Genomic DNA, 229067 nt, shown 5'->3' with positions numbered 1-229067 from the left:
CGACGTCCACGCGGCGAAGGTCGCGGCGGTGAAGGCGGCCGTGCCGGAGCTGTTCGTGAACGCCCGCACCGACACCTACTGGTGCGCGCCGTCTGCCCCCGTGCAGGACACCCCCGCACTGGACGCCCCCGTGCAGGACGATCCCGCGCCGGCCGATCCCGCCCAGGCCGCCCCCGCGCAGGATGACCCCGAGCCGGAGACCCTCCGGCGGCTGGAGGCCTACCAGCGGGCGGGCGCGGACGGCGTGTTCGTCCCCGGGCTGGCCGAACCGGCGGCGATCGCCCGGGTGGTCGGCGCCCTCGCCGTCCCGCTGAACATCCTGTGGACGCCGACCGGCCCGGGCCTCGCCGAGCTGGCCGCGCTCGGGGTGGCCCGGGTCAGCCTCGGCTCGCTGCTGTACCGCTCCGCGCTGGCGGCGGCGGTGGCCACGGCGGCCGCCGTGCGCGCGGGCGAGCCGGTGGGGCCGGTGCCGGGGTACGCGGAGGTGCAGGCTCTCAACGAGCTCTAGAAGGAGGCGTGTTCAGCCCTGACGGTCGGTGGACCGGGCCGCCCACGAGGCCTCGATCCCGTCCAGGATCAGCCGGACGCCGCTGAGGAAGGCGGAGTCCCGGCCGCCCTCGACCTCCTCGTACGCGTGCGTGGTGTACAGCCGGTTCAGCCGGGGGTGGTCCTTGGTGGCCTCGATGACGGCGGGCAGGAGCTGGTCCATCCACTCCTGCTCCTTCCGGCCGCGCTTGGCCAGCGCGCTCAGCCAGGCGGCCTCCACGGTGGCGGACCCGATGGTGTAGCCGATGACGACGCCCATCGCCTCGTTGGCGTCGACGAGTTCGAGCCCGGACGTCTCCAGCAGTGTCAGGAAGGCCTCGGAGAGCCGCATCCAGCTGGGACCGAAGTAGACCATCCCGACGTCGCCGAGCACCGAGACCATCCAGGGGTGGCGCAGGATGACCGCGCGTACGCCCTCGGCGCACTCCTCGATGGCCGCGCGCCAGACCCTCGCGCCGCCCTCGGGGCCGGTCGTCTCCGGCAGCGGGAGTTCGGCGAAGACGTGGTCGACGGCGAGTGCGACCAGCTCGTCCTTGTTGGTGACGTGGGTGTACAGCGAGGTGGCGCCGGCGTTGAGGCGCGCGCCGAGCTTGCGCATGCTCAGCGCCTCGATGCCGTCGCTGTCCAGGAGGGCGACGGCCTCGGTCACGATCTGCTCGCGGCTGAGGGCCGGTTGCTCCCGGCGGGGTCGCTGCGGTCGGGTCCACAGCGTCGGGATGCCCGATGTACCGTCCTCCGGCTTGGCCGCCATCCGGCCCTCCTCGTCACTCGTGATCACCGCCGCCGCCCGTCGGGCTCGGTCGGGTTCAGCATAAGCCGCTCCGAACGGTGTACGGCGTTGCGAACAGTGTGCGGCGTCCGTACAGTGTTCGGAGCGGCGCACACCGTATCCGTGGGGACGGCGGACGGTGTGCCCGCGCCAACTACCGATCTCGGGTTTCGAGAAGCCACAGCGGCCAGAGCGGCCGTGCGGCCCGTGCGGCCCGTGCGGCCCGAGAAGTTCGAAGGGGGAACGCGATGGAACGGAATCCGCGACGCTGGCTCATCCTGGTCGTGCTGTGCCTCAGCAGCCTGGTGCTGGTGATCGACAACATGGTGCTCACGGTGTCCATCCCGCCGATCGCGGAGGACCTCAAGGCCGGGGCGCAGGACATCCAGTGGATCATCGACTCGTACATCCTGGTCTTCGCCGGCCTGCTGCTCACCTCGGGCAGCCTCTCCGACCGCTTCGGGCGCCGGAAGGTGATGATCGTCGGACTGGCGTTGTTCGGCGCCGCCTCACTGGTCGCGGCCGTCGCCGACAGCCCCGGCCAGCTGATCGCCGGACGCGTCCTGATGGGCGTCGGCGGCGCGCTGGTCATGCCGAGCACGCTCTCCATCCTGATCACCGTCTTCGACGACGACGAGCGGCCGAAGGCGATCGCCGCCTGGACCGCGGTGGCCATGGTCGGCCTGGTCGGCGGGCCCGTGCTCGGCGGCGCGCTGATCGCGTACTTCTGGTGGGGCGCGGTCTTCCTGCTCAACGTGCCGATCGCGGCCGTCGCGATCCTCGCGGCGGTGCTGCTGATGCCGGAGTCCAAGGGGCCGTGGCGTCGGCCCGACCTGACGGGCATGGTGCTGTCGATGGTCGGCATGACGGCGCTGGTCTGGTCGATCATCGTGCTGCCCCGCGACGGCTTCACCAGCGCGGGAACGCTCGGTGCGCTCGCCGTCGCCGTGGCCGCGCTGACCGGGTTCGCCGTCCGGCAGGTCCGCACCGACTCGCCGATGGTCCCGCTCACGCTGTTCCGCAACCGGGTGTTCACCGGCGCCAGCTTCTCGCTCGTCCTGCTGACCTTCGCCACCGGCGGACTGATGCTCGTGCTCACCCAGTACCTGCAGTTCGTCCTGGAGTTCTCGCCCACCGACACCGGCCTGGCCTTCATTCCGCTCGCCGTCGCCTCGCTGGTGTTCAACGGGGTGGGCGCCGCGCTCGGCAAGAAGGTCCCGGCGCGGGTGCTGACCGCCGTCGGCATGCTGGTCATCGCGGGCGGCTTCGGCCTGCTGGCCACCCTCTCGGTCGGCGACGGCTTCACCAAGGTCGCCCTGGCCATGCTGGTGCTGGGCGTCGGCTCCGGCCTCGGCATGCCGGCCGCCGCCAACGCCCTGATGGGCGCGATCCCCGGCGAGCACGCGGGCGTCGGCTCCGCGCTCAACGACACCATCCAGCAGTCGGGCGCCGCGCTAGGCGTGGCCATCCTCGGCACCGTGCTCTCCAGCACCTACACCGGCGCGATGCCCGACAGCGCCCCCGCCGCAGCGCGCCACGACATCACCGGGGCGCTCGCCGTCGCGGGCCCCACCGGGGACGGCGGGCTGGTCGCGGCCGCCCGCGAGGCGTTCAACACCGCCACCTCCACCACCTTCACGGTGGGCGGCATCGCGGTCGTGGCGGCCGCGGCGCTCACCCTGGTGCTGATGCGCGGGGGCGACGCGAAGGCCGTCGACAACGAGTTGCCGGCCGAGACGGCGGAACCGGCGGAAGCGTCGGCACCGGCCGAGACGGCGGAAGCGTCGGCACCGGCGGCCGAGACGGTCCGCTGAACCGCTGCTCTGCCCGACGGCCCCGATGGCTCTGACGGCCCTGCCCGACGGCCCCCGGCCCCGGCTGCCTCGTGCGGCCGGGGCGGGGGGCCGTCAGCGTTCGGCCTCGGCCATCCGGGGCACTCTCCGGCGCGGGCGCGTAGCCTTCGCCCCATGTCCTCCGAGTACGTGGAGCGCGCGTCCCGGCTGCCCGGTGCGGTCGTGTGGACGAAGCGGGCCGTCGGGCGTACGGGCGGCGGCGCGGCCGGGACTGAGCTGCCCGTGCTGCCCGACGGCTGCATGGACCTGCTGTGGACGGAGGGGCGGCTGCTCGTCGCCGGCCCGGACACCCGGGCCTTCCGTCCCGGACCAGGGCTGTCGGGCCCGTGGGTGGGCGTGCGCTTCCGTCCCGGCACCGCCCCCGGGCTGCTCGGTGTCCCCGCGCACGAGCTGCGGGACCGCCGGGTCGACCTGGCCGACCTGCGGTCCGGTGCCGAGGTGCGGCGCCTCACCGAACGGATCGACGCGGCACCCGACCCGGCCGCCGAGTTGGAGGCCCTGGCCCTGCGTCTGGCGGCCGCGGCGCAGCCCGAGGACCCGCAGGTCCGGGCGGTGGTCGCCGCGCTCGAGGCCGGCCGGTCCGTCGCGGCGACGGCCGAGGCGGTCGGCCTCGGCGCGCGTCGGCTGCACCGCCGCTCGCTCGCCGCCTTCGGCTACGGTCCCAAGACGCTCGCCCGCATCCTGCGCATGCAGCGCGCCCTCGCGCTGGCCCGCTCCGGCGTCCCGCTCGCCGAGACGGCGGCTCGGACGGGCTACGCGGACCAGGCTCATCTGGCGCGCGACGTACGCGAGTTGGCGGGCATGACGGTGACCGCCCTGCTGTCCTCCCAGCGATAGCTCGGCGCTCGCTCAGCGATGGCTCAGCGATGGCTCGACGATCGTCCAGCGGTCGTTCGCCGCTCGCTCGGCGGCCGGTCAGCGGGCGGTCAGGGCAGCGGCGCGAGCAGGTCCACTCCGTTGCCGTCCGGGTCGTGCACCACGGCGTACCGCTGGCCCCAGAAGGCGTCCCACGGCTTCAACTCCCCGTGGTACCCGGCACCGGTCAGTTCCTCGTACAACGCGTCCACGTGCGCGGGGCCCTGGCAGCGGAACGCCAGCGAGGTGCGCCCACCGCCGGCCGGCGGTTGCCATGCCGGGTGGAACGAGAGGATGGTGGACTCGGCGTCGAGCACCAGGAGCAGCCCGCCGGGCAACTCGGCCTCGACGTGCGGCGCCTGCTCGACGCCCTCGGGGAACTCGATGCCGAGCCGCCGGTAGAAGGCGACCGAGGCGCCCATGTCGGATACGGCGAGCCCGATGAAGGCGAACTGCGGTGCGGGTGTGCTGGTCATGCCGCCACGCTAGGCAGCTCCCGGCCGCCGGGTCTTGAACGAATCGGACACCCACCCTGCGGACAGCTGGGGTGCGGGCCCCCGGCTCCGTGCCGTGTCTGCTCCGTGCGGCGTTCCTGGCTACGCGGGCATCACCCCGTGGATGCGGGAGAGGGTGAACATCCGCTCGTCGTCGCGCAGGTGGCACCAGGCGTGGAGGTAGGGCTCATCCAGTTCGAGGCGGCTGAGGGTGCGGACGGTCGCACTGCCCGAGGCGGAGATGTACTCGATCGTGATCGTCTGCCCCTCGTTGACGGCGTGGGCCAGCTGACGGACGTCGGTGAAGGACAGGTTGCGTGCGGTCCCCGCGATGATCTCCTCGGTGTCGCTGTTGTAGGGGCGCCCGTCCCAGGGGTCGGGCTCCGGGACTTCCTGCGGGGTCGCCTGCAGCCGGGTGGCGAGGGCCCTCAGGTCGGCGGCCGGCCGAGCGCTCGAGACGCGGGCGAACGTGGGCTGTTCCTTGCCGGCCCTGCGCGGGGCAGGGACCGGGCCCGCCGCTCGGTGCTGCTTGGCCCGCTCGATGCGGACGGACCCGTCGGATTTCTCGGCGACGGGGGCGTAGCCCGCCGACCGCAGTGCCGCGAGCGTCTTGTCCGCCGGTGTCCGGCTCACCAGCACCGTCGGTGCCAGGAGCCGCAGGCCGAGCGGGGCGAGCTTGCGGTGGGCGGCCAACTCGGCGAGTAGCGCGGGCTCCGCGCCGTGGATCACGCAGGCCGCGGAGAGGACGCGCACCCGGCCGTGGCCGCGCGCGGTGTCCTGGATCAGGTACGAGAGCGGCTGGGGGAGCGGCGCGACGGCGACGGCGGCCAGGTCGGCCGTCAGCGCCTCGGGGGTACGGCCCGCGTCGAGTGCGCGGCGGACGCTTCCGGGGCTGAACCGCCACACGGACGCCGCACCGGAGGTCTCCCGGTCGGCGACGGAGTCCAGCAGCATGACGAGGGACGCCGAGGGCGTGCCGGCGACGACGGCGGTGAGATCGCTGCCGAAGCGGGCGGTGCCCGTGGACGCGGGCAGCAGCTGCCGGCAGGCGGCGGCCACCGCGTCGGCGTCATCGGCGAGCAGGGCCGCCCCGATCGGGGACAGGGCCCCGAGGGCGAGCACTCCGAGCAGCTCCGATTCGCGGATCAGGGTGGCGAACGGGGTGGCGTCCTGAGCGAGTTCGTCGACAAGTGGACGCTGCCACACGATCAGCGCCCCCAGGTCTGCCGGGTCCGTCGCGCCCTCGCCCGCCGGGAGCTTCGCCGCGGCCGCGAGCAGCCCGTGCCGGCCCTGCACACAGCCTTCGCAGGGCGGTGTTCCGGCGAGGGCGGGCAGAGACTTCCCGTCCTCGTCCCGGCTCCCGCCGGGGGTTCGCGGCAGTGTCCACCAGGCCCGGAGGAGTACGGCGAGCCGGTGGGCCGGTTCCTCCTCCGCCCAGCTGTCGTAGGCCTCGGTCGCCGCGACCCGGTCCCCGTCCCGGGCCAGCAGTCCTGCCGCGTCGGCCGCCTCCAGCACGACGCGCACCACGATCTCCTCGCAGTGGGCGGCCTTGCCGAGTCGGGACAGCTCACGGGCGCCGATCCCGCCGGCTTTGAGCCGGGCCGGTGGAGCGGCGGCGCACGCCGTGAGGACGGAGGAGGCGTGGGCGGCGAACGCCATGGCGGCGGCCGCGGCTTCCCGGTCGATCTCCGACCCGGTGACGGGCGCCGACCGCACGACGGGCGGGGCGGGGGTGAACGGAGCGTGCCAGCCGGTGCCGCGCAGGGCGAGCGCCACCTCGGCGGGAATGCGGGCGGGCCCGTACCGGTGTCGGTCCCGGATCAGCAGTCCGCGCTCCAGCGCCCACCGCTCGCCCGGCGCGGAGTCGGACGGGGCCCCGAACACGATGAAGGCCGGGCGCTCCGGGGCCCGACTCGCCCGCTGCTCAAGGAGTTTCCGGGTGTCGGCGGGGGCCTTGGCCACCAGTGCGGTGACCCGCTCCGGATCGCTGTGGTGGTCGATCAGTGCCGCCAGCCGCTGCTGTTTCCGTCCCGTCGGCCTGATGCGCAGGGCCGTCAGCATGCGGCCCAGATCGTCGGAGGTCGTGTCCGCGAGCAGCTGTGCCAGTCGCGCGTCCAGCCCCAGGGGCGAGTCCCACGCCCGCCGCAGCGGCGCCGCCGTGTGCAGCCGCCCGTCGTCCCCCGGCCACACCAGGGCGCGATCGGCCAGCGCCTCCAGCACCGCGTCCAACCGGCGGGCGCGGTCCCCGTCCGTCGCGTCCAGGACGTCCGCCAGGACGTCCGGGGCGGCGGGTGACAGTGCGGCGACGGCCTCCGCCACCTGAAGCTCGGGCAACGTGAGCCGGGGCAGGGCCAGCGCCACCGACGCCGGGCGTTGAAGCCGGTCCGCCAGTTCGCCGACCGACTGCGGCTCCGGAGCCACCGCGGCGTCCGGCCGTGCTGTCAGGACTCGTACCAACCGCGGCCCGTCGACACCGCGCAGCCACGCGGCCAGAGCCGATCCACTCGCCTTACCGATGGGAAACACCTCACCACAGAGAACGGACTGCGTCCCGGGCCGAACGGCCGGAGGTTCAAGAATGGCGTACCGGGGCAGTGGTGCGCCCGTCACACGGCGGAAGGGTGCGCGCCGCGCCAACGTGCTCACGGGGCCGCCGGGCCGGCTTGCCGCCGCCGGTGGGGTGGGCGGCGGCAAGCGGGGCGGGGCCAGGCCGACTTGGCGAGTCGGGCGGGCCCGGCGGCGCCGGGCGGGCCCGGCGGGGTCAGGCGGTCTCGGCGGGCGGGGTCAGGCGGACTTGGCGGTGGCGCGGACGCCGAAGTGGACGTAGCGGGTGCCGTCGGGGAGGGCGTAGAAGACGACGGGGATCCAGGCGTCCTTGTCGTTGCGGCGGCCGGCGAAGACGGTCTTGGTGGAGGTGTCGGAGATCGGGGTGAGGTGCCAGACGAGCGGGTCGAAGGTGCCGGCGAGGCCTTCGACGCCCTCGTAGCGCAGGTCCAGCACGCCCTCGCCCGTGACCGCGCCGTCGCCCTCGGTGCGGGCGGTGATGGTCATGAGGAAGCCCTCGCGCTTGTAACTGCCGGTGAAGGGTGCCGTGTCGACGGCCGGGGGGTTCTCGGCGGGCCCGAACATGGGCATGGTGACTCCGGCGAGTTCGGCGCTCAGTTCGCGGCAGAGGGCCTCGTGGACCTTCGGCGCGGCGCCGCCGCCGTTGGTGAGCAGGGCGATGGCGAGCCCCTTCTCCGGAATGGCCCGCAGGTAGGCGAGTTGGCCGAAAGTGCTGCCGTCGTGGCCGAAGCCGCGAACGCCGTCCCATTCGAACAGGCCCCAGCCGAGGCCCCAGTGGGCGCCGAGGAACCACTGGTCGGGCATCTCGACCTCGCGGGTGAGCATCGCCTCCACGGCGGCGGCGGAGAGCACCCGGGTGCCGTCGGGCGCGGTGCCGCCGTCGATGAACAGGCGGGCGAAGCGGACCACGTCGGCCGCGGTGGCGCTGATGCCGCCGTACGGGCCGGCGGAGCGGGGCAGCATGTTCCACAGCGGGGTGGGCGTCGGGTCCTCGCCGGGCTCGCCCATGTGTCCCATGGCGGCGCGGAAGCGCAGGACCTCCTCGGGCAGCGTCATGGTGTGCTCGAGTCCGAGCGGGTCGCAGATCAGTTCCTTGAGCGCCTCGTCCCAGGTCAGGCCGGTGACCACCTCGACGATCAGGCCGAGGACGTTGTAGGCGGTGCTGGAGTAGGACATGGTGGCGCCGGGCGGGTTGGTGAGGCCGACGGTGCGGGTGCCGTCGATGTAGCGGGCCAGGCAGTCGTCGCCGCGGCCCGTGTCGTTCACGTAGTCGCCCTCGATCCCACTGGTGTGGTTGAGGAGTTGACGCGGCGTGATGGTGCGGGCGGCCTCGGCGTCGGCGAGGGCGAAGTCCGGCAGAATCGTCACGACCGGCTGGTCCAGGTCGAGCTTGCCGGCGTCGGCGAGGCTCAGCACGAGGGCGGCGGTGTAGCCCTTGCTGACCGAGCCGATCTGGAACACCGAGTCGGTGGTGGTCTCGACACCGGTGCCGGTGTGCAGGATGCCGCTCGCCAGTTCGTGGATCTCCCCGTCGGCGAGGACGGCCAGTACGGCGCCGGGGATGTGGTGGGCGGTGAGCAGTTCGTCGAGCCGGCGCTGCCAGTGGGCGGTGTCGAACGCCCCTGCGGTGCCCGCCCGGCCCAGTGCCCGGTCGACGGCCTGGGCGGCCTCCCGGTTGGAACGGTCCACGAGCTTGGCGACCTCGCGGTCGACGTTGTCCGAGAACTCCTTGTACATGTCCTTCGACACGGTTTCCCTCCCCTGGTGACAGGTGGCGCGAGGGCGCTCCACCTCTTTCGAACATCGTTTGAAACGATCTCGACGCGATCCTGGTTCCGAGTGTTCGAGGAGTCAAGCGCGTTCCGAAGCGGACACCGGTCGGCGAGGCGGCGGTGGCTGCCGGCGACCGCCGGTCACTGCCGCGGTTGTCGGCGGCTGTCGGTGGTTGTCGGCGGCTGTCGGTGGTCAGGAGAGCGCCGCGAAGCCCGCGCAGAGCAGGCGGATGCTCCGCGTGAACTTCTCGTCCTGGCTCAGGCGTGGGATCAGCGGCCCCATGAGCAGGGGGAACTGCTCGCACAGTTCGGCGTAGCGCTCGCCGGTGACGGCCGGTGCCGTCGTCGGCTGGTTCTGCTCCTGGAGGACGAATCCGGTGACGTGGCTGAGCAGGGTGTCGGCGGCGATGCCGCAGTGGTCGGCGGGCAGGCCGGCGTCGAGGAGGGTGCGCAGCAGGCGTTCCATCAGGGAGAGGGAGCCCGGGCTGAGGATGCCGGGGCTCTCGGCGAGGAGTTGGGCGCCGCCGGGGTGCTGTTTGATGCTCAGGCGCAGGGTGGTGGCCTGGGCCTCGATGCGGTCCTGCCAGGTGGCGGCGGGTGGGAGGGCGGCCAGGGTTGCGGTGCCGGCGTCGTACGCCTGGCGGCAGACCCGGTCGGCCATGAGGGCGAGCAACTCGTCCTTGCCGCGCACGTGGTAGTACAGACTGCCGGCGTGGGCGTCCAGACGGTCGGCGACCTGGCGCATGGACAGGTTCTGGTAGCCGACCTCGGCGAAGATGGCCATGCCCGCGTTGACGATGCGCTCCTTGGTGAGCTTCATGCATCCCACCGTACAACGTTTTCCAACACTGTTCGAAAACTGTGCTAGCTTTGCGCCATCAGGTTTTCGAACGGCGTTGGGAAGCGCCGAAACCGGGGGAGGGGCAGGCAATGGAGGCGATCGTCTTCAACGTGACCACGGCCGCACTGATGGTCATGATGGTCAACAGCGGGCTCGGCGTGGTCGGTCGCGACACCCTGCGCGGACGGCCGCTCCCCTGGGCGGCGATCGCCCTGACCGTGCTCGCCGTCGGCGGTGTCCTGCTCCAGCTGGCCTGGTCCGGCGCCATGGACGCGCTCGACGGAGACCCGTCGAAGTCCGGCTGGTGGCGCGAGTTCACCTCGGTGTTCATGCAGAACGGCGGCCTCTTCGGCGGCCTGTGGAACCTCGTCACCCTCGCCGCCGTCGCCGCCCTCGCCCAGTGGTACTGGGGCGGCACGCTCACCCTCGTCTTCTTCTTCGCCGGCATCGTGCTGCCCGGCCGCATCGACAGCCTGCTCGGCTTCGGCGACGGACCCAGCACCGACCCCCGCAACTTCGCCGGCAGCTCCGGCGCCACCTACTTCCTCGGCGCCACCCTCGCCCTCGCCTTCCTCACCCGCACCCGCCTCCCCAAGGAGATCGCCCTGGCCGCCGGCGTTCCGGTCCTCGGCCTCGCGATGTGGTTCGCCCAGGACAACGGCCACGGACTGGTGTCCGTCTACGGGTTCATCCTCGCGGCGGCCGTGTGGGCGGTCCGCAGCCGACTGGTCCGCCCGGCATCCAGCCAGACGGCCTGACGGCCCGACGGCCTCACCCACGGCCTCCAGGCCCGGACCGCACCACGCGGTCCGGGCCTTCGTGCTGCCATGGCCGGCAGAGGCGGAGGATACGAGATTCGAACTTGTGAGGGATTGCTCCCAACGCGCTTTCCAACTGTTCGTCCGGCCGTTCGGCGGCGATCGCAGGCGTCCTGACCAGCGGCGGACCGGCTCGCCTGCTGGGCTTCGAACGGTGCTGGACGGGGGTGAAGGCAACCAGAACTGCAACCATGCCGGGTCATGCCTGAGCAATGGACTGTCTCCGCCCTCGGCCGCCCGCAGAGGCTCCCGTCGGCAACCGTGGTGGATCACCCTCCTCAGGGGCGTTCAAAGACCTGAAGCGCTCCGCCGACAGAGAAGCACAGCGCGCCGGTGAGGGTTCCCCAGTTGGCGATCGTGGCGTTGATCAGGCTTCCGGTGCTCGGGCGGGTGAAGGCGGCCAGTGCCGAGACCATGAAGAGTACGGAACCGAGCTGGTTCACCGCGACGATCCACCAGCCGAGGCTCCGTGATCGGACGCAGGGCCGCGAGCGATGACAGATCTCGACGAAGGCGAGATGCCCGGACACCAGGAACAGCATGCAGCCGACGACATCGGGCGCCCAGATCAGCCGGTTGACCTGCTGAACGGTGAGCCCTTGAAGGAATGAGTCCAGCAGATTGACCGCGAACACCAGCGTTCCTGCGAAGAGCACCGCTGTACTGAGCCAGCCGACGTCCATCGGCTCGTAACTCCACCATCTCCAGCGGGGTGTGCTCACTGGATCTGTTGGCCCTGAGCGGCGGGGGGCGTTGACGACCTGCAGCAACGCGGCGTAGCCGCCCGTGTTGAAGAAGAGGCCCCCCGCGAAGTAGATACAGGCGCTCACCATCGGATCTCCGGATCCGAACTGGGCGACAGCCGCCCCGGCAGCGAACAGGGCGCCACCGATGATGAAGGCGACCGAGGCGATGATGTTGACTCTGCGCAACCGGCCGAGGCCGGCAGCATCGACGCCGGCGCTCGTCGTCGTGCTTGCCGGCCCTTGCGCGGCACGTACGGTGATCACACCGCATCTGCGTGCCAACCTGGACTCCCACACCGTCGTGCCCCCCTCAGGGAGACCCCAGGTGCGCCGGGTAACGAACGGTCCGGCGCCTTCCACGTGCTGCTCAGCCCTTCGCACGAGCCGAGCGTAACGATCGGGTCGCACGTTGTCGGAGAGAAACGGAGCGCCATTCGGCTGACGCGGGAGCGGAAAGGCCGACGGGCGGCGCCCGGGATCGCAGGCTGCCCGCCGTTCGGCCTGGCTGGGGACGCCGGTGCCGGTCGTGGGCGGCGCCAGCCAGGCCGGCCGATCCGGCGGTGCCGCGCGCTTCACCGCGTCGGGCCGGACGGCAGGCTGAGCAGGCCGAGTTGAAGATGCTCTCTGCGCCACGGACTCCTAACCCCCCCCTCGGCGTCCTGAGCAGCCGCGAGCTGATGGGACATCAGAATGGTCGGCCCCGCAGCAACGACACCGATCTGGAATATGTAGGTCGCATTCGAGTCGTAGACGGAGCCGCCGTAATGCCGCCGGCCGACGGGGAGCTCGGGCGCGGCGCCAGTACCGGAGCCTTTGGATGACCGTGAACGGGACTGAATGCAACCAGAACTGCAACCCTCCAGCGGGTCAGCCGGCAGGCGTCCATCGCTTGATCACGACCGGAGAGCTGTGGGGAGTGGGCCAGACCTGGAGGTGGACCTGCCCCCCTCTTCTGGCGCCTCGGGTCCCCGGACCGCTGAGCGGTCGGGGCCCTCGTTTGCCCTGATGGGCAGAGGCGGAGGATACGAGATTCGAACTCGTGAGGGATTGCTCCCAATACGCTTTCCAATTCTCCCGAACCCCGTCCGCCGGGGTTCACATGTGTTCTGGCCTGCGCCGGAGTGTCTGACCGGACAGCGGCTGAACCCGGCCGGACGGGGGTGAACGAGACCAGAACTGAGACCAGGAGGGGGCGCAGGCGGCGGCGCGCAGGTAGCGAGGTGGGCTCCGAACTTCCTTTCTCGCTGGCATCGAATCGACTGCGTCCTCGCCGGTTGGGGCAGCGCGGTTGTCGGCGCGGGCGACTCTAAGATCATCGACACGATGACTAGGGGGGTCCTCATGCGAGGCTTCGACTCGGCGCGACGCCGAGTGGCACTGTCGGGCGCCGCACTTCTGTGTGCGGCCAGCGGATTCGGCCCGTTGAGCGGGGAGGCGGTCGCGGCGGCCGGCACGGTGTGCGGGCAGAACACGCTCACCGTGTCAGGTAGTTACGAGCTCGGCCCCGGCGAGTGGAACGCCGACCCGACGACGGTGAGCCAGTGCGTCACCACCGACGGCGGCGCGGATTTCACGCTCTCCACCAGCCAGTTGACGGCCGGCAGCATCACCAACCCCAACCAGGGGCCGGGGGCCTACGCGTACATCAAGCCCACCCAGGGCCTGCCGATCCCGGTCGCCTCGCTCGGTGACGCGACGAGCACCTGGCACACGACCCAGGGCGCCGCGGGTACCTACGATGCCGCGTACGACCTCTGGTTCAGCAGTAACGCGACCAGCTGTGACCCGACCACCAGCGACGAGCTGATGATCTGGCTCAACGGCCAGGGGCCGCAGGCCAAGCCCTACGGGCCGACCACCGTCGGCACGGTCGACATCGGCGGTACGGGCTACCAGGTGAACGCGGCGACCATCTCGCCGACCCATCACCTGATCAACTATCAGCTGCCGACCGCGACGAGCGCAGTCGACCACCTCGACCTCCGGCTGTTCGCCATCGACGCGATCAGCCGGGGCTACCTGCCCCAGGCGAAGTACCTGTGCGGAGTCTCCGCCGGCTTCGAAATCTGGGAGAACGGCACCGGCCTCGCCACCAAGTCCTTCTCCTTCGAGCCCGTGGCCGGCCTGCCCACCGGTACGGTCTCCTCGGGCATCCCGGGCCGCTGCCTGGACGACTTCCGCGCTGCGACGACCGACGGCAACCCGGTCGTTCTTTGGGGCTGCAACGGCACCAATGCGCAGACCTGGACCTTCGCCAACGACGGGACCCTGCAGGTGCTGGGCAAGTGCCTGGAGCCGACCGGTACAACGTCCGGGAGCCTGATCGTGCTCGGCTCCTGTGCCGAGGCCGCCGCGAAGTGGCGCCCCGGGGCCTCGCACTCGCTGGTGAACATCGGAACCGGTCTCTGCCTGGACGACCCCGGCGCCTCCACCACCTGGGGAGTGCAGCTGCAGCTCTACACCTGCAACGGCACCCCCGCCCAGCAGTGGCGGCTGCCCTACAACGGCGTGCAGATCTCCGGTGGACTCACCAATGCGGCCGCCCAGAAGTGCCTCACCGACGGTTCGGCCGGTGCGCCTGCGGTGCTCTCGTCCTGCACCTACAGCGGCTCGCAGATCTGGACACTCGGCAACGACGGCAGCCTCCGTGCCCTCGGCCTCTGCCTGCAGCCGGCCACCGGCACAGCAGCCACCCTGGCGACCTGCGACGGCAGCGCAGGCCAGCACTGGGTCGTCCACCCGAGCGGCTACCTGAGCCACCCGTCCGACGGCCTCTGCCTGGACGACCCCCAGAGCTCCATAGCCGAAGGCGTACAACTCCAACTCGCGGGCTGCACCACCAGCCCCAGCCAGACGTGGTACCTGCCGGCCTGACCGAGTAATGGCCCCGTGCGTCCGCACGGGGCCATTGTCAGGGCGGGCGCAGTGCACGGCCGGAGCCCCTGGAAAGGCGGATGAGACTGTGAACGCCGAGGGCCCCGACCGCTGAGCGGTCGGGGCCCTCGTTTGCCCTGGCGGGCGAAGGCGGAGGATACGAGATTCGAACTCGTGAGGGATTGCTCCCAACACGCTTTCCAAATGTTCGTCCGGCCGTCCGGGGATGGCCGTAGGCGTCCTGACCAGGGGCGGGGCGTCCCGTCGGTTGGGCTCTGAACGGTGCTGGACGGGGGTGACTGCAACCGAAACTGCAACCAGGGCGGGGCTGTGCTCCGTCTGGCTCGGGGACCGTTCCGGCGGGCGACTCGTGAGGGGAGACGTGACCGGGGGCGCGATGCACTGCTGTCGGGCGTAATGGAAGGACCTGCCCCGGCGAACTGCACCGTGGTGCCAGGGTTGATCAAGGCGGTGCCGAGTGCCCAGGACGGGAGTCAGACGGCGGTGAGCAAAGGATGAGCGGTGAGCGGCCGTCCGGCGCAGCGGGACCGGACCGGTCCGAGGGGTATGGCGAACGGCTGCTGGGGGCGTTGCTCGATCAGGCACACGAGCTGCCGCCCCGGTTGATCGTTCCGTTGGTCGCCGACGCGGTACGCGGGTTCGGCGGCCGTGATCCGGCGCTCTTGCTGCAGGACTACGGCCAGCTCGTGCTGGTGCCGCTGTCGGGGAGGGGGCTGGCCACGGGAGAACCGGTGCCGATCGATGGCTCCCCCGCGGGTGCGGCCTTTCTGCGCGGTGTTCCCGTCGAGGTGTCGCAGGCTGACGGGACGCGGTTGTACCTGCCGTTGCTGGACGGTGGCGACGAGGTGGGGGTGCTGGCCCTCACGCTGGACGCCGTCGACGGGGACGATCGGCGGCTCCTGGGGCGCTTCGCCGGCCTGGTCGCGGATCTGCTGGTCACCAAGAGCGGCTACACCGACCGGATCTTCCAGGCCCGGCGCCTGGAACCGATGAGCGTGGCGGCGGAGATCCAGTGGTCTCTGCTGCCACCGCTGTCGATGACTGTCCCCCGGGTAGCCGTGGCGGGCATCCTCGAACCCGCTTACCAGGTGGCCGGTGACAGTTTCGACTACGCGCTCAACGACGACCTCCTGCACGTGGCCACGATCGACGCCATGGGCCACGGGCTGGACGCCGCCACCATGGCGACCGTCGCCATCGGCGCGTACCGGCATGCCCGGCGCGCCGACATCGGGCTGGCCGAGATCTACGCGTTCATGGACCGGGCTGTCGCCGAGCAGTTCGGGCCGGACCACTTCGTCACCGCACAGATGATGCGGCTGAACATCGCCACCGGTCACCTGCAGTGGGTCAACGCGGGGCATCCCGCGCCGCTGCTGATCCGCGACCACGTGGTGGTCGAGCGGTTGGAGAGCGCGACCACCCTGCCGGTGGGGTTCGGCGGCGAGGAGCCGGTGATCAGCGAGCGGGTACTGCGGCACGGTGACCGGGTCCTGTGCTTCACCGACGGCCTGGTCGAGGAGCGCGAGGCCGGCGGGGAGCAGTTCGGGGAGGAACAGCTCATCGACTGGGTCAACCTCGTCGAGCGTTCGCAGGAGGGGGTGCGGGCCGTGGTGCGGGCGCTCTCCCACGTCCTGAAGGAGAAGCGGGGCGGGCGCACGAGCGACGACGCCACCCTGTTCCTGATCGAGTGGCGCTGAGAACCGGCACCCCGTCAGGGCTCTCGTGACCGACCGGATCTGCCCGGCGCGGGCAGAGTACCGTGGGAGTACCGGGGCAGCCCGAGCCGCCGCTCCCAAAGGACCGGCTCTCCCTCCGCGGGCCCGGCCTGTGCCCGCAGATAGGTGGCGAGGCCATGTCGGACGAAGCGGGTGCTCCGCCTTCGGGGCTGCTTCCCGACCGGTTTCGGCAGTCCGCGAAGCCGGGGACCGTCTTGTTGCGCCTGGAGACCACAGAGTCGCGCGCGGGCTCGCTCGACGGCGCTTGGTGGCCGCGTTCGCGGAACGTCGGAGCCGAGCTGCCCGGCCTGGTCAGAGCGTTGACCGAACACCTCGGCCCCGTGGTGAGCGTCGGGCTGGACGCGGATGCCTGGGACGACGTGCCGGCCCGGCTGGTCGTCGACGGCCGATCGGTGCACATCGACCAGTACCCGGTCGGTGACGACACGGTGATCATCACCCGGGGCGACCGCGACCACTTCAGCCTGCTCGTCGTTCCCCCGCAGGCGGCCCTGGAAGCGGCCCTGGCCTCGATGGCACGCGCCGTTCAGGCCGACGACACCGACTCGGCGCGGCAGATCCTCATCGCCACCGGCATCGGATCCGGACCGCCGAGCGAAGCGTCCTGAGGAACGGCCGCATGGGCCGGACTCCTCGGGCAGGCAGGAAGGGCGGGACAGCGAGATGTCCGTCTACGTGAAACTCTCGGCCGACGCCCGGGTGCCGGCGGAGCCCTCGCAGGGGCCGCTGGACCTCCAGTACGAGGACGGCTCGGACGACGGCGTCACCTTCGAGTACGACCTGCATCCAAGCGGTGCTCTGCGTGTTCTGCGGGTCTTCGAGGACACCCCGCACCGGATCGAGGCGTGCTTCACCCCCGGAGCGTGGCTCCAGGTCGCGGGCACCTACCGGCGAAGTGGCTCCGAATACTGACGGCGATCCGCCCCGTGCGAACCGCGGGAACGCTACTCAGCCAGCGGCGGCCACCTGGTTGCTCAGCGCGGGGCGCGGACCGGTGGCTGCTCAGCGGGGCGCGGACCGGCCTCCGCGCCGGATACGGACGGCGGAGAGGGCCAGCGCGACGATCAGTACGGCGATACCGATGAACAGCAGGTAGAGCAGGCCCTTGGCGACGACACCGACCAGCCCGAGCGCGATCGCCACGATGATCAGGAAGAGCACGAGTGCCACTTCGGCCTCCTTCAAGGTCTGTCCGGGGTGACCGGCGAGCCGACGGTGGGCGGGGGCCCGCACCTCACGTATGGGCGAGCGTGTCGTGGCCAAACCTGACGGCCGATTCCTCGGCGGGTGTTCGATGACGAGTTGGCGATCGGGAACGCTTTCATCCTCGGTGCCCGGTGCCCAGTGGCTCTCGAACGACAGACGACCTGCTCGGAACTGCTGGTGCGACCGGCAGGCCGAGCCACAGCGCGGGCGGAGTCCACCGGTCGCGGGTGATCCACCCCGCCCATACCGTGGTGGGGGCGGGATCGTCGGCACGGGAGGCCAGGATGCGGCAGTACCGATGGATTCTGGAGACCCAGGCCGACGACGGCCACTGGTCCCGGCAGGGCGGTACTCCGATCCAGAATCCGCTGGAATACGACGGGCCGCCCCAGCGGGCGGCCAACCACCTGCGTGACGTGTTCGTACGCACCCTCTCCCGGCCCTCTCCCGGCCCCCGCGCGGTCAGGATCCGCCTCTGGGAAGGGGCCGATGCCGTCGGCGAACCCCAGGCCGAGACCGAGTGGTCACGAGAGTGACGCAGGCCCCGCCCCGGCCCGGGCGGCTCCCGTCCGCCGCCTACGCGGATGTCGGCCAGGAGGCGGCCCGGCTTCGGGCGAGACCGGCTCGCCGCTCGGCCTCGCCAAGCCCGGTGAAGGGTGTGACGGCCGACGGCAGGAAGTCGGAACGGGTGTCCGGCGCGGTCGCACCGGCGCTCGGCTCCGCGGCGAGCAACTCGCTCGCGGTCCTGGTGTTCGCGGGATCGGCGGCCTCGGCCATCAGCCGGGCGGCCTCGACGGCATCCGTCCGGGGCGGGACGACCAGCAGGTTCAGCCGGCGGGGGGCGTAGGAACAGACCATGATCATGTGCGGGTCCTGTTCGATGGTGAACCAGCCCGCGTGGACGGTGTGACCCGCGACCGGTATCCGCCGGGGGATGACGGGCCACTGCGCGGGGTTCACGGTGATCCGGGTGATCCGGCCCCACCGCTCGTCGATCTCGGCGGCCAGGGCGGGGAGTTCGAGAAGAAGATCGCGCGAGCGCGGCCACCAGGCTCCGTCCAGACGGCCGCGCCGCACGCCACTGGGCGTGAGGGAGAGCCGTGCCGTGGAATCCGTGGCGGTGGGCATCGTCGCACGATCGAGGGTCGTGGTCATGATCAAAGACCTGTCCCCGGGCCCGGCCGAGAGGTCTGGTCCGGCATTGTCGTTCGCCGCAGACGACGCCAATATCCGGTACCGGCATGCGAAGTGCCTTCGGTGATCTCCAGGCTACTCCCTGTTCGACCGAGCCCGGCATGGTCGCGGTGGTCGATCTGGTGCCCGGCACCTTCGGGCGGACGCCCCGCAGCGGGGAGGCTGTCGATCCGACGCATCCGTGGCCCAGGACCTCGCGTCGGCCCTCGGTGTTGACGCCGACGGCGACGAGGCAGTGGACATTGACGACCCGGCCGCCCTCACGGATCTTCTGGCCTTGGCGACGGTCCGGTGCGGGCCGGTACTGTCGCGTTCTCCTGCCGACCTTCCACAGGCCCGGTGGGCTGCCGCCACCGCAACCACGGCACGAAGGCCCGACCGCTGAGCGGTCGGGGCCTTCGTGAAGGCGGAGGATACGAGATTCGAACTCGTGAGGGATTGCTCCCAACACGCTTTCCAACTGTTCGCCCGGCCGTCCGGGGGTGGTCGGGAGCGTCCTGGCCTGCGGCGGAGCTGCTCGCTTGCCAAGCTTCGGACGGCGTTGGACGGGGGTGAATGCAACCAGAACTGCAACCAGGGTTTCGTCGGCGGAGGGGCGGGCCCCTGGCTACGAGCTGTGGGTGGGATCGATGGCAGCAGCTGAGATGGCCTGGATGCCGATGGTCTTGAGGAGGGCGAACTGCTCCGCGGTTGCGGTACCCGGCGCGGAGCAGACGGCGATGCGCAGGTCGCTGCCAGGGATGGTGAGGGTGTCGCAGTCCACGGTGACCGGCCCGAGGGCGGGGTGGTGGATGGTCTTGCTGTCGGTTGTGTGGAAGCCCACGGTGTGGGAGCGCCAGAGTTCGTCGAAGCGAGCGTCCTCGCGCCGCAGGTCGGCGATCAGTGATCGCAGTGGCCTGTCCCGTGGGTAGCGGGCGGTGGAGGTGCGTAGGTCGGAGACGAGCGCGGTTTCGAAGCTGGCCTGCTGCTCGGGGGTGTGGGTGACGCGGCCGGCCAGGTGTGTGAAGTGCCTCCACGCGATGTTGCGTTCTCTTCCGCGCCAGGAGGACGGGTCGCCGACCAGAGCGGCCCAGAGGGGGTTCCAGGAGATGAGGTTCCAGGCCGCGTCGTGGACGCTGAGCGGGGTGTCCTGCAGTTGGTCGAGCAGCCGTTGGACGCTCGGCGGCACGTGCTGGGAAACCTGTCCGGCGCTGGGCGGGGCCTGTCCGCCGAGGACGAACAGGTGATCCCGCTCGGTCTCCGACAGCCGCAGGGCGCGGGAAAGCGCGGACAGGACCTGGGGGGAGGGTGAATTGGCGCGGCCTCGCTCCAGCCGGACGACGTAGTCGACGGAGAGTCCGGCGAGCAGGGCTAGTTCCTCGCGGCGTAGTCCGGGTGCCCGCCTGACACCACCAGCCGGGAGTCCCGCGTCCTGGGGGCTGGTCCGGTCGCGCCATTGGCGCAGAGCTGTGCCGAGTGCTGTGTCGTCGTGAGCCACATCCCCATTGTCGGCTTCGTCGGCTGCCCCAGCCTGGTACTGCCAGGCCCCCCGCTGCCCGGGGCTCTCCCTCGATCCGCGCTGGTCATCGAGGGTGGAGTCCATGACCACCACAGTGATAACCGGAGCGAACAAGGGGCTCGGATTCGAGACGGCCCGCCGTCTCATCGAGCTGGGACACACCGTCTATGCGGGATCCCGCGACGCCCGCCGAGGTGAGGAGGCTGCAAGAGCGCTGGGCGCCCGCCCGCTGCTCATCGACGTCACCGACGACCGGTCCGTCGCAGCAGCCGCGGAAGCGGTGCGCAAGGAAGCCGGAGCCGTCGATGTGCTGGTCAACAACGCTGGCATCGCCGGTCCTGCCCTGCCGACCGAGGAGCTGACCGCCGCCGACCTGCAGCAGGTGTATGACACCAACGTGTTCGGAGCGGTGCGCACCGTGCGCGCCTTTCTGCCCCTGCTCCAGGCCGCGAACAGCCCGGCCATTGTCAACGTCAGCAGCGGCCTGGGGTCGCTCGCGGTCAATGCTGATCCTGCCGCGCATGCGTCCATCGTGCCGGCGTGGATCCCGCTCCTCGCCTACAACTCGTCCAAAGCAGCCCTGAACATGCTGACCGTCCTGTATGCGCAGCAGTACCCAGGCATCCAGGTCAACGCCGTCGATCCCGGATTCACCGCGACCGACCTGAACGGGCACCAGGGCACGCAGAGCGTGGAAGAGGGAGCTGCGGTGATCGTCGCCACGGCCACCGCCGGCCCGCACGGCCCCACCGGCACCTTCCTCGGTGCCCACGCCCCGACCCCCTGGTGACAGCGCGCACGTCGCTCGACCACCGCACCCTCGACCAACCGGCCACTCACTACCAACTACGTTCGGCCGACCGGGCCGCCGAACCCACGGAGAACATCATGACGATTGACCACGAGACCGCTCTGAACACCGCGAAGGGCTTCTTCGCCGCCTTCGAGGGCCGCGACCCGGCGGGCGTGCGAGTCCTGCTCGCGCCCCACGCCAACATCACCATCCCGCTGTCGATCGAGGGTACGCCCGGCCCCTGGTACGTCTTCGACGGTCGGGAGCACGTGATGGGCTACATCGAATCCGTCGCGGCCAAGTTCGACCACATCGCCTTCCTCGACAAGGTCTACACGGTGAGCGAGGACGCCAAGTCGGTCTTCCTACAGGCCAACGGCGACATCCTGTCCACTGCGGAGAAGCTGGTCTACCGCAACGTGTACATCTTCCGGGTCGAGATCGAGGACGCCAAGGTCGTCAAGGTGTGGGAGTACGCCAACCCCGTGGCCTACGCCAACCTCGGCATCCAGAACTCGGAAGCCGAAGCAGCCGCCCAGGCGAGCTGACGACGGTGCCGTGCCCGGAGCCTGGAACTCCGCGCACAGCAACCGCAGCTTGCCGGCGGTCGTCGGTGTCAGGGTCTCCGATCTCCTCGCCAGCAAGCGGGGAGATCCGGAAGCTGGAACGCACAGCGCCCGAGCATGCTGGTTGTGGCCGCAGGATGCCCCTGATAGCCGCCCGGGGGCGGCTCGTAGTCGGCTCCCACGTCGGGGGCCGGACATCGCCGGCCCCGTTGAGACCCCGCAGGTCCAACCGGGACCATGGAACGACGAGGGCCCCGACCGCTGAGCGGTCGGGGCCCTCGTCTGCCCTGGCGGGCGGAGGCGGAGGATACGAGATTCGAACTCGTGAGGGATTGCTCCCAACACGCTTTCCAAGCGTGCGCCCTAGGCCTCTAGGCGAATCCTCCGTGGGAGAGCTTAGTACATGTTTCGGGGTGGTCGCGACCACCTATCCCGCAGGCCGGGGGTGGGGGTGGCCTGTGGATCGTCGGGGCCGGGATCCGGTAGTGTGGGGGTCAGCCCCTCGTGTGGCGTTATCTCTCTGAACCCCCCCAGGGCCGGAAGGCAGCAAGGGTAGGAGGGCTCTGGCGGGTGCACGAGGGGTCTTTGCGTTCCCGGGGAGCCGGGGTTGCGGGGGCCGGGCAGTGAGGGGCGACGCGTTTGTCGGTCCGTCCCGATATCGTCGGGGGTGTGTCCCTAGCCCTGTACCGCCGCTACCGCCCCGAGACCTTCGCGGAGGTCATCGGGCAGGAGCACGTGACCGCTCCGCTCCAGCAGGCCCTGCGTAACAACCGGGTCAATCACGCGTACCTGTTCAGCGGGCCGCGCGGCTGTGGAAAGACGACGAGTGCGCGCATCCTGGCCCGCTGTCTGAACTGTGAGCAGGGGCCGACGCCCACGCCCTGCGGGGAGTGCCAGTCCTGCCGGGACCTCGCGACCGGCGGGCCCGGCTCGATCGACGTGATCGAGATCGACGCCGCCTCGCACGGTGGTGTGGACGACGCGCGCGAGCTGCGCGAGCGGGCGTTCTTCGCACCGGTGCACAGCCGGTACAAGATCTTCATCCTCGACGAGGCGCACATGGTGACCTCGGCCGGCTTCAACGCGCTGCTCAAGGTGGTCGAGGAGCCGCCGGAGCACCTCAAGTTCATCTTCGCGACCACCGAGCCGGAGAAGGTGATCGGGACGATCCGGTCCCGGACGCACCACTACCCGTTCCGGCTGGTCCCGCCCGGCACCCTGCGCGACTACCTGACGGACGTCTGCGGCCGCGAGGGCATCCAGGTCGAGGACACGGTGTTCCCGCTGGTGGTCCGGGCCGGGGCGGGCTCGGTGCGTGACTCGATGTCCGTCATGGACCAGCTGCTGGCCGGCGCCGCCGAGGGCGGCGTCACGTACCAGATGGCGACCTCGCTGCTCGGGTACACCGACTCCGCGCTGCTGGACGAGGTGGTGGACGCCTTCGCCGCGCACGACGGGGCGACGGTGTTCCAGGTGATCGACCGGGTGGTCGAGGGCGGGCACGACCCGCGTCGCTTCGTCACCGACCTGCTGGAGCGGCTGCGCGACCTGGTGATCCTGGCCACGGTGCCGGACGCCGGGGAGAAGGGGCTGATCGACGCCCCGGCGGACCGGGTCGCGGTGATGCAGGCGCAGGCCGACGCGTTCGGCTCGGCCGAGCTGAGCCGGGCCGCGGACATCGTCAACACCGGACTGACCGAGATGCGCGGCAACGCGGCGCCCCGGCTGCAGCTGGAGCTGATCTGCGCCCGGGTGATGCTGCCCGGCGCGTACAGCGACGAGCTGTCGCTGCAGGCGCGGCTGGACAAGCTGGAGCGGCGAGCGGCGGCGGGTGGGTTCGCCGCGCCGATGGCGGTGCCGGGAGCGGCTCCGGGAGGGGCTCCGCTGGGCGTACCGGCGGCTGCGCCGGTGGCCGAGCCCGCTGTCGAGCCCGCTGCCGTGCCCGCGATGGAGGTGCCGGCCGCGCCTGTGGCGCCGCCCGCGCCCGTGCAGGCTCCGTCGCCTCCGGCCGCGCCCGCCGGGCCCGCGCCGGGTGCCTGGCCGATCCCGCGCAGCTTCCCGCCCGCCGGTGGCGGCGCCCCCGCCCCGGCCGCCGCGGCGCCTGCCGCGCCGCAGCCGCAGGCCGCTCCGGCCCCGGTGGCCGCCCCGGTGCCCGGGCCTGCTCCGGCTCCCGCTGCGGCCCCCGCGGCGGCCGTTCCCGGCGGGCAGCCGTCGGCGGCCGCGCAGCAGGGTGCCGCGCAGGTCCGGCAGCTGTGGCCGCAGATCCTGGAGGCGGTGAAGAACCGCCGCCGCTTCACCTGGATCCTGCTCAGCCAGAACGGCCAGGTGGCCGGGTTCGACGGCAGTGTGCTCCAGGTGTCGTTCATCAATGCCGGCGCCCGGGACAGCTTCGTCGGCAGCAACAGCGACGACGTGCTGCGTGCCGCGCTGACCGACGCGCTGGGCGTGGACTGGCGGATCGAGTGCATCGTCGACCCGTCCGGCGGTGTCGGTGCCGCCCCGAGCGGTGCTCCCGGTGGGGCTCAGGGTGGTGGCGCCCAGGGCGGTGGGGGCTGGGGAGCCCCGGCCCGTCCGGCCGCCCCGCAGGCCATGGCGCCCGCGTCCGCTCCGGCGCCCGCGCCCGTGGTGGCACCTCCGCCGCTGCAGGCCCCGCCCGTGCAGTCCGCGCCGGTGCAGGCCCCGCCGCCCGCCGCCGCGCCGCAGGCCCGTCCGGTGCAGTCGGTGGCGCCGGAGGACGACATCCCGGAGGAGGACGACCCGGACCTCAAGGAGGACGCGTTCTCCGGTCAGGAGCTGATCATCCGCGAGCTGGGTGCGACGGTGCTGGAGGAGATCCACCACCGGGGCAGCTGAGCCACGAGGGCAGCTGGGCCGCCTGGGCATCCGAGCCGCCCGGGAACCCGGGCAGCCGGGGCAGCTGAGTTACCGGGGCCCCTGAGCAGGACGCAGCACGTAGGCTCGGCGGTGACGAACGACTCACCGCAGACAGCCGTGACAGCAAGGAGAGAGCCGTGTTCCCCGGTGGTGGCCAGCCCAACATGCAGCAGCTGATGAAGCAGGCGCAGAAGATGCAGCAGGATCTCGCGAAGGCCCAGCAGGAGCTGGCCGAGGCGAAGGTGACCGGTACGGCGGGCGGCGGCCTGGTCGAGGCGACGGTGACCGGCGCCGGTGAGCTGGTGGCGCTGACGATCGCTCCGGCCGCGGTCGACCCGGAGGACACCGAGACCCTGGGTGACCTGATCCTGGCGGCGGTCCGCGACGCGAACCAGACCGCGCAGAAGATGCAGGCCGAGCGGATGGGCCCGCTGACCCAGGGCCTGGGCGGCGGCATCCCCGGCCTGCCGTTCTGACCCGGCTGATCTGAGCCTGCCGTCCTGAGCCCGCCGTTCCGAGCCGAGTAGGCCGAACGGGTCTGAAGTTCAGACGACAGACCTATGTGATTTATGTGGGAGTCGGGCGTCGGGCGCTGTGTCCGACGCCCGATTCGTTGGATGATGGCACCGGAGCACCACCGACCATCCGAAGGAAGGCGCGACGTTGTACGAGGGCGTGGTTCAGGACCTGATCGACGAACTGGGCAGGCTGCCCGGCGTCGGGCCCAAGAGCGCCCAGCGGATCGCCTTCCACGTGCTGCAAGCCGACCCGATCGACGTGCGTCGGCTCGCGCACACACTGCTGGAGGTCAAGGACAAGGTTCGCTTCTGCGTGGTCTGCGGCAACGTCGCGGAGGCCGAGCAGTGCCGGGTCTGCCTGGACCCCCGCCGCGACCTCGCCGTCATCTGTGTGGTCGAGGAGTCCAAGGACGTCGTCGCCATCGAGCGCACCCGTGAGTTCCGCGGCCGCTACCACGTGCTGGGCGGCGCGATCAGCCCCATCGAGGGCGTCGGCCCGGACGACCTGCGCATCCGCGAGCTGCTGTCGCGCCTCGCGGACGGCACGGTCACCGAGCTGATCCTGGCCACCGACCCCAACCTGGAGGGGGAGGCGACCGCCACCTACCTGGCCCGGCTCTGCAAGCCGATGGGCCTGAAGGTGACCCGTCTGGCGAGCGGCCTGCCCGTCGGCGGGGATCTGGAGTACGCGGACGAGGTCACCCTCGGCCGCGCCTTCGAAGGGAGACGACTGCTCGATGTCTGACCGGACGATCAACCAGCAGCACACCCACGCGCACGGCTCGGAGCCGGACGACTTCGCCGTGCAGATCGCCGACTCGGTGGAGAGCTTCGTGCTCGCCGTCACCGAGGTCGCCAAGGGCGACGAGCCGGGCAGCGCGGTGTCCCTGCTGCTCCTGGAGGTCTCGCAGCTGCTGCTGGCCGGTGGCCGGCTGGGTGCCATCGAGGACGTCGTCCCGGAGGACCGCTTCGAGCCCGACACCGGTCCGGAGCCGGACGGCGAGCAGCTGCGCGAGCGGCTGGCCGAGCTGCTCGCGCCGATCGACGTCTACCACGAGGTCTTCGACCCGTACGGCCCGGCGGAGAAGCCCAACGCCTTCCGGATCTCGGACGACCTGGCCGGCGTGGTCAGCGAGCTCCAGCACGGCCTGACGCACTACCGCGAGGGCCGGGTCAGCGAGGCGCTGTGGTGGTGGCAGTTCTCCTACCTCTCCAACTGGGGTACGACCTGCACCGCGGTGCTGCGGGCCCTGCAGTCGCTGATCGCGCACGTCCGGCTGGACAGCCCGATCGGCGCGGCGCCGGACGGGGCGGACACCGACGACGACGGGCTCACCGACGAGCAGCTGGAGCAGCAGGCGGGCGACCTGATGGCAGCCGAGCTGGGGATGTAGCGGTAAGGCCAGGGCCGCAGGGGTGAGCGGTGAGCGGTGAGCGGCAAGCAGCAACGGCAACCGGCAACCGGCAACCGGTGAAGCGGTAACCGGTGAAGCGGGGATCGCGGTCGCGGCGCCGAGGGTGACGGATGTCGACTGTGACGGATGCCTCAGCGATCCGCCCGGAGAGGAAATCCGGCCGGGTCGCCGTCCGTGGACCCGCCGATTCTTCGGGGTCGTACCGAATCGCCCGCAGACCTGCCGGTGGAGCCACCCGTTTCGCCGATCACCTGCTGAAACAGGCGTCTCATCATATGGAAAGCGCCGGTCGGGGCACCCCTGCTCGGTAGACTGGCGCGGACCGCACACCCCCCTCCCCCCGGGGGGTACGGGGGCCTGGTGCCCCCGGAAAACGACACAAGTCGAGGAGCGCACGTGGGCCTTGTCGTGCAGAAGTACGGCGGCTCATCCGTTGCGGATGCCGAGGGCATCAAGCGCGTAGCCCGCCGAATCGTTGACGCCAAGAAGGCCGGCCATGAGGTCGTCGTCGTGGTGTCCGCGATGGGCGACACGACGGACGAGCTCATCGAACTCGCCGAGCAGGTGTCACCGCTGCCTGCCGGCCGTGAGTTCGACATGCTGCTGACCGCTGGAGAGCGCATCTCCATGGCGCTGCTGGCCATGGCGATCAAATCCCTGGGTCACGAGGCCCAGTCCTTCACGGGCAGCCAGGCCGGTGTCATCACCGACTCCGTCCACAACCGGGCGCGCATCATCGACGTGACGCCGGGTCGCATCCGCACCGCCCTGGACGAGGGCAACATCGCGATCGTGGCCGGCTTCCAGGGTGTGTCCCAGACCGGCAAGGACATCACCACGCTGGGCCGGGGCGGCTCGGACACCACCGCCGTCGCCCTCGCCGCCGCCCTCAAGGCCGAGGTCTGCGAGATCTACACCGACGTGGACGGCGTGTTCACCGCCGACCCGCGCGTGGTGAAGAAGGCCCGCAAGATCGACTGGATCGCCTACGAGGACATGCTCGAGCTGGCGTCCTCCGGCTCCAAGGTGCTGCTCGACCGCTGTGTGGAGTACGCCCGGCGCTACAACATCCCGATTCACGTACGCTCGTCCTTCTCGGGTCTCCCCGGGACGATCGTCAGCAACGACAACCCGAACAAGCCCGAAGGGGGCGAGATGGAGCAGGCCATCATCTCCGGAGTCGCCCACGACACCTCCGAGGCCAAGGTCACGGTCGTCGGCGTGCCCGACAAGCCGGGCGAGGCGGCCCGTATCTTCCGTGCCATCGCCGACGCCGAGGTCAACATCGACATGGTGGTGCAGAACGTCTCCGCCGCGTCGACCGGCCTGACCGACATCTCCTTCACCCTGCCCAAGACCGAGGGCCAGAAGGCCATCGACGCGCTCGGCCGGGTCAAGGAAGGCATCGGCTACGAGTCGCTGCGCTATGACGACGCGATCGGCAAGATCTCGCTCGTCGGCGCAGGAATGCGCTCCAACCCGGGCGTCACCGCGACCTTCTTCGAGGCGCTGTCCGCCGCGGGCGTCAACATCGAGCTGATCTCCACCTCGGAGATCCGCATCTCGGTCGTCACCCGTGCCGAGGACGTGCCGGAGGCCGTCCGCGCCGTGCACAGCGCCTTCGGCCTGGACAGCGAGACGGACGAGGCCGTCGTCTACGGCGGCACCGGACGATGACCCGGGAGCGCAGCGGAGGCACCGGGCGATGACCCGGCGGCCGAACCTCGCCGTCGTCGGCGCCACCGGCGCGGTCGGCGAGGTGCTGCTCGGCCTGCTCTCACTCCGTCAGGACGTGTGGGGCGAGGTCCGACTCGTCGCCTCCCCGCGCTCGGCCGGCCGCAAGCCGGTCGTGCGCGGCGAGGCCGTCGAAGTCGTCCCGCTGACCGAGGAGGCCTTCGCCGGGATCGACATCGCCGTGTTCGCCGTCCCCGACGAGGTCTCCGCCCAGTGGGCGCCGATCGCGGCCGCCAAGGGCGTCGTGGTGGTCGACGACTCCGCCGCCTTCCGCACCACCGGGGACGTGCCGCTGGTCGTCCCCGAGATCAACGCGGCCGCGCTGCGGATCCGCCCGCGCGGCATCGTCGCCAGCCCGGCCAGCACCACCCTCGCGATGATCGCGGCGGTCGGTGCGCTGCACGCCGAATACGGGCTGACCCAACTCGTCGTCGCCTCCTACCAGGCCGCCGGCGGCGAGGGCCGCGACGGCGAGGCGGCCCTGCGCGAGCAGACCGTGCTCGTGGCGGGCACCGAGGTCGGCCGGCAGACCGGCGACCTGCGCGCGGTCATCGCCGACCACGGGCCGTTCGCCGCCCCCCTCGCGTACAACGCCGTGCCCTGGACCGGCGGACTGCGCGAGGGCGGCTGGGCCGCCGAGGAGCTGGGCATCCGGGACGAGTCCCGCAAGATCCTCGGCCTGCCCGCCCTGAAGGTCTCCGCGACCTGCGTCCACATCCCGGTCGTCCGCACCCACGCGCTGGCCGTACACGCCCGGTTCGAACGGGAAGTCACCCAGGAACACGCGCAGGACATCCTGCGCGACGCACCCGGCGTGGTCCTCTACGACGACCCGGCGGCCGGCGAGTTCCCGACGCCGAACGACGTGGTCGGAACCGACCCGGTCTGGGTCGGGCGAGTACGCCGGGCCCTGGACGAGCCGGAGGCACTGGACCTGTTCCTGTGCGGGGACAACCTGCGCAAGGGAGCGGCGCTCAACCTGCTCCAGATCGCCGAACTGGTGGCCGGCGAGCTGACGGTGGACCAAGGCTGAGCCGGCGGTGGACCGGGTCCGTGAGGCCTGACATTCGTTCCGATGTGCCCGATTGTGTCCACACCTGTGTCCATACCTGTGTCCGCTCCTCGACACAATCTGTCCGGAATCCCGAGGGAATCCCCTGGAGGCCGCTTCCGCCCATGCGGAAGAATGGGCCCCCGGCTGGGCAACCATGACAGGGGATCGAGTGTCCAACGGGCGTGGCGAACGTGATGGTGGGGGCAAGGGCGGGCATTCCGGCGAGAGCCGCGGTGTCGTTCCCCTCGCGCGCCCCGTGGCCTGCGAGTAGGCCGGAAGACGACCTGATGACGGCGGCCGCACGGGGTGCGGCGGACTCCGGCGCCGGTACCGACGCGGGTACCAGCGAGGACCTGCTCACCGAGACCTACCAGGCGCACTACCGCTCGCTGCTGCGGCTCGCCGCGCTGCTCCTCGACGACCTCTCGACCTGCGAGGACGTCGTCCAGGAGGCGTTCATCCGGGTGCACGCCGCCCGGCGCCGGGTCCGCGAGCCCGAGAAGACCCTGGCCTACCTGCGACAGACGGTCGTCAACCTGTCCCGCTCCACGCTGCGGCGCCGGATCCTCGGCCTGAGACTGCTGCAGAAGCCCATGCCTGACATGGCCAGTGCAGAAGAAGGTGCCTACGATGCCCTGGAGCGCGACCAGTTGAAGGCCGCGCTGCGTGGTCTGCAACGCCGTCAGCGGGAGGTTCTGGTGCTGCGTTACTTCGTGGACATGACGGAGGCGCAGGTCGCCGACACCCTGGGCATCTCGCTCGGCTCGGTGAAGGCCTACGGATCGCGCGGAATCGCCGCCCTGCGCACGCAGATGGAGGCCGGTCATGGCTGAGGCGGGGGCTGCGGCTGGGGCTGGGGCGGACGGCACCGGGCGGCGGGCGGTGGACGGCGTCGACGGGGTGGACGGGGTGGCCGCCGAACCCTCGGGGTCGCCGGTGCCCCCGGGGTCCTCGGGTGTCTCGGGTGTTGCGGGTGTTTCGGAGCTCTCCGGGGTGTCCGGGCTGTCGTCCGACGAACGAGCCGTACGGGAACTCCTGCACCACGCCGTCGCCGGGATCCAGCCCTCCGCCGGCGGACTACCCCGGATCCGGCGAGCCGTACCCCGCCGGCGAGCCGCCCGGCGCGGAGCCTGGACCGGAGCCGCCGCCCTCGCCTTCGCCGTCGCGATCGCCCTCCCGGTCCTGCACGAAGGAGAACACCTCGGGCTCTCCGGCGGCCCCGGCACCGCCGACGCCAACAGCCCCGCCGCCACCGCCCCCAGCGGCACCGCCATCGGCACCAGCGGCACCGGCGGCGCCCCGCCCCCAGGCCCGAGCGGCACCGGAGCCACCCCGCCGGCCGCCGGCACGCCCGCCACCTCCCACACCCCCGGCGCCGGGGCCACGCACATCGACGGCACCGTCTCACCCACCGGAACCGTTGGGACCGGCGACAGCGACATCATCCCGCTCTGCACCCGCACCGACCTCGGCGACGGCGCCGCACAGGTCGGCTCGGCCGACGCGACGGGACGGATCTACGGCTCGTTCACCGTCTACAACGTCTCCGGGCACAGCTGCCGCCTCGGCGGGCCCGGCGCGGTCGCCGTCACCGGCGTCAGCGGCGGCGACCGCAACCGCATCCGCACCGCCGACCACTCCCCGGGCGACCCGGCCGGCGGCCTGACCGCCATGGACACGGAACCGCCGGTACTCGCCCCGCAGACCGGATACCGGGTGCCGTTCGCCTGGATCCCCGACCAGACCTGCACCACCGGCCCCGGCGTCGCCACCAGCGCCCCGACCGGCGCCAACCAGGCATCCCTGACCTCCCAGGCCCCTGCGGCAGCCTCGGGCGTCCCGGCCGTCGGCGCCACCAGCGCCCCCAGCGCCAACCCCCGGGCCACCACATCCCCCTCGGCGGGCCCCACCACGGCCCCCAGCCCCACCGCCACCCCGACCACCGACCCCACCACCCCGGCCCCTACCGCCACCATCGCCCACACCCCGGCCCCGGGCAGCCCCACCGCCGCCACCGCGACCCTGCCCCTGGCCTGCAGCGGGACGCTGTACCGGGGCGGAGTGCAGTCGGTGGGCGGTTCGGCGCCGCAGCCGACGGGTTCGCCCTCGGTCGGGTGAGGACGTCGATGAGGGTGAGGCCGTCGGCGGGGTGATGAGACCGGCGGGGTGAGGAGGGCCAGGACCGGGCCCTGGGGGCGGGGTGGGTGTGAGGAGTGGTTACCGTGGGGGGTGTGTACCGGTTCCTCCTGACTCCGCGATGGCTGGGCGGCACCGCTTTGGCCGTGGCGGCCGTGGCGGTGTGCGTGTGGCTGGGCTCCTGGCAGCTCGGCCGGTTCGAGGACCGGGTGTCCACGCACAACGAGACCAAGCAGGCGATCACCGCTTCGAGTGACGCCAGGCCGATCGACGCGCTGCTCAACCAGGCGACCCCGCAGGTGACCACGGAGACCGTCGGCAAGCCCGTCACGGTGACCGGCAGCTACGACACCGAGCACCAGCTCCTCGTCCCCAACCGGGTGGTGGACGGCAAACAGGGCTACTACGTACTCACCCCGCTGCGCACCGCCGACGGGCACGCCGTGGCCGTGGTGCGCGGGTGGGCGCCCGGGGCGCCGGCCGCGGGGACCGCGGGATCGGCCGCCGCGCTGCCGCCGGGCGGGTCGGTGACGGTGACCGGGCGGCTGCAGGCCAACGAGGCCGTCGGCAGCAACGGTGCGGTGGCCGGCGGTCTGCCGGCCGGGCAGCTCGGCATGATCAACCGGGCCGCGCTGCTGAACGTGCTCGAGTACGACGGCTGGTACGACGGCTGGGTGGCCGCCGACGAGGCGCCCGCCGGCCTGACCTCCGTGCCGACCGTGCAGCCGGAGGGCGGGGACGGGCTCACCCTGCGCGCGTTCCAGAACCTCGGCTACACGCTGGAGTGGTTCGTCTTCGCGGGCTTCGTCGTCTTCATGTGGTTCCGCCTGGTGCGCCGCGAGGCAGAGGCGGAGCAGGACCGGGCCCTGGGACTGGACCCGGTCCTGGACTGACCGAGGGACCGACCGCCTGGCCGGTCCTCGGCCTCAGCGCTTGGTCGGCGCTTGGCTGGCCTCAGCGCTTGGTCGGCCTCAGCGCTTGGTCGGTGCCGGCGGTACCGCCGGCGGCTTGACCGGCGGCAGCGTCGGGGCCAGCGTCGGGGTCGGTGCCGGGATCAGCGGCTGGGCCGGTGTGGTCGAGCCGACGGGCACCGGCGTCGGGTTGCCGAAGCAGTGGTTGTGGACGCTGCCGGTGGTGTCGTTCGAGTCGTAGTGGTCGATGTGGTGGTGCACGGTGCGCCCGGTCTTCGAGCCCTTGGAGCCGCTCGACCCCTTCGAGCCCGACGAGCCCGACGAGCCCTTGGAGCCGCTCGACCCCTTCGAGCCCTTGGCGAGCTGGACCGTGCCGTCCCCGTCGGCCGGCTCGTACGCGGCGTAGGCCGCCGGCACGACCGGGGCCCCCGCCCCGACCGCGCTCGCCCGGGTCGCCGTGGCGAGCGGCGTGACGGGGACGGCCGGGACAGCGGGTGCGGCGGGTGCGGTGGTGGGCACGGCCGGCACGGCCGGGGGCGGGCAGGAGGCGTTGTCGCTGTGCGATCCGGAGCAGCCGGTGAGCACCAGGGCCCCGGCCGCCACCGCCCCCGCGAGTATCAGCGCCCGTCTCACACCGACTCCCCGTCGCCGTCGCGCTCGGCCGCGCCCAGGTGCCGCCGGACGAAGTCGATCTCCAGCCGCAGCTGCTTGATCCGCTCCTCCACGACCAGCGACCCGTGCCCGGCGTCGTACCGGTACACCTCGTGCGTCCTGCCGAGCTGCTCCAGCCGCTCGACGTAGTTCTCGATCTGCCGGATCGGGCAGCGCGGGTCGTTGACCCCGGCGCTGATGTACACCGGGACCCGCACCTGTTCGACGTAGGTCAGCGGTGAGGAGGCGGTGAAGCGGTCCGGCACCTCCTCCGGGGTGCCGCCGAAGAGCGTGCGGTCCAGCGACTTGAGCGCCTCCATCTCGTCGGCGTACGCGGCGTGGTAGTCCGCGACCGGCACGGCGGCGACGCCGAGGGCCCAGGCGTCGGGCTGGACACCGAGGCCGAGCAGGGTCAGGTAGCCGCCCCAGCTGCCGCCGGTGAGCACCAGCCTGCGCGGGTCGGCGAGGCCGCTGTCGACCGCCCACTCCCGGACCGCCGCGATGTCCTCCAGCTCGATCAGGCCGACCCGCTCGTGCAGGGCGTCGGTCCAGGCCTGGCCGTAGCCGGTCGAGCCGCGGTAGTTGACCCGGACCACCGCGAAACCGTGGTCCAGCCAGGCGGCCGGGCCGGCGGCGAAGGAGTCGCTGTCGTGGTGGGTCGGGCCGCCGTGGATCTCGAACACGGTCGGCAGGGGGCCGTCCTCGGGGGTCGTCCCGGCCGGCCGCTGCACGAGGGCGTGCACCCGCCCGCCGGGCCCGTCCACCCAGACGTCCTCGACCGGGACCGAGCCAGGCGGCACCGTACCGGGCGCCCGCAGCACGACCGTCCCGGCGGTGGAACGGACGGCGGAGGGCTCGGCGGCGGAGGACCACAGGTACTCGACGGTGCCGTCCGGACGGGCCGTGGCACCGCCGACGGTGCCGCGCGGGGTGTCGAGACGGGTGAGCCGGCCGTCGGCGAGCGCGTACGAGAACAGCTCGCTGCGCGCCTCGTACTCGTGCTCCACCAGCAGCTCCTCGGCGCCGGGGCGCCACTGCGCGGAGACGTCGCCGGGCAGTTCGCGGCCCTGCTCGTCGCGCAGCGGCAGCGCGGTCTCGGCGCCGGTGGCGACGTCCCAGATCATCGGCTCCCAGCGGCCGGTGCGCTGGTGGGCGACCAGCAGGCGGGTGTCGCCCCCGACCGGGGCGAAGCCGAGGCAGGCGACGCCGCGCGGCTCGTCCCGGCCGGTGACCTCGTCCAGTTCGGCGACGGTCTCGATGGCGGTCTCGACGGCGGGGGTGCCGGTGCCGGTGAGGCGGACGACCCGGATCGCGGAGTGCATCGCGTCGCCGTGCTCGGTGTGGTCGATGGCGAGCAGGGTGCCGTCGTGGCTGAGGTCGCCGACGCCGCCGTACTCCGCGTGCCGGTAGATCTCGACCGGCTCGGCGTCGCCGGGGCGGCGCAGGTGCAGGGTGGTGCCGTCCTCGTCGGTGGAGCGGCCGACGACCACGGTGCCGTCGCGGCCGAGGGCCAGGCCGGCCGAGTAGGAGGGGGCGAGGCCGGGTACGGCCTCCTCGTCCGGGCCGCCCGCGAACGGCTGGCGGCGCCAGACGCCGAACTCGTCGCCGTCCTGGTCGTCGAACCACCAGACCCAGGCGCCGTCCGGGGACAGCTCGGCGTCGGTGGTGCCGTTCGGGCGGTCGGTGACCTGGCGGTGGGCACCGGTGGCGCGGTCCCAGGCGTAGACCTCGTAGGTGCCGGTCGCATTGGACACGTACAGCGCCCGGTCCGGGGCGTCCTCGGCCCAGTCGGGCAGCGACACCCGGGCCGCCCTGAACCGCTGCTCCCACGCCGGTACGGCGCTCTTCTCCTCGCTCATCCGACCATCCAACCCGATCGGGGGGAGGGAATGGAACGGGCGGGTGGGCCTGAGGCCACCCGCCCGGTGGTTCGGGGGTGTTCACGAAGGGGGGTCGCGCCGGTTCGTGCCCGCTCGGCGCTGGTGCGGCGCCCGCTCGGCCCGGCCGCGGTGCCCGCTCGGCGCTGGTGCGGCGGGGCGGCCTTTGCGTCGGCGGGCCGGGCCTTGCGCGGGCCGGTCAGCTCTCGCGCGGCAGCAGGCGGACCAGGCCCACGAGCACCAGCTCCAGCACCGCCAGCGCCAGGACGCTGTGGCCGAAGGCGGCGGTCGCGTCCCCGGCGCCGTAGTAGACGAGGCCGATCAGCGCGATCCCGACCGCCCCGCCGACCTGCTGCACGGTGGCCACCACCCCGGCGGCGGAGCCGGCCAGCCGCGGCTCGACGCCCTCCAGGACGACGGCGGTGACCGGGGCGATCACCAGGCCCATGCCGAGCCCGTCCACGAACAGGCCGGGTGCCAGCCACCAGACGCTGCCGTCCGCGAAGTCGTACACGGCGAGGGCGAGCAGGCCCAGCCCGGCGGCCATCAGCAGCCCGCCGACGGAGATCGTGCGGGGGCCGCCGAGACGGGCGGTGAACCGGTGGGTGGTCGTGGAGGTGATCAGGTAGCCGAGGCCGATCGCGGTGAAGACCAGCCCGGCTCCGAGCGCGTCCAGGCCGCGGCCGAACTGCAGGTGCAGGGCGAGCACCAGAAAGAAGGAGCCCTGGCCGAGCCAGAAGGCGAGTTGGGCGAGCACACCGGCGCTGAAGGTGCGGCTGCGGAAGAGACGGGTGTCGACCAGCGGGGTGGCGGTGGCAGTGGTGTCACTCGCCGTGGCGGTGGCAGTGGCGGTCGCGGCGGTGTCGCGCGAGGTGGTGTCGCTCGGGGTGGTGCGGTGCTGGTGCACGGCGAAGGCGGCGAGCAGGGCGAGCGAGGCGACCAGGCAGAGCACCGTCCACAGCGGCCAGCCCAGCTGGGGGCCCTGGATCAGCGGCAGCACCAGGGCGGTCAGCGCCGTGGTGACCAGCAGCACACCGACCGGGTCCAGGCCGGGCCGCTGCGGGGCGCGGGACTCCGGCAGGCAGCGCCGGACCATCACCAGGGCGACCAGGCCGATCGGCAGGTTGATCAGGAAGCAGCTGCGCCAGCCGAGACCGAAGAGGTCCGCCCGGATCAGCAATCCGCCGATCAGCTGGCCGAACACCGCGCCGACACCCATGGTCAGCCCGTACCGGGCGAAGGCCCGAGCCTGCGCCGCGCCGCTGAACGCGGTCCGCAGGATCGCCAGCACCTGCGGGCCCATCAGTGCCGCCGCCAGGCCCTGCACCACCCGGGCGCCGACCAGTGTGGCGGCCGTGGGGGCGAGGCCGCAGCCTGCCGAGGCGAGGACGAACAGGGCCAGACCGAGGCCGAACACCCGGCGGCGGCCGAAGCGGTCGCCGAGACGGCTGGCGGTGACCAGGCCGGCCGCGAGGGCCAGGCTGAAGCCCGCCATCACCCACTGGACGGCGGCCGGGCCGGCGCCGAGGTCGGCCTGGAGGGAGGGGAGGGCGACGTTGACGACGAAGATGTCGAGGGCGGTCATGAAGGTGGCCGTCAGGACGACCGGCAGCAGGCCCTTGGGGGCCGGTGCCGCCATCGTTGTGGCAGGCGGCGCCGGGGCGGGCCGCCGGGTGTGCAGGGCGGTGCTCATCTCGGGGTCTCCTCACGGGGGGTTGGCGGTTCGGTGGGTCGGCCGTACGGGGGTCCGGTGGTTCGGCGGTCCAGGGATCCGGCGGTTCGGCGGTTCGGCGCGGCGAAGGAAGGGGCGGGCCAGGGGAAGCGGCCCGCCCCTCCTGCGGGAAGGTGACGGCTGCGGCCCGGTGGCCTCAGGCGCCCGGCACGCGGTCGAGGAATCCGTACACCGCGCCGATCCGGCCGTCCGGGGTGGCCGCCAGCACGTCGAAGCCGATCACCACCGGCTCCGCGCCGGCCGGGCCGAGGTTCCAGGTGAAGCGGGCGATGTCGTGGTGCGCGTCCACCGGGCCGAGGGTGAACTCCAGCCCCGGGAACTGGGCCTGGGCCGCGCCGATCAGCGCGTCGATCGCGTCCCGGCCGGCGACCGCGGCCAGCGGGTCGGTGTAGCGGCCGTCCTCGGCCCACACCTCGTCGACCAGCTTGCGGCGGGCCGCCGGGTCGGTCTCGTTCCACACCGCGAGGTAGCGCTCGGCGAGCTGCTGGAGGGCGGCGGTGGTGATCTCGGTCATCGTCATCTCCCGTGTTCCGGTGGGCGGTTGGCCGGGTCGTTCCCGGTGCTCACAAAGGTAGGGATGGGCGGGCGACGGCGAATCCGTCACGTATAGGTAGGGGGGTACGTAGGTTCGTGCGGGGGGTACCGATGGCCCCGCCCGTCGGGCTTCTGCGCTGGGGCGGCGCAGGCCGGATGGGTAGGGTCGGGGGCATGTTGTACGGGAGGGAAAGCGAACAGGCCGCCGTGGACGGACTGTTGGACGCGGCACGGGCCGGCCGCAGCGGCGTCCTGCTGCTCCGCGGCGAGGCCGGCATCGGCAAGACCGCACTGTTGGACGACGCCGTCGCGCGGGCGGGGGCGGCGTTCCGGGTGATCCGGGCGGCGGGCGTCGAGTACGAGGCCGAGCTGCCGTACGCCGGGCTGAGCCTGCTGCTCGCACCCGGCCTCGACCGGCTGGACGCCCTGCCCGGGCCGCAGCGGCGGGCCCTGGAGGCGGCGTTCGGGCTCGCCGACGACGGGGATTCCCCCGGTCGGTCGTCTGACAGGCCGACCGACCGGCTGCTGGTCGGGCTCGCCACGCTCGCTCTGCTCGCCGAACTCGCCGCCGAACAGCCGCTGTTGTGCGTCCTGGACGACGCGCAGTGGCTGGACCGGGCCTCGCTGGACGCGCTGCTGCTGGCCGCCCGGCGGTTCCAGGCCGAGGGAGTGGCCCTGCTGCTCGCCTCCCGCACCGCCGGCGGCACCGGAACCAGCGCCGGCGCCGGCAGCCTCACCGGCAGCGGTGTTTCAACGGAACACCGACTCGGCCTCCCCGAGCTGGAAGTGACCGCCCTGGCCGAGACCGACGCCACCCGGCTACTGACCCGACGGGCCGGCCCCGACCTGCCCGCCGGCGTCTGCGACCGGCTGCTCGCCGAAGCCGCCGGCAACCCGCTCGCCCTCACCGAACTCCCCGTCGCCGCCGGGCCGCAGGCGCACGCGCCGGGCGGTCTGCCGCTCACCAGCAGGCTCCTGATCGCCTTCCACGGCCAGGCCACCGGCCTGCCCGCGGCCACCCAGACGCTGCTCCTGGCCGCCGCCACCGAGGAACGCGGCGAACTCGACGTCGTCCTGGCCGCCGCAGCCGCGCTCGGCGTCACCGCCGAACACCTCACCCCCGCCGAGGAATCCGGCCTGGTGACGGTCACCGCCGACCGCCGGATCGCCTTCCGGCACCCGCTGCTGCGCTCAGCCATCCTCCAACGTGCGCCACACCACCAGAAGTTGACGATCCACCGGGCCATTGCCGACGTGTTGCCGGACGGCGACCGCCGCACCTGGCACCTCGCCCTGGCCGCCACCGCCCCCGACGCCGACCTCGCCGACGCCCTGGAACGCGCCGCCGTCCGCGCCGAACGCCGCGGCGCCCACGGCGGAGCCGCCGCGTACGAGCGCGCCGCCCGGCTCACCCCGGACCGCGACGCCGCCACCCGCCGACTCGTCCTGGCCGCCGAAGCAGCTACCGAAGAAGGCGAGTTGGTCCGGGCCGAGGCGCTCGCCGACGAGGCCGCCGCCCGGACCGACAGCGTCCTGGCGCACGCCCTGCTCGACCAGGTCCGGGCCACCGCGCACTTCTGGCGCGGCTCGTACCCGACCGCCTACCGGCTGCTCCTCGACGCCGCCGGCACCCGCATCGACCCGTCGTACGCCGCCCGGATGCTCCTCCAGGCCTTCCACACCGCCTGGTACGCGGGCGAGGAACCGGTGATCGCCGTCCTCGACCGGCTCGCCGCCCTCCCCCTGGCCGACGGCGACCCCCTCGCCCCGCTCGCCCGCCACCTGCCCGCCGCCGTCCTCCCCGCCCTCGGCCGGCCCGCCACACCGCCGCCGCCCGTCCGGGAAGCCGCCGAAGCCGCCCGCCGGGCCGGCGCCGAAAGCCCTGTCGACCTCGTCCAGCTGTGCGGCGCCACCCTGATCCTCGGCCGCGACGAGGAGACCGCCGAACTCGGCGGCGAACTCATCGCCGAAGCCCGCGCCAAGGGCTCCATCGGCGTGATGCCCACCCTGCAGTTCTTCCTCGCCGAAGCCGAACTCTTCCACGGCCGCCACCGCGACGCCGAACTCACCGCCACCGAGGCCCTCGGCCTCGCCCGCGACACCGGCCAACACCAGTGGGTCAGCCAACTCACCGCGCTGCTCGCCTACCTGGCCGCACTCGACGGCCGCACCGACCACTGCACCGAACTCGCCGCCACCGCCCTCGCCACCACCGGCCCGCAGACCGCCGCCCCCGCGGCCGGCCTCCCCTGGGCCCAGTGGGCGCTCGCCCTCCTCGACCTCGGCCAAGGCCGCGCCGGCGACGCCGCCGACCGCCTGCACACCCTCACCACCGGCCCCCACCGGCACCACGTCAGCGCCACCCGGGCCGTCCCCGACCTGGTCGAAGCCGCCGTCCGCCTCGGCACCCCCGAACGCGCCGCCGCACCGTACGAGCGCTTCGCCCGCTGGGCCACCACCGCCGACCGCCCGTGGGCCCACGCCCTGCGGCTACGCTGCCAAGCCCTCCTCGGCCCCGACGAACTCGCCGAATCCGCCTACCGCGCCGCCCTCGACCTCCACGAACCCGGCCACCGCCCGTTCGAACAGGCCCGCACCGCCCTCCTCTACGGCGAGTGGCTGCGCCGCACCCGCCGCCGCACCGACGCCCGCCCCCACCTGCGCACCGCCCTGGAAACCTTCGACCGCCTCGCCGCCCACCCCTGGGCCGCCCGAGCCCGCACCGAACTCTCCGCCACCGGCACCCCCGCCCCCACCCCCTCAGGCACCCCGCAGTCCCCCCTCACCCCCCAGGAACTCCAGATCGCCCGCCTCGCCGCCCAAGGCCTCACCAACCGCGACATCGCCGCCCAGCTCTTCCTCAGCCCCCGCACCGTCGCCCACCACCTCTACAAGGCCTACCCGAAGCTCAACATCACCTCCCGCACCGAACTCCCCACAGCCCTCTGAGGCCGGCCCGGACCGGGGCCTGCCGAACGGCATTCGGCAGCACCCGGTCCCGTTTTGAGCTAGCCGGCGGGATCGTCGTCGGTTGAGGGGGCTGCGGAGTGCTTCCAGCCCTCGGAGTAGTGCTCGCGGTGATAAGCCAGATGAGCCGGGTCTATCTGATGGTTGGGAGCCTCACGCAGCCTCCCGACCTCCTTACGCGCAGCGTGGTCAGTAACCGTCAGATCATCCGCGATCGTCAACATGCCGAAGTCGAACAGGGTGTGATGGTTGGGGCAGAGGCACAGCACATTGCCCGCGACATCGGGACCATTGTGCGGCCGCCCCAGGCCCCGCACGTGAGCCGCCTCGGCGTATGCGCCGGTAGGCGTGCGAAGCCGCTCGCCGCACACCTGGCATGTGAAGTCGTGGGCCTGCTTCACGTAGTCCGCCACCTTCGTGCTGCGGACGATGCGGCGAACCATCGCTTCTGTACGTGTTGGCGTCGGCTGGCCGACGGGCTCGACAAGCATTGGTTCAGGGGCTACTGCCTCGGTGGGTTCGAGCTGCAGCAGCCGGTAACGCCAGATTCGGAAGCCGGACCGACCGATGTCGTGCCAGGAGTCCACGACATGAAAGAGCCCGTCATAGCGGTAATGCGGATTGGCTGATCGATTGGGGCTGTGCCTCACCGCGCGGATAACCCGTACCGGCGTTCCCGTCGTCTGGCTGGTTACTAGGGCCGCGTTACCACGCGTGAGTTCTTGGTCGCGAACCTGTCGCTTCGTTTCCGGATCCCGTCCACCTTGCCCGGTGTAGACGATGACGTCCCCGTGATCCTCGTCGTCCTCGTACCCTCCGGAGACAACGATGGACTCGGCTCCGAGGTCTGCCGTGCCACAGATACCCGCCTGATTCGGCCGGTGCACTCTCGCATCGGCGAGTGCCTGTCGACTATTGAAGATGCGGCCGATCTCTATCCCTGGCACGGCTCCGAAGCCGTCAAAGGTGTCGGGCACAGCGGGAGCGGTGTCTTCCAGCAACGTTCGGGCCTCTCAGCGTCAACGAACCGATGTACTAGGGGGCGACCTTCGTACCGCGCAACGCATGTAGGCCCTTCTCGGTTCCACCGCCTGAGAGCCGCGAGGCGGCCCACGCAGGGTCCCTAGTCCCGTACTTCGCAGGTCGTTGATTCGGATGGATCGTGGCTCGTGGTGGTGTCCCCGGCGTGGGCATTGAGTGGTGTGTCGATGACTTCCCGGTCCCCGCGGCCACGGTCTGAGCGCCAGTGCCTGGAGTGCGTGATGACGTCCGTGGTGGAGAAGCGTCTGGGCGCTCTGCCTGTCGCTGCCGAGGGGGTCTTCGGCATTGAGCCGGGCCTGCTCGACGACGACCGCCTGGCCCGGGCCCTGGACGCGATCGCCCCGCACCTGTACCAGCTCGCGGGGACCGTCGGCGCACGGGCGATCACCGAGTTCGGCATCGATGCCGGGCAGTGCCATGGGGACATGACCAGCATGTCCGTCCACGGCGCCTACCCGCAGGAGGACCAGGACGAGGATTACCCGGTCATCAACTTGGGGCACCCCACGGACCGCCGGGTGGACCTGCAACAGGTCCAGGCCGGGATCGCCATGTCCGCCGACGGCGGCATCCCCCGGCAGCTGGGTGCTCTACTGGCGCATCGAGGAACTCGCGGGCACCTCGCGCGCCAGCGTCACACGTTGGACCCGTGACACGCTACTCGGCTGCGCCGGTTCCGCGTGCGTTGGATCCTCCGCCCGATCATTGCCGCAGTCGGAGGGAGTCATGCCCTCGATCAACACAGCGTGAGCTACATCACAGCTTCCGAGGGGATCTGCCGGTGTCGGATCGATCGGGTGCCCTGGCGGACTACCTAAGCTCGCAGGTCCCTGAGGCTTAGTCACTCAGTTGGTCACGCACAACGACAGAGGCCCTGCCGGATTTCTCCGGCAGGGCCTCTGCACTGGGTCGGGGTGGCGGGATTTGAACCCACGGCCTCTTCGTCCCGAACGAAGCGCGCTACCAAGCTGCGCCACACCCCGGTCCTGCGGTTTGTTGCTCTGTCTCCGTCGCAACGAGTAGAACTCTACCGGACGCTCGCCGAGACACGAAATCCGGTTTCGGGCGGGCGTCCGGTGGGGGTCAGCGGGGGGTCGGGGTGAGGGTGAGGAGGGTGGCTTCGGGGGGGCAGGCGAAGCGGACGGGGGTGTAGCGGTTGGTGCCGCAGCCGGCGGAGACGTGGAGGTGGGAGCGGTGGCCGCCGGCGGTGTGGGTGGAGAGGCCCTTCACACGGCGGGTGTCGATGTCGCAGTTGGTGACGAGGGCGCCGTAGAAGGGGATGCAGAGCTGGCCGCCGTGGGTGTGGCCGGCCAGGATCAGCGGGTAGCGGTCGGCGGTGAAGGCGTCGAGGACGCGCAGGTAGGGCGCGTGGACGACGGCGAGGGAGAGGTCGGCGTCGGCGGAGGGGCCGCCGGTCACCTCGCTGTAGCGGTCGCGGCGGATGTGCGGGTCGTCGAGGCCGGTGAACTCGATGTCGAGGCCGTTCACGGGGAGGCGGCCGCGGGTGTTGGTGAGGTTGAGCCAGCCGGCCGCGTCGAAGCCGTCGCGGAGCTTCTCCCACGGGTTGTGGACGGCGCCGCTGATACCGCGGCTGGCGGTGCCGTCCGGGTTGTTCATGCCGTGGACGCCGCTGCGCATGGCCTGGAGGTAGCGCGCCGGGTTCTTGCGGGCCGGGCCGTAGTAGTCGTTGGAGCCGAAGACGTAGACGCCGGGGAACTCCATGAGCGGCCCGAGCGCGTCGAGGGCGGCGGGGACGCCGAGCGGGTCGGAGAGGTTGTCGCCGGTGTTGACCACGAGGTCGGGGCGCAGGCCGGCCAGGCTCTGCAGCCAGCGCTGCTTCTTGCCCTGGCCGCTCACCATGTGGATGTCGGACACCTGGAGGATCCGGATGGGCCGGGCACCGCGGGGGAGGACGGGGACCTCGACCCGGCGGAGGCGGAAGGCCCGGACCTCGTAGCCGGCGGAGTAGGCGAGGCAGGCGGCGCCGGCGGCGGCGAAGCCGAGGGGGACGGAGTACAGCGGTCGCATCAGCCCATGCTCTCAGACGGTCGATCAGCTGGTGAACGCCCGGCGGCGGGGGAGGGGAAGGAGGAGGAGGCGGCGGCCGGGGCGGGGAACGGCGGGGGCGGTGCCCCGGTATCGCGGCGGGCGCGCAGGGCGCGGACCTTGTGGCGGTTGCCGCAGCGTTCCATCGAGCACCAGCGGCGCCGGCCGGGCCGTGAGGTGTCGACGAAGATCAGTCGGCAGTTGTGCGCGCCGCACTCGCGGATCCGGTCCGCGTGCGGGCCGGTGAGCAGGGTGATGGCGTCCCGGGCGAGGGTGGAGACCAGCTGGGCGCCGTCGGCGGGCAGTGGGGCGGCGGCGGTGCCGTCGGGGGCTATCCGGGGGACCAGCGGGGGGTGCTCGGCGGCCCGGTTGAGCGCGGCGTAGTCCTCGGCCGGGCCCGGCTCGCCGTGGGCGCGGGCGGCGGTGAGGCGCCAGAGCGCGTCGCGCAGGGTGCGGGCGGCGGCGAGCTCGGGGGCGGTGATCCGGACGGCGTCGGCGGGCAGCCGCAGGCGGGACTGGGGGAGCCAGGCGGCGAGGTCGGCCGGCTGGTGCAGGACCTCGTAGCGGGCGTACGGGCCGGGGCCGCCGGTGGTGAGGAGTTCGAGGCAGAGGGCGCCGGGGTCGAAGGGGAAGCGGCTGCCTGTGGGGGTGGTGAGGACCAGCCCAAATGGGGTGGGGTTCCGGTCGTTCCCGTCGGTCATGGGGCCAGGATAGGTGTAACCGGGTTGAGGGGTTACGGCCCGGAAGGGGTCTTGAAGGAGCGCTGGAGCTCGAAGGAGCGCTGGAGCTTGAAGGAGCCCTGGAGGGGGCGAACGGCGGGTGCCCGCCGCGCACAAGGCGGCGGGCACCGGGGGAGTCGACGGTCAGGACGCCGGGTCGACGCCGACCTTCACGACCGCGTTGGCCTTGTCCACGAAGACGACGGCCGGCTTGAGGTCGGCGGCCTCGTCGTTCTCGACCGAGGCGTAGGCGATGATGATCACGGTGTCGCCCGGGTGGACCAGGCGGGCCGCGGCACCGTTGATGCAGACCACGCCCGAGCCGCGCTCGCCCTCGATGACGTAGGTCTCCAGGCGGGCGCCGTTGTCGACGTCGACGACGTGGACCAGCTCGCCGGGCAGCAGGTCGGCGTTCTCCATCAGGACCGGGTCCAGGGTCAGCGAGCCGACGTAGTGCAGCTCGGCCTGGGTGACGGTGGCGCGGTGGATCTTCGACTTCAGCATGGTGCGTCGCACGTTCTCGACCTCACAGGTGTGGATTTCGACAGGGCACTACGGAAGTACGGCGGTACGGCGGTACGGCGCTTCGGAAGCGGAACGGAAACGAGGAAGCGGTTCAGCGGGCGAAGGCGAGCGACACGTTGTGCCCGCCGAAGCCCGAGGCGTTGCAGAGGACGGCGGCGGGGCCGGCGGGCAGTTCGCGCGGGGTGTCGCGGACCACGTCCAGTCCGAGGCCCTCCTCCGGGTTCTCCAGGTTGACGGTGGGCGGGACGACGCCGTCGGACAGGGACAGGACGGCCGCGACCGCCGCGAGCCCGCCGGCGGCGCCCAGCAGGTGGCCGGTCATCGACTTGATCGCCGAGACCGGGACGGCGCCCGGCCCGAACACCGTGCGCAGCGCCGCGGCCTCGGCCGCGTCGCCGGCCGGGGTGGAGGTGGCGTGCGCCTGGACGTGCCGGACCTCGGCCGGGTCGAGCCGGGCGTCGGCCAGGGCCCGGCGCAGTGCGGCGGCCAGGCCGCGGCCGTCCGGGCGCGGGCCGGTGGGGTGGTGGGCCTCGGAGGCCAGGCCGGCGCCCGCGAGGACGCAGTACCGGTGTGCCCCGCGGGCCCGGGCGTGGCGCTCGCTCTCCAGCACCAGGACCCCCGCGCCCTCACCGAGGACGAAGCCGTCCCGGTCCCGGTCGAACGGCCGGGAGGCGCGGTGCGGCTCGGCGTGGCGGCCGGAGAGTGCGCGCATGGCGGCGAACGCGGCGGCGACCAGCGGGTGGACGCCCGTGTCCGCGCCGCCCGCCACGACGACGTCGGCGCGGCCGAGCCGGATCAGGTCCAGCGCGGTGGCGATGGCGTCGGCGCCGGCCGCGCAGGCGGTGGCCGGGGCCGACGCCTGCGCCTGGGCGTTGACGTCGAGGGCGGCCAGTGCGGCGGTGTGGTTGCCCATCAGCATCGCCACGGCGTGCGGCGACACCCGGCGTGCCCCGCGGGTGCGCAGTTCCTCGTGGTTGTTCACGACGGTGTGCACGCCACCGATGCCGGTGCCGAGCACCACGGCGACCCGTTCCGGGTCCGGGGTGTCGGGGGTGCCGGCCGGTCCGGTGTAGCCCGCGTTCGCCCAGGCTTCGCGGACGGCGGCGAGGCCGAAGGCGCCGACCCGGTCCACCCGGCGGGCGAGCACCCGGTCCAGCAGCTCCCCGGGTCCGGCCGCGGCCCGCGCCGCGATCCGGACCGGGAGCTCGGCCGCCCAGGGTTCGTCCAGGGCCGCAACGGCTCCGCGCCCGGCGAGCAGCGCCGACCAAGTGTCCTTGACCGTCGCTCCGAGGGGGGTGACCGCGCCGAGTCCGGTCACCACCACGGCTTCACCGCTGCGGTCGTCCGTCATGCCGGCTCGGACTCCATGGCGGCGACCAGGCTCTGCGGCCGGATGTCGGTCCAGTTGTGCTCGATGTAGTCCAGGGACTCCTGGCGCCCGGCCTTGTCGTGCGCCACCGTCCAGCCCGCCGGGACCTCGGCGAACGACGGCCAGAGGGAGTGCTGTCCCTCCTCGTTGCGCAGCACCAGGAACGTGCCGTCCGGGTTGTCGAACGGGTTCTGCATGACTCGTGCCTTTCGTTGCGGGGTGCTCGGTGGGTCTTGTCGGGTTCTGGGGGCGCGATCAGCGGGCGTCGGGGTCAGTGAAGCCGGGGGAGGTGGGGGATGCGGAGGAGGCGGTCGGGACGCACAGTGCGGCCAGCCGGCGCGGGGTGCGCTGCTGGAAGATCGTGCGGATGTCGACCGGGCGGCCGAACGTGGCCTCGATCCGGCCGGACAGGCGCAGCGCCGCGAGTGAGTCGCCGCCGCGGGCGAAGAAGTCGTCGTCCACGTCCAGGGGTTCGGTGCCGAGGGGTTCCGGCGCCGTGGACGAGCCGGACGAGCCGGACGTGCCGGACGTGCCGGACGTGCCGGACGTGCCGGACGTGCCGGACGTGCCGGACGTGCCGGAGGCAGCGCCGATGGCCTCGGCCGCCAGCACTGCCAGGGTGTCCCGGGCGGCTCGCAGGGCGTCGGAGTCCGGCAGCAGCTCGCCGACCTTCGCCGCGGGCCGCTGCGCGATCGCGTGGAGCAGTGCGACCAGCAGTTCGCCGGCCCGCTCGGCGAGCGCGGTCGGGACCAGCTCGGGCCGGTGGCTGAGCGCGAGGTGCAGCCGCTGCTCCGGGGTGACGGTCAGCCGGACCGGGTAGTGGTACGGGTCCTGGCCGTACGTGTCGGTGATCCGGAGGCCGCCGGAGGAACGCCCTGACGGGCCCTCCGAGCCTGCCGAGCCCGCCGGTCCGACCGCCGCCGAGCCCTCCGCCCCGACCGCCTCGGCGGCCGCGTAGTTCTCGAACACCAGGCAGCTGTCGAAGAGTTCGCGCTGCCCGGCGGCGCGCAGGATCTCGCCGAGCGACAGGTACCGGTGCGGGGCCAGTTCGGTCTGTTCCCGGTGGAGGTCCCGGAGCAGGGCGTCCAGTCCGGCGTCCGGGTCGAGCCGCACCCGGACGGGTGCGGTGTTGATGAGCAGGCCGACGAGGTCCTCGTGGCCGGGCAGTTCCGGCGTGCGGATCGACCCGGTGGCGCCGAAGACGGGCCGGCGGGCCCCGGTGAGCCGGTGCAGGGTGAGCGCCCAGGCCGCCTGGACGACGGTGTTGAGGGTGACGCCGTGGTCGCGGGCGGCCCGGCGGAGCGCCTCGGTGGTCTCCTTGGGGAGTTGGGCGGTGCGCCGCAGTGGCTGGGCGTGGACCCGCGCGGTGTCGCCGTCGGGTGCCAGCAGGGTCGGTTCGGCCCCGGACAGGGCCTTCTGCCAGGCGGCGCGGGAGGCCTCGCCGTCCTGCCGTTGCAGCCAGTCGAAGTGCCGGCGGTACGGGACGGTGTCGGGCAGGCCCGCGTCGTCGCCGCGGTGGCGGTACAGGTGGGCCAGGTCGCGGAGCAGGATCGCGCTGGACCGGCCGTCGACCAGGATGTGGTGGATCGTCAGCGCCAGCAGGTGGCGGCGCTTGCCGAGGCGCACCAGCAGGCCGCGGACCAGCGGGGAGCAGGCCGGGTCGAACGGTTCGCACCGTTCGTCGGCGAGCGCCTCGCGCTGCCGGGCCTCGTCGGCGCGGCGCAGGTCGAGTTCGTGCCAGGGCGCCTGGGCGCGCTGGTCCAGGACCTGGACGGGCTCGCCGGAGGGCAGCAGGTCGAACCGTGCGCGCAGGGCCTCGTGACGCCGCACCAGGGCCTGGAAGGCGGTGCGCATCCGGGCCGCGTCCAGCTCGCCGTCGAGTTCGAGAACGGTCTGGACGGTGTGCGGGTCGGGGGCGCCGTGTTCGTAGCGGGCGTGGAACAGCAGGCCCTGCTGGGTGGGGGTGAGCGGGAGGACGTCGGCGACCGGGCCGTCCTGGGCGAGGGCGTCCAGCTCGTCCTGGGTGATCCGGACCAGCGGTACGTCGGAGGGGGTGAGCCCGTGGGCCGCGGGCCGGCCGGCGAAGGCGGCCAGGGCGCGCAGCGCGGCCGTCCACTCCTCGGCGAGGGTCCGGACCTCGTGCTCGGCGAGCAGGCCGGGGGCCCAGGTCCAGGTGGCGGTCAGCCGCAGGCCGTTGCCGCCGTCCTCGGCCACCGCGTTGACCTCCAGCGGGTGGGCCATCGGCTGGTCGGGGTGGACGGGCGGGGCGGCGCTCTCGCCGGCCGGGCGCCAGTCCGCTTCGGGGCCGCCGGCGGTGAACCGGCCGAGGTAGTTGAAGGCGAGCTGCGGGTGGGGGAGGGCGCCGAGGGCGGCGCGGCCCTGCTCGTCCAGGTAGCGCAGCAGGCCGTAGCCGAGGCCGTGGTCGGGCACGCCGCGCAGCTGCTCCTTGACGAGCTTGAGGGCGCGGGCAACTGCGCCGTCGTCCAGTGCAGAGGTGCCCGGGGTGAGCAGGACGGGGTGCAGGGTGGTGAGCCAGCCGACCGTCCGGGTGAGGTCCAGGCCGTCGAGCTCCCGGCGGCCGTGGCCCTCGAGGTCGACCAGCAGTCCGCCGGTGCCGCGCGAGCGGGTGGCAGCGAGCGCCAGGGCGGTCAGCAGGACCTCGTCGGGGCCGGCCCGGAAGGCGGTGGGCAGGGTGGTGAGCAGGGCTTCGGTCTCGGCGGGGGTGAGTTCGACGGTCAGGCTCCGGGCGGTGCCGTGCACGTCGCGGGCCGGGTCGGCGGCGCGGTCGGTGAGCTGCGGACCGGCCTCGGCGAGGGTGCGCCGCCAGTGCTCCACCTGGGCTGCGACGTGGGGGCGTGCGGCGGCGTCGGCGAGGGTGTCGTACCAGCGCCGCAGGGAGGTCGGCACGGGGTCGAGCCGAGCGGGTTCGCCGGTGCCGGCGGCCAGCCAGGCGGCGTGCAGGTCGGGCAGCAGGACGCGCCAGGAGACGGCGTCCACGGCCAGGTGGTGGACGACGACGAGCAGGCGGCCGGAGGCGGTGCCGGCGTCGAACCAGACCGCCTGGAGCAGGTTTCCGGCGCGCGGGTCCAGCCGGCGGGCGGCTTCCTCCGCGTGCTCGGTGACGGCCGCGGCCAGGGCGTCGGGGTCGAGCCCGGTGACGTCGACCCGGCGGACGCCGTCGGAGGCGACGGGCGAGCCGACCGGCGGGACGGACAGCGACCAGTCCTCGGTCAGCCGCATGCGCAGCGCGCCGTGCCGGTCGAGGAGCGCCTGCACGGCGCCGGTCAGCTGCTCCAGGCCGAGCCCGGCCGGCACGGCGAGCAGCGTGGACTGGTTGAACGAGTCGACGGGGCCGCCGAGTTCGCGCAGCCGGTGGACGATGGGCGGCGCCGGGAAGTCGCCTGTGCCGTCGTCGTGGACGACCGGGGCCGCCGTTCCGGCGGCCGGGCCGGACAGGGTGGCGAGCGCGGCCGCCGTACGGTGTTCGAAGACCTGCTTGGCGGTGAGTTCGAGGCCCGCGCCGCGCGCCTTGGCGACCAGTTGCAGGGAGGTGATCGAGTCGCCGCCGAGCTCGAAGAAGCCGTCGTGGACGGAGCGCACGTCGCGGTTCAGCACCTCGCCGAACAGCTTGACCAGCAGTTTCTCGATCCGGCTGCGGGGCGGTCGGCCGGTGGCGCGGCCCTCGCCCTGGTCGGGGACGGGCGGCAGCGCGGCCCGGTCGAGCTTGCCGTTGGGCGTGAGCGGGATCTCCGGTACCGGGACGAAGGCGTCCGGCACCATGGCGGCGGGCAGCCGGGAGGCGACGTGCTCGCGCAGTTCCTCGGCCTCGGGCGTGCCGTCCAGGACGAGGTAGGCGACCAGCCGGTCGGCCTGCGGGCCGCTCTGGACGACGACCACGCAGTGCCGCACCGCCGGGTGCCGGCAGAGTTCCGCCTCGATCTCGGCGGGCTCGACCCGCTGGCCGCGGATCTTGACCTGGTCGTCGGCGCGGCCGAGGTAGACGAGTTCGCCGTCGGCGCCCCACTGGGCGACGTCGCCGGTGCGGTACATCCGCTCGCCGGGCGCGCCGAAGGGGTTGGCGACGAAGCGTTCGGCGGTCACGCTGGGTCGGCGGACGTAGCCGCGGGCCAGGCTCGGCCCGGCGATGTAGACCTCGCCCGGCACGCCGACCGGGACGGGGCGCAGCCAGGTGTCGAGGACGTGCATCGCGGCGCCCGGGATCGCCTTGCCGATCGGGACGGCGCCGATGGCGATCTCGTCGTCGGGCCCGCTGCGGAACTCCATGCAGCCGACGGTGGCCTCGGTCGGGCCGTACTCGTTGACGGCGGTGGCGGTCGGGTTGCCGGCCCGCCAGGCGCGCAGCATCGCGCCGGACAGCTGCTCCCCGCCGACCACCAGGTCACGGGTGGGCGAGAGCCAGGCGTGGGTGTCGGCGAGCAGCGGCATCTGGCTGGGCGTCACCTTGGCGAAGGCGGCCGGGCCGAGGCCGGTCGGCGCGGGATCGGTGAGTTCGGCCAGGTGCACCCGGCCGCCTGCGGTGAGGCCGCCCCAGACGCCGGTGACGGTGAAGTCGAAGGAGATCGGCGACTGCACGATCGCGGTCTCGGCCAGCCCCGGGTAGGTGTGCCGGGCGAACTCCAGGTAGACGCCGACGGAGCGGTGCTCGACCTGGACGCCCTTGGGGCGGCCGGTGGAGCCGGAGGTGTAGATCAGGTAGGCGCCGTTGCCGGGGCGCAGCGGGCGCACCCGCTCGGCGTCGGTGACGTTCCCGTCCGGGTGCGGCTCGGCCAGTAGATCGGCGGGCCGCAGGTCGGCGGGCCGCCGGTTGGCAGGTGGCAGGTCGGCGGGCAGCCGGTTGGCGGGCCGCAGCGGCTCGGCCGGGAGGTGGCCGGGGGCGCGGTCGGTGAGCACCGCGGCGGGCCGGGCGTCCTCGAGCATGAAGGCGACCCGTTCCGCCGGGAGCGCCGGGTCGATCGGCAGGTAGGCGGCGCCGGACTTCAGCACGCCGAGCAGCGCGACGACCAGCTCGGCGTCGTGCGGCAGCAGGACGGCGACCACGGACTCGGGGCCGATGCCGCGCGCGATCAGGGCGCGGGCGATCCTGTTGGCGGCCGCGTTGGCGTCCCGGTAGCTGAGCGCGCGGTGCCGGTCGGAGAGCGCGACGGCGTCCGGTGCCCGGTCGACCTGGGCCTCGAACAGGGCGGGCAGGGTGGTCTCGGGCGCGGGTCCGCGGGCCGGGACGCCGGGGACGGGCAGGGCGGCCCGGGCGGTGTCGTCGAGCAGGTCGAGGGCGACCACCGGGGTGTCCGGGGCGGTGGCCAGGGCGGTGAGCGCGGACTCCAGCCGACGCAGTACGCCGCGGGCCGTGTCGGCGTCGAACACCTCACGGCGGTGGGAGAGTTCGAGGATCAGCCGGTCGCCGGGGACGACCACCAGGCTGAGCGGGTAGTGGGTGGAGCCGCGGGCGCCGTTCGGGTCGGCGGCGACCAGGTCGTCGGCGAGCGGGGAGATCCGCAGGCCGGCTGGCGGCCGCGCGGTCCCGCCGTCGCCGCTGCCCCGGTCGGCGCCGTCGCCGCTGCCCGGGTCGGCGAGGGCCAGGAAGGTGTCGAAGAGGGTGCCGTGCCCGGCGGTCCGCTGGATCTCGGGCAGCGGGAGGTGGTGGTGGTCGGTGAGCGCGGTCTGCTCGCGCTGCACCCGGTCCAGGAGGGTGCGCAGCGGCTCGGCCGGGTCCAGGCGCACGCGTACCGGAACCGAGTTGATGAGCAGTCCGACCATCTCCTCGACCCGCGGGGCCGCGGCGGAGCGCACCGAGACGGTCTGCCCGAAGACGACGTCGGTCTTCCCGGTCAGCGAGGCGAGGGCGAGCGCCCAGGCGGTCTGGGCGACAGTGTTGAGGGTCAGACCGCGGGCACGGGCGGCGTCCCGGACGGCGGCGGTGAGCTCGGCGGAGAGCTCGGTGGTGACCAGGTCGGGGAGCTCCTCGGTGGCGCCGGTGTGCTCGGGGCCGGTCAGGGTGGGCGACTCGAGTCCGGCGAAGGCCTGCTGCCACGCCTGCCCGGACAGCTTGGTGTCGCGCTTGGCCAGCCAGGCCAGGTAGCCGGTGGCCGGGACGGTCTTCGGCAGGGCGGTGTCGTCGCCGCCGGCCGCGTAGATCGCCACCAGGTCGCGCAGCACGATCGACAACGACCATCCGTCGAGCAGGATGTGATGATGCGTCAGTAGCAGGACGTGCGACTCGGGGGCGGTCCGGACGATCGAGAAGCGGATCAGCGGCGGGGCGCCCAGGTCGAAGCCGCGCAGCCGCTCCTCGGTGAGGTGGCGGACCAGTTCGGCGTCCGTCCCAGCGGCCGGCTCCGTGCCCGTCCGGTCGGGCAGGTCGAGTCCGTCGGGCAGGTCGAGGCCGCCGGCCAGGTCGAGTTCGGTGATCGGCGCGGCGGCCTTGCGGTGCACCAGCTGGACGGCCTGCCCGTTCTTCCGCTGCTGGAAGGAGGTGCGCAGCGCGGCGTGCCGGCGGACCACGGCCTGGCAGGCGGCGCGCAGGCGGTCCCGGTCGAGCGGGCCGTCGAGGCGCAGTGCGGCCTGGCTGACGTACTCGTCGATGCCGTTGCCGAGCAGCGAGTGGAAGAACAGCCCCTCCTGCAGGGGCGCGAGCGGAAGGACCGCTTCCAGCGGTGAGTCGTGGGCAGGCACTGGGTGATCTCCAACCGGGGCGGGTTGCGGTCGCACGGTCCGCGGGCGACGTCCGGCACGGACCGGCCGGGATCGCCGGGGGGATGGGGACTGCAGGGCCGTCCGGCCGGCCCGCGTCGGCCATGCTTCCGGCTGCCGCGCGGCCCGGCCAGGCAAGTGCCCGGCAATCGAAATTGCATTCCAGCTGCCGATCGGGTGTAACGGTCTCCAGCCGGGGAATTCGGTTCTGCGGAGGCGCCCGATAGGCGCCCGATAGGCACCCGATAGAACGCCGAATGGCGCCCGGGAGACGCCCGATTGACGTCCGAGTGGCGCCCGGAAGGCGTCCGAGAAACGCCCGAGAGACGTCCGAGAGGCGTCCCTATTCCACCGGCGGGGGCTGCAGTAGGGTGCCTCTGCGCCGTTCTGACGAGGCCGCGCCGTGCTCACGGCACCGGTGCTGACGCGGGCGCCTCACACACGATGGGATTTCCCCGTGAAAGACAACATGGTCGAAATTCTGACCGCTGCCGTTCTGGTGCTCGGACTTGTCCGCGAGTTCAGGGATCAGAGGTTGACTCTTGTCCCGTGGCTGCTTCCGGTGATTCCGATCGTGGTCGGAGCTCTCCAGGACGACCTGATCGATCACGACAGGAGCGGCGCCTCGATCGGGCTCGGCGCCGCGATCACCGGGGTGGGTCTGGTGCTGGGCGTGGCCTACGGCGCGCTGCTCCCGGTGGGCCGGGACGCCGCCGGGCACACCGTGTTCAGGGGCGGCCTGTACGCCCTGCTGGTCTGGGCGGGCCTGCTGGTGTCCCGGACGGCCTTCTACAAGGTCGGGCAGAACCAGGGCATCGAGACCGGGTTCGGCTTCCTGGCCATCTCGTTCGGCGCGATGCTCCTGGCGCGCACGCTGGTGGTGACCGTCCGGTCCCGGAAGCGCCTGCCTGCCGGCTCGGTGGCCTGACGTGGCGGGGCGGCGCTTCCGGGGTCGGCCGGTCAGGCCGGTGTCAGGCTCCGGATGTCGCCGCCCAGCTCGCCGGCGGTCAGCGCGGCCCACATCACCCGGCGGCGCGGCTTGCCGCTGGAGGTGACGGCGAGGCCGCCGCGCGGCACCTCGACGGCGAGCAGGTCGGCCTCGGTGCCCAGGGCTTCGGAGAGCACCGTGTGCGCGGCGGCCTGCCACTGCGGGTCCGGCTTCTCCAGGACGACCACGCCGGTCGCGCGGTCCTCGAGGTGCCCGAGCAGGACGGCCACCCGCCGTTGGGGGATGCCGAGTCCGTGCAGGCGGGCCTCCAGGCTCTCGGCGAAGACCATCTTGCCGCGGACCTTGACGCCGTCGCCGAGGCGGCCGACCACGTAGAGCTGGCCGTCGTGCAGGAAGCCGGCGTCGCCGGTGTGCAGCACCCCGCCGTCCAGCACCGTGCCGGAGGCCGTTCCGGCGGCGCCCTGGTAGCGGGTGCCGAGGGTGTTCCCGCTCACCAGCACCTCGCCGACGACGCGGTCCGGCACTTCGGTGCCCTCGTCGTCGACCACCGTGACCCGGACGCCGCGCAGCGGGCGGCCGCAGCCGACGAAGCGCCCGGCCTGGTCGCCTTCCAGGGTGACCTCGCTCCAGCCCTCGCCGATCGGCAGGCCGGTGACGGCCAGGGTGGCCTCCGCGCCGCCGTACGCGGGCAGCAGCGCGCGCCGGTCGAAGCCGTGCGGGCCGAGCAGCGCCTCGAAGCCTTCCAGCACCTGCGGGTCGATCCGCTCCGCGCCGAGGATCAGCGAGCGGAAGGACGAGAAGTCCAGGCCCTCCAGCTGGGCGGGCTTCACCCGGTGCAGGATGTACGCCAGGCCGAAGTTGGGCATGGCGGTCAGGCCGACCTTGTTGTCGCTGATGCAGCGCAGGTAGCGCAGCGGGGAGCGGATGAAGTCCTCCGGCTGCATCATCCAGCCGTCGCAGCTCATCGTCACGAAGTTGACCATGCAGCCGATCAGGCCCATGTCGTGGTGCACCGGCAGCCAGGAGGCGCCGGAGTACTCAGGGAACCACTCCAGCCAACGGTGCATGGCGTTCACGTCGTTGGTCAGCGCCTCGTGGCTCACCAGGACGCCGCGGGAGCGGCCGCTGGAGCCGGAGGTGAACTGCAGCAGCGCGAACTCGGCCGGGGGGTACGGTTTCGGGGCGGGCTCGACCTCGGCGATGAACGTGTCGAAGACCACCGGCTCGGGCAGGTCGAGTCCTTCGGTGACGGTGCGCACGGAGTTCTGCGACTCCTCGTCGCAGACGATCACCCGGGGCTGCGCGGTGTCGAAGAGGGCCCGCGCGTGCTCGGCGTACTCGCCGCCGCGCTGGAAGGCGAACGGCGGCGCGATCGAGCACGGCGTGCAGCCGGCCGCGATGGCGCCGAAGAACGTCGCCACGAAGCCGGGGCTGCAGCGCTGGACGACCGCCACCACGTCGCCGTCCTGCGCGCCGGCGGCGCGCAGCGCCCCGGCCGTGCGCAGCACCTTGTCGGCGAGTTCGGCGTAGCTGTGGAACTCCCAGGAGTCACCCGGACCGGCGAAGTGCAGGCCGCGCTCCTCCGAGGCCTCCTCGACCCAGTCCAGCAGGGCCCTGTCGGGGATGCTCATTGACCGATTCCTCCCAGATCCTTGCGTTCTTCGGAGCAACGTCGCTGCCGCCCAGGCCGCATCCTCCGGTTCGTACGGGCAGGAAGCCAGGAATCGAGCGGGCAACTCCGGTCCGGCGCACGGCCGGGACCAGCAAGGTCGATTGCCGGTCAGTTTCCTGGTCGGTTCTGTCCGCGCGCGCAAGCATCGGCGGCGAGAACCGTCAGTGCGGTCCCCGGTCGTCGGCCAGGGCGCCGCCCGCGCCGCCGGCCGACCGCCGCGGAGAGGAGCCAGGTGTGTACCGGGCAAGCGATCAAGAAGGATCCGGTCCGCACTCGTCGATCCGCGAGGCCGGGGACCGTACGCCGCTGACCGCCGGGGACCGTACGCCGCTGACCGCCGCGGGCCGGGCGCTGTGGCTCGCCCAGCAGTTCGCGCCGGACTCGCCGAGGTTCAACCTGGTGCGCCGCTTCGAGATCCGCGGCCCGCTCGACCCCGAGCTGTGGCACCGCGCGATCCGGCAGGCGCACGCCGAGAGCCAGGTCTTCGAGGTGCGGCTGGGCGAGGACGCCGACGGCCCGTACCAGGAGTTCCTGGGCCGTTCGAACGCCGGCTGGGACATCGTCGACCTGTCCGACCGGTCCGACCCGGAGCTGGCCGCCCACCGGTGGATCGCCGAGCGGATGCGCACCACCTACGACCTGCGGCGCGGCCCGGTGGGCGAGGACGTGCTGCTCAGGCTGGGTGCCGGCCACTGGTTCTGGTACAGCAGCTACCACCACGTGCTGACCGACATCCAGGGCCTGGCCATCCTCACCGAGCGGATCAACGCGCTCTACAAGGCGATGGTCGCCGGCGCCGAGCCGGGCGGCCGCCCGCTGCCGTCCGCCCTGCTGCTGCCGCTGGAGGAGCGCGCGTACCTGGCCTCGGAGCAGTACGAGGCGGACCGCGCGTACTGGCTGGAGCGGATGACCGACCGGCCCGAGCCGGTCACCGTGGCCCCCCGCGCCGCCGACCGGGTGGGCGACGTGCTGCGCGCCCAGACCCTGCTGACCTCGACCTACGTGACCGCGCTGCGCAAGCTCGGCCGGCGCCGCCGCACCGACTGGACGGCGGTGGTCGCGGCCGGAGTGGCCGCCTACCTCAGTGGTCTGAGCGGCCATCAGGACCTGGTCCTCGGGCTGACCGCGACCGTCCGGCGCACCGACGCGGCCCGCACCACCCCGGGCATGCTCGCCAACGAACTGCCGCTGCGCGTCCGGCTGGACGCGGCGATGACGGTGGGCGAGCTGATCGACCACACCTCCGCGCGGCTCGGCGAACTCCTCACCCACCAGCGCTTCCCGCACGAGCACATCCGCCGCGAGCTGGGCATGCGCGACGCGGGCGACCGGCTGTTCCACGCGGCGCTCAACCTGGTGCCCACCGGCGACCGCGCCGAGCTCGCCGGCTTCCCGGCCACCGTGACCGGCCTCAACGCCGGCCAGGTGCCGGACCTGGTCCTCACCCTGTTCCCCGACCCGGCCGGCGGGCAGCACGTCCGCCTGGAGGGCAACGAGGCCCGCTACGACCAGGCGGACCTGGACGCCCACACCGTCCGGCTGCCGGCCTTCCTGCACCGCCTCGCCGAGGCCGACCCGGACACCCCGCTGGCCCGCCTGCAGCTGACGACGGCGATCGAGCAGGACCGGGTGCTGAACGACTTCAACGACACCGAGTGGCCGACCGAGCGGGTCACCCTGCCGCAGCTGTTCGAGCGCCAGGCCGCCCGCACCCCCGACGCCGACGCGGTGGAGTTCGAGGGGCGGACCCTCACGTACCGCCTGCTCGACGCCCGGGTCAACCGCCTGGCCCGGATGCTGGTGGAGCGCGGGGTGCGCCGCGGCGGCATCGTCGCCGTCGCCCTGCCGCGCGGCCTGGACAACCTGGTGGCGCTGCTCGCGGTGATGAAGGCCGGCGCCGTCTACCTCCCGGTGGACCCCGGCTACCCGGCGGACCGGGTGGACGGGATGCTCGACGATGCCGGGCCCGACCTGATGGTCACCCGGCACGCCGACGGGCTCCCGGGCCGCGACGGCCTCGCCGCGGTCCACCTCGACGACGCCGCGGTGGCCGCCGCGCTGGACGCCGCCGACCCCGCCGAGCCGGCGCCCCCGACCGCGCCGACCCCGGCCGACCTCGCGTACATGATCTACACCTCGGGCTCCACCGGCCGCCCCAAGGGCGTGCTGGTGCCGCACACCGGCCTGGCCGACTTCGCCGAGTCCCAGCCCGGCGTGCTGGCGCTGCGCGAGGGCGAGCGGGTACTGATGATCAGCTCGCCCAGCTTCGACCCGTCGGTGTGGGAGCTGTCGGTCTGGCTGATGAGCGGCGGCTGCGCGGTGATCGCCCCGCCGAAGCTGATGCCCGGCCCGCAGCTGGCCGAGTTCATCGCCGGGCACCGGGTCAGCTGCGTGGGCACCGTGCCGTCGGTGCTGGCCGCGTTCCCGCCCGGCTCGCTGCCGGACGACCTGATCATCGCGGTCGGCGCGGAGGCGCTGCCCGCCGAACTGGTCCGCCGCTGGGGCGGCGTGCACCGGCTGCACAACGTGTACGGCGCCACCGAGAGCACCGTGTTCACCACCATGACGGGGCCGCTGACCGGCCCCGGCACGCCGTCGATCGGCTCGCCGCTGCACAACGCCCGGGTGTACGTCCTGGACGGGCTGCTGCGCCCGGTGCCGCCCGGCGTCACCGGTGAGATCCACCTGGCCGGCCCCGGCGTTTCGGTCGGCTACCACCGCCGGCCCGGCCTCACCTCGCAGCGCTTCGTCGCGGACCCGTGGGGCCCGCCCGGCAGCCGGATGTACCGCACCGGCGACAACGGCTCCTGGGGGCCGGACGGCAAACTGCACTTCGTCGGCCGCAGCGACCACCAGGTGAAGATCCGCGGCTTCCGGGTCGAGCTCGGGGAGGTGGAGTCCAGACTCACCGCGCACCCCTCGGTCGCCCGGGCCGCCGTGGTGGCCCGCGCCGCGAAGGGCAGTGCGCGCCGCCTGGTCGCCTACGTGGTGCCCGCGCCCGACGCCGAGGTGGAGCCCGCCGAGCTGCGCGCCTGGGTCGGCCGGACCCTGCCGGAGCACATGGTGCCCGCCGCGGTCGTCGCCCTGGACGCCTTCCCGCTCACCTCCAACAACAAGATCGACCGGGACGCGCTGCCCGAGCCCGACATCCGCGGCGGCGCCACCCGCCGGCCGCCGCGCACCCGTACCGAGACCGTGCTGTGCGAGTTGCTGCACGAGGTGCTCGGCGCGCAGGAGATCGGCATCGACGACAGCTTCTTCGACCTGGGCGGCGACTCCATCACCGCCGTCCAGCTCGCCGCGCGGGCGGTCAAATCCGGGCTCGCGCTCACCCCGCAGGACGTCCTGACCTACCGCACGGCCGCCACCATGGCCGCGGTCGCCGACGGCGGCCGGGCCGCCGACCTCGACCGGTCGCTGCTGACCGACGCCGGGGGCCCGGCCGAAGGCCTGCCGCTGACCCCGCTGCAGCAGGGCATGCTGTTCCACTCGCTGTATGCCGACGACACCGGCGCCGACCCGTACATCGGCCAGATGGTGTTCGACCTGACCGGCGAGATCGCGCCGGACCGGCTGCACGCCGCCTGCGACGCCCTGGTCGCCCGGCACGACGCGCTGCGCGCCCACTTCGCGCTGGACGAGCTGGGCGAGGCCCGGCAGACCATCCCGGCCGCGGTGACGGTGCCCTGGGCCGAGCACGACCTGCGCGGGCTCGGCGCCGAGGAGCAGCGGGAGCGCACGGCCGAACTGCTGGCCGCCGACAAGGCGACCCGCTTCGACCTGGCGAAGCCGCCGCTGCTGCGGTTCGCCGTGATCAGCACCGCCGACGACCGGCACCTGCTGGTCTTCACCAGCCACCACGTGCTCTTCGACGGCTGGTCCGTCGGGATCATGCTGAAGGACCTGTTCGCGGCCTACTCCGAGGACTCCGAGGTGTCCGATCGGAACGAGCCGTCCGAGCCGGTCTCCTTCGCGGCCTACCTGCGCTGGCAGGACCGTCAGCCGAAGGACACCGCCGCGGACGCCTGGAAGCGCGCGCTCGCCGGCGTCGAGCAGCCCTGCCTGGTCGCCCCCGGGGCGGCGCTGACCACCGAGATGCCCGCGCTGACCCGCCGGGCGCTGTCCGAGAAGCTCTCCGCGGACCTGAACCGCACCGCCCGGACGGCCGGCCTGACCGTCAACACCGTCTTCCAGGGCGCCTGGGCGGCGCTGCTCGGGCAGCTGACCGGCCGGGACGACGTGGTCTTCGGCACCTCGGTGTCCGCCCGACCGCCGCAGCTGGCCGGGATGCAGGACCTGGTCGGCCTGGTGATGAACACCGTCCCGGTGCGGGTCAGGCTCTCCGCCGAACGGCCGCTGTCCGAGCTGCTCACCGAGGTGCAGGCCGAGCAGGCCGCGCTCGGCGCGCACCACCACCTGGGCCTGGCCGACATCCAGCGCGGCCTCGGCCTCGGCGAACTCTTCGACACCACCATGGTGTTCGAGAACGCGCCGGCCGACCGTGAGGCGATCCGCCGGACCCTGCCGGGGCTGCGGATCGGGGTCGCCGAGTCCGACCGCACGGGGGTCACCCACTACCCGCTCACCCTGATCGTCCACCCCGGTCCGCGGCTGCGCCTGGAGCTGACCCACCGCGCCGACCTGTACCCCGCCGAGCAGGCGCAGGCGCTGCTGGAGCGGCTGGAGCGGTACCTGCTGGCCTTCGTCGGGCAGCCCGAACTGCCGCTCGGACGCGTCGAGTTGGTCGACGCCGAGGAGTGCCGCACGCTGGTCGGGGCGTGCAACGACACCGCCGTGGCGCACCAGGAGGGCACCCTGCACGGGCTGTTCACCGCCCAGGCCCGCCGCACGCCGGACGCCGAGGCCGTGGTGTACGGCGAGCGCCGGGTCGGCTACGCCGAACTCGACGCGCTGTCCGGGCGGTTGGCCGCCACCATGGCCGCCGGGGGGATCGGCCCCGGCGACGTGGTCGCGGTGGCGCTGCCGCGCGGCGTGGACCTGGTCGTGGCGCTGCTCGCGACGCTGCGCACCGGCGCCGCCTACCTCCCGCTGGACCCGGAGTACCCGCCGGAGCGGGTGCGGGCGATGACCGAGGACGCCCGTCCGGCGCTCACGCTGGACGAGCGGAGCTTCGCCGAGCTGTCGGCGCGCGAGAGCGCGGGCCCGGCGCCGGACCGCGCGGTCGACCCGGTGCACACCTCGTACGTGATCTTCACCTCGGGGTCCACCGGCCGCCCGAAGGGCATCGTGGTCGCCCACCGCGGCATCGTGAACTACCTGCGCTGGATGCAGCGTTGCTTCCCGCTCGCGCCCGGCGACCGGGTGCTGCAGCGCACCTCGATCAGCTTCGACCCGTCGGTGTGGGAGATCTTCTGGACCCTGCACGTCGGCGCGACGATGGTGGTCGCGCTGCCGGAGGCCGACCAGCACCCCGGCTACCTGCCGGAGCTGATCCGCACCGAGCGGATCCACACCGCGCAGTTCGTGCCGTCCACCCTGGAACTGTTCCTGCTGGAGCCCGGCGCCGCCGAGTGCGGCAGCCTGCGCCAGGTGTTCTGCGGCGGCGAGAAGATGACCGCCGGTCTGGTGGAACGTTTCCGCAAGGCCAGTGAGGCCGGCCTGCACAACCTGTACGGGCCCACCGAGGTCTCCGTCTACACCACCACCTGGCAGGCCGGGTCCGAGACCGGCACCGCCGACGTCCCCGTCGGCAGCCCGGCCGACAACCTGCGGGTGTACCTGCTCGACGGCGCCCTGCGCCCGGTCCCGGCCGGCCTGCCCGGCGAGATCTACATCGCCGGCACCGGCGTCACCGACGGCTACACCCGCCGTCCGCTGCTCACCGCCGAACGGTTCGTCCCCGACCCCTTCGGCCCGCCCGGCACCCGGATGTACCGCACCGGCGACCTCGGGGTACGCCGCCCCGACGGAGCGGTGCGCTACCTCGACCGCGCCGACCACCAGGTGAAGATCCGCGGCCACCGGATCGAACTCGGCGAGATCGACTCCGCACTGTCCGCGGTGGACGGCATCCGGCAGGTCGCCACGGTGGTCCGCGAGGACATCCCGGGCAGCCCGCGGATCGTCTCGTACGCGGTGCCCGAGCCCGGGGCGGTGCCCGACCCGGACACCGCCCGCAAGCAGGTCGCGGAGCAACTGCCCGATTACATGGTCCCGTCCGCGATCGTGCCGCTGACCGCCCTGCCGCTCACCCCCAACGGCAAGCTCGACCGGGCCGCGCTGCCCGCTCCGCAGGCGGGCCGGCGGGAGCGGCGCGAGCCGCGCACCGACCGCGAGCGCCTGCTGTGCCGCCTCTTCACCGAGGTGCTCGACGGACAGCAGGTGGGCATCGACGACAACTTCTTCGACCTGGGCGGCGACTCCATCGCCTCCACCCGACTGGCCGGCCGGGCCCGGATCGCCGGCCTGTCCCTCACCCCACGGGACGTGTTCCGTCACCGCACCGTGGCGGCTCTGGCGGACGTCGCCACCGAGACCGAGCCCGAGGCGGCCGTCGCCCCGCCGGCGGCGCCCCGGCTCGAACTCGACGCCGACGAGCTCGCCGAACTCGAAGCGCACTGGAGAAGTGGGAAATGAAGCCGACCTCGTTCGACGCGATCTGGCCGTTGACACCGCTGCAGGAGGGCATGCTCTTCCACGCCCTGTACGACGGCGGGCACGAGGGCGTCGACCACTACAACATGCAGCTCCCGATCGAGCTGATTGGCCCGCTGGACCGGGCCGCGCTGCGCCGCGCCGGCGAGCTGGTCGTGGCCCGGCACCCCGCGCTGCGCGTCGGGTTCCTGCAGCGCCGCTCGGGCGAGCCGTTCCAGGCCGTGGCGTCCCAGGTGAAACTGCCGTGGGCCGAGGTCGACCTCACCGGGCTCGCCCCGGCCGAGCAGGAGACCCGGCTGCGCGAGGTGCTCACCGAGGAGCGCCACCGCCGTTTCGAGATGGCCCAGCCCCCACTGCTGCGGTTCACCCTGTGCGCGCTGGCCGCCGACCGGCACGTCTTCGTGCTGACCAACCACCACATCCTGATGGACGGTTGGTCGATGCCGGTGGTCGTCGAGGACCTGTTCCGGATCCTCCACCACGGCGGCGACGCCACCGCCCTGGACCCGGCGGTCTCCGTCGGCGACTACCTCGGCTGGCTGAGCGCCCGCAACCGCGCCGCCACCGAGGCCGCCTGGGGCAAGGCGCTGGCCGGCCTGGAGGGCCCGACCCTGCTCGGCCGCGGCGCCGACCCGGCCGGCGGAACCGTGTCCCAGCAGCGGATCCGCCTGGAACTGGACGAGGAGCGCTCCCGCGCGCTGGCCGAGGCCGCCCGCGGCCGCAACCTCACCGTCAACACCGTCATCCAGGGCGCCTGGTCGCTGCTGCTCGCGCTGCTGACCGGCAGCGACGACGTGGTCTTCGGCTGCACCGTGGCCGACCGCCCGGCCGCCGTCCCCGGCGTGGACCGGGTCGTCGGCCTGCTGATCAACACCGTCCCGGCCCGGGTCCGGATCGACCGCACCGAACCGTTCGGCGCCCTGCTCGACCGCGTCCAGGACGAGCAGGCCGAACTCACCGAGCACTCCTGGCTCGGCCTCGCCGACATCCACCGGATCAGCGGCCACGACAGCCTCTTCGACACCACCATCGCCTTCGAGAACTTCCCGCTGCCGGCCTCCGCCCGCGGCGTCGACGTTGCCGGTCTGCGCCTCGCTCTTGCCGGTGAGGCCGTCGACGAGGTGCCGGAGGGCACCCACTACCCGCTCAGCCTCGCCGTCTTCCCCGGCCCGACCACCGTCTTCGAGCTCAACTACCGCGCCGACCTGTACCCGAAGGAGCGGGCCGAGGCGCTGCTGGAGCGGCTGAGCCTGCTGGTCGGCCACGCCGTCGAGCGGCCGGACACCCCGGTCGGCCGGCTGCCGCTGCTCACCGGGGAGGAGCGCCGCCGCATCGACCGCGCCGCCGCCCCGGCCCCGGTCGCCACACCGCCCGGCACCCTGGTGCGGCTCTTCGAGGAGCAGACCGCCCGCACCCCGGACGCGCCCGCGGTCAGCTGCGGCGCCGAGCGGCTCACCTTCGCCGCGCTCAACACCGCCGCCAACCGGCTGGCCCGGCAGCTCGTCGCCCGCGGCGCCGCCCCCGAACGGCCCGTGGTGATGGCCCTGCCGCGCACCGCCGAGGCCGTCGTCACCCTGCTGGCGATCCTCAAGTCCGGTGCGGTGTACGTGCCGGTGGACCTCGAGCAGCCCGCCGAGCGGATCGCCGCCGTCTTCGCCGAACTGCGCGCGCACCTCGCGGTCACCACCGGCGCGTCCGCCGCCCGGCTGCCCGAGGGCACCGAGCGGCTGCTGCTGGACGAGCTGCCGCCGGAGGCCGACGGCGCCGACCTCACCGACGGCGCCGACCTCACCGACGGCGCCGACCTCACCGACGCCGACCGGCTCGCCCCGCTGCGCCCGGAGAACCTGGCGTACACCGTCTACACCTCCGGCTCCACCGGTCGCCCCAAGGGTGTCGCGATCGAGCACCGGTCGCTGGCCAACATGTTCCACAGCCACCGCAACCACCTGTTCGAGCCGGAGCAGGCCGCCGCCGGCCGTCCGCTGCGCGCCGCGCTGACCAACTCCCTGGTGTTCGACGCCTCGTGGAGCCAGCTGCTGTGGATGGTCGGCGGGCACGAGCTGCACCTGATCGAGGAGGAGCTGCGGGCCGACCCGCACGCCCTGCTGGACCACGTCACCCGGCACGGCATCGAGGTGCTCGACACCACGCCGAGCTTCGCCCGCCGGCTGATCGCCGAGGGGCTGCTCGACGAGGGCCGTACGGTCCGCGTCCTCGCGCTCGGCGGCGAGGCCGTCGACGAGCCGCTGTGGCAGCGGCTGCGCGCCGTCGAGGGCCTGTCCGCGTACAACCTGTACGGGCCGGCCGAGTGCACCGTCGACCCGATGTACGCCCGCTTCGCGGCGCACGAGCACCCGGTGATCGGCGGCCCCGCCGACAACCTGCGGGCCCACCTGCTGGACGACGCGCTGCGGCCCGTCCCGCCGGGCGTGACCGGCGAGCTGTACCTGGCCGGCGCCGGCCTCGCGCGCGGCTACCTCGGCGGGCGGGTCCTCACCGCCGAGCGCTTCGTCGCCGACCCGTTCGGCGAGCCGGGCGCCCGGATGTACCGCACCGGCGACCGCGCCCAGCGGGACGACGACGGCACCCTGGTCTTCCTCGGCCGCACCGACGACCAGATCAAGATCCGCGGCTTCCGGGTCGAGCCGGGCGAGATCGAGGCCGTGCTGGCCGCCGACCCGAGCGTGCGGCACGCCGTCGTGGTGGCCCGCGAGGACCACCCCGGCTCGCCGATGCTGGTCGGCTACGTGGTCGCCGCGCCCGGCGCCACCGCGGACGGCGCGGCCTTGCGCGCCCGGGCCGCCGAGGTGCTGCCCGGCTACATGGTGCCGACCGCCGTGCTGGTCCTGGACGAGCTGCCGATGACCGTCAACGGCAAGGTGGACAAGGCGGCCCTGCCCGCGGTCCGCTTCGACGGCGCGGGCGAGGGCGGCGAGCCGCGCGACGAGCAGGAGGAACTGCTCCGCGGGCTGTTCGCCGAGGTGCTGCGGGTCGAGAAGATCGGCATCCACGACAACTTCTTCAACCTGGGCGGCGACTCGCTGCTTTCCATGCGGCTCTCCTCGCTGGCCCGCCGGGGCGGGCTCGCGCTGAGCCCCCGGGACGTCTTCCTGCACCGCACGGTGGCCGCCCTGGTAGCCGCCGCCCGGGACGCCGAGGACGCGGAAGCCGCCCAGTCTTCGCCCGAGGGCCCGCTGTCCGAGAGCGCGCCGCCCGAGGGCCCGCTGTCCGAGGGCCCGCTGCTCGAACTGGCCGCCGAGGAGCGCGCCGAGATCGACGCCGCCCACCCCGACGCCGTCGAGGTGTGGCCGCTGACCTCGCTCCAGCAGGGCATGCTCTTCCACGCGCTGCTCGCACCCGACCGCGTCGACGCGTACATCACCCAGCAGGTCTTCGACCTGGAGGGGGAGGTGGCGCCCGCCGTCCTGCGCGCCGCCTTCGACACGGTGCTCGCCCGGCATGCCAACCTGCGCGCCCGCTTCGTACGGCTGAGCTCCGGCCGGGCCGTGCAGGTGATCCCCGAGCGGGTCGAGGTGCCGTGGCGGGAGGTCGACCTCGGCGCCCTGGCCCCCGCGGAGCAGGGCCGCCGGGTCGAGGAGCTGGTGGCCGAGGAGCACGACCGCCCGTTCCCGCTCGGCTCCGCCCCGCTGCTGCGGGCGCTGCTGGTCCGGCTCGCCGGCGACCGCCACGTGCTGGTCGTGACGGACCACCACCTCCTGCTGGACGGCTGGTCGGTGCCGCTGTTCTACCGCGAGGTCTTCGCCGCGTACGCCGCCGGCGGCTCCGCCGAGGGACTGCCCGAGCCGATGCCGTTCCGCCGGGTGCTCGCCTGGCTGTCCGGCCGGGACGGCGCGGCGGCGGAGCGGGCCTGGGCCGGGGCCCTCGCGGGCCTGGACGAGCCCACCCTGGTCGCCCCGAACGCCGACTTGTCGGTGCTGGCCGCACAGGGCACCGCCCACGAGGTCCTGGGCGCCGACGCCTCCGCCCGGATCACCGCCGCGGCCCGCGCCGCCGGGATCACCGTGAACACCCTGCTCAACGGCGCCTGGGCGATCGCCCTGGAACGGCTGACCGGCCGCGGCGACGTCGTCTTCGGCGCCGCGGTGTCCGGGCGCGCGCCCGAGCTGCCCGGCGTCGAGGACGCGATCGGCCTGGTCATGAACACCGTGCCGTTCCGGGCCGTGCTCGACCCGGCGGAGCCGCTGTCCGCCGCCCTGGTCCGGATGCAGACCGAGCAGTCCGAGCTGATCGCCCACCACCACCTCGGGCTGCCCGAGATCCAGCGGGCGGTCGGCCTCGGCGAACTCTTCGACACCATCGTCGGCTTCGAGAACGCCGGCATCGACCACGCCGAGGTCGCCCAGCCCGTACCGGGCCTGGGCATCGGGCTGCGCGAGCCGTCCGTCCCCGGCTCCGCGCACTACCCGCTGCGGCTGCTGGTGCGCCCGGGCGAGCACCTGGACGTCAAGCTCCACTACCGCACCGACCTGTACGGCGCGGCGGAGGCCGGCGACCTGCTGGCCTCGGTGCTACGGGTGCTGGAGACCTTCGCCGAGGCGCCGCGGACCCCGCTCGCCGGGCTGGACCTGCTGTCCGCGCCGACCCGGGAGGCCGTCCTGGAGCGGTGGGCGGCGACCGCCCCCGCCGAGCCCGCGGCCACCATCCCGGCGCTGTTCGCCCGGCGGGTCGCCGAGCACCCCGAGGCGCCGGCCGTGCTGACCGGCACCGAGGAGCTGAGCTACGCCGAACTCGACGCCCGGGCCAACCGGTCGGCGCGCGTCCTGCTGTCGCGCGGGGCCGGCCCGGAGCGCATCGTCGCGGTCCTGCTGCCCCGCACCGCCGAGCTGGTCACCACGATCCTGGCGATCTGGAAGAGCGGCTCCGTCCACATGCCGGTGGACACCGACTACCCGGCCGACCGGATCGAGTTCATGCTCACCGAGGCCCGGCCGGACCTGATCCTGGCCGCGCCCGACGCCGTGGAGAAGATCCCGGCGGAGCTGCGCGACCGGGTGGTGACCACGGACCGGCTCACCGCCCCGGCGGACACCCCGTCCGGCGAGGTGACCGACGCCGAGCGCGGCCGCCCGCTGCTGCCCGCCTGCGGCGCGTACGTCATCTTCACCTCGGGCTCCACCGGCCGTCCCAAGGGCGTCCTGGTCACCCACGCCGGCCTGGCGAGCTTCCTGGCCACCCAGCGGCGCCACCTGGACCTCGGCCCCGGCCGCAAGGTGCTCTGGTTCGCCTCGCCCAGCTTCGACGGCGCGATGGGCGAGCTCAACACCGCGCTGCTGAGCGGCTCCTGCGTGGTCGTCGGCAGCTACGAGGAGATGCTGCCCGGGCAGCCGCTGGCCGACTGGGTGGCCCGGACCGGGGTGCAGACCCTGACCATCCCGCCGTCCTCGCTGGCCGCGATGGCCGACGGCAGCCTGCCGGCGGGGATCACCGTCGTCACCGGCGGCGAGGTCCTGCCGCCCGAGCTGGTGGCCCGCTGGGCCCCGGGCCGGCGGATGCTGAACATCTACGGCCCCACCGAGACGACGATCATCGCGACCGTCGGCGGACCGCTGGAGCCCGGCGTCGCCGTGTCGATCGGCGTCCCGGTCGTCGGCGCCCGGATCCGGGTCCTCGACCACTGCCTGCGCCCGCTGCCCGCCGGCGTGCCCGGCGAGGTGTACATCTCCGGCGCCGGCCTGGCCCGGGGCTACCTGCACCGGCCCGACCTGACCGCGCACCGCTACGTCGCCGATCCGTTCGGCGCGCCGGGTGCCCGGATGTACCGCACCGGCGACATCGCCCGCTGGCTGCCGGACGGTCGCCTGGACTACCTGCGCCGGGCCGACGACCAGGTGAAGCTGCGCGGCTTCCGGATCGAGCCGGGCGAGATCGAGGCCGTGCTGGCCGCCGACCCGAGCGTGCGGCACGCCACCGTGCAGCTGCGCGAGGACACCCCCGGGTCGCGGCGGCTGGTCGCCTACGTGGTGCCGGCCGGGCCGGACGGCACCGACCCCGCCGCGCTGCGCGACCGGGTCGCCGCCCACCTGCCGGAGTACATGGTGCCGGCCGCCGTCGTCGAGATCCCCGAGCTGCCCACCACGCCGCACGGCAAGCTGGACCGGGCCGCGCTGCCCGCCCCCCGCTTCGCCGCGGCCGAGGGCAGCCGGGCGCCGCGCACCCCGCGTGAGGAGCTGCTGCGGCAGCTGTTCGTCGAGGTGCTCCAGGTCGAGCGGATCGGCATCGACGACAGCTTCTTCGCGCTCGGTGGCGACTCGATCATGTCGATCAAGCTGGTCACCGCGGCGCGCGAGGCCGGGCTGGAGATCTCCCCGCGGGACGTCTTCACCCACAAGTCCGTCGCCGAACTGGCCGCCGTGGTCACCGAATCGGCGCCGCAGGCCGCCGCCGACGAGGCCGAGGAGCCGCTCATCGACCTCGACCAGGACGAACTCGACGAGTTCATCGCCAAGTTCGCCGACGAGGACTGACCGACCCGGGCGGAGGAGCCGGCCGGGACCCTGCTCGGCCCTCCGCCCGTGACACCACCCCGTCGCCTGCCCCGGGCAGGCGGCACAGGACCATCCGTCCGCCCCACCGGCCGAACAGGTCGGAGAACAGCAAGGGAACATCTGATGATTCGTCAAGAACGCTCCGCTGCCACCGCTCCGACCCCGCTCCGGGGCCGGCCGGCGCAGTACACCCTGAGTGCGGACGAGGCCGCCGAACTGGCCCGGGCCGCCCACAAGATCGCCGACGACTGCGGCAACCCCCTGGACGAGGGCTTCTACGACCGCGCCTGGCAGTTCGACCGGATGCTGCCGGTCGGCCTGCAGTCCTTCCTGGCCGACTTCCGCCGCCGCGAGCCCGCCGCCGCCTGCCTGGTGCACGGACTCCCGGTGGACGACGCCGAGCTCGGCCCGACTCCGGCGCACTGGCGCGACGCCATCGCCTCGGAGTCGGCCCGCAGCCAGGAGGCCATGCTGGCGCTGGTCGGCATCGCGCTGGGCGAGCCCTTCGGCTGGGCCACCCTCCAGGAGGGCAGCATCATCCAGAACGTCCTGCCGATCCGCGGCGACGAGGACCGGCAGAGCGGCTACGGCAGCGAGGCCCTCCTGGAGTTCCACACCGAGGACGGCTTCCACCCCAACCGCTGCGACTACCTGGTCCTGTTCGGCCTGCGCAACGCCGACGAGGTGCCGACCATCGTCGCCTCCGTCCGGGACGCCGAACTCGACGACCGCACCCGGGAGGTCCTCTCCCAGGACCGGTTCCACATCCTCCCGGACACCGAGCACATCCGGCAGCTGGAGACCTCCGACCCCGACCACCCGGCGCTCGCCAAGCTCCGCCGGATGGCCGACGACCCCGCGCCCACCAGCGCCCTGTTCGGCGACAGCCTCTCCCCGTACCTGCGCATCGACCTGCCGTTCATGCGCTGTGTCGGCGACGACCCGGAGGCCGTCGAGGCCCTGGACCGGCTGATGGCGGAGCTCACCCGGGTCCAGCAGGAGGTCGTGGTCGGCCCCGGCACCCTGCTGGTCGTGGACAACTACCAGGCCGCGCACGGCCGGCGCTCCTTCAAGGCCCGGTACGACGGCACCGACCGCTGGCTGAAGAAGATCACCGTCAGCCGCAACCTCCGCCGCAACCTGGCCGGTTACGCCCCCGACCGGCACCGGGTCATCGTCTGATCCCCAGGGCCCGTCCTCGCCCCGCACCCGCACACCCGCCCCGCACCCGCACACCCGCCCCGCACCCGCACACCCGCCCCGCACCCGCACACCCGGCCCGGGCCCGGCCGCTCCGGCGGCCGGGCCCGGCATCTTTCGAAAGGCCCTCGTCCATGCGCACAGTCATCGTCTCCGGCGCCTCCAGCGGCATCGGGAAGGCCACCGCCGAGCGGTTCGCGGCCTCCGGCGACCACGTGGTCAACCTCGACATCACCAAGCCCGCGGCCCCGGCGGCGGGCCTGGACGGCGGCGCCGGCACGGTGAGCTTCCTCGAGGTCGACGTCGCCGACTGGCAGGCGGTCAAGGAGGCCGTCGACACCGTGCACGCCGCCCGGGGCGGCCTCGACGTGGTGATCGCCAACGCCGGCATCAGCGTCCGCGGCGGGGTGCTCGAGCTGACCGAGGCCGACGTGCGCCGCGCCATCGACGTCAACCTGGTCGGCGTGCTGGCCCTGTGGCGGCACTCGGCGCCGTACCTGATCGAGCAGGGCCACGGCGTGCTGCTCGCCACCGCCTCGGTCAACGGCAGCCGCGGCTACCCGCTCTACGCGCCGTACAACGCCACCAAGGCCGGGGTCGCCTCGCTCTGCCAGACCTTCGCCATGGAGCTCAGCCCGCTGGTGCGCACCGCGTGCGTCACCCCCGGCGCGGTGCTGACGCCGATGCAGCGCGCCGAGTACACCGACGCGATGCTGGAGGAGGTCAACGAGCGCATCCCGGCGCGCCGGCACGCCTCCCCGGAGGAGATCGCCGGTGTGTTCCACTTCCTCGCCTCCGACCAGGCCGGGTTCGTCACCGGCCAGGAGTTCGTGGTGGACGGCGGCGAGACGGCCGGCGCCACCACCGCGTTCTTCCCCGGACCCCTCGCGCCGCAGCCGCGGCCCGACCAGGACGCTCCCGAAGGCGGCAAGTGACCACGGACAACCGTCCCGTCCACCATGCCGGTCACCCTGGTGCCCAACTGACGGCCGATTAGGGGAAGTTGCGCGAAGGCGGCGCCGACCTCGGGTCGGAGCCGCCTTCCGTCGTCGCCGTCCTTGTCCTCGGCCCGGGTCAGCCCCGCGCGCCGTGCTCCAGCACGGCCTCGAGGCCGAAGTACCGCCGGCCGGCCCGGCACTCCTCCATCACGGCCTCCAGCCCCGGCAGGTACGCCTCCCGCTCGTCCAGCACCACGTCCCGGTCCAGGCGCTGCAGCAGCCGTCGGAGCACCAGGACGAGCCAGCCGGCGTCCGGCGCGGCGCCCCGGTTGTGCAGCCAGACGTGCACGCAGGAGGCGGCGGCGTGGAACACGCAGTGGTCCTCCGCGGTGCGTGAGCCGGCCACCGAGGCCGCCTCGATGCCGTGCTCCGCGATGCGCCCGTACAGCGCGGCCCGGCGGCGGTCCAGTTCGGCCACCACCTCGGCCAGGTCGCGGGCCTGCCCGGGCGCGCACTCGGCCGCGGCCACCCGGGCCAGCCGCTCCACCGCGGTGCCCCAGCCCCGGGTGATCTCGTCCTGCCCGTTGGTCGCGAGGGCCAGCCTGTTGCCGTCCGGCTCCCAGACCGGGGCCTCGGCGGAGAGGTCGAACAGCCGGGCCAGCAGTTCCTCTCCGCCTTCGGTGGGCCGGTCGGCGAGCGGGGCCAGCGCGGCCAGCTGGGTCGCGATGTTGAACAGGTTGACGTGCGTGGTGCCCTCGAAGATCGAGGTGATGCAGTGGTCCCGGCGGATCTTCTGGAAGGCGCCGGAGGCGACCAGTTCGCGCAGGTAGCTGCGGGCCGCGAGCACCTTGGACATCTGCTCCAGGGTCTCCTCGCCGATCACCGGCACCAGGTACTTGACCACCGAGGACCACAGGGCCAGCCGGGCCGGGGCGAGGGTCAGCGCCCGGGCCACCGGGATCGCCACGCAGTCGCAGATCAGCAGGTCCAGGTGCGCGTCGACGAGGTGCTGGCGGACCACCGGGAGCCGGTAGATCTCGGCGCCGTACAGCCGGCGCTCGTGCGCGTAGTCCAGCCCGATCCGCAGCGCGGCGTCCATGCTGCCCAGGGACATGCCGCCGATCGCGGTGCGGGTGATCTGCAGGGTGCGGACGGTGTCGATCAGGGCGCGGCCGGGCCGGCCGATGACCGCGCCGGCGGCGGGCACCCGGGAGCCGGTGAACCTGACGCCGCTCACGTCGTGGCCGCGCAGGCCCAGGGCGCGGACGATCGGCTTGGGCTCGACGCTGTCCGGGTCCAGCTCGCGCCGGTCGGCCAGCAGCAGCATCGGGCCGCGCGGGCCCTGGGCGAGCACCGTGTAGAAGCGGGCCCGGTTGCCGTTGCCGACCGGCCACTTCTCGCCGTCCAGGACGTAGTGCTCGCCGTCGAGCACGGCGGTGGTGGCCGTGGTGGTCAGGTCGCTGCCGACCTCGGCCTCGGAGATGCCGAAGCACAGCTTGTCCCCGGTGGTCACCGCCTCGGCGATCCGCTTCTGCTGCTCGGGCGTTCCCCACAGCCAGACCGGCTGGCAGCCGAGCATGCTGGAGCCGAACATCACCGCCATGGTCAGGTTGCGGCGCGCCAGCGAGCGGGTCACCGCCAGGACCGACTCCAGGTTGAGCATCCGCCCGCCGGCCACCGCCGGGACGAGGCGCTCCGGCAGGCCCCAGTCCAGGAGCAGCCGCTCCGCGCCGGGCGGGACCTCGCCGAGTTCCTCGTGCGCCACGACCTCGGCGAAGGAGTACGGGCCGGACGGGTCCAGCGGGTCGCCCAGCAGCCCTTCGAGCTCGGCGGTCAGCTGCCGGGTCGGACGGGGAACGGAATTCGGCTCCATACGGCTGGCTCCTGTGCGCGGGAATACGGAACGCCCAGCGGTGTTCCGGTGCAGTGTCGCCAGGGGGCTTTGTGTCGTTCCAGGCAGGGGCGCAGGCAACTCATCATGCCTGCAAGTTGCCCAGTGAGTGCCTAGGTTTTCGCGTGCCTTTCGCCCGAGAGTATCCGGTGTGGCAGTACGTCAATCCGAAGGGGCCCGGCGGCGATGACTACCGAATTCCACGAGCGCGAAACCGTGCTGTTCACCCTGGACCGGACCAGGGAGAGTCTGATGGAGGTCGACGCCGCGTTCAAGGCCAATCTCAACTGGAACTACGGCGAACGCAACAATCGCCTCTGGTCGCTCTACGAGAAGAGCAAGATCTCGCAGTGGAATGCCGCGACCGATATCGACTGGAACCACGAGGTCCGGTTCGGCTCGCTGCTGAACGAGGGGCAGAGCACCGGGTTGCAGAACTTCCGCGGCGAGGGCAGCCCGGTTCCCGAGGAACTGATCAACCAGTTCCGGTGGGAGTACCTGTCCTGGATGATCAGTCAGTTCCTGCACGGTGAACAGGGCGCCCTGGTGACCACCGCCCGGCTGGTGGAGACCGTGCCCGACATGGAGGCCAAGATCTACGCGGCCGCCCAGGTCGCCGACGAGGCGCGGCACGTCGAGGCGTACGCCAAGTACATCGACGAGAAGCTGGGCAACTCCTACCCGATCAACCCGGGCCTCAAGTCGCTGCTGCGCGACCTGCTCACGGAGTCCGACTGGGACATCGTCTACCTCGGCATGCAGGTGATCGTCGAGGGCCTCGCCCTGGCGGCGACCCGCCTGGCGGGCACCGGCTTCGGGGAGCCGATCATCACCCAGATCACCCGGATGATCGCCAAGGACGAGGCGCGGCACATCGGCTTCGGCGTGGTCTCGCTCACCGGCATGTACGAGCAGATGAACAGCAAGGAGCGCGCGGGGCGGGAGGAGTTCCTGCTGGAGTCGGTTTTCCTGATGTCCCGCCGCTTCCTGCTGCGCGAGGTGTGGGAGCGCATGGAGCTGGACGTCGAGGCCGGCATCACCTTCGCGATGAACGACCCGATGATGTTCGGCTACCGCCAGCTGCTGTTCCAGCAGGTCATCCACATCCTGCGGCAGGTCGGCCTGCTCAGCCCCAAGCTGCGCGACCTGTTCCTGAGCGAGCAGCTGGCCAAGCCGGAAGCCTTCGTCGGCATCGACTGACCCGCCGGGCGACCGGCGCCGTCACCCGAACGACAAGAACAACAAGAACGACGAGAACGACAAGAACGACAAGAACGAATCGGAGGAGCCGCGTGCCTGTGCAGCGCGACGACGTCGTCATCACCGGGCTCGGCGCCACCACGCCGCTGGGCGGCGACGCCCGGTCCACCTGGAAGGCACTGCTCGACGGGGTCTCGGCGGCGGTCGCGATCACCCAGCCCTGGGCCGAGGACCTGCCGGTGCGGATCGCGGCCCCGGCCGCCGTGGAACCGGCCCCGCTGATCGACCGGGTCCAGGCCCGGCGCACCGACCGGTCCGCCCAGTTCGCGCTGCTGGCCCAGCGGGAGGCCTGGCGGGACGCCGGCTTCAGCACCGCCGCGGGCGCGCCGGGGCACCCGGAGTCGGAGCGCCTCGCGGTGGTCATCGGCAGCGGCATCGGCGGCCTGAGCACCCTGCTGCCGGCGCACGACCTGATCCGGGCCGGGGACACCCGCCGGGTCTCGCCGTTCACCCTGCCGATGCTGATGAACAACGCCGCCGCGGCGCTGTGCGCGCTGGAGCTGAACGCCACGGCGGCGGCCCACGCGCCCTCGACGGCCTGCGCGGCGGGCGCCGACGCCATCGCGGCCGGGTTGGACCTCATCCGGCTGGGCCGGGCCGACGTGGTGGTGGCCGGCGGCACGGAGGCGGTCATCAACCCGATGGCGATCACCGCCTTCGCGGCGATGAAGGCGCTGTCCCGCAACAACGACGCCCCGTCCTGCGCCTCCCGGCCGTTCGACAAGCAGCGGGACGGCTTCGTCCTCGGCGAGGGCGCGGCGGTGCTGGTGCTGGAGTCCGGTGAGCACGCCCGGCGGCGTGGCGCCCGGATCTACGCCGAGTTCGCCGGGGCCGGGGCGAGCGCCGACGCACACCACATCACCCGCCCGCACCCGGACGGCGAGGGGATGGCGCGGGCCATCCGGCGCGCGCTCGCGGACGGCGGGGTGGAGCCGGCCGAGGTCGGCCACGTCAGCGCGCACGCCTCCTCCACCTCGGTGGGCGACGCGGCCGAGGCGCTGGCGATCCGTACCGTGCTGGACGGCGTGCGGCCGGCCGTGTCGGCCGTCAAGTCCTCGGCCGGGCACCTGATCGGCGCCTCCGGCTCACTGGCCGCGGTGGCCACCGTCCTGGCCCTGCACCACCGCACCGCCCCGCCCACCATCAACCTGGACGACCTGGACGACGCGATCGACCTGGACGTGGTCCGCCTCGCGCCCCGCCCGCTGCGCGCCGGTCCGCTGGTGGCGCTCACCCAGAGCGCGGGCTTCGGCGGGCACAACACCGTGCTGGCCTTCCGCGCCGGGGCCTGAGCCCCGGACCCGGGCCCCGGACACGAACCGGTCGGACCCGGGCCGCCCGGACATGGGTCCGCCCCCGGGCCAGGTCGGTGCCTGGCCCGGGGGCGGTGACGCAGCGTCAGGACATGTGCGGTGTCGCGCGGTCAGGACGCCGGCGGCCAGTCACCGCCGAGCGGGACGACGATGGACTGCAGGTGGTCGACGGTCGGCAGGGCACCCTCGCCCTCGTCCAGCATCTCCCGGACGAGCTCGACGATGTCGTGGACGGTCTCCAGCTGCGAGGCGCGCTCCTGGGGCAGGCTGTCGAACTCGAAGACGTCCTCGATGGTGAGGCCCAGCTGGACCATCGCGAGCGAGTGGTAGCTCAGTTCGCTGACGAGCTTGGTGTCCGGACCGATCTGGTCCTTCTTGGTCGGTGCGATGAGGTGGACCAGCTGACTGATCACATCAGGGATCTGGTCGGAGGCGATGTCGGTCATACATGGATCGTCGCCGGGTCGGGGCCCGACATTCCAGGCATCGGCTCCGGCAACGACTCGGCAAGATCGAACGTTCGGTGACCGCACCAACTCGACGGGTGACCGGATTGCCGTCGGTTTGCCTGGAGATCGGCCGAGTCCGCCCCCTATGCTCGGAGCATGGACACCGGTGTGCCGTCGATGTCGCCATCAACTCCCAGGATTATCAGCTGTGTTGTGGCGCCGCGACCCCGACCGCGGGTGATCTGCCGGCCGCCGGCCGGCGCCGACGCGGGCGCCTTTGGCAGCCGGCGCCCGCGCACCGCCCCGGCCGCGGTGGTTTCCGCGCTCAGCGACCTTCTGTCCCAAGGCACTTGGTCCGACCATCACCCCTAACACCACCGAGGTGGCTCAATGACGCTGTTGGCATCCTGGGGATCCCTGGCCGCTCAGCACTCGCCCGCGGACGACACGGTCTTCGCCGTACTCAACGTGGCGTTCATCGTCCTCATCACGGCGATCGTCCTCGTCTCCCAGTTCAGCGTCCGCGACGTCAGGGCCCAGACCTTCCTGTGGGTCGCGATGCTCGTGCTGCGCGGCTTCCTGCCGCCGGGCCCGGCCGAGGCGAAGACGAGCAGCATCGTCTTCCTGCTCATCGGCCTGGCGTTCTCGCTGGTCTTCGGCTACTACCGCGGTCTGACGATGCCCATGTGGCGCGACCAGACCGGCCGACTGCTGCGCAAGGGCGGCCGGACCACCGCCAAACTGTGGGTGGCGAACCTGGCCGAGCGCCTGATCGTCGGCGGCGTCGAAGTGGTCTTCTTCCACGGCCGGTTCAACGGCAACGGGGTCTGGCTCGGGGTCGGTGTGACGCTGGCCGTCCAGCAGGGCGTGATGATGCGGCGCGCTCCCGGCATCACCGAGGTGCGGCCCACCGGCCCGGGCTACACCATGCCCAAGGCCGAGGAGAGCGACGCCCAGGCGAACTGACGTCTCGTCAAACTGTCTGTACACAGCGAGAAGTGCTCCGGGGTGCTCGGCCCCGGAGCACTTCCGTGTCATCAGGCGGCAAGCGGCTCGAGCTCAAAGATCACGCTGTCCGCCGGGGTCACCACGCGGTGCGCCTCGACCAGGCGCCAGCCGCCCTCCTCGAACACACCGTTCCACTCCTCCAGGGTCGGCAGGTAGGCACCCATCATGCGGTGCGCGACCTCGAAGCCCAGGGTGAAGACCGGGATCTCGGAGTCCGGGATGTCGGTGGTCATCGCGGTGTCGCCGAGCAGGAAGCGCTTGACGTTCGGGAACGCCTCGCGCAGCCCGCGCAGGGAGGCGATGCAGTTCTCCCGCGGCCAGAAGTCGTGGCCCATCAGGAAGGAGGTCAGGAGGTCGACGTCGGCGAACTCCGGGTGCGGCTGCGGGTTGGTGGCGTCGTCCTTGACGAAGGACACCTTGCCCTCGAAGCCGGCCTCCTTGGTCGAGGCCCGGGCCACGCCCAGCGCGCCCTCGGCGATGTCGATGCCGAGGCCGGTAGCGTTCGGGTTCTGCCGCAGCACGCTGATGATGCGCTCGCCGCTGCCGCAGCCGAGGTCGGCGATCTTGCCGAACTCACCGACCGAGCCCAGGGCCTTCTTGAACACCGGGTCGAAGAAGTTCGAGTTGATGTCGCGGCAGGCGATCGCGATGGCGGCCGAGTCGCGGCGGTAGAAGTCGCCGATCCGGTTCTCGTTCTTCAGCACGGCGGGCATGTCGGCGAAGAGCGACGCGCAGCCGCGGGACAGCCAGTGGTAGAAGGCCTTGGCGCGGTACACCTCGGCGAAGTTCACGTCGCCGACGATCAGGGCGCCCTGCCGCTGCACGATGCGGACGCTGGCCAGTGCCTGGAACATGCCCTCGACGGCGAACCGGTCGAGGTCGTTGCGTTCCGAGAACTCGGCGACGTCCAGCTTGTCCTGGTCCGCCAGTTCGTCGAGCGCCCCGACCTCCCAGGCGGCGCCGATCGCCGAGGATGCGACGGTGGCGTTGAAGATGTCGGCGGCGGTCATTCTCGCCGCTTCGAGCACGAGGTTGTCGGTCACGTCCTGGTCCCCTCTGAGGAATGGAATCCGGCAGGCCGAACAGGGGGTTCGGCCGGGCTGGTGGTGTTCACGGGCGCCGGGCGAGCAGGATCCGGTGCATCGGGGTGTCGACCAGTGCCGTCCTCACCAGGCCGGCCCGGTCGAGCCATTGGTCGTAGTCCGCCAGGGAGAAGGAGTCTCCGCCGCCGGTGACGAGCATCGACGCGGCGAACAGTCGGAAGAAGCGGTTCTGGATCGACTGGGCGTCGGTCTCGTCGTCCACGATGTGGTCGACGATGGCGACCACGCCGCCCTGGCGCACCGCCTGCGCCGCCCGTCGCATGAGCTCCTCGGAGCCCTCCGCGGTCTGGAGGTGGAAGATGTTCACCAGCAGGACGAGGTCCTGGCCGGTGTCCCACGCCTCGGTGAAGAAGTTGCGCTCCACCGGTTCGAACCGGTCCTGCACGCCCAGCCGCTCCGCCTGCCCGCGGGCGATGGGCACGATCCGCGGGTGGTCCAGGCCGGTGGCCCGCAGTCCCCTGAAGCGCTGCAGGAGCAGCTGGCTGTAGATGCCGGTGCCGCAGCCGACGTCGAGCATCGAGCGGTCCGCCTCGCCCTTCCAACCCTCTTCCTCCGCCAGGAGGTTGGCGAGCGACTCGACGATCGGCGGTGCCCAGAAGTTGATGCCGCGGGCCACCTGCTCGTAGTCCTCGGCGGACAGCTGGTTGGCCTGGTAGTCGCCGTCCGCGCCGCGGGCGGGCCGCTTGACGTGGTCCGCGAGGTTGCGCCAGACGTCCCAGCCGATCGCCCGGTCGTAGCCGATCCGGCCGGCCAGGCTGTACAGGCCGCCGGGCAGCAGGCACTCGGCCATGCCGTCCACCAGCCGGTAGACATCCTGACCGTCCTCGGTGCGCGACCGCTGGACGATGTCGTAGCAGTACAGGCCGTCGAGCAGCACCCGCAGGCCGTGGGTGTCGGCGTCCAGTCGCTCGGCGAGCGCGGCCGGGGTGGCCGGGCCCTCCGCCAGGGCGACGAACACACCGAGGTCGAATGCGGCCTCGATCATGCCGGGCGCGAACATCGCAATCAAGTGTTCGTAAACGCGGTGTGAAGCCCGGACGACGGCGCTGTCCCGGGGATCACCGATCAGTTTCGCGCCGTCCACCAGGGGCGCCACACCGGTTTCCGGCAGCGGAGTTTCGTCCGACGTTTCGTCGGTTCTGTCGTTGCGGACGGAGGAGTCTATCGTGGTCATCGATCCCCATTTGCGCTCAGGGCGTTTCGCCGGGCAGTGCTGAATGTGCCGCAGAGGCGTTTCCGGACAGGCCGGAGGAGCGAACCGGTCGATTCGATCGAATGATCGCCCGACAACCGGGCCGGCCCGGAAATGATTCCGGGCGCGGCAGTACGGCCGGCATGGACGGAAAGCGCCCCGACGAGCGGACGGTGTGAGTGTGTGTGCCGGCCTCAGGCCGGAATGGCGTTGACGTACTCGCGCATCATCCGGGGGACCCGGTACGCGTACTGGTGGCCACGTTTCACCTGGATGACGGAGAAATCCACGAGATCGGCCAGCACATCGATATTGCGGGAGGGCTCCCGGCCGCCGTCGACCGGTTCCTGCCGGACATCGTCGATGGTGAATTCATCGGGAAAGCGGGACAGCTGTCTGAGGGCTCTGCGCTGCCGGTCGTCGAGCAGTCCGTACGCCCAGGCGAGGCTGCGGTGCAGCGAGCGGTGGTGGGACAGCCCGCCCACCTCGTCCTGGCCGAGGATCGGCAGCACCTGGCACTCGTCCACCAGGACCTGCAGGGGCACCGAGCGCATCCGGAAGGCGGCGTTCTCGATGGCGAGCGCGAGACCGCCCAGCCGCCGGCAGAGCTCCACCACCTGCGGCATCTGGTCACTGAGGTCCAGCGTCGGGACGATGGAGTGCACCCGGCGGCAGAACAGCTCGGCGGCGGGCGGGCAGCCGTAGCTGCCCTCGGGGTAGTCGACCGACAGCGGCGACACCTCCCACAGGTCCGCCGGGATGGAGGCCGGCGCCCGCAGCGAGGTGATCAGGATGTGGAGCGCGGGATGCCGGTCCAGCAGCATCCTGACCTGCCGGGTCGCCGCGCCGATGACGTGCTCGGCGTTGTCGATGACGACCATCATCTGCAGCTCGGGGTTGGTCCGCGGGTCCCGGTCGTAGCCGTGCAGCAGGGTGTCGAGCGAGCGTTGCACCTCCGCCGAGGCGGCGCCGGCGTCGACACTCTCGGGGGTCACCGAGCCGAGCTCCAGGACCACCACGCCGTCGCGGAAGCGGTCGAGCAGATGGGCCGCGGAATCCAGTGCCAGCCGGGTCTTCCCAACGCCGGCGGGGCCGGTGAGCACCAGCGGCCGGCCCGGCCGGAGGGTGGTCACCACGTGCAGCAGGTCGGCCTGGCGCCCGACGGTGATGTCCGTCTTGGGGCGCAGCCCCTGCCACCGGGCGTTGTCCGGAACCTCGACGACATTGGTCAGCAGACCGGGTTCCAGTCGGGAGGACAGCATCCCGGTCGGATTACCCGCATTGGCAACGTGGGATATCAGGGTGTCCTGGCTGGTCGCCGCGGACAGCAGGGCGCCGACCAGGAGTTCCACGGAACTGCGCCGCGGATTCTTGATGGCGCCGGTTTCCAGATTGCGAATGGTCCGCACACTGACATTGGAATGCTCGGCTAATTGCTCCTGGCTCCAGCCGACCATCTTTCGTTGGGTTACTAACATGGAGCGAAGCTGATTGTTGTCCATTCCCCCGCGCTTCCTGCTGTCGTGAGCAGAATCCAAGTCGGAACTTAACGCGCCGGACTGCGGCGCCAATCACTCCGGAAACGATCATTACTGACCACGCGGTCATGGCGGAGCGCATGCGGAAGCACTCGCGCCGAGCGTGGGTCGCGATGTGTCAGAACCGTGGAAAAATGAGTTGGGGACTTGACAGCGGCTTTCTGCTGCGGCTCGGGAGCGGCCGTTATCGGTGAGGTGACCACAGCCCGTTAGGATACTCAAGCTAGCTGCGAACGAGTGTACTACGCGGACTATTTCGCGAACCTGCCGCTACGTTCGATTTGCCCCTTTTGGCACCGGCAACTCCTCGGTGCTTCCGGCAATTTCCGACTGTTCTGCCGCGAGTATGCAGCCGTTATCGGCCATGTCGACTGGAATCCACTGCCCCTTCCCGGTCGCGATCGGCCACCGTCCGACGCGTCGTCACATGACCCCGGCCGGCCTCGGCACGGCATACTCGTTCACCTGCACAATCCGCAGGGGATACCCGGTGGAAACCGGTTGAGACCACCCACAGCCGAAGGATAAGAAGAGGAAATGACAACGCTCAAGGAGCAGCTGCAGGAGGACCTCACGGCTGCCATCAGGGTCCGGGACGAGCTGCGCGCGTCCACCATCCGGCTCACGCTGTCCGCCGTCACCAGCGAAGAGGTGGCGGGAAAGCAGAAGCGCGAGCTGTCCGACGCCGACGTGCTGAAGGTGATCGGCCGCGAGGCGAAGAAGCGCCGGGAGGCCGCCGAGGCCTTCGACGGCGCCGGTCGCACCGACCAGGCCGCCCGGGAACGGGCCGAGGGCGAGGTGCTGGCGACCTACCTGCCCAAGCAGCTCTCCGACGAGGAGCTCGCCGCGATCGTGGCGGCCGCCGTGGCCGAGACCGGGGCGAGCGGCCCGCAGGCGATGGGCGCCGTGATGAAGCTGGTGAAGCCTCAGGTGGAGGGCCTGGCCGAGGGTGGCCGGGTCGCCGCCGCCGTGAAGGCCGCGCTGTCCTGACCGCGGGCGGCCCGGGGTCGTCGGGTCAAGCCGGCTCTGGCCGGAATCGAGCGGCCCTGGAGGGCCCGTAAGGGGCTCTCCAGGGCCCGACGGCCCGTCACCCCGGCAACACGCCGAAGGGGCGTCCTCCGAACCGGAGGACGCCCCTTCGCTACTGTTCCGCGGGCTCGGCCCGGGCGGCTCGGTCAGCCGTTGCCGCCGCCGTGCTTGCCGCCGTTGTTCCCGCCGCCGCCGATCATGCCCGGCGGGAAGGTGAACCCGCCGCCGATCATTCCGCCGGGGGTGCCGCCGCCGTTGTTCCCGCCGCCGTTGTTCCCGCCGCCGGGGGCGCCGCCGCCCTGCTGCGGCGGGGGGTTGGCGCCGGCCGGCGGGGTGTTCGGGTCGGCCGGCGGGGTGGCCCCGGCCGCCGGGTCCGGCTTGGGCATGTCCGGGATGTTCGCGGTGGGCAACTGCTCCACCGGGGCGCCCTTCAGGGCCTGGTTCATCGCCATGCGCCAGATCGGGCCGGGGCCGGTGGCACCGAAGACCTCGGCGAAGGGGGTCGGGCCGATCTTGATGTTCTTCATCGGGACGCCGCCGGCCGGGCCGCCGAGCCAGACCGAGGTGGCCAGCTGCGGGGTGTAGCCGCTGAACCAGGCGGCGCGCTTCTCGTCCGAGGTGCCGGTCTTGCCGGCGATCGGGCGGCCGTCGTCGAGACCGAGGTCCTTACCGGTGCCCTTCTCGGTCACGCCGCTCAGCACGGTGTTCATGGCGTCGGCCGTGGACTCCGAGAAGGCCTGGCTGCACGCCGACTGCGGGACCGCCATGTCCTTGCCGTCCACCGTGGTGATCTTGTTGATGGCGATCGGGGTGCAGTACTTGCCGTGCGCGGCGAAGGTCGCGTAGACGTTCGCCATGGTCAGCGGCGACATCTCCTGCACGCCGAGGCCCATCGAGGGGACCTCCTCGAGGGGCTTGCCGCTCGCCTTGGTGGTGATGCCGAGCTTGTTGGCCATCTGCTTCACCGGGCAGAGGCCCATGTCGGCCTCCATCTCGACGAAGTAGGTGTTGACCGACATGGCCATGGCCGTCTTGAGGTCGTAGGGGCCCTTCTCGCTCTCGGACTCGTTGGGCACGGTCCGGGCCTTGCCCTTCTCCGTGTTCTTCCAGGTGCCCTCGCAGGTCTTCATCGTCGGCCACTCGATGCGGTTCTCCGACTTGTACTGCTGAGTGGGCTGGATGCCGGACTCGAGGGCGGCGGCGGCCACGATCGGCTTGAAGGTCGACCCCGGCTGGAAGCCGTTGCCGCCGCCCATCGCCGCGTCGACGTTGAGGTTGACGACGGTCTGGTTCTTGTTGGCGTCCAGGCCGTACGGGCGGGTCTGGGCCATCGCCAGGATCTTGCCGGTGCCCGGCTCCATCATGGTCGCGGCGGCCGACACCGGGTCGGTGACGTACACCAGCTTGGTGACGGCGTTCTGGGCCGCGGCCTGCTTGTCCGGGTCCAGCGTGGTGTAGATGTTCAGGCCGCCGGTGTCCCAGAGCTTCTTGCGCTCGTCGGCGCTCTTGCCGAACGCGGGGTCCTGCTTGACCACGTGGCGGACGAAGTCGCAGAAGAAGCCCATCCCGGCCTGGGCGGTGATGCAGCCGTTCTGCGGGTCCTTGTACTTCAGACCCAGCGGGGCGGCCTTCGCCTCCTTCGCCTGGTCCGCGGTGATGTGCTTGTTCTCGAGCATCTTGTCGATCACGACGTTGCGGCGCTTGACCGTGTTCTCGGGGTAGCGCACCGGGTCGTAGGACGACGGGTTCTGCACCATGCCGGCCAGGGTGGCGGCCTCGGCGACGGTCAGGTCCTTGTTGCTCTTGCTGAAGTAGCGCTGGGAGGCCGCCTCGACGCCGTAGGCCTGGTGGCCGTAGAAGGTGATGTTGAGGTAGTTGGTGAGGATCTGATCCTTGGTCAGGTCCTCCTCCAGCTTGATCGCGACCTTGAGCTCCTGGATCTTGCGGCCCAGGGTCTTGCGCTGGGCCTCCAGGACGGCCGCCTGGTCGTCGCCGGCCTTCTCCACGTTGACGTTCTTCACGTACTGCTGGGTCAGCGTCGACGCACCCTGGGAGGCGGTGCCGCTCTCGGCGTTCTTGCTGGCCGCGCGGAGGATGCCCTTGAGGTCGATGGCGCCGTGCTCGTAGAAGCGGGCGTCCTCGATGTCCACCTGGGCCTGCCGCATGAACGGCGACATCTGGTCGACCGTGAGGACGGTGCGGTCGCGCTCGTAGACCTTGGCGATCAGGCCGCCCTTGGCGTCGAAGATCTGGGTTGCCTGGGTGAGCGGCGGCGTCTTGAAGTCGTCGGGGATGTTGTCGAAGCTCTCCGCCGTGTCCTTGGCGGTCAGCCCCATGGCGCCGACGGCGGGCAGGGCGAGGCCTGCCAGCAGGACTCCGGAGAGCACGCTGACGCCCAGGAACTTCACGCCGTTGCCGACGTGCTCCAACGGTGATCCGCCGGACCTGCCGCGCGGAGCTCCGGTGTTGCCTGGGGGCTGGGATGCCTGGGGGCGCTTCGGTGCCATGGGGAGAACCCTACGTCGCGGATTCCCGTACATCGGGGCAGGTGTTCGCCTAGGCTTGTCACAAGCTTGGTACAGCTTCGGTGCGTCAACATCATTCACTCGTGTGGGTGGCGAGAGTTGCCCGAATTGCCCGTGGATGACCGGGTTCTGTGGCGGCTGGGGGCTGTGGCATTCGCGCGAATGGTCGCTCTCCGTGATGGCGCCTGTGGCGAGAGTGGGGGACTACGCATTGGCAAGGCATGTGACCTGCGATCACTCCAACGAGTGAGCTGACCGGTACCCATAGTCCAATCGGGTCATGCGAGATTGAGCCCGAAGGGGCTGTTGCAAGCTGTCGTTCTTCCGTAACGTCCTCAACTGGCAACGGTGAATATGCCGTTGCCGCCGTGGGGGAGCCTCGATACGGGAGAGGACGGCGCCGGGATGGGCTGGGTTGACGACTGGAGTGCGCAGGCCGCCTGCCGCACGAGTGATCCGGACGAACTGTTCGTCCAGGGGGCGGCGCAGAACCGCGCCAAGGCGGTGTGCAGCGGCTGCCCCGTGCGGACGGAGTGCCTCGCGGACGCCCTGGACAACCGGGTGGAGTTCGGGGTCTGGGGCGGGATGACGGAGCGCGAGCGCCGGGCGCTGCTGCGCCGCCGCCCGACGGTCATTTCGTGGCGCAGGCTGCTGGAGACGGCCCGCACCGAGTACGAGGAGTCCCTCGCGACCGGTGTGATACTGACGGACTACGCCCAGGCGGGCTGAGCCCGACCGCACAGGCCGCACCGGCCGTACCGGGGGGTCCGGGCCGGTCGGCCCAGGGCGGGCGCCCACGCCGCACCGCCCCGAGCCGTCCAACGTCGCGCCGTCCAACGTCGCGAACTACTGTGCCGCGAAGTCCTGTGCTGCGCAGTCCTACGCCGTGCCGTCCTACGCCGCGCCGTCCGACGCCGTGCCGCCGAGCCGGTCCCCGATGGCCCGCAGACCCTCCAGGTCGTGCACGTCGCCCGGCAGCGCCGGGACCTCCACGATCGGCACGTCCGGGTAGACCGAGACGAAGCGGTCGCGGGTGCGGCGCTCCCGTCCCATGATCTGCATCCGCTCGGCGTGCAGCCGCAGCAGCCCGGCCGCGAGCAGCTCCGCCTCCGGCGAGGTGTGCTCCGAGCCGTTCTCCTCCAGCGCCTCCGCCGCCGCCCGCGCCCGCTCCGCGGTGAGCTGCGGTGCGCCCGTGCCGTGCACCCGGTTGAGCACCAGTCCGGCCAGCGGCATCCGGTCCGCGGCGAGCCGGTCCACGAAGTACGCCGCCTCGCGCAGCGCGTCCCGTTCCGGTGCGGCCACCACCAGGAACGCCGTGCCCGGCGCCTTGAGCAGCTGGTACGTGCGGTCTGCGCGCTCGCGGAAGCCGCCGAACATCGAGTCCGTCGCGCTGACGAAGGTCTGCACGTCGGTGAGCAGCTGGGCGCCGAAGATCTTGCCGAGGGTGCCGGTGAGCAGGCCCATCCCGGCGTTCAGGAACCGCATCGCGCTGCGCCCGCCGACCTTGGCCGGGGCGGTCAGGATCCGGATCACCCGGCCGTCCAGGAAGGACCCGAGCCGGTTCGGCGCGTCCAGGAAGTCCAGCGCCGAGCGGGACGGCGGGGTGTCCACGACGATCAGGTCCCACTCCTCGGCGGCGCGCAGCTGCCCGAGCTTCTCCATCGCCATGTACTCCTGCGTGCCCGCGAAGCCGGCCGACAGGGACTGGTAGAACGGGTTCTCCAGGATCGCCCGGGCCCGTTCGGGGTCCGCGTGGGCCAGCACGACCTCGTCGAAGGTCCGCTTCATGTCCAGCATCATGGCCTGGAGCTCCCCGGTCCCGGTGACCCCCTTGACCACCCGGGGGGTGTTGTCGAGCTCGGTCAGGCCCATCGACTGGGCGAGCCGGCGGGCCGGGTCGATGGTCAGCACCACCACCTTGCGGCCGCGTTCGGCGGCCCGCAGGCCGATCGCCGCGGCGGTGGTGGTCTTGCCGACGCCGCCGGACCCGCAGCAGACGATGATCCTGGTCTTCGGGTCGTCGATCAGCTCGTCCACCGCGAGCCGCTTCCCGGTGCTCCGCACCCCGTTCGAGGTCATGCCGCCCCCTGCCGCTTCAGGTCGCCCGCCAGCCGGTACAGCCCGCCGAGGTCCACGCCCTCGCCCAGCAGCGGAAGTTCGTACGTCGGGAGCCGCAGTTGCTGCAGGTCGGCGCGCTGCTCGCGCTCCAGCTCGACCCGCTCGGCGTGCTCCCTGGCCTGCTCCAGCAGCGGGTCGATCAGCGGCTCCACCGCCGCCCGGACCGTCTCCGGCTTGCGCGAGCGGCCCCCGAGCCCGGCCTCCCCGAGCGCCAGGGCGACCTCCTCGCGGTGGTTCCCGTCGACCGCGGCCACCGCCGCCGCGTCCAGCACCGGTGGCCGGACCATGTTGACCATCACGCCGCCCACCGGGAGCTTCGCCTCGCGCAGCTCCGCGATGCCGTCGACCGTCTCCTGCACCGGCATCTCCTCCAGCAGGGTGACCAGGTGCACCGCGGTCTCCGGTGACTTCAGCACCCGCATCACGGCCTGCGCCTGGGTGTGTATCGGGCCGATCCGGGCCAGCCCGGCGACCTCGGCGTTGACGTTGAGGAACCGGGTCAGCCGCCCGGTCGGCGGGGCGTCCATCACCACCGCGTCGTAGCGGCGCCGGCCGTCCGGGTCCTTGCGCCGGGTCGCCTCGCAGGCCTTGCCGGTCAGCAGGACGTCCCGGACACCGGGCGCGATGGTGGTGGCGAAGTCCACGAAGCCGACCTTCTGCAGCGCCTTGCCGGCCCGGCCGAGCTTGTAGAACATCTCCAGGTACTCGAGCAGCGCCTGCTCGGTGTCGATCGCCAGTGCGAAGACCTCGCCGGCCGGTGTGCCGCCCGCGGGCGCCTCCCCGGCCGGGAGCCCCAGCTGCCGGCGGGAGACCGAGGCGATCCGGCGCTCCTCGTACGGCAGTGCGGCGATCCCGAACAGCTCGGCGATGCCCTGCCGGCCCTCGACCTCGATCAGCAGGACCCGGCCGCCGTCGGCGGCGAGCGCCAGGGCCAGTGCGGCGGCCAGCGTGGTCTTCCCGGTGCCGCCCTTGCCGCTGACCACGTGCAGCCGGACGCCCTCCCAGTCGGGGTCGCGCCGGTCCGCCTGGCCGGGGGTGCGTGCCACGCTCCGTCTCCGTCCGTCTCCGTCCTGCGGGCGTCCCCTCCTGACGAGGGTGGCCCTCACCAGGGTGCCCTCTCGCGAGGGTAACCAGGGACCGCGCCGGATGCCCGGAGCACCCGGGGTTGCCAGGCCTGATCATGCCCTCTTTGTGGCCCACCTCACACGTCGCCCGCCGCGCGGGTCCGATCGCCGCGGCGGCTCGTCTAGAGTCTGGCCATGACCAAGTGGGAATACATGACGGCGCCCCTGCTCGTGCACGCCACCAAGCAGATCCTGGACAACTTCGGCGAGGACGGCTGGGAGCTCGTCCAGGTCGTGCCCGGCCTGAACCCGGAGAACCTGGTGGCCTACTTCAAGCGGGAGAAGAACGCATGAGCGTCGTCGAGTCGAAGCTCGCCGAGCTGGGCCTGACCCTGCCGCCGGTGGCCGCCCCGGTCGCCGCGTACGTGCCGGCCCTGCAGTCCGGCGAGTTCGTGTTCACCTCCGGCCAGCTCCCGGTGGTCGGCGGCAAGCTGCCGAGCACCGGCAAGGTCGGCGCCGAGGTGTCCCCGGAGGAGGCCAAGGAGCTCGCGCAGACCTGCGCGCTGAACGCCCTGGCCGCCGTGAAGTCCGTGATCGGCGATCTCGACCGGATCGAGCGGGTCGTCAAGGTCGTCGGCTTCGTCGCCTCCGCCCCCGACTTCACCGGCCAGCCGGGCGTCATCAACGGCTGCAGCGAGCTGCTCTCCAAGGTGCTCGGTGTCGCGGGCGTGCACGCCCGCAGCGCCGTCGGTGTCGCGGTGCTGCCGCTGGACGCCCCGGTCGAGATCGAGCTGCAGGTGCGCGTCAAGCAGGCCTGAGTGTGATCGCGAAGGCGGGGTCGGGCCTGTCCAACCCCGCCTTCGTGCGCTTAGCATCCGGGCATGGACCATCGAGCAACGACGCTCCCGATGCCGCCCGGCTGGCCTGCCCGGATCCGGGCGGTCGAATCCGGCGTGCTGACCCCGCCGGTGCCCAGGCCCGCCGCCACCGTCGTGCTACTGCGCGACGCCGCCGCCGGGCCGGAGGCCTACCTGCTGCGCCGTCGCACCTCGATGGCCTTCGCGGCCGGGATGTACGCCTACCCGGGCGGCGGGGTGGACCCGCGGGACGCCGAGGTCGAACCGGGCTGGGCCGGTCCTTCGCCCGAGGAGTGGGCGGGCCGACTCGGAGTGGACGCCCGGACGGCCCGGGCGGTGGTCTGCGCGGCCGTCCGCGAGACCTTCGAGGAGGCCGGCGTCCTGCTGGCCGGCCCGGACGCGCACAGCGTCGCCGCGCCGCGCGACTGGTCCGCCGAGCGCGCCGCGCTGGAGGCGCACGAGCTGTCCTTCGCCGAGTTCCTCCGCGACCACGGCCTGGTGCTGCGCAGCGACCTGCTGGGCGGCTGGGCCCGCTGGATCACCCCGGAGTTCGAGGAGCGCCGCTACGACACCTGGTTCTTCGTGGCGGCCCTGCCGGCCGGCCAGCGCGCCGCCCTGGAGGTCGGCGAGGCCGACCGGGTCGCGTGGCTGAGCCCCGCCGAGGCGGTCCGGGGCTACCAGGAGGGCCGGTTCGGCATGCTGCCGCCGACCGTGACGGTGCTGCGCGAACTGTCGCCGGTCCGCACCGCCGCCGAGGCGCTGGCCGCGGCCGCCGACCGTCCGCTGGACCCGGTCCTGGGCCGGGCCGAGGTCCGCGGGGACCGCATGACGGTCCGCTGGCCCGGGTACGACGAACTGACCATCGACGGGGATTTCCCCGAGGACTCCTGACCCACCCGCACCGCCGGACCATCCGTACCGACCGATCGATCACCCACCCCGCAGTCAGACCGCAGTCGCACCGCAGAGAAAGGACCGACGCCCGATGACCCACAACGACGTGGCTCCCCGGACGGCACCCGAGATGCCCGCCCGCCGCCTGATCCCCCGTACCCCGGCGTGTGAGAGCCCGGTCCCGTTCGTCGAGGTGGCGCAGCGCGCCCTCGTCCGGGCACTGCCGCTGCGGGCCCTCCATCGCGACGGCGAGGGTGGCCGGTGAGCGAGCGAACTGAGCGAATCGTCGAGAGGTGTGCGTTGCGCGAAGCGGCTGCCGAGCGCAGCGAGGTGGGCGCATGAGCGAGCGAAGTGAGCGAATCGTCGAGAGGTGTGCGTTGCGCGAAGCGGCTGCCGAGCGCAGCGAGGTGGGCGCATGAGCGGACTCCTGCCGGGTGACCCCGCCGCCGTCGTCGGCGGCGAGGCCACCTCCCGGGCGCTGTGCGTGCTGGCGCCGAACCCGTCGCCGATGACGCTGGACGGCACCAACACCTGGCTGCTCTCCGAACCCGGCTCGGACCTCGCCGTGGTGATCGACCCCGGCCCGCTGCACGAGGAGCACCTGCGCCGGGTGGTCGCCCTCGCCGAGGAGCGGGGCAAGCGGATCGCGCTGACCCTGCTCACCCACGGCCACGCCGACCACTCCGAGGGCGCGGCCCGCTTCGCCGAGCTCACCGGCACCGAGGTGCGGGCCCTGGACCCGGCGCACCGGCTGGGCTCCGAGGGCCTGGTGGGCGGCCAGCGCCTGGACATCGGCGGCCTGGACCTGCGGGTGGTGGGCACCCCCGGCCACACCTCGGACTCGCTGACCTTCCACCTGCCGGACGACGGCGCGATCCTCACCGGGGACACCGTGCTCGGCCGCGGCACCACGATGGTCGCCCACCCCGACGGCCGGCTGGGGGACTACCTGGACTCGCTGCGCCGGCTGCACACGATGGCCTCCCATCACGGCGTGCGGACCGTGCTGCCCGGCCACGGCCCGGTGCTCGCGGACGCGCTGGGCGCCGTCGACTACTACCTGGCCCACCGGGCCAACCGGCTCGCGCAGGTGGAGACCGCGGTCGAGGCGGGCTGCCGGACCGCTCCCGAGGTGGTGTCGCGGGTCTACGCCGACGTGGACCGGGCGCTGTGGCCGGCCGCGGAGCTGTCCGTCCGGGCCCAGCTGGACTACCTGGAGGAGCACGGGCTGATCGCGGACCTCGACTGACCCGCGACCGGGGCCGACCCGCGACCGGGGCTTGCCGGGTCCGACCGCGAACGCCGAAGGGCCCGTCCGTGCGGACGGGCCCTTCGGCGTGGTGCGGGTGCGGTGCGGGCGCGCGGAGCGTCAGCGCGAGCGGCGGGACAGCCGCTCGACGTCCAGCAGGACCACCGCGCGGGCCTCCAGCTTCAGCCAGCCGCGGCCGGCGAAGTCGGCGAGCGCCTTGTTGACCGTCTCGCGGGAGGCGCCGACCAGCTGGGCCAGCTCCTCCTGGGTGAGGTCGTGGGCGACGTGGATGCCCTCCTCGGACTGCACGCCGAAGCGGCGGGAGAGGTCCAGCAGGGCCTTGGCGACGCGGCCGGGCACGTCGGAGAAGACCAGGTCGGACATCACGTCGTTGGTCCGGCGCAGTCGGCGGGCGATGGCCCGCAGCAGCGCGATGGAGACCTCGGGGCGGGCGTGCAGCCAGGGCTGCAGGTCGCCGTGGCCCAGGCCGAGCAGCTTGACCTCGGTCAGCGCGCTGGCGGTCGCGGTGCGCGGGCCCGGGTCGAACAGCGACAGCTCGCCGATCATCTCGCTGGGGCCGAGGACGGCGAGCATGTTCTCGCGGCCGTCCGGCGAGGCGCGGTGCAGCTTGACCTTGCCCTCCGCGACGACGTACAGCCGGTCGCCCGGGTCGCCCTCGTGGAACAGCGACTCCCCACGGGCGAGGGTGACCTCGGTCATGGAAGCGCGCAGCTCGCCGGCCTGTTCGTCGTCGAGTGCCGCGAAGAGTGCGGCGCGCCGCAGAACGTCGTCCACGTGCTTCCTCCTTCTCGGCCGGGCGGCGGGTGGGCCGTCCGGCGCAAGTTCCGTTCAGTGTTCTGCATCACCAAGCATGGCGCATGTCGCTCCGATCATATGAGGAGGGGGTCTGCCGAGGTGTGCCGTGCGGGGCCATTCGTACTGGCGGGTCATCGGGCGGGACGGACGGGGGCAGTTCCCGGACCGGCCCTAATCGAATGCCTGTCCGTCCTGATCGAACAGGGAATCGCCGACCGCCGTACGGGCGTGCAGGACGGCGTGGCCCGCGCGGTGGGCGCTGGTCAGGCCCGCCGTGCGCAGCGCGGTGAGGTGCTGCGAGACGCCGGCCGCGGAGAGTTCGGTGCGGCGCGCCAGCTCGCTGGTCGAGGCCGGGGAGTCCAGCTCGGCCAGCAGCCGGGCGCGGGAGCGGCCGAGGACGCCGGCCAGCGCGTCGGTGCGGGCCGCCGGGCCCGGGTGGCGTTCCCACAGGGTGGCCGTGCCGCGCGCCGGGTAGACCAGCTGCGGCGGGTCGGGCGGCAGCACCCGGGTGAGCACCCGCGGCCAGGCGAAGGCCGAGGGCAGGAGCAGCAGCCCGGACCCGGCGGTCAGTCGGGTGACCGCGCAGTGCCGCCGCTCCAGCAGCAGCGCCGAGCCGTCCCAGCGGACAGTGTCGTGCAGTTCGCCCAGCATCCGCGCGGTGCCGTGCTCGGCGGCCTGCCGGGAGCGGTGGAAGACGTCCGCCGCGAGCAGGGCCCGGATCCGGGCCCAGTACGGGGCGAGCGCCAGCTCCCAGTACGCCGCGAGGTCGGCGGCCAGCCGGGGCAGCTGCCCGGCCGGGTCGCGGTGCAGCGGCGCCAGGACGGCCGGCAGCCGGCCGTCGGCCTCGGCGGCCAGGATGTCCAGGTCGGCCCGGACCTGCTCGGCGCCGGTGGCGGTGATCGTGGCCAGTTCCTCGGCGAGCGTGGGGGAGAAGCCCACCGGGGCGGGGTTGAGGAAGTCCGGCAGGTGGCCGGTGGGCGGCACCAGGGCGGCCAGCCGTTCCAGGGCTGGCCCGGCGGCGGCCAGCCGCTCGCGGACCTCCCCGGCCCAGCGCCGGTGCAGCGCCGGGACGGGGGAGTGGGCGAGGGCGCGCAGGCTGGTCACCACCTCCTGCATCGGCGAGACGGCGAACCGGGTCAGCGCCAGGTCCTGCGCGGAGAAGTGCAGTTCGGTACGCATGCGGGCCCCCTCCGCGAAGATTCAGTCCCAGCTTAATCACTGGTACCGGCCGGGGAGCCGGGCACAGGATGCCTGCGTCCCCACCGATCCGTACGAAAGCCGGTGACACCCATGTCCACCACCCCCGAGTCCCGTGAGCGGGCGCTGCGACTGCGCGGACTGGTCGCCGACGGCGTGCTCGTCCTGCCCAACGCCTGGGACGCGGGCAGCGCCGCCGTGATCGCCTCGGTCGGCGCCCAGGCCATCGCCACCACCAGCGGCGGCGTCTCCTGGTCGCTCGGGCACGGCGACGGCCAGCGGCTCGACCGGGCGGCGGCGGTCGAGGCGGCCCGCCGGATCGTCGCGGCGGTGGACCTGCCGGTCACCATCGACGCCGAGGGCGGGTACGGGCCGCTGCCCGCCGACGTCGCCGAGACCGTGACCGCCCTGGTCGGCGTGGGCGCGGTCGGCGTCAACCTGGAGGACTCGACGGCCGTCGGCGGCCCGCTCTTCCCGGTGGCCGAGCAGGCCGAGCGGCTGCGCGCGGCCCGTACGGCGGCGGCCGCGGCCGGGCTGCCCGAGCTGGTGGTCAACGCCCGCACCGACGTCTTCCTGTTCGGGCTCGGCGGGCTCGACGACGTGCTGGTCCGGGCCGAGGCCTACGCGGAGGCGGGCGCCGACGGCCTGTTCGTCCCCGGGCTGCTCGACCTCGAAGCCCTCACCGAGCTGGTCAAGCGCGCGCCGCTGCCGGTGAACGCGATGGCCGTCCCCGGCGGGCCGACCGTCGCCGAACTCGCCGCCACCGGGGTGCGGCGAATCAGCCTCGGTACCGGCCTCGCCCAGCTCGCGTACACCGCGGCCCGCCGCGCCGCCGTCGAACTGCTCGGCGCCGGGACACTGACGCAGCTCGACGGGGCGCTCGGCTTCGGGGAACTGAACGGGCTGTACCAGGGCTGATCCGGGCCGGGTTGCCAGGACTGCCGCGGCCGGGCTCGGCTTGCGGGGCTGACTGCCGCGGCCGGGCTCAGCCCTGGAAACCCAGCTCGGCGAGGGCCCGCTCGATCCGGTCGCGGTGCTCCGCCGCCCACTCGTCCAGGGTCTCGGCGGCCTCCTTGGCCAGCTTCGCCCGGGCCGCGTCCAGGACCCGGTCCCGCTCGGCGGCGGGCACCACCACGACACCCTCCTCATCGGCCACCACGATGTCGCCGGCCGCCACCAGCACGCCGCCGCAGCGCACCGGCGTGCCGTGCGCACCCAGCGCCTTCTTCGCCCCGGGGATCGGGATCACCCCGCGGGCGAACACCGGGAAGCCGAGCTCCCGCACCTCACCGAGGTCCCGGATCAGCCCGTCGGCCACGAAGGCCACCACGCCCCGCCGCTGCGCCACGGCACACACGTTGCCGCCCGCCAGCGCGTAGTCCAGGTCCCCGGACTCGACCACGATCACCGAGCCGGGCTCGGCCCGGTGGATCGCGGCGTGCAGCATCAGGTTGTCCCCGGGCGGGCACCGCACGGTGAACGCCGGGCCCGCCACCCGGGGCATCCCGTCCCAGAGCGGGCGCAGGCCGATGTCCATGACCCGGGCGCGGCCCAGGACGTCGGCCAGGGTCGTGGTGGGGATGTCCTTGAAATCCGCGTCCATGCTTCCTCTTCCTCTTCCGCTGCTTCCGCTGCGTTGCGCCGGCTCTGCGTTCCTCCGGCCGTCAGGCCACCGGAAGACTAGGACGCGGACGTGGACGGGTGTTCACGGACTCCGGGGTCCATCCCGGGCTCAGGCGAAGTACTTCACCAGCTCCGGCACCAGCACCTCGGCCGCCACGTCGTGCGTCTGCTCGGCCAGCGTCCGGTACTCGGCGCCGGGCACGGCCGCGGCCACCGCCGCGGACGGGGCCCGCAGCAGCTCCGGGCTGGCGCCGCCGTCCAGCACCAGGGCCGGCACGGTGATCCGGGCCAGGACGTCGACCGGGACGGTCGCGCCGGTCCGCGCGCCGAGCGCCGCCGCGTCGTACGCCAGGGTCGGCGCGATCGCCTCGAACAGCGGCCACACGGGGGCGGCGCGCATCCCGTCCACCATCTCCGCGGGCATCCCGACGAAGGTCATGAAGGCCGCGACGGCGTCCCCGCGCCGCCCCTCGGCGAGCGCCGCCTCCAACTCGTCGACGTACCCGACGAAGCGGGCGCTCTGCCCCTCCTCGGTGCTGAACGGCGGCTCGTAGACCGCGAGCCGGGACATGCCGACGCCGGCGGCGGCGGCCCGCAGCGCGAGCGCGGCGCCCGAGGAGATACCGAAGACACCGGCCGAGCCGCCGGCCGCCGCGATCACGGCGGCCAGGTCCTCGATCTCACGCTCCACCGCGAACGGCGCGGTGTCCCCGCTCCCGCCACGGCCACGCCGGTCGTACACCCACACGGTGTGGTGCGCCGAGAGCTGCTCGGCAACCGCGGCACCCGGATCGAACGCCCGGTGGGTGGTCGCCCCGTCCACCAGGACGACCGCCGGGCCGGAGCCGGTGACGGTGCAGGCAATGGTGGTGCCATCAGCGGAGATCACGGTGCTCATGAGCTGTTCCTTCTGTCGTCGTACGAGCCGGTCACGGAGATAGACCGGAGCACGTCCCGGAACTCATCGCTCCCACCGAAGATTTTTCCGGGCGGTCCGACTTCGTGCCGAGGAGTCGGACAACACGCCCTGGCCGGGCCCGGCTTCCGTGCTTGATCGCCCACAAGCGGTGGTCCGGTCGGCGTAGCCTTCGTGCATGGCAGAGAGCAAGGTCCGGAACGCGGCGGCGCCGAAGGCCGAGCCGGCGGTGAAGTCGGCGGTGGCGAAGGCGGCGAAGAGGCCCGCCGTGAAGCCGAGGAAGGCCGAGTCGCATCTGGCGATGGTGCGGCGGGCCCGGAAGATCAACCGTGAGTTGGCGGAGCTGTACCCGTACGCGCATCCGGAGCTGGACTTCGAGAACCCCTTCCAACTGCTGGTGGCCACCGTGCTGTCGGCGCAGACCACCGACCTGCGGGTGAACCAGACCACTCCGGCGCTGTTCGCGAAGTACCCGACGCCGGAGGACATGGCGGCGGCGAACCCGGAGGAGCTGGAGGAGATCATCCGCCCGACCGGGTTCTTCCGGAACAAGGCGAAGTCGCTGATCGGTCTTTCGATCGCGCTGCGCGACGAGTTCGGCGGTGAGGTCCCGGGGCGCCTGGCCGACCTGGTGACTCTGCCGGGTGTCGGCCGCAAGACCGCGAACGTCGTGTTGGGCAATGCTTTCGGAGTGCCGGGGATCACCGTCGACACCCATTTCGGCCGCCTGGCCCGGCGGTTCGGCTGGACGTCCGAGGAGGACCCGGTGAAGGTCGAGGCGGCCGTCGCCGAGATCTTCCCGAAGTCGGAGTGGACGATGCTCTCGCACCGGGTGGTCTTCCACGGCCGCCGGATCTGCCACTCCCAGAAGCCCGCCTGCGGCGCCTGCCCGATCGCGCCGCTCTGCCCCGCGTACGGCGAGGGCGTGACCGACCCGGAGAAGGCACGGAAGTTGCTGAAGTACGAGATGGGCGGCCAACCCGGGCAGCGGCTGAGGCCCCCGGCGGACTTCCCCGGTGAGGCGGCCGCCCGTGCGGACGCCGCCGCCCACCAGGGGCAGGTCGCGGACCTGGCGGTGGGCGCATGATCGCGCGGGGGATCGAGCGGGAGGACCTGCCGACCTGGCTGGAGCCGGTCCGGGAGGCGGCCGAGCGGGTGCTGCCGGAGCAGCTGAGCCGCTTCCTGCCGCCGGTCGGGGGCGGCCGGGCGGCAGCCGTGCTGATGCTGTTCGGCGAGGGCCCGGAGGGGCCGGACCTGCTGCTGATCGAGCGGGCCCGGTCGCTGCGCTCGCACGCCGGTCAGCCGTCCTTCCCGGGCGGCGCGCTGGACCCGGAGGACGGCGACCCGGACGGCCCGGGGCCGATCGCCGCGGCGCTGCGGGAGGCCTGGGAGGAGACCGGCCTGGACCCGGACGGGGTGCAGGTGTTCGCGGCGCTGCCGCGGCTGTACATCCCGGTGAGCCGTTTCGTGGTGACCCCGGTACTCGGCTGGTGGCGCGAGGAGTCGCCGGTGCGTCCGGTGGACCAGGGCGAGACCGGCGCGGTGTTCCGGGTGTCGATCGCCGACCTGGCCGATCCGGCGAACCGGGTGCGGCTGCGCCACCCCTCGGGGCACATCGGTCCGGCCTTCGCGGTTGCCGGACGGCTGGTCTGGGGCTTCACCGCCGGGGTGATCGACCGGGTGCTGCACCACAGCGGGCTGGAGCTGCCCTGGGATCCGTCCCGGGTCGTTGACCTCTCGGACGACGCGCTGGCCCTGGTCCAGGGTGACCTCGAGCATTCCCGCGCGCTGCCGGGCGGCGACGCCGGAGGATCGTGACCGGCTGTCGGCCGGTCCGGCCTGCGGACCGTGGGAGGGTGTCGGAGTGAACGTCCTGGATGTGCTGCTGATCGCCGCTGCCGTGGGATTCGCCGTGTCGGGCTACCGGCAGGGCTTCGTGGTCGGTGTCCTGTCGCTGGTCGGTTTCCTCGGCGGCGGTCTGCTGGCCGTCGAGCTGCTGCCGCTGCTGCTGGACCACCTGAGCCCCGGCACCACGGCCTCGGTGGTGGCCGTCGTGGTGGTGATCGTCTTCGCCGCGATCGGCCAGGCGGTCACCGCGCATTTCGGCTGGAAGCTGCGCGGCCACATCGGCCGCCGCCCGGCCCGGGTCCTGGACGCGGCCGGTGGCGCGGTGGTGAACGTGGTCTCGATGCTGCTGGTGGCCTGGCTGATCGGTTCGGCGCTGGCCGGGGCCTCGCTGCCGACGGTCTCCAAGCAGGTCCGTTCCTCGGCGATCCTCGGCGGGGTGCAGAACGCGCTGCCCTCCGACGCGCCGAACTGGTTCTCGGACTTCTCCAAGGTGCTCGCCCGCAACGGATTCCCGCAGGTCTTCAACCCCTTCGAGCACGAGCCGATCACCCAGGTCGACACCCCGGACCCGGCGTTGGCCGCCAGCCCGGCGGTGGCGCGGGCCAAGCAGAGCCTGGTCAAGGTGGTCGGCACGGCGACCTCCTGCGGCAAGACCCTGGAGGGCAGCGGCTTCGTCTTCGCCCCGCACCGGGTGATGACCAACGCCCACGTGGTCGGCGGGGTCAACGAGCCGACGGTGCAGATCGGCGGCCTCGGCCAGCTGTACGACGCGACGGTGGTCCGCTACGACTGGCAGCGCGACATCGCGGTCCTGGACGTGCCGAAGCTGAACGCGCCCGCGCTGACCTTCGCGGGCGAGGCGAAGACCAACGACAGCGCGATCGTGGCCGGCTTCCCGGAGAACGGCGCCTTCAACGTCCAGCCGGCCCGCATCCGCGGCCGGATCCAGGCCAACGGCCCGGACATCTACCACCGCGGCCAGGTGGTGCGCGACGTCTACTCGGTGCGTTCGGTGGTCCGCCAGGGCAACAGCGGCGGCCCGCTGCTCACCCCGGACGGCCAGGTGTACGGCGTGGTGTTCGCCAAGTCCCTGGACAGCGCCGACACCGGGTACGTGCTGACCGCGGCGGAGGTCCGCGAGGACGTCCAGCAGGGCAGTGCCGCGACCGCCCGGGTGGAGACCCAGGGCTGCGCGCTCTGACGTCGGGCGCCCCGGTCCGGGCCCGGGCGGCCCGGAAGCCCCGGTCCGGGCCTCTTGTGGGCGGGGCACGCCGGGGGCCGGGCCGTCCGATATCCGTCGCACCGTCAGTCCGCCCTGGTAGCCTCGGCCGCGCTCACCCGTTCGGCTCAATCTGGCGTCGTCCCGGAGTGGGCCCGACGGGAGGTCGTGGCAGTCCGATGATGGGTCATTCGCACGCGGTGAGCGGGGCGATGCTGTACGCGGCATCGGCCCCCTTCCTGCCCCCGCTGCTGCTGCACACCACGCTGCAGCCGGCGGACATACTGATGGGCACGGTGCTGTGCGCGGGTGCGGCCCTGCTGCCGGACCTCGACCACCACGACGGCTCGATCGCCAACTTCCTCGGTCCGATCTCCAAGGCGCTCTGCCGCTTCGTGGCGTGGGCCTCCGGCGGCCACCGGCACGCCACCCACTCGCTGCTGTTCGTCGGGCTGATGGGCGCCGGCACCTGGGCCGGCGTCACCTTCCTGGGCCGCAACTTCACGCTCGTGCTGACGTTCTTCCTGCTGGCGCTCGCGATCCGGGCGCTGCGGCTCTGCCCGCCGGGTGACGGTCCGCAGAGCTGGATCACCATCATCGGGCTGTCCGCGCTGGGCACCTTCGGCATGAACACCTGGATGCCCAACGCGCCCGGCTGGCTGCCGTACGCGGTGGCGCTGGGCACGCTGGCGCACCTGCTGGGCGACTGCCTGACCAAGAAGGGCGCGCCGCTGCTCTGGCCGCACAAGGAGCGCTACGAGATCGTGCTGATCAAGCGCAGCGGCAACGACGTCGAGACCAAGGTGCTGGTGCCGATCATGTCGGTGGCGACCTTCGTCCTGCTCTGGTTCACCGCGCTGTCGCCGATCACGAACTGAGCGGTGCGCGCCGGGCGGCCGTCGACCGGCCGCCCGTCACCACGGGCCGTCCGTCACCACGGGCCGTCCGTCACCGTCGGACTTACGCGGCGCGAGGCCTCAGGTCTCGCGCCGCAGTCGTGCGCCCACCCAGCGGGCGCGCCGACCGAGGATGTGTGGGATGCCGAGTTGCCGCCGTTCGGCGCGCTGACGAGGGTCGAGGCCGTCGAAGCCGAGGTCGTCCGCCCGGTCGGGGCGGTGGGCGGAACGCTGGGGGCTGTTCTGGCGTCGGCCGCGCGGGGCGGCGCCGCGATCGGGCATCCAACTCATACCGGTATGGATGCCCCTGGGCCGGTCGAGGTAACCGCCGGGGTTGTGTCGAGATTGGCCTATGTGCTTGTCATATGAACACAGCATCAAGGGAGTTGCACTCGAGCCACTGGGCCCAGGCGCCTTCCCCTACCGCCCGGCCGCCTCGCCGCCCGGCCTCCCCGGCCTCCCCGACCGTCTCCGGCCGTCTCCGGCGCGGGGTCACTCCTTGTGACGCCCGACCCAGTCCAGCAGCTCGGCGGTGAACTCCTCCGGCGCCTCCTCGTGCGGGAAGTGCCCGACCCCCGGCAGCAGCCGCCAGCGGTAGGGCGCCGCCACGTACTCGCCCCCGCCGAGCGCGGTGTGCGACAGCAGCACCGGGTCCGCCGCGCCCTGGACGTGCAGGGTCGGCGCGGTGATCGGCTTCTTCATCCGCCGGGCGAACTGGATGCCGTCCGGCCGGGCCATCGACCGCATCAGCCAGCGGTACGGCTCGATCGAGCAGTGCGCGGTGCTGGGGATCTGGATCGCCTGCCGGTACGCGTGCACCTCGGCCTCGTCCAGGCCGTTCGGGCCGGTCCAGGAGGTCAGGTAGCGGCCGACCAGCTCGGCGTCGTCGGCCACCAGGCGGCGTTCCGGTATCCACGGCCGCTGGAAGCCCAGCACGTGCTCGAACGCGGCGAACTGGCGGCGGTCGGTCAGCAGAGCCCGGCGCAGGTCCCTCGGGTGCGCGGCCGAGACCACGGTCAGGCTCTGGATGACGGACGGACGCATCACGGCCGCCACCCAGGCGAGGGTGCCGCCGGAGGCATGTCCGACCAGGTGCGCCCGGCGCTCGCCGAGCGAGCGGATCACCCCGGTGATGTCCAGGGCGAGGTTGCCGGGGTCGTACCCGCGCGGGGTGCGGTCGCTGCCGCCGACGCCCCGCAGGTCGAGCGCCACCGCCCGGTAGCCGGCCTCGGCGAGCGCGGTCAGCTGGTGGCGCCAGGCCCACCAGTACTCGGGCCAGCCGTGCACCAGCAGCACGAGCGGGCCCGAGCCCAGCTCGGCGATGTGGAAGCGGGCGCCGTTGGCCGCGAGGTCGCGGTGCGTCCACGGGCCGGCCTGCCGGATGCTCCACGCCTCGGCCTGCGCCGCCGCAGCGGCCCCGGCGGGCGCCTCGACATCCGCCTCGACATCCGCCTCGACGGGCTTCCGTTCGGGGGCCGGGCCGGGGCCCTCGGGGACGAGGCCGGGGCCGGAGTCGGGGCCGGAGTCGGCGGACGGCTGCGCGGGCACGGGCTTCTGGTCAAGCGGCATACCGAGAGCGTGTCACATCCGCGCGTCGGACACGTGCCCGGCACTCACTGTCGGCCCCTCCGGCAAGGGACCGTCGGCGGGGCAGTTGACGGGACGGTTGACGGCACCACGTGACGGCACCACGTGACGGGACCGTCTGACGGGACGGTTGACGGAACCGCCCGACAGGACCGCTTTACGGGATGCGGCCCAGGGCGCGGTCGATCTCCTCCTTGGTGGCCGGGCGCGGCCGGGCGTTCTTCAGCACGTCGGCGGTCTTCTGGGCGCCCTCGATGGTGCGGCGCGGCGGCTCGATCTTCTTGAACGAGCGGTACGCCAGCGCCCCGAGCAGCAACGCGAGCAGCAGGTAGGCGCCGGCCACGATGAGGAAGGACCAGCCCAGCGAAATGCCCAGCGCGTGGATGCCGAAGGCCGCGGCGGCGCTCAGCATCGGGATCGAGAACAGCGCCACCACGCCGGCGACCGTCAGCGAGACGCCGCCGGAGACGCCGCGCTTGACGTCCGCCCGGATCTCGGCCTTGGCGAGCGCGATCTCGTCGTGGACCAGCGCGGACAGGTCGGCGGTGGCCGCCGCGAACAGCTGCCCCACCGAACGCTCGCCCTCGTAGGGCGCCCGGCCGTTGCTGGACGGGTCTGCGGCTCCTGCGGGCATCAGCGGTTCTCCTCTGCGGCTGTGCGGCGTGACGCCGCCGCGGGTCTGCGGTTCCGGGGCCGCTGGGGGTCCGGAGGCGTCAGTGGATTGTCGACAGCTCAGAATCATGCCCCTACCGGTCAGTCGGACACCACTCCGGGCCCCCGCCGGAGGGACGTGTCTCCGTTGCGGACGGCCTCCGGGGGCTCCCGGACGGGGTTCCCGGGAGGCGCCGGGGTCCGTGCGCGGAGCCTCCCGGAGGGACCGTCAGCGGCCCGCTCCAGCGGCCCCGGAGTTGCCGGCGTTCCCGGCGTTCCCGGAGTTGTCGGCGTTCCCGGCATTCCCGGAGTCGGCGGAGCCCCCGGAGCCGCCGGAGACCCGGGCCCGCCAGGCCGGGTCGTCCTCCTGGTAGACGTCCGGGATGCCGTCCCCGTCCGTGTCCCGGTCCTCCTCCTCGCACAGCGCGCGGTAGTGCCGGTTGCGCAGCTTCAGCAGCACGGTGGCGACCATCGCGCAGAGCAGCGAGCCGACCAGGACGGCCGTCTTGGCCAGGGCGGCGAGCGCCGGGTCGTCCGGGAAGGCCAGCTCGCTGATGAGCAGCGAGACGGTGAAGCCGATGCCCGCGAGCACCGAGACGGCGACCATGTCGGCCCACTTGAGCTGCGGGTTCAGCTCGGCCCTGGTGAACCGGGCGGCAAGCCAGGTGCCGCCGAAGATGCCCACCGACTTGCCGACCAGCAGGCCGACCACGATGCCGAGCGGGACGGCCTGGGTGAACACCTCGCGCAGCGCCGGGCCGGAGATCGTCACCCCGGCCGAGAACAGCGCGAACACCGGGACGGCAAAACCGGCCGAGAGGGGGCGGACCAGGTGCTCGATGTGCTCGCCGGGGGAGTGCTGCTCGTCGCCCTCCCGGTGGCAGCGCAGCATCAGGCCCATCGCGACGCCCGCCACCGTGGCGTGGATGCCGCTCTCGTGCATCAGCGCCCAGGTCACCAGGGCCAGCGGCACGAACAGGTACCAGCCGTGCACCCCGCGCCGGTGCAGGAACCAGAACAGCACCAGCCCGGCGAGGGCCAGTCCGAGCGCCCAGAACTTGATGCCGGAGCTGTAGAAGACCGCGATGATCAGGATCGCGATCAGGTCGTCGACGACGGCCAGGGTGAGCAGGAAGGCGCGCAGCGCCGAGGGCAGGTGGCTGCCGACCACGGCCAGGACGCCGAGGGCGAAGGCGATGTCGGTGGCGGTCGGGATCGCCCAGCCGCCGGGGTGTCCGCCACTGCCGGAGTTCACCAGGGCGTACAGGATCGCGGGCATCGCCACGCCGCAGACGGCGGCGATGACGGGCAGCGCCGCGGCGCTGGGCGTGCGCAGCTCGCCCGCGACGAACTCGCGCTTGAGCTCGATCCCGGCGACGAAGAAGAAGATCGTCAGCAGTCCGTCCTTGGCCCAGGTGGCCAGGGTGAGGTCGAGGTGCAGCGGGGCGGAGGGGCCGACGGTGTAGTCGAGCATGCTCTGGTACGCCTGCGGCCAGACGTTGGCCCAGATCAGTGCGATGACGGCGGCGCCCAGCAGCAGCATGCCGCCGACCGTCTCGGTCCGCAGGGCGTCGGTGATGAAGGTGCGCTCGGGCAGTGACAGCCGGCCGGGGAACTGCCGGCGGCGGGTCGTCGGCTCGAGGACGGGCGGCTGGTCGGTCACGCGGGACCTCCTTGGGCTGGGAGCGGCAACGGATGCACGAGTGGTGCAGTTGCCGACCAGACTTCCCGGCGCGCCCTGTGACGCCCGGATCCCGCCGGGGGATCTTGATGCGTCGTTAACAGTCTAACGGGATGTTCGGGTGACGTCCGGATTGTCCTATTCAAGGACTTAAGCCCTACGGATGGGTTCCGCACCCGGAGGAACGGCTGTGCCCCGGGCGATGACCACCGCCCGGGGCACAGTCGCTGTCTCAGTCGGCTCAGCCGTTGCCGTTGCCCATGAGCGGCAGCTGGGCCTGGATCTGGCTCATCACCGAGCTGTCGGCGAGGGTGGTGGTGTCACCGACCTCGCGGCCCTCGGCGATGTCGCGCAGCAGACGGCGCATGATCTTGCCGGAGCGGGTCTTCGGCAGCTCGCCGACCACCTTGATCTGCTTCGGCTTGGCGATGGGGCCCAGCGTGCGGCCGACGTGCGCCCGCAGCTCGTCGACCAGCTCCGGGCTCTCGGTCATGCCGCCACGCAGGATCACGAAGGCGACGATGGCCTGCCCGGTGGTGGCGTCGGCGGCGCCGACCACCGCGGACTCGGCGACGGACGGGTGGCCGACCAGGGCCGACTCGACCTCGGTGGTGGAGATGTTGTGGCCCGAGACGAGCATGACGTCGTCCACCCGGCCGAGCAGCCAGATGTCGCCGTCCTCGTCCTTCTTGGCGCCGTCACCGGCGAAGTAGCGGCCCTGGAAGCGCGACCAGTAGGTGTCGATGTAGCGCTGGTCGTCGCCCCAGATGGTGCGGAGCATGGACGGCCACGGCTCGGTGAGCACCAGGTAGCCGCCGGAGCCGTTGGGCACCTCGTTGGCCTCGTCGTCCACCACGGTGGCCGCGATGCCCGGCAGGGCGCGCTGGGCCGAGCCCGGCTTGGTCTCGGTGACGCCCGGCAGCGGGCTGATCATCATGGCGCCGGTCTCGGTCTGCCACCAGGTGTCCACGATCGGGGTCTTGCCGGCACCGATGTGCTCGCGGTACCAGATCCACGCCTCGGGGTTGATCGGCTCGCCGACACTGCCCAGCACCCGCAGCGAGGACAGGTCGAACTTCGCGGGGATGTCGTCGCCCCACTTCATGAAGGTGCGGATCGCGGTCGGCGCGGTGTAGAGGATGGTCACGCCGTACTTCTGGACGATCTCCCAGAACCGGCCCTGGTGCGGGGTGTCCGGGGTGCCCTCGTAGATGACCTGGGTGGCGCCGTTGGAGAGCGGGCCGTAGACGATGTACGAGTGGCCGGTGACCCAGCCGATGTCGGCGGTGCACCAGTAGACGTCGGTCTCCGGCTTGAGGTCGAAGACCGCGTGGTGGGTGTAGCTGGCCTGGGTGAGGTAGCCGCCCGAGGTGTGCAGGATGCCCTTGGGCTTACCGGTGGTGCCCGAGGTGTAGAGGATGAAGAGCGGGTGCTCGGCGTCGTGCGCCTCGGGGATGTGCTCGGTGGACTGGCGTGCGGTGATCTCGTGCCACCAGACGTCACGGCCCTCGGTCCAGGCAACGTCCTGCTCGGTGCGGCGGATCACCAGGACGTGCTCGACGCCGTCGACCTTGGTGAGCGCCTCGTCGATGGCCGGCTTGAGCGCGGACGCCTTGCCGCGCCGGTAGCCGCCGTCGGCGGTGATGACGAGCTTGGCCTGGGCGTCCTGGATGCGGGAGGCCACGGCGTCGGCGGAGAAGCCGCCGAAGACCACCGAGTGGGTGGCGCCGATCCGGGCGCAGGCGAGGATCGCGACGACCGCCTCGGCGATCATCGGCAGGTAGACCGCGACCCGGTCGCCCTTGCGGACACCGAGCTCCAGCAGCGCGTTGGCGGCCTGCGAGACCTCGTCCTTGAGCTGGGCGTAGGTGATCGAGCGGCTGTCGCCGGGCTCGCCCTCGAAGTGGATGGCGACCCGGTCGCCCAGGCCGTTCTCGACGTGGCGGTCGACGCAGTTGTACGCCACGTTGAGCTTGCCGTCGGCGAACCACTTGGCGAACGGCGGGTTGGACCAGTCGAGGGTCTCGGTCGGCTCGACGGCCCAGCTGAGGCGACGGGCCTGCTCGGCCCAGAAGCCCAGACGGTCCTCGGAGGCCTGCGCGTACGCGGCCGCGGTGACGTTGGCGGCTGCGGCGAGCTCTGCGGGCGGAGCGAAGCGCCGCTCCTCCTTGAGCAGGTTGGCCAGGCTCTCGTTGCTCACACGCACTCCTCATCGAGTCATGATCAGAGACGATCCCGTGCGTGGGGATTGTCCCGTGTGTCCCAGCGCACAGCTCACCAGGAGAACGGGGCAGTTGACAAGAGGCTGCCGATAATTGGTGTAGACCTTTGACCGAATATCGGGCCACGACCGGTACGGTCCGCCGCGCGGGAGCGGAGGGCCGTGCCGGGGCTGGTGGGCCCGTGCCCCAGCCCGCCCGGCGGGGACACGGGCCCGGCTCTCAGGCGGCCAGCCGGGGGCCTTCCTCGCCGCCGCCGGACGGCACCCGGCCGTCCTCATTCACCCGTTCGGCCGATGCCACGCCGGGCCGAGCCCCGGCGTGGGCCCCGGCGTGGGCCCCGGCATCGGCTGCGATACGGGCCTCGACCGCGCTGAACGTCCCGGCGGCGCGGTCCAGGACGTAGGCCTGGGCGGTCGCGAAGTCGAAGTACATCCCGACCAGCCGCAGGGTGCCCTCCTCGACCCGGCACTCCACCGCCGGGTTCGCCATCAGCTGGTCCAACTGCTGGACCACGTTGGTGAGGCAGAGCTGCTCCACCGGGTCCACCACCGGCCGGGTGGCGAACTCGGCGGGCGCCCGCCGGAGCCGGTCCAGCGAGCCGCGGCCGTTGCGCAGCCAGCGGGCCAGCGGGGTGGGCGGACCGGGATGCTCGTGCACACCGTCCAGCAGGGCCTTCATCGCGCCGCAGCCGGAGTGGCCGCAGACCGTGATCGAGCGCACTTCCAGCACCTCGACGGCGTACTGCACCGCGGCAGCCACCGAGTCGTCGGCCGCGCCGGGCTCGAACGGGGCCGGCACCAGGTTGCCCACATTGCGGACGGTGAAGAGGTCGCCCGGGCCGCTGTTGGTGATCATGCTGGTGACCATCCGCGAGTCCGCGCAGGTCAGGAAGAGCTGGGAGGGCGTCTGCCCCTCCCGCGCCAGCCGGGCGAGTTCGGGCCTGATCAGTGGGGCGGTGTGCAGCTGGAACACCCGGACCCCGTCCAGCAGCCGGCCGTGCGGGTCCTCCTGCTGCTCGATGCAGTGGTGGCCGACCCAGGGCGTCCAGGCCCGGCAGCGGTGCGGCCCCGGTGAACTGCCGGCGCGCACCGTGCCATCGGGGTCGAGCACCTCGTCGTCCTGGCGCCTCGTCACCATCGAGACCCGGCCGCCCGCGTCCTGGTGCCCGGCGCGCCAGCTGTGCAGCGTCTCGTAAGCGGCGTGGTCCAGGAAGGAGCCGTCGTGGACCACGGTGACCTCGGCCCCGGCCGGGATGTCGGACAGTGCCCGGCTGAGCCGGGGCACGGCGGTGAAGGTGAGCGGGCCGTGCGTCTGGACGGTGACCGAGCCGTCCGGCCCGGTCCTGACGTCCACATGGGCGCGGGTCAGCCGGTAGAGCGCGAGCAGGACGGCGGTGCCGGCCCCGATCGCGACACCCCACAGCACCCCGGCCGCCACCACGGCGACCACGGTGGTGAGGTAGACGGGGAACTCGCGGTGCCGGTGCACATTGCGGATGTGCGCGAAGCTCACCATCTGCAGCCCGACCACCAGGACCAGCGCGGCGAGCGCGGCCAGCGGGATCCGGCGCAGCCCGCCGGTCAGCGCCAGCGCGGCGGTCAGCACCCAGACGCCGTGCAGCACCGAGGCCCACCTGGACCGCGCGCCGGCCTGGACGTTGGCAGTGCTGCGCACCGCGCCGCCCGCGATCGGCAGCCCGCCGACCAGGCCGCTCACCAGGTTGGCGAGGCCCTGGCCGCGCAGCTCGCGGTCGAGGTCGCCGGTGCGGCGGGACATCCGGTCGATCGCGACGGCGGACAGCAGTGACTCCACGCTGGCGACGGCGGTGACGGTCAGGACGGCGGCGATCAGGCCGAGCACCGGACCGTGCGGCAGGGCGGGCGCGAAGGCGTGCGGCTGCCAGGCGGGCAGCTCGATGTGGGCGAGTCGCAGGTCCAGGGCGAGCGCGAGGGCGGTGGCCAGGGCGATGGCGGCCAGCGGGCCCGGCACCTTGGCCAGCCGGGCGCCCAACCGGCCCGCACGGCCGGGGAGTCGGCCGAGCCGGGGCCAGCCGAGCAGGACGGCCACGGTCACCGCGCCGGCCAGTAGTGCGGGCGGGTGCGGACCGGCCAACTGCCCGGGCAGTGCGAGGATGTTGGCGATCGCGGAGCTCTGCGGCGAGCCGCCGAGCACGACGTGCAGCTGCGCGATGGCGATGGTGAGCCCGACCCCGGCCAGCATGCCGTGCACGATCGCGGGCGAGACGGCGAGCGCCGTCCGGGCCACCCGGCGTGCGCCGAGCAGGAGTTGGAGAAGACCGGCGGCGAGGGTGATGGCGCAGGTGGCCTGCCAGCCGTACTGGGCGATCAGCCCGGCGGTGATCACGGTCAGCGCTGCCGAGGGGCCGCTGACCATGAGTGTGGTGCCGCCGAACAGCCCGACCACGATGCCGCCCACGGCCGCGGCGGCCAGGCCGGCGGTGAGCGGGGCGCCGGTGGCCAGCGCGATGCCGAGGGAGAACGGCACGGCGATCAGGAAGACCACGAGCGAGGCGGAGAGGTCCTGCGCCCAGCGGATCCGGGCGCCGGGGCCCGGCGGTGCGTGGTCGGTGGTGTCGGAGGCGATGGGGGCGCTGGAGATGTCGAGGGTCATTGTCTTCCCGTCTGTCCGGGGGAACGAACGCAGTCAGGTCCGGCGGTGAGTCCGGGGTGGGGCTCCGGGCGGATCGGCTGTCGTGGGTCGCGACGGTGTGGCGGGATGGCGTGGGCGCGGCGGGGAGTGCGGGTGTCACCGGCCGGCGTCGACCATCGGGCCCGCCAGGAGCCCGGGCGAGGAGCGGGAGGTCTCGCCGAGGGCCGCCGGAACGGACCATCAAGACTCGGTAAACCGAGAGTAATGAAAGCTTTGCATAGCGTCGTTGCGGGAGGGAAGCGGATAACCCCCTGATTCACCCCAATGGGTGGTGTTCGAACGGTCGGGGGCCTGGCGGCGAGTGGCGGGGCGAGCGGTGGGGCCGGACACGGCGAACGGGCCGCGGCTTCCCGGGGTGACGGGAGGCCGCGGCCCGTCCGGGCGCGCTGGGGCGGGTGTCAGGCGTGGGCGCCCGCCGGAGCCGTACGCTCGCCGCCGTCCGCGAACTCGCCCGGGACGAAGCCCTCGTCCACCTGCGTCGCCAGGTCGATACCGACCTTGGCGTTGGCCCAACTCTCCGCGTTGCGGCGGTGGAAGAGCACGGCCTGCTCGGTGTAGCGGAGCGCGTCCCGCCGTCCGTGCGCCGCGTCGGCCTCGGCCCGCAACTGCTCCAGCACGGCCCGGTTGGCCGGCTCCAGGGACTTCAACGGCGGCTCGGCGCCCTGCTCCAGGCGGCGCACCCAGTCCGACTGCCCGAAGGTGGTGAGCAGGTCGTCGCCGACCTCGCGGCGCAGGAACGCCAGGTCGTCCGGGCCCTGCACCTTGTTGCCGACCACCCGCAGCTGCACGCCGAAGTCACGGGCGTAGTCCCGGTACTGGCGGTAGACGGAGACACCCTTGCGGGTCGGCTCGGCCACCAGGAAGGTCAGGTCGAAGCGGGTGAACAGGCCGGAGGCGAAGGAGTCCGAGCCCGCCGTCATGTCGGTGACCATGTACTCGTCGGGGCCGTCCAGCAGGTGGTTGAGCAGCAGCTCCACCGCGCCGACCTTGGAGTGGTAGCAGGCCACCCCGAGGTCCTCCTCGGTGAACGCGCCGGTCGCCAGCAGCCGGACCGAGCCCTCGTCCAGCGCGATCGGGCGGGCGCAGGCGGCGTAGACCGGGTTCTCCTCGACGATCCGCAGCAGCCGCGAACCGCGGCCGGGCGGCGTGGTCTTGATCATCTCCTCGGCCGAGCGGATCAGCGGGTTGCTGCCGCGCAGGTACTCCTTGATCTCCGGCAGGTGTGCGCCGAGCGAGGGCAGGCCGGCCGCCTGGGCATCCGTCAGTCCCAGGGCGGGGCCCAGGTGCTGGTTGATGTCGGCGTCCACGGCGATGACCGGCCGACCGGCGGCGGCCAGGTGGCGGATGAACAGTGCGGACAGCGTGGTCTTCCCGCTGCCGCCCTTGCCGACGAAGGCGATCTTCATCTGGGGACTCCGGCTCTCGCTCAGGGCCCTCGCTCGGGGCCGCCTGCCCAGGGGGCGCGTGCGACGGGGGCGCCCTCTAGTTGGAAATCGTTATCGTCTCCGATAGTGGTCATGCTAGCCGGGGTTTGGACCTCACCGGGGGAGGGAAGTGAGGATTGCCTCTAACGGGTGATGCGGGGTTGCTGTTCCGGGAGGGGCGGCCCGTTCATTACTCTCGGGTAGGTGAGCACTGGAACAGATCCCCTCGCCCCGCTGGCCCAGCTCCCCGGGGTGCCCGACGCGGTCGCCGAGGTCCGCAAGGCCGTCGACCGGCTCTACGGCCACCGGGTGATGCGCCGCCGCGCGGCCGAGGTCACCTCCGAGTCCGCGCTGCGCGGCGCCCGCGCGTCAGCGGCCCTGGCCGGGGCCGACTGGCCGCTGGAGGAGGTCCGCCGCCGCACCGACTTCGGCGCGGACACCGAGGCCCGCACGGTCGGCGCCGCCCTGCGGATCGCCGCCGAGGCCGGCCAGCTGCTCAGCATCTGGCGGCACTCGCCGCTCCAGGTGCTGGCCCGGCTGCACCTGCTCGCGGTCGGCGACGGAGACCCGGTCGCCGGGCGCCCGCGCCGGGCGGGGGAGGGCGCCGAGCCGCTGTTCCCGCTGGAGCTGCAGCGGGTGGAGAGCGTCGAGGCCGACACCGCCGACGGGCCGCTGCCCGAGCTACCGCCCGCACCGGGCGTGGAGGAGGTCGCGGCCCGACTCGACCAGCTCTCCCGGCTGCTGGTCGCGCGCGCGGAGGGGCAGGGTGTGGGCACGCCGGCCCTCGTCGTGGCCTCGGTGGTGCACGGTGAACTGCTCGCGCTGCGGCCGTTCGGCGCCTACAACGGGGTGATCGCGCGGGCCGCCCAGCGGATCGTGCTGATCGCCGAGGGGCTCGACCCGAAGTCGATCTGCCCGGCCGAGGTCGGCCTGGCGGAACTCGGCACCGCCGCCTACCGCCGGGCCCTCGCGGGCTACCTGGCGGGCACGCCCGGGGGGATGGGGGCCTGGATCGCGCACTGCGGCGCGGCGCTGCGGCTCGGCGTGCGGGAGAGCACGGCGGTCTGCGAGGCCATGCAGCGCGGCATGGCCTGAGCGGCCGGGCCGGACGGGGACGAGCGGAAGGGCCCCGCGAAGGGGCCCGTAGACACGGAGATGCGGCGGCACCTGATCCTGCTGGGTGCCGCCGCTGGTGCAGATGCCAGGTGACCATGCATGCACCGGAAGTGCCGATCAGACGGGGATCCTGCCCGTTCGTCTGGTCCGGCGGCCCGACAGCGGGTCGGCTGCATGTGGGTGCTCGGCTATCTGTACACGCGGTCCGTGGGGCCTGAACTGCGTTGTCGGTTTGACCTCTTAAGGTCCTGACCGGGTCTCGCGGGCCGTGCTTCATTTGTATCGCGTTTCGGGCGAAAGGGGAACCCGAAACGAGAAGTCTGTGTCGATTGCCCGTTTTATCCAGGACGGGCCGGGCGGGCCGGTTCGGCCGGACGCGGGGCCTCAGGCGAGGGGGCGCCGCCGACGGGCCAGGTACCAGATCACTCCGGCGGTCACGACGGCCGTCCCGACCGCCACCGCGGTCAGCACCGAACCGCTCGGGGCGGAGAACTCGGGCAGCCGTCGCCGCAGTTCCACCGGCTTGTCGAAGACCAGCACCGGCCACTCCCGGGCCTGCGCCTCCTTGCGCAGCGCCCGATCCGGGTTGACGGCCGACGGATGGCCGACCGCCGCCAGCAGCGGCAGGTCGGTGGAGGAGTCGCTGTAGGCGTAGGACGCGGCCAGGTCGTAGCCCTCGACCGCGGCCAACTCCCGGATGGCGGCGGCCTTGTTCTCCGCGTAGGCGTAGTACTCGATCTCGCCGGTGTAGCAGCCGTCCTCGACCTTGAGCCGGGTGGCGATCACGTGGTCCGCGCCGAGCAGCGCGCCGATCGGCTCGACCACCTCGGAGCCGGAGCTGCTGACGATCACCACGTCCCGGCCGGCCGCGTGGTGCTGCTCGATCAGCGAGGCGGCCTCGTCGTAGATGATCGGGTCGATCAGGTTGTGCAGGGTCTCGGCGACGATCTCGCGGACCTGCTGGACGTTCCAGCCCCGGGTCAGCGCGGAGAGGTACTCACGCATCTTCTCCATCTGGTCGTGGTCCGCGCCGCCGACCAGGAAGACGAACTGGGCGTACGCACTGCGCAGTACGGCCCGACGGTTGATCAGGCCGCCCTGGTAGAAGGGGCGACTGAAGGCCAGCGCGCTCGATTTGGCGATGATGGTCTTGTCGAGGTCGAAGAAGGCCGCCGTGCGCAGCCCGCCCGACCGGGGGCGGTCGGGTGCGGGGAGCTCTTCGGGCCCGGTGGGGTCGCCCGGGGACTCGTCGGCGTGGTCGTCGGCGTTCTCGGTGGTGTCCACGGGAACCGAGGATAGAGGGCGCCACAAAACACCCCGCCATTCGGTGTACTCGCGGGCGTGTGGGTTTGTGTTTCTGGCCGCTCGGGTACACCATGGAAGTCACGGATCGTTCGCGACCGTGCTAACCCGGTCCGGCTCCTCCCCCCCGAGTCGGGCTGTGGATAGACGACCCCCGCTCTCCCCCCCGGCGGGGGTCGTCGCACGTCCGGGGCCATTTTCAGGGCTTGAAGGTCCGCTGCCGCGCATTCCGCGCGCGCCCCGCCGACGGTGTACAGGGGGTGTCGGCGCCTGGGTCCATCGACCACCTTTCGTCACTCTGCGTCGCTGTTTGCTCATCGCTGCCAAGAAACGAACGGCTGGTTCCGATCGGCGGCGCGGGCCGTTCCGGGAGATGTCGGAAGGCGGTCGGGAGACCGCCCGGAGATCGGCCGGGAGATCGTCCGATCGCGCCGCGACGGACCGCCGGTTCATCTCGGTGACCCCCTTTCGTCAATTCTTCGCCGATTAGCCCCCCGCCCGGGTGAACGTTTTCCTCCACAGCCCACGAGTTATCCACAGGCAATCGGAACGTGGATGACGGAATCCGGATCTCCCCCCACCGTGATGGTCGGCGGCGGTCGCCGGGCAGGGCCTCATCCCCTTCCTCTCTCAGAGGTCTGCCTGGCGGCCGTCCGCCGGAACCGTCCGACGTGCGTCGCCGACCGCCCCCGGTGGCCGACGGCGCGGAGGGGAGACCACCATGTCGACGCCGATCGCCGACCACGTCACCGCCGAGGGCCCCGGCCCCGTCGGGCCGCTCGTCGTCACCGAGGACGAGGGCCTGGCCGAGCACCTGCTGCGACTCTGCGCGGCGGCGGGCACCGAGCCGAGGCTGATCCGGGGCGCGCCGCCGACGCGGGAGCTCTGGGAAGGTGCCTCGCTGGTCCTGGTCGGGGACGACCAGGCCGTCCACTGCTCCGAGTTGGGCCGGCGCGGCGGGGTGCTGCTGCTCGGACTCGACCTGGACGACCCCGGCGTGTGGGTCCGGGCCGTCCGACTCGGCGCCGAGCACGTGCTGTTCCTGCCCGACGCGGAGGCCTGGCTGCTCGACCGGATCGCCGACGCGGCCGAGGGCGGCGGGCCCCCGGCGGTCACCGTCGCGGTGCTCGGCGGCCGGGGCGGCGCCGGGGCCTCGACGCTGGCCTGTGCCCTGGCGGTCACGTCCGCGCGGGCCGGCCGACGGACGATGCTCATCGACGGCGACCCGCTGGGCGGCGGCCTCGACATCCTGCTCGGCGGCGAGATGGCCCGCGGGCTGCGCTGGCCCGATCTGGCCGGCTCGCGCGGGCGGGTCAGCGGGGCCGAGCTGGCCCGGGCGCTGCCCGCGCTCAACCGGCTCTCCGAGCTGGCCTGCCTGTCCTGGGACCGCGGCGACACCCTGACGGTGCCGCCGGAGGCCATGCGCAGCGTGCTGGCCGCCTCCCGGCGGCGCGGCGGGCTGGTGGTGGTCGACGTGCCCCGCCACCTCGACGCGGCCGCCGGGCAGGCGTTGGAGCAGTCCGACCTGGCGCTGCTGGTGGTGCCGGCCGAGCTGCGCGCGGTGGCCGCCGCCGACCGCGTCGCGGCGGCCGCCCGGATGCGGCTCGGCGACGTCCGGGCCGTGGTGCGACCGATCCGGGCCGGCGGGCTGCCGGCCCACCGCATCGCCCGCGGCCTGCGGCTGCCACTGGCAGGGGAGTTGGAACCGGAGCCCGGCCTGGCCCAGGACGTCGAGAAGGGCATCCCGCCCGGGACGAGGGAGAGCGGTCCGCTCGCGCGCTTCTGCGCGACCTTCCTGAACGAGGTGCTGCCGCCGGTGCCGGCGGTCGGAGGAGGTGTGTACTGATGGTCCGTCTGCGCAGAACAGGCCTTCGGGGCGGTGCGCCCGGCCCGGGCACCGGTGCGCGGGAGCACCGGCCGCTCCGGAGCGTGCCGCCGCCCGGCGGGCCGCCGGAGGCCGAGCACGGGCCCTGCCCGTACGGCCGGACGGCCCGCGAGCAGCGGGCGGCGGCCCTGGTGGACGCGGTGCGGCTGCGGCTGGCCGAGTCGGGGGCCGCCCCGACGGCGGGCTCGGTCGCGGCCGCGCTGCGGGCCACCCGCCCGCCGCTCGGCGGGGACGAGGTCCTGGACACCGTGCGCTCGTTGCGCGCCGAACTGGTGGGTGCGGGCCCGCTGGACCGGCTGCTGGCGGCGCCCGACGTCACTGACGTCCTGGTGAACGGTCCGGAGGAGGTGTGGGTCGACCGTGGCGGCGGCCTGCACCGGGCCACCGGAGTCCGGTTCACCGACGCCGGGGCGGTGCGGCGGCTGGCCCACCGACTGGCCACCGCGGCCGGGCGGCGGTTGGACGACGCCCGGCCCTGGGTGGACGCCCGGCTGCCGGACGGCACCCGGCTGCACGCCGTGCTGCCCCCGATCGCGGCGGGCTGCACACACATCTCGTTGCGGGTCTGTCGGCCCCGGCCGTTCACGCTCGACGAGCTGGTGGCGGGCGGAGCACTGCCGCCGGAGGGCGCCGACCTGCTGGCCGGCATCGTGCGGGCGCGGCTGTCGCTGCTCGTCTCCGGCGGGACGGGCTCGGGCAAGACCACGCTGCTCGCGGCGTTGCTCGGACTGGTCGGGCCGGACGAGCGGATCGTGGTCGCCGAGGACTCGGCGGAGCTTCAGCCGGCCCATCCGCACGTGGTCCGGCTGCAGAGCCGGCCGCCCAACCAGGAAGGGCTCGGCGAGTTCACGCTCCGGGACCTCGTCCGCCAGGCGCTGCGGATGCGTCCGGACCGGCTGGTGATCGGCGAGGTGCGCGGGGCCGAGGTGTCGGACCTGCTGGCCGCGCTGAACACCGGACACGAAGGCGGTTTCGGCACGGTCCACGCCAACACGGCGGCGGACGTGCCGGTCCGGCTGGAGGCCCTGGGCTCGCTCGCCGGGCTCGACCGGCCGGCGCTGCACAGCCAACTGCGGGCCGCGCTCGAGGTGGTGGTGCACCTGGTCCGGGATCCGGGCTCGGGGCGGCGCCGGGTGGCGGAGATCCACACCCTGGCCGGGGATCGCGCCGGGCTGGCCGTGACCACCCCCGCGGTGGCCTTCCCGGCGGCGGGCGGCCTGGTGCCCGGGGCGGGCTGGGAGCGGCTGGTCGGGCTGCTGGCAGCGCGTGGGGTGGTGCTCGGGGCGGGGGCCGAACCCGGCCCCGGAGGGCCGTCGTGACGGCGGGCGCGGCGGGGGTGCGGGCGGTGGAACTCGCCTTCGTCCTGCTGCTCGGCGGGTGCGCCACGGGCGCCCTGGCGCTGCTCGGGGCCTGGAAACGAAAGGGCTGATGACGATGGCAACGGGGGTCAATGGCGCGATGCAAAGTCAACTTCCGCTCTGTTGGGTGGTGGTGCTGTGTCTGGCGGCTGTCGCCGGGTGGCGAGCGCTGCAGGAGCAGTTGCCGGGCGGGCGGCGCTCCAGGCTCGTGCTCGCGGGCAGCGGGCCTCCCGTACGGGGGCCGGGCCCGGGCCCGGGGCTGGAGGCGGCGCGGCCCGGCCGGCTCCGGCTTTCGGAGGTCCTCACGCCCGAACTCCTGGCCCTGCCGGTGGGATTGGCCGCCGGGCAGGCCACCGCCTCGCCGGTGCCGGTGCTCGCGGCGGCCCTGGCCGTCCTGCCGCTGCGCCGGTGGCGCTTGCACCGGCGCCTGGCGGCGGAGGCCCGGCAGCGGGCGGCCGCGGTGGTGGAGCTCTGCGCCGGGCTGGCCGGGGAGTTGCGCGGCGGGGCGACGCCGGAACGGGCGCTGCACCTGGTCACCGCGCGGCTCGCCACCGACCCGGACGGACGGCGCAGGCTCGGCGAGGAGCCGGTGGCCCGGCTCGCGGCCGGCCGCTACGGCGCGGACGTGCCCGCCGCGTTCCACCTGCTGGCCGAACTGCCGGGCGGGAGCGGGGCGGCGGCGATCGCGGCCTGCTGGCGGGTCGCCGCCGACAGCGGGGCGGGGCTGGCCGCCGCGCTGGACCGGGTCGCGGAGGCGCTGCGCGGCGAGCGGGCGCTGGCGGAGGAGATCGCCGGGGAACTGGCCGGGCCACGGGCGACGATCGCCGTCCTGGCCGCGCTGCCGGCCACCGGGCTGCTCCTCGGCGCAGCCCTCGGGGCCCGCCCGCTGGCCGTGCTGCTGCACACGACCGCCGGGTTGGGCTGCCTGGCGGCGGGGGCGGTCCTGGAGGGGCTGGGGGTGTTCTGGACGGCACGCATCGTCCGGTCGGCGGCCCGGGGCGCCCTGGAGGTCCCCCGGGGGCGTGGCGAGCCCCGTCGAGCGGCTGACGGTGCGCTGCCCGCGCTCCGAGCGAGCGAACGGGGCGGCGGGCTGTCGCGGCTGCGGGCCCGGGCCCTCGGCGCGGGAGCGGGGGTCGGGTGATGCGGGGCGTCGAGTGGGCGGTGGCCGGACTTCCGGCCGTGGCGGCCGCCCTACTGCGGGTGCGGGCGCTGGTGCGTGGCCGGATGAGGCGGCGGCGGGCGTTCGCCGGGGCCCGTGAGCGGGAGGAGGGACGGAGGTCGACCGGGCCGGCCGGGTCGGGCGTCGGGCATCGACGGCGGGTTGTCACGGCTGCCGTAGCCGGGCTCGCGGTGGCAGTGCTGCTCGGTGGCGGCACCGGGCTGGTCGTCGGGGCGCTGGCGGCGGTGGGCGCCCACCGGTGGTCGGCCCGAGTGCGATCGCCGGCGGATCGTCGGGCGGCCCTGGAGGAGGAGCTGCTGACCAGGCAACTCCCACTGAGCGCCGAACTGTTGGCGGCCTGCCTCGGCTCGGCGGCGCTGCCCTCCGAGGCCGTGTCGGCGGTCGGCCGGAGCGTGGGCGCGCCGATGGGGCCCCGGCTGGTGGCGATCGGGGCCGAACTGGCCCTCGGCGCACCACCGGAGCTGTGCTGGAACCGACTGGGCGAGCAGCACCCGCCGCTGGCGCCGCTGGCGCGCTGCCTGGTGCGGACGAGCCTCGGCGGAACTCCCGCCGCCGAGCCACTGATCGGGCTGGCCCAGGGGCTGCGGACGGCGGCCGCCCGCGCGGCCCACGCCCGGGTCCGCCGGGCCGCGGTGCTCGCCACCGCGCCACTCGGGCTTTGCTTCCTGCCGGCCTTCGTGCTGATCGGGGTGGTGCCGGTGGTCGTCGGCCTCACCAGCCTCTTCGCGCAGGCGATGTGACCGGGAGCCGAACATGCGGCCGGCAAGAGCGGCAAGAGCGGCAAGAGCGGCAAGAGCAACGAGAACGACGAGAACGACGAGAACGACGAGAACGACGAGAGACAGGAGAGATCCATGACTGCGGTGATCGCGATCAGGCCCGCCGGCGGGCGCCCGCTCCGGCGGCTGCTCGGGGCGTGGCGGCGCAAGAGCCGCTGGGCGGCCTGCCGGGTGAGCCGGGTGGCTCGGCGCCGGGGCCGGTCGGACGCCGGGATGACCACGGCCGAGTACGCGGTCGGGACCTTGGGCGCGTGCGCCCTCGCGGCCGGGCTCTACAAGGTGGTGACCAGCGAGGCCATCACCGGCGCGCTGACCGACATGCTCCAACGGGCGCTCCATGCGGCCTAGGACGAGCCAGGGAGGCGGTGACGGCGGTGACGGCGGTGCGGCCGGTACCGAGGTGGCCGCCGGAGACCCGGGCGCCGTCGGTGCGTGCCGGCGGCGCGGTGCGCGCACCGGGCCGGTGGCCGCGACGGGCAGGGCAGCAGCCGGTCGTCCGGGTCGGCGTGGTGACGGCGGCTACGTCACGGCGGAGACGGCGGTGGCCCTGCCGGCGCTCGTCCTGCTCGCGGCGATGCTGATCTGGGGCGTGCTTGCGGCGGCCGCGCAGATCCGCTGCGTGGACGCCGCCCGGGTCGGTGCCAGAGCGGCCGCACGCGGGGAGACGGACGCCGTCGAACTCGCCCGTGCGGCGGCTCCGGAGGGCGCACGGGTCCGGGTGACGCCGACGGCCGACACGGTACGGGTGGACGTGGACGCACCGTGTGCGGCGCCGGGCAGGCTCGGCGGACTGCTCGCGGTGCGGGTCGGCGCGGCGGCCGTGGCGGCGCGGGAGGACGTCCTGGTGGGAGTCGCGGAGGGAGGTGGCGGCCCATGGCCGTCCTGACCGGGCCGGCCGTCCTGACCGCGCAGGCCGGCCCGTTCGGGCTGCGGACGGCGGTGGGGCGGTTAGCCCGGGCCCGTACCGGACGGGCGGTGGTGGGTGGGCGCGGGCCGGACACCGGCTCCGCGACGGTCTGGCTGCTCGCCCTGGCGATGCTGGGCACGGCGGTGTTCGCCGCGACGATCGCGGTCGGGTCGGTGGTCGCCGCCCGGCACCGGGCCGAGTCGGCCGCCGACCTCGCGGCCCTGGCGGCGGCGGACCGGCTGCTGCTGGACCCGGACGGTGGCTGCGCCCGGGCCGCCGGGATCGCCGCCGCCCAGGGTGCGGGCCTGGTGTCCTGCGTGGTGGACCGGTCGGCGGACGTCGTCGAGGTGGTGGCCGAGGTGAGGGTCGGCTGGCTCCCGGTCCGTCTGCCGGTCGGACCGGCGCGGGCGAGGGCCCGGGCCGGTCCGGTACGGGCCCCGGTCACCGCCGCCGAGGACGGCCTCGACAGCGCCCCGAGCGGTGCGTCGGCGGCCTCATGACGCGGCCGGCGCCCCACCGTCCGGGCCCGCCCCGGCCTCGTCCGCCTCTGCTGCGTCCGTCTTCGCCTCTGCCGTGCCCGCCGTCGCCCGGGCCCCCGCCTCCGCGGTCCCCGGAGCCCCGGCCAGCAGCACGTCCAGGAGCCGGACGGCGGCCGCCTTGTCCAGCGGGTCGTTCCCGTTGCCGCACTTGGGTGACTGGACGCAGGACGGGCAGCCGCGCTCGCATTCGCAGGAGGCGATCGCCGAGCGGGTGGCCGTCAGCCACTCGACCGCCCGCTGGAAGGCGCGTTCGGCGAAGCCGGCCCCGCCCGGGTGGCCGTCGTAGACGAACACGGTCGGCAGCCCGGTGTCCGGGTGCAGCGGGACGGAGACGCCGCCGATGTCCCACCGGTCGCAGGTGGCGAACAGCGGCAGCAGGCCGATCGAGGCGTGCTCGGCGGCGTGGGCGGCGCCGGGCAGCTGGTCGGGCGGGATGTCCGCGTCGAGCAGTTGGTCCTCGGTGACGGTCCACCAGACCGCGCGGGTGCGCAGCGTGCGGGGCGGCAGGTCGAGCTTGGTCTCGCCCATGATCTCTCCGGTGGAGATCCGCTTCCGGAGGTAGCCGACCACCTGGTTGACCACCTCCACCGAGCCGAAGCTGAGCCGCCCCTCGCCCCAGTCGACGGTGGTGTCGGTGCCGAGGACGGAGATGGAGGTGATGTCGCGGGCGGCCGTGGTGTACGGCGGATCGGCCGGTTCGACCAGGGCGGCCGAGTTCTCCAGGTCGAGCTCCCGGACCAGGTAGGTGCGGCCCTGGTGGAGGTGGACGGCCCCGGTGTGGACGGTGGTGTGCGCGGCCGCGGCGTCCACGGTGCCGAGCAGCCTGCCGGTGTCGGCCTCGACGATCTGGACCGGGCTGCCGCCGCTGCCGCGCAGGTCCACGGCGTCGGCGGCGCGCTCGCGGCGCGTCCAGTACCAGCCGTCGCCGCGCCGACGCAGCAGGCCGCGCCGTTCCAGGACGGGCAGCAGCGGTGCGGTGGACGGGCCGAACAGCTCCAGGTCGGCGTCGGTGAGCGGCAGTTCGGCGGCGGCCGCGCACAGGTGCGGGGCGAGCACGTGCGGGTTGTCGGGGTCGAGCACGGTGGCTTCGACGGGTGCCGCGAACAGCGCCTCCGGGTGGTGCACCAGGTAGGTGTCCAGCGGGTCGTCCCGGGCGATCAGGACGGCCAGCGCGCCCTGGGCCTCGCGGCCCGCCCGGCCCGCCTGCTGCCAGAGCGAGGCCCGGGTGCCCGGGTACCCGGCCATCAGGACGGCGTCGAGGCCGGAGATGTCGACGCCGAGTTCGAGGGCGGAGGTGGAGGCGAGGCCGAGCAGCCGGCCGCTGTGCAGGGCGCGTTCCAGGGCCCGGCGTTCGTCGGCCAGGTAGCCGCCGCGGTAGGCGGCCACCCGGTCGGCGAGCGGTCGGCCGAGCTGGTCCTGGGTCTGGAGGGCGACGACCTCGGCCGCGCGGCGGGAGCGGACGAAGACGACGGTGCGGGTCTCCCGCTCGACCAGGTCGGCGAGCAGGTGCGCCGCCTCGGCGGTGGCGGTGCGGCGCACGGGCGCGCCGTGCTCGCCGACGTTCTCGGTCAGGGGCGGTTCCCAGAGGCCGAAGACCATCGGCCCGCGCGGCGAGGCGTCCTCGGTGACGGCGACGGAGGGTAGGCCGGTGAGGCGTTCGGCGGTCGCGGCCGGCTCGGCGGTGGTGGCGGAGGCCAGCAGGAAGGTCGGTGACGAACCGTAACGGGCGCACACGCGGCGCAGTCGGCGCAGCACCTGGGCGACGTGCGAGCCGAACACGCCCCGGTAGCTGTGGCACTCGTCGACGACCACGTAGCGGAGCGCCTTGAGGAAGGAGGACCAGCGGGCGTGGCCGGGCAGGATGCCCCGGTGCAGCATGTCCGGGTTGGTGAGCACGTAGGACGCGTACTGGCGGACCCACTCGCGCTCCTCGGGCGGGGTGTCGCCGTCGTACAGCGCGGCGCGGACCCTCGGCGGGGCGAGTTCGGCGGCCCGGCGGCGCTGGTCGGCGGCGAGGGCCTTGGTCGGTGCCAGGTAGAGCGCGGTGGCGCCGCGGCCGTTGCGGGCCTCGGTGCCGTCCAGCAGATCGCTGAGCACCGGGGCCAGGTAGCCCAGCGACTTGCCCGAGGCGGTGCCTGTGGCAATCACCACAGTTTGGCCACTTTTGGCCAGATTCATTGCTTCTGCCTGGTGCGCCCAGGGCTGTTCGACCCCGACCGCGAGTGCCGAGGCCACGATCTCCGGCCGGATCGACCCGGGCCACGGTGAATAACGCGCAGGTCGGGCGGGAAGGTGCTCCGTATGGGTGAGCCGGTCGGACCGCCCCCGGCTGGTGATCAGGCTCGTGAGCAGTGCCTCGGGCGGGCTGTGTCGGGGCGGCATGAGGACCCAGTGTGTCACCGGCGTGACGGAGAATCGTCGTAAGCCATCGTGCGGGCATGGTCGCAGGTGGTTGAATGTGGCCGTGACGGCCGTACGGCCGTGGGTCGCAGCGCTGAGGCTTGCCACGTGCTGGTTGGGGCGCGCCCGGGCTCGCGACCATGCGGTGGCGGCCGTCCGGCCGAGGATCGCACATGACGTAGCAAGGCAAGGTGCTGGAGGTTCCGTGGACCTGTCCCTGTCGACCCGTACAGTCGGCGATCGCACGGTCGTCGAGGTTGGCGGCGAGATCGATGTGTACACCGCCCCGAAGCTGCGGGAGCAGCTGGTCGAGCTCGTCAACGACGGCAAGTACCACCTCGTCGTCGACATGGAAGGCGTCGACTTCCTCGACTCGACCGGCCTGGGTGTGCTGGTGGGCGGCTTGAAGCGGGTGCGCGCCCACGAGGGCTCGCTGCGCCTCGTCTGCAACCAGGAGCGCATCCTGAAGATCTTCCGTATCACCGGCTTGACCAAGGTCTTCCCGATCCACACCTCGGTGGACGACGCGGTCAACGCGACCGACTGACGCGGCCGGGCCGGTCCTCGTGGCCGGCCCGCCCCGTTTCCACGCGTCCGGGTGCCTGGGCCGGTGCGCCCGGCGCGTCCCGGCCGCCTCTGGGCCGGTCCAGCCGGCCCGCAGGGGCCGTACTTCCGGCCCCGGTCGGAGCACCCCGAGGGGGAGAGATGGCAACCGTCGAACTTCGATTCAGCGCGCTTCCCGAGCACGTGCGGACGGCCCGACTGGTCGCCGCGGCCGTCGCCAGACGGGCCGGGGTCGACGAGTCGGTGCTCGACGAGGTACGGCTCGCGGTCGGCGAGGCGTGCTCCCGCGCGGTCGGCCTGCACCAGCGGGGCGGCATCGGCGGCACGGTCAGGGTCGCGCTGACCGACCAGGAGAAGCGTTTCCTCATCGAGGTCGAGGACGAGGCCGGCCCCCCCGCCGTCCCGGCCTCCGGCGCTGCCGAGGGCGGCGAGCCGGACGAGGACACCCTCGGCCTCGCCGTGATCACCGGCCTGGTCGAAGACCTGGAGGTCACCAGCGGCACGGACGGTGGCCTGATTCGGATGAGCTGGCCGGTTTCGGTCGCTTCCGTCGCGGTCTGAGGCCCCACTTCCGCGGTGGTCGCGTCCTTCGCGTCTTTCACGTCCGTCCTTCGTGTTTCTCGCGCGTCTTCGCGTTTCTCGCGCGCGACCGGGGTCCAGTCCCCGGGGCGTGCGTTGACAAAATGTTGAGTGTGGCGGTTCGCTGCTTCCGGCACGACCGGGTCCGATCCCTGATCGGACCTCGTCGCGGAAGAGGAAGTCCATGCGGATTCGCATTCTGTGGCCGGCCGGGCAGGCCACCGCCACGCTGACGGTCACCCCCACCGCCGAGGCGCTCTGGGCCGAGCTGCCGATCAGCTCCTCGGCGAGCACCTGGGGCGAGGAGGTCTACTTCGGCACGCCCGTCAGCGTGCCGCGCGAGGCCGGCGCCCGGCAGGTCGTGGAACCCGGCACGGTCGCCTTCTGGACCGACGGCGACAGCCTCGCCCTGCCGTACGGGCCGACGCCGATCTCGCGCGACGGCGAGTGCCGGCTGGCCAGTCCCTGCAACGTCCTGGGCGCGCTGGACGGGGACGCCGCAGTGCTGCGCACCGTCCGCCCGGGCGATCCGATCAGGGTCGAGCGGGCCTGAGTCGCGGCCGGGGGCGGGGCACCGGGACGGGCCGGGCACGGGCCGCAAACGGCCCGCGGGCGGTCCCGGGGAGGCCCGGGGCGGGACGTCGCAGGCGGGGACCGGGAACCGGGGGGCGGGAACCGGCCGTGTAGGTTCGACGACCGATGACGACCGAAACCGAAAGGCTTCTCCCGGTGAACAAGCGACTGCTGGCCGTACCCGTCCTCGGCGTGCTGCTGGCGTTCGGCGCCGTCGGCTGCGGCGGCGACGACAACAGCAAGCAGCTGGAGTCCTGGGCGTCGAGCGTCTGCGGCGCGGCCAAGGACCCGATCGCCCAAGCCCAGACCGCGCTCGCCGACACCGGCCAGGTGAAGACCGGCGAGGCCCCGGCCGACCTGCAGAAGCGGCTCTCCACGGACATCGGGCGGCTGGCCAAGACCAACCAGGACATCGCGGCCGCCATCGACGGGGCCGGTGCGCCCAAGGTGCAGGACGGCGCGACCCTGCAGAAGGACACCGTCGACGAGCTGAAGAAGGCGGCCGACGGCTACCAGGAGGTCCAGAAGAAGCTGGACGCGCTGCCCAACAACGACCAGGCGAAGTTCGCCGACGGGCTGCGCAGCGTCGCCGACCAGATCCAGCAGCTGGCCTCGCTCTCCACCCAGGCGCAGAGCAAGCTGCAGCGCGGCGACCTCGGTGCGGCGATGGCCAAGCAGGAGGGCTGCAAGCCGTCCCCGACCACCGCCCCGACCGCCCCGACCGGTGGCGCGGGCACCGGCGCGAGCGGCACCCCGGCACCCGCCGGCGCGGGCGCGACCCCCGGCGCGACCGCCACCCCGAGCGCCCCTGCCACCACCCCCGCGCCCGGCGCGACCGACACCGCGAGCCCCGCCGCCGGTGCCACCACCCCCGCCGCCCCGGCCGCTCCGGCCACCACCCCGGCTCCCGCCGCGAGTTGACCGGGGGCCGAGGGCCGATCCCGCCTTCACGGCGTCGGCGGCAGCGTCGGCGTGAAGACCGCCTGAAGGCCGCCTGAAGGCCTGAAGGCGTGAAGAGGGACGGACAGCAATAGCAGCCGGTGCCGCTCGCAGGAGCGGCGCCGGCTGCTGCGCGTCGCAGGCGGGGTGCCGCGGGGCCCGGGTGTACCGGGCGACCGGCCGAGGCGTCCGCACGGTACGGGTGAGGACGAGGGCGAGCACCGCCGAGCGGGGAGCCGCAGAGCCTGAGCTCCGGGGCGTACGACCGGGCGTGTGGAAGCCCGGTGGGGGCGCGCGGTGGGGGCGCGCGGTGCGGCTCGGGCTCCCGTTGGGACGCTCCCGGCGGGCGGGCCCGGACGGGGGCGGCGACGTACGGGCCGGTCGGGCCCGGAGGCGGGCGGTGGGGAACCGGCGGGGGACAATGGCGGGGTGACCAGTAGCCCCGTTCTCGACCCGACCCGCCTCGCCAAGCTGCGCGAGGCGCTGCTCGCCGCCTCGTTCACCGCCGACGGTTGCCTGGACCTGCTCGGGCCCACCGGCTATGCCGCGCTGGCCCGCAGCGAGGCCGTTCCGGCGCTGCGCGCGACGCGCGGTGGCAGCCCGCTGGAGACGCTGGTGCGGCTGTTCCTGCTGCAGCAGCCGGTGCCGTACCGGGCGGCCGCCGCGGCGCTGCCGGTGGAGGACTGCCTGGCGGACGGCTGGCTGCGCCCCGACGGGGACCTGGTGCGGGCCACCGTCGACGTCCGGCCGTACGCCAACGAGGTGTCCGGGATGCCCAGTTCGGATGCCTGGGTGGTCTCCGACCTGGGCTGTGCGGTGGGCGGCGCGGGCGGCATCGGCTCCGGCGAGACCGCGCACGGCGTGGCCCGCAAGGACCTGGTGCTGGGTGTCGGCGGTGCTTCCACGACGCTGGCCAATATCACCGTGCGCCGCCCGGTCCGGGCCGCGCTGGACCTCGGTGCGGGCTCCGGTGTGCAGGCCCTGCACGCGGCCCGGCACGCCGGTACGGTCACCGCCACCGACCTCAACCCGCGCGCGCTGCGCTTCACCGAGCTGACCCTGGCGCTGTCCGGATTCGACCACACCGAGGCGCTCGCGGGAAGCCTCTTCGAGCCGGTCGGGGAGCGGAAGTTCGACCTGATCGTCTCCAACCCGCCGTTCGTCATCTCGCCCGGCGGCCGGTTCACCTACCGCGACGGCGGGATGGCCGGCGACGACCTGTGCCGCAGCCTGGTCCGCTCGGCCGCCGACCACCTGGAGCCCGGCGGCTACTGCCAGTTGCTCGCCAACTGGCAGCACGTCAAGGGCGAGGACTGGCACGAGCGGCTGGCCGGCTGGGTCGCGGGCACCGGCCTGGACGCCTGGGTCGTCCAGCGCGAGGTCCAGGACGTTGCCCAGTACGCCGAGTTGTGGCTGCGCGACGGCGGCGACCACCGCGGCCCCGGCGGCGACTACCAGGCCCGCTACGGCGAGTGGCTGGACGCCTTCGAGGCCGGCCGGGTGGAGGGCATCGGCATGGGGTGGATCACCCTGCGGGCGAGTGGCGCCGAGCGCCCGACCGTCCGGGTCGAGGAGTGGCCGCACCCGGTGGAGCAGCCGCTCGGCCCGCACATCGAGGCCTGGTTCGACCGGCAGGACTTCCTCCGCTCGCACGACGACGCGGGCCTGCTCGCGGCCCGCTACGTGCTGGCCGACGAGGTGGTCCAGGAGCAGGTCGGCGCACCGGGCGCGGAGGACCCGGAGCACGTGATCCTGCGTCACAACCGGGGCATGCGGCGGGCCACCAAGGTGGACACGGTGGGCGCCGGTTTCGTCGGCGTCTGCGACGGGACGCTGTCGGCGGGCGAGATCGTGGACGCCATCGCGCAGCTGCTCGGCGAGGACCGGGTGGTCCTGCGCGACCGGGTGCCGGAGTCGCTGCGGCTGCTGACCGAGCAGGGGTTCATCGACCCGGTCCGCTGAGCCGACCCGGTCCGCTGGGCCAAGCCGTCGGCGTGTCGACCCGGTCGCTGGGCCAAGCCGTTCGCTGTGCCGACCCCGCCGAAGGGCCGGCCCGCCGACGGACCGGTCGGCGGGCCCGGTTCACCCGCCCGTCCCCCCTGGTTCGTCCGGCGGTCTTCGAACGGCTGCCCCCCGTTGGCTCTCCACTGTGAGGCTCTGTCCACAGGCTGTGGACAGAGCTGGGGAGCCGGGGGCCAGGGGTGGACACGACGACGGCGACGGTGGGCGGGCTGGTGCTCGCCCTCTTCGGTGGCGTGCTGCTGCTCTGGTGCGCGGCCGAAGTGCGCCTTCGCCACCGGGTGCGCCGTCGCGGGGTGGCGGCGGTGGCCACGGTGATGGCCGAGGACGACGCGCACGGTCAGCTGGACAGTGCGCCGCTGCTCTCCTTCTCGGTGCCGCCCTCGGCCGGTGGCTCCGGCGCGTGCCGGATCGCCGGGCTCGTGCTCACCCGGCCGCGCGGGCACACCCCGCTGCGCCGTCCGGACCGTTTCGCGCCCGGCGCCCCGGTGCGGATCTGCTACGACCCGCAGCACCCGAGCCGGGCGGTGCTGGCGGCCGGGGAGATCGGCCGGGCGGTCGTCGCCGACCTGCTGTGGAGCGCCCTGGGGGTGGCCTGTCTGGCGGCGGGCGCCGGGCTCCTGGCGGCGGCTGGCGGCTGAGCGGGCCACCCACGCGCGCGGCCGTCCCCGGCCGCGCCCTCGACGGGACCCCGGCGCCGGTCGGTCCGCCCGCCGGTCCGCCCGCCGGCCCGCCCACCGGTCGATCCACCGTCGATTTTCCGTTGACAGATCTTGAAATCCGTCATTCCATCCTCCGGAACCTGCCGAAGGCCGCCCTCCACGGGGCGGGAACCTCCGTCATCGGGTTACCGTTCGAGTGGCGTCGGTGAGCCCGGCAAGTGAAAACGCGGTATCCGTCCGTTTGACAAGGGTGGCCGGGGTACGGTCACACTCCGCTGGTGGGGTGTCGTGCAGCGGCGGCCCCGGGACGGTGGAGGGGTCGGGCGGAGCGCAGCCCGTGCTGCCAGCGCCGACCAGCCACATAAGGACCGGGAGAGAAGAGCGAAGGTGTCCCCGAGCAGCGAGACCGCGCACGGACAGCGACTCGTCATTGTCGAGTCGCCGGCCAAGGCGAAGACGATCAAGGGCTACCTTGGCCCCGGCTACATCGTCGAGGCGAGCGTCGGGCACATCCGCGACCTGCCCAGCACCGCGGCCGAGGTGCCGGACAAGTACACCGGTGAGGTGCGCCGACTCGGAGTGGACGTCGATCACGACTTCGCGCCGATCTACGTGGTCAACGCGGACAAGAAGTCCCAGGTCAGCAAGTTGAAGTCGCTGCTCGCGGAGTCCGACGAGCTCTTCCTCGCCACCGATGAGGACCGCGAGGGCGAGGCCATCGCGTGGCACCTGCAGCAGGTGCTCAAGCCCAAGGTGCCGGTGCACCGGATGGTGTTCCACGAGATCACCAAGTCGGCGATCCAGGAGGCCGTGGCCAACCCGCGCGAGCTCAACCAGCGCCTGGTCGACGCCCAGGAGACCCGTCGCATCCTCGACCGCCTCTACGGCTTCGAGGTCTCGCCGGTGCTGTGGAAGAAGGTCATGCCGAAGCTGTCGGCGGGCCGCGTGCAGTCCGTCGCCACCCGGCTGGTGGTCGAGCGCGAGCGTGAGCGGATTGCCTTCCGCACCGCCTCGTACTGGGACCTGGTCGGGACCTTCGGTACCGGTCGCACCCCGGCCGACTCCGCCAACCCGGAGACCTTCGGCGCCCGGCTCGCCTCGGTCGACGGCAAGCGGATCGCCAGCGGCCGCGACTTCGGCTCGGACGGCCGCCTGAAGGCCGGCAGCGCCAACACCCTGCACCTGGACGAGCAGGCCGCCCGGCAGCTGGCCGCCGCCCTGGAGCAGACCGCGTACAGCGTCCGCAGCGTCGAGTCCAAGCCCTACCGCCGCTCGCCGTACGCGCCGTTCCGCACCACCACGCTCCAGCAGGAGGCCAGCCGCAAGCTGGGCTTCGGGGCCAAGCGGACCATGCAGGTGGCCCAGAAGCTGTACGAGAACGGCTTCATCACCTATATGCGTACCGACTCCACGACGCTGTCGGAGACCGCGATCGGCGCCGCCCGCGCCCAGGTCACCCAGCTGTACGGCGCCGACTACCTGCCGGACGCCCCGCGCACCTACGCCAGCAAGGTCAAGAACGCGCAGGAGGCGCACGAGGCCGTCCGCCCCTCCGGCGACCGCTTCCGCACCCCCGCCGAGACCGGCCTGACCGGTGACGACTTCCGGCTCTACGAGCTGATCTGGATGCGCACCGTCGCTTCCCAGATGAAGGACGCCGTCGGCCAGTCCGTCACCGTCCGGGTCGGCGGCGCCTCCGCCGACGGCCGGGACGTCGAGTTCTCCGCCTCCGGCAAGATCATCACCTTCCACGGCTTCCTCAAGGCCTACGTCGAGGGCGCCGACGACCCGAACGCCGAGCTCGACGACCGCGAGCGCCGGCTGCCGCAGGTCGACCAGGGCGACCCGCTGGGCGCCGAGCGGATCACCCCGGAGGGCCACGCCACCAAGCCGCCGGCCCGCTACACCGAGGCCTCGCTGGTCAAGGAGCTGGAGGACCGGGAGATCGGCCGCCCCTCCACCTACGCGTCGATCATCGACACGATCATCCAGCGCCGGTACGTGTTCAAGAAGGGGACGGCGCTCGTCCCGTCGTTCCTCTCCTTCGCCGTGGTCAACCTGCTGGAGAAGCACTTCGGCCGGCTGGTCGACTACGACTTCACCGCCAAGATGGAGGACGACCTCGACCGGATCGCCGCCGGTGAGGCCAAGTCCGTGCCGTGGCTGAAGCGCTTCTACTTCGGCGAGGGCGAAGGCCACGCCGTGGGCGGCGCCGCCGAGGCCGGCAACGGCGACGGCGACCACCTGGGCGGCCTGAAGGAACTGGTCACCGACCTCGGCGCGATCGACGCCCGGGAGATCAGCTCGTTCCGGATCAGCGACGACATCACGCTGCGGGTCGGCCGCTACGGCCCGTACGTCGAGCGTGCCTCCGCCGTCGAGGGCGAGCCCGGCCAGCGCGCCGACATCCCGGACGAGCTGCCGCCGGACGAGCTCACCGTCGAGCTGGCCGAGGAGCTGCTGGCCAAGCCCAGCGGCGACTTCGAGCTCGGCCCGGACCCGGTCAGCGGCAACATGCTCGTCGCCAAGGACGGCCGCTACGGCCCGTACGTGACCGAGATCCTGCCCGAGGGCACGCCCAAGACCGGCAAGAACGCGGTCAAGCCGCGCACCGCCTCGCTGTTCAAGACGATGTCGCTGGACACCGTCACCCTGGAGGACGCGCTGCGGCTGCTCTCGCTGCCGCGCGTGGTCGGCACCGACGCCGAGGGCGCGGAGATCACCGCGCAGAACGGCCGCTACGGCCCGTACCTCAAGCGCGGCACCGACTCCCGCTCGCTCACCAGCGAGGACCAGCTCTTCACGATCACCCTCGACGAGGCGCTGGCGATCTACGCCCAGCCCAAGCAGCGCGGCCGGGCCGCCGCCGCCCCGCCGCTCAAGGAGCTGGGCAACGACCCGGTCAGCGAGCGCCCGGTGGTGGTCAAGGACGGCCGCTTCGGCCCGTACGTGACCGACGGCGAGACCAACGCGACCCTGCGCAAGGACGACGACGTCGAGACCATCACGCCGGAGCGCGGCTACGAGCTGCTCGCCGAGAAGCGGGCGCGCGGACCGGTGAAGAAGACGGCGAAGAAGGCCCCGGCGAAGAAGACCGCCGCCAAGAAGGCGACCGCGACCAAGACGGCGGCCACGGCCACCAAGACCGCGGCCGCGAAGAAGACCGCCGCCAAGAAGACCACGACCAAGACGGCGGCGGCGAAGAAGACGGCGACCAAGAAGACGGCCGCCGCCAAGACCACGGCGACCGACGAGGACTGATCCCCGATCACCGCCGACGGGCCCGTGCCCCCGATCCCGGGGGTACGGGCCCGCGTGCTGCCGGGGACCGGGCGGGAGGTGGTCAGGGCGGTCGGGGAGCTGTGCGGATCTGTGCGGGGCCCGCGTGGGGATCTGTGCGCGGATCTGTGCGGGGAACGTCACAACCCGGTGATGAGCGGGATCCGGAAGCCCGTTCGCCACAATCCGGCCAAGCCCCGCCCGCTACGCTGACCGTATGACGAGCGAGGAGCAGCCCACCCCCAGCGCCGCCCCGGCCGCCAGAGCCGCGACGCCCGACCTGCCGGAGGTCGCGCCCGCCGGGACCCCGGTGGACCGGGCCCGGGCACTGCTGCGGACCCGGGCCTACCGGCGTCTGTGGACCACCCAGCTGATCGGCGGCACCGCCGACCGGCTCGGCCTGCTGGTGCTGCTCGCGCTCACCGTGATCGCGGCCGCCCTGGGCGGCCGGTTCGGCGACCTGCCGCGCAGCCTCGCCTTCGCCCTCGCGGCGGTCCTCGCCGTCCGGGTGGCGGCCACCGGCCTGGTCGGTGTGGCGCTGCTCGGCCCGGTGCACCGGCTGGTCGCGGGCAAGTTCGACCGGCGCTGGACGCTGGTCGGCGCCGACGCGCTGCGCGCCCTGCTGATCGGCCTCGCGCCCTGGTGGACCGTCTGGCTGGGCTCCGGCTCGAAGCCCTCCGGGGCCGCCACCTACGTCCTGCTCGCCACCGTGTTCGTCACCGGTGCCGCCGAGCGGGTCTGGGGGATCGCCAAGGCCGCCGCCGTCCCCGGCCTGCTGCCGCCGGCCAACCCCTACGCCCCGGCCGCCGAGCAGCGGCCCGCGGCCGCGAACCTGGAGACCGTCCGGGGCATCGACCGCTTCACCGGCTGGGTCACCGTGCCGCTGGCCGCCGTCGGCCTGGTCGGCTTCACCCTGCTCAACAACATCGGCGCGGCGGCCGGCTCGGACTGGCTTCGCGCCCACCAGCTCACCTTCGCGGCACTCGGCGCGGCAGGGCTGTTCGCCGCCTCGGCGACCCGCGGCTACCTCCAGCAGCTGCCTGGCGGCCCGGTGGCCGTCGCCCCGGTCTCCCCGCTGCAGGGCCTGCGCGCCCCGACCGACTCGGCACCCGGTCCCGCGCTGGGCAAGGGCCGCACCGGCAGCGCCCCGTACTTCACCTTCGCCGTCGCGGCCGGCTTCGCCTCGATGGCGGGCGTCGCCGCGCTCGCGCTGCTCACCGCCGCCGAACACCGGGCCGGGCCGATCGGCTACGGCCTGCTCGTGCTCGCCGCCACCGCGGCGCCCGCCCTCGGCGCCCGGCTCACCCGGGCCACGCTGCCCTCGCTCTCCCGCCGCCGACTGCTCGCGCTGGCGCTGCTCACCCAGGGCGTCGCGCTGATCCTGGCCGGGCTGGTGCTGGACTTCGTGCTGGTCCTGCTGCTCACCGTGCTGGCCGCGCTGGCCGCCGGGATCGTCGTCTCGGCCGGGCGCACCCTGCTTGCCCAGGAGGTCGAGGAGGCCCGGCTGCCGAAGGTCACCGAGCACCTCGTGGCGGTGCTGCGGACCGTGGTCGCCGCCGCGCTGGTCGTCGTCCCGCTGATCGCCGCCGCCTACGGGGACGTCGAGTACGGCACCGTCGAACCCGGCTCCTTCACCTTCATCCACGGCGGCGCGGCCCTCGCCGTCGCCACCGCGGGGCTGCTCACCCTGGTGCTCGCCGCCGTCGTGCTGCTGCGCACCGACGACCGGCGCGGCACCGTGCCGTTCGGCCGGGACCTGGTGGACGCGGTGCGCGGCGCCGTCGGCCCCGTCCCGCACCGGGGCGCGGGCACCGGCTTCTTCATCGCCCTCGAGGGCGGCGACGGCGCCGGCAAGTCCACCCAGGCCCAGGCACTCGCCGAGTGGATCCGCGGCAAGGGGCACGAGGTCGTGCTCACCCGCGAGCCCGGTGGCAGCCCGGTCGGCCAGCGGCTGCGCGGCCTCGTCCTGGATGTCGGCAACACCGGCCTGTCGCACCGCGCCGAAGCGCTGATCTACGCCGCCGACCGCGCCGAGCACGTCGAGAACGTCATCCGCCCGGCCCTCGCCCGCGGCGCCGTGGTGATCACCGACCGGTACATGGACTCCTCCATCGCCTACCAGGGCGCCGGGCGCGACCTGGCCGCCACCGAGGTCGCCCGGATCTCCCGCTGGGCCACCGGCGGACTGCTGCCCGACCTGACCGTCGTGCTGGACGTCGACCCGACCAGGGCCCGGGAGCGCTTCACCGAGGCGCTGGACCGGCTCGAGTCCGAGCCCACCGAGTTCCACCAGCGGGTCCGGGCCGGCTTCCTCGCCCTCGCGGCCGCCGACCCGGCGCGCTACCTGGTCGTGGACGGAAGCCAGGCCCCCGGCTCCGTCACCATCGCCATCCGGCACCGGCTCGACCGCGAGCTGCCGCTCTCCGAGCAGGAGAAGGCCGCCCGCGCCGAGCAGGAGCGCCTCGCCCGTGAGGAGGCCGAGCGCCGCGCCGCCGAGGAGGCCCGCAAGAAGGCCGAGGAGGAGGCCGCCGAGCGCAAGCGGCAGGAGCTGCTGGCGCAGCTGCGCGCCGAGCAGGCGGAGAAGGAGCGGCTGGCCAAGGAGGAGGCCGAGCGGGCCGCCGCCGAGGCCCGGCGCAAGGCCGAGGAGGAAGCGCGCCGCAGGGCCGAGGAGGAGGCCAAGCGCCGCGCCGAGGAGGAAGCCAGGCTCCGCGCCGTGGAGGAGGCCCGGCTGGCGGCCGAGGCCGCCGAGCGCAAGCGGATCGCCGACGAGGCGGCCGCCCAGGCCGAGCTGCAGCGGCAGCGGGAGCTCGCCCGCGAGGAGCAGCGCCGCCGGGCGGAGGAGGCGCTGCAGCGGGCCGAGGAGGCTCGGCTGGCGCAGGCCGCCGCCCTGGCGGCCGCGGCTGCGGCGGCCGAGACGGCGGAGGACCGGGCGACCGGGCGGCCGGGGGCGGCCCCGGGTGCGCCGGGCGGGGATGCCGTGACCACGCAGCTGCGGGCGGTCCGGAACACCCCGGACGACGCTGCGGCTCGGACTGCTGGGGTTCGGGATGCTGCGCAGGGTCCGGCGGACGGGCTCGGGGACGAGGCGACGCGCGAGCTGTCGCCGCGGGACCGGCAGGCCGCGGTCCGGGCGGCCGAGGCCGCCGAGGCTCGCAAGGCGGCGGGAGCCGCCGGGGCGGTCGACGCGACCGCCAAGCTGCCGGTGGTGCCGGCCTCGGCGGTGGACGAGACGGCCGTGCTGCCGACGGTCCCGGCGGAGGCCGACCGGACCGCGGTGCTGCCGCGGGTCGAGCCGGACCGTCCGGTGGACAGCACGCGTGAGCTGCCGGTGGTCGGCGGGGAGCCCGCCACGGAGCCTCGGCGCCAGGCCCAGCCGCCTCGGCAGCAGCCCCCGGCGAAGCCTCAGGCTCAGCAGCCGCAGCCGCAGCCGCAGCCGCAGCCGCAGCCGGTCGCCGAGCGGCCTCGGCCGGAGTGGGCCGAGGAGACGCCGATGGACGACCTGCCGAGCCTCACCGACACCCTGCTCGGCTCGCACGACGAGTGGACGCGCTGGGAGCACGGCGGCAACCCGGGCCAGGGCCAGGGTCAGGGTGGCCCGCAGCGTGCTGCGGATCCGCGCGACGGCGACGACCAGGGCCAGGGCGGCGACGGCAAGGACGGTGACGGCAAGGGCAAGGGCCGGCGCTGGGGCCGCCGGGGCTGACCGGACACGGTGCTGACCGGACACGGTGTGGGCGGCGCCGTCGGGGTAGCTCCCCGGCGGCGCCGCCTTGCTGTCGGGCGGCGGCCCCGGGCCGGTGGCGGTCATGCCGTCGGCCCGTCCGTCTGCTCCTCCGGCCACCGCGCGTCCGCCGTCGGCCGTCCGCTGCCCGCCGCTCCGCCCGTCCGCCGTGACCCCGATGGAGCAGTGGCTGTCGGGGCGGAGACGTATGCTCGACGGCGGGGAAGAGGCGCCGTGGGCGCTGCCGTACGGAGCTTGGGAGCAGTAGTGGCCGTCTGGGACGACCTGGTGGGCCAGGAGCGGGTGGTCGAGCAGCTGACCGCCGCAGCCCGGGCAGCCGGGGCGGCGGTCGAGGTCGGCCGCGGGGCCGCCCCCGTCGAGGGTGGGAACGCCTCCCTGATGACGCACGCCTGGCTGTTCACCGGTCCGCCCGGTGCCGGCCAGGTCACCGCCGCGCGAGCCTTCGCCGCCTCCCTCCAGTGCACCAGTCCCGACCTCGCGCTCGGCGGCACGCCCGGCTGCGGGTTCTGCGACGGTTGCCACACCGTGCTGGCCGGCAGCCACGCCGACGTGAAGTACGTCCGGACCGACGGCCTGTCCATCGGTGTCGGCGACATGCGCGCCCTGGTGCTGCGCGCCTCCAGCTACCCGACCGGCGGCCGCTGGTCGGTGATCCTGGTGGACGCCGCCCACCGGCTCACCGAGGCCGCCGCGAACGCGCTGCTCAAGGGCGTGGAGGAGCCCTCCCCGCGCACCGTCTGGCTGCTCTGCGCCCCCTCCGTCCAGGACGTGCTGCCGACCATCCGCTCGCGCTGCCGCCTGCTGGTGCTGCGCACCCCCGCCGCCGAGGCGGTCGCCGACACGCTGGTCCGCCGCGACGGCGTCGACCCGGAGACCGCCAGGCTCGCCGCGCTCGCCGGACAGGGCGACATCGAGCGCTCCCGCCGCCTCGCCGTCGACGAGCAGGTCCGCACCCGCCGGACGGACGTGCTGCGGATCCCGCTGGAGGTCGGCGACATCGGCGGCTGCCTGACCGCCGCCCAGCGCCTGGTCGACACCGCCAAGGCCGACGCGGAAGCGCTCGCCGAGACCCAGGACGCCAAGGAGACCGACGACCTCAAGGCCGCCTACGGCGCCGCCGAGGGCAGCAAGGCGCCGCGCGGCATGGCCGGGGCGGTCAAGGAGCTGGAGAAGCGGCAGAAGAGCCGCGCCACCCGCACCCGCCGGGAGACCCTCGGCGTCGCCCTGCTCGACCTGCTCGGCTTCTACCGGGACGTGCTCGCGATCCAGTTCGGCTCCACCGGCGCGCTCGCCAACGAGGACCAGCGGCAGGCCCTGAACCGGGTCGCCCAGGCCGGTCCGGCGGAGGGCACGCTGCGCCGGATCGAGGCGGTGCTGGCCTGCCGCGAGGCGCTGGACCGCAACGTGGACCCGCTGCTGGCGGTCGAGGCGATGACGGTGGCGCTGCGCGCGGGCTGAGCCGGCCGCAGGGGTGTCGGCCGGGTCGTCCGTAGGGGCGCTCCGCCGGTCCGCTCCGCCCAGCCGTCCGCCGGTCCGCTCCGCCCAAGCCGTCCGCCCAAGCCGTCCGCCGGTCCGCCCAAGCCGTCCGCCCAAGCCGTCCGCCGGTCCGCTCCACCGGCCGACGGCCGTACGCCTGCCGGAGCCGGTGCGTTGTCCCACCTTCGAGTGAACGGGCGATACGCGCCGGGCACACGAGCGTGTGACCGTCCGCCGGTTGTGCACGCTGGGGGCCGACTGCGCCCGGTGCCGGGCCGGTCGCCTCCCGTACGCGCCGGGTCCGGTCCGGCGCCGGCCCTCCTCCCGAGGCGGTGCGTCGCATGGTTCGTTCGCTCCTCGTCATTCCCCTACTGGCCGCCGCGCTCGGCGGGATCTGGCTGGCCCGCGGTGCCCTGCAGCGCTGGCGCGACCTGCGCGCCGCCGAGACCTACGAGCTGGCCGGAGACCGGTGGCCGATGCTGGTGCGCGCGGGCGGGGCGATGGTCTGCGGGGTGTGCGTCACCGGGTTGACGCTGCTCACCGGGCTCGGCGCCTTCGGCGCTCTCGGCCGCGGCGACCAGGACCCGGACCGTCCGCAGCCCGTCGTGGACGCGGCGGGGGCGGGCTCGGAGTCGGCAGCCGGGGCGGCCGCCCGGCAGCAGGCGGCGCCGCCCGCGGCCACCGAGCCGGCCGCCGGCGCTGCTGCCGCCGCTGCCACCCCGGTCGCCACCACGGCCCCCGCCGTGGTCAGCCGCTTCGACAGCGTCGGCCACCCGGGCGGCGGCGAGCTCCTTCAGTCCGCCGTGCTCGGCCCCGACGGGCGCCCGCGCAATGTCCGGGTCTGGCTGCCGCCGCAGTACGCCAAGGAGCCCAACGCGCGCTTCCCGGTCGTCGTGATGCACGCGGCCGCGCCGCGCAGGACCGCCGACGCCGAGGTCCCGGACGTGTTCGAGGGCATCGGCTCGGCGCTGCAGACCGGCAAGGCCCGCGCGTTCATCCTGGTCGCCCCCGAGGCGCCGAACGGCACCGCGCACCCCTGTGAGCTGGTCGCCGCCGCCCCGGCCGCCGTCGCGGACGACGCGACGCTGCGCACCACCATCGCGGCCTCCTTCCGCACCCTGCCGCCCGGCCCGGCTTCCTGGGGCACCCTCGGCGTCGACGGCGGCGCGCCGTGCGCGGCCGCCGCCGGGCTGGCCCGCCCCGACCTGTACGGCGCGGCCGCGGCGGTCTCCGGCCGCTACGACGCCGCCGCGCTCACCCAGACCGGGGCCGAGGCCCCGACCGGCAGCGCGGCCAAGCTGCTGCTGGCCGCCGCCAAGGCCGACTCCGCCGGGCTGGACGCGGCCCGCAAGCTCCAGGCCTCACTCAAGGCGGGCCCCGGTCCGGCGGCCAAGGCCGAGGTGCGGATCTCGGACAACGTGCAGGACTTCACCCCCGACCGGGAGCGGCTGCGGCTGGTCCGGCAGGCGGCGCAGTTCCTGGCCGAGGCGCTGGCCAAGGCGTCCTGAGCACCCGTCGAGCGGGCGTTACGCTGCCCGGTACCCCGGGGTGGGTACCGGGCAGCGGCGTTTCCTCCGCTTTCCGGGTCATCGCTTCTTCGTCCCTTCCATCCTCTGAGGAGAGCAACCGGATGAGGGCCTTCGGGCGGATTCGGGTACTGGCCGCGACGGCGCGGGTGTCGGCCGCGGCGCTGGCCGTCGGCCTGCTGGCCGGCGGGTGCGGCTCAGGCCCGTACGGGGCGCCGAGGGCGGCCTCGTCCGATTCGGCCGACTCCGGTGTGTCCTCGGCCCCGGCCGCGACGCCGGGCCCCGGCGAGCCCTCGACCCCGGCGGCCGGCGCGCCGGGGGCCACCCCGTTGGAGCCGCTGCCCGCCACCGTCCCGGCCGCGCTCGCGCCGTACTACGCGCAGCGGTTGGCCTGGCAGCCGTGCGACGGCGGGTTCGAGTGCACGACGTTCCGGGTGCCGCTGGACTACGACCGGCCGGGGGACGGCGAGCTCACCCTGGCGGCCGCCCGCGCGGCGGCCGAACCCGCCGCGACCGGCGCGGGTACCGGCGCCGGCTCCCACGACCCGCGGCTCGGCTCGCTGCTGCTCAACCCGGGCGGGCCCGGCGGCTCGGCGGTCGAGTACCTGGAGTCCGCCGCCCGGACGTACGACCTCGGGGTGCGGGCCCGGTATGACCTGGTCGGCCTCGACCCGCGCGGGGTGGGCCGCAGCACCCCCGTCACCTGCCTGAGCGGCGACCGGATGGACGCCTTCACCGCCGTCGACCTGACCCCCGGCGACCAGCACGGGATCGACGCCCTCGTCGCCGCCGACAAGGAGTTCGCCGAGGGCTGCCGGAAGCAGGCCGGAACGGCGCTCGGCCACCTCAGCACCGTCGAGGCCGCCCGGGACATGGACGTGCTGCGCGCCCTGCTGGGCGACGAGCGGCTGAACTTCGTCGGCAAGTCCTACGGAACCTTCCTCGGCGCGACCTACGCGGGGCTCTTCCCGACCCGGGTGGGCCGGCTGCTGCTGGACGGCGCGATGGACCCGGCGCTCGACTCGGTCACCGGCAACCGCACCCAGGCCGGCGGCTTCGAGACCGCCTGGGCCGCCTTCGCCAAGGACTGCGCCAAGCGTGAGGACTGCCCGCTCGGCCGCACCGAGCAGCAGGTCGGCGAGCAGCTCAGAGCCCTGTTCGCGGCCGTCCAGACCGCCTCGCTGCCCACCACGGACAGCGGGCGCCGACTCACCGAGTCCCAGGCGACCACCGGCGTCATCGAGGCCATGTACGCCGACTTCCTCTGGCCCAAGCTGCGCACCGCGCTCGCCGACGCCAAGGCGGGCGACGGCACCGGGCTGCTGAAGCTCTCCGACGCCTACTACGGGCGCGAGGCGGACGGCTCGTACCCCAACCTGATGTTCGCCAACACGGCGGTGAACTGCCTCGACCTGCCCGCCCCGTTCCGCGGACCGGAGGAGGTCCAGCGGGCGGTGCCGGACTTCGAGCAGGTCTCGCCGCACTTCGGGCGCGACATGGCCTGGATGGCGCTGACCTGCGCGTACTGGCCGGTCCGGGCCACCGGTACGGCGCACACCATCCGGGCGGCCGGCGCCGCCCCGATCGTCGTCGTCGGCACCACCCGGGACCCGGCCACCCCGTACGCCTGGGCCCAGTCCCTGGCCGGGCAGCTGGAGTCCGGCCGCCTGCTCACCTTCGACGGGGACGGCCACACCGCGTACGGCCGGCACAGCGCCTGCGTGGACGGGGCGGTGAACCGCTTCCTGCTGACCGGGGAGGCCCCCGAGCCGGGCAAGCGCTGCGACCGGTAGGGGGCGGGGGTTCCGGGCGACCGGTAGGTAGTTCTCGCTTCAATCGATTGCCGGTACGACGTTACGATGAGCGCCCCCTGCCCTTCCCCCGCACCGGAGCGCAACGTGCTCGGAGTCAACGACCTGGCGACGTACATCCTCGGCGCCCTCGTCATCGTCCTGCTGCCCGGCCCCAACTCCCTGTACGTGCTGTCCGTCGCCGCCCGCAAGGGCGTCCGGACCGGCTACCGGGCCGCGGCCGGCGTCTTCGTCGGCGACCTCACCCTGATCAGCCTCACCTCGATCGGTGCCGCCTCCCTGCTGCAGGCCAACCCCGCCGTCTTCGCGGTGGTCAAGTTCGGCGGCGCCGCCTACCTGCTCTGGCTCGGCTACGGCATGCTCCGCGCCGCCCGCGAGCTCTGGCGCGAACGCCGGGCGGCCGCCGACCCCACCGCCGAGCCGGCCCCCGAATCCGCCGAGAACCCCTTCCGCCGCGCCCTGGTGGTCAGCCTCCTCAACCCCAAGGCCATCCTCTTCCTGCTCTCCTTCTTCACCCAGTTCGTCGACCCGTCCTACGGCCGGCCCGCCCTGTCCTTCGCCCTCCTCGGCGGCGTCCTGCAGACCTTCAGCCTGCTCTACCTCTCGCTGCTGATCTTCGCCGGCACCACCCTCGCCACCGCCTTCCGCCGCCGCAAGCGCCTCTCCGCCACCCTCACCAGCGGCGTCGCCGTCCTCTTCGCCGGCTTCGCCGCCAAACTGGCCGTCTCCTCCGCCTGATCCACACCCCGGCATCCGGGTACGGATCACCCGCGAAACCTGTGTAGACTGGCCCGCGTTGCCGCCACACACGGCAACGGTGCCGCCTTAGCTCAGCTGGCCAGAGCAACGCACTCGTAATGCGTAGGTCGCGGGTTCGAATCCCGCAGGCGGCTCTGTAGAAGCCCCAGGACTCACTCGCCGTGACCTGGGGCTTTTGCGCTTTGTGTCGCTCGGCCGGTCTGCTCAGCTTGAAGCCCAGGTCAGATCCTTTCTGACCTGGGCTTTTTCGTGGGGGAACGGGCCGGCCCCGCTGCCTGGGTGGGGGAGCGGGGCCGGGCGGGGGCGGGGGTCAGTGGCGGCCGCTCGCGAGGTCGAGGGGGCGGATGCGCAGCGCCAGCCGGGCCGGGGCCAGGCTGGAGACCAGGGCGAGGACCAGGCAGACCGCGGTGGCTCCGGCGAGGGCGCCCCAGGGCAGGTCGAAGGCCGCGGACTGGGTCGCGTCGAGGATGCGGTTCTCGATCAGCAGGACGGTCGCGTACTGGGTCAGCAGGGTGACGAGCAGTCCGAGGGCCGCCGCGGTGGCGACGACCAGCAGGGTCTCGACGGCGACCACGCGGAGGACCTGGCGGCGGGTGCCGCCGGTCAGGCGCAGGGTGGCGAAGTCCCGCAGGCGGTCGCCGGTGGACATCATCATCGTGTTGACGATCGCGATCAGCGCGTAGAGGAGGGCCGGGCCGAGGATCGCCAGCATCGCGATCCAGCTGTTCTTCGCGGTCCGGTCGTTGTGCGTCCCGATCCAGTCCGCGCCCGTGGTGGCCCGGGCCGCGCTGCCGCCCAGCGCGGCCGTGACCTGCTCGGGGCCCGCGCCGGTGCCCAGGTAGGCGACCGAGACGGCGCTCTCGCCGGGGACGGCCTCGCGGGGGACGACGATCTCGGGCAGCTGTGGCAGCAGGTGGCGGACCTGGGCGACCAGCCGCAGCGGCTCCCGGGTACCGTCCGCGAGTCGGGCGTTCAGGGTGTCGCCGACGTGCCAGCCGAAGACCCGCGCCATGTCGGTGGAGACCGCGACCGTCCTGCCGTGCAGATCCGCGAGCGAGCCGGCGTCGGCGGTCAGGTTCCAGGCCTCGCGCAGGTCGCCGTCGACGGCGAGGCCGTCCTCCGGGATCGGCAGGTCGGTGGGGCGGCCGGGGGCGGGCTGCTGGTCCGGGAGCGCCAGGCCGTCGAACCGTACGGTCGCCGCGGTGGTCAGCCGGGCGTCCGGCAGGGCGGCGAGGCCCCGGAGGGCGTCGGCGGACACGGTGTGGCCGTCGGACGGCTCGATCACGTACCCGGCCTTCAGGGCGGCGCGGCCCTGGGCGGCCATCGCGTCGCTGAAGGCCACCGTGCCGCCGACCACCGAGCCGGCCAGGCCGATCACCAGGAAGACCGGCGTCGCGGTGGAGACGGTGCGGCGGATCGCGGCGAGCGCGTTCTGTCGGGCGATCAGCCCGGCCGCGCCGGGCAGCAACGGGACGAGCGAGGTGAACAGCCGCACCAGCGGCGGCACCAGCACCGGGGCGATCAGCACGACGGCGAGCACCGCCATGACGTCGAAGAGCAGCGCCCACTGCGGGGTGGTCTCCGGATCGCGGGACTGCGGGTCGGCCAGCATCGACGCGGGCATCGAGATGAACGTCGACAGGGTGTAGCCGAAGACACCGAGGAAGAGGACCGAGGCCACCCAACGGACCACCGGCATCACCTTCTTGTCGACGGCGACCTCGTTCAGTGCCTCCACCGGCCGCACCCGGCCGGCCCGGCGGGAGGCCGCGTAGGCGCCGAGCAGGGCGACGACGAGCCCGCCCGAGGCCGCGAGCAGCAGCGGCAGCAGGGCCGGCTCGGAGTGGAAGCCACTCGGCGCGGCGCCCTGGTCGACCAGCCAGCCGGCGATCGCCGGGGCGACGGCCAGCCCGAGCAGGCAGCCCGAGACCGCGGCGGCCAGCGCCACTACCAGGGCCTCGCCGAGGACCAGCGCCCGGACCTGACGCGGCGTCGCGCCGACCGCGCGCAGCATCGCCGTCTCCTGGCGGCGCTGGGCGACGGCGAAGGCGAAGGTCGAGGAGACCACGAAGACCGAGACGAATCCGGCCATGGCGGCCATGAAGCTCACCAGCTTGTGCAGCGAGGGCGCGCCGGGCAGCGAGTCCTCGCCCATCGTGGTGTTGAGGAGCACCCCGGCGGCGGACATCACCGCGACGCCGAGGGCGAGCGCGACGAAGGAGCCGACGAAGGACGGCCACCGTCGCCGCAGGGAGACGGCGGCGATCGGGAGCAGCAGTCGGAGACCGTTCATCGGGGGTCACCGTGTCCGGGGGTTCCGGCTTCTGCGGCGGCGTTGGCGGCAGCCTTTGCGCGGGCGTCTTCCAGCGCGGTCATCCGGGCGGCTACGGTCTGCGGGTCCGGGTCGGCCAGACGGTCGACGACCTGGCCGTCGGCGAGGAAGAGCACGGTGTCGGCGTAGGAGGCAGCGACCGGGTCGTGGGTGACCATGATGGTGCTCTGGCCCTGCCGATCGACCAGGGAGCGGAGCAGGGTGAGCACCTCGCGGCTGCTGGAGCTGTCCAGGGCGCCGGTTGGTTCGTCTGCGAAGAGCACCTCGGGGGCGGCGATCAGCGCCCGGGCGATCGCCACCCGCTGCTGCTGGCCGCCGGACATCTGCGAGGGCAGGTGGCCGGTCCGCTCGCCCAGGCCCACCTGGGCGAGGGCGTCCCGGACCTGCGCCGGGTCGGGTCTACGGCCGGCCAGGCGCAGTGGCAGGCCGACGTTCTGCTCGGCGGTCAAGGCTCCCAGGAGGTTGAAGGCCTGGAAGACGAAGCCCAGGCGCTCCCGGCGCAGTTCGGTCAGGGCGGTCTCGTCGAGGCCGCCGAGGTCGACGCCGTCGACGATGACGGTGCCGGAGTCCGGGCGGTCGAGTCCGGCGGCGCACTGGAGCAGGGTGCTCTTGCCGGAGCCGGACGGGCCCATGACGGCGGTGAAGCTGCCGCGGGCGAAGCCGAGGGTGACCCCGGCCAGGGCGGTGACGGTGTTCTGGCCCGCTCCGTAGGTGCGGGTGACCTGGTCCAGTCGTACTACATCGTTGTCGTTCATGATGATCCACTTCCTACCAGGTCGCCGGAGGTGGCGGAATCTCGTCCTGGCAGGGCGGCCCGGGGGGTCCGGTCCGGCTCGGGATCCGCTCCCGGGCCGGACCGGGAGGGGCTAGGCAGCGATGGCGAGCACCTGCGGTTGTGCCAGCGTCCGGTAGACGGCGGTGCGCAGTTCGATGGAGCGATCGAGTCTCGCGGCGTTGAAAAAGAGATGGCTATGCGCCAACAGGTCGTGGTCGACGAGGAGTTCGAGATCGGGGTGGAACGAGAACGGGATGATCGAGCCGGTCACGCAGCCGCTCAGCCGCTCGGCGGTGGTGCGGTCCGCGAAGCCGACCCGGCTGGACCCGAGGGCCTGGCCGACGGCGTCCAGATCGACCCGGCGGTCGCCCGGCACCACGGCGAGCGCGTACCGGCCGCCGCCGTCCTGCTTGGTGCGCTTGGCCCGGATGACGATGGACTTGGCGGCCTGTTCCAGCGGGTGGCCGCGCAGCTCACTGGCGAGGGCGGTGTTCCCCTCCGGCTCGTGGCAGATCGTCCGGTAGGCGGCGGGATGGGCGGCCAGGAGGCCCAACAGCCTGCTGTAGGTGGAGGGTTCGGTCGCGGGTTCGGTCGCGGGTTCGGTCGCGGGTTCGGTGGAGGTGGAGGTGGAGGTCAAGACTCCGGTGGCTGTGGAGGTGGAGTCGGTGGAGTCGGCGATCCCGGTCGGGCGTCCGCCGGTGGTCGGGCTCGTGGTGGACAAGGCAGGGGTCATGGGTGCGTCCTCACAGACGGGGCATCGGGGCGTGGCGCGGCCCCTCGCCCTGCCTGCGCAGCACGACGGGCCGTCGTTCTGGGCCTTGCCTGGTGCTGTGGTGCGATTGACGATCCCCGGGCGCGCGGCCCTGCCCGACCTCGCTCCGAGAGGATCGCTTCGGCTTCGGCGAGGGGCGGGCCCACGGGACTCTGATGCGTTCGGCGCCTCCGGGACCGGGCCATCGTACTCCGGGGTTTCGGCCTCGCGCCGGGCCCAATCTGCCGGTTGACCGGCAGCTTTGCGGATCGTTGCCGTGTCCGCGGGGCCACGACGGGCAGCCCGTCCGGCGGCGGTCGGCATGGCCGTCCTCCTCACTCCGGTGCTTCTCCGGTGGGCGCGGATGGATCACCGGTGTACGGCGGTGCGACCCTCGATGACCCAGAGACCGGCCGGGACCGGGGTGCACCTGGTGGCCCGGGCGGGCGCGTCGGGGTGCAGGAAGTCGGCCCCGGCCCAGCCGACCCGGTGCTCGCCGCTCGCGTCCGCGGGATAGAAGGTGAGACCGGTCTCGGGGTGCCAGTCGGCCCGGCCGGCGGTCGCCGGGCCGTTGACCGGCGTGACGGTGGCGGTGCCGACCGGCCCGGTGACGGTGACCGCACCGCCGGCGTCGGCGGTCAGGCAGTCGATGTCGAACTCGACCCGGGCGGTACCGGTTCCGATGAACTCGTGCTGCACCACGGCGTGTCCACGTGTGCGGCCGTCGACGGTCCGGGCGTCGACCCACGCGGTGAGCCGCTCGCCGGGGTTGGGGCCGGGGCCGTGCTCGTTGAGCACGGTCCAGCTGTGCAGCCGGAGGTGGTCGGCTGCGGGCGCGGGGGCGGGGGCTGCGATGGCGGTGCCCGCCGAGAGGGCGGTGGCTGCGGTGGCGAGGGCGATGGCGGTGATCGGCTTGCGCATGGTCGGTCCTTCGGTGCGGGGCGGGATTTCGGGCTGTGCGTCCGTTGCCGACAACGCTGCCGGTTCGCCCCCGGGCGTGGCCTCCGTCCTGCGGAGGGACCGGCTCCCCCGGGCGGGGGAACCGGCTCTCGACCCGTCGGCTAGCGGGTGGCGTGGCGTATCGCGTCGACGGTGAGCGCGCCCAGGGCCAGTGCGGCGGCGAGGCCGGCGACCGCCGCCGGGGCCGGGGCGCGGCCCCCGGAGACGCCGAGGAGGTCCAGCCCGCCGACGTGGTTGACCATCGCGTACCAGAGCAGCGGGTAGAGGGTCTGGAACAGCCGGGGGCCGCGGGTGACGGTGCCGCAGAGCATCGCCAAGGAGGGGATCAGCAGCGCCCCGGCCAGGGCGCCCGCGGCGGCCCGGGACTCCCCGGCGCCGAGCAGCCGGACCACCGGCCCGGCCGCCACCGCCAGCGCCGGGACGATCCCGGCGAGCAGGGCGGCCAGCCCGCGGCGCAGCGGGGACGGGCAGGCGCCGAGCAGTTCCTCGATGCTGCCGCCGCCCGCCCGGTGGCCCATCCGGGACCAGAGGAGCATCGGCCAGAGCATCGCGAACGGCAGCATCGCGTGGCTGGGCCCGTCCGGTGCGACGCTCAGCGCCACCGGCGCGATCACCGCGGCCCCGGCCCACCACCACCGCTGCCCCTGCGCCAGGATCCGCAGTTCACCGGCGAGCGCGGCGAGCACCGTGCCGCCCCGGTGGGCCGGGGTCAGTCGGGCCGGATCCAGTGCGAAGGCGGCGGGGCCGGCCTCCGGATCCGCGCCCGCCGCGCCGTCCTGTGGGGCGGCCCCACGGCCCCACCCGCCCGGGCGCACCCCCGTCGCGCCCGGGCGGAGCGTCGTCGTACCCGGGCGTGCCTGCGCCCCGTCGAAGCGGCGGAACCAGAGCGCCCCGAGCAGCGCGAGCCCGACGGCCACCGCCGCCAGCAGGAGCCCCGTCGCGGCCGGTCCGCCCGCCTCGCCCGGCCCCAGACCGGGCCAGTCGAAGGTGCCGAGCACCCGGTCGTCCGCCGTCAGCCCGACCCCGAACTCCACGCCGTCAACCGGCCGTCCGCCCGCCGCGAGCACCTCCCGGATCGACGCGGTGATCCGCCGCATGCCCAGCAGATCCAGCCCGCTGCTCGTCTGCGCGCCCAGGACGAGCACCAGCCAGACCGCGCACCAGACCGCGGCCCCCAGCCCGCCGCACAGCCCGGGCACGGTGTCGAAGAGCACCGCGCACCCGGCCACCGCCGCCAGCAGCGGCAGCGTGATCAGGACGTACGGCAGCAGCAGCCGCACCACGTCCACGTGGTCCGCGTCGCCCTTGAGCAGCTGCACCCCGAGCGCCGTTCCGGCCAGGGCGAGCAGCATCGAGCCGAACAGCAGCAGGTTGCTGCCGAACTTGCCGGCCAGATAGGCGATCCGGCTCATCGGCGTGGCGGCGAGCAGCCGGCCGACACCGCTCTGCTCGTCCCGGGGGATCGCCCCGCGCACGATGCCGAAGCCCGCCAGCGACAGCCAGACCGCGCCGCCGAGCGCCGTCACCGTCCCCACGTAGCCGCTGGTGTAGCGGCCGTGCAGATCGGTCACCTGGAACACCTCCCAGCGGGAGTCGCCGACCGGCGCGGCCAGCAGCCCGAGGGCGAGCGTGCCCAGCAGCACGACCAGGTAGCCGGGCCGCCGTCGGCGCTCCCGGAAGTCGGCCAGGGCCAGCGCCCCGACGCGCGTCACCATGCCGCCACCTCCTCGGCCGCGGCCGGGGCGGCGGTGAGCAGCAGGTACGCGTCGTCCAGCCGGGGCGTGACGGGCTGAGCCTCCGGTGCGGGCCGGGCCCCGGACAGCACCCGCGCCCGGACGCCCTGCGGGGTGCGGGTGGTGCCGCCGAGCAGGAACCGCGAACGCAGCGAGGGGAGTTGCTCGGCCCCGACGGTCAACTCCCAGACGGAGCCCTCGGCGCGGCGGAGCAACTCCTCCGGGGTGCCGTGGTGCAGCAGCCGGCCGTGCCCCATGACGGCGATCCGGTCGGCGGTGGCGGCCACGTCCGGGACGATGTGGGTGGACAGCACGACGATCCGGTCGGCGCCGAGCCCGCTCAGCAGGCTGCCGAAGCGCAGCCGCTCCTCCGGATCCAGCCCGACCGTCGGCTCGTCCACGATCAGCAGCGCCGGGTCGTTGAGCAGTGCCTGGGCGATGCCGACCCGCTGGCGCATCCCGCCGGACATCGCGCCGAGCCGCTGCCCGGCCGCGCCCGACAGGTTGACCAGCTCGAGCAGTTCGTCGATCCGGGCCTTCGCGGGGCGCCGCCGCATCCCCTTGGCGGCGGCCAGGTAGCCGAGGAACTCGCGCGCGGTGAGCTGCGGGTAGACGCCGAAGTCCTGCGGGAGGTACCCGACGGCACGGCGCAGCGGCCCGGGGCGGCGGGCGATGTCCTCGCCCTCCCAGAGCACCCGGCCCGAGGTGGGCCGGGTGACCGTGGCCAGGATGCGCATCAGGCTCGACTTGCCGGCGCCGTTGGCGCCGAGCAGGCCGAGCACGCCGGGCCGCAGCGTCAGAGTGAAGGAGTCCACCGCGCGCTTGCCGCCGCGGTACTCCTTGGTCAGGTCGAGGATCCGGAGTTCGGTCACGCACGGAATGCTTCCGGGCGGAGGCCGTTCGCACATCTGCCGTTCGGCAGAGATGTGCGGGGTTTCCGGGCGGAAACGCCGGGAGGGGTGGGCCTTTCGGCACACCCCTCCCGCCGTTCACACGCTTCAGTCCTCGTCGCCCCCGAGGTCGCCCCCGAAGTCACCGCCGAGGTCGCCGTCCGGGGTGCCGCTGATCGTGTACCCCTGCCGGCGCGCCTCGTAGCAGGCCACCGTCGCGGCCGCCGACACGTTCAGCGAACCGACCCGGCCCAGCTGCGGCACGAACACCACCTGGTCGCAGAGCTCCAGCGCGTCCGGCGTGATCCCGCGGTCCTCGTGCCCGAGCACGAAGGCCACCGCCGGGGTCAGCTCGGCGGCGAACATCGGCACCGCCTCGTCCGCCAGCTCCAGGCCGACCACCTTGAAGCCGTCCGCCTTCGCCGCCGCCACCGCCTCGGCGATGGTCGGGAAGTGCTCCACCTTCAGGTACTTGTCGGTGCCCATCGCGGCCTTCTGCGCGCCGGACGAGCGCACCGACGGGGTGTCCCCGACCAGGTACAGCTTCTCGGCGCCCATCGCCGCACCGGTCCGGACCACCGAGCCGACGTTGAACGGCGACTGCAGGTTCTCCAGGATCATCGCGAGCCGGAACTCGTTGCTGCGCCGCCACGAGCGGTGCAGACGCTTCAGTTCGGTCCCGCGGAGCTGCTTCACGACGTCGTACCTCGTCCATTCTCGGAGCCCTCGCCCACCTCGGGACGGGGCCGCGCTTCCAGAATCCGGAACCCGTTGACCGACGCGACCCGGGTCGTCGGGTAGCCCTGGTCGTTCAGCCACTTCTGCAGCGAGTCCGAGCCCAGGTGCTTCTGCACCACGAGGAACGCCGAGCCGTCCGGGGTCAGCCGGCCGAGCCAGTGCGTCAGCAGGCGGCGCAGTGCCGCCTTGCCGATCCGGATCGGCGGGTTGGAGTAGATCGTCGCGAACCGGAGGTCCTCCGGGACGTCGTCCGGCAGCGCGGCCTGGACGTTGCCCAGCCCCAGCGCCTCGGCGTTGAGCCGCACCAGCTCCAGGGCGCGCTCGTTGACGTCCACCCCCCAGACCGGCAGGCGCTTGCGCCGGGTCGCCCAGGTGAGCGCGATCGGGCCGTAGCCGCAGCCGACGTCCAGGATCGGGCCGCGCACCCGCGGCTGCGGGGCGTGCTCCAGCAGGATCCGGGTGCCCGGGTCGAGCCGCTCGCGGGAGAACACCCCGGTGTCGGTGGTCAGTTCCAGGGTCAGGTCCGGCAGGGAGACCGTGATCGGCCGACGGTCGCTGGTGACCTCGGGTGCACCGCTGAAGTAGTGCGAGCCGGACATGATTTCCCCGTCGTTCGTGTGGGCCTCGGGGCCACCGGGTGGGTGTGGGTAAGCCCTTTGTACGGCACCGATCGTACCCCCGGTGGCCTGGGCGGCGTTCCGCGCGGGCCACCGGGCGGTGCTGCGTACGGTGCCCCGCGCGGCGGTCCGGCAGGTGGCCCGGTCAGGCGGCGCCGGGGGACTTGCGGGTGGCCACGTTGATGCGGTTCCAGGCGTTGATGGTGAAGCAGACCGAGATCAGCTGCGCCAGCTCGGCCTCCGCGAAGTGCGCGGCCGCCCGGGCGTACACCGCGTCCGAGACCCCGCCGCCGATCCGCGCGATCTCCTCCGCGAGTGCCAGGGCGGCCCGCTCGCGCTCGCTGTACACCCCGGCCGGGGCCTCCGGCCAGACCGGCAGCAGGTAGATCCGCTCGTCGCTCTCGCCGGCCTTGCGGGCGTCCTTGGTGTGCATGTCCAGGCAGTACGCGCAGCCGTTCAGCTGCGAGGTGCGCATCTGGACGAGCTCGACCAGCGCCGGGTCCAGGCCCTCGCGGGCGGCGGCGTCCAGGGCGATCATCGCCCGGAACACCTTCGGGACGGTGCGGGCGTAGTCGAGGCGGGCGGGGGCTTCGGTGAGCTCGTTCGTCGTCATGGCTACGACCCTAGGCTCGGAATGCACCCTTCTCTTGGGTCATTCGGCAGCGTGATTCGTGGGTCAATGCGAGGGGTTCGGCCGGGCGGCACGGAGGCGGCACGGAGGCGGCACGGCGCTTGCGGCAACACGCCCGGGCGGGCTCGGCGCTTCGCGTCCGGGCACCGGGCGGCGGATACTGCCAGTACCGCCACCCGGGCCCGTGGGAGCCTCCGAACAGTGAGGACGATGCCATGCCGCAGGATCACGAGGACTACCTGATCGACGAGACCGCCGAGACCGTCGAGCCCGACGAGGAGGCGCCCGACGTCGACGAGTACGACGAGGTCGCCGAGCGCCGCGCCCTCGGCGCCGACCCGGCCACCGACGTCGCGGACGTCGCGGAGCAGACCCGGGTGGTCCAGCTCGACGAGGACGAGTACCGGGAGTAGCCGTCCCGAGCGGGCCGCGCGGGGTCGGGCTGAACCCGAGCGGGCCCCGCGTGCCGGGCTGTTCCCGAGCGGCGGCCCTACGGCGTGTGGCGGACCCTAGAGCGCGCGGCGGCGTTGCAGCCAGGCCAGCGCCGCCCAGCCCGGCAGCACCGGCAGGATCAGCGTCAGCAGCCGGTACAGCGCCACCGCCGCCAGCGCGCCGCCCTTCTCCATCGACGCGGTCTGCTGCAGCAGCGTGATCAGTGCCCCGTCCACCGCGCCGGCCCCGCCCGGGGTCGGCGCCGCGCTGCCCGCCGCGTTGCCCACCAGGAACACCACCGCGACCGAGGCGAAGGACGGCTCCCGGCCGATCGCCCGGGTACAGCAGTACAGGCAGGAGATCAGGCAGATCGACACCAGCAGCTGCCCGGTCACCCCGACCGCCAGCCGGGTCGGACTGCGCAGCAGGTCCAGCAGCCGCGGCACCACCTCGGTCGTCAACGGCCGCAGCCGCGCCGCCAGCCACCGCCGGGCCACCGGGATGGCCGACACCAACGCCAGCAGCGCCGCCGCCCCCGCCAGCCCGCCGACCACCGCGGGCAGCGCGTCCAGCTCGGAGCCGCCCGGCTGCAGGTCCAGCAGGTAGACGAAGGCCCCCAGCTGCAGCAGGTGCAGCACCAGTCCGATCATCGTCCCCACACCGACGCTGGACAGTGCCTGCGCCGTCGGGATCCCCGCCTGCTGCAGCAGGCGGGTGTTCAGCGCGACCCCGCCGACCCCGCCGGGCGACACCAGCTTCACGAACGACCCGGCCACCTGCGCCAGCACCGCGTTGCGGAAGTCCAGCCGCTCCGGCACGAAGCCGACGAACCCCATCGCCGCCGTGACGTGGCTCGTCGCCGCCGCGACCAGCGCCAGCAGCAGCCACCACGGATCGGCGTCCGCCAGGGCGGAGACCGGGTTGTCCTCCGCCGCGAACAGCTGCGGGATCAGCAGCCACCCGGCCACCACCCCGCCCACGACGGCCAGCATCGTCCGCGGCCGCAACCGCTCCAACCGCACCGGCCGCCCCACCACCTGCGGTCGCGCCCGCAGCACCTCAGCCCGGATCTCCTCCAGCAGCCCACCGGGAACGGGGGCGTTCTGGGTCTGCGCCCCGTCGGCGGTGCTGGTGCTGGTGCCGGTGCCTGCGCCTGGGGCGGTGCCAGCCGAGGCGGCCGGGGTGGCGGCGGGCGACGGTTCCGGCCGGGCCGGGGCCGTGCCGGTGGGTTTCGCGTGGCGTTTGAGGGCGCGGCGGGTGGTGTGGGTGAGGGCGATCGGTTGGAGGAGGGGGAGAGCGGCGCCGATGGGGTCGCGGCCGAGGACGGCGGTGGCGGTGCGGACGGAGCGGGCGGCGCCGGTGCGCAGGGCGAGGGTGGTGAGGAGCTGGGCGATGTCGCAGCGCAGGACGAGTTCGGTGGCGGCGATGTCACCGTCGGCGAAGTCGACCAGGTGCACCGCGCCCGAGCCGTCGACCAGGAGCGAGGAGGGGACGAGGGCGCGGTGGGCGATCTCGCGGCGCTGGAGGAGGGCGAGCTGGCCCCAGGCGTCGGTGAGCAGCTCGTCGGTGATCTCCTCGTCGGCGAGCTGGTCCAGGGTGCGGCCGGCCAGCCGCTCGTACGCGAGGAGGGCGGTGTCGTGGCCGACACCGGCGGTGGCGGCGATGCTGCGGGTGCGGACGCCGGCGGCCAGGGCCGCGTACGTCACCAGGGCCTCGTGTTCCAGGCCGGTGCGCGGGGAGCGCAGGACCCGCGGGTCGGGGGCGGTGCGCAGGCGCAGCCGGCGCCATGCGCGCTGGACGGCGGCGGCGGTGACGGCCTGCCGGTCGAGGAGCTGGACGTCGAGGTCGGGGCGGTCGTCGGCCTGTCGGACCCGGTAGCGGTCGGGCCCGGTCGGGTGGGCTTCGACCGGGCGCAGGCCGCTCTCGCGCAGGGCGCGCAGGATCTCGCCGGGCCGGGGGCAGGGGTCGGGGGTACCGACCGTGTAGAGGGTGCCGTGGGCGCCGGTCCAGCCGATCAGCAGGCCGAGCAGCAGCGCGGTGGGGGTGGCGAAGCCGCCGGCCAGTCCGGCGAGGCCGGAGAGGGCGAGGACGGTCCAGGGCAGGCGGCGTTCGCGGCTGCCGGAGGCGGTCATGAAGGCGAGGACCGGGGCGAGGTAGCCGTACACCGGTTCGGTGTGCCCGAGGACGTCGCCGGGCAGCGGCTGGCTGAGCGCGGTGAGCAGCGAGTGCGGAGCGAGGCCGTCCGCCCACAGGTCCACGCCGAGGGTGGCGCCGTACGCGAGGACGGCGGCGAGCAGCCCGTCGGAGACCTGCTGGAGGGCGCGCCGCCGGTCGGGGCCGAGCAGGCGGCGCACGGCGAGGCCGACCGGCAGCAGCAGGACGGCGGCAGTGGTGAGCCCGCCCGCCAGGCTCGCCAGCGGCCGCGGCACCAGGGCGGCGGCCTCGGCCACGTCGGCGGCGATGCCGCCGGTGGTGGCGCGGGCGTAGTCGGCGAGCAGCAGGGTGAGGGCGATGGCGAACAGGCCGCCGAGCAACCGGATCAGGGCGACGGGCTGCCGGAGCCGGCCGGTGGCGGGCACCGGGCGGGCCGGGAACCGGCCGGGTCCGGCCTGCCCGGGGATCCCGGTGACCCTGCTGCCCGCTCTACTGGTGTCCGTCGCACCGCCGCTGCCCGTTGTGCCGCTGCCTGCTGCACCACCGTCCGGCACCCCCGCGTCGCCCGCGTCACCCGCATCGCCCGCGTCACCCGCCAGTTGCGCGGGCACACCGCCGGTGTCGCCCCCGTCGGTGTCGCCGTTCGTTCTCCCCGTCACGATCGCCACGGGTGGCATGCTCCCATGCCACCCGTGCGTGCGGAGCGTGGACGCCGGGCGGGCCGGTCACGCCTGCCGGGTCGGCAGCACGACCAGGTGGCGCAGGTTGACGTGCCGGGGGCGGCTGACGGTGTACGCGATGAGGTCGGCGATGTCCTCGGCCGCGAGCGCCGGGATGACGTCGAACATGCCGCCGAGCTGTTCGCGCAGGGCCGGGTTGTCGATGTGCCCGCCGAGTTCGGTGTCGGTCAGGCCGGGCTCGATCGCGCTGACCCGGACGTCGCGCGGGCCCAGCTCGCTGCGCAGGGCGGCGGACAGCTGGGTGAGCGCGGCCTTGGTGGCGCCGTACACGGCGTAGTCGGGGAAGACCACGTGTGAGGCGATCGAGGAGACGTTGACCAGGTCGGCGGTGCGGCCCTCGGCGGCGGCCGCGGTGAGGTCGGCGGTGAAGGCGCGGACGATCCGCAGCGCGCCGGTGAGGTTGGTGTCGACCATGCGGGTCCACTCGTCGATCCGGCCGTCGACGAGCGGGTTGGGCAGCATCACCCCGGCATTGTTGACGACCAGGTCGACCTGCCCGTAGGTGTCGTGGACGGCCTTCGCGGCGGCGTCCACGGAGGCCTGGTCGGTGAGGTCGGCGGTGACGGCGAGCGCCTGCCCGCCGGCGGCGGCGATCTCGGCGGCGAGCGCGTCCAGCCGATCGGTGCGCCGGGCGAGCAGGGCGACCCGGGCGCCCTGGGCGGCGAGCGTCCGGGCGGTGGCGGCGCCCATGCCGCTGGCGGCTCCGGTGACGACGGCGGTGCGGGTGGCGAGGGAGGCGAGGCTCATCGGGGGCTCCAGGGGGGTCCAGGTTCCGGGGTCCGGGTCCAGAGGTTCCGGTGTTCCGGGGGCCAGAGGGTCCGGGGGTTCCGGGGTTTCCGGCGGTGGTCGGGCTGACGTCGACCACTCTGCGCGGACCGCCGCCGCCGACCCAGGGCTGTGCCTTTCCCGGGTACCGCCGTCCTGGGAACCCCCTTCCCGGGACGGCCTTTCCTGGGTACGGCAGTACCACCCTCGCGCGGCCGCTCGCGGCTAACCTGCCAGGCATGGAGAACACCCTGGGGGACTTCCTCCGCACGCGCCGGGCCCGGATCCTGCCGGAGGAGGTGGGCCTGCCCTCGCACGGCCGCCGCCGGGTGCAGGGGCTGCGCCGGGAGGAGGTGGCGCAGCTCGCGGGCGTCAGCGTCGACTACTACGTCCGGCTGGAGCAGGGCCGGGGCGGCAGCGCCTCGGACGCGGTGCTGGACGCGGTGGCCCGCGTGTTGCGGCTGGACGAGGTGGAGACGGCACACCTGCGCTCGCTCGCCCGTCCGCCCAAGGCCCCGGCCGGTGCCGCCGCCGGTGCCGCGCGGGGACAGGCCCGGCAGCAGGTCCGCCCGGGGACCAGGCTGCTGCTGGACCTGATGACCGAGGTGCCGGCCTTCGTCCTGGGCCGCCGGATGGACGTCCTGGCCTGGAACGCGCTGGGCGACGCGGTGAACGGCTTCTCCACGCGTACGGACGGCGGCCCGGACGGCCCGCCCAACCAGGCCCGGCACGGCTTCCTCGACCCGGCGGCCCGGGACTACTACCGGCAGTGGGACGCGGTCGCCGCGGAGACCGTCTCCTACCTGCGCCGGGACGCCGGACTGCACCCGGAGGACCCGGAGCTGAGCGCCCTGGTGGGTGAACTGTCGGTGCGCAGCGAGGAGTTCGGCCGGCTCTGGGCGGACCACCTGGTCCGGGAGAAGACCCACGGCGTCAAGCTGGTCCGGCACCCGCTGGTCGGCGACCTGGAGTTCGGCTACGAGACCCTGGGCGTCAACGGCTCGCCGGACCAACTGCTGGTCGTCTACACCGCCCCGGTGGGCTCGCCGACCGCCCAGAAGCTGGCGCTGCTGGCGAGTTGGACGGCGCCGGGGGCGGAGTCCGAGGCGTCCGGCGTCTCCTGAGCGCCGGAGGCGTCCCGGGCAGGCCGAGCGGGCCGTCCGGGGCGGGTCGGGCCGGGTCGTCCTGAGCGGGCCGTCCGGGGAGTTCTGAGCGGGCGGGACGGCCCGGGGCGGCTTAGCCTGCACTCATGAGTGCCTGCGAAGACCTCGCTCTGGCCCCTCAGGACATCGAGCCCGTTCCTCCCACCAACGGCTGCGCCGACTGCCTGGCGCAGGGGCGCCGGGACTGGGTGCACCTGCGGATCTGCCTGGACTGCGGCCACATCGGCTGCTGCGACTTCTCGCCGCAGCGGCACGCCACCGCGCACTTCCACAACACCTCCCACCCGGTGATCCGCTCGTACGAGCCGGGGGAGGACTGGCGCTGGTGCTTCGTCCACGAGGTCATGGGCTGAGACGGGCGTTCGCAACCGGTCTCCCCGGTCTCCCCGGTCTCCCCGGTCTCCCCGGTCTCCCGGGTCTCGCGGTTCTCCCCGCTCTCCCCGGTGGCGTGGGCGCGCACGACGGATAAAATCCGGACATAAAGCCCGTGCGGCCCCTCCGGCCGACGCCCGTCCGGCCGGTGGACCGCCGAAGGGAGGCCCACGATGACCAAGCGAACACCGGGCAGCACCGCCCAGCTCCGCCAGGGCACCCAGGAACTGCTGGAACGCCGCGGCATGGCGAGCCCACCCGCCCGGATCGGGCCGAAGCTGCGCACCGGCGCGGTGTCTTCCGCCGGCGCCGGGTACGGCACCGGCGAGGCGTTCCGCCACGGCGGGCGCGACACGCCGGCCGCGGCCACGCACTCCGCTCCGGCGATGCACGCCGAACTCAAGGGCCACCGGCACCGCGGCGCGGAGAAGCACTCCGCCCACTGAACCGTCCGGCCGGGGGCGGGCACCGAGCTGCGGGTGTCCGCCCCCGGCGCATGGCCAGGGGTGCTCTCGGGGGCTTTCCTCGGGGGCTTTCATCAGGGCTCTCCTCGGGGGTCTTCTCGGGGGCCTTCTCCGGGCCGGTTCAGGGGAGTTCCCGGATGCCGCAGCCGGGTGTCCCGCCGAAGACTCTCTCCTGTCAGAGCCACCGCCCGCCGGGCGAGCCGTCGTTGGAGAGAAGCCGGATGAACACCCGTACGCGCAGCATTCGTTGGTCCACCCTTGCGGCAGCCGGTGCGCTGCTCGCCGCCGTCACGGTCGGCGCTGCGGCCCCGGCCCTGGCTGCGGAGGCGCCGTCCGTCAGCGCTGGCTCCGCCTCCGCGTCGGCCCAACCGGGGCCACTGGACCGGGAATCGCTCGCGAAGACCCTCGACACCCTGCCCGCCGACATCACCGGCGCGCTGGTCCGGGTGGGCGGCCCGGACGCGCGGTGGCGCGGCACCTCGGGCGAGGACGTCCCGGCGAATGCCCGGTTCCGGATCGGCAGCATCTCCAAGGTGTTCACGGCGACCGTGATGCTCCAGCTCGTCGCCGAGGGCAAGGTCGACCTGGACGGCACCGTCCAGCACTACCTGCCCGGCCTGCTGCCGACCGGCTACCCGCCGGTCACCGTACGGCAGTTGCTCGACCACACCAGCGGTCTGCCCGGCGGCGGCGGAATGACCGCGGGGGACGGCAGCACGGCGTGGTTCGCCGCGCACAAGGCGGACTACTTCAGCCCCGAGCAGGTGGTCGCCGACATGCTCACCCAGCCGATGAGCTTCGTGCCCGGCACCGCCCAGCAGTACAACGGCAACAACTACTTCGTCGCCGGGATGGTGATCGAGAAGGTCAGCGGCGACACCTTCGCCGACCAGGTGCGCCGACGCATCACGGGCCCGCTCGGCCTGCACGCCACCTACGTCCCGGCCGCCGACGACCTGACCGTTCACGGTCCGCACGCCTCCGGCTACGTGGACGTCCGCGCCGCCGACGGCACCACCGACCGGGTGGACGTCACCGAGCAGAGCCCGTACCCGTGGGCCGAAGGCGGCATGATCTCCTCCGCCGCCGACCTGGAGCGGTTCTTCGACGCCCTCTTCCGCGGCCGGCTGCTGCCGCCCGCCCAGCAGGCCGAGGTGTTCGCCGTCCCGAACGTGCCGAACGACCACAACAAGAGCTGCGAGATCGGCCCGACCGCCGGCCACGCCTGCTTCAGCGCGGGCGGCATGCTGCGCAGCGTGCTGCCGAACGGCACCGAGATCTGGGGCAAGACCGGTGCCCGGCCCGGCTACAGCAGCGGTTTCTTCGCCACCCGCGACCTCTCCCGCACCGTGATCGTCGGGCTCAACCCGACCGGCATCTCCGGCGAGGAGTTCCCCACCCTGTGGAAGCTGGTGACCACCGGCTTCGGCTCCGGCCAGGTGTACGGGAAGCAGTGAGTCGGCCGTCGGAGCGGCGAGCCGACGGCCGGCTGCCGGAGCCGTGAGCGGATCAATGTCGGTGCCCTGCGCTACGTTCGTCCCGTTCACCAGGGCACGGCAGGACGACGGGGGCGCACGATGGCCGACGTGATCACGGAGGAGCCGGTCGAGCTCCAGCTGGAGCGGTACCGGACGGAACTCACCGGCTACTGCTACCGGATGCTCGGCTCCGTCTTCGAGGCCGAGGACGCGGTGCAGGAGACCATGGTCCGGGCCTGGCGCGGGCACCGGGGCTTCGAGGGCCGGGCCGCGCTGCGCTCCTGGCTGTACCGCATCGCCACCAACGTCTGCCTGGACGCGCTGAACGGCCGCAACGCCCGGGCCCGTCCGATGGACCTGGCGGGCCCGGTCACGGTGGCCACGGCGCACGACACCCAGCTGCCCGAGGTGACCTGGATCGGCCCCGCCCCGGACGGCCGGGTGCTGCCCGAGACGGGGGACCCGGCCGAGGTGGCCGCCCAGCGCGAATCGGTGAAGCTGGCCTTCGTGGCCGTGCTGCAGCGGCTCGCGCCCCGGCAGCGGGCGGTGCTGATCCTTCGTGAGGTGCTCGGCTGGAAGGCCGCCGAGGTCGCCGAACTCCTCGGCGTCACGGTGGCCTCGGTCAACAGCGCGCTGCAGCGCGCCCGCGCGGTGCTCGCCACCGACGCCTCGGCCGCCCGGCCGGTCCCCGCGCTGGACGAGGACCACCGCGCGCTGCTGGACCGCTACGTCCGCGCCTTCGAGGCGTACGACATGGACGGCCTGGCCGCCCTGCTGCACGAGGATGTCACGCTCAACATGCCGCCGTTCGCGATGTGGCTGCAGGGGCAGGACGAGATCCGGGCCTGGATGCTGGGCCCCGGGCACGGCTGCCGTGACTCCCGGCTGCTCCCGGTGACGGCCAACGGCGGGCCGGCCTTCGCCCAGTACCGGCCGAGCCCGGCGGGCGGGCACGAGCCGTGGGCGCTGATCGTGCCGGAGGTGTCAGCGGGGCGGATCACCGGGTTCACCAACTTCCTGGACACCGATGTGCTCTTCCCACTGTTCGGCCTGCCGCCCCGACTGGATGCCGGGCAGGCCGGGGTCGGGCCGGTCGGCGCTGGACCGGTCGACGTCCGCCCGGATGTCCGCCCGGATGTCCGCGACGGGGAGGTCGACGCCGAGTAGCCCGTACAGGTCGAGTGGATCGGCCGCGCCCGGCAGCAGTGCCGCGAGCCCGCTGAACGCGAGCAGTTCCCGCAGCGGGCCGCTCGCGTTCAGCAGCACCACGTCCACCCCGTACCGGGCGGCGGCGAGGCGCAGCCGGGCGAGCGCGTCGACGACGGCCAGGTCGGGGGCGGTCAGCGCGCGCAGGTCGCAGGTCAGCACGGTCGTGCTCGGTGTGGTCTCGTCGGTGGTCCCGGTGGTGGTGGTCATACGGATTGGACCGGCATGACGGTGCCGACTCATCGGTCCGCTCCGAAGTCCGGCGGCGACGTTTCGTCGGCGAGGTCCGGTGGCGAGGTGCGGTAGCGAGGTGCGGGGACGAAGCCTGGGGACGAAGCCTGGTGGCAGAGTGGGGCCGTCGAACCCCACCTGCCCCAGGAGGAGCACCGTGACGGCTGAGCCCTTGAAGTCCCGCGAGGAATGGCTGGCGTCCCTGCCCCGGATCTATGCGGGGGCGGGCGGCCTGCTGCGGGACGAGTCCGGCCGGATCCTGATCGTGAAGGCCGGGTACCGCGAGCACTGGCAGTTCCCCGGGGGCACGATCGACCTCGGGGAGGGCCCGGTCGAGTGCGCCAAGCGGGAGTTGGAGGAGGAGACCGGCATCGTCCGGGAGACCGGTGAGCTGCTGGCCATCTCCTGGACCCACCCCTCGGCCGAACTCGACCACCCCGCCGAGCACTTCATGTTCGACTTCGGCACCGTCCCGGACGGCACCCCCGTGACCGTCCCGGCCGGTGAGCTGGACGACCACCGCTGGGCCCCGCTCGAGGAGGCGCTGGAGCTCCTCGGCCCGGCCCGATCGGCCCGGCTGCGGGCGGCGCTGGAGGCGGCGGAGGACGGCCGGGTCCGGATCGTCACCACCCGCGTCTCCGGCTTCTAGGCTCCGGGTTCCAGCAGGAAGTGTCGTGCCCCGGGCGGGTGTTCCGCCCGGGGCACGGCGCCGGGTCCTCAACCCTGCTGCTCGGACTCCGCGTTCCGGGCGGCGATGATGGCGGCGATGGCCTCCGAGACGAAGGTCTCCGCCTCGGACTTGTCCACCTTCAGCGCGGTGAGGATGCCCTGGCCGTTGTCCTGCTCCAGCAGCGCGAGCAGGAGGTGCTCGGTGCCGACGTAGTTGTGTCCGAGCTTGAGCGCCTCGCGGAAGGTCAGCTCCAGCGCCTTCTTGCTCCGGGCGTCGAACGGGATCAGCGCGGGCAGTTCGTCGACGGCGGCCGGCAGGGCGGCGGTGGCCGCCTCCCGCAGGGCCTGCGGGGCGACGCCCTGGGCGGCGAGCGCCTTCATACCGATGCCCTCGGGCTCGGCGAGCAGGCCGAGCAGCAGGTGCTCCGTGGTGATCTCGGCGTTGCTCGCCTTCCGGGCCTCCTCCTGCGAGGCCACCACGACGCTGCGGGCCCGGGGGGTGAACCGGCTGAAACCCTGGCTGGGGTCGAGGTCGTTCGGGGTGGCCGGGTCCCTGGGGACGAAGCGCTTCTGGGCGGCCTGCTTGCTGACGCCCATGCTCTGGCCGATGTCGGTCCAGGAGGCGCCGGAGCGCCGGGCCTGGTCGACGAAGTGGCCGATCAGGTGGTCGGCGAGCTCGCCGAGGTGGTCGGCGGCGATGACCGCGTCGGAGAGTTGGTCGAGCGCGTCGGTGTGGACCTTCTTGATCGCGGCGATCAGGTCGTCGAGGCGCAACGGAGTGGTGTTGGGAACAACGGGATTCTCCATGCGTCAACCGTAGGTTGTCGCCCCGGGATCGTCAACCATCGATTGACGATTGCCGTGAAGGCTTCCGGCGACCCGTCCTGCGTGGCGGCTTCTGTGCGTCGGGTCCTATGTGGCGGTTCCTGTGCGGCGTTCCTGCCTGGCGGTTCCTATGCGGCCGGCAGCAGTCGGCTGCGGACGGCGGCGATCCGGTCGGGCGTGACGCCCGCCGCGAGCAGGTAGCCGGCCGGGTCGAACCCGTCGAGCGTGGCTTCCAGGGCGGCCTCGGCGGTGGTGCCGGCCTCGGCGAGCACCGCGTCGATCCGGCGGTACGGGTCGGGCAGGCCCAGCATCCCGTACAGCGGGCGGACGTTGGGGCCGCTCAGCAGGTAGTCCTCGGCGATCGAGGCCCGGTCGACCCCGGCCAGGGCGAGCAGCAGCAGGGCGGCGAGGCCGGTGCGGTCACGGCCGGCGCCGCAGTGCACGACCACGCCGCCGGGGCGGGCGCCGGCGATCGCGGCGATCAGCGCGGCGGCGGCGTGCGGGCAGTGGTCCAGGTACGGGCGGAGCGCGAGCGGGGTGCCGTCCAGCCGGCCGTGGGCCTCCCACCAGGCGGGGCCGGCCAGTTCGTCCAGCGGGACGCGGATCAGGTCGACGTCGTCGGGGAGCGGGAGGAGCGGCTTGTACTCCTCGGCGTTGCGCAGGTCGATCACGGTGCGGACCCCGTGGTCGAGGAGGGCGTCCCAGCCCTCGGAGGTGAGGCGGTCCAGGTTGTCCGCCCGGACTATCGCACGGCGGGCGGTGAGCCGGCCGGAGGCGGTGGGCAGCCCGCCCAGGTCGCGGATGTTCAGGCAGCCGTCCCAGACGAGGGTGCGGTCCTCGATGGTGGTCAGCGCGTCCGTCGTCCGGTTCATGGGACTCCCCGTTTCCTCGTCGGGGGGTCCCGTTACCCCCTCGTTATGTAAGGACTCCCGGGAGATCAGGATGGTTCCTGGCCGTTCGAGTCCTCGGAACCGGCTGTTCACGTGCCGGTCGGGGTGGCGCTCCCGTGCTGATCGGGGTGGTGGTCGGGGTGCTGGTCAGGCGGCGGTCGGGCGGCGGGCGGGTGTGGGGCTCAGGCGGCGGTCGGGCGGCGGGCGGGTGTGGGGCTCAGGCGGCGGTCGGGGCCTCGGTCTCGGCACTGACCAGCTTCTCCATCGGCTCGGTGGCGATCTGGCCGAGCATCGAACCGGCCACGATCGCGCCGATCAGGAACACGGTGGACAGCCAGGCCATCGTCGACACCGGCAGGGTGAAGGCGCCGACCACCCGGGCCGCGCACTCGGTCAGCAGCGCGGCGCCCCAGATGCCCGAGAACAGGCGCTCGTGGCGGCGGAAGGATCGCGACGCGGCCGCCCGGCCCTCGACCAGCCGCTGCCAGGCGGCGGCGCGGTCCCGCTTGCCCTTGGTGAGGAAGGGCATCAGCATCGGGCTCATCACCGGTCGGCCGATCACCGCCGAGACCAGGATCGCGAGCGCCACGGTGCCGCTCAGTCCGCCGTCCTTGGCGATCATCATCCGGGCGTCGCCGGTGACGAAGGTCAGGGCGAGGCCCGCCAGGTTGACGGTCAGCATCAGCGCGGCCCACAGGTTGACCTTGCGTTCCCGGAGCAGGCCGATGACGGTGCGGGCGGCCGGGAAGGCGCTGCTCCAGGCCAGGGCGGCGAACTCGCTCAGGCCGCAGGCCGAGTGCAACAGGTAGTAGCCGGCCAGCGGGGCGGCCACGTCGAGGGCCAGCGGGCGGAGGCCGGAGAGCAGCGGGTTGGCGGCCTTGGCGTGGGCGGCGCCCTCGGCAACTGCCTGGGCCTGCCGAACATCGGCGGCGGCCTTCGCGGGAGCGGCCTTCGCACGGGCGGAGACGGCGACGGCGACGGTGGGGGTGACGGCGAGGGTGGGGGCGCCGGCGGCGGCGCTGACGATCTGGCTCACGGTGGGTTCCTCCCCGGCTGGTGGCCGCGGGCTGCTGCCCGCGTCGTGCCTCCAGTCTTTCCGGCCGACCCTCCGTCAGAGCAGTGCCGTCCGTTGCGGGATCCGCGTGACAGTTGTCATGGAGCGCACCGTGACACCCCGTCCGACCTGCGGTTCTCTAGTCGTCAGCGGGGAAGGTCCACAGCTCGCGGTCCAGGGTGTCCCGGCAGCGGACGGTGCCGAACCGCTCGTCCCCGGCGGACAGGAACCCCTGCGCGACCCCGGCCAGGACGGTCCGGGCGACGGCGTCGCCCCGGGTCCAGGCGCCGGTCGGCACCAGCGCCTTGTCGGCCAGCTCGGCGCGCTGCACCCGGGTCACCGCGACGGTCAGCAGCGCGGCGTTGACCTCCTGCAGTTCGGCGGGGGAGAGATAGGTCTCCCCGGTCGGGGCACGGTCGGCCTCGGCCCGGCGGCGCAGCTCCGGCAGGCCGTAGTGCCGGACGGCGGCGACGGCATCGTCCAGTGGGAGCTGCCAGCGCCGCCCGGGCAGCACCTCCCACCAGACGTCCTCGCCGACCGGCAGCACCTCGCCGATCCGGGCCCGCCAGGTCTCGATGCCGTACCGGACGCGGGGGTCGGGCCGATGGCCGGGCAGGGCGGCAGCGGTCCAGTCGGTGCGGCGGACCAGGCTGAGGTCGAAGGTGAAGGGCACCCGGTCGGCGGCGGGGCGCTCGACGAGGCCGAGCAGCACCCAGTGGGTGTCGTCCGGCAGGTTGAAGCTCCGGCGCCACCCGGTGAGGCCCAGGGCGCGCAGGGCGGGCGCGAGGTGTTCGCGCAGGCCCTTCGCGTGGAGCTCGAGGGCAGTCGTCATCGTTCGTCCCTGCTGGTCGTGGCTACTGGCCGTGGCTGCTGGTGGCACCCTCGGGCGGGCCTGGGGGTGGCATGGCCGGTCCTGCGGTGGTCCTCGGCCGGCCCCTGCGGTGGTCCTCGGTCGGTCCTGCGCCGGTCCTGCGCCGGTCCTGTGCCGGTTCTCGGTCGGTCCTGTGCCGGTCCTGCGGGGTCTTGGGTGGGCCGCCGGTGGTCCCCGCCTCGTCTGCGCGGTCGGGGCCGGGTCATGCGTCCCGGATGTGCACGAACCGGGTGCGTGTGGACGCGCGTACGTCGTCGGGCGCGGCGGGTCCGCGGCGGCGGACCGGGCACTTCGGCGGATCCGGTCTCCGGGCGTGCCGGCGGCCCCGGACTGATTCGTCTACGGACAACATAGGCGGTGCAGGCCCGCCGGGTCTGCGGACGAAGGGCAGCAGCGCGCGGGACCTTGGCCCCGGGCGGGCCGGTCCTTCGACCGGAGCCGACCTGTTCGCCCGAATGGCGCATCATGTGGCGGGTGCAGAGTGCAGAGCGCCCCGGAGCGGGCACCGGCAGCCCAGTCGGCCGGTCCGGACCAATACCGACCGCAGACGACCCACCACCGGGACCGGCGGCCGCTCCCGTCGATCTGGCCGACGCGGTCCGCGCCGCGCAGGGCGGGGACGAGGAGGCGTTCCGGCTGCTGTTCCGGACCGTCCAACCGGGCCTGCTGCGCTACCTGCGGGTGCTGGTCGGCGGCCGGCCGGAGGACATGCAGGACGCCGAGGACATCGCCTCGGAGACCTGGCTGCAGATCGCCCGCGACCTGAGCGGCTTCTCCGGCGACGGGGACGGCTTCCGCGGCTGGGCCGCCACCATCGCCCGCCACCGGGCACTCGACCACCTGCGCGCCCGCCGCCGCCGTCCGGTCGCCGACCTGCCCTTCGAGTACCTCGTCGAACTTGCGGCCGGGGATGACACCGCGGGCGCCGCGCTGACCACCGTGGGCACCGCCGACGCACTGGCGCTGATCTCCCGGCTGCCGCGCGACCAGGCCGAGGCAGTGCTGCTGCGGGTGGTCATGGAGCTGGACGCGGAGAGCGCCGCCCAGGTGCTCGGCAAGCGGGCCGGCACCGTCCGGATGGCCGCCCACCGGGGGCTTCGACGGCTGGCCAAGCTACTGGAGCAGCCCTTCGCGTCCGGGGGCGGGATCCCGGCTGCGCGGACGGGCGGGTCAGCCGACGAGGGCGCCGTCAAGGCCCCCGGCGGCACCGCAGGAAGGGCCCCCGGCGACCCCGGGAAGGCCGCCGAAGGGAGCGCGGGCAAGGCCTCCGGGCAGCCCGCGGGGAAACCCGCGAAAAAAAGTTCTCCGCAGGGTGTGACAGAACGCCGGGCCGCGACGCTGAAGGACATGAGATGAGCACCAACCGATCCCGTCGGATCGACCGTGATACCGCCGAGCAGCTGCTCGGCGGTGCCGTGGCCGCCCCGTCGGCCGGGCAGGAGGCCTCGCTCACCGGACCGGACGGCGGTCCCGGGCAGCTCGCCCGGGTGCTCGCCGCGGCCGCCGCTCCCGCGACGGCCGGTGAACTGGCCGGGGAGGAAGCCGCCCTGGCCGCGTTCCGGGAGGCGAGTCTCACGCCCGACCCCGTAGTGACCCCCGTCCGGAGACGATCAATGGCAACCGCAGCGCTGGCCAGGGCCTTCAGCACGAAGGCTGCTGCCGCCGTGCTCGGCGCCACCGCGCTGTGCGGGGTCGCGGTCGCCGCCGGCACCGGCAACCTGCCGTCCCCGCTGAGCGGCGGCACCGCCGAGCCCGAGCGCACGCTCGCGGCCCAGGGCGGCGCCTCCGGCACCTCGCCGGGCGCGTCGGGCGGCGGCCACTCCGCCGGCGCCCCGTTCGCCCCGCCGTCCGGCTCCGCCCGTCCGTCCGACGCCGCCTCCCCCGGCCCACAGACGGCCGCCCCCTTCGGCACCGCGACCCCCGGCACCCCGTCGGCCGAGGGTCACGGCGATCGTCCGGCCGTACCACCCGCGCTGCTCGGCCTCTGCCGCGGCTTCGCCGACCGGACGGCCAAGGGCGACCGCCCTGCCCGGCTGGTCACCGATCCGCTCTACGGTCCGCTGGTCGCGGCCGCCGAGGGAGCGGACCGGGTCCCGGACTTCTGCGCCAAGGCCCTCGGCGCGGGAGACGGCGACCACCAGGGCACCAGTGCGCAGCCACGCGACCCCGGCCGGCCCGGCGACGCTCCCAGCGCGGGCGCCGGCAAGGGCGGCACCGACGCCGGCAAGGGCGGCGGGAACGGCCAGGACACCGGCGGCAGCGGCACCAAGCCCGGCAAGACCGGTGCGACCGTCCCGCCGCTGCCCGCCGCGCCCACCCTGCCGGACATCCGCCCGAGCAAGACCGGCCGATCCGAGGACGGGCAGTCGTCCACGGGATAACCCCAGAACTCCGGGTGGGCGGCGAGCGACTCCCCCCGGGCTCACCGCCCACCCGGAACGCACCACCCGCAGTACCAGCACCACCCGGTAACACTCGCGGTACCAGCAGGAAGCAGTACCACCCGAAGACTCCGGGTGGCCGGTCGGCTCCCCCGTGCCCACCGTCCACCCGGCCGGCCCCGGCCGGACCGGCAAGGCGTCACCCCGGACGCGCTGCCGGCCCGGCCGGCCCGGAAACGTGCGGCCCGCCCTCCCGCAGTCAGGGCGGGCCGCACCCCCGCGCCGGCGGCCGGGGGACCGCTGCCCGGTCCCCCGGCCGCCCCCCTCCGCCCCCGGCCGGGTCGCAAGGCCGTACGGCTATCGTGCACGGGTGCACGAGGCGGCCCGGGACCCCGGGCAGGGCACGTGAGGGGAGCTCCAGGTGATCGGACGGGCGCTGAACGGGCGTTACGAACTCGTCGACATGCTCGGCGTCGGCGGCATGGCCACCGTCTGGCGCGGCGTCGATCGCGTGCTGGGCCGCCAGGTGGCCGTGAAGGTCCTCAACGGAGGCCTCGCCGACGACCCCCGCTTCGCCGAGCGCTTCAGCCGCGAGGCGCAGCACGCCGCCATGCTGGCGCACCCCCGGATCGTCATGGTCTTCGACTCGGGTGTGGACCAGGGCACCCCGTTCATCGTCATGGAGCTGGTCAACGGCCGGTCGCTGGCCGCCGTGCTGGCGCAGCAGCCCCAGTTGCCGGTGGAGCGGGCGATCGGCATCGCGGCGGCGGTCTGCGAGGCGCTGGCGGTCGCGCACGCCGCCGGGCTGGTGCACCGGGACATCAAGCCCGGGAACATCATGATCACCGACGACGGTGGTGTGAAGGTCGTCGACTTCGGCATCGCCCGGGCCGGCTCCTCCGGCAACCTGACCCAGACCGCGAGCGTGCTCGGGACGGCGGCGTACCTGTCGCCCGAGCAGGCCACCGCGTCGGCGCTGGACGGGCGGACCGACCTGTACGCGGTCGGCTGCGTGCTGACCGAGATGCTCACCGGCGCGACCCCGTTCACGGCCGAGACCCCGGTGGCGATCGCCTTCAAGCACGTCAGTGAGCAGCCCCTGCCGCCGTCCGGGCGGCGCCCCGGCCTGCCACCCGCCCTGGATGCGGCGGTGCTGCGGCTGCTCGCCAAGGACCCGGCCGGCCGTCCGGCCGACGCCTTTGCTGCCCGGGCCGAACTGCTGGCCACCGTCCCCGGGTTGGTCGTCGGCGACCCGACGGCCGAACTGCTGGCCACGGCCGCTCCGACGCAGATGCTGCCGCCCGTCCCCGTCCCGGGCGCAGTCGCACCGAACCAGCAGCACACCACCCTGCTGCCGCCCCAAGCCCCGGCCGCCACCTCGGTGATGGCACCGGTCCCGGCTCCGGCTCCGGCTCCGGTTGCTCCCGCTCCCGCCCCCGCGCCTGCCCCGGCTCCCGCCCGCACCAGCCGCCGCAAGCCCCTCGTCCTCGGCGCGCTGGGCATAGCGGGCCTCGCCGGCGTCACCGCCCTGGCCCTCACCGCCTTCGACGGACCGGCGGGCAACGCCGCCGCCACCAAGGCGCCCCCGGCTGCCACCGCCCCCGGCCCGGCCGCGAAGCCCACCCCGGCGGGGACCGCACCCTCCGCCGCCCCCACCACCCCGCCGGCCCCGACACCCACCCAGGCCGTCCCGCGCAACCAGCCGGCGGCTCTGCAGCTCCAGTCCTTCCGGCAGGCGGTGGCCCAGGCCCAGGTCCCCAAGGAGCGCGACAAGCAGGTGGAGCTGCTGAGGATCCTCGACGCCTCATCCGCCCGCCTCAACGAGGGCAACCCGGACGAGGCGGCGCAGGAGCTCAAGAACGCCCAGCGGGTGATCAAGGACATGGCCAAGAAGCACGCCATCGACGCCCCCACCTACGCCAACTGGAACGCCCGCCTCTCGGCCCTGTTCGCCACCCTCCACACCGCCGCCGACCTCCAGGACGACTGACGGTCCGCCACAATGGCGGGATGCTGACGATCGGTTCCCTCGTCCTCGGTGTCTCCGACATGCCCCGCGCCGTCGCCTTCTGGGCGGCGGCGCTCGACTACGTCCCGCGCGGCGGCCTGGTCGAGGACGACTGGACGGTCCTCGAACCCGCCGAGGGCGGCAGCGGCGTACAGCTCGCCCTCGCCCTCAGCGAGTCCCCCGTCCAGGACCACCCTCGCGTCCACCTCGACCTCTACGCCGGGGACGCCGAGGACCAAGCCGCCGAGGTCGAACGCCTGCTCGCCCTCGGCGCCGAGCGCGTGGAGTGGGACCTCTACCCCGAGGACCCGGACTTCGTCGTCCTTGCAGACACTGAGGGCAACCGCTTCTGCGTCATCGACACCAGCCGCTCCTGAATCCACGACGTTGTCCACAGCATGTGGATATTTCTGTGCAGCGAGCCTTCAGCGGGTGTTCTGCGCGGGAAGTCAGCCCGGCCGACTTCCCGCGCCACGAAAGGACGTCTACTCACCGGGGTCGGGCCCGGTGTAGGCCGGTGAGCGGAAGGTGCGGCGGAAAGCCTCGGGCCCGTGCCGCTGGTCGAGCCACCTCGAAAGGCCGAGCAGGTCACCGCTGATCATCGCCGCGAGGATGAGATCGTGAAGCGTCTCCGCGTCGGGACCGCCCATTTCGGTGAGGACGTGCTGATACCGCGCTCCGACGCCCTGTTCGTATCCGGCCATCGCGAGGTGGAAGCGGTCGGCAACGCCGGTCTCCGCGCGGTCGAAGTCGCTCGGCTCCAGCCGTCCCGTGGTGGGCCACTTGGGTTCAGGCGTGGTGGTCGAACTCGCCGGCTTTGATGCCGTGGAGGAGGGTGGCGAAGGTGGCGGGGGTGGTGCGGAGGATGAGGTGGCCCTCGTCGGACTCGCGGAGTTCGATGCGCCCGTCCATCGTGCGGACCTCCACGCATGCGTTGCTTGAGCCGGAGTAACTGGACTTCCGCCATGCGGAGCTATCCATGCTTGCTTTCAATCTCCTTCTTGATCTGCCGGATGAAGTCTCGTGACTCCTGCTCGGAGAGCGCAACTGAAGCCATCCGCCTGAGGATCTCGCGGTAGCTCGCGAGCTGTGCAGGCGAGTCGAAGATCATGCTGTTGTGGCTGGTGTCGATCTGGAGCGTGTCCAGCTCGGTTACGGCACCTTCTGCGTAGGTGAAGTTCTCGCTTGGCCCGGGCAGGGACTCGACGTCGAACGGCACGGCCCGAATCGAGACCTTGGGGTCTTCGGAGTGGTCGATCAGGGCGTCGAGCTGTTCGGCGAGGACCTTCGGGCCGCTGAACTGCATCCGAAGCGCTGCCTCATGGATGAAAGCGCGGATGGGTGTTGTGCCAGATCGGACGTTTTGTTGTCGCCTCATCCGGAAGTCTGTGCGGACATCGACCTCGTGGTCCGGTAGCGGCGGAATCGCGCGAGCGAAGACGGAAGCGGCATAGGCCTTGGTCTGTAGCAGCCCGTGAACGAACGTGATCGTGTAGGTGGTGAGCTTCTTCGCTGTGCCTTCCACTTCTGCGATGTCGAGCAGGTGCGTGGAAACGGATCCGCGATACTCCTCCCACCAACTGTTCTTGTCTCGCTCGGTGATCACGTCGGCGAGGGCGTTGATCAGAGGTTGGTTGGTGCACATGCACACGGCGGCGATGGTCCGCAGCCGCTCAACGCTGACCCCACCCTTGCCGCTTTCGATCTGCGTGATCTGGGCGGGCTGGATCCCGAGTTCGCGCGCCAGCTGGCTGCCGCCGAGGCCGGCCTGCTCCCGCATCCTCCGCAGCTCGGCCCCGATCCGCCGCTGGCGAAGGGTTGGGTTCGGTCGTAGCGCCATGATGACCAGTCTGCCGTAGGCCTCGAGGGCGGAGGTGCCACGTTCGGGTGAAGACCCCTTATGGTGGGCTCAAATTTGAGCCCCGCCTGCGCTATGGTCGTTCTCACAGCGATCCGACGGATCGTCAGTAATGCGCGCTGTCCGCACCGCAGAGCAGCCATGCCCATCTGCCTGGCCTGGCTCACGGCGACGTGTCCGCCGGTTCTTCCTTCTCAATCACGCCCGGGAGATCTCCCATGCGTCACCTGAACACGCCCTCCTTCGCCCTCACCCGCCAGTCCCTCCGGGACGCGATGGTCCGCGCGGGGTGGCCGTCCTCGGCCACCTTCGACGCCGAACTCGCCCTCTGTGAGCTGTTGATGAATGCCTGGAGGCACGGGAACACCCCCGCGCCGATCATCCACATCCTCTTCCTCGGCAAGGTCCTCCGGGTCTCGGTCTCCGACGAGAGCCCCGTCCTCCCCATCGAGCAGACCCCCTCCCCGCTCTCCGAGTCCGGCCGGGGTCTCCAGCTCGTTGCCGGCCTCACCCGCCGCTGGGGCGTCCTTCCCCAGGAGCGCGGCAAGTGTGTCTGGTTCGAGTGCGAGCTGGACTCCGCCGCGTGAACCGCCGGCCGATGCTGCCGACCGACCCCCGGATCCGGCACTACACGGACGACCACATCCGCACCCTTCTGGCCGAAGTTCAGGAGCGCGGACGGAAGTTCGGCCTGATCTGGCCCTCGGCCGCCACCGACCGGACCATGGACGGCCGGGTCCTCGTCCGTTTCAACACGGCGCCGGCCTCGACCCTCCTGAACCTGCTCGTGCTCCTCCTGGACGCCGAGCGGGACGCCTCGTGCGATTCCTGATCGCGACCGCGTTCGCGGCCCTCCTCGCCCTCGCCTTCGCGACCGTCGCCCTGGGTGTTGTCACCGCCCTCCGCGTGGCCCCGCCCGACGAGGACAGCTAGACCGACCGGATGTGTGGCGGGTCGCGTGCACAGGCCCGCCGCGCCGAATCCCCGAGTCAGCTCTTCTTCCGGATGCGCCGCTCCACGTTCCCCCGGATCGTCCGGGACGCCGTTCCGGCCGCTGCCGCGAGGAACACGAAGTTGTACCCGATCTGCAGGACCACCACGAATCGGGCCGACTGCCCCGAGGCCGTGATGTCGCCGTAGCCCACCGTCGCCAGTGTCACGACCGTGAAGTACAGCGCGTCGAGTCGGGTTTCCAGCCCGGCGAACTCGGCCTTGTGCGATCCCAACACGTAGTACGTCGCCGAGAAGATGGTCACTGCCAGGCAGATCAGGAAGGCCAGCCAGACCACCGGCCGCTTCACCGTCCCCAGCAGCACACCCGCGATCTTGACCAGCATCAACCAGGTCATTCCGACCAGCGCTCCCGCGAACACTGCCCAGCTCAGCACCGGCCGCCGTTCGCCCAACCACTCCAGAGGCAGCGTGAAGTACGCGACCATCAGGAGCGTGAACGCGGCCAGCATCCCCGACCAGGCCCGCACATCGGCGGGTGGTGGTGGCGGAGGCGGGTTCTCGGACATCCCGCCCAGCCTTTCCCGTCAGCCGCCCGCGCCGCCCGTCCGCCTGCTCCGTTCAGGTGAGCCCCTGCTGGATCGCCAGTACTGCCAGCCGGACCCGGTTCGGGCTGCCGGCCTTGGTCATCAGACTCGACACGTGGGTCTTCACCGTCGTCACCCCGAGGTGCATCCGGTCGGCGATCTCGCCGTTCGAGAGCCCTTCCGCCAGATGTCGCAGCACCTCGCCCTCCCGCTCGGTGAACCGTGCCGCCGCCTCCCGCCGCTCCGGTCCCGTCCAGTCGGCCGACGCCCGGGCGACCACCCGGCGCAGTACGGACGGGCTGTACGGGCTGTCGCCGGCCGCTGCCCGCCGGAAGGCGTCCGGTACCGTGGCCGGTTCGACGTCCTTGGCGAGGAACCCGCAGGCCCCGGCGGCCAGGGCCGGGTAGAGCCGGTCGTCGTCGAATGTGGTCAGCACGACGACCGGGGCGTCGGGCACCCGCCGTACCACCTCAGCAGGCGGGTTCCGGTGGGGCGAGCGCCCCCGGACAGCGGAAAGCCCCTGGTGGGTTCACCAGGGGCTTTCCGGAGAAGGGGGAGACTCAGATGTTCGTCTCGGGCCGCTTCGTGTCCTCGGCCTTGGTCACGTTGGTCGGCGTGACGGCCGGACGGTCCGCGCTCTGCTGGGGAGCGGCGGTGCTCTGCGCGGTGCCGGCGTCCGCCGGGGTCTCGTCCTCGCGCATGGCCTTCGTCTCGGCCTTCAGGATGCGCATCGACTTGCCCAGGCCGCGTGCCATCTCCGGCAGCTTCTTCGATCCGAACAGCAGGATGACGACCGCCAGCACCACGAAGATGTGCCAGGGCTCAAGACCGTTCCGCAGCATCCCTGGCCACCGGTCCCTTCTTGTCTAGAGTCATGGCGGGCGCTAGAGCCCGTGCTGGCCAGTATGCCTGGCCCTCACGGCGAACGGATACACCGGCCGGGAAACGCTGGCCAAAAACCAGGTGCCGCTCGAGCGGATTGTGAGACGGCGGAGTCCGGAGGGCCCGGGCGGAGCCCGCATCGGCAGCCCGCCCCGGTGCGATCAGTAGACGAATGGCACGAGTCGCTTGGACACCCGGCGGTACTCCGCGTACTCGCTCCCGAACGAGTCCAGCAGCAGCCGCTCCTCGGCGGCGATCCGCCAGCCGTACGCGGCGGACAGCAGCGCCGCGACCACCAGAGCCGCCGCCCAACTGCCGGTGCCGAGGGCGTAGCCGATCCAGACCAGCAGGCTGCCGGCGTAGCCGGGGTGGCGGATCAGCCGGTACGGGCCGGTGCGGACGACCCGCTGGGCGTCCACGGTGCGCAGGGTGCGGGTGTAGTAGGCGCCCAGGGTGCGCATGCCCCAGGCCCGCAGCGCCAGCCCGGCGGCGACCATCACGACCCCGAACCAGCGTGCCCAGGCCGGTACTTGGCCGATCGAGCCACGGTCGAACAGCACCACGACCAGCGCCGAGGTGCAGTAGCAGCCGAGCAGCAGCCGGGTCGAGCCGCGGTCACGGCGGTCCGCGTGCCAGGGGCCGGCGGCGGCGTCCGCGCGCCGGCGCAGCAGCAGCTCGTAGGCGACCCAGCACAGGACGCCGAGGAGGGAGAGGAGGGTGGGCAGGGACATGGGGCGGCTCCCGGCGGTCGGAGGGACCCTTCCACGGTGCTCCCGTGGGGTCGCCGGCGCACCCACCCCGGGGTGGACGGTGGTGCGTCCACCCCGGGGTGGACGCTCATTGCGTCCGCCGCCGCCCGCCCCGCTCACTCCGTCCGTCGCGCCAGCAGGTAGCCGCGCCGGGTGGGGGCCTCCTCGGGCAGGCCCTCGCGCTCCATCCGCGCTTCGACGGTGAACCCGGCCCCGGCGAGGCGGTCGGCGACGGTGCCGGTCTCCAGGAAGTGGAAGTCCACGTCCACCGGGTGGCCCCACCACTCCTCCATCCGCCGCACCTCGGCGCCCAGGTGGAAGGAGACCAGCAGCACCCCGCCGGGCCGCAGCACCCGCCGCATCTCGGCGAACGCGGGCGCCAACTCGTCCGGCTCCAGGTGGATCACCGAGTACAGCGCCACCGCGGCCGCGAACTCCCCGTCGGCGGCGGGCAGCGCCAGCAGGTCGCCGGTGCGGAACGCGGCCTTCGGCTGCTCGCGCCGGGCCAGCTCGACCATGCGCGGAGAGAGGTCGACCCCGACCACCTCGGCGCCGTGCCCGGCCAGCCACCCCGCCACGTGCCCGGGCCCGCACCCCAGGTCCGCCACCACCCCGCCGGCCGCCTCCTCCAGGACCACCCCCAGCAGCGCCCGGTCCACCGCCTTGTACGCCAGCTCACCCCCGACCCGCTCCAGGTACTCCGCCGCCACCGTGTCGTAACTCCCGCGCACCCGCGCCCGATCAGCACCCATGCCGCTCACCCTGGCACGCCGAGGCGAATATGCGGCATGACTGAGCCAGTGATCGAGTCGATGGCCGCCATGCCTCGCGAGCACCACGGCTGATCGCGATGGGGTACGTCACGCGGTTCAGCCAGCGCGCTCAGCGGGAGCTTCTCAAGGTGCCCAGGCCGGATGTGGTCCGGATCCTTCGCCGACTCACCGAACTCCAGAGGGCGCTGGACGCCGGCGACGCCTCGGCGTTCGACATCAAGGCCCTTCAGGCGCACCACGCCCGATGGCGACTGAGGGTCGGGGACTACCGGGTCGTCTACACGGTCGAGGCCGGCGTGTTGGTCGTCGGGGTCATGTCGGTAGGCAACCGCCGCGACACCGGCAGATGTGGATCCAGCCGTCGGAGACGGCGGAGAGCCCCCGTCCTGGTGTGGGCGGGGGCTCTCGATGACTCGCGTGGATCGGGCCGGGGTGGGTCAGACGGTGACGGTGGCGGGCTTGGCCTCGGTCTCGGGCTCAGCCTCCTCGGGGGCCGGGGTGGGGGCGGCGGCCGGGAGGTGGCGCATCAGGCGGTAGGCCAGGAGCGCGGCGCCGAGGGCGAGGACCCCGCCGACCCCGGCGGCGACGTGCAGGCCGTCGGTGAAGGCGGCGCGGGTGGTCTCCAGCAGGTCGGCGCCGAGCCGGCCGGGCAGGTGGGCGGCCACGGTGACCGCGCCGCCGAGCGTGTCCCGGGCGGTCCGGGCGGCCTCGCCGTCGACGCCCGTCGGAAGGGCGCCGTCCAGCTGGTGGCGGTAGACCGCGGCGCCGGCCGCGCCGAGCAGAGCGATGCCGAGCGAACTCCCGAGCTCGACCGCGGTCTCCGAGGTGGCGGCGGCGGCGCCAGCCTGCTCGACCGGGGCGGCGGAGACGACCATCTCGGCGGTCATCGTCATGGTGCCGACGGTCCCGGCGGCCAGCACTCCCGCCGCGGTGAGGATGAGCGCCAGCGGGGAGTGCGCGCCGACCTGCGTCATCATCGCGAAGCCGACCGCGCCGATCAGGAACCCGCCGCCCATCAGGACCGCCGGGCGGACCTTGCCGGCCAGCGCCGAGCTGATCCCGACCGCCGCGCCGACGCCGACGCTCGGCACCAGCGACCAGAGCGAGGCGATCAGCGGGCTCATGCCCTTGACCAGCTGCAGGTACTGCGAGGTGAAGAGGGAGAAGCCCATCATCGCGAACATCGCGATGGTGTTGACGCTGATCGCGCCGCTGAAGGTGCGGATCCGGAACAGGCTCAGGTCGAGCAGCGGGTTCGCGGCGGTGCGCTGACGCCACACGAACGCGGCGGCGAGCAGCAGGCCGGCCGGAACGGCGAGCGCGGGGAGCGTGCTCCAGCCCTCGATGGCGAGGGTCTTGATCCCGTAGACGAGCGGCAGGATCGCGGCCAGCGAGAGCGCGGCGCCGAGCAGGTCGAAGCGGCCGGTGCGGGCGGTGGCGCGGTACTCGGGGAGCAGGGCGGGCGCGGTCAGCAGCACCAGGGCCATCACCGGGACGGCGGGCAGGAGGGCCGAGCCCCACCAGAAGTGGTCGAGCAGCAGGCCGCCGGTGACCGGGCCGAGGGTGGCCCCGGCGGTGAGGATGCCGCCCCAGGCACCGAGGGCGATCTGCCGCTGCTTGGGGTCGTGGAACATGTTGCGGATCAGCGCGAGGGTCGAGGGCATCACGGTGGCCCCGGCGGTGCCGAGCAGGGCGCGGGCCGCGATCAGCTGGTTGGCGTCGTGCGACCAGGCGGCCAGCAGCGAGGCTCCGATGAAACCGGTGGCGCCGATCATCAGCAGCCGGCGGCGGCCGATCCGGTCGCCCAGCGAGCCCATCGTGATGAGCAGCCCGGCCAGCAGGAACGAGTACATGTCCATGATCCACAGCTGCTGGGTGCCGCTCGGCGCCAGCGTGGTGGAGATGTAGGGGACGGCGAAGAAGAGCACGCCCATGTCCATGGCGAGGACGAGGGTCGGGAGCAGGAGGACGGCCAGGCCGATCCATTCGCGACGGCCTGCGCGGCCGGTGGTTGCGGTCATGAGGTAGACAGTACGAGCGTGTCAGACGCTTGTCTAGTACATATGTGTAAATCGCTCGTGCAAGACGACCGTGCAAGACATCTGTGCAGTCCTTCCGTAGGATCGGGGGCATGGGAAACCGCGAAGACCTGATGGCAGGCGCCAAGCGCTGCCTGTACGAGAAGGGCTACGGGCGCACCACCGCCCGCGACATCGCCACCGCCTCGGGTGTCAGCCTGGCCGCGATCGGCTACCACTTCGGCTCGAAGGACGCGCTGCTCAACGCGGCGATGATCGAGGCGATCGGCGAGATGGGGGAGGCCCTGGGCGTGGTGGTGTTCGCCGCCAACCAGGTGTCGGACGACCCGGAGGTGCGCTTCGCCGCCGTCTGGAACGGCCTGCGGGACGTCTTCGTCGAGCACCGGGGGCTCTGGGCGGCCCAGTTCGAGGCGCTAGCCCAGGCCGCGCACGCCCCCGACCTGGCGCAGGCATTCACGGAGGCACAGAAGGAGGGCCGGCTGGGGCTCGCCGCCCTGTTCCAGGGGCTGACCGAGGTGCCGGACACCGAGGAGGAGGTCGTCCGCGGCGCCTTCTACCAGACCCTGCTGGCCGGTTACGCCGCCCAGTGGCTGGCCGCGCCCGAACTCGCGCCCAGCGGACAGGACTTCCTGCGGGGGCTGCGGCTGGTCAGCGCCAGCGTCTTCACGTCCGGCTGAGCGGTTCGGTTCGGCTCGGTTCGGCTCGGGCCGTCAGGTCGTGACGGCGGTCAGCAGCACCACCGAGTCGACGTGCGCCAGCAGCCCGTGCCGCTCCTGCGGGACGGGCTCCAGGCGGCCGGTCGACAGCTCCAGCCGCCGCCCGGCGATGGTCAGCGAGACCCGGCCGCGCAGCACTTGGACGCTTCCGGCGGTGGGCGGGTTGTGCTCGTCCAGCGCGGTTCCGGCGGTCAGCGCGATCACGGTCTGCCGCAGGGCGCCGTCGTGCAGCACCAGGTGGGCGCTGCGCCCGTGCGGGCTCTCGGCCGCGAGGGCGGCGTGTTCCACGGCGAGCTGTTCGAGATCGGGCATCGCGCCGCCTCCTCACTCCGTGTGCCCAGGGTCGCGGACATCCCGGCCTCCCGCACCCGGAGCGGTCCGGCCCGTGCGGGCCAACCCCGAGCGGTCCGAGGTGCAGGCCTCGCCGACTTCCCGCATCGTGGAGGCATGGCGACCAAGCAGATTTTCAACGGGTTCCAGGTCAACCGCTCACTGGTGACCGGGGGCGTGGCGCTCACCGCGATCGGCACCGTGCTCAGCGCGACCGGGGCGGCCATGGTGTGCGCGGCACTGATCACGGCCGGCCGCGGCTGGGTGCGCGGCCTGGAGACCCCGCCCACCGCGCTCGCCCACCGCGCCCTGCGCGAGGCGCGGGTGGCCTCCTCAGCCGGCTGGGAGGCCTGGCGCGCCGAGCACAGCTCGCCCAACTGAGCGACCCGCCCAACTGAGTGACCCGCCCGCCGGACACCAGCCCCGGGGACACCAGCCCCGGGGACATCAGCCCCCCCGGACAACAGCCCCCGGACAGCGGCGCGGCGGGCCGCCATGGGGGTGCGGCTCGCCACGCCGTCGGGCCCGAACGGACCCGAACGGGCCTACAGCCCGAGCGACTTGGCGATGATGCTGCGCATGACCTCGCTGGTGCCGCCGTAGATCCGGAACACCCGGTTGTCGGTGTAGAGCCGGGCGATCGGGTACTCCAGGATGTAGCCGTAACCGCCGTGCAGCTGGAGGCACTTGTCGATCACGGTGGAGGCCGACTCGGTGCAGAACAGCTTCGCCGCGGCCGCGTCGGCCACGGTCAGCTCGCCGTGCTGGTACAGCTCCAGCGCGCGGTCCACCATCGACTGCTGCGCCACCACCTGGGCCTCGCAGTCGGCCAGGGTGAACTTGGTGTTCTGGAACTCGGCCACGGCCTTGCCGAACACCTTGCGGTCCTTGACGTACTGCACCGCGAACCGCACCCCCGCCGCGGCCGCCGCGTACGCGCCGACGGCGATCGCCAGGCGCTCCTGGACCAGGTTGTGGGTCAGGTAGGAGAAGGCCTTGCCCTCCTCGCCGAGCAGGTTCTCCACCGGCACCTTGACGTCGCTGAAGGCCAGCTCGGCGGTGTCCGAGGTGCGCAGGCCGATCTTCTGCAGCTTGCGGCCGACGGTGTAGCCCGCCGAGGTGGTGTCCACGCAGAGGATGGACAGGCCGGCCCGGCGGTTGTCCGGGTCGTACGGGGCGGTGCGGCAGACCACCAGGACGAGGTCGGCCAGCACGCCGCCGGTGATGAAGGTCTTGGCGCCGTTCAGGACGTAGTGGGTGCCGTCGTCGGAGAGCCGCGCGGTGGTGGTGATGCCCGCGAGGTCGGAGCCGGCGCCCGGCTCGGTCATCGCGATCGCGGTCATGATGTCGCCGGAGACGAAGCCGGGCAGCCAGCGCCGTTTCTGCTCCTCGTTCGCGTACTCCAGCAGGTACGGCAGCACCAGTCCGGTGTGCACGCCGGAGGAGCCGAAGCTCACGCCCGCCCGGGCGGTCTCCTCGGCGATCACCGCCTGGTACTTGAATCCGCTCTCGCCCGCGCCGCCGTACTCCTCCGGCACCTCGATGCCGTAGACGCCGAGCGCGCCGAGCTGCCGGTAGAAGTCGCGCGGCGGGTGGCCCTCGGCCTCCCAGCTCTCGTAGACCGGGACGACCTCGCCCGCGATGAAGTCCCGGATGGTCTCCCGGAAGGCCTCGTGGTCCTCGTTGAACACGGTGCGGCGCACGGCGGCGCTCCCTTCGACGGTGCCGGCCGGAGCTGCCGGCGGGGCGGAACGTACCAGGTGATGGCCCCACAAGTTAATCCCGGGTAGCTTCGGCTGTCCAGAGTCGACAGGCGTGGAAATCAAGGTCGGCGGGGGCGCCAAGTGAATCCTTGCTAGCCTTCGGTCGACGCCCGGACGGCACCGGGTGGGGCGCCCGGACGGCACCGGGTGGGGCGTTCGGAGCCGTACGGGCGGGGTGCTCGGAACGGTACGGGCGGAGTGTCCGGCCGGACGGGAGGGAGGCGTGCCATGGTGGTCCGACGGCCGCGCGGGCGGCGTGCCCAGATCCTCGCCGTGGCTGCCGACCGCTTCCACCGCAGCGGCTACCACCAGGTCTCGATGACCGAGGTCGCCGCCGGGGTCGGCATCACCGCGCCCGCGCTCTACCGGCACTTCCGGGGCAAGCCCGAACTGCTCGACCGCGCCGTCCGGTTGGGGCTGGACGAGCTCGCCGAAGGGCTGCGCGCGGCCCGTACCACCGAGGAGCTCGGCGCCGCGCTGGCCGCCGTCGCGGTCGGCCACCGCCCGCTCGGCACCCTGGTGCAGCGCGACGCCCGGCTGCTGCCGCCGGACCGGCGGGCCGCGCTGCGCCGTGAGCTGCGCGCGGACGTCGCGCCGATGACCGTCGTACTGCGTGCGGAGCGTCCCGAACTGGCGTCGGATGACGCCGAGTTGCTCTGCTGGTCGGCGCTCTCGGCCTGCGCCGGGCTCTCCTACCAGTCGGCCGTGCCGCAGCCCCGCCGTGCCGAGGCGCTGCTGCGCGAGCTGGTCGCGGCCGTCCTCGCGGTCTCGCTGGACGGCACGACCGTCGAGCCCGCGGCCGGACCGGCGCCCGAACCCGGGCCGCAGGCCCGCCGGGAGGAACTGCTCGCGGCGGCCGTCCGGCTGTTCCACCAGCGGGGCTTCGACAACGTCAGCACCGACCAGCTCGGCGCCGCCGTCGGCATCTCCGGCCCCAGCGTGTACCGGCACTTCGACAGCAAGGCCCACCTGCTCGCCGCCTCGCTGGTGCGCAGCCGGGAGCGGCTCTGGCACGAGGTGGGCGGCGCGATCGCGGCCGCCGACGGGCCCGGGGCGGCGCTGGCCGCCGGGCTGGACGCGTACGTGGGCTTCGCGCTGCGCAACGGCGACTACCTGGGCGCGATGCTCAGCGAGACGGAGCGGCTGGCCCCGCCCGACCGGCGGGCCGCGGTGGACTTCCGGCGGGACTTCCTGCGCACCTGGGTCGGCCTGCTGCGGCAGGTGCGTCCGGAGTACGACGCGGCGGCCGCCCGGATCCGGGTGCACGCGCTGTTCGCGCTGGTCAACGACGGGGTGCGGAACCGCCCGCACAGCACCCGGCCGGATCTCGGGGACTGCCTGCTGCGCCTCGGCCGGGCCGTGCTTGGCCTGCCCTGGCCGCCTTCACCGTCGTGACTGCCCGGAAACCTTGACTGCCCTGAGACCTCGACTGCCCTGAGACCTCGACTGCCCTGAGACGCGACACGGGCCGGGCGCCCGCCCCCTGGAATTCGTCCAGCGCGGGGCGGGCACCCGGCCCGGTGGGCGCGGCCTAGTTGAGGACGTTCGGGTAGTACACCCGGGCGTCGACATTGCCGTTGCCCTGCAGGGCGCCGATGTTCCCGCCGTTGCCGGTCACGGCGAGGCCGTTGTTCTGGTTGCTCGCGCCCGAACCGGTGGCCGTCTGCTGGGTGTTGACCACGTTGCCGTGGACGTTGCCGATGATGTTGTTGGAGCCGACGTTGTTCACGACGCTGCCGTTGGAGTGGTCGATCGCGCCGGCGCTGTTGTCGGCGTGCGCGGTGGCGGCACCGACGCCGACGAGGAGGAACGCCCCGAGGGCGGTGACGGCGGCGGCTGCGCGAATACGGGACACGCTGGTCTCCCTGACTGGAAGTGCGAATTGTGGCGCGCTCCGGAGTGGCCGCTCCGAGGCGCCGTTGCCTGACGTCGCCCGCTCAGCATTCACCAGCGATGTGGACGAACTCCATCGAATGGGTGGCAATTCCTCCGATGGTGGAGGCCTGGTCAATTGGGGTTGACCGCAGTTCGTCAGTCCGGAAGGCCGGCCGTCCGTCAGCCCGGAAGTCGGTCAAGAAGAAAGAAATGGTGGGCAGATTGTCGCACTGGCACACTGGGGACCCATGTCTGAAGGTGCCCCGCTCGAGCCCACCCCCGTCGAGGAACTGCGGACGACCGAGGTCGATCTCGGCGGCCTGGTGAACGTCCTCGCCACCCACCTCTACTCCACCCCGCTGGTCGCCCTGCGCGAACTCGTCCAGAACGCGCACGACTCGCACACCCGCCGGCTCCTGGAGGACCCGGAGGGCGACCACCGCCCGCTGATCCGGGTGCGCGCCGACGCCGCCCGGCGCACCGTCTCCATCGAGGACACCGGGGCCGGACTCACCGAGCCCGAGATCCACTCCTACCTCGCCACCGTCGGCACCGGCTACACCCGCATGCTGCGCGAACTGACCGGCAACCAGGAGCTGATCGGCGCCTTCGGGCTGGGCTTCCTGTCCGCCTTTTCCATCGCCGACGAGGTCACCGTCACCACCACCTCGCACCGCGAGCCGCGGCTCGGCCACCGCTACCGCAGCCGCGGCGGCGAGCAGTACCGGGTCGAGCCGGTGCCCGCCCGGCCCCGCCCGGGCACCGTGGTCGAGCTGGCGCTCAAGGCCGAGCACGCCCACCTCGCCGACGAGCCCACGGTGCGCGAAGTCCTCGCCCGGTACTGCGTGCTGCTCCCGATCCCGGTCTACGTCGGCGACGACGAGCAGCCCGTCAACTCCGTCGAGGTGCCCTGGCGCCAACGGGTGGAGGGCGACCGGCACGCCGCCCGGATGCGCTTCGCCACCGCCTTCGGCCGCCGCTTCGAGCCGCTCACCGCCTTCCCGGTCCAGCCGGTCGACGGCGGCACCGACGCGATCGGCCTGCTCTGGGTCCAGGACGGCGGTACCTACGGCAGCAGCGACAACCGCGACCTCGCCGTCTACCTGCGCGGCATGCTGCTCGCCGAGGACGCCCGCGACCTGCTGCCCAGCTGGGCCGGGTTCATCGGCGGGGTGGTCGAGTCCAGCCGGCTCACCCCCACCGCCAGCCGCGAGGACCTCCAACGCGACGAGCACTACCGCGCGCTCCAGAAGGCCCTCACCGACGCCATCGTGGACGGCCTGTACGAGACGGCCCGGCTGCGACCCGCCGCCTGGCGCCGCATCCTCACCCGGCACGGCCAGGACCTGCTCGGCGCCGCGCTCTGCGACGAGCGGCTGTTCACCCTGCTCGCCGACGACGTCCCGGTGCCCACCTCGCAGGGCGACCTCACCGCCGGAGCGCTGCGCGCCGCCGGAGGGGGAGCGGTGCACGTCGCGCTCGGCAGCGGCGGCGGCTTCGAGGAGATGCTGTACCGGGCCATGCGGGTGCCGATCGCGCGCGGCGACCGCTACGCCGTGCTGCCCTTCCTGCGCCGCTACGCGCAGCTGCGCGGCTGCCGGCTGGTCGAGCTGGGCAGCGAGCAGGGCAACCGCGAGCTGTTCCGCGACCCGGAGCGGCCGCTGCCGGAGGGGGAGGCGGCCTGGCTGGCCGGCGCCCTCGCCGACCAGGGCGAGCAGCTCGTCCCGGCCCGCTTCGACCCGCCCGGCCTGCCGCTGGTGCTGGTCCCGGACCGCGAGGCCGAGCTGAAGGCCCGGATCGAGGACGACCAGGCGGACGCCCGGATCCCGTCCGCCGCGCTGCGGCTGGCCCGCGCCTTCACCGCCCGCACCGACGGCGAGGTCAGGGCCCGGCTCTACCTCAACCTGGCGTGCCCGGCCGTCCAGGACCTGCTCACCGCCTACCGCACCGGACACACCGGCAGCGCCACCGCCGCCGGGCTGCTCCGCTCGCTCAAGGTGATCATGGCCGCGGCCTCCTCCGGTCCCGCCGAGGGCGACCTCACCGCCGCGCTGACCGGCGTCGGCACCGCGGTGTCCGCCCTGACCGCCGCCGTCCCGGCCGGGCTGCCGGACGTCCCGGACAGCCCCGGCGCCCTGTCGGACGAAGCGTGACCGGCGAAGCCTGACGGACGAAGCCTGACCGGCGAAGCAAGACCGGCGAAGCGTGACGGACGGATTGTCAGTGGTCCGCGGTAGACAACTCATCAGCACGACGCAGAGGGAAGAAGCATGACCACCGACATCTGGTCCTGGGTGCGCGACGCCCACCGGCAGTTGGTCGAGGCCGGTCACCACCGGCTGGCCGAGGCCATCGTCGACCTGCCCGAGCACGCCACCGAGGGCCGCAACGACCAGCTGGACGCGCTCTACCCGGAGGCCCTCGCCGCCGCGCGGTCGCTCGACCTGCCCTGGGCCGAGGTCTACCTGCGGCACTGGCGGATGCAGAATCTGCTGAACAAGCGCCAGCAGGGCGAGGCGGTCATGCCCGAGGCGATCGACCTGCTGGAGTTCGCCCACCGGGAGGAGACCGTCGGCTGCCCGCAGTCCGTCTGCGTGGTGCAGGACTTCGCGATCTGCCACGCCCGGGTCGACGGGCCCGGGTACGTGACGGAGCGGCTCGAGGTGGTCGGCGAGACGCTCGACCGGATCGAGCCCGGCCGCGCCTGCTACGACTGCCTCTCCCGCGAGTACTCCGACGCCCTGGAGGACGACGGCCGGGCGGCCGAGGCGCTCGACCACCTGGACACCGCCGCCAACCGGATGCGCGCGGCCGGTCAGCGGATCTCGCTCCGCTTCCACCAGGCCCGGGCCGGCACCCTGCACCTGCTGGGCCGGTACGAGGAGGTGCTGGAGCTGCTGGACACCGCCGAGCGGGCCGAGCAGGCGCAGGGGCACCGGCTCGACGAGCGCGACCAGCGCTGGGGTGCCCTGCTGCGGGCCCGCGCGCTCGCCGCGCTCGGCCGGACGGAGGAGGCGCTCGCCCTGCTCCCCGACCGGGCCGAGGCCGAGCTCCACGCCGACCTGCGGCCCGCCTGGACACAGACGGTCGAGCTGCTGGTCGCGGCCGGCGCATGGGAGAACGACGCCGACCTGGGCGCCGTGCTGGCCGGCTGGGTCGGCTACCTGGACGGCGCCGGCGCGCACCGCCCGTGCGTGGACCTGCTGCTGGCGGCGGGCCGGCTCGCCCTCGCCCGCGGCGCCCGCACGGTGGCGCTGACCCTCGCCGCGACCGGGGCGCGCAAGCTCACCCGGCTGCGCCGCACCGACGGTGTGGCCGAGGAGATCGCCGCCCTGCGCGCGGCCGCCGAGGCGCTGCCGGAGCCCGCGCTGCCCGTCCCGCCAGGCGAACTGACGGCGTACCTGGCCGAGGCCGAGGTGCCCTTCGAGGTCGGCGCCGACCTGCTCTCCGTCGCCCTGGACCGGTATCGGGGTGAGCCGGCCGGCGCCACCGGGCTGACGGTGCTCCTGGCCACCGTGCTGGGCGGGCTCGGCCACGCCCGGGCCGCGGCCGACCTGCTGTGGCAGCGGCTGGAGGCCGACCCGGGGGCCGGCGAGCTGACCGGCACGCTCGGCGAGCTGCTGATCGACGCCCGGGACGCCGAGGGCGTGCGCCGCCTCGCCGACCGGCTGTCTCTCACGGCCCCGGCCGACGGGCACTGGATACGCGCCCGCTGGGCCGCCGCCGAGAGCCGCTGGAGCGAGGTGCTGGAACAGTGCGAGGCGATCCTCGCGCTCGACGACGAGGTGCTCAACACCCGCCGCCTCGCCGCCCGCGCCGCCACCGAGCTGGGCGACCACGCCACCGCGCAGCGGCTCTACCAGGAGCTGCTGGAGCGCGCGCTGCCCGCCGAGCCCACTCCGGACGCGGAGGGCCTGGAGGCCGCGACCCCGGCCGCGACGGCCTCGGACGAGGAGGACCATCGGACGGTCCGGGAACCCGACCTCTGGCACCTGATCACCGCGGCCAGCGCCAACCGGGACTGGGCGGTGGTCCGCTCCACCGGCGCGCTGCTCGGCATCGAGTTCGACGAGCCCGAGGGCCCGGTGGACGAGGAGTGGCAGCTGGTCACCATCCGGGCCACCCGCACCAACGGCGCGACGGCCGACCTGCCCGCCATCCGGACCGGACCGGCCACCGCCCGTGTCCTGCCGGTGCTCGGCGACGACCTGACGCTCAACCACGGCGACGTGGTGGTCTTCTCCCCGGCGCTACTGGAGGGCCCGCCGGCCGAGGACGCCCCCGAGGAGGAGCGGCGGCGCTGGCGACCGGTGTTCGAAATGCTCACCCTGCTCGACCCGGCGGGGTACACCACCTACTGGATCGACGGCGGCTGGCCCGGCGACGAACCGTGGGGCACCCTGCGCGAGCGGCTGCAGGAGGCCGGCTACGCGGTCTGGGCGTACAGCGGGGAGCAGTACCGGATCACCGACCCGGCCGACGAGGACGAGACGCTGCCCGGCATCTACGCGGCCCTCGGGGTGCCGCCGGTCGCCTCGGCCGCCGAGGCGGACGCGCTGCTGCACCGGCTGACCGGCGGCTGGCCGCACCCGCTCGCCTGGCCGGCCCTGGCCGAGGCCGCCGGCGCGGACCTCGCCCGACACGAGGAGATCGTGGAGCGCTACGGCCTCTGACCGCTCCGGTACGACCGCCCCCGGCCCGACGCGGGCCGGGGGAACCTTTCCACTCCCGGTCGAGTCTTTGTCAATGCTTTACTTTTTCATGACCAAGACTCGACCTCCGGGAGTGCCCGCACCGTGACCAGCCTCGCCCTCGGCCCGTCCTGGCTCGACCCGACCACCCTGATCTCCACCTTCGGTCCGCTCGGCATCCTGGCCATCGTCTTCGCCGAGTCCGGCCTGTTGATCGGCTTCTTCCTGCCCGGCGACTCGCTGCTGTTCACCACCGGCCTGCTGGTGGCCGGCGGCACCTACCTGCACCAGCCGCTCTGGGTGGTCTGCGCGCTGATCGTGGCCGCGGCGGTGGCGGGGGACCAGGTCGGCTACCTCTTCGGCCGCAAGGTCGGGCCGAGCCTGTTCCGCCGCCCCGACTCCCGGATCTTCCGGCAGGAGAACGTCGAGAAGGCCGCCGCCTTCTTCGACCGGCACGGGCCCAAGGCGATCGTGCTGGCCCGCTTCGTGCCGATCGTGCGGACCTTCACGCCGATCGTCGCCGGCGTGAGCAGGATGAACTACCGCACCTTCGTGGTGTTCAACCTGGTCGGCGGCGTGCTGTGGGGCGGCGGGGTCACCGTGCTCGGCTACTTCCTGGGGCAGATCCCGTTCGTCCGGGACAACATCGAGGCGATCCTGGTCGCCATCGTGCTGGTCTCGGTGATCCCGGTGGTGGTCGAACTGCTGCGGGCCCGCCGGTCCGGCGAGGTTCCCGCCACCCGCAACCGCGCCGGGTAGGCGCCCGCCGCCCAGGCCGTGGGACGTCGCGTACATGTGCGTCAGGCTGTTCGATCAGGCATGGTGTAACCCGAGATCGAGCGGTGGCCGGCGGCCACCAGGGGCGGCAAGGAGCGGAAGTGCCTAAGCGGGGCCGACCGGGTGCGGGCAAGCGGGCGAGGGGAGGCCGGGCAGTCCGCCGGGTGCGGCAGACACCCCCGAAGCCGGTGCACCCCTCCGAGGCCCCGCCCACCGAGGGCCTGCTCGGGCACCCCGCCCCGCCCGTCGATCCCACCATCGTCGTCCCGTTCGTCCTGCCCGTCCCGGAGACCAAGGGCCTGCTGACGCCCGAGCCCGAGCCGCTCCCCGAGCCCGAGCCGCTCCCCGAGCCCCGGACCGAGCCGCACCCCGAGCTCACCGTCGACGCGCGTCCTCAGGACGCGGGCCCTCAGGACGCGGGCCCTCAGGACGTGGGCCCCCGGGACGCGGGCACCGGGAGCGTCCGCCCGGCCCGTCGCCGTTCGGTCGCCGAGGACACCCTCACCCCCGAGGAGTGGCGGGCGGCCGGCTACACCCCGCCCGCCGGCATCCCGGTCGCGGACCTGACCCCCGGCGCCCCCGGCGAGGCGCCGTGGCCGGACCGGATGCGCACTCTGCTGCGCACCCCGATGTTCGAGCGCCCCGCGTTCGAGCGGACCGCCCGCGAGATGCACCCCTCCGCCGGTGCCGCCCGCAACGTCCCCCGCATCCTCGACCTGACCCTGCGCATCGGCGAGCTGCTGCTGGCCAGCGGCGAGGCCGCCGAGGACGTCGAGGCGGCGATGCTCGGCATCGCGCACGCCTACCGGCTGGACCGCTGCGAGCCGCAGGTGACCTTCACCCTGATCGGCATCTCGCACCAGCCCTCGCTGGTCGAGCCGCCGGTCACCGCCGACCGCGTGGTGCGCCGCCGCACCTCCGACTACACCCGGCTGAACGCGGTGTACGAGCTGGTCGCGGACATCACCGCGGAGAAGGTGTCGGTCAACGACGCCTACCGCCGGCTCGCCCTGATCCGCCGCAACCGGCACCCGTACCCGGCCTGGCTGCTCGCCCTGACCACCGGTCTGCTGGCCGGCGCGGCGACCTTCCTGGTCGGCGGGCAGATCGACGACAAGGCCTGGCTGGTCTTCGCCAGCGCCTTCATCGCGGCCGTCCTCGGCGACCGGCTGGCCTCCGGGCTGGCCCGGCGCCGGCTGCCGGAGTTCTACCAGTTCGTGGCGGCCGCGATGCCGGCCGCCGCCTCCGGGATCATCCTGTCCTTCAACGACTTGGGCCTGCGCGGCTCGGTCGTGATCACCGGCGGCCTGTTCGCCCTGCTGCCCGGGCGTGCCCTGGTGGCCGCCGTCCAGGACGGCCTGACCGGCTTCTACATCACCGCCGCGGCCCGCCTGCTGGAAGTGATCTACCTGGTCGCGGGCATCGTGATAGGCGTCATGGTGATCCTCTACCTGGGCGTCGGCGCCGAGGCGAAGCTGCGGCCGGACGAGAGCCTGGCGGGGACCAGTACCCCGCCGGTCCAGCTGGTCGCCGCAATGCTGCTGACCCTGGCCTTCGCGACGCTGCTGCAGACCGACCGCCGCACGCTCGCCCTGGTCACGGCGAACAGCGGCATCGGCTGGGCCAGCTACGGAGCGCTGGTCTACAACGCGGGCGTCAACCCGATCGCGGCGACCGGGGTGGCGGCCGGCCTGGTCGGCCTCTTCGGCCAGCTGATGGCGCGCTTCCGCAACGGTTCGGCGCTGCCGTACGTGACCGCCGCGATCGGCCCGCTGATGCCGGGTTCGGCGCTCTACCTCGGGATGCTCGCCTTCGCCCAGGGGCATTCCAGCGCCGGCCTGGTGTCGGTCTTCCGGGCGGCGGCGATCGCGATGGCGCTGGCGGTCGGGGTGAACCTCGGTGGGGAGATAGCCCGGCTGTTCCTGAAGCTGCCGGTCGGTGCCGAGCTCCCGTCGCTCTACCCGGCGGTGCCGCGCCGGGCGGCCAAGCGCACCCGAGGGTTCTGACCGCGCGTTGACCCGTGTTGGACCCGTATTGGGCCCCGGGTCATGTCACGGCAGGCTGCACGCAGGACCAGGAACGAAGGTAAGACGCATGACCACACTGCTGGACAGCTACCGCGAGCACATCGTCAACGCGCAGAAGCAACCGCTGTTCCTGCTGCTGGTCGGCTTCATCACGTCCTTCGTCTTCATCCGGTTCAGCGTCCGGATGATCCGCGCCCAGGTGCGCTGGTGGCCCGGCAACGTGACCCCCGGCGGCCTGCACATCCACCACATGGTGTTCGGCCTGGGCTTCCTGCTGCTCGGCGGCATCGGGGTGTTCGCCACCTACGGCGGCCAGCCGTGGATGGACTGGTTCGGGCTGGCCTTCGGTATCGGCTGCGGCCTGGTGCTGGACGAGTTCGCGCTGATCCTGCACCTGGACGACGTGTACTGGGGCGAGCAGGGCCGCAAGTCGGTGGATGCGGTGATCTTCGGGATCCTGTTCACCGCCCTGCTGCTGATCGGGTACGTGCCGTTCGGCGCGCTGCCCGGCGAGGAGACCAGGTGGGGCCTGATCACGGTGATCTCGGTGAACGCGCTGGCCTCGGTGATCACCCTGCTCAAGGGCAAGGTGTGGACCGGGCTGCTCGGGATCATGGTTCCCGGCCTGTCCTGGATCGGCGCGATCCGGCTGGCCCGCCCGAGCAGCCCCTGGGCCCGCTGGCGCTACTCCGCGCGCCCCCGGCGCCGGGCGCGTGCGCTGCGGCGCGAGCGCCTGCTGCACCGGCGCGCCGACCGGGCCCGCACCTGGCTCTTCGACCTGATCGCCGGCGCCCCCGACAAGGTGCCCGCCAACCATCCCGCCGCCCACCGGGTCGCCGAGCGGATGGCCGCCCGGGCCAGCGCCCACCTCGACGCGCACGCCGCCCGGGCGCTGGCCCGCCGTCAGGCCCGGCTGGCCGACCGCCGCTCGGCGGCCGCCGCCGGGGCGACGGCCAAGTCCACGACCGCGGACGGCCCGGCGTACGCGGCCGGCCCGGGCCGCTCCCACCGGGCGCGGCAGCGCCGCCGTACGGTCCGGGCCGGGCGCAGCCGGACCTATGCCGTCGGCCCGACCGGGCTGGAGCGCCGGCCCGAGCGACACCCCCGGCTGCGGACGCACACCCGCCGGATCCACCGGTAGTTCGCATACCGCCTGCATCCGGCCGGAGCTGAATCCTGGTCGGATCATCTGATGATCACTCGACCGGCGGAGCGCTTTCCGGGTCTGAAGGCCGCCGGAATTGAGAATATGAGCGTCATGTGACCGTTCTGTCATGTGATGGGATGATTCGTCCGGACTTCCTGCCGCCCGGCCACCGCCTGCCCGTGCGCCGCGCGCCGTCCGCCGCCGTCCCCTCCGGACCCGTGAGAAGGGATGTCGCGTGGCGCGCAGGCTCCTGCCGACCCTCCTGTTGTCGCTCACCGCCCTGCTCGGGCTGCTCCCCGCCGCCCAAGCCGCCCAGGCCGCCCCGTCGACCGGCGAACCGCTGGGCGGCGAACCGGCGACGACCGAACAAGCCGGCCGCGAACCGGCCGGCCGCGGACCGGCTGTCGGTGAACCGGCGCTCGGCCGGACCCGCGGCGAGGAGCCGTACCCGAGCACCGAGGACATCGACCGCGCCCGGGCCGAGGCCGAGCGGAAGGCCTCCTCGACTGCCGCCCTGGAAGCCGCGCTCACCGCCGCCCGGACCGAGCTGGACCGGGCCGGACGCGGCGCCGAACAGGCCGTCGAGGCCTACAACGGCGCCCAGCTCGCCCTCACCCGGGCCCGCGCCGAGGAGGGCGCCGCCGTGCGGCGCGCCACCACCGCCGAGGCCGAACGGTCGGCCGCCGCCGAGGACGCGGCCCGGCTCGCCGCCGAAACGTACCGCCAGGGCGCGGGCGCCGAACTGTCCGCACTCAACGCGCTGCTCGGCGCCCACGGCCCGCGCGAGGCGGGCGACCGCGCCGCCGCGGTCCGCCAGGTCAGCGAGCGCACCCGGCAGATCCTGGACGCCGCCACCTCCACCGCCGCCGCCGCCCGCACCGCCTCCGCGGCCGCCCGCACCGCCACCGGGACCGCCGAGAAGGCCGCCGCCGAAGTCGGTGCGGCCAGGGCACGGGCCGAGCAGCGGCTGGCCGCCCAGCAGGGCGAGGTGGCCGCCGCCACCCGGCACCGCGAGCAACTGCTCACCGAACTGGCCGCCGCCCGGAACACCACCGTCGAGCTGGAGCGCAAGCGCCGCGAGGCCCTGGAGGCGATCGCCGCCCGCGAGGCCGAGGCCGCCGCCCGCGCCGCCGCCGAGCAGGCCGCCCGGGAGGCCGAGGCCGCCGAAGCCGCGGCGGCCTCCGCCCAGGCCGCCGCCGTACCGCCCGCCGCGCGCCCGTGGTCCGCCGAGGGCGCGGCCGCCGCGGTCGCCTTCGCCAAGTCCAAGATCGGCCTGCCCTACATCTGGGGCGGCGAGGGCCCGGCCGGCTACGACTGCTCGGGGCTGACCATGATGGCCTGGCGCGAGGGCGGCCGGCCGCTCAACCACTTCGCCGCCGACCAGTACGCCCAGAGCACCCGGATCGGCTACCGCCAGCTGCGCCCCGGGGACCTGGTGTTCTGGACGGACACCGGACGCGCCGCCGACATCTACCACGTCGGGCTCTACATCGGCGACGACCAGATGATCGAGGCCCCGCGCGCAGGCATGCCGATCAAGCAGGCCAGCCTCTGGATCATGGGCACCCCGGACTTCTACGCCCGGCCGTGAGGCCCGGCCGGGTGCTCGGGTCGTGAGGGCCGGTCGCGAACTCGGGTCGTGAGGGCCGGCCGTGAACTCGGGTCGTGAGGGCCGGCCGTGAGCCCCGGCCGCCCGCAGGCTACCGGTCGAGCAGGGCGTCCGGTTCCTTCCGGCGGGCGCGCAGTCCCACGCAGGTCCAGATCCAGGCGGTGCAGAGCGGGAGCGTCAGGATGGCGACCGCGACCGCCTCGCCGATCCGGCCGATGACCTGGGAGTCGCAGACCTCCCGCAGGTGGAAGCCGGGCGGCTCGTAGAAGGCCGGCGAGCCGCAGTCCCCGCCGACCCGGGCGAGGATCAGCCAGGCCGCCCAGGCCCAGCCGAGGACCGTCAGCATGCCCAGCACCATCGCCGTGGTGCTCCGGGCCCCGTGCTCCTTCGACGCGCGGAGTTGTTCGTCCTCCATGGCTCCCCCCGGGAGATCGTCCGTACCTGAACCGGCACGAGGATGGTGGCAGGAAGGGCGCCCCCACACCAGTGTCGGTGGTCGGCGTTAGCGTGGACGCTCGACCGTGGTGAGCCGACCGTACTGAGGAGGCGTCATGCTGTTGCGCGATGTTCGGGCAGGGGATGTCGAGGCGTACGTCCGGATGCGCTGCGACCCGGTGATGATGGCCGAGTTGGGCGGGCCGCTGCCCCGGGAGCGGGTGGAGGAGCGGCTGCGCAAGGACGTGGTCGAGGCGGCGGCGGACCGCTACTGGGCCAGGATGATCGTCCCGGACGGCACCGAGGACGGCGAGGTCGCGGGCACGGTCAACCTCTGGTCGGGCGAGGAGGACGGCCGGACGGTCTCCGAGATCGGCTGGATGGTGCTGCCCGAGTACCAGGGCCGCGGGCTGGCCAAGGCGGCCGTCCGCCGGGTGCTGGACGCCGCCGCCGAGGACGGCCGCTGGGGCGAGGTGCACGCCAACCCGGGGACGGGCAACGGCCCGTCCAACGGGATCTGCCGGGCGCTCGGCTTCCGGCTGCTCGGCGAGCGGGACCTGGGCTTCGCGGGCCGCGTCCTGCGGACCAACCACTGGGTGGTGGTCCCGGGGAAGCACCTCGGGGCGGGCACGGACTGACGTCGGGTACGGATCAGCGTCGGGTACGGATTAATCAGGTGCCGCTGCCGGAGGGCCGCCGTACGGTGGCCCCATGGGCAACAGCATCGATCACACGGCCGTCGACACCGTGAACGGGCTTCGGGTACGGGCGGTTGCCGAGGACGAGGTGGCGGCCTGGGACCGCGCGCTGACCTGTGGCTTCCTGCGTCCGCACGTGGCCAGCGCGGCGGAGGTGCGCCGCCGGCAGTGGGAGCCGGGCCGGATGCTGGCCGGCTTCGACGGCGACCGCCAGATCGCCACCTTCCGCAGCTACGACGCCGAGTTGACCGTCCCAGGCGGGGCCGTGATCACGGCCGACGCCATCAGCCACGTCACGGTCAGCGCCACCCACCGGCGCCGGGGCCTGCTCAGCACGATGATCCGCCGGGACCTCGCGGCCGCCGCCGAACGCGGCACGGCCGTCGCCATCCTGATCGCCGCCGAGTACGGCATCTACGGCCGGTTCGGCTTCGGCCCGGCCACCCGGTGCGCAGGCCTGCGCGTCGACCTGCGCCGCGCCCGGGGCCTGCGCGAGGGGCTGCCGGGCGTGCCCGGCGGCCGGATCGACCTCGTGACGATGACGGAGGTGCGCGAGCTCGGGCCCGGCCTGCACGAGCGCTGGCGGCGCACCCAACCGGGCGCGATCGACCGCGACAAGCTGTGGTGGCAGCGCGCCACCGGTGAGGTCCAGGTGCCGGGCTTCGACTTCAAGGAGCCGTTCGCGGCCGTCCACCGGGACGCCGACGGCACGGTCACCGGCCTGGTGGCCTACCGGATCGACGGCAAGTGGGACGGTGACTACCCCGACTCCACACTCACCGTCGAGGAGTTCACCGCTCTCGACCTGCCCACCACGATCGAGCTCTGGCGCTTCCTGCTGTCCGTCGACTGGGTGGCCAGGATCGCGATGCCCAACGCCTCCCCGGACGAGCCGCTGCCGCTGCTGCTCCGGGACCGGCGCGCGGTCACCCCGCACGAGGAGAGCTCCGACTTCACCTGGCTGCGGGTGCTGGACGTCGAGGCCGCGTTCGGCGCCCGGACGTACGGCGCCCCCGGCCGGGTGGTGCTGGAGGTCGATGACAAGCTCGGCTTCGCGTCCGGCCGTTGGGCGCTCGAGGTCGCCGCGGACGGCACCGGCCGCTGCACCCGCACCGGGGAAGACGCCGACCTCGCCCTCGGAGCCTCGGAGTTGGGCTCGCTCTACCTCGGCACGGAGACCGCCCCGAGGCTGGCTGCGGCCGCACTGGTCACCGAGCTGCGCCCGGGTGCGGCGGCCGCCGCGGACCTGCTGCTGCGCGCCCCGCTGCAGGCCTGGAACCCGGACATCTTCTGAGCCACGCGAACCTGCCTGGCTCTGCCTGGCTCCGCCCGGACGCGCCGGAGGCCGGCCCCACTGCGGGGCCGGCCTCCGGCGCGTCCGAGTCGCTTCCCTCGGGCGCTACTTGACCGCCGTCTTGCCGATGGTCGGCAGGATGAAGTCCTGGATCAGACCCTTGGCGTCGCGGACGATCGGCCGGAAGACCCGGTAGCGCGACAGGTTGATCACCCGGGCCGCCAGCGGCGTCGAGCGCCGCACGAACTCCCTGGTCCGCTCGGTGTCCGGGGTGCGGTCGAAGACCCAGTAGAGCACCACGATCATCAGGTGCAGCCACAGCACGTCGGGCAGCAGCTCGACCAGTTCGGCGTCCAGCTTGGGCGCCAGTTCCGAGCCCTGCAGGACCTCGCGGAACAGTTCGACGGCCGTCGCCCGCGCCGGGTGGGACTCGTTGGAGAACGGGCTCAACGAGCTGGTCGGATCGGCGGCGGTGCGGAAGAACTGCGCGGAGAACTCGTGGTACGGCGCGGCCGTGTCGAGCCAGGAGTCCAGCGCGATCTGCAGCCGCTCGGAGAAGTCCCGGGTGTGGGCCATGCGGCGTTTGGCGTCGGCCGCGTGGTCGTAGGTCATCCGGTCGTAGAACCCCTGGATCAGGAATTCCTTCGCCGAGAAGTAGTAGTAGGCGTTGCCCACCGAGACGCCCGCCTCGGTGGCGATCGCGCGCATGGTGGTCTTCTCGTAGCCCCGTTCCTGGAACAGCCGCATGGCCGTCTCCAGGATCAGCGCCCGGGTCGCCTCACTCTTGTCGGTCTTCGGCTGCGCCCGGCCGCCGGGCATGGGCCCGCCCTCCGCGCCGGGTGCGGCCGAAGCCTCGGTCGCACCGTTCTCGCCGTCCGTTCGGTTCGTCGCTGCCAGGTCGTCCACGGGCACGAGCCTAGCCGGAGACGAGGCTCCAGCCGGTGTCGGTGTTCGTGGCACCGGATGCCCCCTCCGCACCCGGTGCCACGCCCGCCACCCCCCGTGATTCGAACACGTTCAAAAGCTTGGCAGAACTGTAGACGCTTCGGTTGAACATGTTCAACTCATCTCTGTGGGAGGCTGGTCACATGATCAGTTCAGGGCAGACCGTTATCCGGCGGGGTGGCGCGCAGGACGCCGAGTCCATCGCCGAGCTGCACGCCCGCAGTTGGCGCACCACCTACCGGGGCATCGTCCCGGAGGAGGCGCTCGGCGACGGGATGATCGCCCAGCGGCGCGAACTGTGGCAGCTGCGCCTGGACGCGGACTACGGCGAGCCGGAGAACACGCCCGAGCTGCTGGTCGCCGAACGGGACGGGGAGGCGGCCGGCTTCGTCTACCTCGTCCCGCAGCCGGACGGCCGGGTGCTGATCGACAACCTGCACGTGCGCCCCGGCCTGACCAGCGGCGGCATCGGCCACGCGCTGCTGGCCGCAGCGCATGTCTTCGTCGCCGAGCGGCACCCCGGGGCCGAGCTCTTCCTGGAGGTGCTGCGCGACAACACCCGCGCGGTCGCCTTCTACGAGCGCGAGGGCGCCGTGCGGGTCCGGGCACAGGAGGGCGTTTTTCCGGGCGGGTTCCTGCTGCCCGAGTACGTGTACGCCTGGCCGGGCCGGTCGGAGTCCTAGACCGGTCGGGAGTGGCCCCGAGCCGGACGTGGCCCGAGCCGGATGTGGCCCGAGCCGGATGTGGCTCAGAGCCGGAGCCGGGGTCGGTCAGTCGACGTCGTAGACGGTCACCGGCACACCACGCGCCGTCAGTCGGGCGGTGACCAGCGGCTCGACCTTCGCCCAGCGCCCGCCCGCCAGTCCGCAGCCGAGCCGCGGCATGTGGACGGAGGCGCCGAGTTCGAGCGCGCGGTCGCCCAGCGCGGCCAGGCCGGTGTCGATGGCCTCGTACCGCACCGGCACCCCGGTGGAGCGCCCGGTCCGGATGCCGCGCTGGCCGACCAGGTTGGCCACCCAGACGTACGGCTCCACCTGCACCAACTGCAGGGCGCCGAGGCCGAAGTCGTTCTTCGCCCGCTCCCGGTGCCAGCGTCTGTACGCGGACTCGGGCTCGGGCCAGCGTCTGGAGAGCGCGAGCACGAAGCCCTTGCCCCAGCCGCCGAGGTCGTTGCAGGTGTGCGCGATCACCTTCACGCCCTTGCCGAGCGGCGTGGTGGCATCGCCTCGGACGTAGGTGATTTCCGCCATGCCTCGAAGTTAGACCGAGGCACTGACAACGCGCTCGGAATTTTCCGGCGCCCGCTGTGCCTGCTGTGCCCCCAGCGCCTGCTGTTCCTGCTGTTCCTGCTGTGCCCGCCCGGCTGCCGTGGCCTTGCGCACCGTCAGGTGCCGCCGTCCGGCCAGCGCGATCAGCAGCGCGAGCGCGGCGGCCGTGGCCGGAAGCGCGTAGCCGGTGCCGGGGGCGGCCTGTTCGGCGAGCGTCCCGGCAAGCGCCGCACCGGCCGAGATGCCGACCACGATGCCGGACACCGCCATCGCCATGCCCTCGTTGAACTGGCGCTGCGGCAGCAGTTCCTGGACCAGCGTCATCCCGGTCACCATGGTCGGCGCGGTGGCCGTGCCGGCGGCGAACAGCCCCAGCCCGAGCACCCCGAGGCCGGCTCCGCCCAGCCCGGCGGCGAGCGGCAGCAGCAGCACCCCGGCCATCGCCGACGCCCCGATCAGGAAGCGCGTGCCCGGCGCCCGACGTGGTGTCAGCAGTCCGAACAGCAGCCCCGCCACGCAGGATCCGGCCGCGAAAAGGGCCAGCAGCACGCCGGCCGCCGCCTTGTGCCCGTGCGCGTCGGCGTACGCCACGGTGGTGATCTCGGTCGCGCCGAAGACCATGCCGGTCGCCAGGAAGGTCAGCACCAGCACCCGCAGCCCGGGCACCCCCAGCGGGGAACCGTGCCGCTGCCCGGCCGACGTCCGCGCCTTCGTCGAGGGGGCGGGAAGCGGCGGTTCGGTGCGCCGCTGGGCGGCGAACAGCAGGGCGCCGGTGGTGCCGAGCGTGCCGGCGGTGAGCAGCCCGGCCTCCGGGGCGAGCGTGGTGCAGAGCAGCATCGCGAGCACCGGCCCGGCCATGAAGCAGAGTTCGTCCAGCGCCTGCTCGAAGGAGTTGGCCAGGTGCCGGGCGGCCGGGTCGTCCCGGTACAGGTGCGCCCAGCGGGAGCGGGCCATGCCGCCGAGGTTGGGTGCGGCGGCGCAGGCCGCGTTGCTCAGGTACAGCGTCCAGTCCGGTGCGTCGAACCGGACGCAGAGCAGCAGGGCGGTGAGCGGGACGGCGTTGTACAGCGCGGCCGGTACCGTCACCCGCGTCTGCCCGTACCGGTCCACCAGGCGGCCGATCAGTGGCATCCCGATCGCGCCGGTGACCAGCCCGGCCGCCGAGACCGTCCCGGCCAGCCCGTACGAGCCGCGCCGCTCGGAGAGCAGCACCACCAGCGAGACGCCGGTCATCGACAGCGCGAGCCGGCCGAGCAGCCCAGCCAGGGTGAAGGCGAGGGCGCCGGGGGCCGCGAACAGCCGCCGGTAGGAGTAGGAGTGGGAAGCGATGAGGGCGCGCGAGGGCAAGCGGGCTCCTGGGAAGAAGAAGGGGGGACGTCCGACAGCCTCGCCGTGGTGGCGGGCCGCCGTCCAACACCTGTTCCGCCGCACTGACAACGCGCTGTTGTTAATCTGCCGCCCATGCCCCGTGACCTGCACCCCCGCCTGCTCCGCGGCTTCGTCGCGACCGCCGAGACCCTGCACTTCGGCCGGACCGCCGAGCGGCTGCACATCGCCCAGCAGGCACTCAGCCGGGACATCCGGACCCTGGAGGGGCTGCTCGGCACCACGCTGTTCACCCGCACCACCCGCAGCGTCGACCTCACTCCGGCCGGACAGCGGCTGCTGCCCCGGGTCCGCCGACTCCTCGCCCTGCACGACGAGATCCTCACCGAGGCCGGGACCGGAGCCGCCGCCCGGCCGCTGCTGCTCGACCTCAACAGCGACGTCACCGGCCCGGACCTCACCGCCGACCGGGTGCTCGGACGGGCCCGCGCCGCCTGGCCCGAGGGTGAGCTGCTGGCCCGCTTCCACGGCGGCCTCGCCGCGGCCGCCGCCGAACTGCTGGCCCACCGGCTGGACGCCTCGTTCGGCCGCTTCGCCGGGCTGCCCGCCCCGGTGCGCGCCCAACTCGTCCAGTTGCCGGTGCGGTTGGAGCGGATCTCGGTGATGATGGCGGACACCCACCCGCTGGCCGGCCGCCCGGCACTACGCCCGGCCGAGCTGGCCGGTCACCCCGTCGACATCTGCGCGGGCAACCCGGCCACCACCGAGTGGGCCGATCTCGGCGCCCGGCTGCTGCGCGAGCACGGCCTGACGGCGGCCGACCCGTACGTCCCCCCGGTGGGCGTGGACGAGACCGCCCGCTACCTCGCCCGGCACGGCGATCCGATGCTGACCACGGTCGGCGGGCCGAGGATCCCCGGCACGGTGAACGTGCCGCTGGTGGACCCGGTGCCGCTGAGCCTGGTCAGCCTGGTGCACCGGCCCGGCGAGCGCCATCCGGGGCTGCGCGCGCTGGCCGACGCGGCGGCCGGACTGGGCGCGGCCGAGGGCTGGCTGCGCCGCCCGCCGGGCAGCTGGCTGCCGGAGGCGGACGCGGCGCTGCTCCCGGTCGCCGGGTAACGGAGCGTTGCGACGAAACCGCCCCTGCCCAGGGGGGATGGGCAGGGGCGGCGTACGGGGGGCGGGTTCGGGCCCGCCTCGCGGGGTGTCCGGGTCAGGAGGCCTTGACGGCGGAGATGTCGAAGCTGAGCTTGACCTTCTCGCCGATCAGTACGCCGCCGGTCTCCAGCGCCGCGTTGTAGGTCAGCCCGAAGTCGGTGCGGTCGACGACGGCCTTGCCCTCGAAGCCGACCCGCTGGGCGCCGTACGCGTCGGTGGCGCTGCCGGTGTACTCGAGGTCCAGGACGACCGGGCGGGTGGTGCCCTTGATGGTGAGCTCGCCGGTCATCCGGTAGGCGTCGTCGCCGAGCGGCTCGGCGGAGGCGCTGCGGAAGCGGATCTCCGGGTGGGTCTCCGTGGCGAAGAAGTCACCGGTGCGCAGGTGCTCGTCGCGCTGGGCCTGGTTGGTGTCGACGCTCGCGACCTTGATCACCAGCTCGGCCGAGGAGTTGCCCGGGGCGCTGCCGTCCAGGTGCAGCTTGCCGTCGTACTCGGTGAAGCGGCCCTTGATGTTGGTCACCATGGCGTGGCGCACCGAGAAGCCGATCTCGCTGTGCGTGGTGTCGATCGCCCAGTCGCCGGTGAGGTGGGCGAGGTCGGGGCCGGCCGGCGTCTGGACGGCGGTGGTGGCGGGGACGTCGGTGGTCTTGGTGCGGTTGAAAAGGCCCATGGCTCCTCCTCGGGTCCGAAGCCATTTGTTTAGGCTTCAACTTGTTGGCTCCAGCGTAGGACTCTTTCGTTCAAATTTCAACCACAAGCTTCGAGGATCCCCCGAACGGCTCAGCGGACCCGCCTGTCAGCCCTCCCGACTAGGCTGCGAAGGACCGGTTCCCACCCGCCCGGAAGGCCCCCGATGTTCGTCCTGCACGCGCTCTGGCGGACGGACGGGCAGCTGGCGCTCTGGGCCGAGGACGCCCGCGCCCACCCCGGCACCGCCGAACCGCCGACGGACCGGCCCGCCCCGCCCGACCGGGCCGCCCCCCGGGCCCACCCCTACGCCTGCCCGGCCGGTGAGCTGGCCATCGTGCTCGGCGGCATCGGCCCGGGCCTCGGCTGGCTCGCCGGGCAGGCCCCCGAACGCTGGGCCACCCTGCTGCTGCCCACCATCGGCGCCGTCCCCGCGCCCTCGCCCGACCTGCCGGTCACCCCGCCGCGCGGCGGCGCCGTGCTCACCCCCTGGCGGGTACCGGCGCTGCTCTTCGACGCCGGGGCCGCCGCCCAGCTGCTCGGCGAGGTCTTCGACCCGCACTGGGCCGTCACCGACACCGACCTGCCCGGCGCCGGGCGCGTCGAGGTCGTCCACGGCCCCTCGCTGCGCTGGCTCACGGGGGTGCACGACCTCGCCTGGCGGACGGTCGGCCGGGGCCGGGTGCTGCCACAGCCCGTCCTCGCCGACGGCCGCCCGCAGGCCCGCTGGCGACCGGACCCCACCCCGGCCGGGCGCCGCGAGGCCGCCGCACTGGCCGCCGGCTGCCCGCCCGTCCTGCTGGGGGAGCGGCCGCACGGCGCCGGTACCGGGGAGGCGCTGCTGGGCGCCGTGCTGGGCGCGCTGGTGGACGCCGAGGCCCGCGCCGCCCTGGCCACCGCCCCGCCCGCCTTTCCGGTCAAGGCCGGGGCCGCACCCGGGGCCGTATCCGGTTCCGCACCCGGGGTCGCACCCGTGTCCGCCCTCGGGGTCGCGCCCGCGTCCGCACCCGGGGAGGCCGTCGCCGAGCGCTGGCTGCACGCCCTCACCACCCCCGACGGCCTCCTCGGCGACGTCCCGCCCGAGGACTTCGCCGAGCTGCGCCGCCGGGTCGCCGCCTGGTGCGCCGTCGCCGAGCCCACCGACCCCGCGCTGCGGCTCTGCTTCCGCCTGGTCGAGCCGCTCGGCCCCGACCCCGACGACCCCGATGGCCGCCCCTCCGACGACGCCTGGCAACTGGAGTTCCTGCTCCAGGCCGTGGACGAGCCGTCCCTGCTGATCCGCGCCGCCGACCTGCACGAGGGCGGCGCCGCGCACGCCGCCCTCGCCCGCAAGGCCGCCGGCCAGGCCGCCGACCCGGTCGACGTTCTGGTCGCCGAACTCGCCCGCGCCGCCCATCGCTGGCCCATCCTGGACGGGCTGCGCCACCGCTCCCGCCCGTCCGCCCTGCCGCTGGACCGGGCGGGCGCGCTGGACTTCCTGCGCACCGCCGCGCCCGCGCTCGCCGAGGGCGGCTTCGGTGTGCTGCTGCCCGCCTGGTGGCGCCGCCGCCCCCGCCTCGGGCTCGCCCTGCGCGCCACCACCCCGCCCGCGCCCGGCTCGCTCGCGGTCGCGAGCCAGGTGGACCGGGACGCCGTGGTCGCCTTCCGCTGGCAGGCCGCGCTCGGCCCGGACGGCGCCCCGCTCACCGAACAGGAGCTGGCCGAACTGGCCGCCGCCAAGCAGGGCCTGGTGCGGGTGCGCGGCACCTGGCTGGAGGCCGACCCGGCGCAGATCGCCGCCGCGCTCGCCTTCCTCGCCGACCGGCGCGACGGCGTGCTGGCCCCCGCGGACCTGCTGCGGCTCGCCCTCGACCCGCAGGCCTCGGTCGCCGGACTGCCGGTGACGTCCGTCCACGCGGACGGCCCGCTCGGCGATCTGCTCTCCGGGCGCACCGACGCCGCTCCCGCCCCGGAGCTGCCGCCGGACTTCCGGGCCGTGCTGCGCCCGTACCAGGAACGCGGACTGGCCTGGCTGCGGACGATGTCCGGGCTCGGCCTCGGCGCCGTGGTGGCCGACGACATGGGCCTCGGCAAGACCGTCCAGACCCTCGCCCTGCTGGCCACCGAAAGAGCTCTCGGAGCCACCGGCCCGACCCTGGTGGTCTGCCCGATGTCCCTGGTCGGCAACTGGCAGCGCGAGGCCGAACGCTTCGCCCCCGCCCTGCGACGGTACGTCCACCACGGCTCCGGCCGCCTGGGCGAGGAGCAACTCGCCGAAGCCGTACGGGAAACGGACCTCGTCATCACCACCTACGGGCTGGTCCAGCGCGACCTCGCCGCCCTGCGGGTGATCCGCTGGCGCCGGGTGGTCGCCGACGAGGCCCAGCACATCAAGAACACCGGCACCGCGCAGTCCCGGGCGATCCGCGCGCTGCCCGTCACCCGACACCGGGTCGCACTCACCGGCACCCCGGTGGAGAACCGGCTCTCCGAACTGCACGCCGTCCTGGACTTCGCCAACCCCGGCCTGCTCGGCTCGGCCGAGCGCTTCAAGGAGCGCTACGCGATCCCGGTCGAACTGCACCGCAGCCCCGAACGCACCGCCGAACTCCGGCGCCGCACCGCCCCGTTCGTGCTGCGCCGGCTCAAGTCCGACCCGGCGGTGGCGGCCGACCTGCCCGCGAAGCAGGAGATGACCGTCTGGTGCAACCTGACCGCCGAGCAGGCGGGCCTCTACCAGGCCGTGGTCGCCGACCTGCTGCGCCGGGTCGAGGGGATCCGGGGCGTGGAGCGGCGCGGCACGGTGCTGGCCGCGATCGGCAAGCTCAAGCAGGCCTGCAACCACCCGGCCCAACTGCTGCACGACGGCTCGGCGTTGGGTGAGCGCTCGGGCAAGGTCGCCCGGCTGGCCGAGCTGCTGGAGGAGGCGCTGGCGGAGGGCGACCGGACGCTGGTCTTCACCCAGTACGCCGAGTTCGGCACGATGCTCCGCCCGTACCTGGAGCGGCGGCTCGGCGAGGAGGTGCTCTACCTGCACGGCGGCCTGTCCCGGGCGCGCCGCGAGGAACTGGTCGAGCGCTTCCAGTCCCCGGACGGGCCACGGGTGTTCCTGCTGTCGCTGCGGGCCGGAGGCACCGGCCTCAACCTGACCGCCGCCAACCAGGTGATCCACCTGGACCGTTGGTGGAACCCGGCGGTCGAGGAGCAGGCCACCGACCGCGCCTTCCGGATCGGCCAGCGCCGGGACGTCCAGGTCCGCCGCCTGGTCTGCGTCGGCACCGTCGAGGAGCGGATCGACGAACTCCTCGCCGCCAAAAGGTCGTTGGCCGAGACGGTGGTGGGGGAGGGGGAACAGTGGCTCACCGACCTGCCCGTCGACGCACTGCGCGAACTGGTCGCCCTCACCCGGGAGGACGCCGTGGCCGAGGAGGACGTATGAGCGAAGAGCCGAAGCCCACGATGGTCAACGTCGCCGCCTACTGGCGCGGCGACTTCACCCTGCGCCCCGAGGCGCCGGAGGAAGAGCCGGACGAACCCTCGCCGCACCGCCTCGGCCGCTCCGGCATCACCGCGCACGGCCGCGACCTCGCCGTCCTGCTCGCCCCCGCCTACGACACTTTCCGCAGCTGAACCGGGCGTTGCACCAGGCGCCGAACCCCGGCGCCTACTGTGCGGTAGCGTCCCGAAGGTGACCGACACCTCCGACACCCGTCTCGCCGATTTCGAGCAGCACCGGCGGATGGTCTTCGGCATCGCCTACCGGATGCTCGGCAGCGTCGCCGACGCCGAGGACCTGGTCCAGGACACCTGGCTGCGCTGGAGCGGGGTCACCGGGCCGGTCGCCAGCCCCGGCGGCTTCCTGGCCCGTACGGTCACCAACCTCGCCCTCAACCGGCTGGACTCGGCCGCCGTCCGCCGCGAGTCCTACGTCGGCCCGTGGCTGCCCGAGCCGCTGGTCACCGAGCCGGACGCGACCGACGGCGTCGAGCGCGCCGAGACCGTCTCGCTCGCCCTGCTGGTGATGCTGGAGAGCCTGTCCCCGCTGGAACGGGCGGTGTTCGTCCTCAAGGAGGCCTTCGGCTTCTCCTACCTGGAGATCGCCGAAGCCCTGGACCGCACCGAGACGGCCTGCCGCCAGGTCGGCAGCCGGGCCCGGGCACACGTCCGCGCCCGCCGGCCCCGCTACGACGCCCCGCCCGAGCTGCGCCGCCGCGCCACCGACGAGTTCCTGGCGGCCTGCGTCGGCGGCGACCTCAACCGGATGCTCGAACTGCTCGCCCCCGACGTCACCACCTGGAGCGACGGCGGCGGCGTGATCCGCGCCGCGCTGCGGCCGGTCACCGGCGCCGAGAACGTGGCCCGCTTCACCCTCGGCGTGCTCCGGCAGCTGGGCGAGGGCGCTGTCGCCCGCCCGGTCCTGGTCAACGGCGAACCCGGCCTGCTGATCACCGTGGACGGCGCGGTCGACTCCGTCTCCGTGCTCGACTTCGTCGAGGGACCGGACGGCACGCTCCTGATCTCCGCGATCCGCGCCGTCCGCAACCCGCAGAAGCTCACCCACCTCGCCGACCTTGACCTCGCCCCCGCCCCCGACGCCGGTGCCGCCTCCGCCTCCGACCCCGGTGGCGCCCCCGCCTCCGACCCCGGCGGCCTCGAGCGGGCTTGACCCTCGACCAGGTCGAGCCCACACAGTCACGGCATGGAGAGCGAGCTGCACAGCATCGGCGAGCTGGCCCGCGCCAGCGGCCTCGGCGTCGGCACCCTGCGCTACTACGACGGCGCCGAGGTGCTCACCCCCGCCTGGGTCGACCCGCACACCGGCTACCGCTGGTACCGCCCCGGCCAGCTCGCCGACGCCCGGCTGCTGGCCCGGTTGCGCCGGGTCGGCCTGCCGCTGGCCGGCATCCGCGCCGTGCTCGGCGCCGCGCCCGGCAGCGGCGAGGCCGGCCGGGTGCTCGACGCGCACCTGCGGCGCCTGGAGGACGGCCTCGCCGACGCCCGCCGCGAGCTCTCCCTGATCCACGCGATGATCGACCAGAGGGAGCAACCGATGACCGCCGACCCCGCCGACCCCGCCGACCGCCGCCTCGCTGCCCCGAGCCTTACCGTCCCGAGCCTCACCATCCCGGCCGACGGCCTGGCCGCCGCCCTGGACGCGGTCCGCTTCGCGGTCTGCGGCGACCCCGAGCTGCCCGCCCTCGCCGGGGTGCTGTTCGAGCCGGACGGCCCGGTGCTGCGCCTGGTCGCCACCGACCGCTACCGGATGGCCTTCGCCGAGGTGCCCGCCTCCGGAGACCTGCCCGAGCAGCCGGTAGTCGGCACGATCGTCCCGACCCCGCTGGTGGACGCGCTGCGCGCCCTGCTCGGCCCGGGGACCGACGAGGTCACCCTTACCCTCGGCGGCGGCCTGGTCCGCGCCGAGGCGGGCGGGCACCGGATCGAGGGCGCCGCCCTGGACTTCGACTACCCCGACCACCGAGTCCTGACCAGGCTCGAACCGGAGCACCGGATCACCCTCCCGGCCGCCGAACTGCGCGCCGCCGTCGAGAGCGGCGCCACCCGCACCCTGCCCTCCGGCCCGCACGGCGCCGACTGCGAGGTCACCGTCCTCACCCTGACCGGGGACGGCCGGCTGGCCGTCGCCGCCGACCCGGCCCCCGAGGAGGTCCGACTGGCCGTCAACCGGGACTTCCTCCTCGACGCCCTCGACGCCGGTCGGCCCGAACAGCTCCTGCTCGAACTCGGCGGCCCCATCGCCCCGCTGGCCATCCGCACCCCCGGCCGGGCGGGCACCTTCTCCGTCCTGATGCCCATCCGCCTCCCGTAGGTCGTCCTCGAGCCCCTGCCTGCGGGGGCTCTGGGAGGATCGCCGGATGAGCCAGCACACCGGTCGTCCTGTGTCCGAGGTCCACGTCCCCGCCCCCGGCGGAGGCGGGTTGTGGGCGGAGCGCGGCGGCGCCGGCAGCCCGGTGGTGCTGCTGCACGGCTCCGGCATGGATTCCCGGCTGTGGGACGCCGTCCTCCCGGAGCTCTCCAGCCACCACGACGTGATCCGTTACGACGCCCGGGGCCTGGGCCGGTCCACCGAGCCGGAGCAGCCGTTCGACGACGTCGAGGACCTGCGTGCCGTGCTGGACCACTTCGACCTGGCGAGCGCCGCGCTGGTCGGCCTCAGCATGGGCGGGGAGACCGCGCTGGACTTCGCCCTCGCCCATCCGGACCGGGTGACCGCGCTCGGCCTGGTCGGCGCCTCGGTCAGCGGCCACGACTGGCTGCCCTCCCCGGAGACCACCGCCTACGCCGAGGCCCGCCGACGGGGCGACGCGGCGGCCCTGGCCGAGCTGGAGCTGTCCGTCTGGGCCGCCCTGGGCCGGACGGCGCCCGGCGGCGAGCTGATCGCGGCGATGGTCGAGGAGAACGCGGCTCGCCGCATCGTCAGCGAGCGCCACCTCACCGGCACGCCCGGGCGGCCCGCCGAACCCCGCCTCGGTGAGGTCGCCGTCCCCACCCTGGTCGTCCACGGCGACCGGGACCACCCCGAGATCGCGGCGATCGCCCGGCGGCTCGCCGCCGACATCCCCGGCGCCCGGGGCCACCTCGTCCCGGACGCCGACCACTACCTCCCGCTGCGGACCCCCGAACGGCTCACCGAGCTGCTGCTCGCCCACCTGGCCTGACCGGCCCCGCCCGCGAGTGCGGGCGGACCCGACCGGAGCGCCACGTCGTCCATCCGGACGTCGCTGCGCAGTCGGTCCGGCTCGGTGTCGCAGGCTTCTCAGGGCTGTGCCGCGCGTTCGAATTCCTGGCGCAGGACGGGGAGCCCCGGCACCGGTCGAACGTCACCCGTCGAAGTTGGACCAGAAGATCCCGACGCCCGCGCCGCTCTCGTCCTGACCGACCAGGATGCTGTTCGAGGTGAAGCAACTGGTGGGGAAGACCAGGGAGTTCGCGCCGCAGTCCGGGTCGACGACGACGTCGAGCACGGGGGTCCGGGAGCCGCTCTCCTGCTGCGCCCGGAACTCGGCCACGGCATGGGCCTGGGGGTTGTCGGCCTGCGCGAAGCCGGCGGTCCGGCCGAGGGCCCCGCCGATGGCCAGGTTGCCCGGGGTGCTGGAGTAGATCGCCGACGCGCCGTCACTCAGCATGTTGACGTCGTCCGACGCCTCCTCCCAGCTCGCACCCGCCAGCGCCTGCGGGGTGGTACCGCCGGCGACCAGCGCGACTGCGGAGACGGTGGCTCCCTGCTCGTCGTCCCACTCGTACGCCAGGTACACCTCGTGCAGCCCGTCGGCGAGGACGGGGAACGTGTAGAACTCGGCACCGTCGAGCCCGCACACGGCGATCCCCCCGCGGCTCAACAGCCGCCCTGCCAGCGTGAACTCGCCCGGGTACCCGCCATGGTTCGCCTTCAGAACTGTCTCGATTGCTTCGATCATCTGCATGCTGGGGAGTGTGCCACTGCGCTCCGACAGGCCCCCCACGTCCGCCGATACCCTCGCCTCGAGCGCAGCTGCCCGACGGCACCGACCGCATCGAGTACGCCCTGCGCCCGGGTGGCTGAGCGCCGTGGAGGGCCAGAGTTCGCGCTGCTTGGCCCACGGGTGGGCACATCTTTGCTCCCGCTAGCACCCTGCTTGCATTTGCAAGCAGGGTGCTGCAGGCTGTCCGCATGGCCTCACTCAACGTCGGCTCGCTCGGCGAGTACATCCGGGAGCAGCGCCGCAACGCGCAGTACTCGCTGCGGCAGCTGGCGGAGGCCGCCGGCGTGTCCAACCCGTACCTCAGCCAGATCGAGCGCGGGCTGCGCAAGCCGAGCGCGGAGATCCTGCAGCAGATCGCCAAGGCGCTGCGGATCTCGGCGGAGACGCTGTACGTCCAGGCCGGGATCCTGGAGGAGCGGCGGGGCGAGGGCCTGGAACTTCGGGCCTCGATCCTGGCCGATCCGCTGATCAACGAGCAGCAGAAGCAGGCGCTGCTCGCGGTCTACGACGCCTTCCTCAAGGAGAACGCCGCTCCGGCCCCCGGTGCGACGACCGACGACTCAGCCACCCAGAACCCTCACCGGGAGGACCGGTAACCATGCCGATCACGGACGAGATCAAGAAGACCCTCAGCGACCCGACCCCGCTGTACGCCCTGGCCGGCGCCGGGGACCTCGCGTACGAGAAGCTGCGCGAGGTGCCGGGCAAGGTCGAGGCGCTGGCAGCGGACCGCAAGGGCACGCAGGAGAAGGCCACCGCCAGGCTCCAGGAGGCGCAGTCGCTGCTGGTCGGGGCGCCGGCCAAGGTCGGCGAGGCCGTCACCGCCCTGCCCACCGACCTCAAGGTCCTGCAGGAGCGGGCCCAGGGCTTCGCGCTGCAGCAGGTGGGCCGTGCGGTCGAGCTGGCGGTGAAGGCCAAGGAGGCGTACGACGAGCTGGCCGAGCGCGGCAAGGTCGTGGTGGAGAAGGCCCGCCCGAGCGCGCCGGCCGGGACCGCCGAGCTGGCCGAGCAGCCGGTCGACGTCGAGCCGGTCGAGGCCGAGCCGGTGGAGGACGGTGCCGCCGAGCCGGCGCCGAAGAAGTCCGCCCGTGCTCGGAAGGCGGCCTCCGCCGACGCGGAGTAGCAACGCGGAGTGAGGCCCTTCCTGGAGGGCACATCCGGTGACCACGGAACGTTGGCACCGGTGCGGACGGTCGCCGTGCCAGGATGGGCGGCGGTCGAAACGCCGGGAGTCGAGAGACAGAGGAGATCGCGATGGTCGGAGTGCTCCAGATTCTGGCCTTTTCCTACCTGAACCCGATCTGGTGGGCGACGATCGCCATCCTGGCCTACAAGTTGTTCGCCCTGGTCGACGCGGCCACCCGCAGGGAGGACGCCTACCGGGCGGCGGACAAGAAGACCAAGGGGTTCTGGATCGCGATCCTCGCGATCTCCTTCGGCTGGGATTTCCTGTTCGGGGTGAACTTCTTCACCGGCATTGGCACCCTGGCCGGTCTGGTCGCCTCGATCGTCTACGTGGTGGACGTCCGCCCCGCGATCCGGGCACTGACCGGAGGCGGCGGCCGAAGCAACACCGGCCCGTACGGGCCCTGGTAGGCGCGACAGCGGACAACGCGACGGCCCGGGCGGGGAGTTCACCCCGCCCGGGCCGCCGCACATCCGCACACCCACACATCCGCTCGGCCGCCAACCCGCTCGGCTGTCAGCCTGCCCGGCTGTCAGCCTGCCCGGCTGTCAGCCGAGGATCAGCTGCACCGGGTTGCGCTCCAGCAGCAGTACCGCGACGTCGTCGGTCAGCGCGCCGCCGTTCAGCTCCTCGACCTCGGCGATGGCGCTGTCGACGAGCCGCCCCCGGGTCAGCCCGGCGGCCTGGTGGTCGCCGATCAGGTCGGCGAGCCCGTCCTGGCCCAGGCGGCGCGACCCGGCCCCGACCCGGCCCTCGATCAGGCCGTCGGTGTAGAGCAACAGCCGCCAGCCGGCCCGGAGTTCGACCTCGTGGGCGGGCCAGGCGGCCTCCCCGTCGTGGCACGGCAGCAGGCCGAGCGCGGGCCCGGCGAGGTCGGCGGGCAGGCTGACCGGCTCGTGGTCGCGGCCGAGGAGCAGCGGGGCCGGGTGCCCGGCGAGGTAGAGCCGGGCCTTCTCGCCGGTGCCGAGCGAGTCGAGGTCGCTGTCGGTGCCACCCGGGCCGATGACGAGCATGCAGAGCGTCGCGAAGATCTCGTCGCTGCGCCGCTCGTGCTCCAGCACGTGCTGGAGGGTGGTGAGCAGGGCCTCGCCGGTGAGGCCCGCGAAGACCAGGGTGCGCCACGCTATCCGGAGCGCGACGCCGAGCGCAGCCTCGTCCGGGCCGTGGCCGCAGACGTCGCCGATCACGACGTGGACGGTGCCGTCGTCGGTGCGCACGGCGTCGTAGAAGTCGCCGCCGAGCAGGGCACGGCGGCGGCCGGGGCGGTAGCGGCGGGTGAAGGAGAGCCCGGCGCCGTCCAGCAGCGGGGTGGGCAGCAGGTGGCGCTGGAGGCGGGCGTTCTCCTGGCCGCGCAGCTCGGCCTCGACGAGACGGCGCTGGGACTCGTCGGCGCGCTTGCGTTCGACGGCGTAGCGCAGGGCGCGGGCCAGCAGTGGGCCGTCCGTCTCGTGCTTGATCAGGAAGTCCTGGGCGCCGGCGGCGACGGCGGCCGCGCCGAGTTCGGCCCCGGCGGCGTCGGTGAGCACCACGACGGGGATGTGCGGGGCCCTGCGGAGCAGTTCGTGCAGGCCCTCCAGCCCGTCGGAGGAGTCGGACGGGTGTGCGAGGTCGGCGGGCGCGGCGAGGTCGAGCAGCACGCAGCCGAACTCGGGGCCGCGGGAGCGTCCGCGCCGGGCGGAGTGCGCGGGGGAGGCCAGCAGTGCGATGGCCTGGTCGAGGCCGCGGGCCCACTGGATCGCGATGGAGGTGCCGCTGTCGGCCACCGCCGCCTTGATCAGCTGGGCGTCCGAGGCGTCGTCCTCGATGACCAGCAGTCGGAGCGGCGCGGCGCCGGCGGCGTTGTCCGGTCCTGGGCCCGGTCCTGGGCCTGGTCCTGCACCCGGCGACACCTCGGCGACGTGGGAGGGGTGGGCGGCGTGCGCCGCCCGGGCCGCCTGTGAGCGGGGGTGGGGTATCGGGGAAGTCGCCGTTGCCGGGCCGGTCGTGGCCAGGCGGTTGCGGGCATGGCCGACGGGGGCGCCGTGGGCGCCCGGCAGGTCCGCGGCACCCGGTGCCCGCCCGTCTCCCGTTGCGGGCATCGGTGGTTCCTCCCTTTCCCCGACTGCGTAACGGTCGACGTCCGTCCGCAGTGCCCGCCTGGCACCGTGCGTCGGGGAACTTCTCGCGACCATAACGTGATCTCCGGGGATTTCTTTGGCCGACCGGCGCCGTTGTGGTTATTGCCACGCCGGTGGGGGTGTGGTGATCGGACTCGGATGACGGCTGGGATGCCCGGCGCGGCGGTTGCCGTGCGGGGCGGAGAAGGGGGCAAACGGTGGTGGCACGTATCACCCTGGTCGAGGGTGACATCACGGAACAGCAGGTGGACGCGGTGGTGAACGCCGCGAACTCGTCCCTCCTGGGCGGCGGCGGAGTCGACGGTGCGATCCACCGCAAGGGCGGACCGCAGGTCCTTGAGGAGTGCCGTCGGCTGCGCGCCTCGCACTGGGGCAAGGGGCTGCCCACCGGGCGCGCGGTGGCGACGACGGCCGGACGGCTGCCGGCCCGGTGGGTGGTGCACACCGTCGGGCCGGTGTATCGGGCGGAGGAGTACGAGGAGCGGGCGGAGCTGCTGGCCTCCTGCTATCGCGAGTCGCTGCGCGTCGCGGCGGAGCTGGGCGCGCGCACGGTGGCCTTCCCGGCCGTGTCGGCCGGGATCTACGGCTGGCCGCCGGCGGACGCGGCCCGGATCGCGCTGGGCACCGTCGCCGAGGTGCTGGACGGCGGTGACCCGGAGGCGGGCGCGGAGCTGGCGGAGGTGCGGTTCGTGCTGTTCGGGTCGGAGATGTACGGGGTGTTCGAACGGGCCCGACAGGCGCTGCTCGGGCGGGACGACTGACGACACAACGGCTGACGGCGGGGCTGGGCGTGGTGCGCACCGAGCGGCGTGTGGTGTCGCCGCTCGGTCGCGTCCATCGTCGCGTGACGGGGCGTCAACACGCCAGAGATATTCGATAACTCGTTCGAGTGAATGCGTCGGGTCGCTCACCAGCTCCCGCCCGAACCGCCCGTCCCGCCCGTCCCGCCCGTCCCGCTCGTGCCGCCGGTACCGCCCGCACGGCGGCTCGGGGCGGGCGGCTAGGGCCGTTCCCGCCGGCTACGGCGCGAGCGCCGACCAGGGCACCGTGACCTCGCCCTGCCGCCACCGCCCGCGCGCGTCCACCAGCGGCCAGCTGCCCGCCAGCGCCGTGCAGGCCGCGACCCAGCGCTGCCGCGCCCCGAACGCCCCGTACGGCGCGGCCGCCGCCCAAGCCCGGTCGAAGTCGGCCAGGAAGGCGTGCACCGGCCGCCCCGGCACGTTGTGGTGGATCAGCGCCTTCGGCAGCCGTTCGGCGAGGTCGGAGGGCTGTTCCAGGCCGCCCAGCCGGGCCGCGAAGGTCACCGTCCGGGGCCCCTCCGGGCCGAGCGCGACCCAGACGTGCCGTCGCCCGATCTCGTCGCAGGTGCCCTCGACCAGCAGTCCGTCCGGGGCGAGCCGCGCGCACAGCCGCTCCCAGACCCCGGCCACCGCCGCCTCGTCGTACTGCCGCAGCACGTTGGCCGCCCGGATCAGCCGGGCCGGCGCGCCGCCGTCCAGCGGTACTTCGAAGCCGCCGCGCCGGAAGGTGAGCCGTGGCGGATCGGCGTACGGCAGCGCGGCCGCGACCCGCTCCGGTTCGATCTCGATCCCGACCACGCGGACGTCCGGCCGCACCGCGCGCAGCCGCGCGGCGAGCTCGACGGCCGTCCACGGCGCGGCGCCGTAGCCGAGGTCCACCGCCACCGGGGGGAGCTCGGCGGCGCGCAGCGCGCGGCCGAGGGTGTGGGCGATCCAGCGGTCCATCCGGCGCAGCCGGTTGGTGTTGGTGGTGCCCCGGGTGACGGTCCCCACCGGGCGTCCGGTCCGCCCACGGGAGGGCGCGGCGGTCGCGGGGTCGAAGGAGGCAGCCATGCCCAGAAGGGTAGTCGGGGCGCCGGCGGCACCGTGCTGACCTGGGACGATGCCGGCCCGCCCGACCCGTGCGCCGGACAGGCGAGGCCCGTGCGCCGAGCCGGCGATGTTCGTGGGCCGGGCCGGGAATGCCGAACGCCGCCCGCGTGGTTGGCACACTGGCGGTGATGTGTGCCAACCACGGGCAGCGCACACCGGACAACGGGCGGCCCGGCGCGGACCGCCTAGACGGGCCGCACAGAGGAGGCTTCAGCCAGGTGATCCAGCACCCCGCCCGGTCGGTACGCCGTGCCCAGTCGGCCGTGCCCGCGCGAGGCCGGCTCCAGTCGCTCGTCCCGGGCCGCCGCCGCCCGCGCCGGATAGCGATGCTGAGCGTCCACACCTCGCCGTTGCACCAGCCCGGCACCGGGGACGCCGGCGGGATGAACGTCTACATCGTCGAGCTGGCGAAGCGCCTGGCCGACCTCAACATCGAGGTCGAGGTGTTCACCCGGGCGATCTGTTCGGACGACGCCCCGACGGTCGAGCTGGCCCCGGGGGTGCTGGTCCGCCACGTCACCGCTGGCCCGTACGAGGGCCTGGTCAAGGAGGACCTGCCGGCCCAGCTGTGTGCCTTCACCCACGGGGTGCTGCGGACGGAGGCGGGCCACCGCCCCGGCCACTACGACCTGGTGCACTCGCACTACTGGCTCTCCGGGCAGGTCGGCTGGCTGGCCGCGCAGCGCTGGGGGGTGCCGCTGGTGCACACCATGCACACGATGGCGAAGGTCAAGAACGCCGCGCTGGCCGAGGGCGACACGCCCGAGCCCGCGGCCCGGGTGATCGGCGAGACCCAGGTGGTGGAGGCGGCCGACCGGCTGATCGCCAACACCACCGAGGAGGCCGCCGAGCTGGCTCTGCACTACGCCGCCCGGCCGGACCAGCTGGCCGTCGTCCACCCCGGGGTCAACCTGGACGTCTTCCGCCCCGACGGAGCGCGGGCAACGGCCGCCGCCCGGGCCCGCCTGGGCCTGCCGCAGGACGCCGCCGTGCTGCTCTTCGCCGGCCGGATCCAGCCGCTCAAGGCCCCGGACGTGCTGCTGCGGGCGGTCGCCGCGCTGCTGGCCCGCCGCCCCGAGCTGCGCGAGCGCCTGGTGGTGCCGATCGTCGGCGGCCCGTCCGGCACCGGGCTGGCCCGGCCGGAGAGCCTGCACAAGCTCGCCGCCCAGCTCGGCATCTCCGACGTGGTGCGCTTCCACCCGCCGGTCGGCCAGGAGCGGCTCGCCGAGTGGTACCGCGCGGCGACGGCCCTGGTGATGCCCTCGTACAGCGAGTCCTTCGGCCTGGTCGCGCTGGAGGCGCAGGCCTGCGGCACCCCGGTCGTGGCGGCCGCGGTCGGCGGCTTGCCGGTAGCGGTGCGGGACGGCGAGACCGGCAGCCTGGTGCGCGGCCACGACCCGCTGGACTGGTCGCACGCGCTGGAGCCGTACGTCACCGACCCGGCGCTGGTGGCCCGGCGCGGTGCGGCGGCGGCCCGGCACGCGGCCGCTTTCGGCTGGGACACCGCCGCGGCGACCACCGCCGAGGTGTACGCCGGCAGCCTGGCCCGCCCGGCCGGTCGGCTGGCCGCCGCCCGGCGCCGGCTGACCTGAGGCCGCGTACGGCGGGCCTGAGGTCGCGTGCCGACTGACCTGAGGGCCGCGTACGGCGGGCCTGAGGCCGCGTACCGAGCGACCTGAGGCTGCGCCGGGCCGGTACCGCCGAGTAACGTCGCCTCCATGGCAATCCGCACCAAGGACGAGGCCCTGACCCTCCTGCGCACCGCCCTGGACGACGCCGGGGTGGCCTGGGAGCCGGCCGCCACCGACCCGTACACGCTGGTGGCGACCCTCCCGGGCACCCGGAAGCTGAGCACCCCCTGCGCCCTGCGGGTCGGCGACCACACCCTCTCGGTGAACGCCTTCGTGATCCGCCGCCCCGACGAGAACCACGAGGCCGTCTACCGCCGCCTGCTGGAGCGCAACACCAAGCTGTACGGCGTGGCGTACGCGATCGACGCGCTCGGCGACGTCTACCTGGCCGGCCGGCTGCCGCTGGAGGCGCTCACCCCGGCGGTCGTGGACCGGCTGCTCGGGACGGTGCTGGAGAACGCGGACGAGCCGTTCAACACCCTGCTGGAGCTGGGCTTCGCCTCGGCGATCCGGCGCGAGTGGGAGTGGCGGACCAAGCGCGGGGAGTCCACCCGCAACCTGGCCGCCTTCGCCCATCTGGCCGCCCCGGCCAAGGCCCCGGACGAGGCCGCAGCCCCGGACGACGCTCCGGCCGCCGGCTGACGGCTGACGGCTGACGGCTGACGGCGACCGGCCCGCCGACTGACGGCGGACCGGTCGCGGACGCTCAGGCGCCCGCCGGAGCCTTCTCGGGCTCCGCCGTGGGCGCCGACACCACGACGGTCCCGGCGGGTCCGGTGCCCTTCGCGGCGCCGGTCCGCTTGCCCAGCAGCGCGTACCCGACCGCGGCGACCGTGCCGCAGATTCCGCACGCGCCCCACAGCGTCCCGCTGCCGGCCCGCTCCAGGAGCACGCCGCCGACGGCGGGGCCGACGAACGAGGCGAGCGACCAGGAGAGTGAGTAGACGCCCTGGTAGCGCCCGCGGGCATGAGTCGGCGACAGCTCGGCGACCAGGCCCATCAGGGTCGGCGTGTAGAGGATCTCCCCGACCGTCCAAACCGCCACGGTGAGGGCGTAGAGCCAGGCGGACGACCCGGCCAGGGCCGTCAGCCCGAATCCCCAGCCGATGAACAGCGCGGCCGCGACCAGCATGGCCGACCGGCTGCGGTTCTCGACCCACCGGGTGAGCGGGATCTGCAGCACCACGATCAGCAGCCCGTTCAGGCCGATGACCAGGCCGTACTCGGTGGAGGTGATCCCCCACCGGCCCATGTCCACGGCGAGGGTGGTCGACCCCTGCTGGAGCACCAGGGCGAGCAGCAGGGTGAGCCCGACCACGGCCATGAAGCGGCGGTCGCGGAACACCGTGCCGAGGCCGACCGCGGGCCCGTCGGCCTTCGCCGCCGGTTCGTCGGGCTTCGTCTCCGGGATCCTGACGAAGATCACCACGGCGCAGAGCACCGTGGACAGCGCGTCCAGCAGGAAGAGCGTGAGGTAGCCGTGGGTGGCGATCAGGCCGGCGACCGCCGAGGAGAGGCCGAAGCCGAGGTTGATCGCCCAGAAGTTCAGCGAGTAGGCGCGGACCCGGTCGGCGGCCGGGACGATGTCCGCGATGATCGCCGAGATGGCCGGCCGGGTGGCGTTGTTGCAGAAGCCCACCAGGAAGGCGACCACCGCGATCGCCACCCGGCCGTCCGTGAAGCCGAGTACTGCGGTGAACAGCGCGGTGCCGAGCTGGGCGGCGAGCAGGGTCGGGCGGCGCCCGATCCGGTCGGTGAGCACCCCGGCGACGATCGCGGAGGCCGCCGAGCCGAGGCCGAACAGGGAGGCGACCAGGCCCGCGTAGGAGGCCGAGTACCCCCGGCTGCTGGTGAGGTAGAGCGCCAGGAAGGTGACCACGAAGGCGCCGAGCCGGTTGACCAGCGTCGAGACCCAGAGCCACCAGAACTGGCGTGGCAGGCCGCCCGCCGTCTCGCTCACCATTCTTCGGAACCGGGCGGCGTCGAGCATGTGGGGGCTCCCGAGGGCAGGCGTCCGCTGAGCGGCGCGGGCAGGCCCCGAATCAGCCGACGCATGTAAGTGGCAGATATGCGCGGCACACGTTACACAGCGGTCGAAGGTCCACACCAGGGGTTTTCGGGCCCTCCACTAAGCTGGGGCCCATGGCTGACACGACGTACCGACTCATCCTGCTCCGCCACGGCGAGAGCCAGTGGAACCAGAAGAACCTGTTCACCGGTTGGGTCGACGTCGACCTCAACGAGAAGGGCGAGAAGGAGGCCGCTCGCGGTGGCGAGCTCCTGGCCGCCGAGGGCCTGCTCCCCGATGTGGTGCACACCTCACTCCTGCGTCGCGCCATCCGTACCTCGCAGATCGCCCTGGACAAGGCCGACCGCCACTGGATCCCGGTCAACCGCAGCTGGCGCCTGAACGAGCGCCACTACGGCGCGCTGCAGGGCAAGGACAAGGCCCAGACCCTGGCCGAGTTCGGCGACGAGCAGTTCCAGCTGTGGCGCCGCTCGTACGACACCCCGCCGCCGGTGCTGGCCGACGACTCCGAGTACTCGCAGGCCGGTGACGCCCGCTACGCCGAGATCCCGAGCGAGCTGCGTCCGCGCACCGAGTGCCTGAAGGACGTCGTCGACCGGATGCTCCCGTACTGGTACGACGCCATCGTCCCGGACCTCGCCTCCGGCCGGACCGTCCTGGTCACCGCCCACGGCAACAGCCTGCGCGCGCTGGTCAAGCACCTCGACGGCATCTCCGACGAGGCCATCGCCGGCCTGAACATCCCCACCGGCATCCCGCTGGTGTACGAGCTGGACGCCGACTTCAAGCCCGTCGCCAAGGGCGGCCGCTACCTCGACCCGGACGCCGCCGCCGCGGCCATCGAGGCGGTCAAGAACCAGGGCAAGAAGTAAGCCACTTGCCGAAACGGCCCCCCACCTGCGCGTTTGGCGCTGGTGAGGGGCCGTCATCGTTCCCGGGCCGTCTGTGGGCCGTCAGCCTTCGTGATCTTGGGGTGCGAAGACCCCTTCGATCGCCTTCTTGGCCCGGTCTCGGCTGTCCCGCATCAGGTGGGCATAGATCCGCAGCGCCAGAGCCGGGTCAGTGTGGCCCAGGTACTCGCTGACGGCCTTGATGCTCTCCCCGGCGTCCAGCAGCACCGACGCGAAGAAGTGCCGGAGCGCGTGCATGCCGTGCTCCCTGGCGGACGCGTAGGACTCGCCCCTGGCCCGGGGCGGGATCACCCCGGCAGCGGCCAGCGCGGGCTTCCAGTAGTCCTCGTTGAGCATGCCGCGCCAGACGATCCAGCCGGACGTGGAGGTGAAGATCAGTCGCTTCGTGACCGGTGGTCCGTCCACCTTCATCCAGGGCAGCGTGATCTCGACCGGCGGGAACCGCTCCATGTGGGCCTTGAGCGCGTCGGCCACCGGTCGGGGGAGCGGCACGCTGCGGAGCTTCCCGGCCTTCGGGGGCGCGAACACCGGCTTGCTCCGGCTCAGCTTGAGCTGCTGGGTGACGTGCATCGTGCCGGCGTCGAAGTCCAGCGCGTCCACGGCCAGGCCCAGGATCTCGCCCTGCCGTAGCCCGCAGCCGGCGCCCACGTCCACCGTGGCCCGGTACCTCTCGGTCATGGCGTCCCGGACGGCGAAGACCCGCTCCGGCTCCCAGGGGACGACCCGCCGGGCGCCGATGACGGGCGGACGTACGGTCTGCGCGGAGCACGGGTTCCGGAGCAGGATGCCGTCGTCCACGGCGGCGCTCAACACGGCCCGCACGTTGGAGAAGATGACCCGTGCGTACGACCCCGACATGCCGCAGGTCTCCAGCTCGGCCACGAACTCTCGGATGTGGCTGGGCTGGAACGAGCTGAGCGGCCGGGCCCCGATCCGCGGGAAGGCGTGCCGCCGCAGCTGCGACTGCATCGACGCCTGCGTGTTGGGGTCGCTGGTCTGGCTCCTCAACCAGTGCTCGGCGAACTCCTGGAACGTGGTCTTCGCCGTCGTCGGGTCGAGGTACTGCCCGCGCGACATGTCGGCCTCGATCCGGGCCAGCCACTCCTCCGCCTGCCGCTTCTGGCGGTCGGGGAAGCTCTTGCTCTTCTCGGTGCCGTCCGGGGCGACGTACCGGGCCCGGTAGCGCTTGCCGGTGCCGTAGCGGTCGGTGCGGACGCGCCGCGGCTTGCCGTCGGGGCCGGGCTCGGTCTTGTACCAGCGGTCTTGGATGTGTCCGGCCATGGGGCCGCTCCTTGAAGTGGTGGTGGCAGAGGGGTGCGGGGTGAGCCGGTAGGGCGGTAGGTAGGGGGCCGGTAGGGCGAGAGGCAGGGCTGCTCTGACCTGCGGTTCCTACCGCCCTACCGCCGTCCGAGAGGGGGTGCTGAGTGGGGTTGGGGGAGGAGCGCCGGTTGGCCTCCGGGACGGCCTCGCCGGGCGGTGCTGTCGACGGTCTTGGGGAGGGTGTTCGGGGCCACGGCGGGGCGGTCGTACTGGCGGCCGTGGGGGTGGGCTTCGAGCACTCCAGTACGGGCGCGGGAAGACCCTCCGGGTGGGCCCCTCCCCGGGTGCCAGACAGCCCCCGGGGAGGACCCGCGCTCGGTTGTGGGTCAGGCGGCCTGCCGGGTCTGGTCGGTGACCCATTGGGCGACGGCGTCGGGGTGGTAGCGGAGGTGCCGGCCGACGCGGAAGGCGGGCGGGCCGGTGCGCTTGCGGCGCCACTGGTAGACGGTCTCCAGCGGGACGCCGAACATCGCGGCGATGTCCTCGGGGGTGAGGAAGCGGGTGGGCAGGGCGACCACGGTGGGCCCGGTGTCGGCCGGGGTACGGCGGTTGGCCAAGGTGTTCTCCTGGGGGGTCGGGTTGGCTGCGGTGGGTGATGGCGTCAGGGGTGTCAGGGCGGGTGTCAGGGCCGTCAGATCTGCCGTTGGGCGGGGTGTCAGGCCCGTCAGGGCGGGTGCCTGGCGGGGGTGTCAGGGCCGTCAGAGGGGGTGTCAGGCGGAGGTTTCTCGCGCGCGCGTGCGCGTTGGTCTAGGGATTTGGGTGTCAGCGGTGTCAGACGGTTTCTGACACCCGGGGCCTGACGGTCAGGATCCGGCCCTCTTGTGACGGAGGGTGATCTCCCACCCACCTCCCACCCGGCCGGAGAACGTCCCCCCGGTCCCCTGAGCGGGCGGGCGAGGGCCTTTCCCGGGTGGGGGGTGGGTGGGGGGAGATTGCAAGCAGTCACGGGGCCGGTCGCGGGTCCGTCGTCGGGACCTAGCGAGCAGGCGCGGGGTGCCGGGCCGGGTAGCGGCCGGTGTGCGGGGTTCGGCTGGCCGGGGCGCTAGACGCTGGGTGGCTGGTCACGACGGGTGGTGGACGCTAGCGGGGGTGCTAGGTCTAGCGGGCGGTGCCGCTAGCGGCGTGGCCGTCCGGAGGGCGGCCGGGGCTTGGTGGGGAGCGGGCCCGGGGCGTCGTGGCGGCCGGTAGGGCGTCCGCCCGGGTGGTCCGTCGGGCGGCTCGGGTGGCGGTCGGGCGGGTCATGTCGGTGGTCTCCGTTCAGGTCCAGGGGCGGTCCGGAAAGGCCGGAAAGGCTGTAAAGGGGGCTGAGCTGGGGTTTTGTGTGGCGGAAAGCCGTCCGGAATGGTCCGGAAAGGGTCCGGGAGGTTCGGGGCAGAGGGATCGTGGACCCCTTCGCGGACCATTCCGGACCACTTTCCGCCAGGCGTTTGTGCTGGTCAGATGGCCTTCCGGCCTTTTCGGCCTTTCCGGACCATCGCTCAGTCGGGCGGGGCGTAGAGGTAGACGGTCTGGTGGCGTCCGCCGGTGGAGAGCTGGGCGGCGGCGAAGCCGGGCAGTTGGCACAGGCGGGCGGTGACGTCGGCGCGCTGGGCGGCGTTGAGTCGCTTCAGGAGCACCTGCACCTGGCTCTGCGTCATACCGGAAGGTCCGGCGGTCTTCACGGCCTGGAGGAGCTTGTCCAGGTGCGGGTCTCCGGTGCTGGCGGCGGTGGTGGGGCCGAGGATGTGGGCGGCGCTGGCGCGGGCGTACCGGACCAAGGCCCACGCGGCCCGCAGGTGGGCTTCGCCAATGCGGTCCTTGTGGTCCAGCAGGGCGTAGACCATGGCGGCGCGCTTGGCGTACGGGGCGGCGCGGGCGGTGAACTCCGCGATCGGACCTTCGTCGCCTTCGTCCCCGCACAGCGCCGGGTAGACCTCCTCCCGCCAGAGCTGGGCGGCCTGCTCGGTGAGGCGGACCTCTCCGACCCGCCGGGCGTCGGTGAGGACGGTCTTCCACGCGGTGGCGAGGTTGTCGATCAGCCCGTCGGGGGCGCCTTGGCCGTCCGGGTCGAGCAGGTTGCGGTGGACGAAGACCGGTAGGAAGCGGTTGTAGGTGCCGCCGGCCATCTCAGCGTCCTGCATCTTCGCCCGCAGCTCACGTGGGGAGATGTGGCCGATGACGGCGATGTGCGGGGCGGTGGCGTGCAGCGCGTCCCGGTTCATCACGCCCAGGTCTTCGCCGTTCCAGGCCTGCCGCAGGATGCCGCTCAGGGAGGAGCCTTCCCGACGGCCCCGGGCCATGGTGACGCCGTACTCCGACTCGACCACCCACAGCCGCTTGTCGGTGACGCCGGGGTCCTTGTCGCCGTCGCCGTCGCGGACCATCTCGATCAGGCCCTCGCCGGAGGACAGGCCGGAGCGGGTGTTGCAGGCGATGAAGTCCGGCACAGCCGCCTTGAACAGCCGCTTGGCGGTGTTCGTGGCGGCGCCCTTCCTTCCCGCGGCCGTGGCGCCGACCGTCAGCGCCCAGATGAGGGCGGGGTGGCGGTCGTTGCCGATCCACATGAACGGGCCCGGGCCGATCGCGGCCCCGCCGGCCGAGAGCAGGTTCACCAGCACGCCGACCGGGTCGGCCTCGGTGGTCGGGTCGAGGTCGCGGACGGTGTCGCCGACCCAGCCGCAGAACACCTCCGGGTCCGGCACCGGGCCCGGCCGCGAGGGGCGGTCGATCCCGGTCGCCGGGTCGTACATCGGATTCTGCTGGCCCTGTGGTCGGCCGTCGGGGGTGGTGGCGAGGTGGAGTTCGACGGGCATCAGGCGCTCTCCGCAAGCTGGGGGGCAGTGGTGTCGGGGAGGTCGGCCTGGCGGCCGTCGGGAAGGCGGTGGCGGTGCCAGCCGGGCTGTCCGGGGATGGCCACCGGCGGCCACCCGGCCGAGGCGCTCACGGGGCGGCGGGCGGCCTCGGCGGCGCGGGTGCGGCACTCGGCCAGCTCCAGGGCGGTCGGGTGGTTGGACCAGGCCCGCACGGTGCGGACCAGCTCTTTCCAGGAGGCTTCGTCCTCGGCCACCCACTCGGCGCGGACCTGTTCGCCGATCATCAGCTCGTTGCGGAGGCTGGCGTGGATGAACTCCGGTGCGGTTTCGCCCTGCTGGCGCCAGGCTTCGGCGGCGGTGATCAGGGCGGCCTCACGGCGCGGGTCGGCCGGCGGGAGGGCGGCGAAGGCGGGGGAGCCGTAGTCGGGGATGCCGACGGGCTGTCCCCACCGGTCGAGCACCACGGCCGGACTGACCCGCCGGAGCACGCTCACGAAGCGGTCGGCGGCCCACCGGGCGGTCGAGCGGTGCGCGTCCCGGACCGGTTCGGGGAGAGCGATCGGGTCGGGCAGCACCGCCGCTTCAACCCCGTCCGGGTCCGTTTCAGCGGGGGCGTCCGGCGTTTCAGCGGCACAGTCGGTGGGGGTGTTCACCGGGTGCTCACCGGTGCTCACGGTGCCGTGTTCACCGCTCACGGACGGGCCCGCTTCAGGTCCGCCGGTGGCCGTTTCAAGGGCACGGGCCGGACCTTCAACCGCACCGGTGAACGCTTCAGCGGCGGGGTGAACGGGGCGGTGAACGCCCGACTGAACGGCGCTCACGGCCGGGCCGGTTTCAGCTCGGCGGGCGGCCGTTTCAGCGGCGGCGGCCGGGGTTTCAGCTCCGGGTGGTGGTGGCTCGGGGGCGCGGGAGTCGGCCCCGTCATTGCTGGCCACAGCTGCTCCTGCAAGGGTCGGGAGTCGGGCTGGAGTCGGGGTGCTCACCGGTGAACGGCCGGGATGTTCACCGGTGAGCGAGTCGGATGACGGTCGGCCTGTGACGCCTGGTCAGTGGGCGACCGATGCATGGGGGTAAAGGCGGGGAACGCTTCCCGTGAGCGCGGGAACGGTCGGCGGGTAACGCCGGGAACGGTCCCGTGAGCGGCGGTGAACGGTCGGGTGTTCACCGCTTCGCGCGCCCCTGAAAGTCGGCCGACCGGGGTTGAAACGGAGGCCGCCGACCGGCCGGGTGAGCGGGCGGTGAGCGCCCGTGAGCGTCGGTGAGCGCTCACCCGGGGAGGCGTCAGGCGGCGACGAGCCGGAGGGCGTTCACCGCCGGCGCGGCGGGCGGCCGCGGGGCGGTGATGCCGAACGTGCGGGTGACGGCCTCGGCGACGAGCCTGGTGTAGGCGTGGAACGACCGGCGCGGGTGCGACAGCGCGGCGCGGGCCAACTCGGAGTACTCCTCGATCTGGGACGCGTCGGAGTCCACGATCGCGAACCGCAGGGCCTCGGCCAGCGCGTCGGAGTGCTGGAGGTCCGAGGCGGTGAGCATCATCGCCGGGTGGAAGGCCAGCAGGCCCACCATGTCGAAGAATCGCAGCGACAGCGTCACCTGCACCGACAGGCGCGGCTCGATCTCACCCGGGTCCGCCTCGCCGAACAGCGAGACGTTCTCCTCCACCGCGTTGACGGTCAGGGACGGCTGAGTGGTGAGCGAAGCGTGCATGATGGAACTCCCTTCACCGGGGCACGAAGCGGCGTACTGACTTGGCGGTTGGGGCGCCGCTTCGCTGCGTTTGGGCAGGTCAGAGAAGTGCTAAGCCGATCCCCAGTGGTGCTTAGGGGGGCTTTCGCCTTCTTGCGATACCCAAGGTAGGCAGGCGCCATCTGTGCGTCAAGCCCCTCTAGCGGTAGGCTTGCTTCGCCCCCCTAAGCGGTGAAGGGATCACGATGCACGAGGAGCTTGAACGGGTAGCCAACGTGGCCGTCCCGATCGAACGGGCCAAGGCGGCGATTGCCCTGATGGCGGACTATCAGAACCGGGTGGTGGAGCTGTCCCGTGTCCGTCGGGAGGCCATCGAAGAGGCGTCGGCGACGGGTATGTCGCAGACCGAGATCGCTGCCCTGCTCGGCGTAAGCCGCGGGCGTGTCGGTCAGCTCGCGTCGGCCGGCCCCGCGCCGGAGCGGGCCTTCTTCGGCCTGGGGCCGATGACTGTGGCGGTCGGCGGCAAGTACGAGGCGGGGAAGTCCCTGGACGAGAACCCAAGCCAGGTTGTGACCAGGGAAGACCTGAACAACTACGAGCACCTGCGGAAGCTCTTCACGGGCCTGAAGCTCGACTCCGAGTACGAGGTCATCCCGCCGTCCGGCATCGTGAACCTCAACCGGGAGCACCTGGTCGTCATCTGCGGTCCGCGGCTGTCCCCGATCGTGGCCCAGGTGCTCGAAGGCGACGACAACCTGCGGTTCCGCAAGGATGAGGCCTGGCACTTGGTCGACCTGCGCACCGAGACCGAGTACCGCTCCCCGCTCGACGTGGACGGTACGGCCGGGGACGTCGGCTACCTCGCCCGGCTTCCCCGCCTCGACGGCAAGGGCACCTTCCTCTACATCGCGGGCATCCATGCGATCGGCGCGAACGGCGTCGTGCACTATCTGGAGAACCATCTCGGTGAGCTCTACCGCGAGGTTCGGGCGAAGCGTTTCTCCACGCTCATCTCTTGCCGTTACGACCCGGAGACTCTGGAAGTTCTGGAGAGCAGCAGGGTCACTCCGATCTACCGACACGAGGGCTGACAGATGCGCGTCTCCATCGCCACCGCACCGGGCGGCACGAACCCCAACGAAGACTGGGTGGCGGCCACGCCCGCGCTCGCCGTGGTTCTGGACGGCCTGAGCACGGCCGGGCTCGACACCGGCTGTCGGCACGGCGTCCCGTGGTACGTCGCCCAGTTGGGCGGCCACCTGGTGGCCGCGCTGGCAGAGCCCGGCCGGCCGCTGGCTGAGGGGCTGGCGCATGCCCTCGACCAGGTCGCCGCGCTCCACCCCGGGTGCGATCTCGGCAACCCCGGCACGCCGTCGGCGACGGTCTCGATCCTGAGGGCCGGAGTCGACAGCTTCGACTACCTGGTGCTCGCCGACTCGCCGATCGTCTTCGAGCGGGCCGACGACTACCAAGTGGTCACCGACCTGCGGGTGGACACTGTGGTGCCCGAACTCCGCGCCGAGACGGAACGCTTCGCCACCGGGACGCCCGACCACACCGAGGCGGTCCGCCGGATGGTCGAGGCCCAACGGCTCACCCGGAACACTCGGGACGGCTACTGGGTGGCTGCCTCCAGTGGCGAGGCGGCACACCACGCGCTGACGGGCGCGGTGCCGCTGGCCGGCATCCAGGCAGCGGCTGTCCTGTCCGATGGGGCCTCGCGGCTCGTCACCGAGTACCGCGCAGCGTCGTGGGCGGATGCCTTCGCGATGCTCCGAGAGGCTGGCGCAGATGGGCTGATCTCAGCGGTCCGAAAGGTTGAGGCCACGGACCCGGAGGGACTCCGCTGGCCGCGCTTCAAGTCCGGAGACGACGCGACCGTGGCTTTCTGCATGTAGAGGATTTAAGTCGCTTGACTTCTGCCACGGTTCCAAGGTCGTTAAGGGCCCAGGTGTCGAAGTGTCGAACTCTTGCTTGTATCAGCTGCCGCCCGAAGCGCGTCACATCAAAGTCTGTGAATCCCTATCCAAGGCCGAGATGACCTTTTTCCGGAGATCCCTTATCGACCTGTAACTGCCCAACAAGCCTTGCGGTTTAAGTTGCTCCACGTATTCACGAAGCGCGTCCAGCTGGGAAGTATCCACGTCATGTGGCAGATCCCGCTTCGAGATCCATACGTGCACAGGGATTTCCCGATTCACGGATCGCTCAATTTCCTCGGCCGTACCACAAATATGAGTCGCAGTTGGCTGACCTAGACGTCCATGGAACACTGACAGCAGCACATCTGCCCTGTCAACGATCTGATCATTGATCTCCGACTGCGGCCCGCGTCCAAGCAGGGGTACAGTGTCCGACTCCCAGAAGTAAGGGTCAAACCTCACCCCCCGGATGCGCCCATTGCTGGCGTTCCACCCGTGAATCGTTTTCTCCAAGTCGCGGCGTTCTTTCTCGGTGTCACTCGGAGATGCGACCAACACATTAAAGATGCGAGCATACAAAACTGCTCACCTCCGTCAACAGGAGCATGCCCTCTCTAAGAGAGGCGCCTACAGGCCGTAGCGGAAAAACGCACGGCGGTCGGGGTTTCCTTGCCGCAGGTCTACTGAGAGGCGGGCGAGGAGCTGTCGATTCGTCACGCTAGTTGGAATGTTTCACCTACATCAAGCCTAAGACCAACCCGCCGAGTTGTCGCGACCCTGCCCCGACTACCTTTGTGTACGGCGGCGCGCACCCAGGTCTGACGCGGCTTCGGTGCTCAACTATGCCAGTCAGCGCCCTTTACCATTCGAACACTTGACTGGTAAAGGGTATCGACTGCCCGACGTGCGGGTCAGGCGAGCTTTAGGGTGCGCTCCAAAAGCGGGCGACAGTCACTCCAGCCGCTTCTCCTGCGGTGGCCAGGTGGTCCGCTCTGCACGGAGCTTGGCCGCCACTTCGAGCTGTCGCTGTCGGATGGTGAGTTCCTTTGAGCAGACTCTCACGGCGTCCTCGGCAAGCCCGAGGTCCGTGACCTGCCACCGGTACGGTTCGTACCGTTCGCGCGCCAGCCTGACATTCGTGTCGTGGACGGCGGCCCAGGGCTCCTCCAGGGTGCTGTCGAGAGCGCCTTCGCGGGCGTAGCGGATCAGTCCGAACTCGCGAAGCCGTTGGCAGCCGTCCTCCCAGGCATCGCGGCGTATGCCGAAGGTGTTTTTCCGGTTTTCCCCATAGAGGAAGACTCCGGACTGGGCATGTATTTTCGGGGCCCACTGGCTGAGCGAGCGCAAGGTGAGCCAAACGGCCACCTCGGAGGTGCTGAGCACCTGGGCCCAGCCGTTGAGAAAGAAGGCGGACGGAACCGTGAGCGTCCTCACAGACCAGTGGTTCATGGGCACCGTGTAGGCGTTTGGGGTCTGATGCTTGCCGCGTCCGCTTTCCTCCATGAGCGCGAACTCTTCGTACAGGCGCCTGCCGCCATTCCGCGCCCGCGGAATGGTGATGAGCGACTGTTCGAAGTCCGGCTCCGCACCGAGCTTCTCCAGCGTCTCCAAGGCCGACTTGACCTGCCGCAGGCGCAGATCACCGCTGGTCCGGCCCTGCTTGGTATTGCGCATGTACGTGCCTGACTGGGCGCTGTATGCGCCGTCGATGGCGATCAGGTCCGACCAGGACCCGACTCCCGCTAGGGGGCGGGTGTTCGTCCATGGCTCTCCCACGCCCAGCCGGCATTGGGCTTCGAAGACAGCTATCAGGTAGAACCGAAGAGCCACGCCACGGGGCAGGACGAGCCGGACGAGCGGCGCGCGTTCCGTGGAGTCGTTTGGGGTTGCAACCAGGCCGAGACGGAGGACGACGCCGTCCGGCTTCCTGCCGCCGGCCCAGGCCTCGTGAAGGGCTGCGGTTGCTCTGGTGACGGCCGGGTCCATCTCGGTCAGCCGTCGAAGTCGGCGCGTGTTCGCCTCGCGGGCGCCAGCCATGCTTCCTCACCGTTTTGATCTCAACGTTTTGATCCGCACTAGAGATGAACTAGTTAACTAGTTATCTCTTATGAGGATCAAGGCGTTTTTGATGACCCGTCGACGATGCTGCGGAGGGCGGCATCCTGGTGGTGGGCCCGACGGGGCTCCACGGCAACGCCGTTCGCGGGAGCACGCGAACGGCCCCGGGTACCAGCCGGGGCCGCTGCAAATTGACGAACTCGAATCAATAGGAGTCCAATGGCCAACCGTACCGCTTCGGACAAGCAGCCCGAACGACTGTCCCAGCGTTGGGCGCTCATCCTCACCGCATCTTTTGGGGCTGGGGCGATCGTCTTCGCGCTCGCTGGGCCGCTGGCGGCGCTTGGCGCCGCTGGGGCTGCTGCAGTCGGCCTCCACCAGCTGGTGGCGTGATCAATGGTGAGGGGCATCCTGTCGGGTGCCCCTCACCTTCGGCCTCGCCGCTTGAGATCGGCCGGGCCGTCTGTGGGCCGTCCGGCGTAGATCAAGGGTGGCCAAGGATGACAACTGTCGACGGCTCAGCCCCAGGTCAGAGACCGTTGATCAGGCCCGAAAAACAGACAGGCCAGACCCAGGGCAAGAAGTAAGCGCGAGAAGTAAGCGCGAGAAGTAGTAAGTCCGACCGGGCGAGCAGCAAGCCCGGGGACGAGAAGGCCCCGCCACCGGTTCGCCGGTAGTGGGGCCTTTTCATTCAACCGGCTTGTCGGGCAGGCTAGTTGGGCGGAGCTGAAAGTGGTTCAGACCATTGACGGGCAGTGGCGGCGGCTCCTACCGTGAGGGCACCGGGTAGGCGCGGGCATGCCATGGATCTCCCCGTCCGGGCCCGCACCCCCACGTGCGTGTCCGCGCCCCGGCGCACTCTCCATCCACCCCCACGGAGGAGCACCATGCGCACACGTCACATCGTCGGGGCGGCGGTCGCCGCGCTGGCGATCCCGCTCACCTTCGCCTTCCCGGCGTCGTCACACGGGTACATCACGACCCCGCCCAGCCGGGCCGCGCTCTGCGCCGCGGACACGGTCCCCTGGGACTGCGGTGAGATCCAGTGGGAGCCGCAGAGCGTCGAGGGTCCGAAGGGCTTCCCCGCCGGCGGCCCGTCCGACGGCACCATCTGCGCCGGCGGCAACGCGCGCTTCGCCGAGCTGGACGACCCGCACGGCGGCGCCTGGCCGACCACGCCGGTGACCGCGGGTCGGCAGCTCACCTTCACCTGGAGGTTCACCGCCCGGCACGCGACCACGAACTTCAAGTACTACCTGACCAAGCCGGGCTACGACGCGAGCCGGCCGGTCAGCCGGGCCGACCTGGAGCTGACGCCCTTCCTGACCGTCCCGTACGGCGGGAAGCAGGTGCCGAGCACGCTCAGCCACACCGCGACCGTCCCGAGCGGGCGCACCGGCCACCAGGTGATCGTCGCGGTCTGGGAGATCGCCGACACCGGGAACGCCTTCTACTCCTGCACTGACGTCACGTTCTGACGTCACGTTCCGAGGTCCGGCGCGGGCCCGGCCGGGGCTGCCGGGTGCACGGCCGTCTCCCTCGGCGGTCGTGCACCCGAGGCCGTCAGTGGCCGCCGCAGCAGCCGCCGTCCGCGCCGCCGCACTGGCAGGGCGCGCCGGACTGGCAGCCGCAGCCGCAGCCCGGGCCGCAGCCGCAGCCGGCGGCGAGGACGGGCAACAGCTTCGGGGCGGGCGGCTCGACGGTGTCGCGGGCGGGGGCCGGGCGGGTCGGGTTGGCCTTCATCGAGCTGTTCCCTCCGTGAAGCGGGCACACTCCGGCGCCCGATACTTCGAGTGAAACCGCCGAACGGAGGGAGCGTCAACGGGCGCGCAGTGGTGGGACGTACGGAGAACCGTGCGCCCGCACCACCGTCGCCACAGGTTTACTCACCCCTCGGGGGGAGCGGCCGTCGGAACGGAGCTCACTCCGCCGCCGCGTCGGCCTCGGTGGCGGCCACGAACTCGGCCACGTGCTCGCCCGTCACCAGGTACACCACGCGCTTGGCGACCGACACCGCGTGGTCCGCGAAGCGCTCGTAGTAGCGGCCGACCAGGGTGATGTCGACGGCGGTCTCGATGCCGTGGTGCCAGCGCTCGTCGATCAGGTGCGACAGCAGCTCGCGGTGCAGGGTGTCGATGGCGTCGTCGTCCTGCTCCATCTCCAGGGCCTTTTCGACGTCCTTGGTGGCGATCACCAGACCGGCCTTGGCCACCAGGCGCTGGGCGAGCTGGCCCATCTCCAGGACGGTGGAGTGCAGGTCGCGCGGCACGGCCGTGTCGGGGTAGCGCATCCGCGCGACCTTGGCGACGTGCCGGGCGAGGTCGCCACAGCGCTCCAGGTCGGCGCTCATCCGCAGCGAGGTGACGACGATGCGCAGGTCGGTGGCGACCGGCTGCTGCCGGGCGAGCAGGTCGATCGCCCGGTTCTCCAGCTCGTGGTGCAGGTCGTTGATCTTCTCGTCGGCGGCGATCACGTTCTCCGCCAGCGCCAGGTCCGCGTCGAGGAGGGCAGTGGTGGCGCGGCCGAGGGCAGAGCCGACCAGCCGGGCCATCTCGACCAGGTTGTCGCCGATGGCATCGAGTTCCTCGTGGTACGCGTCGCGCATGTTCTCTCCTCAGTAGCTGTGTCGGTGGCGGTGCCGACCGGCCGGCCCGTCCGACCGTCGTTCCGGCGTCCGGGTGACCGCTGCTGGTGGCGCGCATCGTACGCGCACACCCGAGCCGGCGCCCGCTGTTCGGCACACCGGTCTCTCCCACACGGGCTGCCCGGCCAACTTTCCGCTGCCAGGGCGACGGTGTTCGGCCGCTACGGTGAATCGGCAGCCACATGAAGGTGAATTCTCGGCAACGTGCGGTCGATGCCTTGATCCAGCCCTTGGGGAGTGCCCTGGCCGTGCGCTTACGCTGGCCACATGGACGTGAACGTGGCCGCCGCCGCTGCCTGCGCCATTGCCGGGCTCGGCGTCGGCCTCACCGCCTCCATCGCCTTCCGTTGGAGCGAGCGCGAGCAGGCCAAGGGCAAGCACAGCGGCACCAGCGGCAGAAACCACAGCCGGCACCAGGCACTGGGCACCGGCAACCCCGAGCCGCCCCTGCCGCCGGGGGTCGACACCGTGCTCTCCGTGCTGCGCTCCTGCGCGATCGTGCTGGGCGAGGGCGACGAGGTGGTCAAGGCCAGCTCGGCGGCGTACGCGATGGGCCTGGTGCGTGGTGGCGCGGTCGCCGTGGACCAGATGCTCGCGCTGGCCCGCGCCACCCGCCGGGACGGCGAGATCCGCCAGGTCGAGCTGGAGGTGCCCCGTCCGGGCGCGGCCCGCGCGGTCGAGCCGCTCGCGGTCTCCGTCCGGGTCGCCCCGCTGGGCTCCCGGCTGGTGCTGGTGCTGGTCGAGGACCAGACCGAGCGGCGCCGGGTGGAGGCCGTCCGCCGGGACTTCGTGGCCAACGTCAGCCATGAGCTCAAGACCCCGGTCGGCGCCCTGTCGCTGCTCTCCGAGGCGGTCGCCGACGCGTCCGACGACCCGGAGGCGGTGCAGCGCTTCGCCGGCCGGATGCAGGTCGAGGCGACCAGGCTGGCCAGCCTCGTCCAGGAGATCATCGACCTCTCCCGGGTCCAGGACGACCGGCTGATGGTCGACCCGGAGCCGGTCGCGGTGGACGAGCTGATCGCCGAGGCGATCGACCGCTGCCGCCAGCAGGCCGCCGCCAAGCAGATCCTCATCGCCGCGGGCGGCATCGCCGGCCTCTACCTGCACGGCAACCGCGGCCAGCTCGCCGCCGCGCTCGGCAACCTGGTCGAGAACGCCGTCAACTACAGCCCGCCCCGCACCCGGGTGGCGATCGCCACCCGCCGGATCTCCAGCGCCGCGGCGCTCGGCGAGGCGGACGGCGAGCTCATCGAGATCTCGGTCACCGACCAGGGCATCGGCATCTCCGAGAAGGACCGCGAGCGGGTCTTCGAACGCTTCTACCGCGTCGACCCGGCCCGCTCCCGGGCCACCGGCGGCACCGGCCTCGGCCTCTCCATCGTCAAGCACGTCGCCGCCTCGCACGGCGGCACGGTGTCGGTGTGGAGCGTCGAGGGACAGGGGTCGACCTTCACCGTCCGCCTGCCCGCCGGACTGGCGCCCGTCGACGACGAGCCGGACGACGACCCCGACGCCACCGAGTACGACCCCGACGCCACCGAGCGCGACCCCGACATGACCGGCCACGACCGGGACGCGACCGGCCACGAGCCGGACGCCGCCGGGCCCGCCGCGACACCCCGAACCCTCACCACGAACCGCACGAACCGTTCGCTCCCCGCTCGGGAGCGGGAACCACACCTGTCAGACACAACCCCTCAGCTTGCCCCGGAGGCCTGATCGTGACCCGAGTACTGGTGGTCGAGGACGAGGAGTCGTTCAGCGACGCCCTCTCGTACATGCTTCGCAAGGAGGGCTTCGAGGTGGCCGTCGCCGCCACCGGCCCCGACGCGCTGGAGCAGTTCGAACGCAACGGTGCCGACCTCGTCCTGCTCGACCTGATGCTGCCGGGCCTGCCCGGCACCGAGGTCTGCCGCCAGCTCCGGGTGCGGTCCAACGTCCCGGTGATCATGGTGACCGCCAAGGACAGCGAGATCGACAAGGTCGTCGGGCTGGAGATAGGCGCTGACGACTACGTCACCAAGCCGTACTCCACCCGGGAGCTGGTCGCCCGGATCCGCGCGGTGCTGCGCCGCCGCGGCGAGGACGGTGGCGCGGGCGAGAACGGCGGCGGCCCGGGCGCCCTGGAGGCGGGCCCGGTCCGGATGGATGTGGACCGGCACGTGGTGACCGTGGACGGCGCCAAGGTCGACCTGCCGCTCAAGGAGTTCGACCTGCTGGAGATGCTGCTGCGCAACGCGGGCCGGGTGCTCACCCGCATGCAGCTGATCGACCGGGTCTGGGGCGCGGACTACGTCGGCGACACCAAGACCCTGGACGTCCACGTGAAGCGCCTGCGGGCCAAGATCGAGCCGGACCCGGGTGCGCCGCGCTACCTGGTCACCGTCCGCGGCCTGGGCTACAAGTTCGAGCCGTAAACCGTAGGGACTCCGCCCACGCGGAAGGCCCCCGCCGGCCGGAGCCGGAGGGGGCCTTCGCGTTGCCTCCGGCAGGCCCGGGCGGGCCCGCCGGAGGCGGTGTGCGGCGTCAGTGGGCGGCCGGGACCGCCGGGGTGGTGGCGCCGGCCGGGACGGCCGCGCCGGTGGCCGTGGCGCCCGGGGTGGCCGTGGCGCCCGGAGTGGCCGTGGCGCCCGGAGTGGTGGTGGCACCGGGGGTGGCGGCACCGGAGGTCGGGGCGGTGGCGGCGGGGGAGCCGCTCTTGACGGGCGTGGCGCTCGCCGAGGGGGTCGGGCCGAAGCCCTTGTACAGGCCCTTGCCGTCCGGGCTCACGCCGGCCTGGGCGTCGACCTTCCGGCCGTCCTTGAACGTGAAGGTCGTGGGGGCGAAACCGCCGACGTGGACAGAAGCGGCGGCGACGGCGGCGGTCGGGTTGCCCTGACCGCCGATCGCCACCGCGCCGCCGGCCGGGATGACGATGCTGGTCAGCGGGGCACCGGCGGCGTCCGCGAAGGACGCGGCGGAGGTGCCGACGGTGATGGACTGCAGCTCGGCCGGGATCTCCGCGGTGTTCGCGATGTTCACGACCACGTTGGCGGGCCCGGTGTAGTCGCCCGAGGTGCCCTCCCCGGTGACGATCACGATGTTGTTCAGTCGAAGGTTCGTCCCGAGGGTTGCCGCCGCGTTGTCGGGCTTGATCTGCAGGGTGTCCGGCGTATTGCCTGCAGCGCAGGAGGACAGCGAGGCGATGGCGATGGCGGCGATTGCGGCGATGCTGCCGCGTCGAAGGCTGCGGCTCACGGCGGCGGCTTCTCCTAAGTCACGTGTCGGTAGGTCAGGTCTCAGATTATCGACCTCACTTATGCGCTCCTCACGGGGTGGTCCCCGTGTCGCACTCCCGGGGGCCCCGGAGGGCCGTCCGGCGGTACCTCCGCCATGTCCCGGTCACATCGTGGACAAGCTTCGACCAAGATCGAATAACGATTGGGCCGCGACCGGAAAAAGGGTGAAAGCTCAAGATCCAATCATGGCTGCGGGGGTGTTGCGCAAGGGTTTCGTCGAACCCCGGAACCGCCTCCGACCTGCGGGAAGCCCCTCTCGAACATCGGTCGCAGCACGTCATGGGGGTGCTTGTCAAGCCCCGAGACCCGCCCTGACCTGCGAAAACGCCCTTCGGGTGCGCCGAGAAGCGTGTTATTCTGGAAAGCCACGGAAGGGGTCCTGTCACATGACGTTCAAGGTTGGCGACACGGTGGTCTACCCCCATCACGGGGCCGCGCTGATCGAGGCCATCGAAACTCGCCAGATCAAAGGTGTGGACAAGACCTACCTGGTGCTCAAGGTGCAGCAGGGAGACCTGACGCTCCGCGTGCCCGCCGAGAACGCGGAGTTCGTCGGTGTGCGCGATGTAGTCGGCCAGGAGGGTCTGGACCGGGTCTTCGAGGTGCTGCGCGCACCGTACACGGAAGAGCCGACCAACTGGTCCCGTCGCTACAAGGCGAACCTGGAGAAGCTCGCCTCGGGTGACGTTATCAAGGTCGCCGAGGTTGTGCGCGACCTCTGGCGTCGCGAGCGCGAGCGCGGCCTCTCGGCCGGCGAGAAGCGGATGCTCGCGAAGGCGCGCCAGATCCTCGTCAGCGAGCTCGCGCTGGCGGAGAACACCAACGAGGACAAGGCGGAAACGCTGCTCGACGAGGTCCTCGCCTCGTAGCGCACGCGTCACCGCATGCGGTCGGGCTACCGCCCAACGCTCACAGCGCCCGGTGCCGGCGCGCCGCTCCTCGGACGA

General features: G+C 73.2%; 192 protein-coding genes, 3 tRNA genes, 1 other RNA gene and 3 pseudogenes (1 of these 199 running past the window's edge). 109 read left to right on the top strand and 90 right to left on the bottom strand.

Annotated features, from left to right (window positions below; genetic code table 11):
* Positions 1 to 508 (top strand): annotated as a pseudogene (locus tag ACZ52R_RS01505) (isocitrate lyase/PEP mutase family protein) (its annotated part extends 362 nt beyond the left edge of the window); the annotation flags it as partial.
* A 12-nt stretch (positions 509 to 520) separates the two neighbouring features.
* On the opposite strand, the gene ACZ52R_RS01500 reads toward ACZ52R_RS01505, so the two are convergent.
* The gene (locus tag ACZ52R_RS01500) at positions 521 to 1297 is read right to left on the bottom strand and encodes a TetR/AcrR family transcriptional regulator (protein WP_465622378.1); all 777 of its coding nucleotides are present in this window, start codon (positions 1295 to 1297) and stop codon (positions 521 to 523) included.
* A gap of 266 nt (positions 1298 to 1563) precedes the next feature.
* Here ACZ52R_RS01500 and ACZ52R_RS01495 point away from each other — a divergent pair, with 266 nt between their 5' ends.
* Together ACZ52R_RS01495 and ACZ52R_RS01490 are read left to right on the top strand one after the other, a co-directional pair.
* Positions 1564 to 3129 carry an MFS transporter gene (locus ACZ52R_RS01495; protein ID WP_465752468.1) on the top strand — a complete coding sequence of 522 codons (1566 nt, stop codon included), beginning with the start codon at positions 1564 to 1566 and terminating at the stop codon, positions 3127 to 3129.
* A gap of 153 nt (positions 3130 to 3282) precedes the next feature.
* Complete coding sequence (locus ACZ52R_RS01490; protein ID WP_465752466.1) at positions 3283 to 4005, top strand: helix-turn-helix domain-containing protein; 723 nt, start codon at positions 3283 to 3285, stop codon at positions 4003 to 4005.
* 89 nt (positions 4006 to 4094) lie between these two features.
* On the opposite strand, the gene ACZ52R_RS01485 is transcribed toward ACZ52R_RS01490, so the two are convergent.
* From ACZ52R_RS01485 to ACZ52R_RS01470, 4 genes are all read right to left on the bottom strand, one after another.
* On the bottom strand, positions 4095 to 4499 hold the full coding sequence (locus ACZ52R_RS01485; RefSeq protein ID WP_465752465.1) for a VOC family protein: 405 nt from the start codon (positions 4497 to 4499) through the stop codon (positions 4095 to 4097).
* A gap of 120 nt (positions 4500 to 4619) precedes the next feature.
* The gene (locus ACZ52R_RS01480) at positions 4620 to 6938 is read right to left on the bottom strand and encodes a helicase-associated domain-containing protein (protein WP_465752463.1); all 2319 of its coding nucleotides are present in this window, start codon (positions 6936 to 6938) and stop codon (positions 4620 to 4622) included.
* Between the two features lie 363 nt (positions 6939 to 7301).
* Positions 7302 to 8831 carry a serine hydrolase domain-containing protein gene (locus ACZ52R_RS01475; protein ID WP_465752461.1) on the bottom strand — a complete coding sequence of 510 codons (1530 nt, stop codon included), beginning with the start codon at positions 8829 to 8831 and terminating at the stop codon, positions 7302 to 7304.
* A gap of 216 nt (positions 8832 to 9047) precedes the next feature.
* On the bottom strand, positions 9048 to 9674 hold the full coding sequence (locus ACZ52R_RS01470; RefSeq protein ID WP_465752459.1) for a TetR/AcrR family transcriptional regulator: 627 nt from the start codon (positions 9672 to 9674) through the stop codon (positions 9048 to 9050).
* A gap of 110 nt (positions 9675 to 9784) precedes the next feature.
* Here ACZ52R_RS01470 and ACZ52R_RS01465 point away from each other — a divergent pair, with 110 nt between their 5' ends.
* Positions 9785 to 10453 carry a hypothetical protein gene (locus tag ACZ52R_RS01465; RefSeq protein ID WP_465661462.1) on the top strand — a complete coding sequence of 223 codons (669 nt, stop codon included), beginning with the start codon at positions 9785 to 9787 and terminating at the stop codon, positions 10451 to 10453.
* 338 nt (positions 10454 to 10791) lie between these two features.
* Here the strand turns inward: ACZ52R_RS01465 and ACZ52R_RS01460 are convergent, their stop codons facing one another.
* Positions 10792 to 11640, bottom strand: a complete 849-nt coding sequence (locus ACZ52R_RS01460) for a hypothetical protein (protein ID WP_465622387.1) — start codon at positions 11638 to 11640, stop codon at positions 10792 to 10794.
* A 1041-nt stretch (positions 11641 to 12681) separates the two neighbouring features.
* Between ACZ52R_RS01460 and ACZ52R_RS01455 the strand changes: the two genes are divergently transcribed.
* The 4 genes from ACZ52R_RS01455 to ACZ52R_RS01440 all read left to right on the top strand — a co-directional run bounded on the left by ACZ52R_RS01455 (position 12682) and on the right by ACZ52R_RS01440 (position 16805).
* On the top strand, positions 12682 to 14133 hold the full coding sequence (locus ACZ52R_RS01455; RefSeq protein WP_465752457.1) for a ricin-type beta-trefoil lectin domain protein: 1452 nt from the start codon (positions 12682 to 12684) through the stop codon (positions 14131 to 14133).
* 515 nt (positions 14134 to 14648) lie between these two features.
* The gene (locus ACZ52R_RS01450) at positions 14649 to 15854 is read left to right on the top strand and encodes a PP2C family protein-serine/threonine phosphatase (protein WP_465622780.1); all 1206 of its coding nucleotides are present in this window, start codon (positions 14649 to 14651) and stop codon (positions 15852 to 15854) included.
* 155 nt (positions 15855 to 16009) lie between these two features.
* Positions 16010 to 16501 carry a DUF5994 family protein gene (locus ACZ52R_RS01445; RefSeq protein WP_465622779.1) on the top strand — a complete coding sequence of 164 codons (492 nt, stop codon included), beginning with the start codon at positions 16010 to 16012 and terminating at the stop codon, positions 16499 to 16501.
* Positions 16502 to 16556: 55 nt separating this feature from the next.
* Positions 16557 to 16805: a hypothetical protein gene (locus ACZ52R_RS01440; RefSeq protein ID WP_465622777.1), complete on the top strand. Its 249-nt coding sequence runs from the start codon at positions 16557 to 16559 to the stop codon at positions 16803 to 16805.
* 90 nt (positions 16806 to 16895) lie between these two features.
* On the opposite strand, the gene ACZ52R_RS01435 is transcribed toward ACZ52R_RS01440, so the two are convergent.
* Positions 16896 to 17063: a hypothetical protein gene (locus tag ACZ52R_RS01435; protein WP_465622776.1), complete on the bottom strand. Its 168-nt coding sequence runs from the start codon at positions 17061 to 17063 to the stop codon at positions 16896 to 16898.
* A 320-nt stretch (positions 17064 to 17383) separates the two neighbouring features.
* On the opposite strand from ACZ52R_RS01435, the gene ACZ52R_RS01430 reads away from it, so the two are divergent.
* A complete protein-coding gene (locus tag ACZ52R_RS01430) occupies positions 17384 to 17635 on the top strand; it encodes a hypothetical protein (RefSeq protein WP_465622774.1) in 252 nt (83 codons plus the stop codon).
* Between the two features lie 40 nt (positions 17636 to 17675).
* Here the strand turns inward: ACZ52R_RS01430 and ACZ52R_RS01425 are convergent, their stop codons facing one another.
* The 3 genes and pseudogenes from ACZ52R_RS01425 to ACZ52R_RS01415 all read right to left on the bottom strand — a co-directional run bounded on the left by ACZ52R_RS01425 (position 17676) and on the right by ACZ52R_RS01415 (position 19770).
* A complete protein-coding gene (locus ACZ52R_RS01425; RefSeq protein WP_465752455.1) occupies positions 17676 to 18254 on the bottom strand; it encodes a DUF5994 family protein in 579 nt (192 codons plus the stop codon).
* A 226-nt stretch (positions 18255 to 18480) separates the two neighbouring features.
* Positions 18481 to 18567, bottom strand: a pseudogene (locus ACZ52R_RS01420) (transposase); the annotation flags it as partial.
* A 333-nt stretch (positions 18568 to 18900) separates the two neighbouring features.
* Positions 18901 to 19770 carry a helix-turn-helix domain-containing protein gene (locus ACZ52R_RS01415; RefSeq protein ID WP_465622770.1) on the bottom strand — a complete coding sequence of 290 codons (870 nt, stop codon included), beginning with the start codon at positions 19768 to 19770 and terminating at the stop codon, positions 18901 to 18903.
* A 103-nt stretch (positions 19771 to 19873) separates the two neighbouring features.
* Here ACZ52R_RS01415 and ACZ52R_RS01410 point away from each other — a divergent pair, with 103 nt between their 5' ends.
* Together ACZ52R_RS01410 and ACZ52R_RS01405 are read left to right on the top strand one after the other, a co-directional pair.
* Entirely contained in the window at positions 19874 to 20581 is a 708-nt protein-coding gene (locus ACZ52R_RS01410) for an SDR family NAD(P)-dependent oxidoreductase (protein ID WP_465622768.1), read from the top strand.
* Positions 20582 to 20679: 98 nt separating this feature from the next.
* Positions 20680 to 21132, top strand: a complete 453-nt coding sequence (locus ACZ52R_RS01405; protein ID WP_465622766.1) for a nuclear transport factor 2 family protein — start codon at positions 20680 to 20682, stop codon at positions 21130 to 21132.
* 319 nt (positions 21133 to 21451) lie between these two features.
* Here the strand turns inward: ACZ52R_RS01405 and ACZ52R_RS01400 are convergent.
* Positions 21452 to 21536 (bottom strand) — tRNA-Ser (locus ACZ52R_RS01400).
* A 107-nt stretch (positions 21537 to 21643) separates the two neighbouring features.
* Between ACZ52R_RS01400 and ffs the strand changes: the two genes are divergently transcribed.
* The 10 genes from ffs (at position 21644) to ACZ52R_RS01350 (ending at position 31774) form a co-directional block, all read left to right on the top strand.
* Positions 21644 to 21740: signal recognition particle sRNA small type (ffs, locus tag ACZ52R_RS01395), an RNA gene on the top strand.
* A gap of 79 nt (positions 21741 to 21819) precedes the next feature.
* The gene (locus ACZ52R_RS01390) at positions 21820 to 24003 is read left to right on the top strand and encodes a DNA polymerase III subunit gamma and tau (RefSeq protein WP_465752454.1); all 2184 of its coding nucleotides are present in this window, start codon (positions 21820 to 21822) and stop codon (positions 24001 to 24003) included.
* A gap of 158 nt (positions 24004 to 24161) precedes the next feature.
* Entirely contained in the window at positions 24162 to 24500 is a 339-nt protein-coding gene (locus ACZ52R_RS01385) for a YbaB/EbfC family nucleoid-associated protein (RefSeq protein WP_465622762.1), read from the top strand.
* 187 nt (positions 24501 to 24687) lie between these two features.
* Positions 24688 to 25287, top strand: coding sequence for a recombination mediator RecR (gene recR / locus ACZ52R_RS01380; protein WP_360496337.1), 600 nt, complete (start codon positions 24688 to 24690; stop codon positions 25285 to 25287).
* Entirely contained in the window at positions 25280 to 25936 is a 657-nt protein-coding gene (locus ACZ52R_RS01375) for a DUF5063 domain-containing protein (RefSeq protein ID WP_360496334.1), read from the top strand. The genes recR and ACZ52R_RS01375 overlap by 8 nt, the downstream gene beginning before the upstream one ends.
* 417 nt (positions 25937 to 26353) lie before the next feature.
* Positions 26354 to 27634 (top strand): aspartate kinase, encoded by a 1281-nt coding sequence (locus tag ACZ52R_RS01370; protein WP_360496331.1) that lies wholly within the window; start codon positions 26354 to 26356, stop codon positions 27632 to 27634.
* A gap of 28 nt (positions 27635 to 27662) precedes the next feature.
* On the top strand, positions 27663 to 28724 hold the full coding sequence (locus tag ACZ52R_RS01365) for an aspartate-semialdehyde dehydrogenase (RefSeq protein ID WP_465752452.1): 1062 nt from the start codon (positions 27663 to 27665) through the stop codon (positions 28722 to 28724).
* Positions 28725 to 29032: 308 nt separating this feature from the next.
* Positions 29033 to 29578, top strand: a complete 546-nt coding sequence (locus ACZ52R_RS01360) for a SigE family RNA polymerase sigma factor (RefSeq protein ID WP_360496325.1) — start codon at positions 29033 to 29035, stop codon at positions 29576 to 29578.
* Positions 29571 to 30863, top strand: coding sequence for a hypothetical protein (locus tag ACZ52R_RS01355; RefSeq protein ID WP_465752450.1), 1293 nt, complete (start codon positions 29571 to 29573; stop codon positions 30861 to 30863). The genes ACZ52R_RS01360 and ACZ52R_RS01355 overlap by 8 nt, the downstream gene beginning before the upstream one ends.
* Positions 30864 to 30976: 113 nt before the next feature.
* A complete protein-coding gene (locus ACZ52R_RS01350; protein ID WP_465752448.1) occupies positions 30977 to 31774 on the top strand; it encodes an SURF1 family protein in 798 nt (265 codons plus the stop codon).
* Positions 31775 to 31852: 78 nt separating this feature from the next.
* Here ACZ52R_RS01350 and ACZ52R_RS01345 read toward each other — a convergent pair whose 3' ends face one another.
* From ACZ52R_RS01345 to ACZ52R_RS01330, 4 genes are all read right to left on the bottom strand, one after another.
* On the bottom strand, positions 31853 to 32425 hold the full coding sequence (locus ACZ52R_RS01345) for a hypothetical protein (RefSeq protein ID WP_465622753.1): 573 nt from the start codon (positions 32423 to 32425) through the stop codon (positions 31853 to 31855).
* Positions 32422 to 34302, bottom strand: coding sequence for a S9 family peptidase (locus ACZ52R_RS01340; RefSeq protein ID WP_465661452.1), 1881 nt, complete (start codon positions 34300 to 34302; stop codon positions 32422 to 32424). Before ACZ52R_RS01340 ends, ACZ52R_RS01345 begins: the two co-directional genes overlap by 4 nt.
* A 217-nt stretch (positions 34303 to 34519) precedes the next feature.
* Positions 34520 to 36013, bottom strand: a complete 1494-nt coding sequence (locus ACZ52R_RS01335; protein ID WP_465752445.1) for an MFS transporter — start codon at positions 36011 to 36013, stop codon at positions 34520 to 34522.
* Between the two features lie 175 nt (positions 36014 to 36188).
* Complete coding sequence (locus ACZ52R_RS01330; protein WP_360253661.1) at positions 36189 to 36566, bottom strand: nuclear transport factor 2 family protein; 378 nt, start codon at positions 36564 to 36566, stop codon at positions 36189 to 36191.
* Between the two features lie 194 nt (positions 36567 to 36760).
* On the opposite strand from ACZ52R_RS01330, the gene ACZ52R_RS01325 reads away from it, so the two are divergent.
* Positions 36761 to 39535, top strand: coding sequence for an ATP-binding protein (locus tag ACZ52R_RS01325; protein WP_465752443.1), 2775 nt, complete (start codon positions 36761 to 36763; stop codon positions 39533 to 39535).
* A gap of 59 nt (positions 39536 to 39594) precedes the next feature.
* Here ACZ52R_RS01325 and ACZ52R_RS01320 read toward each other — a convergent pair whose 3' ends face one another.
* The gene (locus ACZ52R_RS01320; protein WP_465752442.1) at positions 39595 to 40554 is read right to left on the bottom strand and encodes a YDG/SRA domain-containing protein; all 960 of its coding nucleotides are present in this window, start codon (positions 40552 to 40554) and stop codon (positions 39595 to 39597) included.
* 261 nt (positions 40555 to 40815) lie between these two features.
* Here ACZ52R_RS01320 and ACZ52R_RS01315 point away from each other — a divergent pair, with 261 nt between their 5' ends.
* On the top strand, positions 40816 to 41247 hold the full coding sequence (locus ACZ52R_RS01315; protein ID WP_465752440.1) for a hypothetical protein: 432 nt from the start codon (positions 40816 to 40818) through the stop codon (positions 41245 to 41247).
* Between the two features lie 256 nt (positions 41248 to 41503).
* On the opposite strand, the gene ACZ52R_RS01310 is transcribed toward ACZ52R_RS01315, so the two are convergent.
* From ACZ52R_RS01310 to ACZ52R_RS01280, 7 genes are all read right to left on the bottom strand, one after another.
* Positions 41504 to 41577: transfer RNA gene (locus ACZ52R_RS01310), tRNA-Pro, on the bottom strand.
* Between the two features lie 100 nt (positions 41578 to 41677).
* A complete protein-coding gene (locus ACZ52R_RS01305) occupies positions 41678 to 42622 on the bottom strand; it encodes a metallophosphoesterase (RefSeq protein ID WP_465622745.1) in 945 nt (314 codons plus the stop codon).
* The gene (locus tag ACZ52R_RS01300; RefSeq protein ID WP_465752438.1) at positions 42622 to 43341 is read right to left on the bottom strand and encodes a CGNR zinc finger domain-containing protein; all 720 of its coding nucleotides are present in this window, start codon (positions 43339 to 43341) and stop codon (positions 42622 to 42624) included. The genes ACZ52R_RS01305 and ACZ52R_RS01300 overlap by 1 nt, the downstream gene beginning before the upstream one ends.
* 162 nt (positions 43342 to 43503) lie before the next feature.
* Positions 43504 to 43875 (bottom strand): aspartate 1-decarboxylase, encoded by a 372-nt coding sequence (panD, locus tag ACZ52R_RS01295; protein ID WP_189913070.1) that lies wholly within the window; start codon positions 43873 to 43875, stop codon positions 43504 to 43506.
* A 100-nt stretch (positions 43876 to 43975) separates the two neighbouring features.
* Complete coding sequence (locus ACZ52R_RS01290) at positions 43976 to 45235, bottom strand: beta-ketoacyl-[acyl-carrier-protein] synthase family protein (protein WP_465622740.1); 1260 nt, start codon at positions 45233 to 45235, stop codon at positions 43976 to 43978.
* Positions 45232 to 45450 (bottom strand): MbtH family protein, encoded by a 219-nt coding sequence (locus ACZ52R_RS01285; protein ID WP_465622739.1) that lies wholly within the window; start codon positions 45448 to 45450, stop codon positions 45232 to 45234. The genes ACZ52R_RS01290 and ACZ52R_RS01285 overlap by 4 nt, the downstream gene beginning before the upstream one ends.
* Positions 45451 to 45508: 58 nt before the next feature.
* Entirely contained in the window at positions 45509 to 51943 is a 6435-nt protein-coding gene (locus tag ACZ52R_RS01280) for an amino acid adenylation domain-containing protein (RefSeq protein WP_465752436.1), read from the bottom strand.
* A 553-nt stretch (positions 51944 to 52496) separates the two neighbouring features.
* Between ACZ52R_RS01280 and ACZ52R_RS01275 the strand changes: the two genes are divergently transcribed.
* A complete protein-coding gene (locus tag ACZ52R_RS01275; RefSeq protein ID WP_465664039.1) occupies positions 52497 to 52889 on the top strand; it encodes a hypothetical protein in 393 nt (130 codons plus the stop codon).
* 32 nt (positions 52890 to 52921) lie between these two features.
* On the opposite strand, the gene ACZ52R_RS01270 is transcribed toward ACZ52R_RS01275, so the two are convergent.
* Complete coding sequence (locus ACZ52R_RS01270) at positions 52922 to 54541, bottom strand: AMP-binding protein (RefSeq protein WP_465752434.1); 1620 nt, start codon at positions 54539 to 54541, stop codon at positions 52922 to 52924.
* Between the two features lie 275 nt (positions 54542 to 54816).
* Here ACZ52R_RS01270 and ACZ52R_RS01265 point away from each other — a divergent pair, with 275 nt between their 5' ends.
* The 4 genes from ACZ52R_RS01265 to ACZ52R_RS01250 all read left to right on the top strand — a co-directional run bounded on the left by ACZ52R_RS01265 (position 54817) and on the right by ACZ52R_RS01250 (position 69841).
* Positions 54817 to 61179 (top strand): amino acid adenylation domain-containing protein, encoded by a 6363-nt coding sequence (locus tag ACZ52R_RS01265; RefSeq protein ID WP_465752432.1) that lies wholly within the window; start codon positions 54817 to 54819, stop codon positions 61177 to 61179.
* The gene (locus tag ACZ52R_RS01260) at positions 61176 to 67685 is read left to right on the top strand and encodes an amino acid adenylation domain-containing protein (RefSeq protein ID WP_465752430.1); all 6510 of its coding nucleotides are present in this window, start codon (positions 61176 to 61178) and stop codon (positions 67683 to 67685) included. Before ACZ52R_RS01265 ends, ACZ52R_RS01260 begins: the two co-directional genes overlap by 4 nt.
* A 144-nt stretch (positions 67686 to 67829) precedes the next feature.
* Positions 67830 to 68888 (top strand): guanitoxin biosynthesis L-enduracididine beta-hydroxylase GntD, encoded by a 1059-nt coding sequence (gntD, locus tag ACZ52R_RS01255; protein ID WP_465752428.1) that lies wholly within the window; start codon positions 67830 to 67832, stop codon positions 68886 to 68888.
* A 152-nt stretch (positions 68889 to 69040) separates the two neighbouring features.
* Positions 69041 to 69841: an SDR family NAD(P)-dependent oxidoreductase gene (locus ACZ52R_RS01250; RefSeq protein WP_465622728.1), complete on the top strand. Its 801-nt coding sequence runs from the start codon at positions 69041 to 69043 to the stop codon at positions 69839 to 69841.
* Between the two features lie 139 nt (positions 69842 to 69980).
* Here the strand turns inward: ACZ52R_RS01250 and ACZ52R_RS01245 are convergent, their stop codons facing one another.
* Complete coding sequence (locus ACZ52R_RS01245) at positions 69981 to 71717, bottom strand: acyl-CoA dehydrogenase family protein (RefSeq protein ID WP_465752426.1); 1737 nt, start codon at positions 71715 to 71717, stop codon at positions 69981 to 69983.
* A 204-nt stretch (positions 71718 to 71921) separates the two neighbouring features.
* Here ACZ52R_RS01245 and ACZ52R_RS01240 point away from each other — a divergent pair, with 204 nt between their 5' ends.
* Positions 71922 to 72935 (top strand): ferritin-like domain-containing protein, encoded by a 1014-nt coding sequence (locus tag ACZ52R_RS01240; RefSeq protein ID WP_465622725.1) that lies wholly within the window; start codon positions 71922 to 71924, stop codon positions 72933 to 72935.
* A 92-nt stretch (positions 72936 to 73027) separates the two neighbouring features.
* Complete coding sequence (locus ACZ52R_RS01235) at positions 73028 to 74287, top strand: beta-ketoacyl-[acyl-carrier-protein] synthase family protein (RefSeq protein WP_465622723.1); 1260 nt, start codon at positions 73028 to 73030, stop codon at positions 74285 to 74287.
* Positions 74288 to 74418: 131 nt separating this feature from the next.
* Here ACZ52R_RS01235 and ACZ52R_RS01230 read toward each other — a convergent pair whose 3' ends face one another.
* The gene (locus ACZ52R_RS01230; RefSeq protein WP_465752424.1) at positions 74419 to 74754 is read right to left on the bottom strand and encodes an acyl carrier protein; all 336 of its coding nucleotides are present in this window, start codon (positions 74752 to 74754) and stop codon (positions 74419 to 74421) included.
* Between the two features lie 393 nt (positions 74755 to 75147).
* On the opposite strand from ACZ52R_RS01230, the gene ACZ52R_RS01225 reads away from it, so the two are divergent.
* The gene (locus ACZ52R_RS01225; protein ID WP_465752422.1) at positions 75148 to 75723 is read left to right on the top strand and encodes a hypothetical protein; all 576 of its coding nucleotides are present in this window, start codon (positions 75148 to 75150) and stop codon (positions 75721 to 75723) included.
* A 71-nt stretch (positions 75724 to 75794) separates the two neighbouring features.
* On the opposite strand, the gene ACZ52R_RS01220 is transcribed toward ACZ52R_RS01225, so the two are convergent.
* The 3 genes from ACZ52R_RS01220 to ACZ52R_RS01210 form a co-directional block, all read right to left on the bottom strand.
* The gene (locus ACZ52R_RS01220; RefSeq protein ID WP_465622718.1) at positions 75795 to 76808 is read right to left on the bottom strand and encodes a class I SAM-dependent methyltransferase; all 1014 of its coding nucleotides are present in this window, start codon (positions 76806 to 76808) and stop codon (positions 75795 to 75797) included.
* A gap of 67 nt (positions 76809 to 76875) precedes the next feature.
* A complete protein-coding gene (locus ACZ52R_RS01215; RefSeq protein ID WP_465622716.1) occupies positions 76876 to 78042 on the bottom strand; it encodes a class I SAM-dependent methyltransferase in 1167 nt (388 codons plus the stop codon).
* 212 nt (positions 78043 to 78254) lie between these two features.
* A complete protein-coding gene (locus ACZ52R_RS01210; RefSeq protein WP_465622714.1) occupies positions 78255 to 79562 on the bottom strand; it encodes a helix-turn-helix domain-containing protein in 1308 nt (435 codons plus the stop codon).
* A gap of 573 nt (positions 79563 to 80135) precedes the next feature.
* On the opposite strand from ACZ52R_RS01210, the gene ACZ52R_RS01205 reads away from it, so the two are divergent.
* Complete coding sequence (locus ACZ52R_RS01205; protein ID WP_360496292.1) at positions 80136 to 80588, top strand: GatB/YqeY domain-containing protein; 453 nt, start codon at positions 80136 to 80138, stop codon at positions 80586 to 80588.
* A gap of 185 nt (positions 80589 to 80773) precedes the next feature.
* Here ACZ52R_RS01205 and ACZ52R_RS01200 read toward each other — a convergent pair whose 3' ends face one another.
* Entirely contained in the window at positions 80774 to 83056 is a 2283-nt protein-coding gene (locus ACZ52R_RS01200; protein ID WP_465752420.1) for a transglycosylase domain-containing protein, read from the bottom strand.
* A gap of 501 nt (positions 83057 to 83557) precedes the next feature.
* Here ACZ52R_RS01200 and ACZ52R_RS01195 point away from each other — a divergent pair.
* The gene (locus ACZ52R_RS01195) at positions 83558 to 83881 is read left to right on the top strand and encodes a WhiB family transcriptional regulator (RefSeq protein WP_030240986.1); all 324 of its coding nucleotides are present in this window, start codon (positions 83558 to 83560) and stop codon (positions 83879 to 83881) included.
* A 165-nt stretch (positions 83882 to 84046) separates the two neighbouring features.
* Here ACZ52R_RS01195 and bagB read toward each other — a convergent pair whose 3' ends face one another.
* On the bottom strand, positions 84047 to 85231 hold the full coding sequence (gene bagB / locus ACZ52R_RS01190) for an ATPase BagB (RefSeq protein ID WP_465622711.1): 1185 nt from the start codon (positions 85229 to 85231) through the stop codon (positions 84047 to 84049).
* Positions 85228 to 86316, bottom strand: a complete 1089-nt coding sequence (gene bagA / locus ACZ52R_RS01185; RefSeq protein WP_360496283.1) for an ATPase BagA — start codon at positions 86314 to 86316, stop codon at positions 85228 to 85230. The genes bagB and bagA overlap by 4 nt, the downstream gene beginning before the upstream one ends.
* A gap of 213 nt (positions 86317 to 86529) precedes the next feature.
* Between bagA and ACZ52R_RS01180 the strand changes: the two genes are divergently transcribed.
* From ACZ52R_RS01180 to ACZ52R_RS01160, 5 genes are all read left to right on the top strand, one after another.
* The gene (locus ACZ52R_RS01180; protein WP_360496280.1) at positions 86530 to 86688 is read left to right on the top strand and encodes a DUF4177 domain-containing protein; all 159 of its coding nucleotides are present in this window, start codon (positions 86530 to 86532) and stop codon (positions 86686 to 86688) included.
* A complete protein-coding gene (locus tag ACZ52R_RS01175; RefSeq protein WP_360496277.1) occupies positions 86685 to 87152 on the top strand; it encodes a RidA family protein in 468 nt (155 codons plus the stop codon). Before ACZ52R_RS01180 ends, ACZ52R_RS01175 begins: the two co-directional genes overlap by 4 nt.
* A 63-nt stretch (positions 87153 to 87215) precedes the next feature.
* Positions 87216 to 88082 carry an NUDIX hydrolase gene (locus ACZ52R_RS01170; protein ID WP_465664027.1) on the top strand — a complete coding sequence of 289 codons (867 nt, stop codon included), beginning with the start codon at positions 87216 to 87218 and terminating at the stop codon, positions 88080 to 88082.
* Positions 88083 to 88176: 94 nt separating this feature from the next.
* Positions 88177 to 88350: a hypothetical protein gene (locus tag ACZ52R_RS01165; RefSeq protein ID WP_360496271.1), complete on the top strand. Its 174-nt coding sequence runs from the start codon at positions 88177 to 88179 to the stop codon at positions 88348 to 88350.
* 150 nt (positions 88351 to 88500) lie between these two features.
* Positions 88501 to 89334, top strand: coding sequence for an MBL fold metallo-hydrolase (locus tag ACZ52R_RS01160; protein WP_465622708.1), 834 nt, complete (start codon positions 88501 to 88503; stop codon positions 89332 to 89334).
* Between the two features lie 120 nt (positions 89335 to 89454).
* Here ACZ52R_RS01160 and ACZ52R_RS01155 read toward each other — a convergent pair whose 3' ends face one another.
* Together ACZ52R_RS01155 and ACZ52R_RS01150 are read right to left on the bottom strand one after the other, a co-directional pair.
* The gene (locus ACZ52R_RS01155) at positions 89455 to 90129 is read right to left on the bottom strand and encodes a Crp/Fnr family transcriptional regulator (RefSeq protein WP_030288117.1); all 675 of its coding nucleotides are present in this window, start codon (positions 90127 to 90129) and stop codon (positions 89455 to 89457) included.
* A gap of 192 nt (positions 90130 to 90321) precedes the next feature.
* Positions 90322 to 91329: an ArsR/SmtB family transcription factor gene (locus ACZ52R_RS01150; protein WP_465622706.1), complete on the bottom strand. Its 1008-nt coding sequence runs from the start codon at positions 91327 to 91329 to the stop codon at positions 90322 to 90324.
* 111 nt (positions 91330 to 91440) lie between these two features.
* Here ACZ52R_RS01150 and ACZ52R_RS01145 point away from each other — a divergent pair, with 111 nt between their 5' ends.
* Positions 91441 to 92265 carry an isocitrate lyase/PEP mutase family protein gene (locus ACZ52R_RS01145; protein ID WP_465752418.1) on the top strand — a complete coding sequence of 275 codons (825 nt, stop codon included), beginning with the start codon at positions 91441 to 91443 and terminating at the stop codon, positions 92263 to 92265.
* Positions 92266 to 92332: 67 nt separating this feature from the next.
* On the opposite strand, the gene ACZ52R_RS01140 is transcribed toward ACZ52R_RS01145, so the two are convergent.
* Entirely contained in the window at positions 92333 to 92950 is a 618-nt protein-coding gene (locus ACZ52R_RS01140; protein WP_465622703.1) for an RraA family protein, read from the bottom strand.
* A 129-nt stretch (positions 92951 to 93079) separates the two neighbouring features.
* Positions 93080 to 93868, bottom strand: a complete 789-nt coding sequence (locus ACZ52R_RS01135) for an alpha/beta fold hydrolase (protein WP_465752416.1) — start codon at positions 93866 to 93868, stop codon at positions 93080 to 93082.
* Between the two features lie 196 nt (positions 93869 to 94064).
* On the opposite strand from ACZ52R_RS01135, the gene nth reads away from it, so the two are divergent.
* The 4 genes from nth (at position 94065) to ACZ52R_RS01115 (ending at position 97831) form a co-directional block, all read left to right on the top strand.
* Positions 94065 to 94973, top strand: coding sequence for an endonuclease III (gene nth / locus ACZ52R_RS01130; RefSeq protein WP_465622701.1), 909 nt, complete (start codon positions 94065 to 94067; stop codon positions 94971 to 94973).
* On the top strand, positions 94970 to 95704 hold the full coding sequence (locus ACZ52R_RS01125; RefSeq protein WP_465622699.1) for an NUDIX hydrolase: 735 nt from the start codon (positions 94970 to 94972) through the stop codon (positions 95702 to 95704). Before nth ends, ACZ52R_RS01125 begins: the two co-directional genes overlap by 4 nt.
* 46 nt (positions 95705 to 95750) lie before the next feature.
* Complete coding sequence (locus ACZ52R_RS01120) at positions 95751 to 96935, top strand: MarP family serine protease (RefSeq protein WP_360496247.1); 1185 nt, start codon at positions 95751 to 95753, stop codon at positions 96933 to 96935.
* A 197-nt stretch (positions 96936 to 97132) separates the two neighbouring features.
* On the top strand, positions 97133 to 97831 hold the full coding sequence (locus ACZ52R_RS01115) for a metal-dependent hydrolase (protein WP_360496244.1): 699 nt from the start codon (positions 97133 to 97135) through the stop codon (positions 97829 to 97831).
* Between the two features lie 99 nt (positions 97832 to 97930).
* Here ACZ52R_RS01115 and ACZ52R_RS01110 read toward each other — a convergent pair whose 3' ends face one another.
* From ACZ52R_RS01110 to ACZ52R_RS01080, 7 genes are all read right to left on the bottom strand, one after another.
* Positions 97931 to 98140 (bottom strand): hypothetical protein, encoded by a 210-nt coding sequence (locus ACZ52R_RS01110; protein WP_360496241.1) that lies wholly within the window; start codon positions 98138 to 98140, stop codon positions 97931 to 97933.
* Between the two features lie 201 nt (positions 98141 to 98341).
* Positions 98342 to 99418 carry an alpha/beta fold hydrolase gene (locus ACZ52R_RS01105; protein WP_465622698.1) on the bottom strand — a complete coding sequence of 359 codons (1077 nt, stop codon included), beginning with the start codon at positions 99416 to 99418 and terminating at the stop codon, positions 98342 to 98344.
* 175 nt (positions 99419 to 99593) lie between these two features.
* Entirely contained in the window at positions 99594 to 100070 is a 477-nt protein-coding gene (locus ACZ52R_RS01100) for a phage holin family protein (protein ID WP_360496235.1), read from the bottom strand.
* 246 nt (positions 100071 to 100316) lie between these two features.
* Entirely contained in the window at positions 100317 to 101750 is a 1434-nt protein-coding gene (gene nhaA, locus ACZ52R_RS01095) for a Na+/H+ antiporter NhaA (protein WP_465752415.1), read from the bottom strand.
* A 259-nt stretch (positions 101751 to 102009) separates the two neighbouring features.
* Positions 102010 to 103968, bottom strand: coding sequence for an acetate--CoA ligase (gene acs / locus ACZ52R_RS01090; RefSeq protein WP_465622695.1), 1959 nt, complete (start codon positions 103966 to 103968; stop codon positions 102010 to 102012).
* Positions 103969 to 104209: 241 nt separating this feature from the next.
* Positions 104210 to 106621, bottom strand: a complete 2412-nt coding sequence (locus tag ACZ52R_RS01085; RefSeq protein ID WP_465752413.1) for a SulP family inorganic anion transporter — start codon at positions 106619 to 106621, stop codon at positions 104210 to 104212.
* 437 nt (positions 106622 to 107058) lie between these two features.
* Complete coding sequence (locus ACZ52R_RS01080; protein ID WP_465622692.1) at positions 107059 to 108066, bottom strand: ATP-binding protein; 1008 nt, start codon at positions 108064 to 108066, stop codon at positions 107059 to 107061.
* A 222-nt stretch (positions 108067 to 108288) separates the two neighbouring features.
* Here ACZ52R_RS01080 and ACZ52R_RS01075 point away from each other — a divergent pair, with 222 nt between their 5' ends.
* Positions 108289 to 109179, top strand: coding sequence for a Fic family protein (locus ACZ52R_RS01075; RefSeq protein ID WP_465752411.1), 891 nt, complete (start codon positions 108289 to 108291; stop codon positions 109177 to 109179).
* 405 nt (positions 109180 to 109584) lie between these two features.
* Here ACZ52R_RS01075 and ACZ52R_RS01070 read toward each other — a convergent pair whose 3' ends face one another.
* Positions 109585 to 110382 (bottom strand): HAD family hydrolase, encoded by a 798-nt coding sequence (locus tag ACZ52R_RS01070; RefSeq protein ID WP_360496678.1) that lies wholly within the window; start codon positions 110380 to 110382, stop codon positions 109585 to 109587.
* Between the two features lie 841 nt (positions 110383 to 111223).
* On the opposite strand from ACZ52R_RS01070, the gene ssd reads away from it, so the two are divergent.
* The 7 genes from ssd (at position 111224) to ACZ52R_RS01035 (ending at position 117111) form a co-directional block, all read left to right on the top strand.
* A complete protein-coding gene (gene ssd / locus ACZ52R_RS01065; protein WP_465622689.1) occupies positions 111224 to 112348 on the top strand; it encodes a septum site-determining protein Ssd in 1125 nt (374 codons plus the stop codon).
* Complete coding sequence (locus tag ACZ52R_RS01060; RefSeq protein ID WP_465752410.1) at positions 112348 to 113706, top strand: TadA family conjugal transfer-associated ATPase; 1359 nt, start codon at positions 112348 to 112350, stop codon at positions 113704 to 113706. Before ssd ends, ACZ52R_RS01060 begins: the two co-directional genes overlap by 1 nt.
* Before the next feature lie 139 nt (positions 113707 to 113845).
* Positions 113846 to 114886, top strand: coding sequence for a type II secretion system F family protein (locus tag ACZ52R_RS01055; protein WP_465752408.1), 1041 nt, complete (start codon positions 113846 to 113848; stop codon positions 114884 to 114886).
* Between the two features lie 209 nt (positions 114887 to 115095).
* Entirely contained in the window at positions 115096 to 115665 is a 570-nt protein-coding gene (locus ACZ52R_RS01050; RefSeq protein WP_465622672.1) for a type II secretion system F family protein, read from the top strand.
* Between the two features lie 114 nt (positions 115666 to 115779).
* Positions 115780 to 116052 carry a DUF4244 domain-containing protein gene (locus ACZ52R_RS01045; RefSeq protein WP_360496202.1) on the top strand — a complete coding sequence of 91 codons (273 nt, stop codon included), beginning with the start codon at positions 115780 to 115782 and terminating at the stop codon, positions 116050 to 116052.
* A 193-nt stretch (positions 116053 to 116245) separates the two neighbouring features.
* Entirely contained in the window at positions 116246 to 116590 is a 345-nt protein-coding gene (locus ACZ52R_RS01040) for a TadE family type IV pilus minor pilin (RefSeq protein WP_465622671.1), read from the top strand.
* Positions 116578 to 117111 carry an Rv3654c family TadE-like protein gene (locus ACZ52R_RS01035; protein WP_465622670.1) on the top strand — a complete coding sequence of 178 codons (534 nt, stop codon included), beginning with the start codon at positions 116578 to 116580 and terminating at the stop codon, positions 117109 to 117111. Before ACZ52R_RS01040 ends, ACZ52R_RS01035 begins: the two co-directional genes overlap by 13 nt.
* Here the strand turns inward: ACZ52R_RS01035 and ACZ52R_RS01030 are convergent.
* On the bottom strand, positions 117106 to 119532 hold the full coding sequence (locus tag ACZ52R_RS01030; RefSeq protein ID WP_465752406.1) for a DEAD/DEAH box helicase: 2427 nt from the start codon (positions 119530 to 119532) through the stop codon (positions 117106 to 117108). The genes ACZ52R_RS01035 and ACZ52R_RS01030 overlap by 6 nt on opposite strands.
* A gap of 223 nt (positions 119533 to 119755) precedes the next feature.
* Here ACZ52R_RS01030 and bldG point away from each other — a divergent pair, with 223 nt between their 5' ends.
* The 13 genes from bldG to ACZ52R_RS00965 all read left to right on the top strand — a co-directional run bounded on the left by bldG (position 119756) and on the right by ACZ52R_RS00965 (position 137613).
* On the top strand, positions 119756 to 120097 hold the full coding sequence (bldG, locus tag ACZ52R_RS01025) for an anti-sigma factor antagonist BldG (RefSeq protein ID WP_360496190.1): 342 nt from the start codon (positions 119756 to 119758) through the stop codon (positions 120095 to 120097).
* 158 nt (positions 120098 to 120255) lie between these two features.
* Positions 120256 to 120675 carry an ATP-binding protein gene (locus ACZ52R_RS01020; RefSeq protein WP_465622667.1) on the top strand — a complete coding sequence of 140 codons (420 nt, stop codon included), beginning with the start codon at positions 120256 to 120258 and terminating at the stop codon, positions 120673 to 120675.
* 202 nt (positions 120676 to 120877) lie between these two features.
* Complete coding sequence (locus ACZ52R_RS01015; protein ID WP_465622665.1) at positions 120878 to 121246, top strand: cyclophilin-like fold protein; 369 nt, start codon at positions 120878 to 120880, stop codon at positions 121244 to 121246.
* A 146-nt stretch (positions 121247 to 121392) separates the two neighbouring features.
* Positions 121393 to 122187: a hypothetical protein gene (locus tag ACZ52R_RS01010; protein ID WP_465752404.1), complete on the top strand. Its 795-nt coding sequence runs from the start codon at positions 121393 to 121395 to the stop codon at positions 122185 to 122187.
* A 447-nt stretch (positions 122188 to 122634) separates the two neighbouring features.
* Positions 122635 to 124167: a DUF7059 domain-containing protein gene (locus ACZ52R_RS01005; RefSeq protein WP_360496178.1), complete on the top strand. Its 1533-nt coding sequence runs from the start codon at positions 122635 to 122637 to the stop codon at positions 124165 to 124167.
* A gap of 239 nt (positions 124168 to 124406) precedes the next feature.
* Positions 124407 to 124865, top strand: coding sequence for a DUF3592 domain-containing protein (locus tag ACZ52R_RS01000; RefSeq protein WP_465752402.1), 459 nt, complete (start codon positions 124407 to 124409; stop codon positions 124863 to 124865).
* A 408-nt stretch (positions 124866 to 125273) separates the two neighbouring features.
* On the top strand, positions 125274 to 128147 hold the full coding sequence (topA, locus tag ACZ52R_RS00995; protein WP_465752401.1) for a type I DNA topoisomerase: 2874 nt from the start codon (positions 125274 to 125276) through the stop codon (positions 128145 to 128147).
* A gap of 235 nt (positions 128148 to 128382) precedes the next feature.
* The gene (tmk, locus tag ACZ52R_RS00990) at positions 128383 to 131868 is read left to right on the top strand and encodes a dTMP kinase (protein ID WP_465752399.1); all 3486 of its coding nucleotides are present in this window, start codon (positions 128383 to 128385) and stop codon (positions 131866 to 131868) included.
* A gap of 285 nt (positions 131869 to 132153) precedes the next feature.
* Positions 132154 to 133365, top strand: coding sequence for a DNA polymerase III subunit delta' (locus ACZ52R_RS00985; RefSeq protein ID WP_360496675.1), 1212 nt, complete (start codon positions 132154 to 132156; stop codon positions 133363 to 133365).
* A 359-nt stretch (positions 133366 to 133724) separates the two neighbouring features.
* Positions 133725 to 134891, top strand: a complete 1167-nt coding sequence (locus ACZ52R_RS00980) for an alpha/beta hydrolase (protein ID WP_465622658.1) — start codon at positions 133725 to 133727, stop codon at positions 134889 to 134891.
* 122 nt (positions 134892 to 135013) lie between these two features.
* Positions 135014 to 136702: an alpha/beta hydrolase gene (locus ACZ52R_RS00975; RefSeq protein ID WP_465622657.1), complete on the top strand. Its 1689-nt coding sequence runs from the start codon at positions 135014 to 135016 to the stop codon at positions 136700 to 136702.
* A gap of 105 nt (positions 136703 to 136807) precedes the next feature.
* Positions 136808 to 137458, top strand: a complete 651-nt coding sequence (gene leuE, locus ACZ52R_RS00970; RefSeq protein ID WP_465752565.1) for a leucine efflux protein LeuE — start codon at positions 136808 to 136810, stop codon at positions 137456 to 137458.
* Between the two features lie 81 nt (positions 137459 to 137539).
* A tRNA-Thr gene (locus tag ACZ52R_RS00965) sits at positions 137540 to 137613 on the top strand.
* A gap of 176 nt (positions 137614 to 137789) precedes the next feature.
* On the opposite strand, the gene ACZ52R_RS00960 is transcribed toward ACZ52R_RS00965, so the two are convergent.
* From ACZ52R_RS00960 to ACZ52R_RS00920, 9 genes are all read right to left on the bottom strand, one after another.
* A complete protein-coding gene (locus ACZ52R_RS00960) occupies positions 137790 to 139772 on the bottom strand; it encodes an FtsX-like permease family protein (RefSeq protein WP_465752397.1) in 1983 nt (660 codons plus the stop codon).
* Positions 139769 to 140566, bottom strand: coding sequence for an ABC transporter ATP-binding protein (locus ACZ52R_RS00955; RefSeq protein WP_465622652.1), 798 nt, complete (start codon positions 140564 to 140566; stop codon positions 139769 to 139771). The genes ACZ52R_RS00960 and ACZ52R_RS00955 overlap by 4 nt, the downstream gene beginning before the upstream one ends.
* 111 nt (positions 140567 to 140677) lie before the next feature.
* Positions 140678 to 141319 carry a YbaK/EbsC family protein gene (locus ACZ52R_RS00950; protein ID WP_465752395.1) on the bottom strand — a complete coding sequence of 214 codons (642 nt, stop codon included), beginning with the start codon at positions 141317 to 141319 and terminating at the stop codon, positions 140678 to 140680.
* Between the two features lie 387 nt (positions 141320 to 141706).
* The gene (locus ACZ52R_RS00945) at positions 141707 to 142258 is read right to left on the bottom strand and encodes a hypothetical protein (RefSeq protein ID WP_465622648.1); all 552 of its coding nucleotides are present in this window, start codon (positions 142256 to 142258) and stop codon (positions 141707 to 141709) included.
* A gap of 140 nt (positions 142259 to 142398) precedes the next feature.
* Positions 142399 to 144012: an ABC transporter permease gene (locus ACZ52R_RS00940; RefSeq protein ID WP_465752393.1), complete on the bottom strand. Its 1614-nt coding sequence runs from the start codon at positions 144010 to 144012 to the stop codon at positions 142399 to 142401.
* Positions 144006 to 144902 (bottom strand): ABC transporter ATP-binding protein, encoded by an 897-nt coding sequence (locus ACZ52R_RS00935; protein ID WP_465752391.1) that lies wholly within the window; start codon positions 144900 to 144902, stop codon positions 144006 to 144008. Before ACZ52R_RS00935 ends, ACZ52R_RS00940 begins: the two co-directional genes overlap by 7 nt.
* Positions 144903 to 145028: 126 nt before the next feature.
* The gene (locus ACZ52R_RS00930; RefSeq protein ID WP_465622642.1) at positions 145029 to 145616 is read right to left on the bottom strand and encodes a TrmH family RNA methyltransferase; all 588 of its coding nucleotides are present in this window, start codon (positions 145614 to 145616) and stop codon (positions 145029 to 145031) included.
* Complete coding sequence (locus ACZ52R_RS00925) at positions 145613 to 146257, bottom strand: class I SAM-dependent methyltransferase (protein WP_465752389.1); 645 nt, start codon at positions 146255 to 146257, stop codon at positions 145613 to 145615. Before ACZ52R_RS00925 ends, ACZ52R_RS00930 begins: the two co-directional genes overlap by 4 nt.
* Before the next feature lie 163 nt (positions 146258 to 146420).
* Positions 146421 to 146888, bottom strand: a complete 468-nt coding sequence (locus ACZ52R_RS00920; RefSeq protein ID WP_360496136.1) for a carboxymuconolactone decarboxylase family protein — start codon at positions 146886 to 146888, stop codon at positions 146421 to 146423.
* 233 nt (positions 146889 to 147121) lie between these two features.
* Here ACZ52R_RS00920 and ACZ52R_RS00915 point away from each other — a divergent pair, with 233 nt between their 5' ends.
* Entirely contained in the window at positions 147122 to 147319 is a 198-nt protein-coding gene (locus ACZ52R_RS00915; protein WP_465622638.1) for a hypothetical protein, read from the top strand.
* Between the two features lie 96 nt (positions 147320 to 147415).
* Here ACZ52R_RS00915 and ACZ52R_RS00910 read toward each other — a convergent pair whose 3' ends face one another.
* Both ACZ52R_RS00910 and ACZ52R_RS00905 read right to left on the bottom strand, forming a co-directional pair.
* Entirely contained in the window at positions 147416 to 150160 is a 2745-nt protein-coding gene (locus ACZ52R_RS00910) for a lysylphosphatidylglycerol synthase transmembrane domain-containing protein (protein WP_465752387.1), read from the bottom strand.
* 57 nt (positions 150161 to 150217) lie between these two features.
* Entirely contained in the window at positions 150218 to 150979 is a 762-nt protein-coding gene (locus tag ACZ52R_RS00905) for an SDR family oxidoreductase (RefSeq protein ID WP_465752385.1), read from the bottom strand.
* Positions 150980 to 151236: 257 nt separating this feature from the next.
* On the opposite strand from ACZ52R_RS00905, the gene ACZ52R_RS00900 reads away from it, so the two are divergent.
* The 6 genes from ACZ52R_RS00900 to ACZ52R_RS00875 all read left to right on the top strand — a co-directional run bounded on the left by ACZ52R_RS00900 (position 151237) and on the right by ACZ52R_RS00875 (position 156560).
* Positions 151237 to 152121, top strand: coding sequence for a helix-turn-helix transcriptional regulator (locus ACZ52R_RS00900; RefSeq protein ID WP_465622633.1), 885 nt, complete (start codon positions 151237 to 151239; stop codon positions 152119 to 152121).
* A gap of 125 nt (positions 152122 to 152246) precedes the next feature.
* Complete coding sequence (locus tag ACZ52R_RS00895) at positions 152247 to 152513, top strand: UBP-type zinc finger domain-containing protein (protein ID WP_360496122.1); 267 nt, start codon at positions 152247 to 152249, stop codon at positions 152511 to 152513.
* 192 nt (positions 152514 to 152705) lie between these two features.
* The gene (locus ACZ52R_RS00890) at positions 152706 to 152978 is read left to right on the top strand and encodes a hypothetical protein (protein ID WP_360496119.1); all 273 of its coding nucleotides are present in this window, start codon (positions 152706 to 152708) and stop codon (positions 152976 to 152978) included.
* A 239-nt stretch (positions 152979 to 153217) separates the two neighbouring features.
* Positions 153218 to 154453, top strand: a complete 1236-nt coding sequence (locus ACZ52R_RS00885; RefSeq protein ID WP_465752383.1) for a serine hydrolase domain-containing protein — start codon at positions 153218 to 153220, stop codon at positions 154451 to 154453.
* A gap of 120 nt (positions 154454 to 154573) precedes the next feature.
* Positions 154574 to 155641, top strand: a complete 1068-nt coding sequence (locus ACZ52R_RS00880; protein ID WP_465752381.1) for a sigma-70 family RNA polymerase sigma factor — start codon at positions 154574 to 154576, stop codon at positions 155639 to 155641.
* 427 nt (positions 155642 to 156068) lie between these two features.
* Positions 156069 to 156560, top strand: a complete 492-nt coding sequence (locus ACZ52R_RS00875; RefSeq protein ID WP_465752379.1) for an NUDIX domain-containing protein — start codon at positions 156069 to 156071, stop codon at positions 156558 to 156560.
* A gap of 68 nt (positions 156561 to 156628) precedes the next feature.
* Here the strand turns inward: ACZ52R_RS00875 and ACZ52R_RS00870 are convergent, their stop codons facing one another.
* The 4 genes from ACZ52R_RS00870 to ACZ52R_RS00855 all read right to left on the bottom strand — a co-directional run bounded on the left by ACZ52R_RS00870 (position 156629) and on the right by ACZ52R_RS00855 (position 160181).
* A complete protein-coding gene (locus tag ACZ52R_RS00870) occupies positions 156629 to 157387 on the bottom strand; it encodes a Clp protease N-terminal domain-containing protein (RefSeq protein ID WP_465622626.1) in 759 nt (252 codons plus the stop codon).
* Between the two features lie 146 nt (positions 157388 to 157533).
* Positions 157534 to 158277: a tyrosine-protein phosphatase gene (locus ACZ52R_RS00865; RefSeq protein WP_465752377.1), complete on the bottom strand. Its 744-nt coding sequence runs from the start codon at positions 158275 to 158277 to the stop codon at positions 157534 to 157536.
* A 235-nt stretch (positions 158278 to 158512) separates the two neighbouring features.
* On the bottom strand, positions 158513 to 159331 hold the full coding sequence (locus tag ACZ52R_RS00860) for a VC0807 family protein (RefSeq protein ID WP_465752375.1): 819 nt from the start codon (positions 159329 to 159331) through the stop codon (positions 158513 to 158515).
* A 157-nt stretch (positions 159332 to 159488) separates the two neighbouring features.
* Positions 159489 to 160181, bottom strand: coding sequence for a hypothetical protein (locus tag ACZ52R_RS00855; protein ID WP_465752373.1), 693 nt, complete (start codon positions 160179 to 160181; stop codon positions 159489 to 159491).
* Between the two features lie 504 nt (positions 160182 to 160685).
* On the opposite strand from ACZ52R_RS00855, the gene ACZ52R_RS00850 reads away from it, so the two are divergent.
* The 4 genes from ACZ52R_RS00850 (at position 160686) to ACZ52R_RS00835 (ending at position 164986) form a co-directional block, all read left to right on the top strand.
* A complete protein-coding gene (locus ACZ52R_RS00850) occupies positions 160686 to 161576 on the top strand; it encodes an RNA polymerase sigma factor (RefSeq protein ID WP_465622621.1) in 891 nt (296 codons plus the stop codon).
* A complete protein-coding gene (locus ACZ52R_RS00845) occupies positions 161573 to 162601 on the top strand; it encodes a hypothetical protein (protein WP_465752370.1) in 1029 nt (342 codons plus the stop codon). The genes ACZ52R_RS00850 and ACZ52R_RS00845 overlap by 4 nt, the downstream gene beginning before the upstream one ends.
* 421 nt (positions 162602 to 163022) lie before the next feature.
* Positions 163023 to 164591: a protein kinase domain-containing protein gene (locus ACZ52R_RS00840; protein ID WP_465752368.1), complete on the top strand. Its 1569-nt coding sequence runs from the start codon at positions 163023 to 163025 to the stop codon at positions 164589 to 164591.
* 20 nt (positions 164592 to 164611) lie between these two features.
* Positions 164612 to 164986, top strand: a complete 375-nt coding sequence (locus ACZ52R_RS00835) for a VOC family protein (protein ID WP_465622615.1) — start codon at positions 164612 to 164614, stop codon at positions 164984 to 164986.
* A 108-nt stretch (positions 164987 to 165094) separates the two neighbouring features.
* Here the strand turns inward: ACZ52R_RS00835 and ACZ52R_RS00830 are convergent, their stop codons facing one another.
* From ACZ52R_RS00830 to ACZ52R_RS00820, 3 genes are all read right to left on the bottom strand, one after another.
* The gene (locus tag ACZ52R_RS00830) at positions 165095 to 165313 is read right to left on the bottom strand and encodes a hypothetical protein (RefSeq protein ID WP_465752366.1); all 219 of its coding nucleotides are present in this window, start codon (positions 165311 to 165313) and stop codon (positions 165095 to 165097) included.
* 85 nt (positions 165314 to 165398) lie between these two features.
* On the bottom strand, positions 165399 to 165590 hold the full coding sequence (locus tag ACZ52R_RS00825) for a DUF397 domain-containing protein (protein ID WP_465622613.1): 192 nt from the start codon (positions 165588 to 165590) through the stop codon (positions 165399 to 165401).
* A complete protein-coding gene (locus tag ACZ52R_RS00820; RefSeq protein ID WP_465622611.1) occupies positions 165583 to 166449 on the bottom strand; it encodes a helix-turn-helix domain-containing protein in 867 nt (288 codons plus the stop codon). Before ACZ52R_RS00820 ends, ACZ52R_RS00825 begins: the two co-directional genes overlap by 8 nt.
* A 236-nt stretch (positions 166450 to 166685) precedes the next feature.
* Between ACZ52R_RS00820 and ACZ52R_RS00815 the strand changes: the two genes are divergently transcribed.
* Together ACZ52R_RS00815 and ACZ52R_RS00810 are read left to right on the top strand one after the other, a co-directional pair.
* Positions 166686 to 167054 (top strand): ATP-binding protein, encoded by a 369-nt coding sequence (locus tag ACZ52R_RS00815; protein WP_360496030.1) that lies wholly within the window; start codon positions 166686 to 166688, stop codon positions 167052 to 167054.
* Complete coding sequence (locus ACZ52R_RS00810; protein ID WP_465622610.1) at positions 167051 to 167299, top strand: hypothetical protein; 249 nt, start codon at positions 167051 to 167053, stop codon at positions 167297 to 167299. Before ACZ52R_RS00815 ends, ACZ52R_RS00810 begins: the two co-directional genes overlap by 4 nt.
* Before the next feature lie 157 nt (positions 167300 to 167456).
* Here the strand turns inward: ACZ52R_RS00810 and ACZ52R_RS00805 are convergent, their stop codons facing one another.
* The 5 genes from ACZ52R_RS00805 to ACZ52R_RS00785 form a co-directional block, all read right to left on the bottom strand.
* Entirely contained in the window at positions 167457 to 167930 is a 474-nt protein-coding gene (locus ACZ52R_RS00805) for a potassium channel family protein (RefSeq protein WP_465622608.1), read from the bottom strand.
* Between the two features lie 109 nt (positions 167931 to 168039).
* The gene (locus tag ACZ52R_RS00800) at positions 168040 to 168462 is read right to left on the bottom strand and encodes a response regulator transcription factor (RefSeq protein ID WP_465752364.1); all 423 of its coding nucleotides are present in this window, start codon (positions 168460 to 168462) and stop codon (positions 168040 to 168042) included.
* Between the two features lie 103 nt (positions 168463 to 168565).
* Positions 168566 to 168847, bottom strand: coding sequence for a Sec-independent protein translocase subunit TatA (gene tatA / locus ACZ52R_RS00795; RefSeq protein WP_465622605.1), 282 nt, complete (start codon positions 168845 to 168847; stop codon positions 168566 to 168568).
* A gap of 201 nt (positions 168848 to 169048) precedes the next feature.
* Positions 169049 to 169618: a methyltransferase family protein gene (locus ACZ52R_RS00790; RefSeq protein WP_465752362.1), complete on the bottom strand. Its 570-nt coding sequence runs from the start codon at positions 169616 to 169618 to the stop codon at positions 169049 to 169051.
* Between the two features lie 134 nt (positions 169619 to 169752).
* Positions 169753 to 170388: a class I SAM-dependent methyltransferase gene (locus ACZ52R_RS00785; RefSeq protein ID WP_465622602.1), complete on the bottom strand. Its 636-nt coding sequence runs from the start codon at positions 170386 to 170388 to the stop codon at positions 169753 to 169755.
* A 98-nt stretch (positions 170389 to 170486) separates the two neighbouring features.
* Between ACZ52R_RS00785 and ACZ52R_RS00780 the strand changes: the two are divergent.
* Positions 170487 to 170756: pseudogene (locus ACZ52R_RS00780) on the top strand (type II toxin-antitoxin system RelE family toxin); the annotation flags it as partial.
* 90 nt (positions 170757 to 170846) lie between these two features.
* On the opposite strand, the gene ACZ52R_RS00775 reads toward ACZ52R_RS00780, so the two are convergent.
* On the bottom strand, positions 170847 to 172430 hold the full coding sequence (locus ACZ52R_RS00775) for an MFS transporter (RefSeq protein WP_465664020.1): 1584 nt from the start codon (positions 172428 to 172430) through the stop codon (positions 170847 to 170849).
* Positions 172431 to 172540: 110 nt separating this feature from the next.
* Here ACZ52R_RS00775 and ACZ52R_RS00770 point away from each other — a divergent pair, with 110 nt between their 5' ends.
* A complete protein-coding gene (locus tag ACZ52R_RS00770; protein WP_465622598.1) occupies positions 172541 to 173125 on the top strand; it encodes a TetR/AcrR family transcriptional regulator in 585 nt (194 codons plus the stop codon).
* Between the two features lie 33 nt (positions 173126 to 173158).
* Here ACZ52R_RS00770 and ACZ52R_RS00765 read toward each other — a convergent pair whose 3' ends face one another.
* Positions 173159 to 173476 carry a cupin domain-containing protein gene (locus tag ACZ52R_RS00765; RefSeq protein WP_360496004.1) on the bottom strand — a complete coding sequence of 106 codons (318 nt, stop codon included), beginning with the start codon at positions 173474 to 173476 and terminating at the stop codon, positions 173159 to 173161.
* A gap of 135 nt (positions 173477 to 173611) precedes the next feature.
* On the opposite strand from ACZ52R_RS00765, the gene ACZ52R_RS00760 reads away from it, so the two are divergent.
* A complete protein-coding gene (locus ACZ52R_RS00760) occupies positions 173612 to 173875 on the top strand; it encodes a hypothetical protein (protein WP_360496002.1) in 264 nt (87 codons plus the stop codon).
* 164 nt (positions 173876 to 174039) lie between these two features.
* Here ACZ52R_RS00760 and ACZ52R_RS00755 read toward each other — a convergent pair whose 3' ends face one another.
* Positions 174040 to 175197: an acyl-CoA dehydrogenase family protein gene (locus ACZ52R_RS00755; RefSeq protein WP_360495999.1), complete on the bottom strand. Its 1158-nt coding sequence runs from the start codon at positions 175195 to 175197 to the stop codon at positions 174040 to 174042.
* Between the two features lie 288 nt (positions 175198 to 175485).
* Here ACZ52R_RS00755 and ACZ52R_RS00750 point away from each other — a divergent pair, with 288 nt between their 5' ends.
* Positions 175486 to 176652 carry a TetR/AcrR family transcriptional regulator gene (locus ACZ52R_RS00750; RefSeq protein ID WP_465622595.1) on the top strand — a complete coding sequence of 389 codons (1167 nt, stop codon included), beginning with the start codon at positions 175486 to 175488 and terminating at the stop codon, positions 176650 to 176652.
* A gap of 136 nt (positions 176653 to 176788) precedes the next feature.
* On the opposite strand, the gene ACZ52R_RS00745 is transcribed toward ACZ52R_RS00750, so the two are convergent.
* On the bottom strand, positions 176789 to 177112 hold the full coding sequence (locus ACZ52R_RS00745) for a hypothetical protein (protein ID WP_465625280.1): 324 nt from the start codon (positions 177110 to 177112) through the stop codon (positions 176789 to 176791).
* Positions 177113 to 177380: 268 nt separating this feature from the next.
* On the opposite strand from ACZ52R_RS00745, the gene ACZ52R_RS00740 reads away from it, so the two are divergent.
* From ACZ52R_RS00740 to ACZ52R_RS00715, 6 genes are all read left to right on the top strand, one after another.
* Positions 177381 to 179285, top strand: coding sequence for an ATP-binding protein (locus ACZ52R_RS00740; protein WP_465752360.1), 1905 nt, complete (start codon positions 177381 to 177383; stop codon positions 179283 to 179285).
* A 117-nt stretch (positions 179286 to 179402) separates the two neighbouring features.
* The gene (locus tag ACZ52R_RS00735) at positions 179403 to 181805 is read left to right on the top strand and encodes a coiled-coil domain-containing protein (protein ID WP_465752358.1); all 2403 of its coding nucleotides are present in this window, start codon (positions 179403 to 179405) and stop codon (positions 181803 to 181805) included.
* Positions 181806 to 181928: 123 nt separating this feature from the next.
* Entirely contained in the window at positions 181929 to 182582 is a 654-nt protein-coding gene (locus ACZ52R_RS00730; RefSeq protein ID WP_465752356.1) for a DedA family protein, read from the top strand.
* Between the two features lie 182 nt (positions 182583 to 182764).
* Complete coding sequence (locus tag ACZ52R_RS00725; RefSeq protein WP_465752354.1) at positions 182765 to 184606, top strand: threonine/serine exporter family protein; 1842 nt, start codon at positions 182765 to 182767, stop codon at positions 184604 to 184606.
* A gap of 88 nt (positions 184607 to 184694) precedes the next feature.
* Positions 184695 to 185768 (top strand): hypothetical protein, encoded by a 1074-nt coding sequence (locus tag ACZ52R_RS00720; RefSeq protein ID WP_465752352.1) that lies wholly within the window; start codon positions 184695 to 184697, stop codon positions 185766 to 185768.
* Between the two features lie 241 nt (positions 185769 to 186009).
* Positions 186010 to 187365, top strand: a complete 1356-nt coding sequence (locus tag ACZ52R_RS00715; RefSeq protein ID WP_465625292.1) for a C40 family peptidase — start codon at positions 186010 to 186012, stop codon at positions 187363 to 187365.
* Between the two features lie 109 nt (positions 187366 to 187474).
* On the opposite strand, the gene ACZ52R_RS00710 is transcribed toward ACZ52R_RS00715, so the two are convergent.
* The gene (locus ACZ52R_RS00710; protein ID WP_360495962.1) at positions 187475 to 187798 is read right to left on the bottom strand and encodes a hypothetical protein; all 324 of its coding nucleotides are present in this window, start codon (positions 187796 to 187798) and stop codon (positions 187475 to 187477) included.
* A 136-nt stretch (positions 187799 to 187934) separates the two neighbouring features.
* Between ACZ52R_RS00710 and ACZ52R_RS00705 the strand changes: the two genes are divergently transcribed.
* Entirely contained in the window at positions 187935 to 188456 is a 522-nt protein-coding gene (locus ACZ52R_RS00705) for a GNAT family N-acetyltransferase (protein ID WP_360495959.1), read from the top strand.
* Positions 188457 to 188529: 73 nt separating this feature from the next.
* Complete coding sequence (locus tag ACZ52R_RS00700) at positions 188530 to 189810, top strand: GNAT family N-acetyltransferase (RefSeq protein WP_465752350.1); 1281 nt, start codon at positions 188530 to 188532, stop codon at positions 189808 to 189810.
* A gap of 105 nt (positions 189811 to 189915) precedes the next feature.
* On the opposite strand, the gene ACZ52R_RS00695 is transcribed toward ACZ52R_RS00700, so the two are convergent.
* Entirely contained in the window at positions 189916 to 190716 is an 801-nt protein-coding gene (locus ACZ52R_RS00695) for a TetR/AcrR family transcriptional regulator (RefSeq protein ID WP_360495953.1), read from the bottom strand.
* 182 nt (positions 190717 to 190898) lie between these two features.
* On the opposite strand from ACZ52R_RS00695, the gene ACZ52R_RS00690 reads away from it, so the two are divergent.
* Positions 190899 to 191438 (top strand): GNAT family N-acetyltransferase, encoded by a 540-nt coding sequence (locus ACZ52R_RS00690; protein ID WP_465752348.1) that lies wholly within the window; start codon positions 190899 to 190901, stop codon positions 191436 to 191438.
* Between the two features lie 87 nt (positions 191439 to 191525).
* Here the strand turns inward: ACZ52R_RS00690 and ACZ52R_RS00685 are convergent, their stop codons facing one another.
* Positions 191526 to 192005, bottom strand: a complete 480-nt coding sequence (locus ACZ52R_RS00685; protein WP_465752346.1) for a macro domain-containing protein — start codon at positions 192003 to 192005, stop codon at positions 191526 to 191528.
* A 9-nt stretch (positions 192006 to 192014) separates the two neighbouring features.
* Positions 192015 to 193370, bottom strand: coding sequence for an MFS transporter (locus ACZ52R_RS00680; protein WP_465664017.1), 1356 nt, complete (start codon positions 193368 to 193370; stop codon positions 192015 to 192017).
* A 114-nt stretch (positions 193371 to 193484) separates the two neighbouring features.
* Here ACZ52R_RS00680 and ACZ52R_RS00675 point away from each other — a divergent pair, with 114 nt between their 5' ends.
* Complete coding sequence (locus ACZ52R_RS00675) at positions 193485 to 194468, top strand: LysR family transcriptional regulator (protein WP_465664016.1); 984 nt, start codon at positions 193485 to 193487, stop codon at positions 194466 to 194468.
* 94 nt (positions 194469 to 194562) lie between these two features.
* Here the strand turns inward: ACZ52R_RS00675 and ACZ52R_RS00670 are convergent, their stop codons facing one another.
* On the bottom strand, positions 194563 to 195177 hold the full coding sequence (locus ACZ52R_RS00670; protein WP_465664015.1) for a YceI family protein: 615 nt from the start codon (positions 195175 to 195177) through the stop codon (positions 194563 to 194565).
* Between the two features lie 183 nt (positions 195178 to 195360).
* Here ACZ52R_RS00670 and ACZ52R_RS00665 point away from each other — a divergent pair, with 183 nt between their 5' ends.
* Genes ACZ52R_RS00665 through ACZ52R_RS00645 form a run of 5 tightly spaced genes read left to right on the top strand, consistent with a single transcriptional unit; the run spans position 195361 to position 201850 of the window.
* The gene (locus ACZ52R_RS00665; RefSeq protein WP_465752344.1) at positions 195361 to 198612 is read left to right on the top strand and encodes a DEAD/DEAH box helicase; all 3252 of its coding nucleotides are present in this window, start codon (positions 195361 to 195363) and stop codon (positions 198610 to 198612) included.
* Entirely contained in the window at positions 198609 to 198803 is a 195-nt protein-coding gene (locus tag ACZ52R_RS00660; RefSeq protein ID WP_465625309.1) for a hypothetical protein, read from the top strand. The genes ACZ52R_RS00665 and ACZ52R_RS00660 overlap by 4 nt, the downstream gene beginning before the upstream one ends.
* 58 nt (positions 198804 to 198861) lie before the next feature.
* Positions 198862 to 199839: an RNA polymerase sigma-70 factor gene (locus ACZ52R_RS00655; protein WP_465664012.1), complete on the top strand. Its 978-nt coding sequence runs from the start codon at positions 198862 to 198864 to the stop codon at positions 199837 to 199839.
* 33 nt (positions 199840 to 199872) lie between these two features.
* A complete protein-coding gene (locus tag ACZ52R_RS00650) occupies positions 199873 to 201000 on the top strand; it encodes a DNA polymerase III subunit beta family protein (protein WP_465625313.1) in 1128 nt (375 codons plus the stop codon).
* A 46-nt stretch (positions 201001 to 201046) separates the two neighbouring features.
* Positions 201047 to 201850, top strand: coding sequence for an alpha/beta fold hydrolase (locus tag ACZ52R_RS00645; protein ID WP_465625315.1), 804 nt, complete (start codon positions 201047 to 201049; stop codon positions 201848 to 201850).
* A 162-nt stretch (positions 201851 to 202012) separates the two neighbouring features.
* Here the strand turns inward: ACZ52R_RS00645 and ACZ52R_RS00640 are convergent, their stop codons facing one another.
* Positions 202013 to 202615 carry a hypothetical protein gene (locus ACZ52R_RS00640; RefSeq protein ID WP_465625317.1) on the bottom strand — a complete coding sequence of 201 codons (603 nt, stop codon included), beginning with the start codon at positions 202613 to 202615 and terminating at the stop codon, positions 202013 to 202015.
* Positions 202616 to 202842: 227 nt separating this feature from the next.
* Between ACZ52R_RS00640 and ACZ52R_RS00635 the strand changes: the two genes are divergently transcribed.
* The 3 genes from ACZ52R_RS00635 (at position 202843) to ACZ52R_RS00625 (ending at position 204250) form a co-directional block, all read left to right on the top strand.
* Complete coding sequence (locus ACZ52R_RS00635; protein WP_465625319.1) at positions 202843 to 203250, top strand: helix-turn-helix domain-containing protein; 408 nt, start codon at positions 202843 to 202845, stop codon at positions 203248 to 203250.
* A 2-nt stretch (positions 203251 to 203252) separates the two neighbouring features.
* Positions 203253 to 203777, top strand: coding sequence for a hypothetical protein (locus ACZ52R_RS00630; RefSeq protein ID WP_465625321.1), 525 nt, complete (start codon positions 203253 to 203255; stop codon positions 203775 to 203777).
* 131 nt (positions 203778 to 203908) lie between these two features.
* On the top strand, positions 203909 to 204250 hold the full coding sequence (locus tag ACZ52R_RS00625; RefSeq protein WP_360495912.1) for a DUF2516 family protein: 342 nt from the start codon (positions 203909 to 203911) through the stop codon (positions 204248 to 204250).
* A gap of 138 nt (positions 204251 to 204388) precedes the next feature.
* Here ACZ52R_RS00625 and ACZ52R_RS00620 read toward each other — a convergent pair whose 3' ends face one another.
* Positions 204389 to 205918 (bottom strand): PP2C family protein-serine/threonine phosphatase, encoded by a 1530-nt coding sequence (locus ACZ52R_RS00620; RefSeq protein ID WP_465625323.1) that lies wholly within the window; start codon positions 205916 to 205918, stop codon positions 204389 to 204391.
* A 239-nt stretch (positions 205919 to 206157) separates the two neighbouring features.
* Here ACZ52R_RS00620 and ACZ52R_RS00615 point away from each other — a divergent pair, with 239 nt between their 5' ends.
* Positions 206158 to 206718 carry an O-acetyl-ADP-ribose deacetylase gene (locus ACZ52R_RS00615; RefSeq protein WP_465664061.1) on the top strand — a complete coding sequence of 187 codons (561 nt, stop codon included), beginning with the start codon at positions 206158 to 206160 and terminating at the stop codon, positions 206716 to 206718.
* Positions 206719 to 206976: 258 nt separating this feature from the next.
* Here the strand turns inward: ACZ52R_RS00615 and ACZ52R_RS00610 are convergent, their stop codons facing one another.
* On the bottom strand, positions 206977 to 207810 hold the full coding sequence (locus ACZ52R_RS00610; RefSeq protein ID WP_465625325.1) for a methyltransferase domain-containing protein: 834 nt from the start codon (positions 207808 to 207810) through the stop codon (positions 206977 to 206979).
* Between the two features lie 257 nt (positions 207811 to 208067).
* On the opposite strand from ACZ52R_RS00610, the gene mshA reads away from it, so the two are divergent.
* Both mshA and ACZ52R_RS00600 read left to right on the top strand, forming a co-directional pair.
* A complete protein-coding gene (gene mshA, locus ACZ52R_RS00605; protein ID WP_465625327.1) occupies positions 208068 to 209441 on the top strand; it encodes a D-inositol-3-phosphate glycosyltransferase in 1374 nt (457 codons plus the stop codon).
* A gap of 126 nt (positions 209442 to 209567) precedes the next feature.
* On the top strand, positions 209568 to 210122 hold the full coding sequence (locus tag ACZ52R_RS00600; RefSeq protein ID WP_465752341.1) for a type III secretion system chaperone family protein: 555 nt from the start codon (positions 209568 to 209570) through the stop codon (positions 210120 to 210122).
* 64 nt (positions 210123 to 210186) lie between these two features.
* On the opposite strand, the gene ACZ52R_RS00595 is transcribed toward ACZ52R_RS00600, so the two are convergent.
* Complete coding sequence (locus ACZ52R_RS00595; protein ID WP_360495896.1) at positions 210187 to 211470, bottom strand: MDR family MFS transporter; 1284 nt, start codon at positions 211468 to 211470, stop codon at positions 210187 to 210189.
* Positions 211471 to 211622: 152 nt separating this feature from the next.
* On the opposite strand from ACZ52R_RS00595, the gene ACZ52R_RS00590 reads away from it, so the two are divergent.
* Complete coding sequence (locus tag ACZ52R_RS00590; RefSeq protein ID WP_360495893.1) at positions 211623 to 212381, top strand: phosphoglyceromutase; 759 nt, start codon at positions 211623 to 211625, stop codon at positions 212379 to 212381.
* A gap of 81 nt (positions 212382 to 212462) precedes the next feature.
* On the opposite strand, the gene ACZ52R_RS00585 is transcribed toward ACZ52R_RS00590, so the two are convergent.
* The 5 genes from ACZ52R_RS00585 to ACZ52R_RS00565 form a co-directional block, all read right to left on the bottom strand.
* A complete protein-coding gene (locus ACZ52R_RS00585) occupies positions 212463 to 213701 on the bottom strand; it encodes a tyrosine-type recombinase/integrase (protein ID WP_465752339.1) in 1239 nt (412 codons plus the stop codon).
* A 365-nt stretch (positions 213702 to 214066) separates the two neighbouring features.
* Positions 214067 to 214297 carry a helix-turn-helix domain-containing protein gene (locus ACZ52R_RS00580; protein ID WP_465752337.1) on the bottom strand — a complete coding sequence of 77 codons (231 nt, stop codon included), beginning with the start codon at positions 214295 to 214297 and terminating at the stop codon, positions 214067 to 214069.
* Between the two features lie 921 nt (positions 214298 to 215218).
* Positions 215219 to 216532, bottom strand: a complete 1314-nt coding sequence (locus ACZ52R_RS00575; protein WP_465752335.1) for a DUF3987 domain-containing protein — start codon at positions 216530 to 216532, stop codon at positions 215219 to 215221.
* Positions 216532 to 217206, bottom strand: a complete 675-nt coding sequence (locus tag ACZ52R_RS00570) for a hypothetical protein (protein WP_465752333.1) — start codon at positions 217204 to 217206, stop codon at positions 216532 to 216534. The genes ACZ52R_RS00575 and ACZ52R_RS00570 overlap by 1 nt, the downstream gene beginning before the upstream one ends.
* 607 nt (positions 217207 to 217813) lie before the next feature.
* Positions 217814 to 218239: a hypothetical protein gene (locus ACZ52R_RS00565; protein ID WP_465752331.1), complete on the bottom strand. Its 426-nt coding sequence runs from the start codon at positions 218237 to 218239 to the stop codon at positions 217814 to 217816.
* A gap of 224 nt (positions 218240 to 218463) precedes the next feature.
* Here ACZ52R_RS00565 and ACZ52R_RS00560 point away from each other — a divergent pair, with 224 nt between their 5' ends.
* Together ACZ52R_RS00560 and ACZ52R_RS00555 are read left to right on the top strand one after the other, a co-directional pair.
* Positions 218464 to 219309: a sigma-70 family RNA polymerase sigma factor gene (locus ACZ52R_RS00560; protein ID WP_465752329.1), complete on the top strand. Its 846-nt coding sequence runs from the start codon at positions 218464 to 218466 to the stop codon at positions 219307 to 219309.
* Between the two features lie 3 nt (positions 219310 to 219312).
* Positions 219313 to 220116, top strand: a complete 804-nt coding sequence (locus tag ACZ52R_RS00555) for a hypothetical protein (RefSeq protein ID WP_465752328.1) — start codon at positions 219313 to 219315, stop codon at positions 220114 to 220116.
* Between the two features lie 975 nt (positions 220117 to 221091).
* Here the strand turns inward: ACZ52R_RS00555 and ACZ52R_RS00550 are convergent.
* The gene (locus ACZ52R_RS00550; protein ID WP_465752326.1) at positions 221092 to 222177 is read right to left on the bottom strand and encodes a hypothetical protein; all 1086 of its coding nucleotides are present in this window, start codon (positions 222175 to 222177) and stop codon (positions 221092 to 221094) included.
* A 908-nt stretch (positions 222178 to 223085) separates the two neighbouring features.
* Here ACZ52R_RS00550 and ACZ52R_RS00545 point away from each other — a divergent pair.
* Entirely contained in the window at positions 223086 to 223676 is a 591-nt protein-coding gene (locus ACZ52R_RS00545) for a lytic polysaccharide monooxygenase auxiliary activity family 9 protein (protein WP_465625333.1), read from the top strand.
* Positions 223677 to 223761: 85 nt separating this feature from the next.
* Here ACZ52R_RS00545 and ACZ52R_RS00540 read toward each other — a convergent pair whose 3' ends face one another.
* Positions 223762 to 223941 (bottom strand): hypothetical protein, encoded by a 180-nt coding sequence (locus ACZ52R_RS00540; protein ID WP_350521682.1) that lies wholly within the window; start codon positions 223939 to 223941, stop codon positions 223762 to 223764.
* A 178-nt stretch (positions 223942 to 224119) separates the two neighbouring features.
* On the bottom strand, positions 224120 to 224803 hold the full coding sequence (gene phoU / locus ACZ52R_RS00535; protein ID WP_465625336.1) for a phosphate signaling complex protein PhoU: 684 nt from the start codon (positions 224801 to 224803) through the stop codon (positions 224120 to 224122).
* 306 nt (positions 224804 to 225109) lie between these two features.
* Here phoU and ACZ52R_RS00530 point away from each other — a divergent pair, with 306 nt between their 5' ends.
* Both ACZ52R_RS00530 and phoP read left to right on the top strand, forming a co-directional pair.
* The gene (locus ACZ52R_RS00530) at positions 225110 to 226561 is read left to right on the top strand and encodes a sensor histidine kinase (protein WP_465752325.1); all 1452 of its coding nucleotides are present in this window, start codon (positions 225110 to 225112) and stop codon (positions 226559 to 226561) included.
* 2 nt (positions 226562 to 226563) lie between these two features.
* The gene (gene phoP, locus ACZ52R_RS00525) at positions 226564 to 227259 is read left to right on the top strand and encodes a two-component system response regulator PhoP (protein WP_030061050.1); all 696 of its coding nucleotides are present in this window, start codon (positions 226564 to 226566) and stop codon (positions 227257 to 227259) included.
* A gap of 109 nt (positions 227260 to 227368) precedes the next feature.
* On the opposite strand, the gene ACZ52R_RS00520 is transcribed toward phoP, so the two are convergent.
* Positions 227369 to 228079, bottom strand: a complete 711-nt coding sequence (locus ACZ52R_RS00520; protein WP_465664006.1) for a DUF461 domain-containing protein — start codon at positions 228077 to 228079, stop codon at positions 227369 to 227371.
* A gap of 427 nt (positions 228080 to 228506) precedes the next feature.
* On the opposite strand from ACZ52R_RS00520, the gene ACZ52R_RS00515 reads away from it, so the two are divergent.
* Positions 228507 to 228989, top strand: coding sequence for a CarD family transcriptional regulator (locus ACZ52R_RS00515; protein ID WP_014136563.1), 483 nt, complete (start codon positions 228507 to 228509; stop codon positions 228987 to 228989).
* The last annotated feature ends 78 nt before the right edge of the window (positions 228990 to 229067 follow it).

Source organism: Kitasatospora sp. NPDC034023 (assembly GCF_055575795.1).
Note: the sequence above shows the minus strand (reverse complement) of the source record. Positions and strands in the feature narration are given on the sequence as shown.

Coding starts and splice junctions, on each gene's coding strand:
- ACZ52R_RS01500 (WP_465622378.1), bottom strand. CDS start 1,297: ATGGCGGCCAAGCCGGAGGACGGTACATCGGGCATCCCGACGCTGTGG.
- ACZ52R_RS01495 (WP_465752468.1), top strand. CDS start 1,564: ATGGAACGGAATCCGCGACGCTGGCTCATCCTGGTCGTGCTGTGCCTC.
- ACZ52R_RS01490 (WP_465752466.1), top strand. CDS start 3,283: ATGTCCTCCGAGTACGTGGAGCGCGCGTCCCGGCTGCCCGGTGCGGTC.
- ACZ52R_RS01485 (WP_465752465.1), bottom strand. CDS start 4,499: ATGACCAGCACACCCGCACCGCAGTTCGCCTTCATCGGGCTCGCCGTA.
- ACZ52R_RS01470 (WP_465752459.1), bottom strand. CDS start 9,674: ATGAAGCTCACCAAGGAGCGCATCGTCAACGCGGGCATGGCCATCTTC.
- ACZ52R_RS01465 (WP_465661462.1), top strand. CDS start 9,785: ATGGAGGCGATCGTCTTCAACGTGACCACGGCCGCACTGATGGTCATG.
- ACZ52R_RS01450 (WP_465622780.1), top strand. CDS start 14,649: ATGAGCGGTGAGCGGCCGTCCGGCGCAGCGGGACCGGACCGGTCCGAG.
- ACZ52R_RS01445 (WP_465622779.1), top strand. CDS start 16,010: ATGTCGGACGAAGCGGGTGCTCCGCCTTCGGGGCTGCTTCCCGACCGG.
- ACZ52R_RS01440 (WP_465622777.1), top strand. CDS start 16,557: ATGTCCGTCTACGTGAAACTCTCGGCCGACGCCCGGGTGCCGGCGGAG.
- ACZ52R_RS01430 (WP_465622774.1), top strand. CDS start 17,384: ATGCGGCAGTACCGATGGATTCTGGAGACCCAGGCCGACGACGGCCAC.
- ACZ52R_RS01425 (WP_465752455.1), bottom strand. CDS start 18,254: ATGACCACGACCCTCGATCGTGCGACGATGCCCACCGCCACGGATTCC.
- ACZ52R_RS01410 (WP_465622768.1), top strand. CDS start 19,874: ATGACCACCACAGTGATAACCGGAGCGAACAAGGGGCTCGGATTCGAG.
- ACZ52R_RS01405 (WP_465622766.1), top strand. CDS start 20,680: ATGACGATTGACCACGAGACCGCTCTGAACACCGCGAAGGGCTTCTTC.
- ACZ52R_RS01375 (WP_360496334.1), top strand. CDS start 25,280: ATGTCTGACCGGACGATCAACCAGCAGCACACCCACGCGCACGGCTCG.
- ACZ52R_RS01365 (WP_465752452.1), top strand. CDS start 27,663: ATGACCCGGCGGCCGAACCTCGCCGTCGTCGGCGCCACCGGCGCGGTC.
- ACZ52R_RS01360 (WP_360496325.1), top strand. CDS start 29,033: ATGACGGCGGCCGCACGGGGTGCGGCGGACTCCGGCGCCGGTACCGAC.
- ACZ52R_RS01355 (WP_465752450.1), top strand. CDS start 29,571: ATGGCTGAGGCGGGGGCTGCGGCTGGGGCTGGGGCGGACGGCACCGGG.
- ACZ52R_RS01340 (WP_465661452.1), bottom strand. CDS start 34,302: ATGAGCGAGGAGAAGAGCGCCGTACCGGCGTGGGAGCAGCGGTTCAGG.
- ACZ52R_RS01335 (WP_465752445.1), bottom strand. CDS start 36,013: ATGAGCACCGCCCTGCACACCCGGCGGCCCGCCCCGGCGCCGCCTGCC.
- ACZ52R_RS01330 (WP_360253661.1), bottom strand. CDS start 36,566: ATGACCGAGATCACCACCGCCGCCCTCCAGCAGCTCGCCGAGCGCTAC.
- ACZ52R_RS01325 (WP_465752443.1), top strand. CDS start 36,761: ATGTTGTACGGGAGGGAAAGCGAACAGGCCGCCGTGGACGGACTGTTG.
- ACZ52R_RS01315 (WP_465752440.1), top strand. CDS start 40,816: ATGACGTCCGTGGTGGAGAAGCGTCTGGGCGCTCTGCCTGTCGCTGCC.
- ACZ52R_RS01305 (WP_465622745.1), bottom strand. CDS start 42,622: ATGCGACCGCTGTACTCCGTCCCCCTCGGCTTCGCCGCCGCCGGCGCC.
- ACZ52R_RS01300 (WP_465752438.1), bottom strand. CDS start 43,341: ATGACCGACGGGAACGACCGGAACCCCACCCCATTTGGGCTGGTCCTC.
- ACZ52R_RS01290 (WP_465622740.1), bottom strand. CDS start 45,235: ATGACGGACGACCGCAGCGGTGAAGCCGTGGTGGTGACCGGACTCGGC.
- ACZ52R_RS01285 (WP_465622739.1), bottom strand. CDS start 45,450: ATGCAGAACCCGTTCGACAACCCGGACGGCACGTTCCTGGTGCTGCGC.
- ACZ52R_RS01270 (WP_465752434.1), bottom strand. CDS start 54,541: ATGAGCATCCCCGACAGGGCCCTGCTGGACTGGGTCGAGGAGGCCTCG.
- ACZ52R_RS01260 (WP_465752430.1), top strand. CDS start 61,176: ATGAAGCCGACCTCGTTCGACGCGATCTGGCCGTTGACACCGCTGCAG.
- gntD (WP_465752428.1), top strand. CDS start 67,830: ATGATTCGTCAAGAACGCTCCGCTGCCACCGCTCCGACCCCGCTCCGG.
- ACZ52R_RS01250 (WP_465622728.1), top strand. CDS start 69,041: ATGCGCACAGTCATCGTCTCCGGCGCCTCCAGCGGCATCGGGAAGGCC.
- ACZ52R_RS01245 (WP_465752426.1), bottom strand. CDS start 71,717: ATGGAGCCGAATTCCGTTCCCCGTCCGACCCGGCAGCTGACCGCCGAG.
- ACZ52R_RS01240 (WP_465622725.1), top strand. CDS start 71,922: ATGACTACCGAATTCCACGAGCGCGAAACCGTGCTGTTCACCCTGGAC.
- ACZ52R_RS01230 (WP_465752424.1), bottom strand. CDS start 74,754: ATGACCGACATCGCCTCCGACCAGATCCCTGATGTGATCAGTCAGCTG.
- ACZ52R_RS01225 (WP_465752422.1), top strand. CDS start 75,148: ATGACGCTGTTGGCATCCTGGGGATCCCTGGCCGCTCAGCACTCGCCC.
- ACZ52R_RS01215 (WP_465622716.1), bottom strand. CDS start 78,042: ATGACCACGATAGACTCCTCCGTCCGCAACGACAGAACCGACGAAACG.
- ACZ52R_RS01210 (WP_465622714.1), bottom strand. CDS start 79,562: ATGGACAACAATCAGCTTCGCTCCATGTTAGTAACCCAACGAAAGATG.
- ACZ52R_RS01205 (WP_360496292.1), top strand. CDS start 80,136: ATGACAACGCTCAAGGAGCAGCTGCAGGAGGACCTCACGGCTGCCATC.
- ACZ52R_RS01195 (WP_030240986.1), top strand. CDS start 83,558: ATGGGCTGGGTTGACGACTGGAGTGCGCAGGCCGCCTGCCGCACGAGT.
- bagB (WP_465622711.1), bottom strand. CDS start 85,231: ATGACCTCGAACGGGGTGCGGAGCACCGGGAAGCGGCTCGCGGTGGAC.
- ACZ52R_RS01180 (WP_360496280.1), top strand. CDS start 86,530: ATGACCAAGTGGGAATACATGACGGCGCCCCTGCTCGTGCACGCCACC.
- ACZ52R_RS01175 (WP_360496277.1), top strand. CDS start 86,685: ATGAGCGTCGTCGAGTCGAAGCTCGCCGAGCTGGGCCTGACCCTGCCG.
- ACZ52R_RS01170 (WP_465664027.1), top strand. CDS start 87,216: ATGGACCATCGAGCAACGACGCTCCCGATGCCGCCCGGCTGGCCTGCC.
- ACZ52R_RS01165 (WP_360496271.1), top strand. CDS start 88,177: ATGACCCACAACGACGTGGCTCCCCGGACGGCACCCGAGATGCCCGCC.
- ACZ52R_RS01160 (WP_465622708.1), top strand. CDS start 88,501: ATGAGCGGACTCCTGCCGGGTGACCCCGCCGCCGTCGTCGGCGGCGAG.
- ACZ52R_RS01150 (WP_465622706.1), bottom strand. CDS start 91,329: ATGCGTACCGAACTGCACTTCTCCGCGCAGGACCTGGCGCTGACCCGG.
- ACZ52R_RS01145 (WP_465752418.1), top strand. CDS start 91,441: ATGTCCACCACCCCCGAGTCCCGTGAGCGGGCGCTGCGACTGCGCGGA.
- ACZ52R_RS01140 (WP_465622703.1), bottom strand. CDS start 92,950: ATGGACGCGGATTTCAAGGACATCCCCACCACGACCCTGGCCGACGTC.
- ACZ52R_RS01135 (WP_465752416.1), bottom strand. CDS start 93,868: ATGAGCACCGTGATCTCCGCTGATGGCACCACCATTGCCTGCACCGTC.
- nth (WP_465622701.1), top strand. CDS start 94,065: ATGGCAGAGAGCAAGGTCCGGAACGCGGCGGCGCCGAAGGCCGAGCCG.
- ACZ52R_RS01125 (WP_465622699.1), top strand. CDS start 94,970: ATGATCGCGCGGGGGATCGAGCGGGAGGACCTGCCGACCTGGCTGGAG.
- ACZ52R_RS01115 (WP_360496244.1), top strand. CDS start 97,133: ATGATGGGTCATTCGCACGCGGTGAGCGGGGCGATGCTGTACGCGGCA.
- ACZ52R_RS01110 (WP_360496241.1), bottom strand. CDS start 98,140: ATGAGTTGGATGCCCGATCGCGGCGCCGCCCCGCGCGGCCGACGCCAG.
- ACZ52R_RS01105 (WP_465622698.1), bottom strand. CDS start 99,418: ATGCCGCTTGACCAGAAGCCCGTGCCCGCGCAGCCGTCCGCCGACTCC.
- ACZ52R_RS01100 (WP_360496235.1), bottom strand. CDS start 100,070: ATGCCCGCAGGAGCCGCAGACCCGTCCAGCAACGGCCGGGCGCCCTAC.
- ACZ52R_RS01085 (WP_465752413.1), bottom strand. CDS start 106,621: ATGACCCTCGACATCTCCAGCGCCCCCATCGCCTCCGACACCACCGAC.
- ACZ52R_RS01080 (WP_465622692.1), bottom strand. CDS start 108,066: ATGAAGATCGCCTTCGTCGGCAAGGGCGGCAGCGGGAAGACCACGCTG.
- ssd (WP_465622689.1), top strand. CDS start 111,224: ATGTCGACGCCGATCGCCGACCACGTCACCGCCGAGGGCCCCGGCCCC.
- ACZ52R_RS01060 (WP_465752410.1), top strand. CDS start 112,348: ATGGTCCGTCTGCGCAGAACAGGCCTTCGGGGCGGTGCGCCCGGCCCG.
- ACZ52R_RS01055 (WP_465752408.1), top strand. CDS start 113,846: ATGCAAAGTCAACTTCCGCTCTGTTGGGTGGTGGTGCTGTGTCTGGCG.
- ACZ52R_RS01045 (WP_360496202.1), top strand. CDS start 115,780: ATGACTGCGGTGATCGCGATCAGGCCCGCCGGCGGGCGCCCGCTCCGG.
- ACZ52R_RS01035 (WP_465622670.1), top strand. CDS start 116,578: ATGGCCGTCCTGACCGGGCCGGCCGTCCTGACCGCGCAGGCCGGCCCG.
- ACZ52R_RS01030 (WP_465752406.1), bottom strand. CDS start 119,532: ATGCCGCCCCGACACAGCCCGCCCGAGGCACTGCTCACGAGCCTGATC.
- ACZ52R_RS01020 (WP_465622667.1), top strand. CDS start 120,256: ATGGCAACCGTCGAACTTCGATTCAGCGCGCTTCCCGAGCACGTGCGG.
- ACZ52R_RS01015 (WP_465622665.1), top strand. CDS start 120,878: ATGCGGATTCGCATTCTGTGGCCGGCCGGGCAGGCCACCGCCACGCTG.
- ACZ52R_RS01010 (WP_465752404.1), top strand. CDS start 121,393: ATGACGACCGAAACCGAAAGGCTTCTCCCGGTGAACAAGCGACTGCTG.
- tmk (WP_465752399.1), top strand. CDS start 128,383: ATGACGAGCGAGGAGCAGCCCACCCCCAGCGCCGCCCCGGCCGCCAGA.
- ACZ52R_RS00980 (WP_465622658.1), top strand. CDS start 133,725: ATGGTTCGTTCGCTCCTCGTCATTCCCCTACTGGCCGCCGCGCTCGGC.
- ACZ52R_RS00975 (WP_465622657.1), top strand. CDS start 135,014: ATGAGGGCCTTCGGGCGGATTCGGGTACTGGCCGCGACGGCGCGGGTG.
- ACZ52R_RS00960 (WP_465752397.1), bottom strand. CDS start 139,772: ATGAACGGTCTCCGACTGCTGCTCCCGATCGCCGCCGTCTCCCTGCGG.
- ACZ52R_RS00955 (WP_465622652.1), bottom strand. CDS start 140,566: ATGAACGACAACGATGTAGTACGACTGGACCAGGTCACCCGCACCTAC.
- ACZ52R_RS00950 (WP_465752395.1), bottom strand. CDS start 141,319: ATGACCCCTGCCTTGTCCACCACGAGCCCGACCACCGGCGGACGCCCG.
- ACZ52R_RS00945 (WP_465622648.1), bottom strand. CDS start 142,258: ATGCGCAAGCCGATCACCGCCATCGCCCTCGCCACCGCAGCCACCGCC.
- ACZ52R_RS00940 (WP_465752393.1), bottom strand. CDS start 144,012: ATGGTGACGCGCGTCGGGGCGCTGGCCCTGGCCGACTTCCGGGAGCGC.
- ACZ52R_RS00925 (WP_465752389.1), bottom strand. CDS start 146,257: ATGTCCGGCTCGCACTACTTCAGCGGTGCACCCGAGGTCACCAGCGAC.
- ACZ52R_RS00920 (WP_360496136.1), bottom strand. CDS start 146,888: ATGACGACGAACGAGCTCACCGAAGCCCCCGCCCGCCTCGACTACGCC.
- ACZ52R_RS00915 (WP_465622638.1), top strand. CDS start 147,122: ATGCCGCAGGATCACGAGGACTACCTGATCGACGAGACCGCCGAGACC.
- ACZ52R_RS00905 (WP_465752385.1), bottom strand. CDS start 150,979: ATGAGCCTCGCCTCCCTCGCCACCCGCACCGCCGTCGTCACCGGAGCC.
- ACZ52R_RS00900 (WP_465622633.1), top strand. CDS start 151,237: ATGGAGAACACCCTGGGGGACTTCCTCCGCACGCGCCGGGCCCGGATC.
- ACZ52R_RS00895 (WP_360496122.1), top strand. CDS start 152,247: ATGAGTGCCTGCGAAGACCTCGCTCTGGCCCCTCAGGACATCGAGCCC.
- ACZ52R_RS00890 (WP_360496119.1), top strand. CDS start 152,706: ATGACCAAGCGAACACCGGGCAGCACCGCCCAGCTCCGCCAGGGCACC.
- ACZ52R_RS00885 (WP_465752383.1), top strand. CDS start 153,218: ATGAACACCCGTACGCGCAGCATTCGTTGGTCCACCCTTGCGGCAGCC.
- ACZ52R_RS00880 (WP_465752381.1), top strand. CDS start 154,574: ATGGCCGACGTGATCACGGAGGAGCCGGTCGAGCTCCAGCTGGAGCGG.
- ACZ52R_RS00870 (WP_465622626.1), bottom strand. CDS start 157,387: ATGGAGAATCCCGTTGTTCCCAACACCACTCCGTTGCGCCTCGACGAC.
- ACZ52R_RS00865 (WP_465752377.1), bottom strand. CDS start 158,277: ATGAACCGGACGACGGACGCGCTGACCACCATCGAGGACCGCACCCTC.
- ACZ52R_RS00855 (WP_465752373.1), bottom strand. CDS start 160,181: ATGACGACTGCCCTCGAGCTCCACGCGAAGGGCCTGCGCGAACACCTC.
- ACZ52R_RS00850 (WP_465622621.1), top strand. CDS start 160,686: ATGTGGCGGGTGCAGAGTGCAGAGCGCCCCGGAGCGGGCACCGGCAGC.
- ACZ52R_RS00845 (WP_465752370.1), top strand. CDS start 161,573: ATGAGCACCAACCGATCCCGTCGGATCGACCGTGATACCGCCGAGCAG.
- ACZ52R_RS00835 (WP_465622615.1), top strand. CDS start 164,612: ATGCTGACGATCGGTTCCCTCGTCCTCGGTGTCTCCGACATGCCCCGC.
- ACZ52R_RS00830 (WP_465752366.1), bottom strand. CDS start 165,313: ATGGCCGGATACGAACAGGGCGTCGGAGCGCGGTATCAGCACGTCCTC.
- ACZ52R_RS00825 (WP_465622613.1), bottom strand. CDS start 165,590: ATGGATAGCTCCGCATGGCGGAAGTCCAGTTACTCCGGCTCAAGCAAC.
- ACZ52R_RS00820 (WP_465622611.1), bottom strand. CDS start 166,449: ATGGCGCTACGACCGAACCCAACCCTTCGCCAGCGGCGGATCGGGGCC.
- ACZ52R_RS00815 (WP_360496030.1), top strand. CDS start 166,686: ATGCGTCACCTGAACACGCCCTCCTTCGCCCTCACCCGCCAGTCCCTC.
- ACZ52R_RS00805 (WP_465622608.1), bottom strand. CDS start 167,930: ATGCTGGCCGCGTTCACGCTCCTGATGGTCGCGTACTTCACGCTGCCT.
- tatA (WP_465622605.1), bottom strand. CDS start 168,847: ATGCTGCGGAACGGTCTTGAGCCCTGGCACATCTTCGTGGTGCTGGCG.
- ACZ52R_RS00790 (WP_465752362.1), bottom strand. CDS start 169,618: ATGTCCCTGCCCACCCTCCTCTCCCTCCTCGGCGTCCTGTGCTGGGTC.
- ACZ52R_RS00785 (WP_465622602.1), bottom strand. CDS start 170,388: ATGGGTGCTGATCGGGCGCGGGTGCGCGGGAGTTACGACACGGTGGCG.
- ACZ52R_RS00775 (WP_465664020.1), bottom strand. CDS start 172,430: ATGACCGCAACCACCGGCCGCGCAGGCCGTCGCGAATGGATCGGCCTG.
- ACZ52R_RS00770 (WP_465622598.1), top strand. CDS start 172,541: ATGGGAAACCGCGAAGACCTGATGGCAGGCGCCAAGCGCTGCCTGTAC.
- ACZ52R_RS00765 (WP_360496004.1), bottom strand. CDS start 173,476: ATGCCCGATCTCGAACAGCTCGCCGTGGAACACGCCGCCCTCGCGGCC.
- ACZ52R_RS00760 (WP_360496002.1), top strand. CDS start 173,612: ATGGCGACCAAGCAGATTTTCAACGGGTTCCAGGTCAACCGCTCACTG.
- ACZ52R_RS00750 (WP_465622595.1), top strand. CDS start 175,486: ATGGTGGTCCGACGGCCGCGCGGGCGGCGTGCCCAGATCCTCGCCGTG.
- ACZ52R_RS00740 (WP_465752360.1), top strand. CDS start 177,381: ATGTCTGAAGGTGCCCCGCTCGAGCCCACCCCCGTCGAGGAACTGCGG.
- ACZ52R_RS00735 (WP_465752358.1), top strand. CDS start 179,403: ATGACCACCGACATCTGGTCCTGGGTGCGCGACGCCCACCGGCAGTTG.
- ACZ52R_RS00720 (WP_465752352.1), top strand. CDS start 184,695: ATGACCACACTGCTGGACAGCTACCGCGAGCACATCGTCAACGCGCAG.
- ACZ52R_RS00710 (WP_360495962.1), bottom strand. CDS start 187,798: ATGGAGGACGAACAACTCCGCGCGTCGAAGGAGCACGGGGCCCGGAGC.
- ACZ52R_RS00705 (WP_360495959.1), top strand. CDS start 187,935: ATGCTGTTGCGCGATGTTCGGGCAGGGGATGTCGAGGCGTACGTCCGG.
- ACZ52R_RS00700 (WP_465752350.1), top strand. CDS start 188,530: ATGGGCAACAGCATCGATCACACGGCCGTCGACACCGTGAACGGGCTT.
- ACZ52R_RS00690 (WP_465752348.1), top strand. CDS start 190,899: ATGATCAGTTCAGGGCAGACCGTTATCCGGCGGGGTGGCGCGCAGGAC.
- ACZ52R_RS00685 (WP_465752346.1), bottom strand. CDS start 192,005: ATGGCGGAAATCACCTACGTCCGAGGCGATGCCACCACGCCGCTCGGC.
- ACZ52R_RS00675 (WP_465664016.1), top strand. CDS start 193,485: ATGCCCCGTGACCTGCACCCCCGCCTGCTCCGCGGCTTCGTCGCGACC.
- ACZ52R_RS00670 (WP_465664015.1), bottom strand. CDS start 195,177: ATGGGCCTTTTCAACCGCACCAAGACCACCGACGTCCCCGCCACCACC.
- ACZ52R_RS00665 (WP_465752344.1), top strand. CDS start 195,361: ATGTTCGTCCTGCACGCGCTCTGGCGGACGGACGGGCAGCTGGCGCTC.
- ACZ52R_RS00660 (WP_465625309.1), top strand. CDS start 198,609: ATGAGCGAAGAGCCGAAGCCCACGATGGTCAACGTCGCCGCCTACTGG.
- ACZ52R_RS00650 (WP_465625313.1), top strand. CDS start 199,873: ATGGAGAGCGAGCTGCACAGCATCGGCGAGCTGGCCCGCGCCAGCGGC.
- ACZ52R_RS00645 (WP_465625315.1), top strand. CDS start 201,047: ATGAGCCAGCACACCGGTCGTCCTGTGTCCGAGGTCCACGTCCCCGCC.
- ACZ52R_RS00640 (WP_465625317.1), bottom strand. CDS start 202,615: ATGCAGATGATCGAAGCAATCGAGACAGTTCTGAAGGCGAACCATGGC.
- ACZ52R_RS00635 (WP_465625319.1), top strand. CDS start 202,843: ATGGCCTCACTCAACGTCGGCTCGCTCGGCGAGTACATCCGGGAGCAG.
- ACZ52R_RS00630 (WP_465625321.1), top strand. CDS start 203,253: ATGCCGATCACGGACGAGATCAAGAAGACCCTCAGCGACCCGACCCCG.
- ACZ52R_RS00625 (WP_360495912.1), top strand. CDS start 203,909: ATGGTCGGAGTGCTCCAGATTCTGGCCTTTTCCTACCTGAACCCGATC.
- ACZ52R_RS00620 (WP_465625323.1), bottom strand. CDS start 205,918: ATGCCCGCAACGGGAGACGGGCGGGCACCGGGTGCCGCGGACCTGCCG.
- ACZ52R_RS00610 (WP_465625325.1), bottom strand. CDS start 207,810: ATGGCTGCCTCCTTCGACCCCGCGACCGCCGCGCCCTCCCGTGGGCGG.
- ACZ52R_RS00600 (WP_465752341.1), top strand. CDS start 209,568: ATGGCAATCCGCACCAAGGACGAGGCCCTGACCCTCCTGCGCACCGCC.
- ACZ52R_RS00595 (WP_360495896.1), bottom strand. CDS start 211,470: ATGCTCGACGCCGCCCGGTTCCGAAGAATGGTGAGCGAGACGGCGGGC.
- ACZ52R_RS00590 (WP_360495893.1), top strand. CDS start 211,623: ATGGCTGACACGACGTACCGACTCATCCTGCTCCGCCACGGCGAGAGC.
- ACZ52R_RS00585 (WP_465752339.1), bottom strand. CDS start 213,701: ATGGCCGGACACATCCAAGACCGCTGGTACAAGACCGAGCCCGGCCCC.
- ACZ52R_RS00575 (WP_465752335.1), bottom strand. CDS start 216,532: ATGCCCGTCGAACTCCACCTCGCCACCACCCCCGACGGCCGACCACAG.
- ACZ52R_RS00565 (WP_465752331.1), bottom strand. CDS start 218,239: ATGCACGCTTCGCTCACCACTCAGCCGTCCCTGACCGTCAACGCGGTG.
- ACZ52R_RS00560 (WP_465752329.1), top strand. CDS start 218,464: ATGCACGAGGAGCTTGAACGGGTAGCCAACGTGGCCGTCCCGATCGAA.
- ACZ52R_RS00555 (WP_465752328.1), top strand. CDS start 219,313: ATGCGCGTCTCCATCGCCACCGCACCGGGCGGCACGAACCCCAACGAA.
- ACZ52R_RS00550 (WP_465752326.1), bottom strand. CDS start 222,177: ATGGCTGGCGCCCGCGAGGCGAACACGCGCCGACTTCGACGGCTGACC.
- ACZ52R_RS00545 (WP_465625333.1), top strand. CDS start 223,086: ATGCGCACACGTCACATCGTCGGGGCGGCGGTCGCCGCGCTGGCGATC.
- ACZ52R_RS00540 (WP_350521682.1), bottom strand. CDS start 223,941: ATGAAGGCCAACCCGACCCGCCCGGCCCCCGCCCGCGACACCGTCGAG.
- phoU (WP_465625336.1), bottom strand. CDS start 224,803: ATGCGCGACGCGTACCACGAGGAACTCGATGCCATCGGCGACAACCTG.
- ACZ52R_RS00530 (WP_465752325.1), top strand. CDS start 225,110: ATGGACGTGAACGTGGCCGCCGCCGCTGCCTGCGCCATTGCCGGGCTC.
- ACZ52R_RS00515 (WP_014136563.1), top strand. CDS start 228,507: ATGACGTTCAAGGTTGGCGACACGGTGGTCTACCCCCATCACGGGGCC.